Below are 230,686 nucleotides of genomic sequence, written 5' to 3'. Positions count from 1 at the left end.
TGGAGATACTGTAAGAATTAGCGAAACGCGTCCTTTAAGTAAATCAAAATGTTGGAGATTAGTTGAAATCCTAGAAAGAGCTAAATAATTATGGTACAACAAGAATCAAGACTAAAAGTAGCAGATAACACAGGAGCTAAAGAAGTTTTAACTATCCGTGTTTTAGGAGGTACTAAAAGAAGATATGCCTCTGTTGGTGATAAGATTGTAGTATCTATCAAAGATTCAACTCCAAACGGAAACGTGAAAAAAGGAGCTGTATCAACTGCAGTTGTTGTACGTACCAAAAAAGAAGTGAGAAGAGCTGATGGTTCTTACATCCGTTTCGATGACAATGCTTGTGTTTTATTAAACGCAGCAGGAGAAATGAGAGGAACTCGTGTTTTTGGTCCGGTAGCAAGAGAACTTCGTGAAAAACAATTCATGAAAATTGTATCATTAGCACCAGAAGTGCTTTAATTCGTTATAAGATGATAAAGCTAAAAATAAAATCAGGTGACATTGTAAGAGTAATTGCTGGAGATCACAAAGGTGCTGAAGGTAAAGTATTACGTGTTGACCGTGAGAAAAACAAAGCGATTGTTGAAGGTGTAAACTTGGTGTCTAAACACACTAAACCAAGTGCAAAAAATCCTCAAGGAGGAATCGTTAAAAAGGAAGCTCCAATTCAAATTTCTAATATCTCTTTAATTGATCCTAAAACAAAGGAAACAACTAGAGTAGGTATAAGAGTTGAAGGAGATAAGAAAGTAAGATTTTCAAAAAAATCTAATCAAGTACTATAGTAATGGCTTATATACCTAGATTAAAAGAAGAATATAAGAGTAGAGTAATCTCTGCTCTTACTGAAGAATTCGGTTACAAAAACGTAATGCAAGTTCCTAAATTGGAAAAAATCGTTTTGAGCCGTGGAGTTGGTGCAGCTGTATCTGATAAAAAATTAATCGACTATGCTGTTGAGGAATTAACAAAGATCACTGGACAAAAAGCAGTTTCTACAATCTCTAAGAAAGACGTTGCGTCTTTCAAATTGAGAAAAGGAATGCCAATTGGAGCAAAAGTTACTTTGCGTGGAGAAAGAATGTATGAGTTCTTAGATAGATTGATTACTTCAGCTTTACCACGTGTAAGAGATTTTAACGGAATCAAAGCTACAGGTTTTGATGGAAGAGGAAACTACAATCTTGGAGTATTAGAGCAAATTATTTTCCCAGAAATTGATATTGACAAAGTGAACAAGATTTCAGGAATGGATATCACTTTTGTTACTACTGCTCAAACAGACAAAGAAGCAAAGTCATTATTGGCTGAATTAGGTTTACCTTTTAAAAAGAATTAAGACATGGCTAAAGAATCAATGAAAGCCCGCGAGGTTAAGAGACAAAAAACGGTAGAGAAGTATGCTGAAAAAAGAAAAGCTTTGTTAGAAGCTGGAGATTTCGTAGGTTTGCAAAAATTACCAAAAAATGCTTCACCAGTTCGTTTACACAATCGTTGTAAATTAACAGGAAGACCAAGAGGGTACATGCGTCAATTCGGTATTTCACGTGTAACTTTCCGTGAAATGGCTAATAATGGATTGATACCAGGAGTTAAAAAAGCAAGCTGGTAACAAATTGAATTTTAATTGGTTAAAGGTTCGATGAGAGAGACTCGGAGAAAACCATAACCGCAATTTAATAAATATGAATACAGATCCTATTGCAGATTATTTAACGCGAGTTAGAAACGCTGTGGCTGCAAACCACAAAGTTGTTGAAATTCCGGCATCTAATCTAAAAAAAGAGATAACTAAGATTTTATTTGATCAAGGTTATATCTTAAGTTACAAATTTGAGCAGAACACAGTACAAGGTTCTATCAAAATTGCTTTGAAGTACGATAAAGATACTAAAGAGCCAGTTATTAAAGATATCCAAAGAATTAGTAAGCCAGGTTTGCGTAAATATTCAAGTTCTGCAAACATTCCTAGAATCCTTAACGGATTGGGTATTGCTATTGTTTCTACATCAAAAGGTTTGATGACTGGAAAGAAAGCTAAGCAATTAAATGTAGGTGGTGAAGTAATTTGCTACGTATACTAATTTAAAAAGACTTATTAAGATGTCAAGAATAGGAAAAAGCCCAATTGTAATCCCTGCTGGAGTAACTGTAGAAGTTAAAGACGGTATTATTACAGTAAAAGGAAAAAATGGTCAACTAACACAGGAGTTTTCGGATGTAACTGTAAAAGTTGAAGGTGATCAAGTTTTAGTAGAAAGATCATCTGATCACAAAGATCAAAGAGCAAAACATGGTTTGTACAGATCTTTAATCAATAACATGATTGTTGGTGTAACTGATGGATTTACTAAATCTTTAGAATTGGTTGGAGTAGGTTATAGAGCTTCTAACCAAGGACAAAAATTAGATTTAGCTCTTGGATTTTCTCACAATATTGTTTTAGAAGTTGCTCCAGAAGTAATTGTTGAAACTATATCTGAAAAAGGTAAGAACCCAATCGTAAAATTAACATCTTATGATAAACAACTTTTAGGAGCTGTTGCTGCGAAAATCAGAGGTTTCCGTAGACCAGAACCATACAAAGGAAAAGGTGTTAAATTTGTAGGTGAAGTATTAAGAAGAAAAGCAGGTAAATCAGCTTAAAAAATAAGATTATGTCATTAACAAAACCTGAAAGAAGACAGAGAATCAGATTCAGAATCAGAAAAACGGTAAGTGGTACTGCTACTAGCCCAAGATTATCTGTATTTAGAAGTAACAAAGAAATTTATGCTCAATTAATTGATGACGTAAACGGAGTTACATTATTATCTGCTTCTTCAAGAGAGAAAGAAATAGGAAAAGGTACTAACGTTGAAGTTGCAGCTGCAGTTGGAAAATTGGTTGCTGAAAAAGCGTTAAAAGCTGGGGTAGATACAGTAAAATTCGATAGAGGAGGATACTTATACCACGGTCGTATAAAATCATTAGCAGAAGGCGCAAGAGCCGCTGGACTTAAATTCTAATATATTATGTCTAAATACAAAAATGTAGAATTAGTAAAACCAAGTGGTCTTGAACTTAAAGATCGTCTGGTAAGTGTAAATCGTGTTACTAAAGTTACAAAAGGAGGTAGAGCTTTTGGTTTTTCTGCTATTGTAGTTGTAGGTGATGAAAACGGAGTAGTTGGTCACGGATTAGGAAAATCTAAAGACGTTTCTGAAGCAATTGCGAAAGCAGTAGAAGATGCTAAGAAAAACTTAGTTAGAATTCCTTTGAATGGTCAATCAGTTCCTCACGAACAAAAAGGTAAATTTGGTGGTGCACGTGTATTTTTAATTCCTGCTTCTCATGGTACAGGAGTTATTGCTGGTGGAGCTGTTCGTTCAGTTCTTGAATCAGTAGGTATTCACGATGTATTATCTAAATCTCAAGGATCATCAAATCCTCACAACGTAGTGAAAGCAACTTTTGATGCTTTATTACAAATGAGAAGTGCTCACACCGTTGCAAAACAAAGAGGAGTATCTTTAGAAAAAGTTTTTAAAGGTTAATCAAGGAAATTATGGCTAAATTATTAGTAAAACAAGTTAGAAGTAAAATCAACTGTCCACTTGATCAAAAAAGAGGATTAGAGGCTTTAGGTCTACGTAAAATGGGTCAAGTTGTAGAACATGACTCAAACCCTGCAATCCTTGGGATGATAAACAAAGTTAAACACTTAGTTTCTGTAGAAGAAGCTAAATAACAAATAACTGTTATGAATTTAAGTAACTTACAACCAGCTGAAGGGTCAACGCACAATCAAAATAAAAGAGTAGGTAGAGGAGAAGGTTCTGGAAAAGGTGGTACTGCTGCACGTGGACACAAAGGAGCTAAATCTCGTTCTGGATATTCTAAAAAGATTGGTTTTGAAGGAGGTCAAATGCCACTTCAAAGACGTGTGCCTAAGTTTGGTTTTAAAAACATCAATCGTAAAGAATACGAAGGTGTAAATCTTGATACGCTTCAATTATTAGTAGATAATGGAATTGTTACAGATACTGTTGATATGACAGTTTATGTTGAAAACCGTTTGGCTACTAAAAACGAGATTGTAAAGATTTTAGGAAGAGGAGAATTGAAAGCTAAATTAAAAGTATCTGCTCACAAATTTACTGCTACTGCAAAAGCGGCTATCGAAGCTGTTGGTGGAGAAGCTGTAACACTATAATTTTTCAATTAGTATGAAGAAATTTTTTGAATCATTAAGTAATGTTTGGAAAATCGAGGAACTAAAAAATAGAATCCTTATTACATTAGGTCTTTTATTAGTTTATCGTTTTGGAGCACACGTTACTCTTCCAGGAATTGACGCTACACAATTAAACAGTTTAGCTGGCCAAACCGAAAAAGGTATTGGGTCTATTTTAGATATGTTTACTGGAGGAGCTTTTTCTAAAGCGTCAGTTTTTGCTTTAGGAATTATGCCTTATATTTCTGCATCTATCGTTGTACAGCTCATGGGAATTGCTATTCCTTATTTGCAAAAATTACAAAGTGATGGAGAAAGTGGTAGAAAAAAGATTAACCAAATTACACGTTGGTTGACTATTGTAATTACTTTAGTTCAAGGACCTACGTATATTTATAATCTTTACAGAACGCTACCAGGAAGTGCATTTTTATTAGGTTTTAATTCTTTTGAATTCTTATTTTCTTCAGTAATTATCTTAGTTACAGGTACAATTTTTGCCATGTGGTTGGGAGAAAAAATAACTGATAAAGGAATCGGAAATGGTATTTCACTATTAATTATGGTGGGTATCTTAGCAAGATTTCCTCAGGCATTTATTCAAGAATTTACAACTAGAGTTACAAACAACAATGGAGGTCCAATGTTGTTAGTACTTGAAATAATTATTTGGCTTTTAGTTATCATTGCTTGTGTATTGTTAACTATGGCTATTCGAAAAATACCAGTTCAGTATGCTCGTCGTACTGCTTCTGGTGATTTTGAACAAGATATGTTAGGTGGAAATAGACAATGGATACCTTTAAAGCTTAATGCTTCTGGAGTTATGCCAATCATTTTTGCGCAAGCAATTATGTTTATTCCTGCTGCTTTGGCAGGATTGTCAAAATCCGATGCTTCACAATCTATTGTAGGTGCTTTTAGTAATATGTTCGGTTTTTGGTATAATTTTGTATTCGCTTTATTAATTATTGTGTTTACTTACTTTTATACTGCAATTACAGTTCCTACTAATAAAATGTCAGATGATCTTAAAAGAAGTGGTGGTTTTATCCCAGGTGTTAGGCCTGGAGCTGAAACTTCTGATTTTCTTGACAAAGTGATGTCTTTGATAACTTTTCCAGGTTCTTTATTTCTTGCTCTAATAGCTGTGTTCCCAGCCATAGTTGTAAGTCTTATGGATGTTCAACAATCTTGGGCAATGTTTTTTGGAGGTACCTCATTAATTATTATGGTAGGTGTTGCAATTGACACAATTCAACAAATCAATTCATACTTGTTGAATAAACATTATGATGGTTTAATGAAAAGCGGAAAAAATAGAAAAGCAGTAGCTTAATATTATGGCAAAACAATCAGCAATAGAACAAGACGGATCAATCATTGAAGCATTATCTAATGCAATGTTCCGTGTAGAATTAGAGAATGGACACGTTGTAATTGCTCATATTTCTGGAAAAATGCGTATGCATTACATCAAATTATTACCTGGTGATAAAGTGAAATTAGAAATGAGTCCTTACGATTTGTCAAAAGCAAGAATTACTTATAGATATTAAAGATATTCACAATGAAAGTAAGAGCATCAGTAAAAAAGAGAAGTGCCGAGTGCATTATCGTACGTAGAAAAGGAAGATTATACGTAATAAACAAAAAGAATCCTAGATTTAAACAAAGACAAGGATAATTATGGCAAGAATAGCAGGGGTAGATATCCCAAAAAACAAGAGAGGTGTTATTGCACTTACCTACATCTTCGGATTAGGAAAAAGTAGAGCTATAGAGATTTTAGAGAAAGCTCAAGTTAGCCAAGATAAGAAAGTTCAAGATTGGAATGATGACGAGATTGGAGCAATCCGTGAGGCTGTTTCAGCTTTCAAAATTGAAGGTGAATTGCGTTCAGAAATTTCCTTGAACATAAAACGTTTAATGGATATTGGATGTTATAGAGGTATCCGTCATAGATCTGGTCTTCCATTAAGAGGACAAAGAACTAAGAATAACTCTAGAACTAGAAAAGGTAAAAGAAAAACTGTTGCTAACAAGAAAAAGGCAACTAAATAATAAGTAATATGGCTAAAGCAACTACAAAAAAACGTAAAGTTATCGTTGAATCAACGGGAGAAGCTCATATTTCTGCTACCTTCAATAACATCATCATTTCTTTGACTAACAAAAAAGGTGAAGTTATTTCTTGGTCTTCAGCTGGTAAAATGGGTTTTAGAGGTTCTAAAAAGAACACTCCATACGCAGCTCAAATGGCCGCAGAAGATTGTAGTAAAGTAGCTCTTGAAGCTGGATTGAAAAAAGTTAAGGTTTATGTAAAAGGACCAGGTAACGGACGTGAGTCTGCTATCCGTTCTATTCATAACGGTGGAATCGAAGTAACTGAAATTATCGACGTTACTCCAATGCCACACAACGGATGTCGTCCTCCAAAGAGACGTAGAGTTTAATAATTTAATTTAAGTATAACTAGGTAGAAAATAGATTATCGAAGGATTTGACCTGAATTCATAATCTCTACCTTAATTAATTCATTTAGAAATGGCAAGATATACTGGTCCTAAAACTAGAATCGCTCGTAAATTTGGTGAAGCGATTTTCGGAGACGATAGAGCTTTCGAAAAAGAAATTACCCTCCTGGGCAACACGGGATGGCTAAAAAAAGAGGGAAAAAATCTGAGTACGCTATCCAATTAATGGAGAAGCAAAAAGCTAAATATTCTTATGGAATTTTAGAAAAACAATTCAGAGGTTTATTCAAAAAAGCATCAGCTACTAAAGGTGTTACTGGTGAGGTTCTTTTACAATTATGTGAAGCAAGATTAGATAACGTAGTGTTCAGAATGGGAATTGCTCCATCTAGAAGAGGTGCTAGACAATTAGTTTCTCACAGACACATTACTGTTAATGATGAAGTTGTAAATATTCCTTCTTACCACCTAAAGCCTGGTGATAAAGTTGCAGTTCGTGAAAAATCTAAATCATTAGAAGCTATCGAACGTTCTTTATCTAATTCAAGTCAAGTTTATGAATGGATTACATGGAACAATGATACTAAAGAAGGTACTTTCGTAGCTGTACCTGCTAGAATTCAAATTCCAGAAAACATTAAAGAACAATTAATCGTAGAGTTGTACAACAAATAATAATTGACTTAGTCGAAATTTATGGCAATATTTAATTTTCAAAAGCCCGATAAAGTTATCATGATCGATTCAACCGATTTTGAAGGAAAATTCGAATTTAGACCTTTGGAACCTGGTTATGGATTGACTGTTGGTAATGCACTTAGAAGAGTTTTGCTTTCAGCATTGGAAGGTTATGCAATTACATCTGTTCGCATAGAAGGTGTAGATCATGAGTTTTCTACTATTTCAGGAGTTGTTGAGGATGTTACCGAGATTATCCTTAATCTTAAACAAGTACGTTTTAAACGTCAAATTGAAGATATTGACAATGAGTCAGTTTCAATTTCTGTTTCAGGAAAAGATCAATTAACAGCTGGTGACTTCCAAAAATTTATTTCAGGTTTCCAAGTTTTGAATCCAGAATTGGTTATCTGTAATTTAGATTCAAAAATCAAATTAAACTTTGATTTGACAATCGAGAAAGGTAGAGGATATGTTCCTGCTGAAGAGAACAAAAAACAAAATGCTGCAATTGGAACCATTTTTACAGATTCTATCTTTACACCAGTAAAGAATGTAAAATATGCTATTGAAAACTTCCGTGTTGAGCAAAAAACAGATTATGAAAAATTAGTTTTTGAAATTAAAACTGATGGTTCTATTAATCCAAAAGATGCGCTAACTGAAGCTGCTAAGGTTCTAATCCACCATTTCATGTTGTTCTCTGATGAAAGAATTACACTTGAGGCTGATGAAATTGCACAAACAGAGTCATATGATGAAGAATCATTACATATGAGACAATTGCTTAAAACTAAGCTTGTTGATATGGACTTATCTGTAAGAGCCTTAAATTGTTTGAAAGCGGCTGAAGTTGACACACTTGGTGATTTAGTATCATTCAATAAAAATGACTTAATGAAGTTCCGTAACTTCGGTAAAAAATCTTTAACTGAGCTAGATGAACTAGTAGCAGTTAAAAATTTGACTTTCGGGATGGATTTAACGAAATACAAATTAGATAAAGAATAAATTACTTCATAGTTTGCTCTCCAAAGTGGATTGAGCAAGATGAAGATTAAAAAACAACGTCATGAGACACGGAAAGAAAATCAATCACTTAAGCAGACAGACAGCTCATAGAAAAGCTATGTTAGCTAATATGGCTTGTTCTCTAATTGAGCACAAACGTATCAATACAACTGTTGCTAAAGCTAAAGCACTTAAACAATTTGTTGAGCCGCTTATAACAAAATCTAAAAATGATACGACTCACAATCGTCGTATTGTTTTTGCTAACTTAAGAAGCAAGTATGCTGTTACTGATTTATTCAGAGATGTTGCTGCTAAAGTTGGTGACCGTCCAGGAGGATACACTCGTATCATTAAAGTTGGAAATCGTTTAGGAGATAATGCTGATATGGCAATGATCGAATTAGTAGATTTTAACGAACTTTACAACGGAGGAAAAAAAGAAGTTAAAAAAGCAAAAAGCCGTCGTGGTGGTAAAGCTAAGAAAGCTGAAGAAGCACCAGCTACTGAAGCACCAGCTGCTGAAACTGACACTACTGCTGAAGCTACTGAATAATTATGAATATAATCATTCAATAAAATCAAGGATAAACTATTTTTTTAGTTTATCCTTTTTTTTTGTTTTTTTATTACATAAAATGGAGGAGTGAAAGTGTAGTTAGTGCTCTTTAAAATAATTTTTAAAATTGTTGCTTTCACTGCTTTAATGAATTAAATTTGCACCATATTTATCTACAAATGAAATACACAACAAGAAAAAGCGCCATCCTATTATTAAGTGATGGGACTATATTCCACGGAAAATCTATCGGAATCAGCGGAACCACTTTTGGTGAGGTTTGTTTTAATACGGGAATGACCGGTTATCAAGAAATTTTTACTGATCCGTCTTATTATGGACAAATCATGGTGGCTACAAATCCCCATATTGGAAATTATGGTGTTAATGACGAGGAAGTTGAATCAAACGGAATTAAAATTGCTGGTTTGGTTTGTAAAAATTTTAGTTTCAACTATTCTAGAGAAGGAGCTTCAGGAAGTTTAGAAGATTATTTTATTAAGCATAATTTAATTTGTATTTCTGATGTAGATACTCGTGCTTTAGTAAGTTATATTAGAGAAAATGGAGCTATGAATTCTGTTATTTGTACAGATGGGACTCCTGTTGAAGAATTAAAAGCGGCTTTAGCCAAGGTTCCTGATATGAAAGGTTTGGAATTAGCCTCTAAAGTATCTACAAAAGAACCTTATTTCTTTGGAGATGAAAATGCAACTTATAAAATTTCAGCTTTAGATTTAGGAATCAAAACCAATATCCTTCGCAATTTTGCTAAGAGAGATTGTTATATTAAGGTGTTTCCTTATGATTCTACTTATGCAGATTTAGCATCTTTTAATCCAGATGGTTTCTTTTTGTCTAACGGACCTGGAGATCCAGAACCATTAGATGGAGCAATTCAAGTGGCAAAAGAAATTTTAGCAAACGATAAGCCTTTATTTGGAATATGTTTAGGGCACCAAGTGATTGGTTTAGCAAATGGAATATCTACCTATAAAATGTTTAATGGACACCGCGGAATTAACCATCCAGTAAATAATATTATTACTGGTAAAGGGGAGATTACTTCTCAGAATCATGGTTTTGCTGTAAACAGAGAAGAATTAGAAGCTAATCCTGAAATGGAAATTACGCACTTACATCTTAACGATGGAACTGTGGCTGGTATGAGAATGAAAAACAAGAACTGTTTCTCTGTTCAATACCATCCAGAAGCTAGTCCTGGGCCACATGATTCATCTTATTTGTTTGATCAATTTGTAGAAAACTTAAAGAAATAAGATTTCATTATTATCATAATCTTAGGCTAAACATTTTGTGTTTAGCCTTTTTTTTACTCCATTTATATAGCCTTTTTTTATTTTGTAAATTTTGTTTTAAATTATGTTTAAAAAATGTAATTTATAACGTTTTCGTTGATAAGATTGAAAAAAATAGTACGATGTTTAAAAAACTTAGAATATATTTGTAATCTAAAAATTAAAAACTAAAGTAATATGAGTATTATTATCAAAATTCATGCAAGACAAATTCTTGATTCAAGAGGTAATCCTACGGTAGAAGTGGATGTAATTACAGACAATGGTGTTTTAGGTAGAGCAGCAGTTCCATCTGGTGCATCAACTGGAGAACATGAAGCTGTTGAATTACGTGATGGAGGAAAAGCTTTTTTAGGAAAAGGAGTTTTAAACGCAGTGAACAATGTTAATACTGTAATTGCTGAAGCTCTTGTAGGAACTTCTGTTTTTGAGCAAAATCTTATCGATCAAATGATGATAGATTTAGATGGTACTCCTAACAAATCTAAATTAGGAGCTAATGCTATTTTAGGTGTTTCTTTAGCTGTAGCTAAAGCTGCTGCTAATGAGTTAAGTATGCCTTTATACCGATATGTAGGTGGTGTTTCTGCAAATACTCTTCCAGTTCCAATGATGAATATCATCAACGGAGGTTCTCACTCTGATGCACCTATCGCATTCCAAGAGTTTATGATTTTCCCAGTTAAAGCAACTTCTTTTTCTCATTCTATGCAAATGGGAACAGAGATTTTTCATAACTTGAAAAAAGTGTTACATGATAGAGGTCTTTCTACTGCAGTAGGTGATGAAGGAGGTTTTGCTCCTAACTTAGCTGGTGGTACTGAGGATGCATTGGATACTATCAAATTAGCAGTTGAAAAAGCGGGTTATTCTTTCGGTGACGAAATTATGATTGCATTAGATTGTGCTTCTGCAGAATTCTACATTGATGGTAAATATGACTATTCTAAATTTGAAGGTGAAACTGGAAAAGTAAGAACTTCAGCTGAACAAGCAGAATATTTAGCAGAATTAGTTTCTAAATACCCAATTATCTCTATTGAAGACGGTATGGATGAAAACGACTGGGAAGGTTGGAAATTATTAACTGAAAAAATTGGAGATAAAGTTCAATTAGTAGGTGATGATTTATTTGTTACTAATGTTGAGCGTTTATCTACAGGAATTGAAAAAGGTATCGCTAATTCAATCCTTATTAAAGTTAACCAAATTGGAACTTTGACTGAAACTATCGCAGCTGTAAATATGGCTAAGAATGCAGGTTATACTTCTGTAATGTCTCACCGTTCAGGAGAGACTGAAGATAATACTATTGCTGATTTAGCTGTAGCTTTAAACTGCGGTCAAATTAAAACAGGTTCTGCTTCTCGTTCAGATCGTATGGCTAAATACAATCAATTGATTAGAATTGAAGAAGAATTAGGAGCTACTGCTTATTTCCCTGGAAAAAAAGCGTTCAAAGTAAAATAAGTTTTAAACTTAATTATATGCAAAGCCATTCATTTTATGAATGGCTTTTTTTAAATTTAACAATATCCTTAGTTTTTTCTCTTTTTAATTACCGTTATTATCCTTAGATTTGGTAAATTATTAAGTGTAAAGATTTATTTCAAATTATTATGTCAAAAACAGCAATATTAGAAATTGATGGAAAGAAGTATGAGTTTCCTATTTTTGTAGGGAGCGAAAACGAAGAAGCTATCAATATTAACAAATTAAGAGATTTAACAGGGGCAATCACCATTGATCCAGGTTATAAAAATTCAGGTTCTTGCACTAGTGGAATTACATTCTTAGATGGCGAATTAGGAATTTTACGTTACCGAGGATATGCAATTGAAGAGTTAGCTGATAAAGCTAATTTTTTAGAAGTATCTTATCTTTTAATTTTTGGAGAACTACCTACGGCTGCACAATTAGAACAATTTGAAAATGATATCAGAAAACACTCTTTAGTAAACGAAGAGATGAAAGGAATCATTGATGGCTTTCCAAGAACAGCTCATCCAATGGGGGTTTTAGCTGCTTTAACGAGTGCTTTGACAGCTTTCAACCCAAAATCAGTTAATGTTGATAATGAAAAAGATTTATACCAAGCTGTTTGTAAAACAATGGGTAAATTCTTGGTAATTGCAACATGGACTTACAGAAAAAGTATGGGGTATCCATTGAATTATTATGATAATACAAAAGGATATGTGGAGAACTTTATGCGTTTAATGTTTGAGTTGCCTACTGAGCCTTACAAATTAAGCCCAGTTGTTACTGAGGCACTTGATAAATTATTTATTTTACACGCTGATCACGAACAAAACTGTTCTACTTCTACAGTAAGAATGGTTGGTTCATCTCATGCTGGTTTATTCGCTTCTATTTCTGCTGGTGTTTCTGCTTTGTGGGGACCTTTACATGGAGGAGCTAACCAAGCGGTATTAGAAATGTTAGAAGAAATTCATCAAAATGGTGGTGATACAGAGAAGTATTTAGCGAAAGCTAAAGATAAAAACGATCCTTTTAGATTAATGGGATTCGGACATAGAGTTTACAAAAATTTCGATCCACGTGCTAAGATTATCAAAAAAGCAGCTAATGAAGTTTTAGCAACTTTAGGTGTTGATGATCCTATTTTAGATATCGCAAAAAGATTAGAAGCAGCTGCTTTAGAAGATGAGTATTTCAAAGCAAGAAATCTTTATCCTAACGTAGATTTCTATTCTGGAATTATATATAGAGCTTTAGGTATTCCAACTGATATGTTTACAGTAATGTTTGCAATTGGAAGATTGCCTGGTTGGATTGCGCAATGGAAAGAAATGCGTGAAAATAAAGAGCCAATTGGTAGACCAAGACAAATTTACACTGGTTCTCCGTTGAGAGAATTCAAAAGACCTGAATAATAAAGATGATAAATCAGAGAAGCTTCACCTAACCGTGAAGCTTTTTTTATCTTTGTATGTATATAAATGCAGCAAATGATATCTTTAAAAATAAATAATGAAACTTCTAGATTAAGGGCAGTAGTATTAGGGATAGCTAATAGTAATGGTCCAACACCAACGGTTGAAGAAGCCTATGATCCTAAATCTTTAGAACATATTTTAGCAGGAACCTATCCCATTGAAGAAGATATGGTTGCCGAAATGGATGCTTTTGAAAAAGTACTTTTAAAGTACGATGTGAAGGTCTATAGACCGAGATTGATTGAAAATTACAATCAAATTTTCACAAGAGATATTGGTTTTGTAATAAATGATATATTTATAAAATCAAATATTTTACCGGATAGAGAGGGTGAATTGGACGCAATTCAATATATAATTGACGCTATTGATCCAAGTAAAGTGGTTCGTCCTCCAGAAGAAGTACATATTGAAGGGGGAGATGTGATGCTTTGGAATGATCATATTTTTATTGGAACTTATAAAGGGAGTGATTATAAAGATTATATTACTGCCCGAACGAATATGGTAGGGGTACAGTTCATAAAGGATTTGTTTCCAAATAAAATAGTCAAAGAATTTGATTTGATAAAGTCAAAAATGGAGGCTCGTGATAATGCTTTGCATTTGGATTGTTGTTTTCAGTCAGTTGGAAAAGATAAAGGAATAATCTATAAAAGAGGATTTCGCGAAGAAGCGGATTATAGATACCTTGTTGATTTATTTGGTAAAGAAAATTTATTTCATATAAAAAGACAGGAGATGTATAATATGAATTCTAATGTTTTTTCGATTGATACTAATGTTGTTGTTTCGGAAAGAAAGTTTAAAAGATTAAATCAATGGTTGCGATCTCATGGTTTTGTGGTAGAAGAGATTCCGTATTCGGAAATCGCTAAGCAGGAAGGATTGTTGCGTTGCTCCACTTTGCCATTAATTAGAGATTAATTCCTTAAAATAAAAATATAAAATGAAACAAGTTGCCAATTCGATTTTAATGATCCGTCCTGTAGCATTCCGAATGAATGAGCAAACCATAGTGAATAATCATTTTCAAAAGGAGTTAAGAGAAATGCTTCCTTCTGCACTAAATGCTAAAGCCCAACAGGAATTTGATGCATTTGTTGAGAAACTTCGAGCTGTTGGTGTAAATGTTGTGGTTGTTGATGATCTTTTGGAAACGGATACACCGGACAGTATTTTTCCAAATAATTGGGTGTCCTTTCATGAAAACGGTGATGTGGTTTTGTATCCAATGTTTGCAGAAAATCGAAGAGCCGAACGTCGTGAGGATGTTTTAGATATTCTAGAGCAGAAAGGTTTTGTAATCGAAAATATTGTTGATTTTACTTCGGCAGAAGAAGAAAATATGTTTCTGGAAGGAACAGGAAGTATGATTTTGGACAGAGCTAATGCCAAAGCGTATTGTGCATTGTCGCCAAGAGCTAATGAAGAGCTTTTTATAGAATTTTGTGAAGATTTTGATTGTGCTCCGGTAATATTTGAAGCTTATCACACTGTTGATGGTAAGAAGGAATTAGTATATCACACCAATGTGATGATGAGTATTGGTGAACACTTTGCTGTTATTTGTGCAGATATGATTGATGATAAAAAAGAACGTAAAATGGTTTTGGATAATCTTCGTGCAGATGGTAAGGAAATTATTTTAATTAATGAGAAACAAGTGAATGAGTTTGCGGGGAATTTATTAGAAGTTTCAAGTGCCGATGATAAAAGATTTATCGTGATGAGTAATGCGGCTTTAGAGTCTTTAAATGCAAATCAAAAAAAGCAATTAGAGAAATACGGAACAATTTTAAATGCAGATTTACATACTATTGAAACTTGTGGAGGAGGAAGTGCTCGTTGTATGATGGCAGAGATTTTTTTGAATACTAACTTGTAATAGGAACTCGAATTCAAATGGTAATGGTACTATTTGATTATAAATAAAAGATGAAAAATAAAAAAACATTGGTTCTTGGAGCCTCCATAAAACCCCAACGTTATTCAAATATGGCTATAAAGTCATTAGTTCAAAAGGGACATTCGGTAATCGCTATAGGTCATGATGTTGGAGAAGTTGCTGGGGTTAAAATTCATAAAAAAGCAATTCCTTTAAAAAATATCGATACCGTTAGTTTGTATTTAAATCCAATAAATCAGCGAGAATATTACAATTATATTATTGAATCACAACCCAGAAGGGTGGTTTTTAATCCTGGAACTGAGAATCCTGAATTTTATCAATTATTGAAATTAAATGATATACAATTTGAAGTTGCGTGTACTTTAGTTTTATTGTCTACGAATCAGTTTTAGAGATAATTACAAAAGTCATTTTCTGAAGAAATAACTTTTTTAGTTTAATAATTTACAGATCTAGTCGTGTTTTTGGAAATTAATACTAATCCTAGTAGGGTGAGTAAACCGTTTACGATGATGAGTTCGTTGTCGAAAGTATAACCAAATAAATTCGTAGAGTTTTCGCTTATAAAGTAACTCATTACGGGTGAGGTTAGGCATACAAAGGGTACAAACTTATCTTTAACAGTTTTTGATTTCCAAAATAACCCAAAGCAATACAATCCTAAAAGTGGTCCGTAGGTATATGAAGCAACTCTGAAAATCATGCCTACAACTGAGCTATCATTGATAGTGTTAAAAATAAGAATAGTGATAAACATTAAAAACGAAAAGCCTAGATGAATTAAGTGTCGGGTTTTTATAAGCACTTCATTATTTGAACTTTTCTTTTTTTTCATATCTAAAAAATCAACGCAAAACGAAGTGGTTAATGCTGTTAAAGCAGAATCTGTTGTGGCAAAAGTGGCTGCCGTAATACCCAATAAGGACACTAGGGAAGGAATGAAGCTTAGGTGATGAAAGGCAATTTCGGGAAATAATAAATCGGTTCTTGGTTTACCGGTGATTAAATCTTTTGGAATTTCAATGCCATTTTTGTTGGCATAGATATAAAGTAAAGCACCAACACTTAAAAAGAATAGATTGATAATTACGAAAATTCCAGTGAAAGTAAACATGTTTTTTTGGGCTTCACCAATGGTAGCACAACTCAGGTTTTTTTGCATCAAATCTTGGTCAAGTCCTACCATAGCAATGGTTACAAAAATTCCACCGAGAATTTGTTTGATAAAATGAAATCTAGAATTTAGGAAATCATTAAAAAAGAAAATTTGAGAATATTGACTCTTTTTTATCGTTTCGAATGCTTCAATAAAACTTAGATTTAAGCTTTGGCAAATAAAATAAATAGTCAAGACTACTGCGCTTACTAAAAAGAAAGTTTGTAAAGTATCGGTTATGATTATTGTTTTTAGTCCTCCACGATACGTATAAGAGAATATTAAAGCTAAAGTAATAAGTACTGTAACGGTAAAAGGTATTTGATAAAAATCGAATACAAAGCGTTGTAGAACAATAACAACCAAATACAATCTGAACGATGAGCCAATGGTTCTACTAATTAAGAAAATAGTTGCCGCTGTTTTGTAGGAGTAGTAGCCTAATCGATTTTCGATGTAAGTGTAAATTGATGTCAAATTCATCCGATAATACAGTGGAAGTAGAACTTTTGCCACTAAGATAAAGCCTATTGCATTGCCTATGACAAATTGAAAATATTTGAATTGTTCTCCATTAGGTGATCCTACTTCACCTGGAACAGAAATGAAGGTGACTCCAGATAAAGCAGTTCCAATCATTCCAAAAGCAACCAAATACCATTTAGCATTTTTATTAGCCGAAAAGAACGCTTCATTTCCGTTATTGTTTTTACTTGTGAAATAGGCAATTGCAAATAAAATTGCAAAGTAAATAACCATAAGAGAAAGAATTGCAGCCGGAGTCATTTTGATAATTTTAGTATTGCCAAAATACGATTTTTAAGGCAACAATTTATAGGCTAGTCATTTGAATTGAAACAGAATATAATTTTCGAAGGCTGGTTGGATTTATTCATTATTTCAATAAACAAATTGTTACATTTGCAACTATGGAATTTTCTTCAAAATTATTAGAAAAAGCAGTAAATGAGATTTCGCAATTGCCTGGAATTGGTAAGAGAACAGCCTTGCGATTGGTTTTGCATTTGTTAAAACAGCCCAAAGAACAAACTTCATTTTTAACACAAGCGCTAGTGGCTATGCGTGAAGAAATTAAGTTTTGTGAAAGTTGTCATAATATTTCGGATACTGCTATTTGTGAAATTTGTAGCAATCCAAATAGGAACCATCAAATAGTATGTGTGGTTGAAGATATTCGTGATGTGATGGCTATTGAAAATACGGCTCAATTTAAAGGCGTGTATCATGTTCTGGGAGGGAAAATTTCACCTATTGACGGAGTTGGGCCTAGTCAGTTAAAAATTGCAACATTAGTCGAAAAAGTGAAAACTGGAAAATTAACTGAAGTTATATTTGCGTTGAGTTCTACTATGGAAGGCGATACTACTAATTTTTATATTTATAAGCAAATAGCCGATTCTGGTATTTTGATTTCAACAATTGCCAGAGGAATTGCCGTAGGGGACGAATTGGAATATGCAGATGAAGTAACGCTTGGCAGAAGTATTTTGCAACGTTTGCCATTTGAAAAGGCAATTAAAAATAATTAATTGGTTAATGAACAATGCTTTTATTATCAAAATGAAAAGCTATATTTGTTATCTAAAATAGAAAAATGGGTAAATATCTATTGGGTTTATTGCTAAGTTGTAGTGTGTTGTTTACTTCTTGTATTTCAACACGTGACTTGGTTTATTTGCAAAATAAAAATGAAACTGCTACTGAAACTTCTATATCGGCAGTTCAAGCTAAACCTTATCGCTTACAAATCAATGATGTTTTAAGTATCAATATTAAGGCAAATGATGCCAAATTAGTAGAAATGTTTAATACAACTACTGAAGGAGGTGCTGCTAAGTCAGAATCGGCCTTGTATTTTAGTGGTTTTACAGTAGACGATCATGGTAATATCCGAATTCCTGTTTTAGGAGAATTGAATGTTATTGGGTACACCCTTGATGAAGTAAGACAACGTATTGAAAAACAATTATTGGCAGAATATTTTAAAAAAGAGGCCAATATTTTTGTACTCGTTAAATTGGCAGGTTTTCGGTATACTATTCTTGGCGAAGTTGGAAGTTCAGGAACAAAAACTTTGTTTCAAGAGCATGTTAACGTTTTGGAAGCAATTGCTAATTCAGGTGACATTACTCTTTTGGGAAATAGAAAAGCGGTTACTATAATTAGAAAAACACCTACAGGTAATGAAATGCATGATATTGACTTGACAGACAGAAATGTTGTCAATTCACCTTATTATTATTTGCAACCTAACGATTATATTTACGTAAAACCTCTGAAACAAAAAACTTGGGGAACAGGAAAAACGGGTATAGAATCACTAGGAACTATATTTTCATTGTTATCGCTGGGTACAACGGTTTTATTATTATTGAAGCGATAAAAATACATTTCGAAAAATGTTAGATATAAAAGACTTTTCCATATTTGAAAATCATGTAAGTTTTGATTTTAAAGGCTTGTTGTTTAAAATTCTAAGCTATTGGAAATGGTTTTTATTGAGCTTAACCATTGCCTTAACTATTGCCTATCAAGTAAATATTCGTAAGGAAAAAATTTATGAGATGGAGACCCTTATTTCGGTTAAGGAAGAAAGAAATCCATTGTTTACTTCAAATACCAGTTTGACTTTTAATTGGGGTGGCGTATCTGATCAAATGCAAACTATTTCTACCACTTTACAATCGCGTTCGCATAACGAATTAGTGGTTGATAAATTGCAGTTTTACATAGACTATTTGCAACAAGAAAAGTACAATATGGTTGATGCCTATGGAGCTGTGCCTTTTCAAGTAAGTATTGATAAAAATAAAGGACAGTTGGCAGGGAATTTAATCAGTATTACTTTTTTAACAGAAAACGAATATCAAATCAAAATACCCTTTACAACGAATTCCGTTTCATTAATTAAATATGCGGATAATTCCTATGGTTCAACAAATGTTGTAATTGGGGATTTTATTAGGAAATATAAAGTTGGTGAAGAGGTTTCTTTGCCTTTTTTACATTGGAAATTGTACATAAGCGAAAATCCAGGATTTTACAAAGGCAAAGAATATTTTGTTCGTTTTAATGATTTTAATGGAACTGTTTCCCGATACAAAGGAGTTGGAGTACGATTGGATGAAAAAGGAGCTTCACTTCTTACACTACGTTTGCAAGGTACTAATAAAGCAAGGTTAGTTGAGTATCTTAATGCCACAGTAAATATGCTTATCAAAAGGCAGTTAGATAGTAAGAATCAATTTGCTACCAATACGATTAATTTTATTGATAGTACCCTAGTAGCAATGGAATCACAATTGAAAACCGCTGGAGATGAATTAAAGTCTTTTAAAAAAGGAAAAGATGTTGTTAATTTAGAAGACGGAGGTGCTAAATTTTCGGAAAAAATCTCGCAATATGATGTTGAAAAAGATGCCATAGCTAGAAAGATTTCGTATTACAATTCATTAAAAGCCTATTTAAAAAACAGTGTAGATTATTCAAAGTTACCTGCTCCATCGGTGGCCGGAATAGATGATCCTAATGTTGTGGCTAATGTTTCAAAGTTGATAGCACTTTCTACAGAACGTTCTGAAATGGCTTATGCAGTAAAAAGCGATAAAATTTTCAGGGAGTTTGATAGTCAGATGGAAGCTATTAAAAATGTTTTGTTGGAAAATATAGCTTCGGCAAAATCGTCTTTGCAATTTGATTTAGGGTTGGTAAATAGTAAAATTAATCAAGCCGAGGGAAGTATCAGGCAATTGCCTGATGACCAACAAGAGTTGATTAAAATAAAGAGGAAGTATGATTTAAGCGATAATATTTACAGTACATTTCTCCAAAAAAGAAGCGAAGCAGATATTGTTAAAGCCGCTAATTTATCTGATATTCATTTTATTGACCCTGCAAAAGATGTGGGTGGCGGTTTGATTGGGCCTAAGACATCTGTTAATTATGTTTTGGCGGTTTTTGTAGGTATTACAATTCCATTAGTATTTATATTTATTCTCTTTTTGATTAATAATTCTATTCAAAAAGCTGAGGATGTGACGGGGCGAACTAAAATACCTTTGTTAGGTGTAGTAGGTGTTTATAAGGAAAAAGGCGAGTTAGCTGTTTTTGAAAAACCGAAATCAGCGATGTCTGAATCTTTCCGAGCGATACGTTCTTCATTGCAGTTTTTGTACAAAAAACAAAAGGTTGAAGGCGGTAAAACCTTAATGATTACTTCTTCAATAAGTGGAGAGGGCAAAACGTTTTGTTCAATAAATATTGCTACTGTTTTTGCTTTAAGCGAAAAGAAAACAGTAATTGTGGGTCTAGATTTGCGAAAGCCAAAATTATTTGAAGAATTTAATCTTCGTAATGATGTGGGTGTTGTGAATTATTTGATAAAACAAAAAAGTTTGAAAGAAATTGTAAATCATACCCAGATACCTTTCCTTGATGTAATTCTTTCAGGACCAGTTCCGCCCAATCCTTCCGAATTAATTATGGGGGAATCTATGATTGATTTTATAGCCGAATTGAAAAAAGAGTACGATTATATTATTTTGGATACACCACCGGTAGGTTTGGTTTCCGATTCTTTAGAATTAGGTCAATATGCAGATGTAACATTGTACATTATTAGACAAAATATTACCAAAAAAGAAATGATTCCGTTGTTGAATAATAGAGTCAAACGAGGAGAGATGCATAACGTAAGTATTATTTTGAATGGTTTTGAAAATAAAGCTAAATATGGCTCGTCTTATGGATACGGATATGGCTATGGTTATGGAGAATATTCTAATGGATATCATGAAGAGGAGAAGCCAAGAGGGATTTTGGATAAAATAATGAAGAAGATTAGAAAAGCGTAGGGGAATAGAATTTTGTGGAAAGGAATTTTCTTTTTTGCTTGATCAAAAAAGAAACAAAAAAATCAAGTCTTACGCTTCCTCGTCGGTCAAATTAGTTTTCGAATGCTAAAAGAAAAGAACTCGTCCCGAAGTGTCGGGACTCAAACAGCTTTTCTTTTTACGCATTCTTCAAACATTTGACACTCGACTGCGAAAGCTAAGGACAACTAAAAAAACATAATTTGATTGACAAAGTATCAACGTTATTTTATATTAGTTTTTTTTAAAAGAATAAAAATTAGACATCGAACTGACGATTGGAGGCGTTCGTGTAATCGTTGTGTCGTCACTTCGAGTGTTTTGGCTTGAAAGAGTTGGACTAAAAAAGGTTCTTGAATAAGCCAAAATGTATCGAGAAGTTTTGTTGTCAGAATGGTTCTCGACTCGAACGGATGTTTTTGATGCCTTTTAAACAAGGTCTTAGTTGTGAATTTTAAATATAAAGATGAGAGAAATAACAAATTATACCATTTTAATTACGGGAGGAGCAGGTTTCATTGGTTCTAATCTTTGTGAATATTTTTTATCCAGAGGGAATCGAGTAATCTGTTTAGATAATTTTGCTACAGGTCACCGACATAATTTAAAAGATTGTTTCTCTAATTCTAATTTTACTTTGATTGAAGGAGATATTAGAAATTATGAAGATTGTCAAAAAGCTCTTCAAGGAGTTGATTATGTGTTGCATCAAGCAGCCTTAGGTTCAGTGCCTCGTTCGATTAAAGATCCAATTACTACTAATGACGTCAATGTTTCTGGTTTTTTAAATATGCTCCAAGCAGCAACAGAAGCCCAAGTAAAGCGATTTGTATATGCAGCTAGTTCTTCAACTTATGGAGATTCAGTTGGCTTGCCAAAGGTAGAAGAGGTGATAGGAAAACCGCTTTCACCCTATGCAATTACAAAATATGTGAACGAATTGTACGCGGAAATTTTTAGTAAAACCTACGGAATAGAAACCATTGGATTGCGTTATTTTAATGTTTTTGGTCAAAAACAAGATCCAAATGGGGCTTATGCAGCGGTAATTCCAAAATTTGTTATGCAATTAATGAAACATGAAAGCATAACTATAAATGGTGATGGAAATTACTCACGTGATTTTACCTATATTGATAATGTTATTCAAATGAATGAATTAGCAATGGCTACTGATAATATAACTGCTGTGAATACCGTTTACAATACCGCCTTTGGAGATAGAAATACATTAAATGATTTGGTGGCTTATTTAAAATACTATTTAAAGGTTTATGATCCAGCAATTGCTAATGTTACTGTGATACATGGTCCTAATCGATTAGGAGATATTCCACATTCTTTAGCTAGTATTGATAAAGCAAAAGAATTATTAGGTTATAATCCAAAATACTCTTTACAAGAAGGATTAAAAATAGCAGTTGATTGGTACTGGAATAATTTGAAATAAAGAAAGAAGTTAGAAATTAGAAGTTAGAAATTAGAAGTTAGAAGGTAGAAGTTATTTATTTAGATTATAGTTTTACCAATAACCCAAAACACATAACATATTACAAAATAAATGAAAATTACAAAAATTTGTTGCATTGGTGCAGGCTATGTAGGTGGACCTACCATGGCAATTATTGCTCAGAAATGCCCACATATTCAAGTGACTGTAGTGGATTTGAATATCGAAAGAATTGCAGCCTGGAATGATGCGGATGTGAATAATATTCCAATTTACGAACCCGGACTTTCGGAAATTGTAAAAGAGGCCAGAGGTCGTAATTTGTTTTTTTCTACCGAGGTGGATAAAGCTATCGATGAAGCAGAGATGATTTTTATTTCGGTAAATACACCTACCAAAACCTATGGTAAAGGAAAAGGCATGGCGGCCGATTTAAAATACATTGAATTATGTGCCCGACAGATTGCCAAGGTAGCTAAGTCGGATAAAATTGTAGTTGAAAAATCGACTTTGCCGGTGCGAACTGCCGAGGCGATAAAAAGTATTTTAGATAATACTGGAAATGGAGTGAAGTTTCAAATACTTTCTAATCCTGAATTTTTAGCAGAAGGTACAGCTGTTCAGGATTTGTTGTTTCCTGATCGAATATTAATTGGGGGAGATACTAATGAAGAGGGGCAAAAAGCCATTCAGGCCTTGGTAGATGTGTATTCGAATTGGGTGGGCGTAGAGAAGATTTTAACAACCAATGTTTGGTCGTCTGAATTGTCAAAATTGACTGCTAATGCTTTTTTGGCGCAACGAATTTCTTCTATAAATGCCCTATCAGAACTGTGCGAAAAAACAGGTGCCGATGTGAACGAAGTGGCGAGAGCCATAGGAATGGATAGCCGAATTGGGCCTAAATTTTTAAAAGCTTCAGTAGGTTTTGGTGGTTCATGTTTTCAAAAAGATATTTTGAATTTGGTGTATATCGCTAAATCGTATGGTTTAAATGAAGTAGCTGATTATTGGGAACAAGTTATTATAATGAATGACCATCAAAAAAGACGATTTTCTGATAAAATTGTAAAAACACTTTATAATACTGTTTCTGGTAAAAAGATTACTTTTTTAGGCTGGGCTTTCAAAAAAGATACTAATGATACCAGAGAATCGGCAGCGATTTATGTAGCTGATGATTTGATTAGCGAAAATGCAGCAATTGCTGTTTACGACCCTAAGGTTTCAAGAAAAAAAGTCTTGGCTGACTTGGATTATTTACAAACAAGATCTGCTGATGAAAATTCAGAAAGTATTTTGTCTTATGAAAATCCTTATGAAGCCTGTAAAAATGCGCATGCTATTGCAATTCTTACAGAATGGGATGAATTTGTGAACTATGATTGGCAAAAAATTTATGATGACATGCAAAAACCAGCTTTTGTTTTTGATGGCAGAAATATTTTAAATCGAAATGAATTAGAACGTATAGGTTTTGTATATCAGGCGATTGGGTCGTGAATTGGTCTTGATGAATCGGATGTGATTGGTTCTCGATACAAATTTTCAGAAAAAGCTGTTCGCGTTTTCTGAAAATTCACTTGAACTGACGTTGAGTTGTGATGTTATTTTATATTGGATTCGTGTAAAAAAAATGATTCGAATTAACGGTGACTTTTCGTCACTTCGAGTGTTTTGGCTTGATGGATTTGAATTAAGGTAGGGTTGTGATTAAACCAAAATGTATTGAGAAGTCGTTAGTGCTTAAAATGGTTCTCGATACTATTTTTAAAGCGGAGTGTTCTTTAATAAAACATGATTTTTTTGCTTTAAAAATCACTCGAACTGACGGCTGGTGAATTTTCAGTTGTATTTTGGTTTTTAACTCGAACTGACGGGGGAGATAGATGTTGGATTGTTTCGTCACTTCGAGTGTTTTGGCTTGACTTATTTGAATTAAGGTAGGGTTGTGATTAAACCAAAATGTATTGAGAAGTCGTTAGTGCTTAAAATGGTTCTCGATACTATTTTTAAAGCGGAGTGTTCTTTAATAAAACATGATTTTTTTGCTTTAAAAATCACTCGAACTGACGGGGGAGATAGATGTTGGATTGTTTCGTCACTTCGAGTGTTTTGGCTTGACTTATTTGAATTAAGGTAGGGTTGTGATTAAGCCAAAATGTATTGAGAAGTCGTTAGTGCTTAAAATGGTTCTCGATACTATTTTTAAAGCGGAGTGTTCTTTAATAAAACATGATTTTTTTGCTTTAAAAATCACTCGAACTGACGGCTGGTGAATTTTCAGTTGTATTTTGGTTTTTAACTCGAACTGACGGGGGAGATAGATGTTGGATTGTTTCGTCACTTCGAGTGTTTTGGCTTGACTTATTTGAATTAAGGTAGGGTTGTGATTAAGCCAAAATGTATCGAGAAGTCTTTAGTGCTTAAAATGGTTCTCGATACTTCAAATCAATTTTCTGTCGCAAATTGATATTCAACTCGAACTGACGGCGGGAAAACTTTCAGTTGTATGTTGGTTTAAAGCTTGAATAATAGAGTTAGTTCAATTTTAAAAATGGGGTATATGAAATTGTCTTATGTGTATATTTTAAAATGTTCAGATGGGACATATTATACAGGAGTAACGAGTAATTTGTCAGATAGGATTATTAAACATAATTCTGGGTTCTATCCAGAATGTTACACTTTTTCAAGAAGACCTCTTGAATTGGTTTTCTATTGTGAATTTACAAATATTAATTTAGCAATAGAAAAAGAAAAACAGATTAAAAAATGGTCAAAAGCTAAGAAAGAAGCCTTGATTAATGATGACTTTGAATCCCTTGTGAATTTAGCAAAGAAGAAGTTTGATGTTTAAATCGTCACTTCGAGTGTTTTGGCTTGACTTATTTGAATTAAGGTAGGGTTGTGATTAAACCAAAATGTATTGAGAAGTCGTTAGTGCTTAAAATGGTTCTCGATACTATTTTTAAAGCGGAGTGTTCTTTAATAAAACATGATTTTTTTGCTTTAAAAATCACTCGAACTGACGGCTGGTGAATTTTCAGTTGTATTTTGGTTTTTAACTCGAACTGACGGGGGAGATAGATGTTGGATTGTTTCGTCACTTCGAGTGTTTTGGCTTGACTTATTTGAATTAAGGTAGGGTTGTGATTAAACCAAAATGTATCGAGAAGTCTTTAGTGCTTAAAATGGTTCTCGATACTATTTTTAAAGCGGAGTGTTCTTTAATAAAACATGATTTTTTTGCTTTAAAAATCACTCGAACTGACGGCTGGTGAATTTTCAGTTGTATTTTGGTTTTTAACTCGAACTGACGGGGGAGATAGATGTTGGATTGTTTCGTCACTTCGAGTGTTTTGGCTTGACTTATTTGAATTAAGGTAGGGTTGTGATTAAGCCAAAATGTATTGAGAAGTCGTTAGTGCTTAAAATGGTTCTCGATACTATTTTTAAAGCGGAGTGTTCTTTAATAAAACATGATTTTTTTGCTTTAAAAATCACTCGAACTGACGGCTGGTGAATTTTCAGTTGTATTTTGGTTTTTAACTCGAACTGACGGGGGAGATAGATGTTGGATTGTTTCGTCACTTCGAGTGTTTTGGCTTGACTTATTTGAATTAAGGTAGGGTTGTGATTAAACCAAAATGTATTGAGAAGTCGTTAGTGCTTAAAATGGTTCTCGATACTATTTTTAAAGCGGAGTGTTCTTTAATAAAACATGATTTTTTTGCTTTAAAAATCACTCGAACTGACGGCTGGTGAATTTTCAGTTGTATTTTGGTTTTTAACTCGAACTGACGGGGGAGATAGATGTTGGATTGTTTCGTCACTACGAGTGTTTTGGCTTGACTTATTTGAATTAAGGTAGGGTTGTGATTAAACCAAAATATATTGAGAAGTCGTTAGTGCTTAAAATGGTTCTCGATACTATTTTTAAAGCGGAGTGTTCTTTAATAAAACATGATTTTTTTGCTTTAAAAATCACTCGAACTGACGGCTGGTGAATTTTCAGTTGTATTTTGGTTTTTAACTCGAACTGACGGGGGAGATAGATGTTGGATTGTTTCGTCACTTCGAGTGTTTTGGCTTGACTTATTTGAATTAAGGTAGGGTTGTGATTAAGCCAAAATGTATCGAGAAGTCTTTAGTGCTTAAAATGGTTCTCGATACTTCAAATCAATTTTCTGTCGCAAATTGATATTCAACTCGAACTGACGGTGGGAAAACTTTCAGTTGTATGTTGAATTTCAACTAAATTGATGCAGGGAGATTTCAAGGTTTACATAGAGAAATAAAATATAAGCAAGATTCAATTTTGTTTAAAACTGATTAGTTGAAAAAAAAAATTTAATAATAGAACCTCTGTGTTATTTAAAGCCTAATGAAATGAATTGGTATGTAGTGTATACAAAACCGAAGTGGGAAAAGAAAGTAGCTGAGCAATTAACTCAAAGGGGGATAGAATGTTATTGCCCCTTGATGGTTCAGATTCGTCAATGGTCGGATAGGAAGAAAAAAGTAGAAGTTCCCTTGTTTAATTCCTATGTTTTTGTTCGTTTGGAAGAAGAAGATAGAAATCTTGTTTTTCAGTCATCAGGTGTTGTGCGATATCTATTTTGGTTAGGAAAAGCTGCTATTGTGCGTGATCAAGAAATTAATACAATAAAAAAATGGCTTTCGACTCCCAATCAATATGAAATTTCAGTTGCTCCACTTCAGGTAGGAGATAAAATAGTTTTGGAATCAGGTCCTTTTAAGTCTCAGGAAGCCATCGTTCAGGAGGTAAATAAAACTAATTATGTGCTTGTTTTGGAGTCGTTAGGATGTGTTTTAAAGATGAAACTAAAATAAGTGAATATCTAATGCGCTAGTTATCATCTTTAGCGGAATACCAATATTTCTTGAAGATCTACTACAGCGTTCCGTATTATTTATTCCCTTTTTAATAAATAATTCTACTTGACAGTTTTCCTCTTAAGCGGGATTATGGCTGTGTGAGAGTCAATACAAATGTAATACTATTGCTTAATATCTTCAATACAATATAAAATTTAGGTGGGCGTTTATAGTGAAAATGTCCAATATTTTATAATTTTTTTAAAATTCAACTTGATTTTTCAGCTGGAGCTGGTGGAAATTGGTAAACGAGAAAAATAATTATAAACATTATTTTTTGTGATAAAATACTATTTAAAAAAATAAATAACTGTAAATGAATACGTTATACTTGTTTTTAATTTATTTATTGTATATAAAAGTTTTTTTTTTGTCAATAACTTACTTATTTATTATCAGAAGACTTATGTATCTTTGAAAGTGTCAGTTAGGTGCTTTTAATAGGTATACTAAGACAAAATTTTTTTAATTAATTTAATACCATGTTACAATGGCGATTAAGTATCAGGTTCTTCCAAGAAAGAACCCTCAGGACATCAATGCACCTGAAAAATTTTATGCCGCTGCATTAGCAGACGGAACTGTTGATTTTGACAGACTAGCAGAACTGATTTCGTACCAATGTACTGTTACGGCTTCTGATTGTTATGCTGTTCTACTCTCCCTGGAGTACAATATTATTGGCGAATTGTCACAGGGGCGAATTGTTAACTTGGGCCGACTTGGGAACTTTCAGGTAGGAATTAGCTCAGAAGGCAAAGAAACAGAAACGGAAGTTTCTTCTACTGCCATTAAAAAGAGCCGAATTCTTTTCCGTCCTGGGAAAAAACTACGATCAATGTTAAATGATCTGACATTTAGAAAAGCGGGCTAGAACCCTTTAATCAGAGCAGCTGATTATTGTAAGACCTCGAGTATTCCAGTGCTCGGGGTCTTTTTTTTGCCAATTGTATTTTTTGCAATGTTTTTTGTCAGGATAATATAAAAATTTCGTCCTGATGATTTTTTTGCTTCGTCCTGATGGAAGCAATACCTCGTCCGTACCAATTGGAAATAGTATGAATTATATCGATGGATATTTTGTTTTTGTCCTATAAAGAGTCCTACGATCGAACAGGAGGCTCTACGTTTGAACTGAGAAAGCCAAGATGTAAGTGACTAAAATCAGTATCCCATTGTTAGTATTAATAAAGCTTGAGATTGATAGGCTGTTTTGAATTCTTAAAGGATTGGCAATTTTTCCAATAAAAAAAGCCCAAAAAAAGCGGGCTAGAACACCATTTTCTTTGAGCAAAAGAATTATTGTAAGACCTCGAGTACTTCCAGATACTCTCCGAATTATTCTGTAAAGATACACTAGTCAAAGCATGTAGCCAAATTTATTATAAGTACACTCTGAATTATTCTTGGACAGCTAGTTTTTGTTGGTTTTTTTTAAAATATGAAGTGTTTTACTTTAAATTATAAGTATTTTTTTGTCACTAAATTTGGTGATATTTTTGTAATTTTTTAGAAACGCTTAGTGTTTATAGGTTTGGTAATTAGGTTTTTAACTTTCTTGGTGGGTGCTGTCCACTAAATGTGGGAATTAATTGATTAGATATCTGACTTATTGTCGTTATATTTGCTAATATAAAAAATACGGTTTTCAGTCCATTTTATGTGGGTTGGAACCGCGAAGCGTTGGGCTAAACTTAAGTTAGCTGTAGAAATTAATAGTTTAATTCATGAATTTAAATTCAAAAATAGGAGTTATCGGTCTTGGTTATGTGGGTTTGCCATTGGCTCGACTATTCGCTGAAAAATATGCAGTTGTTGGTTTTGATATCAACCAAAATAGAATTGAAGAATTGAGTTCAGGAATAGACAGTACGCTTGAGGTCAGTGCGTCACTATTACAATCGGTTTTAGTTTCTAAAGATGAAATTAAAAATAAAAAGGGATTATACTGCAGCAATCAATTAGAAGACATAGCTGGTTGTAACTACTATATTGTGACTGTTCCTACACCCGTAGATAAGAATAATCGTCCTGATTTAACCCCTTTGTATAAGGCTAGTGAGACTGTTGCAAAGGTTTTGAAAAAAGGAGATATTGTTATTTATGAATCGACCGTTTATCCAGGAGTAACTGAGGAGGAATGTGTGCCAGTTTTAGAACGCATTTCGGGCTTACAATTTAATGTTGACTTTTTTGCGGGTTATTCCCCTGAAAGAATTAATCCTGGAGATAAACTGCATACCGTTGATAAAATTTTAAAAGTAACTTCAGGCTCTACACCAGGAATAGGTCAAAAAGTAGATGATCTTTATCAATCGGTTATTACCGCTGGAACCCATCTGGCACCTTCCATCAAAGTGGCCGAAGCGGCAAAAGTCATTGAAAATTCACAAAGAGATATCAATATTGCTTTCGTAAATGAATTAGCTAAAATTTTTAGTTTAATGAATATTGATACGCAAGCGGTATTAGAAGCAGCCGGAACAAAATGGAATTTTCTTCCTTTTAAACCGGGTTTAGTAGGAGGGCATTGTATAGGGGTTGATCCCTATTATTTGGCACAAAAAGCACAGGAATTAGGATACCATCCAGAAATTATTTTAGCAGGCAGACGATTGAATGACAGTATGGGGGAATATGTCGCTGCTCAAGTGGTCAAATTGATGATTAAAAAAGGAATTTCCGTTAATGGTGCCTCATTGTTAATGTTAGGAATTACGTTTAAAGAGAATTGTCCAGATGTGCGAAATACTAAAATAATTGACGTAATAAAGGCTTTGAAAGAGTATGGCATAAGTGTTACAGTATATGATCCGCTCGCAAATCCTGAAGAAGTGATGAAAGAATATGGATTGATTAGCCAAACACAATTGACTAACGAGATTAAATATGATGCAATAGTTTTAGGAGTAGCACACGCAGAATTTCTAAGAATGAATTTATCAAATCACCAATATGATAATAGTATTATTTATGATGTAAAAGGTGTTTTGGGTACAGCAGTTGACGGTAGACTTTGATTATTGTTAACATTCTAACCCACAACCCACAACCCATAACCCATAACTGAGATGAATAAAAAACAAAACATTATACATGTTATCCTAACTGGAGGTATAGGAAGTCGTTTGTGGCCTTTGTCACGTAAAAGTCGTCCCAAACAATATTTAGAAATTTTTGATGGTAAATCTTTATTTGAGTTAACCGTTGAAAGAAACAGAGAAATTGCAGATAAAGTAATTGTTGTAGGGAATGTCGATAATTGCCAATTAAGTAAGGTCATTTTAGACAAGATGAATATTCCTTATTTGGATATTGTGGAGTCTACACCGCGCAATACGGCTGCTGCGATTGCATTTGCTGCTTTTGCCGCAGACCCAGAAGACATTCTTATCGTAACACCTATGGATCATATCATAGAAAAGAAAGAGCTGTATGATCTGGCCGTTACTGAAGCTATTGAGAAAGCAGCTAACGGCTATATAGTTACTTTTGGAATACATCCTACCAAACCGGAAACCGGTTATGGTTATATTGAATACAAAGGGGAAAATGTGGTTTCTTTTAGAGAAAAACCCAATTTAGAAACGGCAAAGAGTTTTATTGCTAAGAAAAATTTTTTATGGAACAGTGGGATGTTCTGTTTTAAGGCAGGAGTTTTGTTAGAAGAATTGAAGCATTTTAAACCTAAGGTATATAAAAAAGCTAAAATAGCCTGGGAACATAATGATCATGGGAAATTAGACTTAGAGTTGTCATTGGATATTCCTTCGATTAGTGTAGATTATGCGGTAATGGAACGAAGTAAAAAAATAAAGGTGGTGCCTTCCCAATTCTTATGGTCTGATTTAGGTTCTTTTGAATCGGTGTATGATTATTTATTGTCAAAAGGACATCGGGTGGATGAAAATGGCAATATGGTGATAGGGGTGCAAAATTATACGGCATTTATAGGGATGAAAAATACGATTTTGGTAGCTACTGAAAATGCCAATCTGGTACTGCAAAAGGAATACTCGCAGGATGTGAAGGATTTGTATAACGAACTGGAAGAAACTAACCCTGAGTTGTTAGGGTAATGATCAAAAGTACTTTATAGGATGAAGAAAAAGAATTTGATAGTATTTGGAACAAGGCCGGAAGCTATAAAAATGGCTCCACTAGTAAAAGAATTTAAAAAAAGTTCTGAATTTGAAACTAAAGTTTGTGTGACAGCTCAACATAGAGAGATGTTGGATCAGGTATTAGAGTTTTTTGAAATTACACCCGATTATGATTTGGATTTAATGAAGCCTAATCAGAATCTTTATACGCTGACAGCCGATATTATCACTGAAATGAAAACAGTTTTGGATGATTTTCAGCCGGATTATGTCTATGTGCATGGAGATACAACCACTACTATGGCGGCCGGAATTGCTGCATTTTATTCAGGGGCTAAAGTTTGTCATGTGGAAGCAGGTTTGCGTACCCACAACAAACGTTCCCCTTTTCCTGAAGAAATAAACCGACAGGTAACCGGTCGTATAGCTGATTATCATTTTGCTCCAACAGTAACTTCGGAAGACAATCTTATAACTGAGGGTGTGAAAAATGAAAATATACTGATTACAGGGAATACAGTTATTGACGCGCTTTTTGAAAGCTCTGATAAAGTGATGAACATCGATAATGAGGAAATCAATAAACTGAAAACGATAATAGATTCTGGAAAAAAGTTAATCTTGGTTACCGGTCACCGCAGGGAAAATCATGGTCAGGGATTCATCAATATTTGTGAAGCATTGAGGGAGGTAGCAGAGACAAATTCTGATGTGCAGATTATTTATCCTGTGCATTTTAATCCAAATGTTCAGAAGCCTGTTTATGAGATATTATCCGGAATTAATAACATTTGTTTAATAGAGCCTTTGGCTTATCCTGCCTTTGTTTGGTTGATGAATCAGTCCTATCTGATCATAACTGATTCGGGAGGAGTCCAGGAAGAAGCTCCGAGTTTGGGCAAGCCCGTATTGGTGATGCGTGATACAACTGAACGTCCTGAAGCAGTTGAAGCAGGTACTGTTATTTTGGTGGGAACCGATAAAAATAAAATCGTTTCGGAGGCAAATGATTTGTTGTCTAATGAAACGAGATATAAAACGATGAGCGGATTACATAATCCTTATGGGGATGGAAAAGCTTGTAAGAGAATAGTGGAATACATTACAAATTTAGAAGCAATAAATATATAAAGTTATGCAGATAAAAGTAGAAATGATTGGTTTAGAATATCTTGTATTCTTATCTGGAATTAATTGTAAATAATTGAATTGTTAATTTAAGTTTGTATGTCTGCTAATAAAACTATAGCAAAAAATACAGCATTCCTTTATATAAGGATGCTTGTGACTATGGCGGTAACTCTTTATACATCTAGAGTGATTTTAAATACATTAGGGGTTGAAGATTATGGTACCTATAGTATTGTTGGAGGTATAGTTACTATGTTTAGTTTTTTTAACAGTGCTATGACTTCAGCCACAAATCGTTTTTTAGCTTTTGATATAGGGAAGAATGATTTAGTGCAATTGAAAAAGACCTTTAATGCGACATTAAATATTCATATAGTGATTGCTCTGCTAATTTTTTTATTGGCTGAAACTGTAGGGTTGTGGTTTGTTAATTATCGATTGAATTTACCACTTCATAGGATGAATGCAGTCAATTGGGTATATCAATTTTCTGTTTTCACTTTCCTGTTGGGGATAATTCAAGTACCTTATGATGCTTTAATCGTGGCGAGGGAGAAAATGAGCATTTATGCTTATATGAGTATAGCTGAGGTTGTTTTAAAGCTATTAGTAGTTTACCTACTTGTAGTTTTTGATTATGATAAATTAATATTTTATGCAGTATTGTTATTTTTATTATCTTTTATCACAAGGTCAGTTCATAAAATTTATTGCAAAGTAAATTTTGAGGAAAGTAAATATCAATTTTACTATGAAAAAGAATTGTATAAAAAATTATTGTCTTTTTCGGGATGGAGTCTTTTTGGAAATTTAGCTGCAGTTGCCAGAGGACAGGGATCAAATATTTTATTAAATATTTTTTTTGGGACAGTTGTCAATGCTGCATATGGTATAAGTATGCAGGTGCAATCGGCGGTACAGGTTTTTGTGACTAATTTTCAAATGGCAGTTAATCCTCAAATTATAAAACACTATTCTGCAGGTAACAAAGAACAATCATTAAAACTTATTTTTCAAAGTTCAAAATTTTCTTATTTTTTAATGTTTTTAATAGTGTCTCCAATTATTTATAACATTGATTTTGTATTAGGGCTTTGGCTTAAAACACCTCCAAATTACACATCATCTTTTGTTGTTATGTGTTTAGTGGGTGTTTTAATTGATTGTATTTCTGGCCCATTGATGATTGGAGCTCAAGCTACAGGAAATATAAAGTGGTATCAAATGGTTCTAGGTAGTTTTATATTTCTATGTTTACCTATTTCCTATCTTCTCTTAAGAATCTATTATGATCCCAAAATAATTTTTTATGTTATTATAGGTGTAAATGCGATTTCATTGATAGGACGAGTATTGTTTTTGAAGTATTTATTAGATTTAAATATTTACGAATTTATACATAAAGTAATGAAGAAGATTTTTGTGATTACTTTAATAACATTTACGGCAAGTCAATTTATTACTGTTTATACACTAAATCCATATGTCGACTTTTGTTTGAAGTCTTTGGGGTTAACAGTCCTTAATTTGGTCTCAATATTTGCTGTTGGGTTGAGTGATAATGAAAGAAATTTTGTTTTATCATTTGCTAAAGCAAGAGTGAAAAAACTATCGGTTAAAATGTAAATATGAAAACAGTTTTAGTTAAAGCATACACAAATTGTAATTTAGGAGATGATCTTTTTTTAAAAATCATAATAGAACGTTATCCGGAAATAACGTTTAGAATAATTGCTCCTATTGCATATAGGAGTAATTTTAAGAAATATAAAAACGTTGTGATTACTAAAATGCCAAGTTTTAATTTATTGAGCAGAGTTGCTCTAAAGTTAATTGGTTTTTTCTCATTGAAAGCTAAGGGTAACATAATATTAAATGATTTAGAAAAATTTTATCAGAATGAATATGAACTATCAGATGGGTATGTTTATATAGGTGGATCATTGTTTATGCAGTATGATAGTGAAATGGGAGAAACAGATCATGTGAACAAGCTGATAACGAAAGTATTTGATAATAAACCAAAATTTATAATCGGAGCTAATTTTGGACCATATTTAACAGATTCATATAAGGATTACTATATGGAAGTTTTTAAAGGTTATACAGATATTTGCTTTAGGGAACTTTATTCAAAAAATCTTTTTAAAGATTTATCTAATGTTAGGGTTTGTCCAGATGTTGTTTTTCAGTTGGGTTTGCCTAAAGTTGAAAAAACGAAAAAAAGTATTGGGTTTTCTCTAATTGATATTTCAGAAAGAGAAGAATTATCTCAATACGAAATGGATTATTTAAAATTTGTGAGTCAAGTGATAGAAATCGCTTTGCAAAATGGAGAAGATGTTTACTTATTTTCTTTTTGTAAAGCAGAAGGGGATGAAAATGTAATATCGAAAGTTATCTCTTTAGTGTCGCTAAACTTAAGAAATAGGATTAATGTTGTAAATTATGATGGAGATGTTGATAAATTTTTAATTCAATATGCTAAAGTGGAGTCGATGTTTTGTGTTCGTTTTCATTCTATGATCTTAAGTTTGTTATTAGGACAGAACCTTTTTCCAATTACATATAGTAATAAAATGACAAATGTACTTGATGATATAGGTTATCAAGGTGTTTTTTCTGAATTTTCTAATTTAAAGAATATTGATGCTTTGGAATGTTTTAATGATATGAAAAATAGTTCGCATAAAGTAAGTTCTTTAATTATTGAAGAATCAAAAAATAATTTTATTGTTTTTGATGAGTATTTAGTCAATGTATGATTTGTAATTATCCTAAAATATCTATTATAGTACCAGTCTATAAGGTTGAAAAATATCTTATAGAGTGTTTGGAAAGTATATTAATGCAGAGTTATGATAATTTTGAGCTAATTCTTGTAAATGATGGTTCTCCTGATAGATCAGGAGAAATATGCGATGAATATGCGATAAAGGATAGTAGAATAAAAGTTTTTCATAAAGAAAATCGTGGAGTAAGTTCTGCAAGGAATTTAGGAATTAAGGAAGCAAGAGGTGAATGGTTATGTTTTATAGATGCAGATGATTGGTTAGATGTAGATTACCTGCAAAACTTTATTGTTTTATTTTCATGGGAAGAAGATTTTGTTATACAGGGATATGTAAAAAATGCCGATGAACAAATTGTTAGCGGTTCAGGATTTGTTTCAAAATTTGAAAACTTTTTGGAATTTTTTATGTATTCTGAGAAAAATAATTTATTTAATTCACCTTGTTTCAAGTTGTTTAGAAAGGATATTGTTGATGGACATAATGTGAGGTTTGATGAGAATTTTTCGTTGGGCGAAGATCATATTTTTACGCTCGAATATATTCGGTTTGTAAGTAAATTTTCGGTTTCTTTTGAAAGAGGGTATCATTATAGGATATCAAACGAAGGAAATTCCTTAACTCAAAAACTAATAGATATAGAAAAGTTTAAACAATATGTATTGATAAATCACAATCTAAGAGAGGAGGTTTTAAAATTAAATAAAGCTGGTAAGGATTTTTTTATCCGCTCATATCAAGAAATGAATAGATGGGTTATATATACGATACACTCATTATTTGATACTAGAAGGCAATTATCCTTCACAGCGGAAAAGACAGAATTTGAATCTTTATTGCATTTGTTTAAATTTAAATATGGTGTTTCAAGAATTTCATTTAAAGTAGATATTTATAATATGTTGTTTATAATTGTAATGGGGGCAAGTATATTATCGATAAAAATGAAAATAAAGTGTTTAAAATTTTTAATAAGCATAGTTTCTAATTTAAATTAGATACAATACATTTTTTATGTTAACTGAAAAAAAGCAAATAAAATAATACTCTACATAATAATGTTGTGTCCAATGATTGGTATTTATGAATTGATACCAAATGTTGGGGTTGATACTTTCGCATTATTGTTCGGAATGTTGTTGTTAGTTCTAGTTAATAGGAAATTTCAGTTTGATAGAATGCTTTTTTTGTATTTCGCTATACTTGTGGTGTTAAATATTTTATCTTATGGCCTTTCTACGGCTAATAAAAGCAATATATTTATAAATAATTCTATTCAGGTTTTAGTTTTTGCGTTGTTTTTGTCGTTTTATAAAAAAAACTACATATATGATTCTGAAATTGAAAAAATAATAAATTATTTTGGGTTGTTCGCGGTGTTGGGGGTGTTTATTCAATATGTTTCATATTACTTCTTTGACAAGCCTTTGCCATTAAGACTTCCGATAGCTAATTTTGTAAAAGATGGATTTGATATTGAAACATTTGGAGGGTCCATTCTTTATGGAAGACCAACCTCTTTTTTTAAAGAACCTTCCCATTTTGCTATATACATTGTGCCAATTATGTATCGTAATTTGGAGAGAAAAAATTACTGGATGTTCGGATTATTTACTTTGGGGTTAATATTATCTACAAGTACATTAGGTATTGTATTGTTAGGGATAATGCTAATTCGTCATTCTGTTTCTTCTGCTAAGAGTATAGGTTATGTTTTATTGAGCATTATTCCATTGGTACTTTTCATGATGTTGTATTCTGATAAATTTGAAGCTATAAATGAAGATTATTCAAACAAGTTGGATACAAGTTCGTTAAATGATAATATTAGAGTATTTGGTGTCTTAAAGACATTTGATTATTTTGAGTTTAAGGATTTTTTATTTGGAATAGGTCATAATCAATTAGGAGACTTTCAGTTACAGCACAATTTTGCGGAGGCATACAATTATGCTAATTCTTTTTTTATGGCAGTTTTTTCATTTGGGGTAATTGGTTTCTTTGTTTTTTTGTTGATATTAAAAAAAGGATTTAATAATAAGTTTACGACTGGATATTTTTTGATTTTTGTAGCGGTTCTATTTTCAGACCAAATTTTATTTAACCACAATTTCTTTTATCTCTATATGATAAGTTTTGTGTTTTTGAATGTTGAAAGCTCAAAAAATCCAAAACTTTCTCCAGTACAAAAGAAAAAAATGAAAGTTATTTTTTATTATGATGAGCGTTCATTAAATGATGCTACTATCTACTATGTTGGGTTAATTGAAAAAGTATTCTTATCTATGGGAATAGATATGGAGTACCGCACTAAATTAGGCAATGTTGAGGGAAAAGATATTATTTTTACGATAACAGAAAAGTATTTCTGTATGGCAAAGTTTCGTTACCCATTCCTTAAAACAATTTATTGGGCTCAAGGAGTAGCTCCTGAAGAATATTTTTTGAGTGGCAGAAATAACAAGATAGTGTATTTGTTAAAATGTTTAATCGAATTTATCTCAATAAGATATTCAACTTTGTTATTTGTCGTTTCTAATAGGATGTTAAGGCATTATAGGAATAAATATTTTTATAATAAACAGAATTATCTCGTTATGCCTTGTTATAATTTAAAATATTTATCAGGGTTAGCAAGTTCAACAGGAGAGAGATATAAATATCCAAGTTTTGTTTACGCAGGTAGTATGGCAACTTGGCAGTGTGTAGAGGAAACTCTTCAAATTTTTAAAGCTATACAACAAGAAATTCCACTAGCTTCATTGACTCTCCTCGTGAAGGAACAAGATGAAGCTTTTGACATGGTAAGTAAATATGGAATAAATAATGTTGAAATAAAATATGTTAATTTGAGCGATTTACAAAAAGAATTGATGAGATATAAATATGGTTTTATAATTAGGGAGGATATATTAGTAAATAACGTAAGTACTCCAACAAAAATGAATTCATATTTAGCAAGTGCTATTATACCTATTTATACTGATTCAGTACACGCTTTTGTGGAAAACATAGACTTGGGAGAGTATTCTATTTGTTTGAACTCAAAGAGCTCGGTATATAAAAAGGCACAACAGATTATAGATTTTGAAAAAAGAGTCATTAATTCAATTCAACTTGATGAAAAAATCCAATCAGTTTTCAAAACGTATTATAATGATGAGATGTATCTGAAGCAAATAGAACTTAAGTTTGATAACTTAATAAAAGGATTATAATTACAATCACTAAACAGAACAAAGGCTATTTTCAATTGGGATTTGTACTGCGTAGTAGTCAATTTTTATTAGACATTTTACAGGATATGCTTTTCGGTTCATAAGTACTCTGTATATGATAATTCCGGAAATGAGAAATTATAAAACTAAAATCTATTTATTATGAAAATTCTTCTAATAATAAATTCTCTCGGAACTGGCGGCGCAGAAAAATTGTTGTTGGATACCATTCCTTTGTATAGAAAGTCTGGGATAGAAATGGATATATTGGTGCTTTGGAATAATAATCATCAGTTTATCAATGCCTTGAAGTCTCTTGGATGTTGTAAGGTGTTTGTGTTGAAAGAATCAGGAAATTATAAAGATATTTATAATCCGTTGAATATTTTAAAACTAATGCCTTATTTAAGGCGATATGATATTGCTCATGTGCATTTGTTTCCTGCTCAATATTATACCGTTTTTGCAAATTTATTAATTGGAGGAAAGTGTAAATTGATATTTACTGAGCACAACACTACCAACAGAAGGATTCAGAAGAACTATTTCAAGGCTGTGGAAAAAATTGTTTACTCCCACTATAAAAGATTGGTTTTTATTTCTGATGAAATATACGGAATATATAGGAATTATATTCCAAAGTTTGAGAGTAGATTTGTAACTATCAATAACGGAGTGAATTTGGATGCAATTCGATCGGCAATGCCTATTCATAATAAAACAGAAATATATCCAATTATTAAAAAATCGGATTCGTTAATTTTACAGGTGTCAGCTTTTAGACCTCAAAAAGATCAGAAGACTTTGATAAAAGCTATGGCCTTATTGCCTAAAAATGTTGTTTTGCTTTTAGTAGGTGATGGAGAAACCAGAAAAGAATGTGAATTGTTAGTTTCAGAATTATCTCTTACAGATAGAGTTTTTTTCTTGGGACAAAGAATGGATATACCTCAACTTTTAAGGACTGTAGATGTTGTCGTTTTATCTTCTAAATATGAGGGAATGTCTTTGTCCAGTATAGAGGGGATGGCTTCAGGAAAACCATTTATAGCGTCAAATGTACCTGGGTTATCTGATATTGTAGATGGGGCTGGAGTTCTTTTTGAATGTGGTAATTCGGAAGAATTAGCATCTCGAATCCAGGAATTTTTAGGAAATGAGACTCTGTATGAAGATACCGTGAAAAGATGTATGATTAAATCTGAACAATATGATATTAAGAAAATGGTAACTCAACATATAGAATTGTACAAAAGTGTCTACTAAAGTTAAACTAATTCGAACTGCGACAGTATCGATGTCTCTAAATTATCTACTAAGAGGTCAGTTGTCTTTTTTAAAAAATCAGTATGAAGTAATTGCCGTATCTGGGGATGATGATAATTTGAAAGTGGTTTCTGACCGCGAAAAGGTTCGTACAGTAAGTGTAAATATGGAAAGATCAATTTCACCTTTTGTGGATTTAGTTTCTTTATGGAAATTGTATCTTCTATTTTGCAAGGAAAAACCGTCTATAGTGCATTCCATCACCCCAAAAGCTGGTTTGCTGACTATGTTGGCTGGTAAAATGGCAGGGGTTCCGATAAGGATACATACTTTCACGGGTTTAATATTCCCCACCAAGAAGGGCTTGATGCAACAACTCTTGATTAAGATGGATCAGCTCCTGTGCTGGGCTGCCACCAATGTATATCCGGAAGGTCAGGGAGTGAAAAATGATTTGATAACTTACGGTATTACTAAAAAACCATTGAAGGTTTTGGCAAATGGCAATGTTAATGGAATAGACTGCGATTTTTTTTCACCAGAGCAGATAACGGTAATTGAGAAAAAAATCTTAAAGAATCATTGAATATCAACGAAGGGGATTTTGTATTCGTTTTTGTGGGGCGTTTAGTTGGGGATAAAGGGATTAATGAATTAGTAGATACTTTTTCTCAAATTACGACTCACGACTCACGACTCACAACTCATAAACTTTTATTAGTCGGTCCTTTGGAATCTGAGTTGGATCCCTTAAAACCTATAACTTTACAACAAATAGAATCTAATTCCAATATTATTTCAGTAGGTTTCCAAGAAGACGTACGCCCTTATTTTGCAATAAGCAATGCTCTTGTTTTTCCTTCATATCGTGAAGGTTATCCTAATGTGGTGATGCAGGCCGGGGCTATGGAATTACCATCAATTGTAACAGATATAAACGGTTGTAATGAAATTATAAAAGAAGGACTGAATGGGATAATTATTCCGGTAAAAGATGCAAAGGCTATAGAGATTGCAATGAGGCGATTAATCGATGATAATTTATTCTATAAGGAACTACAATCCAATTCAAGAAAAATGATTACTTCACGATACGAACAACAATTAGTTTGGGAAGCATTGCTCGAAGAATATAAATCGCTTGAAAAAAATGTATAAGAGCTATCTAAAACGACCTTTGGATTTTTTAGTTGCATTAATCGGACTGATTGTGTTGTTACCGATATTTTTATTGGTAATTATCGGACTGTTTTTTGCGAATGACGGAAAACCTTTTTTCTTTCAGGCACGTCCGGGGTTGAATGAAAAAATTTTTAAGATCATCAAGTTCAAGACTATGAACGATAAAACAGATTCTCAAGGGAATTTATTGTCAGATTCTGATCGTTTGACACCTATTGGAGCTTTTGTTCGTAAAACCTCTTTGGATGAAATTCCGCAGTTGATTAATGTATTGAAAGGGGATATGAGCCTGATAGGGCCACGACCTCTATTGCCACAATATTTGTCTTTGTATAATGAAACGCAAAAACGACGTCATGATGTCCGTCCTGGAATTACCGGTTGGGCTCAGGTAAATGGTCGAAATGCCATCAGTTGGCAAAAAAAGTTGGAACTGGATGTGTGGTATGTAGATAATCTTTCGTTGTTAGTAGATTTGAAAGTGTTTTTTTTGACTTTTAAGAAGGTATTCAAAAGTGAAGGAATTTCGCAACAGGGACATGTTACTACAGACGCTTTTAACGGACATAATTAAATTTTAAAATTACAGATGTATTTATACGGAGCTAGCGGGCATGGCAAAGTAGTAGCTGAAATCGCTGAAGAAAACAATATAGCCATTAATGCTTTTATTGATGCAGACCAATCTAAGAAGGAATTGTTAGATTATGAAGTAATACATCATGTTCCAGTAGAAGCTGTTAGAGCTATTATATCAATTGGGAATAATGCTGTAAGGAAAAGAGTGGTTCAAGAACATGATTTTGATTACCAAACTCTTTGCCACCTTAAGAGTAAAATATCTAAAAGAGCAACAATAGGAAAAGGAACAGTTATTATGGCTGGTGCAATAATTAATTCAGATACTATAGTTGGGCAGCACTGTATCATTAACACCAATGCAACAGTTGATCATGATTGTGTGTTAGAAGATTATGTACATATTTCGCCTAATGCTGGTTTGGCTGGAGATGTGAAAGTAGGTGAAGGAACTCAGGTTGGTATTGGTGCAGTTGTTATTCAAGGTGTCAAAATTGGTAAATGGTGTATGATAGGTGCCGGTAGTGTTATTACTAAAGATGTACCTGACGGGGCAACTGTTGTAGGAAATCCGGGAAGGGTTATCAAAATAAAGGAAATTAGTAATTTGTAAATACAATTATGAATAATAAAATATGGCTTTCTTCTCCGCATATGGGAGGAACTGAAAAAAACTATGTTGATGAGGCTTTTGAAACGAATTGGGTAGCCCCTTTAGGACCGAATGTAAATGGTTTTGAAGCTGATTTGGAAAACTATTTGAAAGAAAATGTTCATGTGGGAGCTTTAAGTTCCGGAACAGCAGCTTTGCATTTGGCTTTAATTCTGCTGGGGGTTAAGGAAGGTGATGAGGTGATTTGTCAGTCTATGACTTTTGCTGCCTCAGCGAATCCAATTGCTTATATGGGGGCGATTCCGGTTTTTGTGGACAGCGAAATCGATACCTGGAATTTAAATCCTAAGGCTTTGGAAGAAGCTATTGTTGACCGCATAGCAAAAGGAAAGAAACCTAAGGCCGTGATTGGTGTGCATTTGTACGGAATGCCTTTTAAAACGGATGAAATTATTGAAATCTGTAAAAAGTATGATATTCCTTTGGTGGAAGATAGTGCAGAAGCCTTAGGAAGTACTTATAAAGGTCGTAAATGTGGGACTTTGGGAGATATGGCTATTTTGTCTTTCAATGGAAATAAAATCATCACCACTTCAGGTGGAGGAGCTATTGTTTGTAAAAACAAAGAAATCAAAGATAAAGCGGTTTTTTTGTCAACACAAGCCAGAGACAATGCACCGCATTACCAACATTCGGAAATAGGATATAATTACCGTATGAGTAATATTTGTGCGGGTATTGGTCGTGGTCAGATGGAAGTGTTGGACAAGCACGTGAATTTGCGTCGAGATATGAATAAGTGGTACGCGGATTATTTTGCAACAATTAAAGGAGTAAGTGTCTTGAGCGAACCCAATACTGATTATCATTCCAATCATTGGCTTACCGCTATCGTTATGGAACCGGATTTATGTGGTGGAAAAACCAGAGAAGATCTTCGCCTGGCATTGGAAACGGCTAATATCGAAAGCCGGCCATTGTGGAAACCGATGCATTTGCAGCCTGTTTTTAGAGAGGCTCCCTATTATGGAGAAAAAGTAGCAGAAAAGCTGTTTGAAAAAGGACTTTGCCTGCCTTCGGGATCTAATTTGTCAGAAGCAGACCGTACCAGAATTAAAATGGTTTTAGAAGATTTTTTTAAGTACACTGAAAGCTAAAAAAGTTAACTATAATCCGTCAGGCGAATTTGTTTTTGATTATTAAATTTCGTCAGTTCGAGTGATTTTCTCCCGAAGCTTCTGGAAGAAAATAGTATCGAAAACAAGAAAAATTATAATAAAAAACGGTTCTGGTGCCGATAGCTATCGGAACATTTATGGCTTCATTTCATTACGCAAAAAAACACCTGAACTGACGTTTATGATAATTTCACCCAACGGCTTAAATATTAATATCTATTACAGGATTCATTAATCCTCTTTTTATATTAAAAAGAGATAAAAAGAAGAAAACTAATGTTTATCAAGTTTTAAACTTGTTTTTATTTGAAATTTTGATAAATAAATTCTGTCGACTAAAATGTTGTTAATGTGTTTGTTTCTGCCTTTTAGTTTAAAATAAGGGTTCGTTTTTGTTGTAAGATAAACACTCTAATTTTCGATGTTTCTATAAAATGCTTACTTTCGCAAAAAAAATAATTATAATGAAATATTTACTTCCTAAAGCGCTTCTTTTTTTGTAGTCGCTTTGTTTGTTTCCTGTGCCTCCCGAAACTCGGTGGTTTACTATCAGAATATAGATACGACCAATGTGAGTGAGAAAGCGGAGTCTTATGAAATTAAGCTGCAACCGGACGATGTGTTGATGATTATTGTTTCTGCAGAAGATCCAGAAATCGCTGCTCCTTTTAATTTGACTTCTGAGTCAGTGACCACAGCAGCCAACCCCTTGTTATCTACGGGACAAAGAACACTTCAAACCTATTTGGTAGATGCCTATGGTTATATTCAGTTTCCGGTTTTGGGAAAACTGAAAGTGGGGGGATTAAGCCGTACCGAAGTGATCCATTTATTAGAAAATAAAATTGGGACGTATGTCAAAAATCCGATTATTAATCTCCGAATTACCAATTTTAAGGTATCGGTTCAGGGAGAGGTTAATTCACCGGGAACTTATCAGATAGAGTCAGAACGTATTACTTTGATCGAAGCGATAAGTAAAGCAAGAGATTTGACTATTTATGGCAGAAGGGATAATGTTTTGATAATAAGGGAAATTGATGGGGTAAAATCCTATAACCGTGTCGATATTACCAAAGCCGATTTTATTCATTCGCCTTTTTATTATCTGGCTCAAAATGATGTTGTTTATGTTGAACCTAATAAAGTGAAAGTTAATGGCTCAGCGGTGGGGCCTAATACCGGTGTTATAATTTCGATTAGTTCTTTGTTAATGACATTAGCCGCTATTTTACTAAGGACTTTTTAATACAATTTTTAATGGAAAATTATATATCAAAAGAGAGTCAGGAACAGGAATTTCATTTACGGGCAGAATTAGATAAATATTTGGTACACTGGAAATGGTTTGTACTGGTTGTTTTGGTGGCAGTTTTGATTGCTTTTGTATATTTGAGATATGCCGTTCCTCAATACCAGGTAAGTACTACGATACTGGTAAAAGATGAGAAAAAAGGTGGGGGGCTTTCAGAGCTTTCAGCTTTTGCGGATATGGGGATTACCACTGGTCTTAAAAATAATCTGGATAATGAAGTGGAGATTCTCAAGTCACGTACCTTGGTGGAAAGTACTATTCAAAAATTACATTTGAATGTTACTTTAGTATCAGAAGGTAAGATCAAAAGTACAGTTATCTACAAGAAGAGACCAATTGTTGTAACTTTAGGAAGACAAACTCAGGATTTGTTACAAGATACTTTTGTGTTTCAATTTGAGTCGCTATCAACTGATACATTTACCTTAAAAAACCTGGTTGAAGATCAGGAAGATCCTTTGCAGGGGAAAGAGCAGTTTCATTATGGAAGAGCGATAGAAACGCTTTTTGGTGAATTGACGATTAACAAAACAGCCTTTTTATCGAATGCAGAAAAACTGAAACTGAATGTAATAATTGCTCCTTTACAAAGCGCAACGGAAGATTTCAGAGGGAGGCTTAAGGTGACTCCTCTGAGTAAGACCTCCAGTGTGGTAGAATTAGCTATGGTTAGTCCTGTAGTGGAACGAGAGGAAGATTTTTTAAATACTTTGGTTCAAAACTATAATGAAAATGCCGTTCAGGATAAAAACATCATATCGGAGCATACCTCTGAATTTATAGCGGAGCGTCTGAATTTGATTACCAAAGAGTTAGCGGGAGTTGAGCAGGATGTGGAATCGTTTAAGCGATCCAATAAACTGACCGATATTCCATCCGAAGCGGCTCTTTTTATTGAAGGTTCAGATGAATACAATAAAAAAATTGCTGAGGTTGATATTCAATTGCAGGTGGTGGCAAATATGCTGGATTTTATGAAAAAAAGTCGTAATGCTGATTTATTGCCGGTAAATTTAATTTCAGATACCAATGCTTCCGGATTGATAAATTCCTATAATCAATTGGTATTGGAACGAAACAGAATCCTGAAATCGGCCACAGAAAGCAATCCTGCAGTAATAAAACTGGACGAACAAATCAGTGCGTTAAAAGCCAGCGTATCATCCAGTTTGGGGCGTTTGCAATCGAGTCTGAATATCCAAAAAAGAAAGTTAGATGCTCATGAGGGTATGATCGCTTCTAAAATCCAAAAGATCCCTACACAGGAGCGTCAGTTTCGTATTATTGACCGTCAGCAAAAAGTAAAGGAACAATTGTATTTGTATTTATTACAGAAACGCGAAGAGACCGCTATTTCTCTTGCATCCACCGAGGCGAATGCCAGAGTAATTGATGCGGCCATGGGGTCTAAAAAGCCGGTGTCTCCTAAAAAGGCTATTATTTATTTGGCAGCTTTATTATTAGGTCTTTTGATTCCATTTGGAATTATTTATCTGATGGATTTATTTGATACAAAAATTAAAAGTCGTCTGGATTTAGAGGGGAAAACACAAATACCATTTATTGGGGATGTACCTACATCTGAAGATGCTTCCTCCATTATGCAGTCAGAAAGTAGATCGAGTTCGGCTGAAGCTTTGCGTATTATTAGGACTAATCTAGAATTCATGTTGGCTAAAGTGCCAGAAGGCATTGCCAAAACTATTTTCCTGACTTCGACTTTTCCTAAAGAAGGAAAAACTTTTGTCTCTGTGAATTTGGCTGCTACTTTTGCATTGTCGGGCAAGAAAGTATTATTGATAGGGATGGATATTAGAAATCCGAGACTTGATGAGTATTTAACCTTGCCAGATAGAGGGGTGACTAATTATTTGTCTTCAAAAGAATTGAGTTTAGAGGATTTGATTATTCAACAAAAAGGCTATGAGGATTTTCATGTGTTGCCAGCAGGGGTAATTCCACCTAATCCAGCCGAATTATTGATGAGTAAAAAAGTAGATGTTTTATTTGAAACATTAAAAAAGCAGTATGATTATATTATTGTGGATACCGCTCCTGTAAGTTTAGTAACGGATACTCTTTTAATAGCTAAGCATGCTGATACTTTTATTTATGTAGCCCGTGCTAATTTCTTAGAAAAACGCATGTTGGATATACCAAACGGTTTACACAAGGATCAAAAATTACCAAATATGTGTATGTTGTTAAACGATACCGACTCTACGAAAGGTTATGGTTATGGTTATGGTTACGGTGTGAAAGTAGAGAAAACACCTTGGTATAAAAAAATCTTTAAAATATAATTAGAAATTACATTACAAAAACATCAAAAAGTTATAGGATTTGATTTTATAATGTTTTTATGTTTTTTATTTTTAATAGAAATAATGATCATCGAAGAAACAACAATCAAGGATTTATTAGTTATTCAACCTGCTGTCTTTAAAGATGAAAGAGGTTATTTTTTTGAAGCCTATAATCAGGCGAAATTTCAGGAAAATGGAATTCATTACAATTTCATTCAGGACAATCAATCATTTTCCACACGCGGGGTTATTAGAGGGTTACATCTGCAAATCAATCCTTTTGCTCAGGCTAAATTAGTTCGGGTTTTGCAAGGAGAAATTCTGGATGTAGCGGTTGATTTGCGAAAAAATTCACCCACTTACGGTCAACATTTTTCTATTGTTTTAAGCGCCGAGAACAAGAAGCAATTAATGATTCCACATGGTTTTGCACATGGATTTTCGGTATTAAGCGAAACTGCTTCAGTTATGTATAAAGTAGATCAGGTCTATCATAAAGAAAGTGAAAGAGGAATTCGTTTTGATGATCCTACATTAAATATTGACTGGCAAATGGATTCCAATAAAGTAATTGTTTCAGAAAAAGATTTAATACTTCCGGCCTTTAAAGATATTGATTTGGGATTTTAATAATGAATAGTCAGTGATGAGTGATAGGTTGGTGATTAGAATAATTTGTGAAATACGTATTAATTAGGAATATTAGATGAGTAAAATATTAGTTACTGGTGCTAATGGCCAGTTGGGTTCTGAGTTAAGAGTACTTTCAAAAAATACTGATTTTGAATGGTTTTTTACAGATTATCAGGAATTAGACTTATGTGATTTAGAAAATTTAACGCTTGCAATTGCCAAAATTAATCCTCAAATTTTAATTAATTGTGCTGCACACACAGCTGTTGATAAGGCGGAATCTGAATTCGAATTGTCAGATGTTCTAAATCATAAGGCAGTTTCTATTATGGCCCAATGGAGTTATACAAATAGCTGTAAAATTATCCATATTTCTACTGATTATGTTTTTGATGGAAATTCGGCTGTGGCATTGACTGAAGATGAGCCAACTGCTCCTATCAATGTATATGGTCTTACCAAACTAGCTGGAGAAAAAGCTTGTCAAAAACAAAATCCAGATGCAGTCATTATTCGAACTTCATGGGTGTATTCCAGTTTTGGGAATAATTTTGTGAAAACTATGTCTCGTTTAATGCAGGAAAGAGATACTCTAAATGTGGTAAATGACCAAATAGGTAGTCCAACTTACGCCGCCGATTTAGCCCAAGCTATTTTGACTATTATCAATCATTCAAATTGGCAAGCCGGAATTTATAATTTCTCCAATGAAGGTGAAATTAGCTGGTACGAATTTGCTTTAGCGATTCAAGAAATAGGTAATTTTGATTGTGAGGTTAACGGAATACCTTCTTCAGCTTATCCAACACCAGCAAAACGACCTGCTTATTCTTTATTAGATAAAACTAAGATTAAAAATACTTTTGGGGTGGTAGTTCCGGATTATAAAGAAAGTTTGAGGAAGTGTATGGAATTATTGAAAGTTAGAAGTTAGAAGCTGGAAGTTAGGAGTTAGCAAATTTCTTTTTCCACCCTTTAGGGAGGGGAAAGAAAAAGAAATTTTAGTGACTGAGTCTCCGAAAGAAAACATAAATTTTCGCTTTCCCCAGCCCTAAAGGGAGCCGAAAATTTAATAATAATGTACTAAATCTTTGCTCCTTTTAAACGGAGTAAACAAAAAAGAATATTTAATTTCAAAAATTTGGATTAATTCGTATAAAATTCGATTTAATTCGCGAGAAAAAATAGAAATGAAAAAAATACTAATTACCGGTGGGGCTGGATTTATTGGTTCTCATGTTGTAAGACGATTTGTAACGAGGTATCCTGAATACCAAATTTTTAATTTGGATGCTTTAACCTATGCGGGAAATTTAGAGAATATTGCCGATATTGAAAAAGCGCCCAATTATACTTTTATAAAAGGAGATATTGTAGATGAAAATTTCATCAACGCTCTTTTTGATGAACATCAATTTGATGGAGTGTTGCATTTAGCCGCCGAATCGCATGTAGATCGTTCCATAACCGATCCGATGGCATTTGTAAAAACCAATGTAATTGGAACCGTTAATTTATTGAATGCTGCAAAAAATTGTTGGAAAGATAATCAAAAAGGAAAACGCTTTTATCATATCAGTACTGATGAGGTGTATGGAAGTTTAGGAGCAGAAGGCTTATTCACAGAAACCACAGCCTATGATCCTAATTCCCCTTATTCGGCTTCTAAAGCGAGTTCGGACCATTTTGTGCGTGCCTATGGAGAAACCTATGGTTTGCCTTATGTGTTGACTAATTGTTCTAATAATTATGGACCGAATCATTTTCCAGAAAAATTAATTCCATTGTTTATTAATAACATCATTAATAATAAAGCTCTACCAGTTTATGGTGATGGAAAATATACCCGTGACTGGCTTTTTGTAGAAGACCATGCGGTGGCTATTGATTTGGTTTTTCATGAAGGTAAAAATCATGACACCTATAATATTGGTGGTTTTAACGAATGGCAGAATATTGATTTGGTAAAGTTACTTTGCAAAATCATGGACGAAAAATTAGGTAGAGTTGCTGGAACTTCAGAGCGATTAATTACTTATGTAAAAGATCGTCCTGGTCATGACCTTCGTTATGCGATTGATGCCACGAAAATCAATAAAGAATTAGGATGGAAACCCTCAGTAACTTTTGAAGAAGGCTTAGAAAAAACGGTTAACTGGTACATGAACAACCAAGAGTGGTTAGATAATGTGACTTCGGGAGCCTATGCTTCTTATTATCAAAAACAGTATTCTTGATTTTTAATAATCTTATGGGTTATTTGTCTTTGTAGGGTACAAACTTATAACTCATAACCCATATCTCATAACTTTAAGAAATGAAAGGAATTATACTAGCCGGAGGTTCAGGTACACGTTTGCATCCACTTACTTTAGCGGTGAGTAAGCAAATGATGCCTGTGTATGACAAGCCAATGATTTATTATCCATTGTCCACTTTAATGACTGCGGGAATTAATGAGATTTTAATTATTTCAACACCCCACGATTTACCTAATTTTAAAAAGTTGTTAGGGGATGGATCTGCTATTGGCTGTCAATTTAGTTATGCCGAACAAGCAATCCCAAATGGTTTAGCTCAGGCTTTTGTGATTGGAGAAGAATTTATAGGTAAGGATAGTGTTGCTTTGGTTTTGGGTGATAATATTTTCTTTGGCTCCAATATGGATGAATTGTTACAATCCAATACCAATCCAGATGGTGGAGTCGTTTTTGCTTATCATGTTTCGGATCCTGAACGATATGGTGTAGTTGAATTTGACAAAGAACTAAAAGCCATTTCAATCGAAGAAAAACCATTACAGCCTAAATCGAATTATGCCGTACCAGGTTTGTATTTTTATGATAATTCGGTAGTGGAGATTGCCAAAAATATTCAACCTAGTGCCAGAGGCGAGTATGAAATAACCGATGTGAACAAAGCCTATTTAGAACAAGGCAAATTAAAAGTAGGTATCTTGAGTAGAGGAACCGCTTGGCTAGATACAGGAACATTTAATAGTTTGATGCAAGCAGGACAATTTGTACAAGTTATTGAAGAACGACAAGGATTAAAAGTAGGATGTATTGAAGAGATAGCTTGGCGTCAAGGTTTTATATCCGACATTCAATTACAAAGTTTGGCCGAACCTTTAAAAAAATCAGGTTATGGAGAGTATTTGCTAGGATTATTAAAACATAAATTTTGATTAATTACATTTTTTTTGTTTGAAATGAATGTTTGTAGGTTTAGTAAATCTATAATAGGTTGAAATTTATTACTTTAGATGTTTTAATCGTTAATGTTTATATTTGTTATTGTTAATATAATAAAATAGAGTATTCTTGAATAATTATACGAAACAAGATTTTAAAAGGTTAATATTGCCTTTTTCTTCTGGAAATAATTTAATTCTTAATATAAGAAATTTAAGTTATTTGCCCAGATGGATAGTTTTAGCTATCGATTTAGCAGTCTTAATTGCTAGTTTTTTCTTCACAAAGTTAATAATTAATGGTATAGGCTTGCATTTTATTTCTTTTGAGAACAAGCTTAAATTTATTTGTTTATTAGTAGGTGTTAACCTTTACTTTTTTTGGATTTTCAGAACATATGCTGGTATTATTAGGTATTCTTCCTATACCGATGCTATTAAATTATTATTTTCTCAAGTTTCGGTCTTTTTCATTTTTGTTTCAGGAAATGCAGTTTATGAATTTTTTTATGCTACTAAAATATATTTAAACACCGCTTTATTTATATACATGATTCTCTCTTTTTGTGGTTTATTCATGTATCGTGTGGTAGTGAAACAAGTTTTTGAACAAGTTTTTTCAGAAAAAAATCGTATCAATTTACCAAGGACCCTTATTTATGGTACCGATGCTAATGCTCTAGCTGTAGCTAAATCATTAAAACTTGAGATCCCAACCCGTTTTAAAATCGTTGGTTTTGTAGACAGGAACAGTCAAAATTCGTCTAAACGAATGATGGACTTACCTATTTTAATTCAAAAGAAAAAGTTGCCTACTTTAATGCGTTCTGTGGGAGCAGAGGGGGTTATTATTGCGGATAAAAGTTTGTCTAAAGAAGAGCGATTGGTTATCGTAGAACAATGTTTAGAACTCAATTATAAGGTTTATGTTGTACCTGCCATTACAGATTGGGAAAATCAAAAAGAGATTTCTCAAAAAGTAAAAAGTATACAGATTGAAGACTTACTGGATAGAAAACCAATAGTTTTAGATAGTAAATCGATCTCAAAACAAATTAAGGAGTGTACAATATTGATAACTGGTGCAGCTGGTTCTATCGGTAGTGAAATTGTTAGACAGGTATTGTTTTTTAAACCCACAAAGATTATTGCTGTGGATCAGGCCGAAACACCTTTGCATAATCTGTCTTTAGAACTCATGGCTTTAAATACAAATTCAATCATTCAGACAATAGTAGCGGATATTAGAAACAAAGACACTATTGAACGCATTTTTAAAGACTATCGTCCAGAAGTGGTATACCATGCGGCAGCTTATAAACACGTTCCGCTTATGGAAGAAAATCCTTCTCAGGCGATCTTGACTAACGTGGAGGGAACTCTAAATGTAGCCAATTTATCTTGCCAATACAAAGTGAAAAGTTTTGTTATGGTTTCTACAGATAAAGCAGTAAATCCTAGTAATGTCATGGGAGCTAGTAAGCGAATTGCTGAAAAATATGTACAATCCTTACAGTTAAAATCAGTTGCTAATAAAACCGCTATGAGTACCAAATTTATTACTACTCGATTTGGTAATGTCTTGGGTTCTAACGGTTCAGTTGTACCATTGTTTACTAAACAAATTGCCGAAGGAGGACCTATAACCATTACACATCCAGATATTATTCGGTATTTTATGACCATTCCTGAAGCTTGTCAGTTGGTATTAGAAGCAGGAGCAATGGGCAAAGGAGGAGAAATTTATATCTTTGATATGGGCAAACCCGTGAAAATTATTGATTTAGCTCGAAAAATGATCAAATTAGCAGGCTTTGTTCCGGATCAAGACATTAAAATCAAGATAGTTGGTTTGCGTCCAGGTGAAAAGTTGTATGAAGAATTACTCAACGATACTTCTAAAACCATCCCAACTCATCACCAAAAAATTATGATTGCTGAAGAAATTCAGGAAGAATTTGAAATTTTGCATGACGAAATAGAAGAACTAATTACCATCGCAAATTTTCATAATAAGGAAGCCATCGTGGCAAAAATGAAACGAATAGTTCCTGAGTTCAAAAGTATGAACTCTACTTATGAGGTGTTGGATAAATGATGCTAAGTGGGAAGTTAGGAGAGGGAAGTTAGAAGAGGGAAGTTAGGAGTTAGAAGTAGAAAAATTTTCGCTTTTCCCCAGCCCTAAAGGGAGCCGAAAATTATAACGTATAGGATTAGCAATTACATGTAAATTTCTTTTCCCCTTTAGGGGCAGGGGAAAGAAAAGAAATTCATTTGACAACCCACAACCCACAACCCACAACTGATAACCCATAACTTTTTTAAAGGGGCAGGGGGAAGAAAAGAAATTCACTTGAGAACTGTACCGACAACTGATAACCGACAACCCACACCCCACAACTGAAAAACCGACATGATTTCTAGGGTAAAAAATAAAAAATTAAACCTTAAAAAACTGATTGTTTCCTATAACCTCTTTCAGAGGATTCAAGTCTTTTAATTTGACCTTTTGATCAAAAGCAGCAATATGATTGTTGTGATGTACATCGGAACCTACAAAATCATACAGGCCTTTTTGAAGCAAGTTTTCAGCCACTTTGGTGATGTTCTCCCCGTAATAGCCAGTAACAGCTAATAAATTTAATTGAAACAAACAGCCCGCCTTTTTTAATTTCTCGTATTCGTTTATATTTTTATGGTAAAACAAATAGCGTTCTGGATGGGCAAGAACAGGAGTATATCCGGCCACTCTTAAATCAAATAAAATAGAATACAACTGAATAGGTGCATTGATGTATGACATTTCAACCAAAACATAATTATCTTTCAAAGTCAATAATGCTTCCGATTGGAACAAACGAACAAATTGGTCATCCATTAAATATTCGGCAGCTGCTTGAAATGGTACACTAATGTTGTTTTTACGAAGTGCCTCAACAGTACTGTTTTTATTGGCTAGAATCTGTTCATGACTGTTTTCCCAAACATGTTGAATAACGTGAGGTGTGGTAATGAATTGAGAAACGCCAAAACTTTTCAAAGCTTGCGTTAAACGTAAGGAATCTTCAAAATTTTTAGCGCCATCATCAATACCAGGAAGAAGATGGGAATGAATATCAACATGGTTGTCCGGAATTAAATCCTTCAAAACCGGCTTGGATTTAAAAAGTGTAAACATAGTGCAAAGATAAGGAAAAAGTGATGAGATTGAAATGATGAGTTCTGGGTTGTGAGTTATGAGTTAGGTATTGGAATTTTATAAATTTCTTTTCCCCTTTAGGGGCAGAAAAAAAATACCCCACAACCCACAACTCAGAACTCAGAACTCAGAACTCACAACCCACAACTCACAACCCACAACTCACAACTCACAACCCACAACCCCACAACAAACAAGGATTTTCTTTTAAAACGGGTAGTTTTTAGTCTTTTTAGGTTATTAGTCGGTTATTTTTGGTGGGTTTAGAGAATGAGATTTATATTTACAACAAAGAATTATTGAATTAAAAATAATGAAACCAAAAGATACTGTTGATGAAGATTGGCTGTTTGAAATCAAACCCAAAAACAGTTTTTTTCTCTGAATCTAAATGAAGTTTGGCGCTATCGTGATTTATTATTTCTTTTTGTCAAAAGAGATGTAGTAACCGTGTACAAGCAAACCGTTTTAGGGCCACTTTGGTATCTCATTCAACCCTTATTTACATCCATTACCTTTACCATTATTTTTAATACCGTTGCAGGTATCGAAACAGGAGCAGTACCTCCTTTTTTATTTAATATGGCAGGAATTACCGTTTGGAATTATTTTACCACTTGTTTGAATGGAACTTCCAATACCTTTGCGGCCAACGCAGGGATCTTTGGTAAGGTATATTTCCCTAGGATAATAACGCCGCTTTCGGTGGTGATATCTAACTTATTGAAATTTGGTATCCAATTTATAATTTTCATTTGTTTTTATCTTTATTTCTATTGGAATGGAGCAGCAATAGGACTCACCATTTGGGTTTTGTTTTTTCCTTTGTTAATCGTTTTAATGGGGATTTTGGGCTTAGGCTTAGGAATGATTATTTCTTCAATGGTGACTAAATACCGTGATTTAAATTACCTTATTGGTTTTGGAGTACAATTGTTAATGTACCTTTCGGCAGTAGTTTATCCTATGGCACTTATTGAAAAGAAAATGCCACAATACAGCTGGTTAGTACAATACAATCCATTGGCCTATATCATTGAAACATCCCGAGTCATGTTACTGAATGTGGGGGAAATTTCTGTTTATGGCATTATGTATACAGCGTCGATTACGATCATCGTTTTTATTTTAGGTTTATTAGTTTTTAATAAGGTAGAAAAGAGTTTTATTGATACGGTTTAAGCAGTTATGAGTTGTGAGTTGTCAGTTATGAGATAGTCCAACTGATAACCCACAACTGATAACCCACAACTGATAACCCACAACAAAAAAACATGAGCGATTTTAAAAGTTATAAAGATTTAGACATTTACAATATTGGTTTGGATTTGTTTTTAACGGTACATCCTAATAGTCTAAAGTTACCCAAGTACGAATTGTATGAGTTAGGAAGTCAGTTGCGGCGCTCTTCAGATAGTGTAGTGTCTAATATAGTAGAAGGATATGGAAGAAGAAAATATAAAGCTGATTTTATTCGGTTTTTGGTTTTTTCTCATTCTAGTTGTTTAGAGACAATTGGTCATATTTATAAAATAGTAGTACTATATCCTAATTTGAAACCGGATTTTGAATCATTAATACAGCGTTATGAAAATTTAGGTGGAAAAATTTTTAACTTTATAAAGTATGTAGAACAAAATTGGAAATAGCATCAGTTGTGAGTATTGAGTTATGAGTTTTAGAGGTTTTAGAATCCAGAACCCAGAACCCAGAACTCACAACTCACAACCCAGAACCCAGAACTCACAACTCAAACAATGCCCGACAACCCAGAACCCAGAACTCACAACAAGAATATTATTCTAAAAGCCGAAAACATCTCCAAGCAATACCGATTAGGTACGGTAGGAACCGGTACGCTTAGTCATGACATTAATCGTTGGTGGCACCGTATTCGGGGAAAAGAAGATCCGTATTTAAAAATAGGCGATGTGAATGATCGTTCCACAAAGGGAAGTTCCGATTATGTATGGGCGTTACAGGATATCAATTTTGAAGTGGAGCGAGGAGAAGTTTTAGGAATCATTGGTAAAAACGGAGCAGGAAAATCAACGCTCTTAAAAATTCTTTCAAAGGTTACAGCTCCCACAACAGGAACTATTAAATCCCGTGGTCGTATCGCTTCTTTATTAGAAGTAGGTACCGGTTTTAATGGCGAATTAACAGGCAGGGAAAACATCTATCTCAATGGTGCTATTTTAGGAATGACCAAGAGCGAAATCACAACCAAACTCGATGAGATTATCGAATTTTCAGGCTGTGAGCGTTATATTGACACTCCTGTAAAACGCTACAGTAGCGGAATGACCGTTCGTTTGGCTTTTGCTGTAGCTGCCTTTCTCGAACCTGAAATTTTGGTTGTTGATGAGGTGTTAGCCGTAGGCGATGCCGAATTCCAAAAAAAGCCATTGGTAAAATGCAGGATATTTCCAGAGGCGAAGGAAGAACCGTATTGTTTGTGAGTCATAATATGGCGGCAGTGAAGAGTTTGTGTACTAGGGGAATTGTTTTAGAACATGGGAAAGTGGTTTTTGAAGGAGAGATTGATAATTGTATTAATACTTATTTAAAAAAATCAAATTTTCATTCTTATAGGAATTGGGATAATGAGATACCTCCAGGTTCGGATTTTATTAAAATGAAAGAAGTAAAAGTAATTGATGCTTATAATCAACAAGGTTTGAATCATTTAACTACACAGGATATTAAAATTGAATTCACGTATGATATATTAAAAGAAAATCAATTGTTTACACATGGTTTTAATTTATTTAATTCACAAGGAGTACACATATTAAGTTCTCACGATTCTAACTCATTAACTTTAGTTAAGCCTTTTCCAATTAATTCGTATAAAAAAACTATTATTATACCTAAAAATTTGCTAGCTGAGGGGAATTATACTTGTAGTTTTGCAATTTTACGATATAATCCATTTTTTGTTGAGTTTCATGAAATGGATATAGTTGGATTTAATGTCTCTTGAGAATAAAAATGATAAAACAATTAGAGGAGAATATACTCATAATATACCAGGTCTAATTAGACCACTATTAAATTGGGAATAAAAAATGAAAAAAGATTGGACGGGGGAAAGATTAGAAACATTCGTAAATACTAATAATTCAATAGAGCATTTACACAGATATGCTATAGTACTTGATTATCTTACAAATAAGGTTGTTGTAGATATTGCTTGTGGTGAAGGATACGGTAGTTTTTTAATGAGTAAAATAGCTCATTCTGTAATTGGAATAGATATTGATTCCGACACTATTTTTAATGCTAAAGAGAAATATGTTAGTGAGAACTTAAGTTTTAAGATAGGAGCAGCAGATTCAATTCCAATCGAAGATAAATCTATTGATGTAGTAGTGAGCTTTGAAACTATAGAGCATCATGATAAACATGATGAAATGATGATGGAAATTAAACGTATTTTAAAACCAGATGGGCTTTTAATTATTTCAACACCTGATAAATATTATTATACTGACAGAAGGGGTTACAAAAATAAATATCATGTGAAAGAACTTTATAAGGAAGATTTTTTTAACCTAGTTAAAAAATTTTTTTCTAAACAACAGTTTTTAGGTCAATCTTATATAAACGGGAATTCATATATAAATAGTCAATTTAATAAAAATGAAATTTTTACTTATAGTGGAGATTTTTCGATAATAAAGAAAGGAGACCCTATAGAATCAATATATTTAATAGCTATTGCTTCTAATAGGGATTTTAATAGTCAACCTTGTTCTTTTTTTAATGGTTCTCAAATATTGAATTTTCAGCAAGAAGAAAAGTTTATTCAAATATTAAGGAATTGTAATTCTTATAGAGTAGGTAATTTTATTTTATATCCCGTCAAATTATTAAAAAAAATGTTTAAAAATTAATTACTGGTAATTTTTTGAATGATTTTTAAATTTAGGTTTGAATGAGTAAAATATGAATGAATCTCCACCATTAATTTCTATAATAGTTCCCAATTACAATCACGAACGTTTTTTAAAACAGCGTTTAGAGAGTGTTTTTAATCAAAGCTATTCTAATTTTGAGGTAATTTTGTTAGACGATTGTAGTACAGATAATAGCCGAGAAATTCTTTTAGAATATGCAAAGCATCCTAAAGTAAGTTGTTGTGTTTTTAATGAAGTAAATTCAGGTAGTCCATTTAAACAATGGGAAAATGGGATTGCTTTTGCAAAAGGAGAATACATCTGGATTGCAGAGAGTGATGATTATTGCGAGTTGGATTTTATTGACAATATAATAGATGCAATGATTAAAGATTCAACTATTGGTTTGGGCTATTGTCAAACAATTGATGTTGATGTAAATTGTCACCAAATATATCATAGAATCAATTATACTAAATATTTTCAACCGAATATTTGGGTCGATAATTTTGAAATGGATGGAAGGCAATTTATACAGTTATATTTAAGTTTTTTTAATGTGATACCTAATGCAAGTGCGGTAATTTTTAGGAGAAATTTAGTTGATAACTTTTTTTTCTCAGAATCGTTATTACAAATGAAAATGTGTGGGGATTGGTATTTTTGGATTAAAATAGCTTTAAAATCGAAAGTTTTTTTTTGTAAAAAAAAGCTGAATTGTTTTAGAAATCATCATAGTGTTACTAGAAATCATAACAGTATTCACGAGAAAAAAAGAGGTTGCTTGAAGAAAAAGATATACGCTTTTTTATGTTAGAGGCTAAAATAAAAAATGTAAGAGCAGAATTAAATTTGTATAAGAAGTGGTTTCGTTTGCATTCTGTTACAGAAGTTTTATTAAAAACATTTTATAATGTGAAATTAGAGAATAGAACAATTCATTTTTTTATTTGGAATTATTTATGTTTTAGATACGATTGTTTAAAAAGGGATAATAATTGAATTTATGGAACTGCAAAAAAACAGAATAGCGATGGTTTCTCCATCTCAAAATGCTTATTCTGAAACCTTTATTCAGGCTCAAAAAAAGGATTAAGAGATAATATTTATTATTATTATGGAGGACATTTGCCTAGTTATTTAGAGGGTAAAGGAAGTCTAAATAGTGATTTTAATAAAGTAATCATAAAGATTAAAAGAAAATTAAGATTAACCTTACTTACTAGTGCTGAACATGCTTTTATTTCTTCATTAAAGAAGAATAAAATTCAGTTAGTTTTTGCTCAATATGGTACAACAGCTTATCGCATTGTTTCTATTTGTAAGTGTTTAAAGATACCACTAATTACTCATTTTCATGGTTATGATGCCTCAGTAGATTCGGTTATAAAATCATGTAACAATTACAAAGAGGTTTTTGATTACAGTACCTATGTGATTGCGGTTTCTCTTTCAATGAAGGATAAACTTATTGAGTTGGGTTGTCCACAGGAAAAGGTAATCTATAATACGTATGGTCCCAATAATCTTTTTTTAGAAATTGTACCAAAGTTTTTGGAACCAATTTTTATAGGGTTAGGACGATTTGTTAATAAAAAAGCACCCTATTATACTATTTTAGCCTTTAAGCAAGTAGTAGAAAAATTCCCTAAAGCCCAATTAGTTATTGGAGGAAATGGGGAATTGTATGAAGTATGTAAAAATTTGGTTAGCTATTATCAATTAGAAAATAATGTTATACTTCCAGGAGTATTATCGCCTAAAGATTTTGAAGCTTATCTAAGTAAAAGTTTAGCTTTTGTACAACATTCAATTACAGCTATTAATGGAGATCAGGAAGGGACTCCAGTGGCTATTTTAGAAGCTTCGGCAGCAGGTTTACCAGTAATTTCAACTTTTCATGCAGGAATTCCTGATGTAATTATTGATGGAGAAACAGGTTTTTTAGTTCCTGAACATGATGTGGATGCGATGGCTCAAAAAATGATGTTACTTTTGGAGAATACATCTCTTGCACTGCAAATTGGGGCTAAAGGTAAAAATAGGATTAGAGAATGTTTTACATTAGAAAGACATTTGAGAACCATCGATGAATTAATTGAAAAAGCAATTTATAGAAATGAATAATCCCCTAGTTTCCATATTAGTGGCTAATTATAATAATGGTCATTTTTTTAAAGACTGTTATCATAGTATTCTTGAACAAACCTATACGAACTGGGAAGTAATTATTGTAGATGATGGTTCTACGGATGATTCAGTATTTATGATTAAGAAACTTATAGAGGGGGATTCACGTTTTAAATTATTTTTAAACGAAGAGAATGAAGGTTGTGGTTTTACCAAAAATAAATGTGTAAGTCTAGCAGAAGGAATAATTTGTGGGTTTTTAGACCCTGATGATGCTTTATCTCCTGTTGCTATTGAGAAAATGATTCAGCTTCATCAGGAAAATACAAATATTAGTATTGTTACCTCAAAATATAAATTGGTTGATTTCAATTTGAATCAGATTGAAGAGGGAAAACATGGAGCAGCAATTCCTATTGGTAAATCCTATTTGACTTATGGAGCAGGTGCTATGACAGCTTTTGCAACTTTCAAAAAGGAAAAATACAATTTAACTATTGGTATTGATAAAAAGATGAAAAGGGCTGTAGATCAAGATTTGTATTTTAAAATGGAAGAGGTTGGAGTGGTTGTATTTTTGAATGAAGTTTTATATCAATATAGGAAACATAACAATAGCATTTCAGCAAATGAAAATGAATATAAGGCAAAATATTGGCATTTTTATGCTATGTTAAATACTTATAAGAGAAGAAAAAAATCAAATTGACATTGATAATTTTACAAAAACAGAGATGAAAATTTTTCAATCTAATTATTACATGTCTCGTTTTGCAAGGGCTAAAAAAATAAAAAGCATTGTGTAAAGCGTTATTTTTTGTTAAAAGCAATTATTGCATTTCCAAGTTATAATTTGAAGCATAAATTAAAATCACTTTTGTAGCGCGAAACAAAAAATCTAGCGATATAATTAATACTATTTTATTTAAAAATGAGGAATCTTTTATATACGGTTATCAATAAGTTGGGTTATAGAATAATAAATAAGGATAAAGAAAGAGAGCAATTAATGTTTCCTCTAAAAAAATATCATGTGAACGAGAATTTTAATACGCTATTCCAATCCAAATATTATATTCAAAATTTAGAAAATAAGTTTAAAGAACTTTCTATTGTTAATCATAGAGAGGGGTTTTTAGTAGGTTTTTTAGATCTTAGTATTTATATAGAAAGTGAGGAGGAATTTCATATTTTAAATGAAATATTTGTTAGGAATGATTATGATTTTATTTCAAGCTCTCAATCCGTTGTAATAGATATTGGAGCCAATATTGGTATTACATCTCTTTTTTTCACGATTGGATTATGTAGATAAGATTTATGCATTTGAACCCGTAAAAGATACGTTTGAACAGGCACAATATAATTTTAGTTTGAATAATAAAATCCAGAAAATAACAACTATAAAAAATATAGGATTAGGTAACAATAGTCGCAAGGAATTATTTTTATTTGATAAAAATTGCAAAGGAAATACAGGACTTCGAGGTAAATCGAGTCCTAGTTATGAAAATAATACTAATGCAAAAAAAATTGAAGTTCAAATAGAATCAGCAACTTTAGAATTAACTAAAATAGTGTCTGAGAATAGGGATAAAAAACTGATTGTAAAAATGGATTGTGAGGGAGGAGAATATGAAATCTTAGAAGATCTTTGTCAATCTGGGATGATTCATAAAATTGATGTATTACTATTGGAGTGGCATGATAAAGGGGCTGAAGTCATAGAACAAATGTTAATTAAATCTGGTTTTGATTATTTTTCAAGAACTTATGATGAATTAACAGGTATGATTTATGCTTTCAAAAAAACAAATTAGAATAGAGAATTTATTTTAAAATAATAGTATATGCAATATTCTCTATCAATAATAATCCCAACTTACAATGCAGAACGTTTTATTAATAAAGCGATTGAATCCTGCTTAGAACAAATTGAAGTAAGCGAGATTATTGTAGTAGATGATGGAAGTACCGATACTACAATACAAATAGTTAAAGAACTTCAGTCTAAGTATCCTAAAATTAAATTATGTCATCATCCCAATAAGCTTAACAAAGGACGCTCTGCTACTCGAAACATTGGGATTCAAAAAGCTACAGGGGATTATATAGCCTTTCTGGATGCTGATGATTATTTTTTACCCAATCGATTTACCAATGATTTCAAGTTGTTTCAAGAAGTTCCTGATTGTGATGGGGTGTATAATGCTGTAGGCTTTCATTTTTATAGGACTGCAACAGAGCAAGAATTAAAAACGCACCAACTCTATACGGTTAGTCAAAAAATAACACCAGAAAACTTGTTTAAGAATTTGTTGTATGGAAGATGTGGTCATTTTCAAATTGATGGATTAACAGTAAAAAAATCCGTTTTTCAAGCTACAGGATTATTTAATGAAGAATTAGTAGTGGCAGAGGATTCGGAAATGTTTTGGAAAATGGCTATTAAATGCCGTTTAGAAACTGGAATTATTGATAGAGCAGTCGCTATTCGAGGAGTCCATGATAATAATATTTTTGATAAAGAAGACTTGTACAAAATATATAATATTAAAATGCATGAAACGCTTGCTGTCTGGTGTAGCAAAAATCAAGTTAAAGCTGCCACTATCGATGATATTTTAAAATGGATTTGGATGCTAAGATACCAAGAGCATAACAAAATGTATATAAACATTAAAGCTTGGGCACAATTTTTTTTCTCACAGCCCCAATTGCTTTTTACTCTTTTCAGCATTAAATATTTTCCTATTATTAGGTATAGACAAATGCTTTTCCCATTTTTGTACTCAAAGAAAAATATAGAATAATTTATAAATAATGAAAGGCAAGAGTAGTAATGTAACGGCAATTATTCCCTGTTATAATGATGGGCAATACATCATGGAAGCATTACAATCCCTATACAAACAAACACTTTTACCAGAAAAGATTATAGTTGTAGATGACGGTTCTGATGCCAAAACTCAAAAAACATTAAAAAGTATAACACATCCTTTACTGGAAGTTGTTTTTCAGGAAAATAGAGGGGTAAGCGCTGCTAGGAATCATGCTGTAAGTCTAGCTAAAACGGATTATATTGTTAATCTCGATGCCGATGATTACTACGAACCTTCTTTTATAGAAAAAGCGGTTGCAATATTAATTCAAGACAATAACGCTATTGCGGTAAGTAGTTACTGTAGAACATTTAAAGAGCATAAAACTATTGAAATTATAAAACCTTTAGGAGGTAATTTGAAAGATTTCATTGTAATTAATAATGGAAGAGCCAGTACCATGTTTCGTAAACAATCATGGGAAATAGTAGGAGGATTTGATGAAAAAATGCAAGCGGGTTATGAAGATTGGGAATTTTGGATTGCAATTTTAAAACAAGGAGGAAGCATTCATATAATAAAAGAAGTTTTATCACATTATCGTATTAAGAAAGTATCCAGAGACCAAATAGCATTGAAAAATAATGATTTTGAATTAAGGCAGTATATTTACTTGAAACATAAAGAAGTGTATGAAAGGTATATGGATTTTTATGTTTTTCAATTATTACGTCAAAATTCACTTTTAAGAAATAGCATTCACAAAGCTAAAAAATCGAAGGAGTATATCCTTGGGGAGTTTTTTTTGCAACCTTTGCGTATTATTAAAAAGATTTTTACAAATTGATGAGTGCATTAGTATCCATAATTGTTCCCTGTTACAAGCAGGCTCACTTTTAAGTGAAGCTTTGCAATCAGTATTAGAACAGACTTACACCAACTGGGAATGTGTTATTGTCAACGATGGAAGCCCAGATAATACCGATTTAGTAGCGCAGCAATGGCTGGAAAAAGACAATCGTTTTCAATATATATATCAACAAAATGGAGGTTTGTCTGCTGCACGAAATGCCGGTATCAAAGCCGCGAATGGAGAATTTATTTTGCCCTTAGATGCCGATGATATTTTGCACTCGGATTATTTAAATAAAATAGTTCCAGTTTTAGAATCAAATGATAGACTTGCAATAGTTTCTTGTTACCGCTATTTTTTTATAAAAAATAGAACAAACATTATAAAAGAATATAAGGCTTCGGGTAGCAATTATTGTGATTTAATGTTTGAAAATAAATTGATGCCTTCATCATTATTTAGAAAACAATGTTGGGAGCAAGTAGGAGGCTATGATGAAAGCATGGTAAAAGGTTTTGAAGATTGGGAGTTTTGGTTAAATGTGACCAAGAGAGGCTGGGAGTTTCAGTTTGTACCAGCATTTTTGTTCTATTATCGGAAGTCTAAAAAATCGATGCTGGTGGATACTATTACTAATCATGCAGAAGCCAATATGGAATATATTTTTAGAAAACACCAGGATATCTATTGCAGGCATTTTGATAACACAGCTGAGGTACTTTTTTACTATATCAAAACGCATCGTATAGGGAAAATGCAAATTAAGAATTCAATTGAATATAAAATTGGGAAATTGGTGTTGAAACCTTTTAAAATAGTCTCTCAATTGTTTTCCAATAAAAGAAATAGCAAATGATTTCAGTAGTTATCCGAAATAAAAACCAAGTACACGCCTTGTCATTTTTGTTAAAGAATCTGACAGAAAGGTATTCGGAGGATATAGCCGAAATCATTGTTATTGATAATTGTTCTACTGATGAAAGTGCAGCTATAAGCCAACAATTTGGAGCAAGATTCATAACTATTGAGCAATTTTCCTATGGAGGAAGTGCTAATGTTGCGGCTCAGGAAGCAAAAGAGCCTATTGTAGTGATTTTTAGTGCGCATTCTTACCCTGTAAGCCATGATTTTTTTAAATTAATTCGTGAAAAGTTTGAATCCAATCCAAATTTAGCAGGATTACGTTGTTTGCATTCTACCAATGATTACCGTAATTACATAAACAAAGTTAGGGCTACAACAGACCCTAATAAATCGGGTTTGATATTTTCAGGATCTGCTTTTAGAAGAAGTGTTTGGGAAAAGCACTCTTTTAGAAATGATGTAGCTACTTTTGAAGACAAAGAATGGACTGTACGAGTTTTAAAAGCGGGTTACGAAATTGATTTTGTTCCATCTATTTTTCATTATGAAATGTACAGAACACCTAAACAACAGTTTTTCCGTTTTAAAAATGATGTAGTGGGAAATTATCAATTATGGCATCAGGATATTACTTTTATTCAAACTTTGAAAGGTCTTTTAGGGAATATATGGAACGCCTGTAAAAACTTTTTTATTGAAATCAAATACGCTTTTTTACGCTTTTTTTACTTAATTAAGTTTATAAGGAATAAACCGAAACAGTTTTGAAGATGGAGCTAAGATTAACAAATAATAATTTTGATTTCCTACGATTCCTATTTGCTCTTTTGGTGGTTATTTCTCATGCGTATGCTTTATCTGGAAGTACTGAGGATAATGTTGGGATTTATAAGATTTCAAATGGACAATTAACATTTTCCCAAATTGGTTTAAATGGGTTTTTTATTATAAGTGGTTATTTTATTTTTAAAAGTTTACAAAGAAGTAAAAGTCTTTTAGACTATTATAAGAAACGATTTTTAAGACTTTTTCCAGCACTTATAATTGTATTGATACTAACGTTGTTTTTAGCTCCAATTATATATGTAAATAAAACTCCTTTTTTACAAAATATTGAAGCGTTGACTTATTTACCCTACAATTTAAGTTTATATGGATTTCAGTCAGGTATAAAAGGAATTTTTGATACAAATAGCTATCATTCCATTAATGGTTCTTTATGGACTATTAGGTATGAATTTACTTTATATGTTGCCTTATCAATACTTTATTGTATGAAAAATAAAAAGAAAGCTTTAACTTTTTTGTTAAGTTTAGCATTTTTTATTTTTTATATGTTGTATCTTTTTCTTCTACCAAAATTAGCAGGCTTTAGTTTATTTAACTTGTTAGGTATTCATGTACTAAATTTAGGTGCTTTTTTTATTGCCGGAAGCGTTTTGGCTTCATTGGAATTTGAAAAAATTAAGTATAAGAAATGGTTTTTGTTCTTGTCATTAATACTCTTAACTTTCTCGATTTATTTTAATTTTTATGATTTGACAAAACATGTTTTGTTGCCATTTTTTATTCTATTATTAGGTTTTTCTACAATTCCTGGGATTAAAGATTTTGGGAATTTTGGTGATGCTTCTTATGGTATTTACATTTACAGTTTTCCAATTCAACAAAGTTTAATGTGGTTCTTTAAATTGGATTCATATGCCTTAATGATTTCTTCAATACCGCTTTCTGTTATTCTGGGTTATTTTTCATGGCACTTGATTGAGAAAAAAGCGTTGAAATTAAAATTAACAAAACTAGAAATATGATTATTTATCCATTAATTTCAATAATCGTTCCATGTTACAAACAAGCACAATACTTGGGAGAAGCATTACAATCAGTAATAGATCAAAGGTATCAAGACTGGGAATGTATCATTGTTGATGATGGTAGTCCAGATAAGACAGCTCAAATTGCTAAGGAATGGATAGCAAAAGACAGTCGATTTAAATATAGGTATAAAGATAATGGAGGAATAGCTAGTGCAAGAAACTTTGGTATTAATCAAGCAAAAGCTGAATTTATATTAGCCTTAGATGCTGATGATAAAATAGCAAATGATTATTTAGAATTAGCTATTAATGAATTTCAAAAAGATCCAAGTCTTAAAGTAGTTTATGCCAGGGCTGAGAAATTTGGAGAGGAATCAGGTCTATGGTATTTACCTCCATTTGATATTTCAAAATTAGGCTTGTACAATATGATTTTTTGTTCTGCATTATATAGAAAAGCCGACTGGCAAAGAGTGGGAGGCTATGATGTTAATATGGTTTTGGGACTAGAAGATTGGGAGTTTTGGATTGCTTTATTAAAAAATGGAGGTAATGTATGCCAACTAAATAAAATAGGTTTTTATTATAGAATAAAAGAAAAATCTAGACATGTGGACTTGAAAATTTCAGATAAAGAAGAATTATATAACTATTTATCAGTAAAACATGCTGATTTTTATGTAAAGCATCTGGGGTCATTTATTGCTTTAAATTCTGAAATGGAGAAATTAAAAAAAATGAGAATTATTAAAGGAAGGAAAAAGGTGTTGAATTTATTTTGTGAGACTTTTTTCGGCTTTCGTCTTTTTAAATAGAAATACATTAAATGACTAAGATTACTGTCAGTGTCTTTATTTTAACCTATAATCAAGAACAATTTATAACTCAGACTATTGAAAGTGTTTTAATGCAACAAACGGATTTTGCATACCAATTAGTCATAGGAGAAGATTGTAGTACTGATTCTACTAGGCAAATATGTGAAAATTTTGCTTCACAGTATCCTAATAATATAAAATTGCTTCCAGCTTTAGATAAAAATATTGGTTTGATCGCTAATTATATGCGTACCATTAAGGAATGTGATGGTAAATACATTGCTATTTGTGATGGAGATGATTATTGGATTGATAAATACAAACTACAAAAGCAAGTTGATTTTTTAGAATCAAATCCTGATTTTTCAATTGTTTATACTCGTGTTCGAAAACTTTTTCCTAATGGAGAATTTAAAGAATCAGTAGCAAATACAAAAGGGAGAACTACTAATTTTGATGACTTAATTTTTGATAATTATATACCTTCAGTTACTACCCTTTTTAAGAATATTCAAAACAATCAGAACCAGCTTCCTAAATGGATTTTAAAATACCCTTATGGAGATTGGCCAACCTATTTATGGACCATAAAAGAAAGTGGAAAAATTTATTTTTTAGACGAAGTTACGGCTGTTTATAGAGTGGATATTGGGGAGTCTTTTAAAATTAGAAAAAAAGTAAGTGCCATTGTTAAAACGGATTTGCTTATAACAAAAGATATTTTAATAGATTTGAATTTTGCACATAAGCAAAAAATAGTCGAGGAGGCTTTAATCAAAAGAAAAATTAGTTTAATGGTTCGATACAATAGAGAAGGATCATATTGGCGTGCTTTAAAATTATTTTTTTATAATTTACAATACGATTTACAGCAAAATGCTGTTACAAAAATGTATTTTTATTCTTTATATAAAAGTTTTAAATGATAACGCTTGTCCTAACCAATCGTAACCGTGATTTACAAATCGTGAAAAACTGCTTGCAATCTTTAAGTCAACAAAATTGTCAGGATTTTGATTGTGTGGTGGTGGATTATGGTTCAGATTTTGCCTATCAATTAGAATTAGGTAATTTACTGCAACAATATCCAAAGATTAGATTGATTAATTGTCCTACTCAAGGCCAACTTTGGCATAAATGTAGAGCTATTAATATGGCTTTACAACAAACAACCACAGCCTATTTTGTAGTAGGAGATATCGATTTGATTTTTGCTCCTACTTTTATAGAGGTGGCTTTGGGACTAGGGAATAATGATGAAGTACATTATTTTCAATATGGATTTTTATCTCAACAAGAGTCTTTGTTAAGCAAGGATTTTAATGAATATAAAGTCATTTTTAAAGGGAATAAAGAAGTAACAGGAACAACCATGTTTCCTACTTCAGTTTTACAATCTCTCAATGGTTACGACGAGTTTTACCACGGTTGGGGAGCAGAAGATACTGATATTCACATCCGAATGAAAAATGCGGGCTTGAAGTTGTTTTTCTACGATAAAGAAATTTTACTAAAGCATCAGTGGCACCCAAAAGTGTATCGTTCTAAGTCTAGTATACATCCTTTTCATTCGCTCCTTGAACGAATCAATCATTCTTATATGATTCAAACTCAAAAAACCAACCGAATAATAGTGAATCAAAATCTTGAGTGGGGTAAAGTACCGCTTTTGAGCGATTACGAAAAACTAACTAAAGAAGCTTATGTGTTGCAATTGAAAGCAACAATATTAGAAATTAATGCGGTTTTAGCCCAAATGGCTAATTTTACAAATGAAGTAATAGCAATAGAAATAAAAGCCGTGTCAGGAGTGGAAAAAGTAAAAAACCAATTAAAAAGAATAGTAGGAAAGAAATATCAGCCTGTTTATGATATGGATACAGTGAATAATCTGTTATTAGAAACCATTATCAAACAGTACAGAAATAATCCCTATGACTATAGTTTTAATCGTCAAAAAAATATTATTCAATTCAAAATGTATTTTCAATCCTGAAAGGAAGGTACAAAAGTATTATTGTTCAGGCTTTAGTTCCAGTGGGGTTTTAGAAAATTTATTTAGAACTATTTTATCAAAAAACAACAATTAGCAGCTATATATGAAAATACTAATGGTTTCTATGCCATCACTTCATTTCTTTAGATGGACAAGCCAACTTCAGGACTCCGGTCATGAAGTCTACTGGTTTGATATCACAGGAATGAGTCAGCAAGCGGAAAGAATAGCTTGGGTAGAGCAAAAAACGGCATGGAAATTACGATGGAATTATCCGGGTCGTGTTTTTGTAAAATCTAATTTTCCCAAAACTTATGCATGGATTCAAAAAATAAATGAACGGGATACTGCCGCTGTTTTTGAAGCCTATCTCAACGAAATCAAACCGGATGTGGTACATAGTTTTGCTTTGTATGTTTCCTGTACGCCCATTATTACAGTTATGGAAAAATACCCTAACCAAAAGTGGGTCTATTCTTCCTGGGGAAGTGATTTGTTTTATTTTCAAAATGAGTATAAATATTTACAAGACATCAAACGTGTTTTGCCAAGAGTGAATTATTTGTTTACGGATTGCCAACGCGATTATAAAATTGCAAAACAACATGGTTTTGTTGGGGAGTTTCTTGGGGTTTTTCCTGGTGGTGGTGGATTTGATATGGAAAAAATACAGCACTATAAAAGCCCTGTCAAAGAGCGAAAAACGATTCTAATTAAAGGATTTCAAGGGCGTTCAGGGCGGGCAATTCCAGTTTTAAAAGCTATAGAACAGTTGCAAGAGGTACTTGTTGGTTTTGAAGTTGTAGTTTTTGGAGCGGATGCAGCAGTTTTTGATTTTGTAGAAAAATCACCACTACAACATTGGGGAAATTTTGAAATAAAAGGAAAGATATTACATGAAGAAGTTATCAAGCTTATGGGGAAATCGTTGGTTTATATTGGAAATAGCAACTCCGATGGAATTCCCAATACTTTGTTAGAAGCCATTTGTATGGAAGTATTTCCTATTCAATCTAATCAGGGAGGAGCAACAGCCGAAATTATTAAAGATGGAATGAATGGAATGTTGATTGAAAATCCAGAAGATTCTGAGGATATGAAACAACTTTTTTTAAAAGTTATTAGTGATGTATCTTTAATTGAAAATGGAATAAATCATAACAATAAAACGATTAAGTCTAACTTAGAATATCATTATTTGAGGAATCAAGAAGTAAAAAAGTATGATTTAATTGTATTGAGGGTGCTTGGTTGGAGCAGGACAGATTTATCAAATTAACATTTTTTTGAAAAAATGCAATTATAATTATGTGCAAGAACAAAGATTTAAAATAATGAAATTTTCAACCAAAATCCGCCTTTTTTGGTGGAACGAAAAAATAATTCAAGGCAAAGCTAAAGAAAATTATGGCGATGTCTTAGGGGCTTATCTGGTAGCAAAAATATCAGGAAAAACGGTTGCTTTTGCCTGGCCTAAAAAATGGTCTATATTGGATTATTTTTTGCCTATTTACGTAACGGTAGGAAGTATTTTAACCCATGTCAATCATAAATGTATTGTGTGGGGTAGCGGTATTATTAGCAAAGAATATTCAATTAAAAATGCTCGATTTTTAGCCGTACGTGGGCCTCAAACTAGAAATTTTCTTTTGAAACTTGGCTATGAAGTGCCCGAAATTTATGGAGATCCAGCCTTGTTGTTACCTCGTTATTTTAATCCACCAGTTCAAAAAAAATACAAGTATGGAATTGTCCCTCATTACAATGATTATAAATTGGTGTCCAATTGGTTTAGGAATAATTCAGAGGTAATACTTATCGATATGATGACTACAGATATAGAATCTAAAACAATTGAATTTTTGCAATGTGAAAAGATAATATCTTCTTCTTTACATGGAATTATTGTGGCTCATGCTTATGGAATTCCTGCAGTTTGGCAAAAGTTTTCTAACATGGTTTTTGGAGATGATATCAAGTATCAGGATTATTTAGAATCGGTAGCAATAGAATTTTATAAGCCAGAATTGCAAATAGATTGTTATTCTGATTTACAATTGGAGCAACTATTTGTAACTTATCCCAGTTTGCCCAAAGTCGAAATAATAGAATCTCTTAGGAATGGTTTAATTGAAGTTTGTCCATTTAAAAAAGAAACTCAAAAAACATAAAACAGTATATTTGATTTTTAGAATATAGAAAATGAAAAAAACAGCCATTATACCCTTACGTAAAGATTCCAAAGGGATTCCTGGAAAGAACAAAAAGAAAATGCTGGGACGCCCCCTTTTTTCTTGGGTCTTAGGCGAAGCTATTTTTTCTGATTTGGATGAAGTCTTTGTCTTTACCGATGAAGAGGAAATTATCGATTATATCGCAAAAGAATACCATTGGACTCCAAAAGTAAAAGCACTTTTGCGTTCCAAAGAAAATGCAACGGATACCGCTTCTACCGAAAGTGCTATGTTGGAATTTGCGCAACAAATTCAATACGATTTTGATGTACTGTGTTTGTTGCAGGCGACTTCGCCTATGACTACCGCTAGAGATATTAATACCACTTTAGCTAAAATTGAAATAGAGAATTACGATTCAGCTCTCACCGTAGTTAATACGCATCGTTTTACTTGGAATGCCAATGGAACACCTCAAAATTATGATGTGTTCCATCGTCCAAGGCGTCAGGATTTTGAAGGTTTGTTAATAGAAAATGGAGCGGTTTATGCTACTACAAAACAGGCTTTTTTAGAATCTAAAAACAGAGTGAGTGGTAAAATCGGTTTAGTGACAATGCCTGAAAATACGTTGGTTGAAATAGACACTATGACCGATTGGAAAATTGTAGAAGAACTTTTAGCCAGCCGATTGAAAAAAGCAAAACAACAGCAACGGATTGATTATTTAGTGTTAGATGTTGACGGTGTGTTCACTAACGGACAGGTGTTTTATTCGGCAGAAGGAGAATTGACTAAAGCCTTTGATATGCGTGACGGAATGGGATTGGAGATATTACGTCAAAATCAGGTTGAGGTGGTCGTAATAACATCTGAGAATTCAGCCTTAGTGGCGCAACGCATGAAAAAACTCCAAATTGAAAATACATTTTTAGGGGTAAAAGATAAATATGCCTTTTTGCAACAATTTGCTAAAACCAAAAATACTAATTTTAATTCTTTTGCCTACATAGGCGATGATGTAAATGACTTAGCGAATATATGCGCAGCAGGATGGTCATTTTCACCGGCCAATGCCACAACAATAGTAAAACTTAATGCCGATTATTTATTAACGAAAGCTTCTGCTGAGGGTGCAATTCGCGAAGCTTGTGAAAAAATAATTGCTTATAACGAACGGTTTTAGACTAAAAGGGAAAGTAGAAGAATTCAAAATACAAACCCCCAACCTCTATCAAGAGGGGAGTTAGTTTTCGGAAAATAATTCCATTTTGCTTTGAAATATTATAAAAAGCAATTGAAAAATCTATTTTTGGAGCGACTAATTTATAATTAACGTCATCGTATTCCCTTCTTGAGGGAGACAAGGGAGGTGAGAAAGAGAGAAGTTGTAAAGATATAGTAGTAGATGTAATTAGTGTCATCGTATTCCCCTCTTGAAATCGAAGATGTAACGATTCCATAAAAAATTAATAAAGGGAGTTAGAGGGGTTAGGGGTGTGTAAAAAGATAAAATATTTCATCATGTCTAAACGAAAAATCATCCCCTAAAATCCTAAACTAAAAGAATACGCTCGGGAACTTAGAAATAATTCGACACAATCAGAGATATTCCTCTGGATGAAGTTAAAAGGAAAACAAATGTATGGTTATGATTTTCACAGACAAAAACCTATAGATAACTATATTTTAGATTTCTTTTGTCACGAATTAATGCTAGGTATAGAATTAGATGGTTATTCGCATCAATTAATTGAAGTGCATAATAAAGATTTGAAAAAAGAAAAAAGAATGATGGAATTAGGTGTGACCATATTACGATTTACAGATGAGCAAGTCACAAAGGATATCGAAAACGTAATTAGAGCAATAGAATTTTTTATTGAAGAGTTTGAAAAACACACCCCCAACCCCTCTCAAGAGGGGAGTTAGTTTTCGTAAATGAATGACGACTATTAAAAAGATTCAGGGCTGAATCAGGGGATTGTTGTAAGGTGTGGTAAGAGTCAAGTGACTATAGATTTGGAGAATGTAATTAGGATGATTGAATTTTTTATTGAAGAGTTTAAAAAACACACCCCAACCCCTCTCAAGAGGGAAGTTAAGTCCCTAATAATATTTTCGTCTTGTATTTTATTTTAGATAAAGTCCAGATTTGAAATTGTAAAATCAGTTATAATTAGCACTAAGGAGTTCCTCTCTTGAAATCGAAGATGTAACGATTCCATAAAAAATAATAAGGGCATTAGTGTAATAAGGTTGTGAAAGAAAAAAAAATCAAGTAAAAGTATTTGAGGTAGTTAAAATGTAAAATAGAAGTTATCAATTAGCTCTATTATATTCCCCTCTGGAGATGGGTTAGGGGTGTGAGATATGATGTGTGTAAAGATAAAATTTGTTGATTAGCACTATTATATTCCCCTCTTGAGAGGGGTTAGGGGTGTGTGAAAATTATAAAACGAAACGTAAATGAATAACTATAAAAAACCCTATGTAATTGCCGAAATAGGTTGCAATCATAAGGGGGAAATGGAAATTGCTAAGGAGCTCATCAAAATTGCTAAAATATTTTGTAATGCCGATGCAGTCAAATTTCAGAAAAGAAATAATAAAGAATTACTAACGGAAGAGCAATACAATGCTCCACATCCCAATAGTTCCAATGCGTATGGGGATACCTATGGCGCGCATAGAGAGTATTTGGAATTTGGTCTAAACCAACATGCCGAATTGAAAAATTACTGTGAATCGGTTGGTATTACATATTCTACTTCGGTTTGGGATTTGACTTCCGCTAAAGAAATTGCTACATTACATCCTGATTTTATTAAAATTCCTTCTGCTTGTAATAATAATTATGCGATGTTATCTTGGTTATGCGAAAATTACCAAGGTGAGATTCATATTTCGACAGGAATGACAACTAAAAATGAAACTGAAGAACTAGTCAATTTCTTTATTGAAAAAGGGCGTAATCAGGATTTGGTTTTGTACAACTGTACATCTGGATATCCGGTACCATTTGAAGATGTTTGCTTGCTAGATATTAATTTGCTAATAGCTAAATATGGAGAAAAGGTCAAACACATTGGTTTTTCAGGGCATCATTTAGGGATAGCAGTTGATATAGCAGCTTATACTTTAGGAGCCAATATTATCGAAAGACATTATACACTGGATCGTACCTGGAAAGGAACCGATCATGCCGCTTCATTAGAACCTATGGGCTTACGAAAATTAAGTCGTGATTTAAATGCAGTTCATTCGGCGTTGACATTTAAAAGCAGTGATATTTTACCAATTGAAGTTGTGCAACGAGAGAAGTTGAAGAATAAGAAAGGCTGATTTTTTGTTTAAGCAAAAAGAAATAAGCATTAGGTTTGCACTCATAAAAATAATCAATGAACAATAAAAAAATCCTTGTTTTTTTCCCGGATGGTGTAGGGCTTCGCAATTTTGCCTTTACCCAATTTAAAGAAATTGGTGAAGAGCGTGGAAACCAAATAATATATTGGAACAATACCGTTTATCCTTTACAAGAAGAATTAGGGTATGAAGAAGTAAAAATCAAGACACAAAAGATTCATCCTTTAACTTCTTACTATTGTCGTGTTAGAAAACATATTGAACTGAATGTTGCTACCAAAAAGTTCAAAGATCAAGTATATCAAACTTATAAATTTCCCTTTAATTACAATGGATTAAAGAATACTTTGATGACACTTTTTATCAAAGTGCTTATTGGTTTGAATTCTTCTGAAAAAGGGATAGTACGAATTCGAAAAAGAATTAATGCTTTAGAACGTGCTACCGAAAAGTATCAGTATTGCAAAAAACAATTGGAAGAAATAAAACCCGATTTGGTTTTTTGTACTACCCAAAGAGCTACTCAATCTATTGGCGCTTTATTGGCTGCACAGGATTTAGGGATTCCTACTTTAACGTTTGTGTATTCTTGGGATAATGTGCCTAAAGCGATGCAATTGGTAGAAACCGATTATTATTGTGTGTGGAGTGATTTGATGAAAAAGGAAATGCTACAATATTACCCTTTTGTTAAGGAAAACCAATTAATAGTTACGGGAACACCTCAATTTGAACCGCATTACGATACTGCTCTAACGCAAAGTAGAGAAGCTTTTTTTGCCGAATATCAGTTGGATATCCAAAAAAAATACATTTGTTTTTCAGGAGATGATGAAACCACATCACCATTAGATCAGTATTATTTAGAAGATTTAGCTCATGCTGTTCGTACTTTAAACGCTAAAGGATATAATTTGGGGATTATCTATCGTAAATGTCCTGTTGACACTACTTCCCGATACAATGCAGTAATTGAGGCTAATAAAGATATCATCGCAGTAATAGATCCATTATGGAAGGCTTTAGGGAAAAATTGGAACGAAGTATTTCCTACTAAGGCCGATTTAGGATTATTGCATAATGTTTGTGCACATTCTGAATTGGTAACCAATGTGTGTTCTTCCACAGTTTTCGATTTTGTAGCTCATAATAAGCCATGTATTTATTATAATTATGAACAGCCTCAATTGAAAAAAGGAATTCGTGACATTGGGCAAAACTATAAATACGTTCATTTTAGATCAATGCCAAGTCAGCAAGCTGCTGTTTTTTGTACAGATAAAAAGCAATTGGCAGATCAAATCGAAGCGATATTGAAAGGGAATTTATCTAATGTTGCCGAAGGAAAAAAATGGTATGCTATTGTAGCAGGTGAAACGCCAACACAGGCCTCGGAGAAAATTTGGAATGCAATTGATAGTATTGTAAAATGAAATTAGATTTTGAAAATTTTATCCTAGATTTGCTGCTTAATTAGTTAATGAGAATTTGCCCCACTTTGAGATAAGGGAAGAAGAGAACTCATAACTTCTAACTCATAACTTTTAACTCAAAAAATGTTTTTCAACTCTTTCGCTTTTGCGATTTTTTTACCCCTCGTTTTTATTTTGTATTGGTTTGTGTTTAACAAAAACAAAACCACTCAAAATAGTTTATTAATTATTGCCAGTTATTATTTCTATTCCTGTTGGGATTGGCGCTTCCTATTTCTTTTAGTATTTTCGACTTTTTTAGATTATTATACGGGTATTCGAATTGAAAAAAGCCAGAAAGAAAGCAGTCGAAAATTTTGGTTTTGGTTGAGTATCGGAGTCAATTTAGGATTTCTGGGCTTGTTTAAGTATTATAACTTCTTTGCGGCTTCTTTTGCGGAGCTAATGCAAGGATTTGGTTTAAAAACGTCACCTTTTCTTTTAGATGTAGTCTTACCTGTGGGGATTTCTTTTTATACCTTCCACGGCCTATCCTATGTAATTGATATTTATTACAAAAGAATTAAAGCCGAATACAACTTTGTCGATTATTCCCTGTTTGTGAGTTATTTTCCGCTTTTGGTGGCAGGACCTATCGAAAGAGCAACCCATTTATTGCCAGAGATCAAAGAAAAACGAAGTTTTAATTTCGAACAGGCTAAAGCAGGAATCTACCAAATGCTATGGGGATTACTAAAAAAAGTAGTCATTGCCGATACCTGTGCGACTTATGCTAATGCCATCTTTGACCATTATGGCTCAATGAATTCATTCTCGTTAGTATTAGGAGCTGTTTATTTTGCTTTCCAAATCTACGGCGATTTTTCCGGTTATTCCGATATGGCATTGGGGATGTCCAAATTGTTCGGATTAGAGTTATTACGTAACTTTAATTACCCTTATTTTTCAAGAGATATAGCCGAGTTTTGGCGTCGTTGGCATATTTCGCTATCCTCTTGGTTTCGCGACTATTTATACATTCCGTTAGGAGGTAGCAAAGGCGGAATGTGGATGAAAATCCGCAATACCTTTATCATCTTTTTGGTCAGTGGTTTTTGGCATGGTGCCAATTGGACGTATGTAGTTTGGGGGCTGATTAATGCCTTGTACTTTTTACCACTTCTTATACGGAAATCCAATCGAAACAATTTGGATACAGTTGTTTTAGATCGAAGTTGGGAATCGGTAAGAACGGTTGCCAAAATCGTACTCACCTTTGCACTAAGTTGTTTGGCTTGGGTGTTTTTTAGAGCTAAAACAATCACAGATGCCTTTTTGTATTTAAAAAAAATGTTTACCAATGGGCATTTCGAAACCCAATATTTGGCTAACGAAAGATACAACTATGAAATTATCCTCTTGCTGCTGCTGTTTATCACTGTCGAATGGAACAATCGCACCAAAGAAGAACCCATTTCGGGTAAATATCAAACAGTAAAATTAGCTTTATGTTTGGCCGCTATCATGGCTTTAGGAACCTATTCGGATTACAAAGAGTTTATTTATTTTCAGTTTTAGGATTTTGTATAAACTTTTAAGATTGATATATAATTTTAGGATGTGATTCCTCCTTCGTCGGAATGACACACTAGCTGCATTTTGTCATCTCGACGAAGGAGACTCGAGCTATAGTGAACAGGCGAAGCAGATCACATAAAGAAACTCAATAAAGAAAATTAATCGTATTTTGTCATCACCTAAATTAAGTTGAATAAAAAAGTATGTTTGATTATACAGAAGGAAGTCATACTTATTATGTTTATATTATTACCAATAAATATCGGTCAACTTATTGTATTGGTATGACTAATAATTTACAGCTACGATTACAACAACATCATAAAAATATTGAAGAAGCTAATAAAACGTTTGCAGCAAAATATGGAATTGAGTTTTTGGTATATTATGAAAAACACAGTTGGGTACATTTGGCAATCACAAGAGAAAAAGAATTAAAAAGATGGAATAGAACTAAAAAAATAGAATTAATTCGTTCTTTCAATCCGGAATTTGAGTTCTTGAATGAAAGATTTAAAAATGGGGATGTGATTCCTCCTTCGTCGGAATGACACACTTACACAGATTGTTTTGTCATTTCGACCAAAGGGAGAAATCACATAGAGAAAGTCTACAAAGTGAGTAAAGAAAAAGTAATAAACGAGATGAGATTTCTCCTCTGGAGGAATGACACAATCAAACGCACATTTTTTTATCTCGTCGCAACTGCCAAACTCGAGTGATTGCGAAAAGTTGAAAAAAGCGCATAAAGTAGCTATAAAGAAAAGCTTTATTAGTTCTTACAGATACAGTTAAAAAAAATAATGAAACAATTTCTACAATTCACCATAAAAACAATAATCATACTATTGCTAATTGCAGTAGTATTAGACTATAGCTATACCTCAGTTTATTTGCATTCGAATAATCGAAATAAAATAGACTATGTTTACAATTCCAAAGCTACAAATTATGATGTAGTCATTTTAGGGTCTTCCAGAGCCAATAACCATTTTGTGACCGAAATGTTTGAGCAAAAAGGCTTGAAAACCTTCAATTATGGAATCAGTGGAGGGCATTTGTTTGAAGCTTCGTTGATGTTAAAATTAATGATGGAACGAGGCTACAAAATTAAAACACTGATGCTGGAAGCCGATTTGAATTTGTCTAACGAAAAGCGTTCCGAAACAGTTGCAGCCAAATTTTTGCCTTACCTTCACGACTCTGAAACAATCAAAAATCATTTTGCACCTGAGCCTGATTATATGCAAATCTATTTCATTCCCTTTTATCGATATATTAATTTTGATGCTTTAATTGGTTTCAGGGAAATGTATAAGACTTTTAGTAAGCAGCCAACGAATATTTTAGATAAAGGAGGATATCATGCTTTAGGAAATAAAAAAGGCAGGATGAAGAATGATATTAGAACATTAAAGCCATTGAAAAACAAATATTACGAAGAAATAAAGAATATTTGCGCTGCCAATAATATTAAGTTCATTGCTGTAATGACACCCATGTGTGAAAATACAAAAGGGATTGACTATTTTGAAAAAGTAAAAAAAGCTTATCCAGAAATTCATAACTACGAAAAGGTAGTAGAGGAAGACCAATATTTTTCTTCCTGTGGACATATGAATGATGCCGGTGCCAGAATCTTTACAGCCAGAATTATCAATGATTTTTTTAAAATAAAATAGATGCATATTGCCTTCTTGACTCCCGAATATCCTCATACTAAGCTAGCTCATGCAGCTGGGATAGGCACGAGTATTCAAAACTTAGCAAAAGCTTTAGTCCATCAAGGAGTTAAGGTGACAATATTGGTGTATGGTCAAAAAGAACAAAAAGTTTTCACCGATAATGAAATTCAAATTCACAGTATAAAGTATAAAAAGTTCCAATTTTTAACTTGGTTTTTTCATCGAAAATATATTGAGAACTATTGCAATTCGGTTATTAAACAACAAAAGATTGATTTAATTGAAGCAGCCGATTGGACAGGGATTACTGCCTTTATGAAATTCAAAATTCCTTTGCTAATTCGTTTTCATGGAAGTGATACTTATTTTTGTCATTTGGAAAAACGAAAACAAAAGTGGAAGAATTTCTTTTTGAAAAAAATGCTATTTCAAAAGCAGATGCTTTTATAGCCCCAACTTCTTTTGCAGGTGAATTATCGAAACAGCTTTTCAACTTAAAAGACAAAGAAATTCAAATTATTAATTATGGTTTGGATTTGGCTCGATTTGAAAATAAGGCTCCAGCCTTATTTGAAGAAGGTTTAATCTTGTATGTAGGAACGCTAATTAGAAAAAAAGGAGTTTTTGAATTGCCTGCTATTTTTAACAAAGTATGCGAACAATTCCCTGAGGCGAAATTACTTCTGATAGGAGGTGACGCTGCTGATGTATACTCACAATCGCATTCAACTTGGGAATTGCTACGGAAAGAATTTAAGGCTTCGGATATCGAAAAGGTGCATTATTTAGGTAAAATACCTTATGAGGAAGTGCAGCACTACATCAAAAAAGCTAATGTTTGCGTGTTTCCTACTTTTGCAGAAACCTTAGGCATGGTGACTATTGAAGCGATGGCAATGCAGAAAGCAGTGGTGAATTCTAATTTTGGTTGGGCTCAGGAGTTAATAACAGATGGTAAAAGTGGTTATTTGGTTTCACCAAAAGACCCTATTACATTTGCTCATAGAATTGTACAACTATTACAAAATAAAAAGCAGTGTTTAGTAATAGGTGCTAATGCTCGCCAGCGAGTAGAGTTACAATTTGATACGAAGAAAATAGTGCAACAAAATATAAGCTTTTATCAGCAATTGATAGATAAAAAAAATAGCAAGTGATAATCCTTTACCATAACAATAACAAATTAGTTCAGGTAGTAAGAAATGGTGAAAACTTAGATTTTCCTCAGTTTTCTATGGCTACTGCTTTAGTTCGTTTAGCCGAGAATTATCCTCAAGATTGGTTGATTTGGTGCAGTGAAGAAGTTGCTTCATATTTGAATTGTGATAATTTGGAAAAAATTTTCCATCATTATAAAATTATGGCCTCTTATACGATGGCAAAGCAGTTTTATATTCCAGCCGCTATTGGCTATGTGGAAGAGTCCCCCTTTATCAAGGTCAATAAGCAAGTATCATATCCTACCTGGTTAATGAGTGCTGATGCAGGTGGTATACATGCTTCGGTTGTACTTAAAATGGGGAGACTTATACCTAATGGGGCAGATTTTGAATATTTTTTAAATTCAATGGCTAAGTTAGGAATGATAGCAGGCCTTTTTTGTTATTCCGAACCTCGATTGCTAACTACGATTAATCAAGAGCGTAATACGAAAATTACTGCTGGTTTTTTCACTCTTTTCCGTTTCGTAAGACAGCATTATAAAAAAAGGTGGTTGTTGTTATTGTTTTTAAACCTAATGCTTTTTGAGAAACGATTTCCAGTGGCTCCTTTTTGTTATGCTTTATTTTTTAAGAGTAGAAAAAAATCCCATTGAATTTAGATTCTATTCTGGTACAATCAACGAAAGAGTTTGAAAGCGATTTTTCGATAGATGTCATTATTCCAACCATTGGAAGAAAAGAATACCTTTATGATGTCCTGAAGGATTTGGCGGTACAAACCCATTTGCCTAAAAAAGTAATCATTGTGGAACAGAATCCTATTCCAGAAAGCCTGCCAGAATTAGATTATATAAAGAATGGAAATTGGCCGTTTCAAATTCAGCATTTTTTTACACATCAGGCAGGGGCTTGTAATGCTAGAAATATGGCTTTGGCTGAGGTAAGTAGTAAGTGGGTGTTTTTAGCTGATGATGATATTCGATTTGATGCAATATTTTTTGAAAAAACATTTGAAAAGATAGAACAATACAAGGTATTGGCTTTAACTACTTCCTGTTTACAGCAGAACGAAATCCAACACTATAATACTATTCATCAATCGGGGATTTTTGGCTCCGGTAATAGTTTTGTGAAAAATAGCTGTCTTAAAAATGTACGATTTGATAAAGCCTTAGAATTTGGTTATGGTGAAGATACCGATTTTGGAATGCAATTACGCAATCAAGGATTTGATGTTATTTATTTTCCCGATTTGAAAATTACCCATCTAAAAGCACCAATGGGAGGATTTAGGATTCAAACCCAAAAAAAATGGGATGCAGATAAAATTCAGCCCAAACCGTCACCTACCATTTTGTATGTACTCCAAAAGTATTATACAAGAGAACAATTGAAAAGTTATAAATTAGTCCTTTTTTAAAATTACTAAAACACGAATCAGTTCGTAATTATGTTACTTTTTATAAAAACTTCAAACAAAGATGGATAAGAAGTGTTTATTGGGCAAATAATATATAAGGATGGAGGATGTACTAAAAATAAGTTTTTTAATTACACATTATAATAGACCTTATGATTTAGCTCAATGTATTAATGGAATAAGAAAAATTCCACTTACAAACTATGAAATTGTTGTGAGTGATGATGGAAGTTCTCCTCAAAATATTAAAACTATTCAATCATATGAAATAGATCAATTAGTTTTAGCTACAGTTAATCAGGGATTGGCTGCTAATATCAATAAAGGCTTGAAAGTTTGTAAAGGGCAATATATTATTTATTGTCAGGAAGATTTTATGATTAGCCCTGAAATATCAAATGTAATGGAAGAATGTTATGAATTATTAGAAAATAATAGTTTAGATCTAATTCGTTTTACTTCAAATTTTTATTTTAAAGAAACGATACCACTAAGTTCTTCGATAAGTAGAATACCAAAATTTTCTTGGAACAATTTTTTTTATAATTTTTATCAATACAGTGACCATCCCTTTATTATTAAAAGTGGTTTTCATGATCAATATGGTTACTATCAAGAAGAAACTTCTGGAAGATATGGTGAAACAGAATATGCAATTCGAATTTTAAAATCTAATGCAAAAATAGGGATAACTAATAGATTTATGGCTTTTTCAATTGAGGGAAGTAAATCTGTACTGGCTAATGAGTCTGATACAACTAGAAGAAATAACAGTAAACCACTCAATAAATCTTTAATTAAAATGGTCAGAGCTTTGAGGTTGTATATAGAATGCTTGTTGTATCAAAAATCTAACAGAGGATTAAAAACTTATAGAAATTACAGGGAAAAATAAATTTATGCTAAAAGTATACACAGAACAAATTTATTTAACACCGGAAAACAGAAGATTTGTTTTTCCGTTATTGTTTGATTTATGGTATGTGCCAAATACTGAGTTATTAGAAAAATACCAAATAGTTTCTGAAATTGCTGATTGTGATATTGCAGTAGTTCCTATTGATATTGCCCGTTATGATAGTTCTAAAAGGCAGCAAAAATTAAATGATTTTATCAAAAAAGCATCGGATTTAGATAAAAAAGTTTGGCTGTATTCAGGGGGCGATTATGGAAAAAGTGTATCTACAAATGCGTATACTTTTCGCTTAGGTGGTTTTGCTACTCTATTGGATTCGCAAACATTTATTTTACCTTCCTTTATAAATGATCCGTATGTTATTTTAGCAAAAGAATTTAGAACTTTGGATAAATCACCACAGGCTCAAATTGGTTTTGTAGGTCATGCTAATAATTCATTTGTAAAACGAATAAAAGAGTATTTGCTTTTTTTGAACTATAATTTTAAACGTTGGATAGGTAAAATACAAACGGATTTTCAACCCTTTTATTCATCTAGTAGTAAAAGGTACAAGTATTTAAAACAATTAGAGAAAAGTCCAGAAGTTGAAACCCATTTTATATTTAGAGATAAATACAGAGCGGGAGTAAAAACAACTGAAGAAAAGAGAGTAACTAGGCTGGAGTTTTTTGAAAATATGGAATCTCATCCTTATACTTTTTGTATGCGTGGAGTTGGAAATTTTTCGGTTCGTTTTTACGAAGCGCTTGCAATGGGTAGAATTCCATTTGTTGTTGATACCGATTTTAGTTTACCTTTAAACCAAGATATTAACTGGGATAAGCATTGTGTTATTGTAAAAGCAGATAAAATGGTTGCGTCTTTAATTGATTTTCATCAAAGAATAAGTGAAGAAGATTTTGAAATTATGCAGCAGAATAATAGAAAATTATGGCAAAGCCATTTAGAACGTAAAGCCTATTTTTTAAAAGTTTATTCCCTATTTAAGGTAGCTAGAAAATGAAATTTACATTAATCGTATGTACTTATATGCGTCCGGAACCCTTGTTGCGATTATTGCAATCCGTTCAAGAGCAAACCGTTTATCCTGATGAAATTATAATTATTGATGGTTCTTTAAATCGAGATACAGAATTTATTTTAAAAGAAAAGGCAATTCTAAATTTGCAGTATTTTTTGGTCGAAGATGACAATAGAGGATTGACAAGACAACGAAATTTTGGGATTTCAAAAGCTGCTATAGATTCTGAGATAGTGTGTTTTTTAGATGATGATACCGTTTTAGAGAATGATTATTTTGAGCAATTAATAAAAACCTATACTATTTTTCCTGATGCTTTAGGCGTAGGAGGTTATATTGTAAATGAAATTAAGTGGGAAAAAGTAGAAGCTAATTATATTCCAAATAGTAATGAATTCTATTTTGATGGCTGGAAACGTAAAGACGGAAGTCGTTTTGTGTTGCGGAAAAAATTAGCTTTAGATAGTAATTGTCCTCCAGGTTATTCTCCGTTGTATTCTCACGGTAGAAGTGTTGGTTTTCTTCCTCCAAGTCAAAAAATATATGAAGTAGAACAACTTATGGGAGGCGTTTCGTCTTTTAAGAAGTCCGTTTTTGAGACGTTTTCATTTTCAACATATTTTGAAGGATATGGACTATATGAAGATGCCGATTTTAGTTTACGATTGGCAAAAACAGGAAAATTGTATGTAAATACAAGAGCCAAAATAAGTCATTTCCATGAAAGCTCAGGTAGACCTAATCAATATCATTACGGTAAAATGGTGGTGCGGAACGGTTGGTATGTATGGAGAGTAAAAAATCCAGAACCTGTTTTTAGAGATAAATTTAAATGGCATGCAATAACGATACTTTTGATGTCAATTCGTTTTTTAAATACAGTAACAACTGCGAATAAAAAAGAGGCTTTTACAGAAGCCCTTGGGCGTTTTGTGGGTTGGTGCAGTTTATTTTTTAATAAACCAAAATAGATTTTATGAATTTATTTCAATTGATTTATTCAGATTATAAAAAATATAAAAAGTATGGAGGGAATTTTTTTCCATACTTTTTTTTACTCAAGGTTTTTGGGCTGTTTTTCAATATAGAATTGCCCATTTTGTTTATCAATTAAAGATTCCAATTTTAAAACAATTTTGTCAAGTTGTATGTTTACTATGGCAAAAAATGATTGAAATAAGTACAGGTATTTCAATTCCATCTTCTGCGGCAATTGGACATTCTTTTTATGTTGGTCATTTTGGAGGAGTAATCATAAATGCAAAAGCAATTATTGGTAACAATTGCAATATTTCTCAAGGAGTAACTATTGGTGTATCAGGTTTAAATGAAAGTAGAGGCGTTCCAAGAATTGGTAATAATGTGTATTTAGGAGCTAATAGTGTTGTTGTCGGAGCTATTGATATAGGAGATGATGTTTTAGTAAGCGCTTGTTCACTAGTGGTTAAAAATGTTGAATCGCATCATGTAGTATCCGGAGTTCCTGCAGTTATCATTTCATCTAAAGGTTCTAAAGGATATATATAAATTATGAAATTAATAGTGTTTTCATCTGCACCAATTATAAAGCTTGAAGGGAAATTACATATGTATGCTCCTTATGAAAAAGAAATGCAGCTATGGGCTAAATTTGTAGATGAAATTATTTTTTGTTGCCCTGTATGGAATGAAGATAGAGACCTATTGATTTCGGAATTAAATTTTTCAACTTCAAGGCTTATTCCACTCTCTGAATTCAGTATTAAAAGTATCAAGTTGGCATTTCAATCCATAGCTAAAGTATTGAAAAATGTTTTAATTATTTTCAAAGTCATGCAACAAGCCGATCATATTCATTTGCGTTGTCCTGGCAACGTGGGATTGTTAGCTTGCTTTTTACAAATACTTTTTCCATCCAAACCTAAAACGGCTAAATATGCCGGAAATTGGGATCCAAAAGCAAAGCAACCTTGGTCGTATCGTTTACAAAAATGGTTGTTAGCGAATACTTTTTTGACTCGAAACATGAAAGTCTTGGTCTATGGCGAATGGAGTAATCAATCGGTTAACATTACACCTTTTTTTACCGCCAGTTATTCAGAGAAAGAAATAGTAGTCGAGCCAAAGAAAATACAAGCTAATAAAACCATTCGACTGCTATTTGTAGGGAGTTTAGTAGAAGGAAAAAATCCCTTATATACCATACAACTTTTGGAACAATTGAGAGCAAAGCAAATAAATGCAGTGCTGGATATCTATGGTGAGGGGGTTTTGCGTTCGTCTTTAGAACATTACATTGTAGAAAACCAACTTCAAGAATATGTTATTTTACATGGGAATCAAAATCAGGAAGTGCTAAAAAAAGCTTATCAGGAGAGTCATTTTGTGGTATTAGCTTCTAAAAGTGAAGGTTGGCCTAAAGCCATTGCCGAAGCTATGTTTTGGGGTTCTGTTCCTATCGCTACTTCAGTTTCCTGTATTCCTTTTATGTTGGATGATGGGAATCGAGGGATTATATTGCAAAAAAAGCTGGACAAGGATGCTGAGGCTGTGCTGAGGCTAATAAATAATGCTGCAGATTATGAAAATAAAAGTGCGGCAGCGATACATTGGTCAAGAAAGTATACCTTAGAACGTTTTGAATTAGAAATTCAAAAACTAATCAGATGAGAGTAGTGCAACTAATAGATTCCTTGGAGGCAGGCGGAGCCGAACGAATGGCGGTAAATTATGCCAACACTTTGGCGGAAAATTGTGCTTTCTCTGCACTAGTGACTACACGCAAAGAGGGACTGCTCAAAGCGCAATTAAATCGCAATGTCGCCTACTTGTTTTTGAATAAAAAAAGAACCTGGGATGTTAATGCAGTTCTAAAATTACGAAAATTCATTCGTGACAATAAAATGCAAGTGATTCAGGCACACAGCTCGTCTTTCTTTTTAGCAGTATTGGTTAAATTGTGCTACCCGAAAATTAAAATTATTTGGCACGACCATTATGGGAATAGTGATTTTTTGTCCGAACGTCCCAAACGAGCTTTGCAACTGGCAAGTATGTTTTTTAGTGCTGTGATCGTAGTGAATGAAAAGTTACATCTTTGGGTAAAAGAATATTTGAAATGTCAAAATACGATCTATTTGCCCAATTTCGCAGTAGTCAATCAGGCTGTTAGCGAACCAACACAATTGAAAGGTCAAGCGGGGAAACGAATTTTATGTTTGGCCAATTTGCGAGAGCAAAAAAATCATTTAATGTTAGTAAAAGTGGCTGCTAAACTCAAAGAGTCCCATCCTGATTGGAGTTTGCATTTGCTGGGCAAAGATTTACAAGATGACTATTCTAGGATGATAAAGAACAGTATACAAGAACACAATTTGTCCCAACAGCTTTATATGTATGATACATGCTTGGATGTTGAAGCCATTATAGCTCAAGTTGAAATTGGAATTTTAACATCCATTTCAGAAGGACTTCCTGTAGCTGTTTTGGAATATGCTTTGGGTAAAAAAGTGGTTCTAGCCACCAATGTTGGGCAAATAGCGGCTCTTATTGAAGATAATAAAAATGGTTTTTTGGTGCCTTCTAATGATGTTGAAATGTTTTACAATCGATTGGTTCAGTTAATAGAGAATCCATCACTAAGAGATACCTTTTCAGAAAGGCTAAATGATAAAGTAGAGCACTATTTTTCGGCAACATCCACTATAAAGAAATATATTTGTTGGGTACAAAAAACAATTATTAATGAATAAATCGGAAATTAATTATATCCAACTCCTTGCGCTTCATGTAGGTTTAGCGGTAGTCCTGTTTTTTATTCCTTTTTTGTCTAAAATCTATGCCTTACTCATAGCCGTTATTGGGGTGTATTATATCATTAGTAAAAACAACCAAAATAATGAAGTGTTTTATGTTTCGGCCTATTTAGTGGGAGCCGAAGTGTTTTTAAGAATGACAGGAGGGAATTTAAATAATGAATACGTGAAAACAATCGTTTCATTGTTAATGTTGTTGGGTTTTGTATTGAGCGGTTTTTCAAAAAATAGTATCGTTTATTGGTTGTATTTTTTGCTACTAATACCAGGGATTATTGTGACGATGAGTAATCAAAATTTGGATTTAGAAATCCGTAAGGCAATAACCTTTAATATCTCGGGACCAGTTTGTTTGGGTTTGAGCGCTTTGTATTGTTATCAAAGAAAAATAACGTATAATCAATTGCATAATGGCTTGATTTTTTTAGGTTTACCCATAGTAAGTACCCTAACTTATTTATTGTTGTACAATCCTTCGGTAAGGGAGGTGGTTACGGGAACCCAGTCTAACTTTGCTACCTCAGGTGGTTTTGGTCCTAATCAAGTGGCAACCATTTTGGGCATAGGAATGTTTGTGTTTTTTTGCCAATTGGTTTTTTTATCGAAATCAAAAAGGATGATGTTGTTAAACGGGTTTTTGTTAGTAACCTGTAGTTACAGAGCCATTGTTACCTTTTCACGTGGAGGAGTTATTTCAGGAGTAGCAATGATAGTTTGTGTGATTCTGGCGACTTATTTTTTAGCGAATACATCAGGAAAAAGGAAAGTAAGTTGGATTGTTTTTGTGACGGGTATTTTGGCTTTGAGTATTTGGACTTATAGTGTCATTCAAACAAGTGGTTTAATTGCCAAAAGATATGCGAATCAAGATGCCGCAGGTAGGGTAAAAGAGGATCGATTGGGAGGAAGGGAACAAATACTTGGTACCGAACTAGAACTGTTTAAAGAAAATCCAATTATGGGTGTGGGTGTAGGTATGGGAAAGTCTTATCGAGGTGAAATGTTAGGAGAAGAAGTGGCAACTCATAATGAAATGACGAGATTGTTAGCAGAGCATGGCATGTTTGGGGTTCTAATACTTCTAATACTGTTAGTTACCCCGATTATTTTATATGTTCTGAATTATCAAAATATTTACTTTTTTTCGTTTTATTTTTTTTGGTTACTTACAATCAATCATGCCGCAATGCGTATAGCTGCACCAGCATTTGTGTATGCCTTAACCTTATTAAAACTGGTTATAGAACCTGCTCCTAAAGTCCAACAAGAAGAGGTTCAGGAGGGATAGTTTGCATTTAAACAGATAAACGGCAAATTGTAGCGCTTTTTTCAACTTAAATAATATTTTTGTATCGATAAGTGCAACTATCTCAATAGCTGTGCTACGCAATTTAAATTGAAGTGAGATAAAAACGAATGCCAAAAGACAAAATACATTTTGAAATTTCTGAAAGGAAAATGATGCTACATCTTGTAGATGTGCTTTGTATTGTGTTTTCGTTATATGCAGTGGGTTCTTTTTTTGATTTAAGTTATTTAAAAACTACAGTTTCCAATGTAACGCATTTAGTAGTGCTGATTTTCTATTTGAAAGTTATTGGTGCTATTTTTGAACTGTACAATCTTCAGGTTTCGAGTAATGAGTTTTTAATAGGTAGAAGTGCAATACTAACAGTTACAACGACGGTTCTGGCCTATTTTTTAACTCCTTTCTATGCCGCTTCTTTACCTACTAACCGACTACAAATCTTTACTTTTTTAGTCGTTATTTTTCTGTCTTTAGTGCTTTGGCGACTTTTTTATGTTCGTTTTTTAGCCTCCAAACGATTTCATCAAAATGCATTGTTGATATGTGATGAAGAACAGTTAAACGAATTGGTTTCGGGAATCGAGAGTATCGATCCACATTATAAAATTGTGGCCTATTGGAGTGATTCTGAGGAGAATTTTTCGACTCAACAAGCGAGTCTTAAAAAAGTTTCATCCACTGATTTGGTCAATTTTGTTCGAAAAGCAAAAATTAAAGAAATAGTGGTAGCCACTCAAAAAAAAGCAGCTATTACAGCCGATTTATACCAACAGTTATTAAAATTACTAGAATCTGGCAAAGTAATTAGAGAATATTCTCAGCTGTATGAAACAAAAACGCAACGCATACCAGTCAAGCATGTTGAACGTGATTTTTATCTTTTTTTTCCTTTTAGCCGCAGCAATCAAAACAGATTGTATCTGTCTATTGTGAGGTTGTTAGAAATTGTTTTATCGGTAGTTGGAATTGTAATTATGATACTTCTTATTCCATTTATATTTCTAATGAATACCATTGCGAATAGAGGTAGTTTGTTTTATACCCAAGAGCGTGTGGGGAAAGACGGTGTGATATTTAATATTTTAAAATTTCGCACAATGGTAGTAAATGCTGAATCCCAAAATGCTGTTTTTGCAACCAATAACGATAGTAGGATAACTGCTTTTGGGCGATTTATGCGAAAAACCAGAATGGACGAATTTCCACAATTTGTCAATATTTTAAAAGGGGAAATGGCAGTAATTGGTCCACGACCCGAGCGTCCTTTTTTTGTTAAAGAAATTACACAAATAATGCCTTTTTATGAAACCCGTCATATTATAAAACCAGGTCTTACTGGTTGGGCACAAGTAAACTACTCTTATGGAGAAAGTATAGACGATAGTTTAATTAAACTGCAATACGATTTGTATTATATCAAACACAGGAGTTTTTACTTGGATTTCAATATTAGCTTAAAAACAATAACAACGATCCTTTTTTATAGAGGACAGTAACTTCTATATGATGAGTGGAATCGGTTTTTTGTTTTTTAAAGCAATTTGAATTAAAAAATATGCCGAAGTCAATACCATTGGCATTACAATTAATAAATGCGCTTTATTAATCAGTATTCCCAAATAAACAGCCAGAGCAATTAAATTCAATAGCGAAAAGCGATAGCTCCACACGCGGTTTTTTTGGGCATAAAAAACAACTAAAACTAGCAGTAAGGGATTAAATAGAAGGACATTGTAATTGTTTGTTAATTCCAAATGATCAGAATAGAAACCCATAAAAAGGAAAAATAAGCCTACTATTCCCATTAAAGTAAAATAGCCATAATGAATCCCTTTTTTGTTTAAAATTACTAATAAAGCAATTACAAGGATATAAGTATAAATGTTATTCCACCAAGAACTAAGATGTGATTCTTCAAAATGTAACAGGGTTTGGTTTTCAGGTGCTAATGGCTGATTCTTGTACTGAATAAGTTTTAAGCTTTTTTGTAATTCTTGAGGCAAAAATAGTTTGGTTCCCAATTGGTCTACTTTCGAACCAAAAATAATGCTAGTGCCTAATTTCTCGTAAAAATGATAATCAAAATAAGGGAATAAAATACTTCGATAAGTCAAATCAGTATCTACTTTTTTAGTGATTATGTTGCTTCCTAGGGTTTTATTGATAATATCGACAACCATCGAAGTACAGTTTTTGTCAATAAATTTATAGGTGTAATGACTGTCTCCAGAGGCTAGTGAAGTATTGAGGTTCTCGAAAAGTTGTTGTTTTAATTGGAGTGGAATTTGTAATTCTTGTTCATCAACTGAACGATTTTCATAGGTATATTGGTTAATAAAATCAGTATAGCGATGGACCACAGCAAAATATTCTAAGTCCCCTTTGGCAAATTTAGGAACGAAATTAGGAGTGTTAAAATCAAATGCACCATAATTATAAACAGCATCTATAAAATTGGCATCGTCTTTAATTCGGATAGCGGTATGACCAAAGAGTGAATAGGATTCATTTCCTAGGCCACATGTAATCACGCTCACTTTGGCATCTTTTGATAATTGGATGTTTTGAGCCCAAAAGGCATTGAAAAAAAGAAAAAAGAATAAAAGGAATACCGTTTTTTTAGGTGTGAAAATAGCCGCCATAGTATTTGTCTTTGTTATTTTTTTCAAAAGTATCATTTTTTAATGAGCTAATGTATTTATGCATTTAAATATATAATCAATATTTCTTTCTGTTGATAATTGATGTTTAAGATAAGTGCAGGCATTCACTAATTATATTAAATTTGTGGCTATACTCAAAAATGCTAAAGAAATGAATATTAAAAAACACGTCCCGAATACAATTACATTATTAAATCTTTTTTGTGGTTGTATTGCCCTTGTTTTTGTGAGCCAACAGGATTTTCAAATGGCATTTTTCTTTGTTTTTCTGGGAATATTTTTTGATTTCTTTGATGGTTTTTTTGCCCGTTTATTTAAGGTTACAGGCGAATTAGGTTTACAATTGGATTCTCTTGCCGATATGGTTACTAGTGGAGTGGTTCCCGGTTATGTAATGTATTATTTACTATTAAACGGTCAGCATGAAATTACGAGTTGGAATTATTTTCCATTTGTAGGATTTGTAATTACTATGGGGTCATGTTATCGTTTGGCCTTTTTTAATATTGATACCCGTCAGTCGGAATCTTTTATCGGATTACCTACACCAGCTAATTCTTTGTTTATGTTAAGCTTGCCCTTAGTAATTGAAAATTCGGATTCGTTTTTTATTTTTGAATTGCTAACAAATCAATGGGTTTTAGTACTGATTACAGCATTTAGTGCTTATATTCTAAATGCCGAAATACCTTTATTTTCATTAAAAATCAAGAAGTTCACCTTGAAAGATAATCTGTTGCAAGTTAGTTTTATAACCCTAGCACTATTGTTAGTGCTGTTTTTTAAATACGCTGGAGTACCGCTTGTGATTATAAGTTATGTGTTGTTGTCGGTATTGAATAATAAGTTTTCTTTAGATGGCAAAGCAAAATCATAGGCGGCGTGTTATAACTACCCGAAAATCCCCAAAGAAATCGTCTACTAAAACACTGAAGAAGAAGCTTGTTCAGATTGCTATTGTTGTTTTTTCAATACTAATTTTCTTTGGAATTGTCTACCATTACCGCAACGGGCTGGCTTATTATTTTAGTTTTAAAACGGATAAGCTCTTGGATAAAGCGGCTAGAGAGAAGCATATTTCAGATGTTCGTAATTATCAAGTTTTAGAGAAAAAAGGCAACAAGGCTACCGGTTTTGATGTTTCAGAATACCAAGAGGATATTGAGTGGAAAGAGGTTAAGACTTTAGACGATGATTATGAATTGTCTTTTGTTTTTATTCGTGCGACTGTTGGTAAAGATCGATTGGATAAAAAATTCAATGAAAATTGGCGCAAAGCCAAAGAAAATCATTTTATTCGTGGGGCGTATCATTATTACCGTCCTGATGAAAATTCATTGGAACAAGCCGAACTTTTTATTAAAACGGTTCAATTGCAAAAAGGTGATTTACCCCCTGTTTTAGATATTGAACGTCTTTCTGAGAATCAATCTATGGAGCGCTTGAAAATTGGTTTAAAACGATGGTTGACTATGGTGGAAGCGCATTACAAAATGAAACCGATTATTTATACTGGCGAACGCTATTATGATGATTTCTTAAAAAAGGAATTCTCGGATTATCTATTTTGGATTGCTAATTATAATTTCTACAGAGAAAAAATGGATGAAGACTGGCTCTTCTGGCAATTCACCGAAAAAGCTTCCATTTCAGGAATAAAAGGCAATGTTGATGTCAATATCTTTAATGGAGATGTAGAGCAACTACGATTTATTACAAAGGAATAGTTATCGTGTTTTTTGGGTTTCTATGGTCAAGATGACTAAAGCGGCAAATAAAAGTATGCCTATCATTGCTAAAATCGATTTTGTATTGGCGAAATTAGTGGTAAATCCCATCCATTCAATTTTCTTGGGAGGAAAGATGCGTTTGTCTTTTGGATTGTAATAAAACATTCCCCAAATCCAATTGTTCGGGTCTTTAGACCATTTTTCTAATGTTTCTTTACTTGGATTGTTTGGATCTTCCATTTTTTATAGAATTAGTTTTAAAGCTGCTCACTAAAAACTGTACACTGAATACTTTCTTAAAACTCTAATTTCTTCTTTCTTAATTCGAAATTTTGTCCTAGATACACTCTTCGTACCATTTCGTCTTCTACCAATTCTTCTGGTTTTCCAGCTTTAAGAATTCCTCCTTCAAACATCAGGTAGGTTTTATCGGTAATAGCAAGGGTTTCCTGTACGTTGTGGTCTGTAATTAGAATTCCGATGTTTTTGTTTTTTAATTGCGCAACAATTCTTTGGATATCTTCAACTGCAACAGGGTCAACTCCTGCAAATGGTTCGTCTAGCAAAATGAATTTTGGATCCGTAGCAAGGCAACGTGCAATTTCAGTTCTACGGCGCTCTCCTCCTGATAATAAATCACCACGATTTGTACGAATGTGTTCTAAGCTAAATTCGGCAATTAAACTTTCCATTTTGGCGATTTGAGCTTCTTTGGAAAGCTTAGTTAGTTGCAAAACACTCAGGATGTTATCCTCAATACTTAATTTTCTAAATACAGAAGCTTCTTGTGCCAAATATCCAATTCCTTGCTGTGCTCTTCGGTACATTGGGAAATTTGTAATATCAGTATCGTCAAGGTGAATGCTTCCAGCATTTGGTTTTACTAAGCCAACAATCATGTAAAATGAAGTGGTTTTTCCAGCACCATTAGGGCCTAATAAACCAACAATTTCCCCTTGATTTACTTCAACCGAAATGCCTTTTACAACACTTCTTCCTTTGTATGTTTTTACTAAATTATCGGCTCTTAAAATCATTTGTATTCAATTATTTGAATTTTTGCTTGTTAGATTATTAGACAAATTAACGAATAACCCAATAAACAAATAGTGAAATTAACAATTAATTATTCTTTTCTTTTTTGGCAACAAAAACAGAAATAAAAATACTTGCTTCGTAAATTAATAGCATCGGGATGGCAACTATAGTTTGGCTCACTACATCAGGAGGTGTTACAATTGCGGCAATGATTAATACAAGCACTATGGAATATTTTCTATAGGTTCTTAAGAAATTAGGCGTTACTAGTCCTAGTTTAGTTAAGAAATAGATAATTATGGGTAATTCAAAAAACAATCCGCTAGCAAGTAGGGAGGTTTTTACCATCCCAATGTAAGAATCCAGTGTGAATTGGTTTAAAACTGTTGGGCTAATGGTGAAAGTCGCCACAAAATTCACAGACATGGGTATCACCACATAATAACCAAATACAACACCTAAAAAGAATAATAACGAGGAGAAAAAGATGAATATTTTAGCATGCTTTTTTTCATTTTGGTATAATGCAGGACTGATAAATTTCCAAACTTCCCATAATATATAAGGAAAACTAAGGATGAAACCGAAAAGAATACACATCCATATGAATACATTTACCTGTCCTTCCATTGTTGTATTTTGGATAATAAAAGGCATTTCGGTAATGCAAATGCTTTCGGCAAAACCGAGAGAGTGCGATAATTCACAAAAGTAAACATAGGTGAAAAAGTTTGCTCTTGTAGGACCAAATATAACCGAGTCGAATAAAAAATCACTAAAGCAATAAGCAACAAATGCCATGATAATGATAGCAATTGTACTTCGAACTAATAACCATCTTAAGTCTTCAAGATGATCTAAAAAAGACATCTCATTTACGTTTTTATTTGCCATTATAGGATTCCTTCTTTTAAAATATCATGTAAATGTAAAACTCCTTTGTATTCTTCATTGTCTATAACAATAAGTTGGGTTATGGAGTGGTTTTCCAATATTTGCAAAGCATCAATTGCCATCGTATTAGATGAAGTCCATTTTGGATTTTTGGTCATGATGTCTTTAGCTGTCAAGTCGGTAAAACTATCTATATCGTTTAGCATTCTTCGAATATCACCATCGGTTACAATACCTACAACTTTGTTGTTTTCTATAACGGCAGTTACTCCCAATCTTTTTTCAGAAATTTCAAAAATTACTTTTTTTACTGGAGTCTCAGGACCTACTATTGGTTTTTGATTGTGCTCAATCAAGTCTTTCACTTTGAGTAAAAGTTTTTTCCCTAAAGCGCCACCTGGATGGTATTTAGCAAAATCTTCTGCTTTAAAATCGCGCATTTCCATTAAGCAGATGGCTAAAGCGTCTCCCATTACTAATTGAGCAGTGGTACTATTCGTAGGGGCGAGGTTAATTGGGCAAGCTTCTGCATCTACAGTAGTGTTTAAAACATAATCAGAACCTTTAGCTAATGCCGAACTGGTGTTTCCACAAATTCCAATTAGTGGATTCCCATCTCTTTTTAATAAAGGAATAAGCGCTTTGATTTCGGGGCTGTTTCCACTCTTAGAAATACAAATGATAACATCGTCTTTTTGAATCATACCTAAATCACCGTGGATAGCTTCGGCTGCGTGTAGGAACATAGATGGGGTTCCAGTTGAGTTAAAAGAGGCAACCATTTTTTGACCAATAATGGCGCTTTTTCCGATCCCGGTAACTACTAAACGACCTTTAGATTGAAAGATTAGTTCTACAGCTTTTGAAAAATTATCATCTAAATAATCAATTAATTTTACAATTGCTTCACTTTCAGATAAAATGGTTTTTTTGGCAACAGCCAATATATTTTCTTTGGATATCAAAACAGAATGTTTAAAATTTGTGTGTGTAAAAGAAATTTGTATCTTTATGTGATGCAAATTTATACAAAATACCAGATAATAAAGAATGAATTCAAACGAAATTGATATCCATAAAGAATTAAAGAAATATTTTGGCTTTAGTCAATTTAAGGGATTACAAGAGCAAGTGATAACAAGCTTAATGAAGAAGCAAAATACATTTGTGATAATGCCTACAGGTGGGGGAAAATCTTTGTGTTATCAACTACCAGCTTTAATTCAAGAAGGGACTGCAGTAGTAGTTTCTCCATTAATTGCTTTAATGAAAAATCAGGTAGATGCTATACGGAGTTTGTCTTCTGAAAATGGCATCGCTCATGTGTTAAATTCTTCACTTACTAAAACCGAAATAGCTCAGGTTAAAAAGGATATTACTTCTGGTTTAACTAAATTATTATATGTTGCTCCAGAGTCTTTAACCAAAGAAGAGAATGTTAGTTTTTTAAGAAGTGTGCCTATTTCCTTTGTTGCTATTGATGAGGCGCATTGTATATCGGAATGGGGACATGATTTTAGACCTGAATATCGAAATCTAAAAAATATTATTAAGCAAATAGGTGATGTTCCTGTGATTGGACTTACCGCAACTGCTACTCCAAAAGTACAGGAAGATATCCTTAAGAACTTGGATATGTCTAATGCAGTTACTTTTAAGGCATCGTTTAATAGACCTAATTTATTTTATGAAGTACGCACGAAAACCAAGAATGTCGAATCAGATATTATTCGTTTTATTCGTCAGCATAAAGGGAAGTCGGGAGTAATCTATTGTTTGAGTCGTAAAAAAGTAGAGGCTATTGCCGAGGTATTGAAAGTAAACGGTATTAGTGCAGTTCCGTATCATGCAGGATTGGATGCGAAGACCAGAGCCAAGCACCAAGATATGTTTTTGATGGAAGATGTAGAGGTGGTAGTGGCAACAATTGCATTTGGTATGGGAATTGACAAACCAGATGTACGTTTTGTAATACACCACGATATTCCAAAATCATTAGAAAGTTATTACCAAGAAACGGGTCGTGCTGGTCGTGATGGAGGAGAAGGACATTGTTTAGCCTATTACTCCTATAAAGACGTTGAAAAGTTAGAGAAATTCATGTCAGGTAAGCCTGTAGCAGAGCAGGAAATTGGATTTGCTTTGTTACAAGAAGTGGTGGCTTATGCCGAAACTTCGATGTCAAGAAGAAAATTCTTGCTACACTATTTTGGTGAAGAATTTGATAGCGAAACAGGCGAGGGAGCTGATATGGATGACAATGTAAGGAATCCAAAAACCAAAGTGGAAGCTAAAAACGAAGTGGTTAAGCTTCTGGAAGTGGTTCGCGATACCAAACATTTGTATAAGTCGAAAGAAATTGTCTTCACCTTGATAGGTCGTGTGAATGCTGTCATCAAGGCGCATCGTACTGATTCGCAGTCTTTCTTTGGTTGTGGTGCCGATCACGACGAAAAATACTGGATGGCTTTGTTACGACAGATTTTAGTTGAAGGTTATTTGTCTAAAGATATTGAAACATACGGAATTGTGAAAATCACTCAAAAGGGATTGGATTTTATTGCTAATCCAACTTCTTTCATGATGTCTGAGGATCATGAATACAGTGAGGCTGATGATGAGGCAGTAGTTACGGCTTCTAAATCGGCAGGTACTGCTGATGAAGCATTAATGGAAATGTTGCGTGACTTGCGTAAAAAAGTAGCTAAGAAATTAGGAGTGCCTCCTTTTGTTGTTTTCCAAGAACCTTCTTTAGAAGATATGGCTTTGAAATATCCAGTAACTTTAGCAGAATTAACTAATATTCACGGTGTAGGTGAAGGTAAGGCTAAAAAATACGGAGCAGATTTTGTGGCTTTAATTAATCGATATGTAGAGGATAATGATATTATCAGACCAGATGATTTGGTAGTGAAATCTACGGGAACTAATTCGGCGAACAAATTATATATCATTCAAAATATTGATAGAAAATTGCCATTAGATGATATCGCTAAAGCAAAAGGATTAACGATGGATGCATTGATTAAAGAAATGGAGCAAATTGTTTATTCTGGAACCAAGCTAAATATTAAATATTGGATTGATGATATGCTTGATGAAGATCAGCAGGAAGAAATTCATGATTATTTCATGGAATCAGCAACCGATAAAATTGAAGAAGCATTAAAGGAATTTGATGGCGATTACGATATCGACGAATTGCGTTTGATGCGCATTAAATTTATAAGCGAGGTAGCAAATTAGAGAATAAATTCCAATATTTTAAATTCCAAATTCCAAGTGCTATAATATTGGGATTTGGAATTTTTTTATTGGATTTTTTTAAGTTATTTGTAATTTACTCTATGTAAAGTTCCCCTCGATGCGGTTTCAAAGCATCTCTGACCTGAATCATATTTTCGTCAGTTACCACCATAAATGCGATAGCGTGCATTTCGTCATAAACTTTAAAACCAGTAATATTTATAGGTAATTTTTCAATAGTGATGTATTCTTTTAAGTGGATTTCGTGATGTTCGGCAGTTTTTGCAGAAGCAGGGCCGCGAAAATCCCAAATCAATTTTATTTTTCTAGACATTGATAATAGTTTCAAAGATTTTAAGTGACAAAGGTACAAAGTCTTTCTTAAAAGGGCTAAGTTTGTAAGAGGTTAAGGTGCTGGTTTTTTTTCGATAGAGCCTCACTACGATGCGTTTTTACTATTATGTAAATCTGCTTCAATCTGTGTAAATCTGCGTGCAAATTTTGGAGTAAAGATAAAATCTCATTTCAAAATTGTATTTTTGCAACTTCTTTTCATAGAAAGAAAAGCCAATAAAATAAATACATCATCATGCCCAAAGAACTTTTACTTCAGGTAACTCCGGAAATTGCTGCCAACGAATCTTTGCTTAAAGATCATTTGTCCAAACAAATAAAAGTAGCTGTTTCTGAAATTCAGCATGTTGTGATTCTAAAGCGTTCAATTGATGCCCGCCAAAAAGTAGTTAAAATCAATTTGAAAGTGCTTATTTATTTAAAAGGGGAAGCTTTTCAGGAAAAACCATTACAACTACCGGATTATCCAAATGTAGCTAATGCACAGGAAGTAATTGTGGTAGGGGCTGGTCCTGCGGGACTTTTTGCAGCATTACAGTTGATTGAATTGGGTTTAAAACCAATTTTGATTGAGCGCGGAAAAGATGTTCGTGGTCGTCGTCGAGATTTGAAAGCTATCAATCGCGATCATATTGTAAATGAGGATTCTAATTATTGTTTTGGCGAAGGTGGAGCAGGAACTTATTCGGATGGGAAATTGTATACGCGTTCTAAAAAGCGTGGCGATGTGAATCGGATTTTAGAATTATTAGTGGCTTTTGGTGCTACACCTGATATTTTAGTGGATGCACATCCGCATATTGGAACGAATAAATTGCCAAAAATTATTGAAGATATCCGTGAGAAAATCAAGGAATGTGGCGGTCAGGTTTTGTTTGAAACACGAGTTACGGATATTTTGGTTAAAAATAATGAGGTAGAAGGAGTGGTGATACAAAACGGAGACAAAATTTTGGCGAATAAGTTGATTTTAGCTACCGGACATTCGGCTCGAGATATTTTTGAATTATTAGACAGAAAAAAAATATTGATTGAAGCTAAACCTTTTGCTCTAGGCGTTCGCGCTGAGCATCCGCAATCTTTGATAGATAGTATTCAGTATAGCTGTGATTATCGTGGTGAGTTGTTGCCACCAGCGCCATATAGTATTGTGAAGCAAGTAGGAGGGCGAGGGATGTATTCTTTTTGTATGTGTCCCGGAGGTGTCATTGCGCCTTGTGCTACCAGTCCTGGTGAAGTCGTGACAAATGGCTGGTCGCCTTCTAAAAGGGATCAAGCTACTGCTAATTCGGGTATTGTTATCGAATTGAAATTGGAAGATTTTAAGCCTTTTGCCAAATTTGGTGCCTTGGCAGGAATGGAATTCCAAAAAAGCATCGAACAAAAAGCATGGCATTTGGCAGGTGAAACTCAAAAAGTTCCTGCACAAAAAATGATTGATTTTACCCAATCCAAAGTTTCAAAAGATATTCCGAAAACTTCTTATGTACCGGGAACTACTCCGGTTGAATTAGGGCAAGTTTTTCCTGGGTTTTTAACACAAATATTACGCGAAGGATTTACTGCTTTCGGGAAGTCTATGAAAGGTTATTTAACTAACGAAGCGGTATTGCATGCGCCGGAATCCCGAACCTCTTCACCTGTTCGTATTCCTAGAGATACAATGACTTTAGAGCATTTGCAAATAAAAGGTTTGTATCCTTGCGGTGAAGGAGCGGGTTATGCAGGTGGAATTATCTCAGCTGCCATTGATGGCGAAAAATGTGCTTTGATGATTGGTGAAGCATTAGGTAAAAAAGCCCGAATTATTACTTAGTTTCGAAGTTGCCACGAATTACACCAATACACAAATTCGAAACCGAAAAACATATTTCACTGATTTTTACTTTGTGTATTGGTTTATGAAATTAAGGGAAATTTGTTTTTGTGCTAATTTGTGCAATTTGTGCAATTTGTGTTCGTATTATTTTTTCAATCTGTTTTTAAAGACCTTTTCAAACTTTTCTAATTTAGGTTGGATGACCAAACGACAATAGGGTTTATTTGCATTGTTGATAAAATAGTCTTGATGATAGTCTTCTGCTTCATAGAAATTTTTGAAAGGTTCAACTTTTGTAACAATGGGATTGTTGTAAACTTTGTTTTTGTTTAATTGATTGATGATTTCTAGAGCTGTTTTTCTTTGTAATTCATTATGGTAAAAAATAGCCGAACGGTATTGTGTTCCCACATCGGCTCCTTGACGATTCAGGGTGGTAGGATCGTGTACCGTGAAAAAAACTTTTAGGATTTCATCCAGATTGGTTTTGGTTTTATCAAATGTAATTTGAACAACTTCGGCATGTCCTGTTTTTCCTGTACAAACGTCTTCGTAACTAGGATTGGCTAATTTTCCTCCTGAAAATCCAGAAACTACTGTTTTTACACCTTCTAAATTTTCAAAAATGGCTTCAATACACCAATAGCAGCCACCGCCTAGAGTGATTGTTTCTAGATGAGTGTTGTTTTTATTTGGCTTAGTTTGAGCATCTATATTTAAAGCAAATAACAGAATTAATAATAAAAACTTTTTCATAGTTTAATTTTGAGTGTTTTCGATAAGTAAATTGTTGTCTGGAATGAAGTCTAGTGCAATTGAATTCATACAATATCTTTTTCCAGTGGGTGCAGGACCATCATCAAATAGATGCCCTAAATGACCATCACATCTTCCACAAAGAGCTTCAATTCGTTCCATATTGTAGGAGTAGTCGTTTTTGAATACGATACTTTTTTTATTTTCTTGTTCAAAAAAACTGGGCCATCCACAACTGCTGGAAAATTTGGATGTAGAGCGAAAAAGCATATTTCCACAAGATGCGCAATAGTATGTTCCTTTTTCGTCAGTGTTCCAATATTTGCCTGTAAATGCTCTTTCGGTTTCGGCTTTTCGCATCACTAAATACACATCTTCGGGTAAAACTTTTTTCCATTGTGCATCGCTCAATTTAAGTTTTGTGGTGTCTGAATTGGAATAATAAGGATTAGATGGTTTAGTGATTTTATTTTCTTTTATTGCCGTTTCTGCAACTGTATTTTTTTTGTTTTGTCCACAGGCTGAAAGAACAAATAAAGGAATAATGAATATCAGATTTATTAAAGAATTTGTTTTCATAAATGGATTGCTTATTCGTTTTTAAAGTTTAGGGCTGTTAATGAGTCTTTTGTATAGACAAAGATAGCTGTCAATTGGTTTTGTTTACTACAACGAAGGCTATTTTTAACAGCTATTTGGGGCTTGTTTAACAATTGTATTTACGTAATCGCACTTTCTTTGGTTTTTTAATCGGATAAGGATGTAAGCAAGTGTTTCTTTTCTAAGAATTTTTTGTAATATAATTCAAAGAGAACGTTAAAGACGGCTTGTTTCCTTATCTTTTTTGTATTTTTGTTTACCTATAAAAATATATGTTAGAAGAAAACGTAATACTGGTTAACGAAAATGATGAGCCTATTGGCTTGATGCCTAAATTAGAAGCTCATGAAAAAGCGGTATTACACCGTGCTTTTTCGGTTTTTGTTTTAAATGATAAAAACCAATTGATGTTGCAGCAACGTGCGCATCATAAATACCATTCTCCATTGTTGTGGACTAATACTTGTTGTAGTCATCAGCGCGAAGGCGAAACAAATCTTCAGGCTGGAAACAGAAGATTGATGGAAGAAATGGGTTTTAAAACCGATTTAAAAGAATTGTTTCATTTTATTTATAAAGCCCCTTTTGATAATGGCTTGACAGAGCATGAATTGGATCATGTGATGATTGGCTATTATAATGAGGAGCCTATAATTAATTTGGACGAGGTTGAAGCGTGGAAATGGATGGATATTGAAGCTGTGAAACAGGATATTACTTTAAATCCAGAGATTTATACCATTTGGTTTAAGATTATTTTTGATGAATTCTATCATTATTTAGATGAACATAAAGTTTAAACACTTTTGATTTATATAGGATTATGAAAGTAACAATAAGTAGAAAAGCACATTTTAATGCTGCTCATCGTTTGTATCGCAAAGACTGGAGTTTCGAACAGAATGATGCTGTTTTTGGGAAATGTAATAATCCAAATTTTCATGGGCATAACTATGAACTGATTGTGAGTGTTACGGGTCCAATTAATCCCGAAACAGGTTACGTAATGGATGCTAAGATTTTAGCTGATATTATTAAGGCTGAGGTTGAAGATGCATTTGATCATAAAAATCTCAATTTAGATGTATCTGAGTTTGAAAATCTAAATCCAACAGCTGAAAACATTGTGGTGGTAATTTGGAATAAGATAAGAAAGCAAGTAGAAAGTCAATTTGAACTAGAGGTAGTGTTATACGAAACACCTCGAAATTTTGTAAGCTATAAAGGATTATGATGCCATTGAAGGAAGGGGATAAGATACCTCATTTTACCGCTAAAGATGCCAGTGGTCAGTTGTTTGAAAGCCACACTGTGTTTGGAAAAAAAGCAGTTATTATTTATTTTTATCCAAAGGATAATACACCTCAATGTACTGTTCAGGCTTGTGGTTTTCGGGATAATTATTCGGGATTTTTAAATTTAGGTGTTGATGTCATCGGAATTAGTGTTGATGATGTGGCTTCTCACCAAAAGTTTATCCAAAAATTTAATTTGCCTTTCACACTTTTAGCTGATACCGATAATTCAATTCGTAAGCTTTTTGGTGTTCCATCTAAAATATTTGGTTTGCTTCCGGGTAGAGTGACCTATTTAGTAGATAGTGACGGAATCATTCAAAAGGTTTTTGATAGTGTTTTAGGGATGAAGCATGTCACTAAAATGTTGGAAACAATAAAAAAATAAATCGAATATTAAGTACAAAGTAGCTTTTCAAAGTAAATGTTAGGCTACTTTTTTATTATAAACAATTACAATCTTTAAAAATAACAATTACTAATGAAGAGTATCTATCCATTACAGTTTGAACCTATTTTAAAAGAAAGAATTTGGGGTGGTGAAAAATTAAAAACAGTTTTAGGTAAACCAATTCAGTCTTCAACAGTTGGGGAAAGTTGGGAACTTTCTACCGTTGAAGGTGACGTTAGTGTTGTGGCTAATGGCGAATTGAAAGGAACCTCTTTAATGATACTTATTGATGAGAGTCCAAATGAGATTTTAGGTACTGCTGTTTATGCACGATTTGGAAAACAATTTCCATTATTATTTAAATATTTAGATGCTCGCGAAGATTTGTCAATACAAGTTCATCCAAATGATGCTTTAGCTAAAGAGCGTCACAATTCGTTTGGTAAAACGGAAATGTGGTATATCATGCAAGCCGATGAAGATGCACGTATAATAGTTGGTTTCAAAGAAAAATCAAATGCAGAGGAATATGTGGCAAATCTTAAAAATAAAACCTTACTATCTATTTTGGATGATGTGAAAGTAAAATCCGGAGATGTGTTTTTTCTTGAAACAGGAACGGTTCATGCAATTGGAGCGGGCTTAGTAGTTGCCGAAATTCAGCAAACCTCTGATATTACCTATCGTATTTATGATTTTGATAGAGTTGATGCTCAGGGTAATGGAAGGGAATTGCATATAGATTTAGCATTGGATGCAATTAATTATGATAAAGTAGATACGTATAAAAACTATAGTAAAGAACCTAATAAATCAAATACAGTAGTAGATTGTCCTTATTTTACCACTAATTTAATTCCATTAGATGGCGAAGTAAAAGTGAATAAAAATGGAGAAACTTTTACAGTGTATATGTGTGTAGAAGGAAGTTTCGAATTAGATTATAATGGTATGAAATACAGCTATAAAAAAGGAGATACTGTGTTGATTCCGGCAGAAATTAAAGCATTTGTTTTAAGTGGAAAAGCTTCTGTTTTAGAAATATACATTTCATAGTGACTAATAGAAAGTTTATGTGTACTTTTGCAAGCGCAAATTAAAATTTAAAAAAATGGCAAACGTTAAGAATTTAAAGAAAGACATCAACTACGTTTTAGGAGATATTATTGAAGCAGTTTACTTATTTGAACTTTCAACTTCAGGAAAACCTACAGAAGCGACTAACAATATTATTGATGAAGCCATTGTTGCTTTTGATAATTTGATAACAAAAGTAAATGCTAAGAATGTTGAAAATAAAAAAGCACACTTCAAACAAATCAATGTAGAATTGGAACAAGTTGCTAATCAATTGATTGCTAAAATCAACGAATTGTAGTCAGTAAAAAGCGAAAAAAAGTGCAAATTTAGTTTGGAAAATTAAATTACAGATGTATCTTTGCACCCGTAATAATGACGCCGATGTAGCTCAGCTGGCTAGAGCAGCTGATTTGTAATCAGCAGGTCGTGGGTTCGAGTCCCTCTATCGGCTCAAAACTTCTAAATTGTAGAAGTTTGTTATTGAAATTCGATAATCATTATTACACAATTGCCGATGTAGCTCAGCTGGCTAGAGCAGCTGATTTGTAATCAGCAGGTCGTGGGTTCGAGTCCCTCTATCGGCTCTTAAGTAAAACCATCTAACGTTTGTTAGGTGGTTTTTTTGTTTTTAAAAGGTCCCAATATATATCAAAAAAAAATACCGTCTATTTTGTAGACGGCATTTTGGATTTTGATCTTGGGGAAGAATTTATATTTTGATTGGTTTTTCGGCTGTAAAAACGAAGTAAAAGCCTATTAGGATAAATGGAATACTTAACCATTGTCCTGTTGAAAGTAAGCCTAATGCGCTTTCAAATCCACCCTGGCTTTCTTTTACTGATTCTACAACCATTCGTACAGAAAATAGTAAAACTAGGAAAAGTCCAAATAGGTAACCTGATTTTTTTCTAGCTTCCGTTTTCCAGTACAAGAAAAATAATATTGCAAAAACAAAGATATAGCAAAATGCTTCGTACAACTGTGTTGGGTGTTTTGCTGGAACTTGTGCCAGTAAGTCGGCATATTTTGGATTTGTAGCAATTGCTGAATATGCTTCTTTTGGTTTTGCAATTTGTGTGGCATTTACAGCGTCAGCTTTGCTGTAATAATCTTGAATAAAACGTATTCCAAAAGTTGAATTGGTTACTTTACCTACGATTTCTGAATTGAAGAAATTACCCAAACGCACAAATATTGCGCCACTAGCTACAGGAATAACAATACGGTCTAAAATCCATAATAATGGTCTTTTAAGGATGTTTTTACTGTAGAAATACATTGCTACAATAATGGATATGGCAGCTCCGTGACTTGCTAATCCCTGGAAGCCTGTAAATTCAAATTTTGGTGTAAATCTAAATGGTAAGATAATTTCAGATAAATGGTTTCTGAAATATTCCCAATCGTAAAAGAAAACATGTCCTAAACGCGCTCCAATTAAGGTGGCGAGTACACTCCATACGAATAAAGAGTCTAATTTTTCTAAAGATTCATTTTCGCGTTCGAAAATGTTTTTCATGAGATACCAACCTAATCCAAATGCAATCACAAACATTAAGCTGTAATATCTAATTACAAAAAAACCTAAATCTATACCTTCGGATGGATTCCATACGATGTTTAAAGCTTGTGTCATGTAATATCCTTTTTTATATATAGTTGTAAAATTAAATATTTAAAGTAAAACGAGTACTAATTAAAGGTTAATGTTTGTAGCACTCTTTTTTTTGAGGTACTGGATCGTAGCCGCTTTTTCCCCAAGGATGGCAACGCAATATTCGTTTAATTCCTAAAAAGCCACCATAAAATAATCCATGTGTTTTTAAGGCTTCAATCATATAAGCCGAACAACTAGGTGTAAATCGACAAGTTGCAGGAGTTAGTGGTGAGATTACCAATTGGTAAAATCGAACCAAAGCTATAAAGGGAAATAGGATGATTTTTGAAAACATTTTTTTATTTTTTGCAATAATTTTAGAATGCTTAAAAGAAAATATTTTCAATATTCCTGATTAACTAAATACTGAAAGTGGTTCCTTCTTTACTGTCTTTCAACTGGATTCCTAGCGCTAGTAACTGATCTCTAATATGGTCAGACATAGCAAAATCTTTATCCGCACGAGCTTTGTTTCTCATGTTGATTAGCATGTTGATGGTTCCTTCTAATTTAGCATTACTGCTATCGGCTGCTTTTTGATTTTCAAGACCTAACACATTAAATACAAAAGCGTTGATGGTGTTTGTAAGGATTTCTAAATCGGCAACGCTGATAGTCTCTTTGTTGTCCTTTAATAAATTGATATATCGTACACCTTCAAATAAATGTGCAATCAAAATAGGAGTGTTGAAATCATCATTCATGGCGTCATAGCATAGTTGTTTCCAGCTAGCAATATCTAAGGAGCTACTTGAGCTCGTTTTGATTTGAGGTAATGAATCGACGGCTTCCATTAATCTTTTGTATCCTTTTTCGGCAGCTACAATGGCTTCGTCAGAGAAATCAAGAATGCTTCTGTAGTGAGCTTGTAGCATAAAAAAACGAGCAACAGAAGCGGGGAAAGCTTTGCTTAAAATGCTGTTTTCGCCAGTTAATATTTCTCTAGGTAAGATGTTGTTACCGGTAGATTTTGCCATTTTTTTACCGTTTAAGGTAAGCATATTGGCATGCATCCAATAATTAACAGGAGTGTGTCCAGTGCAAGCTTCATTTTGAGCAATTTCACATTCATGGTGCGGGAATTTTAAATCCATTCCACCACCATGAATATCAAAATGATTGCCAAGGTATTTGGTGCTCATGGCAGTACATTCCAAATGCCATCCTGGGAAACCATCGCTCCAAGGTGAAGGCCATCGCATGATATGTTCTGGTTCGGCTTTTTTCCAAAGTGCAAAATCCTGAGGGTTTCTTTTATCAGATTGTCCGTCAAGATCTCTGGTGTTTGCAAGCATGTCTTCGATGTTGCGACCGCTTAATTTTCCGTAATTATTGGTTTCATTAAATTTTACAACGTCAAAATAAACGGAGCCATTTGCTTCATAGCCTATTCCAGCATCAATTATTTTTTTGATAATTTCAATTTGCTCGATAATATGACCGGTAGCTGTTGGTTCTATACTTGGCGGTAAAAAGTTAAATGCTTTAAGAATGTCATGGAAGTCAACAGTATAGCGCTGTACTACTTCCATTGGTTCTAGTTGTTCTAGACGTGCTTTTTTAGCGATTTTGTCTTCACCTTCATCTACATCATCAACAATATGACCCACATCGGTGATGTTTCTAACATACCTAACTTTATAACCTAAATGAATGAAATATCTAAAAATCACATCAAAAGACATAAATGTTCTTAGATTACCAAGGTGTACATTGCTGTAAACTGTTGGTCCGCAAACATACATCCCAATAGAACCATCATTAATAGGTACAAATGTTTCTTTTTCTCCTGAAAGTGAATTGTATATTTTTAGTGTTTGAGTGTTATAAATTGACATGTTTTTAGTTTTTGGATGCTATTTGTTTGTTTTGCTTCGTTTGATAGAGCTTGACTACAAAGAGCTGGCTGTTAGAATTTTGTGTCTAGTTTGATATAGTCTAAAAATTCTCTTCTGCATTTTTCTTCTTTGAACTTTCCTCCAAATTCTGAAGTTACTGTGCTACTTTCGATATCACTAACTCCTCTTGAGTTGACACAAAGGTGTTTCAGCGTCGATCACGCAGGCAACATCTTCTGTTCCTAAAGCTTGTTGCAATTCTTGTACAATTTGCATTGTAAGACGCTCTTGAACTTGAGGTCTTTTAGCATAATATTCAACAATTCGGTTCATTTTTGATAAACCAATTACGGTACCATTCGAGATATAAGCTACGTGAGCTCTACCAATGATCGGTAGTAAATGATGTTCGCAAGTAGAGTAAACGATAATGTTTTTTTCTACTAGCATTTCACCGTATTTGTAGTTGTTGTCAAAAGTGGATGCTTTTGGTTTCTTGTTAGGATTTAATCCTCCAAAAATCTCTTTAACAAACATTTTAGCGACACGATTAGGTGTGCCTTTCAAACTGTCGTCTGTCAAATCCATTCCTAAAGTAATCAAAATGTTTTCGACATCTTTTTTTATTCTTGTAATTTTTTCATCATCCGAAATAGCGAAAGCATCGTCTCGCATAGGATTTTTTGCACTCGAACCAATGTGATTGTCTCCGATTTCGTCGTGCATTTCTTCGTTTTGTATCATTAAATACGACTATTAATAGTGTGTGTTAATTTTAAGGCTGTAAAGATAATTAATAAAAACTAAAGAATTTCTATAGCTTTTGATAAAAAATAGCCTGTTTTAAAGGGTAAATAAGATTTAGTCTTCTAAAAAGAAAGGCAATAACTTAAAAAATGTTATTGCCTTTGTTGGTGTTTTTAAAAACGAAGTATTTTTTTAAAGCGCATTATAGGTGTTAATTGCCTCTTTAAGTATGTGGACTGCTTTTGTTAAGTCTTCTTTGTTAAGTACATAAGCAATACGTACTTGTTTTAAACCCATGCCTGGAGTTGAATAAAATCCAGCTGCTGGAGCTACCATTACGGTTTCGCCGTTTAAATTGTAGCTTTCTAAAAGCCATTGAGCAAAATCTTCTGTATTGTCTACAGGAAGTTCCGCAATACAATAAAAAGCTGCTTTAGGTGGGGTTACTTTTACTCCTTCAATTTTTAATAATTCAGCTATTAAGGTATCTCTTCGGTCTTTGTATTCTTTGATTACTTCATCAAAATAACTTTGAGGAGTGTCAATTGCAGCCTCACAAGCAATTTGTTCAATTGTTGGAGGGCACAAACGCGCTTGTGCAAATTTCATTGCGGTAGCAAATACCTCTTTGTTTTTAGTGACCATGCAGCCAATTCTAGCGCCGCACATACTATAACGTTTAGAAACCGAATCAATCATGATCACATTTTGTTCTAAGCCAATAAGATTCATTACAGAGTAATGACGGTCTTTTTCGTCATAAATAAATTCGCGATACACTTCATCAGCAATTAAAAACAAATCGTGTTTTTTTACTAATTCGCCCAATTGTTGAATTTCAGTTTCGGTATATAGATTACCTGTTGGATTGCTAGGATTGCAAATGATAATTGCTTTCGTTTTTGGAGTAATCAATTTTTCAAAAGCTTCGATTGAAGGCAGGGTAAAACCTCCTTCGAAATCTGAATTTACGGGAACTACTCTAGCACTCGATTCTTCCGAAAAAGCATGGTAGTTAGCATAAAAAGGTTCTGGAATAATAACTTCATCTTCAGGATCCATGATACTTCCTAAGGCAAATAGTAAAGCTTCTGAACCACCTGTTGTGATCATAATATCGGCAAAGTCAACTCTTACATTTTGATTGGTGTAAAAATCGGCTAATTTTCTTCTATAACTTTCGTATCCAGCTGAAGGGCCGTACTCAATAATATCTTTGTCGATATTCTTGATGGCTTGAATGGCTATTTCTGGGCTTTTTATGTCGGGTTGTCCTATGTTTAGGTGATAAACTTTAAGGCCTTTTTTATTTGCGATATCAGCAAATGGCGCCAATTTTCGTATTGGCGATTCAGGCATTCTTCTTCCTCTTATTGAAATCTCAGGCATCTTGATAAAAATTTGATGCAAATTTGCAATTTTTTTTAGAACTAAGCTATGGATAGTTTTACAAATTGGAGTTAAAACGTTTTAAAAATAAGGATTTTTGTTAACTTTATGAAAATTGTGAATCATGAAAAAAATAATTTTATTTTTTTTCTAGTCTTTTTTGCAATTCCTGTATTTTCTCAACAGGGGTTTGAATTTCATAATGACAAAAGTGAAAAAGTCAAAGTCCCAATTCGGTTAATTAATAATCTCGTTTTTATTCCAGTTAAAGTTAATGGGGTTGAATTACTTTTTTTACTTGATTCTGGAGTGGAGGAAACTATTCTCTTTGGTTTTGAAGATCCACAAAAACTAAATCTTAATAATGTACTTAAAATTAATATCCAAGGTCTAGGTGATAATCAGGCTGTTGAAGGACTTAAATCCTCGGGTAATTTATTGACCATAGGGACTTTGCAATCCCGTAATCATTTGTTGTATTTAATTTTAGATCCTTCCTTTAATTTATCAAATTATGTTGGGGTAACTGTCAATGGTATAATTGGATCAGCAGCTTTTAAAAATCAGTTGGTAGCGGTGGATTATACAAAAAAAATAGTCACTTTCCATAAAGAAGAGGCTAATTTTCAAAACAAGATTCAAAAAACGTATGAACGAATACCGCTTGTGCTCGAAAAAAACAAACCATATTTACAAGCAAAAGTAAAAATGAATGAAGAAGATGTTGTGGTTAAGCTTCTTGTAGATAGTGGGAACAGTGATGCGGTTTGGCTTTTTGAACGATTTTCAGATAAAATTACAGTACCAGAAAAACATTACCAAGATTACTTAGGGCAAGGATTAAGTGGTTCTGTAGAGGGTAAAAGAGCAAAGATTCCACAATTTTCGTTAGGAAGTTTTCAATTTAATGAAACGATTGTGGCTTTTCCTGATTCGGTTTCTTTAAAAAATATCAATATACAGTCAAATCGCTTGGGATCCTTAGGAGGCGAGATTTTGAGGCGATTTACAACGGTTTTTGATTATAAAAACGGATGGTTGTATTTAAAAAAGAATAAATATTTTAAAAGCACTTTTTTTATAATAAAAGTGGTATTGAGGTTTGGCATACTGGGGTTCAGTTAATCAAACAATTAGTTGTTATTCCCGATAATTCTATGGTTTTACGTTCAGAAGATGTGAAATTAGATAATGTTAATCCGAGAGTAAAGTATAAATTAGCATTAAAGCCAGTCTATGAGATTGGGTATCTAAGAAAAAATTCTAACGCTGAACAATGCGGGTTACGAGTAGGTGATGAGATTGTTTCAGTTAATGACAAACAAGCTTTTACATTATCACTTCAGGAACTAAATGCACTTTTATGGTCAGAAAATGAAATTTGGATAGAGGTAGTTGTAAAACGAGAGGGAAAATTATTACGGTTTAAATTTAAACTTATTGATGTTTTGTAGAATATTTTTTTGTTATCTCGATTTGAAACTATAAAGCAATTACCTCACCTCTTATTTTTAAAGGAATTCTACCTTCAGTATAATTGATAGCATTAGATTCAACTGTAATTGTTTTTCTAATAGGTCCGGGAGTCATGTCATATTTGATGTCAATTTTACTCGATTTGCCAGGCAGTATGGTTTCGTTTTGTTTGGATAAGATAGTACAATTTGATGTTGATTGAATTGAATAAATAATCAAGGGCGCATCGCCTGTATTTGTGTATTCGAATGAGCGTATGCCATTGTCATTTTTCTTATTGATCGTTCCAAAATCGATCGTGTTATTTTTGGCTTTGAATTCAATTTTAGCCCCTTTTTGTGCATATCCTACGAAACAAAAAAACAGGCAAATTATTATAGGAGTAAAGTTTTTCATCATTGTGGCTTTATATAAAGTAAATATACTTTGTTTTAATTAGTCCACAAATTATTATTTCCCTTTTTATAGTGTACTTTATTATTTACTTTTGTTCCCGATATAATTTACAAAAATTAAAACCAAGATTAGTTATTGGTTGTTAACGATTATTTTTATGGCAATTCCCGCACAATTTGACGCTAAAACGATAGAACAAAAATGGTATGACTTCTGGATGAAAAACAATTATTTTCACTCAGTGCCAGACCATAGAACACCTTACACCATCGTAATTCCTCCACCTAACGTAACTGGAGTTTTGCATATGGGGCATATGTTAAATAATACTATTCAGGATGTTTTAATAAGAAGAGCTCGTTTGAAAGGATTCAACGCATGTTGGGTTCCTGGTACAGATCATGCTTCTATCGCCACTGAAGCAAAGGTTGTGGCTAAATTAAAAGAAGAGGGAATCAATAAAAATGATTTAACCCGTGAAGAGTTTTTGAAACATGCTTGGGAATGGACGGATAAATATGGCGGAACCATTTTAGAGCAACTTAAAAAATTAGGTGCTTCTTGTGATTGGGAAAGAACCAAATTTACAATGGATCCTGATATGTCAGCATCTGTAATTCGTTCTTTTGTTGATTTGTATAACAAAGGAATGATTTACCGTGGGTACCGTATGGTAAACTGGGATCCAGAGGCTAAAACAACTTTGTCTGACGAAGAAGTTATTTATGAAGAACAACAAGGAAAATTATTTTTCTTAAAATATAAAATTGAAGGTTCAGAAGACTTTTTAACGGTAGCAACGACTCGTCCGGAAACTATTTTTGGAGATACGGCTATTTGTATCAATCCAAATGATGAGCGTTTTACACATTTAAAAGGTAAAAAAGCGATTGTTCCTATTTGTGGAAGAGTAATTCCAATTATCGAAGATGAATATGTAGATGTAGAATTTGGTACAGGATGTTTGAAAGTAACACCTGCACACGATATGAACGATAAAACCTTAGGTGAAAAACATAATCTTGAAATTATTGATATTTTCAATGAAGATGCTACTTTGAATAGTTTTGGTTTGCACTACCAAGGAAATGACCGTTTTGTAGTTCGAAAAGAAATTGAAAAAGAATTAGAAACCATCGGAGCTTTAGCAAAAACAGAAATTCACCTGAACAAAGTAGGGACTTCTGAAAGAACCAAAGCTGTAATTGAGCCAAGATTATCTGATCAGTGGTTTTTGAAAATGGACGAATTGGTAAAACCGGCAATCAAAGCGGTTTTAGAAGAAGGAACTATTAAATTACATCCATCTCGTTTTAATAATACTTACGCCCATTGGTTGAATAATATTCGTGATTGGAATATTTCTCGTCAATTGTGGTGGGGCCAACAAATTCCGGCATATTATTATGGAGATGGAAAAGAAGATTTTGTAGTTGCTGAAACTATTGAAGAGGCTTTAGTGTTGGCTCAACAGAAAACTAAGAACTTAGGACTAACAACTAAGGACTTAGTACAAGATGCTGATGCATTAGATACTTGGTTTTCTTCTTGGCTGTGGCCAATGTCTGTTTTTGGGGGGATTATGAATCCGGAAAGTGAAGATTTTAAATATTATTATCCAACTAATGACTTGGTGACAGGTCCGGATATTTTGTTTTTCTGGGTAGCGAGAATGATTATTGCAGGTTATGAATATGCTGGTGATAAGCCCTTTACAAATGTTTATTTAACAGGATTGGTTCGTGACAAACAACGTCGTAAGATGTCAAAATCGTTAGGTAATTCACCAGAGCCATTGGAATTAATTGAAAAATTTGGTGCTGATGGGGTGCGTGTTGGATTGTTGTTGAGTGCTTCGGCAGGAAATGATATCATGTTTGATGAAGAATTATGTAATCAAGGAAAAGGATTCTCGAACAAAATTTGGAATGCTTTCAAATTAATCAAAGGTTGGGAAGTTTCAGAAACCATTACTCAGCCAGAATCTTCAAAAGTGGCAATTGAATGGTACGAAGCGAAGTTGCAGCAAACCTTAGTTGAAATTGAAGATAATTTTGAAAAATACAGAATTTCAGATGCTTTGATGGCTATTTATAAATTGGTTTGGGATGATTTCTGTTCTTGGTTCTTAGAAATGATTAAGCCAGCTTACCAACAGCCAATCGATAAATTAACTTTTGACAAGGCTATCGAAATGTTGGAAAATAATTTGAAATTATTGCACCCATTTATGCCATTCTTGACAGAGGAAATTTGGCAACATATTGCTGAACGAACTATTGATGAAGCTTTGATAGTTTCAACATGGCCGGAAATGAAACCATTCAATGCAAGTTTAATTTCTGATTTTGAAAATACTATTGAAGTGATTTCGGGAATCAGAACCATTCGTAAGGATAAGAACATTCCATTTAAAGTTGCTATTGATTTGAAAGCGATCAATAACGAAAATGTTTCTAATTATTTTGATTCGATTGTATCTAAATTAGGAAATGTTTCCTCTTTTGAATATGTTGAAGAAAAAGTAGATGGTGCTTTGTCTTTCCGTGTGAAATCGAATGAGTATTTTATTCCTATTACCGGAAATATTGATATTGAAGCTGAGATAAGTAAACTGGAAGAAGAATTAAAATATACGCAAGGATTTTTAAAATCAGTTCAGGCAAAATTATCTAATGAAAAGTTTGTGGCCGGAGCTCCTGAAAAAGTAATCAATATGGAGCGTAAAAAAGAAGCTGATGCTTTGGCTAAAATTGCGACAATTGAGCAAAGTTTGGCAGGATTGAAATAAGTGCTGTCTTTTGAATAAAAAAAATCCCGTTCTAAACTTAGAACGGGATTTTTTGTTTAAAACCTCTGTTTATAAAAATGGATACTATTTTAATTAATGTTTTTATAATAGTTAATAAAATACACCAACAATAATTGCAATTAAAGTTTATCTATAGTAAATTTTTTAGCCCACATTTTATGTGACTCTTGGGCGATACCTCTTGTTGATTTTGAATAAATCAAATATCCTTCAGTTTGATCATTTTTTGTATAAATCAAAGTTGGATGCCAAGTAAAACTTAAAGTAGTATTAAATGGTATTCCAAAATCTGTAATAAGTTTTTGAGGTTCATTAGTCCAATTGATTCCATCTGTTGATGTCCGTAAATAAATCCCAGATTGTACTGGAGTTCCTGAGGTAAAGAAATCAGTATATGCATTTAAAGTATATACCATATAGTATTTTTTTGTGGTTTTGTTATAGGTAACATGAGGAAATATTGCGTCAGAACTTCCCATTGAACCACTTACTACTTGTTTAGGGCGAATAATGTTTGTGTGAAATTATTTGATTCATCTAAGAAAAAACAATTTCCAAAGTCAGGGGTTCCTGTACTTGAAACATTAAATTTAGCCATACAAATATTAACTCCTTTCCCAGTTCTATTATGATCTACAAAATAGGAATAAACGGCAGTTGAGTCGGAGTTAAACGTTAATGAAGGTTCTCCGTATCCTCCATCAGCATAACCATTATTGTAATTTTTATCATATATATTTGGAATCACTGCAGTACTACTTTTTGAAAATGTTTTTCCACCATCGTTTGAAATACTTAATCCGATTGAAGCGAAAAAACCAGGTACATTTCCAGGTAAAATAGTGCCATCATGCCATTCACCATGATATAGACCGTATATTTTATTGTCTTTTGCTTTAATTATTTGACCTAATCCTATATAGTTATAGTCTATTGCATTTTTGTTAGTATTATTATCAACCACAGAAGGTTTTAACAAAGAACTAGTTGAGGTCATGTTTTTTAAATCAGAACCTTCAATTGTTATCGTTTCAACCCCTGCAGATGTGATTAATTTAATATTTGAGGAGTTGTAATTTAGTACGCCAACAGTTATATCATTGAAATAATTAATTCCTAAGTTAGCTCCAACTTGAAATTCAGGTTCTGAAGCTAAGTTAAAAGCATAGTTTGCCGTATTTTTTACTTGCTCTGAATTTTTTGGAGTGTCAGGAATTTCATTTTCTTTTGAAGTACAATTGATAAATAGACATGAAGAGAGTATTATGTATAAGGTTTTTTTCATAATTTATTTAATTAATATTATTTTTTAATAAATATCTCACAAAGATATTATTTTTAGTAAAATCTTTTTTTTTAATTATTAATTAATTGACTAGTACTAATAAATATGTATCGGTTTTTTAGGACTAGACATTATATTCATTAAAAAACCTGTTCTAAATTAATTTAGAACAGGTTTTTTAATGAATTCTAGTTAACACTACCTCAATAAAAACAAGAATAGCAATGGAAAAATAATTCCTGCAACGGCTAGTTTCCAACCGCGCTGTTTCCAGCTGAATTTACCTGCTTTGATCATAATAGTTCCAGTTAAGGCAATAATGATTAGGCTTATTGCAAATATATCTGAATAGTAAATCCAAAAATTTGAGGTGTTCTTATGCAATTGTATGGTTTGACTGATAAGTGGTGTTTTTAAGAATGAGATAATTTCACCCTTACCTGTTTTGAGGTCAATTTCTACATCTTGGTTTTCGAAAGACATTCTAAATTCTCCTTTTTTAACCATATGACGTCTCATTTTACCCTCTATACCTAGTTGTTTGCCTAAATCTTCGGCATATTTTTCGTTGATGTCACTTTCTGCGGGTAATTTAACTTCAATGGCTTTAGTTTCAATAGTATATTTTTCAGGGTGCCACATTTCACGGTGATTCATTAGAAGTCCAGAAAAGGCAAAGCAAACAATTAGTCAGATATAAAAATAACCTAAGTCACGGTGTAAGTTTCTCCAATTGATTTTTTTCATGTTGTTTAGTTTTTTGGTTTATATATAGACTAAGCGAATATAAAAAGGTTTAAACAGAATTTGTATTTAATGCTAGTCATAATTTGGCGAGGAGCAATTGGATTAACGCTATAATTTTCGTGAACAGTATAGTTTAGTTCGTTTGTGATATTAGAAAGTTTACATAAAATACTCCATTTTTCCCAAGTATAACCTGTAGATATATCGATAGTGGTATATCCTTGCAACGGAATATCTCTGTCATTGATGGTTACTGCACCCGTTGTAGCATTAACCACATATTGATCGTTCCAACCACCAAAACGATCTCCAATATAGTTTCCAATAGCTCCAATAGAAAGTCCTTTTAGTTTTCCTGTAGGAATGTTATAAAAGAAACTCAAATTGGCTGTGTTGGCTGGAGTTCTTACCAATCTGTCGCCTTCTATAAAACCACCATTTACCTTGTCAGTCTTGCTGTAACGGCTATCATTATAACTGTAACCTGCAGTGATGTTCAATCCTTCAATAGGTTTTGCGGCAATGTCAATTTCGATTCCTTTACTCTTGGTTTCACCGTTTAAAACTTTTATAGTAGTGTCGGTATTTGGTGTAATTCCAACGGCTTTGAATTCGGCGGTTTGTGCTAAATTACTATTGGTTATTTGATACACCGTAACATTGGTACTCAATATTCCGTTCCAAAAATCTTTTTTAACACCTATTTCATATTGATCAATAATGGATGCGGCGATTGGTCTTAAATCTACTGTAGTTCCTGTATTTGGAGTAAACGAATAACAGAAGCTAGCTACACCCAAAACCTATCACATTACCAAGCTCAAAATTGCGAAGGTTGTCCATTACGAGGGCAATGTTTTAAAGGAAAAGGCAATCGAAGTATTGAAAGAAACCATAACCTAGAAAGACATAAAGAAAAAATTAGAGAACTACTGCTTAGTGCAAAAGGAATCCAAAAACGAAAACAACGCACTGCCGATGTGGAGCCTGTATTTGCACAACTCAAGCATAATCATGGATTTAGACGATTTTCATTAAAAGGTCTTGAAAAAGTAGAATTAGAGTTCGGATTAATGGCTTTAGCACACAATCTTAGAAAGAAATTAGTAGCATAATCAAAAATCAAACTTCCCTCATTATAATATTTAGTTATTCCTTAAAAAGAAGGGACAAATAAAAAACCGCCTCAAATTTAGTATTGAGACGGCTTCTTTTTTTGTTTTTATTAATACATTGAAATTGTTTTTTTGGAAAAAATTGTGATGAAATTAAATTTTGGCACAATTCATGAATTATAGTTTTTAACCTTAACATTTAAAAAATTGAGTCATGAAAAAAATAGTTACACTTTTTGCCTTTGTAAGCTTAGTTGCTTTCTCAAGTTGTACTACAACAGAAGAATATAATGTAGAAGACAATGATACTTATCCAGAAGCTTTTGAAATTAAAAATGTTAATCTTTCAAAGGTTGCTGATAACGAGTACAATCTAAAAAGTACCTTTCAATATGAAATAGGAGGAAATTTATATGATGATGAAACGGTTTTAATTTATCGATTAACATCAACGATTAATTCTACTACGCCTGTTTGGCAATTAATTCCAAGAACAATCTATTTTACGAATGGTGATGAATTGGATTATGATTATGATTTTAGTAAAGTTGATTTTATAATTACAGCTAGAGGTAATTATGTTTTACAAAATACGCCTGCATATATCAGAGATCAAACGTTTAGAGTTGTCATAATTCCATCTGATTTAGCAGCTTCAATGGACACAACTAACTATATAGAAGTGATGAAAACATTAAAAATTTCTGAAAGTCAGGTGCAAAAAGTGAAATTGTAATTTTTAAGATTAATAATATAAAAAAGGAAATCGTGAGATTTCCTTTTTTTGTTTTATGCTTTTTTACTTTGTTTGTCTTTTTGTATTGAGGCTATGATTCCTGATAATAGCGCAACTGCTATGAATGCTAATGAAGCCCATTCGGGTAAATGAATAAATTTATGGAATATCATTTTAAATCCTACGAAGCATAAAATAGCAATTAAGCTATATTCAAGATAGCTGAATTTTTCGAGCATATTGGCTAAGAAAAAATACATAGAACGCAGTCCCAGGATAGCAAATATATTGGAGCTAAAAACTAAAAATGGATCGGATGTAATGGCAAGAATAGCGGGAACACTATCCAGTGCAAATACAATATCCATTACTTCAATCAAAATTAAAGCTACAAATAAAGGAGTAGCGGTGTTAGTATTGTTGATTTTTACAAAAAAATGTTCACTTTCAATTTTTGTTGTGATTGGGGTGAGTTTTCGTAAATACTTATAGATAACCGAATTGTGAGGATCATATTCGTGGTCTTCTTTGGTCAAGAACATTTTAACAGCGGTATAAATTAAAAAAGCGCCAAAAACATAAGTTGTCCAAGCAAATTTATTAATAATCATTACCCCAAAGTAAATCATAATACCTCTGAAAGTTATGGCTCCAAGTATTCCCCAGAACAAAATTCTATGTTGGTATTTTTTTGGTATTTTAAATGAAGAAAAGATGATTGCGATGATGAAAATATTATCAATGCTAAGCGAAAGTTCAATGAGATAACCTGTAATGTATTTCATTGAAGCAGCTATTGGTTTTAATTGGTCGGGGTTTTGAACATAGTTGTTTTGGTACAACCAATATACGACTGCTGAAAAAAGGAAAGATAATGAAACCCAAATTCCAGTCCATTTTCCAGCTTCCTTAGAACTGATTTCGTGAGGTGTTTTGTTGAATATTCCTAAGTCCAGTGCAAGGAATATAAAAATGGCAGTAATAAAACTAATCCAAACTATCATGACTATTGATTTTATGTTTTAACAAAGATAGTTCTTTGTTGGTTGTTTTTGAATTACTCATCGGAATTTGATCAATAAAAAAATGCCCCCATTTCTGGAGGCATTTTTAGTGTTATAAATCGAGAATTATTACAAAGCAGATTTAACAGTTTTGATAATTCTAGCAGCAATTTTGTATGGGTCACCGTTTGAAGCAGGTCTTCTGTCTTCTAACCATCCTTTCCATCCTTTTTGAACAGTAATTAATGGAATACGGATAGAACATCCTCTGTCAGAGATTCCATAAGAGAAATCATTGATAGAAGCAGTTTCGTGCTTACCAGTTAAACGTTGGTCATTGTAAGCTCCGTAAACAGCGATGTGTTCTTCAACAACTGGACGGAAAGCCTCACAGATTTTTTCATAAGTAGCTTTGTCTCCACATGTTCTCAATACAGAGTTAGAGAAGTTAGCGTGCATACCTGAACCATTCCAGTCCATGTCTTTTCCTAGAGGTTTTGGGTGGTACTCAATATAGTAACCATATTTCTCAGTCAAACGGTCTAATAAATATCTAGCAACCCAGATTTCATCTCCTGCTTTTTTAGCTCCTTTAGCAAATAATTGGAATTCCCATTGTCCGCAAGCAACCTCTTGGTTGATTCCTTCAAAGTTGATTCCAGCAGCGATACATAAGTCAGCGTGCTCTTCAACTAATTTTCTTCCGTGAGTATTTTTTCCACCAACTGAACAGTAGTACATACCTTGTGGAGCTGGGTAACCTCCTACAGGGAATCCTAATGGCAATTGTGTTTTAGTATCCATGATGAAATATTCTTGTTCGAAACCAAACCAGAAATCGTCATCCTCATCATCAATAGTAGCTCTACCGTTAGAAGGGTGTGGTGTTCCATCAGCATTCATAACTTCACACATTACTAAATATCCATTTAAACGGTCTGGATCTGGATAAATAGCTACAGGTACTAATGAACAGTCAGAAGATCCTCCTTCAGCTTGTCTTGTAGATGAACCATCAAATGACCATTTTCCTAATTCTTCTAAAGTCCCTTGGAAATTTTCGTGCTCTTCAACTTTAGTTTTACTTCTAAGATTTTGAGTTGGCTCATATCCGTCTAGCCAAATGTACTCTAACTTTATTTTTGCCATAGTAATATAAATTAATTTTCTTGTTTTATTTTGAAGTGCAAATATAGAATATTTTTTTTAGTGCTATAAACTTCGGGGGGCTTTTGTTTAGAATGCTTTGTATTTTTCACATTACCGTATTTTGGCAGGGGGTATATTTAAAAAAAAGCAATTTTAATACCCAATTAAAAACAATTTAGCAATGTGTGTCTTTGTGTTTTTATTTCGGGATTAGTTACCTTTGTGATTTAATTTACAAATTTTTATTAATCAACTAAATAACAGCTTATAATGTCAACAATACGTTTTCAAGCATTAAGGGAAGCCTCAAATAGAAAAGTAATTCATTTTGATGAAACGAATAAAAAATCAAATATTTTTGGTTCAAATGTTTTTAATGAGAAAGCGATGAAGCAATATTTGACTTCGGATGCTTTTAAAGCGGTTCAAGGAGCAATAGAAAGTGGAACTAAAATTGATCGAAAATTAGCCGATTATATTGCCATGGGCATGAAAGAATGGGCTTTGTCTAAAGGAGTTACACATTACACACACTGGTTTCAACCTTTGACAGGAACAACGGCCGAAAAACACGATGCATTTTTTGAAACGTCCTTTGATGGAAGTGATCCTGTAGAAAAATTTGGTGGAGCACAATTAGTGCAACAAGAACCGGATGCTTCTAGTTTTCCAAATGGTGGTATTAGAAATACTTTTGAAGCAAGAGGTTATACTGCTTGGGATCCTACTTCGCCTGCTTTTATATATGGTACAACTTTATGTATTCCTACTGTTTTTATTTCGTATACAGGTGAAGCTTTAGATAATAAAATTCCATTGCTAAGAGCATTAGCAGCTATGGATGAGGCGGCTACAGAGGTTTGTCGTTATTTTGATAAAAATGTAAAAAAAGTAACAGCAACCTTAGGATGGGAACAGGAGTACTTTTTAGTAGATAAAGCTTTAGCACATTCTCGTCCTGATTTGATGATGACAGGAAGAACCTTGTTAGGGCATACTTCGGCTAAAGGACAACAATTAGACGACCACTATTTTGGTTCTATTCCTACTCGCGCTTTGACATATATGCGTGATTTGGAACAGGAATGTATGCTACTTGGGATTCCGGTTAAAACCCGTCATAATGAAGTGGCTCCTAATCAATTTGAGTTAGCGCCTATTTTTGAAGAGACCAATTTGGCGGTAGATCATAACTGTCTGTTGATGGATATTATGCAAAAAGTAGCAGAGCGTCATGATTTCAAAGTCTTATTGCATGAAAAGCCTTTTCAAGGGGTAAATGGTTCCGGAAAGCATAATAACTGGTCATTAGCAACAGATACTGGAGTGAATCTTTTAAGTCCGAGTAAAACGCCAATGAGTAATTTGCAATTCCTTACTTTCTTTATTAATACGATTAAGGCGGTAAATGATTACGAAGAGTTATTGCGCGCATCGATTGCAACAGCAAGTAATGATCATCGTTTAGGAGCTAATGAAGCGCCACCGGCGATTATTTCAGTGTTTATTGGAGAACAATTGACTAAGGTTTTGGCTGAATTAGAAAGTGTAACAACAGGAAAATTATCTCCAGAAGAAAAAACGGATTTGAAACTAAATGTAGTAGGTAAAATTCCAGAGGTAATTTTGGATAATACCGATAGAAACAGAACTTCTCCATTTGCTTTTACAGGAAATAAATTTGAGTTTAGAGCAGTGGGTTCTTCGGCTAACTGTTCGAATGCGATGACTACTTTAAATACGATTGTGGCAAAACAATTAAGGGATTTTAAAGTAGAAGTTGACTCTTTGATTGAATCTAAAGCAATGAAAAAAGACGATGCTATCTTTAATGTTTTAAGAGAATATATCAAGGTTTCTAAAGATATTCTTTTTGAAGGAGATGGTTATAGTGAGGCTTGGGAAAAAGAAGCTAAAAAGAGAGGGTTAAGTAATTTTAAAACTACTCCGGAAGCTTTGAAAGCTAAAGTTTCTAAGCGTGCATTGGAATTATTTGCCGAATTAGGAATTATGAATCATATTGAGGTAGAAGCGCGTTACGAAATTGAATTGGAAGAGTATACGAAGAAAATTCAAATCGAAAGTCGTGTGTTAGGAGATATTTCTAAGAATCATGTGATCCCAACAGCGATTCGTTACCAAAATACTTTGATTGAAAATGTAAAAGGATTGAAAGATATTTTTGGAAAAGAATTTGAATCCATCGCCAAAGAACAAATTGGATTGATTAAAGAAATTTCGCTTCATATCGAAGGTATTAATGCCAAAGAGGAAGAGATGCGAAACGAAAGAAAGAAAGCTAATTTGTTGAATGACGCTCAAAAAACAGCCGAAGCTTATTGTAATAAAGTGAAGCCATATTTTGAAATTATCCGAAATCATTGTGATAAACTGGAGTTGTTAGTAGATAATGAATTGTGGACATTAACTAAGTACAGAGAGTTGTTGTTTACTAAGTAATTATAAGTTAATAGTTAGGAGTTATGGGTTAAGCGGTATGGTCTTTTAACTCCTAACTTTTAATCTCTAACTTCTAAAAAATAATTATCTTTGTCGCAAAATCAAGTTGCTTTTGCAATTACACAAATAGAATATGAGTTCAGATACTTCAAAAAGATACGCACAACGTGGTGTTTCGGCATCCAAAGAAGATGTTCACAATGCAATAAAAAATATTGACAAAGGATTGTTTCCACAGGCATTTTGTAAAATTGTTCCTGATTATCTAACACAAGACGATGAATATTGTCTTATTATGCATGCTGATGGTGCAGGTACAAAATCCTCATTGGCATATATGTACTGGAAAGAAACTGGAGATCTTTCGGTTTGGAAAGGAATAGCACAGGATGCTTTAATCATGAATATTGATGATTTATTATGTGTAGGAGCAACGGATAATATTTTACTTTCTTCAACTATTGGAAGAAACAAAAATTTAATTCCTGCCGAAGTAATTTCAGCAATAATCAATGGAACAGAAGAATTAATCCAAGAGTTGGCTTCTTTTGGAGTGAGTATTCATTCAACAGGAGGAGAAACTGCCGATGTGGGTGATATTGTTCGTACCATAATTGTTGACTCGACAGTTACAGCGAGAATGAAACGTTCTAAAGTAATTGATAATGCAAATATCAAGGCGGGAGATGTAATCGTTGGATTAGAGTCTTTCGGTCAGGCTACTTATGAAAAAAGCTATAACGGAGGAATGGGAAGTAACGGATTGACTTCGGCTCGTCATGATGTTTTTGCTAAATATTTGGCAACAAAATACCCTGAAAGTTACGATGCTGCCGTTCCAGAGGAATTAATTTATTCAGGTCAGGTAAAATTGACAGATGCTGTAGCAAATTCTCCAATCGATGCCGGAAAATTAGTGCTTTCGCCAACACGTACCTATGCACCAATTATCAAGCAAATTTTAGATAAATATTCTTCGAATGAAATTCACGGTATGGTTCACTGTAGTGGTGGAGCACAAACTAAGATTTTACATTTTGTAGATAATTTACATATTATAAAAGACAATTTATTCCCAGTTCCACCATTGTTCCAATTAATTCAGGAGCAATCAAAAACAGATTGGAAAGAAATGTATCAGGTATTCAACTGCGGTCACCGTATGGAGCTTTATGTTCCAGCTGAAGTTGCTGAAGATATCATCGCTATTTCAAAATCATTCAATGTTAATGCTCAAATTGTAGGTCGTGTAGAAGCTTCCGACGCTAAAAAACTGACTATTACAAGTGAATACGGAACTTTTGAATATTAATTGAATTTGAAGCTAATCCCGCTATCCGCTATATCTTTATCTTTTTAAAGAAAAAAGATAAAGGATGTCGCTGCTATCGGGGCTAAAAAATAAAAAGATGTACGAACTACTTTTCTGGAAATATTTAGAAGACGTTTATTTGAACCACCAGGAGGTTTATGAAGCCATGGACGAACTGGAAACCATCGAAGGTTTAGAGGAACTTCCGGTTACAGTAATTTTAAATAGAATCGCATCGGTTTTTTCTAAATGGGAAAGAGTAGATGAGAACAGCTGGAAAAACAAAGAGGGAGTTGGAGCTTTTCAGGTGAAAACAACTTCTCAAATTGTTCAAATAGATTGTTACGGTACAGAGGGTAAAACCATGGACAAGTTGGTGGATATTATGGAAGAATTCAAATGTCCGTTGTTTGATCCGCAAATTCCTGCCCGTTACGACGAAATGTATGAAGAAGAAGAGTAACTAAAATATTAAAGCGTTAAGAATTTATCTTAACGCTTTTTTTTATGGGTTTTTCTTGTCTTTTTTATCTTCGTTTTTGAAACCAATGAGTTTTCGGTATTTGTTTTCGGTTTCTTCTAATTCTTCTTCCATTTTTTTATATTGGCTAATATCTTTGATAGTGATTACAGCCGCAACGATTTTGTTATCCTGATCTACTAAAGGACGGCCGCTAATTAAAACCCTTCTTTTTCGCGAGACATGGGATTGTATAGGACCAAATCGATATCATCAGTAACTTCACCATTAAAGGCGCGTTCCATGGGTAAATTTTGAGCAGGGAAAACCGTTTTTTCGTCAGGAAAATACAATTCGAAATGCGCCGTCAAATCTGTTGAAATTTTATCATCTTCTTCAATACCAAAAATATCATTCGCCATATCGTTGGCTAGAATCACTTTTTTATCGGCATTGGCAACAATAACTCCTTCGCCAATATTTTCAACAATTACTCTAAGTTTTTCTTCGTTTTCATAGAGTTCGTCAACAGCTTTTTGTTGTTCTAATTCCAATTCAATGGTTTCAGTGATATCACGTGCCGCCGAATAAATGATGCCTTCTTTTAAGTCAATATTACTGTTCCAGTCTAACCAACGATAAGTGCCATTTTTATGACGCACTCGGTTTTTAAAACTAATCACCGTTTTCCCTTTGAGAATTTCGCTTAAAACCTTATCAGAAGTAGAGCGGTCTTCAGGATGAGTCAAGTCCATAAATTTTATTTTATCCATATCTTCTTGAGTATAGCCTAAAGTATTAGTAAAAGCAGCATTTATTTTGATAAAATGATCATTTTTAGCCACAGTAAAAATATCAAAAGACATATTGAAAAAAGCGTCGGTGGCTTTGAGTGATTCTTCTAATTTTTTTCTTTCAGTTATATCTGTCGAAATACCACCAATGGCATAAATTCGGCCAGAAGCATCATACAATGGGTATTTAACCGCGATGTAGGTATGTACACCGTCTTTTTGAGTAATGGTTTCCTCTGATTTAATTTCGATTAGTTTTTTAGCCACTTCTAAATCCGAATTTCTATAGGCTTCCGCAATTTCTTTGGGTAAAAAGTCATAATCCGTTTTACCAATAATTTGCTCATTAGTAGTTCCGAATAATTCTCCGAAATTCTTATTAATTAAAAGATATTCGCCATTTAGTTTTTTTATAGAAATTGGACTTGACGTATTGTCAATAATGGATTGGAGTAATTGTTTGTTTTCCTCTAATAGTTTTTGCGCTTTTTCCTTTGCTTTAAATTGGGTTCGGATAATAAAATAGACAACAATAAGCAGAAGTATCGAAAGCATAAATAAAAATAGTTCTAATGTGTATAGATTCGAGTCTAACTGATTTGTGGGGTTTTGATTTGACTGTATCAAAAAAATCCATGTAGCTGCAATTATTACAGCAATATTAATAATGAATCCTAGTAATATTTTTTTTCAAAGGAGAGGTTCATGGTTTTCTGTTTTAGTTCAAGAGAATGGCGTTTTTAATGCTTCCTACTATTAAAGTTAGTGAATACGGATTTGAAATTAGCTGCTATTGATCTTTATTTTTCAAAACGCATTAGATTCAAACTAAATAAAATCACAATAAGAGTTACACCCACATCGGCGGCAATCGCTAGCGCTAAGTTGCTGAAACCAAAAATGGCTAGTAGAATGAAAATGAATTTTGTGATAATGGCACCATAAGTATTGATTTTTATTTGTTTCATAGTCTTTTTACTCAAACGAATCAAAAACGGAATTAATGATAATTTGTCATTCATCAAAGCGATGTTAGCTGTTTCTATTGCCGTATCACTACCAGCAGCTCCCATAGCAATCCCCACAGTACTTAGGGCTAATGCAGGAGCATCATTGATGCCATCACCTACCATGGCTACTTTATCGTATTGTTGTAACAACGCTTTCATTTCTGCTGCTTTTTGTTCTGGGAGTAAACCACCAAAAACTTTTGTGATTCCTACTTGTCGAGCAACATAATGAGCGGTTTTTTCAGTATCACCTGTTAGCATTATTACATCAATATTTTGTTCTTGAAGCTCTGCAATAGCTTTACTACTGTCAGGCTTGATTTTATCGGTTAAACCAATAATCCCGACAACACCTTTTCCAAAACTGACTACCACACTTGTTTTTCCTTCGCTGGCTAGTTGCGCCACAATTTTTTCCACTTCTTCGGAAATTTCATGGTATTCTCGAATGAATTCTAATTTTCCTACCAGAACCGTATCAATTTGGCAAACAATACAATTGGCGGTAGCTCCTTTACCTAAAATGCTTTTAAAATTTTTAGCTTTATGAGGTTCGTAACCTTCTGCTTTACTCGCAGCAATGATTGCTTGAGCTAAAGGATGTTCTGAAAACATCTCGGCACCTGCTGTACAGGAAAGTAATTCTTCTCGGCTGGTGCCAATTAAGGGGAAAACATCAGATACTACAGGCGTTCCGTAAGTAATGGTTCGGGTTTTATCAACGGCTACTGCCTGAATTTCGGCTAAAATTTCAATGTATTTCCCTCCTTTTACCAGAGCCCCTTTTGCGGAAGCATTACCAATTGCCGCATATATGGCTACAGGTGTCGAAATGACTAATGCACATGGGCAAGCAATTACAAGGAGCGTAATCGCTTGTTTGAGCCAATGATTAAAATCTTGATGAAGTATAAAAACAGGAACAACAAAAATGATTATCGCGAGCCCAATAATTGTGGGAGTGTACAATTTTGAAAAACGTTGAATAAATTTTTGTGTTTTGCTTTTTGCAGCATTCGCTTCAAAAGTGAGTTGGATGATTTTAGCAAATGTGGTGTCGGTTGATAGTTTACTAGTTTTTATTTCTATAAAACCATTTCCGTTCAAGGTTCCTGCGAAAACTGAATCACCTATTTGTTTTTCTTTAGCGATAGGTTCCCCAGTTATGGCCGATTCGTCAATCAAAGTTTCCCCAAAAATGATTTTTCCATCCAAAGGAATTACTTCTCCGGGTTTAATTTGAATAATTGTTCCAACTTCTATTTGCTCAATAGGTATTTCCTGATTTGTTTTTTTTACAAATGCCGTTTTTGGCGTACTTTTAATCAATTGATCCAAAGCTGATTTTGAATTTTCAATTCCTATATCTTCTAATCTTTCGCCTAAAACATATAAAACAATAACCACAGCAGCTTCGGGATATTCGCCTAAATATAAGGCGGCAATAACCGCAATTGTCATTAATAGATTAATACTACTGAAGTTTAATTTTAAAAGCGCTTTAATTCCTTTTAAGATCACATCGTGTCCAATAATCACGATAAAGGATACAAAAATAAAAGGAGCATAAGGCATTGGTAAATGAATACCTATAAGGGAAAGTATTTCTAAAATAACTACAATACTGACTGAAAGGAGTAAAAAAACAAATTTTCTATCTTTAAATGGTAGGTTCATAAGAATGGGATTTTGTTTGTACTATATATAGTAAAATGTTTCTGCTTTTTGTGAGCTAGTATTAGCATTGCATCTTAAATTTACTCAAAATTTATTGTAACTACTTTTGCTTTAATAAAATCTTAAGATTATAAATGCTTAAAATGTTCGAGATGTGAAAAAGTTTTCGAACTTTGTACCAAAATATTTTACATATGAAAATAAACCTTAAGAACGGAATTGATAAGCTTATTTTTGGGATGAAACAAAAAGATGTTTCAGCTGTTTACGGTGCGCCTGATAGAAATTACAAAGACGAAGATGATAATGTGATTTTTACCTACAATAAGTTTAAAATGCGTTTGACTTTTTATAAAGACGAAGATTTTAAAATGGGTTATATTGTAGCTTCTAGTCCAGATTTAGAGTTATTTGGCAATACGTTAATTGGAAAGAATATCAAGGATGTTAAGAATGAATTAGCTAAAAAGAATATTACTAAATTCACTCAGGAAGAATTTGATACTTTTGAAAATTATTTCAATGAAGATAATTGGTTGTTGTTTCAAACCGAATTTGACGAAGTAGTGAAATTAGAAGTTGGCGCCATCATTAATGATAAAGACGAGTTTGAGTGGAAATTTGGTAAGAAATAAAACTTGTTTCAATATTAAAAAGAATGCCCTTTCATTATCGATGAAAGGGCATTCTTTTTTATAATATTGTATTTTATTTCTGCTTTTCAAAAATTTCTATTTCGAAAATTAAAGTAGCATTGGGTGGTATAACGCCCCCAGCACCAGCTTCTCCATAAGCTAGTTTAGATGGGATATAAGCAATTATTTTGTCGCCAAAAGAAAGCATGTTGATTGCTTCAATAAACCCTGGAATCATTCCGTCTTTTTTTCCAATTTCAAAAGGGAAAGGATTGTATCCTCCTTGAGTAGCTCTCATTTCGTTGAATTGGTTGTATGTTTTAGCTACTTCTTCACGACTACTATCAAATAATTTTCCGTCTTCAAAAAAGCCTGAATAATGGAAGTAAACTGTTGTTCCAGTAGCTGGTTTAGCACCTGTTCCTTTTTGAACTATTTTATAAACTAATCCAGAAGCTGTAGTTGTAGCGCTTGTTTTTTGGGTGTTTAAATAGGCTAGTTTTTCAGCGTTTAAAGCAGCCATTTTTTCTTGCTGAATTTTTTCAGCAGCTGCTTTGGCTTCTGCTTCTTTTTTTCTTCAACAGCTTTGTTGTTGTAATAGTTTGCAAAAACTTTAGTAGCATTGAATTTTTTTGCTAACGAACCTTTTTGCGTAATAATTATGTTTTTGATTATATCATCTTTTGCGATATTGTTCACTACATCCATTCCTTTAACTACATGACCAAAGATGGTGTGCTTATTGTTTAACCATGGTGTTTCTTTATGGGTAATGAAAAATTGACTTCCATTTGTTTTTGGACCAGCATTGGCCATTGCCAAAATACCTCCTTTGTCAAATTTTAAATCTGAAACGAATTCGTCTTTAAAAGCATAACCAGGACCACCATTTCCTGTTCCTTGTGGATCTCCACCTTGAATCATAAAATCACTAATTACACGGTGGAATTTTAAACCATCAAAAAACGGTTTGTTTTTTAGTTTTGCGTCGCTTACAAATTCATTTTTTCCTTGAGCTAGACTAATAAAATTGGCAACTGTAATTGGTGCCTTTTGATATTCTAGGTCTAAAATAATTGTTCCTTTGTTTGTATTGATAGTGGCAAAAATACCTTCTTCCAACTTTTTTGTAGGAGCGGGTTTTTTTACAATTTTTTTAGATGTTTCCTGTGCTTGAAAAGTAGTAAGCGTAAAGAAAGTTAATAAGGCTAATAATTTCGTTTTCATCTGGTTTTGTTTTTTATCTAAGGTTGTATTTCTGTACTGTTATCAATTAATTCAATTTCAAAAATAAGATTGGTATGGGGAGGAATGATGTCTCCGGCTCCTCCAGAGGCATAGCCAAGATGAGAAGGAATAAATAGCACCGCCTTGTCTCCATAAGACATCTTATCAAGTCCTTCTATTACTCCAGGGATAATACCGTCTCTTTTTCCCACTTCAAAAGTAATAGGTTGGTAACCATTTTGAGAAGCGCGGAGCGAATTGTATTTTCCAAAAGAGATTGCTACAGTTCCTAGTGAAGTATCGTACAGATAACCACTCTCAGAAAAAACCGTGTAATTGACATTTACTTTGGTTCCTACAGCGGGTTTTCTACCACTTCCTTTTTGAGTAATTACGTATTTTAATCCTGACACAGTTTTTCTTGCTTTTCTTTTTAAAGTGTCAAAATAGTTGATTTTAGTAACAATAATTTTGCCGTATTTTTCAAAATACTTTTGCTCGTTGAGTAATTCAATCTTCTCTTGTTTTTTTTGATTTTTAGATTCGATAACAAAATAATCATCGAATGTTTTTATGGCATTGAATTTTTTTGCCGCTTCTCCTTTGCGCAAAATAGTAACGGAATTCAAAACATCGCCCTGTTCAATCATATTGACAACTTTCATGCCTTCATTAATCACATGTCCAAAAACAGTGTGTTTTCCATTGAGCCATGGTGTAGGGTTTCGAGTTATGAAAAACTGACTGCTATTGGTTCCAGGACCATTATTAGCCATAGCCAAAACGCCTTCTTTGTCAAAAATTTGATCGTTAATTTCGTCTTTAAACAGATAACCTGCATTTCCAAATCCAGTACCTTCGGGATCTCCAGTTTGAATAACAAAGCCTTTAATCACACGATAGAATTTTGCGCCATCATAAAAAGGACGTTTTTTTTTGTATTCTGTAGAAATAAAGCTGTTATTGCCTTCGGCCAGCGTAATAAAATTAGCAACTGTTATAGGTGCTCTTTTATAATCTAATTCAAGTAAAATATTTCCTTTGTTAGTTTCAATTTTGGCATACAAACCATCTGGAAGGTAATCTTCTTCGTTTTTACAAGAATAAAATAAGCTAACAAAAAGTACTATAAATAGAATGTTTCTTTTCATAGGTTGTATTTTATTGTTCTAAGGTGTCCTGAGTCCTAGGTTTAGCTTTTACAGTCGCTTTTTTTGGTTTTTTTATACTGTCTTGCGACGAAGATAAACTCATAGTGATACCTTGTTCCAATTCTTTTTTGTAAACCGCTTCAGGCTTAAAATCATGTAAGGTAACCGTACAAATTAGAGGAGTGTTAGGTCCAATTTTTTTATTGTCACCATGATAGCCATAAGCAATATGAGAAGGGAAGAAGAAATTTACTTTTTCATTTTTGCGCATCAATTTAATTCCTTCTCTAATTCCGGTCATAATTTCTTGCTTATCTATTCGATAAACCTGTGGTCTTAATTCTACTTCCGAATAAATAATTTTTCCTTTTAAATCTTTTAGTTCATAATTAAAGAAGGCAACGTCTCCTTTTTTAGGCGTTAAACTATCGGTTTCATTTCGAGTTATGTAATAATACCAATAGCCTTTAGGTGATGAAAAATAGCTAAGCTTTGGATTTTTTTCATCAAAGCTTTTATTAAATCTTCTTCGGATGCATTTAATTTTTTGTTTCTTTCGACTGATCTTTTCATAAAAACTCCAGAGGCTCTAGAAATAGGGCGTCTAGCATCTTGATGTTGTTTGCAGTCTGCGAAAGCAAGACATAAGATAAAACTTAAGGCAATGAATGGATTTGCTTTCATAGGGTTATAGATTTAGATTTTCCACAAGACTTATAAATTTGGCTACAGTTTGCTCCATCGATACCGTTGATTTTCCTCCTGCAGCATTGCGGTGACCACCACCATTAAAATGAGCTCTTGCAAATTCATTTACATCAAAATCACCTTGAGAACGGAAAGAAATCTTGATGATATTCTCGTCTCTATTTTCAATAAAGATGGCTGTAAACAGAATCCCTTTAATGCTTAAACCATAATTTACAATTCCTTCTGTATCGCCTTTTGTATGGTTGAAATTGTCTAATTCTTCTTGTGTTAGGGTTATGTACGAAGTTTTATGATCTGGAATTACTTTTAGGTTTTGTAATGCCTGACCTAATAATTGTAAACGATTGTAGGAGCTATTGTCAAAAAGTAAATTAGGGATTATGGTGTTTTCGACACCTAAATCAATTAGTTCGGCTACAATTCGATGCGTGTTTCCAGTTGTATTTGGGAATCGAAATGAGCCAGAATCGGTTAGGATTCCGGTATAAATACAGGTTCCTATAGTTTTATCAATTTGGTCTTTTTGTTCTAAATAATTAATAAAATGATAAATCATCTCGCAAGTGGAACCAAATGATGTATTTGAGAACATATACTTGGCGTAGTCATCTGGTTTTTGATGGTGATCAATCATGATGTAAGTGGTGTCCAGTACCTCAAGTACTTTTTCCATCTCACCTGTACGATGAAAAGCATTAAAATCGAGAGTGAAAATAATTTCGGCTTCTTGTAAAAGAGTAGTACAATTTTCTTTGTCTTTTTCAAAGACTTTAACTGTTTCTGAGCCAGGGAGCCATGCTAAAAAATCAGGAAATTCATTAGGTGAAATTACGATGGCTTCGTGGTTGTTTTTTCTTAAAAAATGGTAAAGTCCTAGAGTTGAACCCATAGCGTCTCCGTCAGGATTGCGATGGGGAATTATTGCTATTTTTTTGGCGTAGCCAATAAAGTCTGGATTGCTTGTATATCTTGTATTTTCATAGTTTGCGAATTTACATTTTTTAATGTAAACTATGAATTCGTTAACAGGATTTTATTCTTTTTTGTCTTTGTCGATATTGTTCAATATTTCGATGATTTGATTATTCAAATTAGCTAGTTCTTCATAATAAGCATTTGAATTGTATTTTATTTTAAGATAGGCTGTTCGGTATAGTTTAATCCTTAATTGGCAGTACTTAATAAGTAATTTAATTTGTTGGTGGGTTTCTTGTGGTAAATACAATAAATCGGCTTTTTTCATCAGTTTGATGTTTTCTTCCCAATAATAGATACCTCTCGACTCAATCATGTAGAGAAGTTCTTTTTTAGATTCTTCATCCGTGACATATACATTATAGGCCTCAAGAGCCATTTTTTCCATATCTATGAATTCTCTCATTTTTTCTTCGAATTCGAAATGCTGATAAACAGAGATTTTTTGTGAAATGACGTTGTAAGAAAGTAATGGGATAATAAGTATTGACAAACCACTAATTGTAATTAGGGCCACATTTCTTTTTGAATTCAATATGGCTAAGATTATTCCAAGGCAAATTCCAGAAAGTAATCCGCCAATGTGCGCCGCGCCATCTACACCTTCTTTGAAACTCTCCATGATGTTGAGTAAAATAAATACAATTATAAAACCAACTGTTTTTGATGTTAGTTTGCGATTTATGGCTTTGGTTAAAGTGATGATAAGCAAAATGCCATACATCCCAAAAATCGCTCCTGAAGCACCTGCACTTATGATTTTGTCATACCAATAAATAGTTGATAAACTGGCTAGTAAACCACTTGATAGATAGCAAACAAGAAATCCTATCCGTGTTAGATACGATTCAATTAAAAGCCCTACATAGCCAAGCGCAATACAATTTAGCAATAGATGCATAATGCCATAATGGATAAAAAGACAAGTAAATAGTCGCCACCATTGATTCTCTACAGTTAGTAAATTATAATTGGCTCCCCAATTGATAACATCTGAAATTTGAGGTTTAAAAAAGTTAACTCCAGAAAATACCATTAATAAGAAGATAAAGAAATTCAAATAAATTAATATTGGTGTTATCATGTATCCTTTGGCGGGTACAAAAAAGGATAAAAAGGAGTAAAAACTGTTTATCGAAAGTTCTTTTTCGGTTGAATTTAGTGCTGATTCTTTGGCAGAACTAATTTCTTCGATTAGCTTTTCTGCTTCAAGAGAGGAACTTGGCTGTTTTTTTTTATGTTATTAAAGACTTCAAAAAAGAGGTCGGTGTTTTTAAAATTTCTGCCTCGGTCATATATTTGATAGCCCTTACTAGCGCTATAGATGTAACCATCTTCATTTTCAAAGTTGATTACTATTTTTTCGTTCCAAGTTTCTTGTTCAGGGATTGTTTCTGCAATTATTTCCGAATCATTTATTTCTGTGACATTCCAATTTAATTCTTGACATGCCTTGATGGAATAATAAAGAAATTCTTGTCTTGTAAGATGATTGAAGGGGATATACTGAATGTGGGAAGCAGGAAAACCAAAAGCTATCGGAATAAATTTTACATACGATTAGTATTACAATGATATAAAATTTATTTCAGAATTTATTTAAAAATCGTCCAGTTTGTTGATTTTAAATTTTTCGTACAATTGATGTTTTATTCCTCTAACGGTTTGAGAATGATAGATTCCGATAGAACCTGATGAAATATAGGCAATGAAACAAGAAAGGCCAATGAATAATGTACTTTCAATTCCAAAAAGTTCTATGCCCATAATTGTACAAGCAATAGGTGTATGTGTTGCTCCCGAAAAAACGGCAACAAATCCCATGCCTGCTAAAAGTGAAATAGGAAGCGGAACATAGAGGGATAGGGCACTTCCTAATGTTGCGCCTACGAAAAATAAGGGTGTAACCTCGCCTCCTTTGAATCCTGCCCCTAAGGTGAATCCTGTAAAAAGGATTTTGAGTAAAAAGTCGAAATTTTCACTTGGTTTTGTAAATGCATCTACAATACTAGGAATGCCTAATCCTATAAATTTTGTTGCACCAAAATAATAGATTACCACTGAGAATAGTATTCCGCCTACGTAAGGACGTAACGGAGGGTATGAGATGGTTTTTGAAAATATAGATCCCCAAAAATGAGTGCTTCTTGAAAATAGCATGGCCGCTAGTCCAAATAACACACTGACAGGAATGATCCAAAGTAGATTTTCAAGATTGTAATCGGGGATTGTATTGATGCTGTAATGCGTATGGTGAACAGGCCAAAGTTCAACGGTGTAATAAGAAAAATAAGCAACTACGAATGAAAGAATACAGCTTTTTAAATTTATTTTGCAAAAATAGACAACTTCAAGGGCAAAAACAGCACCCGCTAAAGGTGTACCGAAAACAGAGGCAAATCCTGAGCTAATTCCTAGAATGATTAGTGTTTTTCGTTCGTTTGCGTCAAGGTTGAAAATACGGCTGAATTGGTCAGCAATCGCTCCGCCCATTTGTACCGCAGTACCTTCTCGACCTGCCGAACCTCCAAAAAGATGAGTAATCAGGGTTCCTAAAAGTACAAAAGGAGCCATTTTAAGTGGAATTACTTTTTGAGGAGTTTTGTATTCTTCTAACAAAAGATTATTGCCTTTAACTACCTCTTTTCCGTAATAATGATACAATAAACCAATGATCAATCCGCCTACGGGTAAGAACCAAAGTAACCAAAGGTTGTGGTCTCTAAGCTTTCCTACCCATTCTAATGAAATTAAAAAAAATGCCGAGGCTGAACCTGATAAGAAACCAATCAAGGCACAGATCACTATCCATTTTACTGCATTTGGCAAATTCTTTACTATATTCATTTGAATCTTTAGACTTGTTTTTTTAAAATTTTTCGAGCGCAGCAAAAGCATATTGGTTTAGCCTTTGTGCGCTCGAAGAATATAATTTTGAAGAAGAATTACTCAGGCAAAACAGCTGTAAGTTCGATTTCAACTAAGTATTCAGGAGCTACTAATTGGTTGATTCCATAAAAACCAGTTGTAGGCTTGATATCTTTGAAAAAAGTAGCATGAGCAGTAGCAACGGCTTCAAAAGTACTAACATCTGTTGTGAAAATACGAGTACGAATAACATCTTTCATGCTAGCATTTAGATCTTCAAGAACTTTTTCAACGCGTTCTAAAATGTTTAAAGTTTGCGCATGTGCGTCATCAGCTTTTACTTTATCGCCGTCAACAATTGCTACTGTTCCTGAAACTTCAATAATGTTTCCAATACGTACTGCACGACAATATCCCATTTTGTCTTCCCATGGAGATCCTGTTAAGATGTTTTCTCTTTTCATTTTGATGTATTTGTTTGATTTTTAGAGGGATGTTCCTCGATTTGAAAATTTAAATTTTTGTGCAATTTATAAAAAATACCATAATAAAAAACAGTCATTTTGTGAAACTAATAAAGAAGTTCAAGTTTGGAATTTTGTATATTTATATAATAAAATCAAAAGTTTAGTGTTAAGTATTTGGAATAACTTTATAAAAGTCGTTTTTTTGAATAGATTTTTAATTAAATAGATAAATGATGAATCAATATTTAAATTTCAAAGGTTTGTTTTTGGTTGTCGCTCTTGTTTTGGGTGGTTTTACGACTGCGTTTTCTCAAGAGGGAATTGGAACTGAGTTTAAAATTAAGCCCGCCCCAAAACCAAAGAAAGAGAAAAAGGAAACTGCTGTAAAAGATGTTAAGTTTAATACTGCTGATTATGAGAAAATCAAAGCTTATGAAGTAGGTGGTTTGAATAATAATACTTATAAAGTACCTCAAGGGGAGGAAAAAGATCCTGAAAAATTAGCCAAAAGAAATCAGGATTTAGGTGTGGTTAAAACAACTTCGGGTGTTGCAAAAGTAAGATATCGTGATGCCGCTTATGTTGATGGAGATAAAGTACGTGTGTATTTGAATTATGAAATAGTAGAGCAAGAAGTTTTGCTAAATGGAGAGGCACAGGGTTTTGATATCACCTTAAAAAAAGGGGTAAATCGTATTGATATCGAGGCGTTAAACGATGGATATGCCGCGCCAAATACAGCCGAATTTAAAATTTATGATGATAAAGGTGCGGTGATTTCTTCAAACCAATGGAATATAGCCCAAGGTTATAAAGCTACAATTATCATTGAAAAGGAATAAGTTTAATAACTAATAGGTTAAATTTTTTTTAATGTTCTAGGGTTGTTTTGTTTTATAAAATTAAAGCTTGGTATATTTGTTGCTATCCTTATGATAATTAATTAAAACAAAATTTACATTATATGAAGCAGTTTTTATTAGTTGTAATGCTTTGTTTTGGAATAAACGTTTTTGCTCAAGCAGAGTTTGGCAAGAAGTTTAAGCCAATTGCTCCGATGAACAAACCTGCTACTCCTAAGAAAGTAACTCCAAAAGCTACAACAGATGCTCCAGTAATTAAAGCTCCGGATATTTTAAAAAAACCAGAAACTACTTTGCCTTCATTTTCAAAATACCAAATTGGTCAGCCTAAATCTTTTTCGATGATACAAACCAATGATTTTGCGAATCCGGGAGATAGAATTAAGGATAAGATGACTAAGGATTTAGATAAAACTTTGGTTAGGGAAGGTTTAAAAGAAGACGACCGAATGTTGGTTAAAATCGATAAAAATTTCGGGGAGATTCGTACAAAGTCAAAATATTTTGTTGTTCAATATCGTGATTACATTTATATAGACGGTGATTTAATTAAAGCAACTCTTAATAATCAGATGGTTGGAGGAATAATGGAGTTGTTTTCAAATTACGGACAGTTTGTTTTTGATTTGAGTGACGGTATTAATACTTTCGAAATGGAAGCTTTTAGCAAAGGAAGTTCTGGAGGAAATACCTGCGAATTTAAAATCTATGATGATAAAGGTGCTTTAGTACGCTCGGAGTTTTGGGATAACTGGGATAAGGGTGTGAAAGGTAAATTTGTTATTATTAAAGAATAGTAAATTGCCGAGTTGGTGGAGTGTAATAGGACAAAATTCTCGTTGTAAATTATGGATGTAAAAAAAATAAAAAATTTCAAAATTCCACTTTTGCAATCCAAATTTAAAAAGTAATTTTGCGCCCATGCAACACAACGTACTTATTTTAGATTTCGGTTCGCAATACACTCAGTTGATTGCGCGTAGAGTTCGCGAATTAAATATATTCTGCGAAATTTTTCCATATAATAATATTCCATCGGATTTATCAAGCTACAAGGCTGTAATTTTAGGAGGTAGTCCTTTTTCTGTTCGTGCAGAAGATGCTCCACATCCTGATTTGTCTCAAATTAGAGGAAAATTGCCAATGCTTGCTGTGTGTTATGGAGCGCAATATTTATCTCACTTTAGTGGAGGTAAAGTTGCAGCATCTAACACAAGAGAATATGGTAGAGCTAATTTATCTTATATCAAAGAAGATGAAATTTTCTTTGAAGGAGTTTCTCCAAATAGTCAAGTTTGGATGAGTCATAGTGATAGTATAAAAGCATTGCCTACAAATGGAGTGAAGCTTGCAAGTACACATGATGTAGAATTTGCAGCTTACAAAATTGAAGGAGAAACTACTTATGCAATTCAATACCACCCAGAAGTATATCATTCAACAGATGGGAAACAAATGTTGGAAAACTTCTTAGTGAAGATTGCTCATGTTCCTCAAAACTTTACGCCTAATGCTTTTGTGGAAGAAATTGTAGCAGAAATGAAAGAGAAAATTCAAGATGATAAAGTTGTTCTTGGACTTTCAGGAGGTGTAGATTCTACTGTAGCGGCAGTTTTATTGAATAAAGCTATTGGTAAAAACTTATATTGTATTTTTGTTAATAACGGTTTACTTCGTAAAAATGAGTTCGAAAATGTATTGAATCAATACAAAGGAATGGGACTCAATGTAAAAGGAGTAGATGCTGGTGAGCGTTTCTTGTCGGAATTAGCAGGAGTGAGTGATCCAGAAACAAAACGTAAAATTATTGGTAGAGTATTTATCGAAGTTTTTGACGATGAATCTCATTTGTTAGACGATGTAAAATGGTTGGCTCAGGGAACTATTTATCCTGATGTAATTGAGTCGGTTTCTGTAAAAGGACCTTCTGCAACAATCAAATCTCATCACAATGTGGGTGGATTACCTGATTTTATGAAATTGAAAGTAGTAGAGCCTTTGCGTATGCTTTTCAAGGATGAGGTGCGTAGAGTAGGTGCTAGTTTAGGTATTGATCCGGAATTATTAGGAAGACATCCTTTCCCGGGACCAGGATTGTCAATTCGTATTTTAGGAGATATTACACCTGAGAAAGTTAGAATCTTACAAGAAGTTGATTCGGTATTTATCGAAGGATTAAAATCTTGGGGATTATATGATAAAGTTTGGCAGGCTGGAGCTATTTTGCTTCCAGTAAATAGTGTTGGGGTTATGGGAGACGAGCGTACTTATGAAAAAGTAGTTGCGCTACGTGCTGTAGAATCTACCGATGGTATGACTGCTGACTGGGTTCACTTGCCGTATGATTTCTTGATGAAAGTATCTAATGATATTATCAACAAGGTAAGAGGGGTGAACAGAGTTGTGTATGATATTAGTTCAAAACCACCAGCAACAATTGAGTGGGAATAATAGAAACAACTTAATCGTAGTTTCTTATATTATAAAAACGGTATCAGATTTTGGAATAAAATTTGGTACCGTTTTTCATTAGGAGTATTAATTTTTTAATTAAATAATAGAATGAAATATTTTTTTGCGATTTGGATACCGGTTTTGCTTTTTGTTCAAACTCTTTTTGCTCAAGAAACAATTGCACATAAGGTAGAAAAGGGTGAGACGATTACTGATATTGCTCAAAAGTACCAAGTGACACCATATGATATCTATAAGCTTAATCCTGATGCTCAATCAAAATTAAAACCTAGAATGGTTCTTTTGATACCTTCTAAAAAAGGGATTTCTGCAAAAGTAGCTACCAATAATTCAGATGAAGTTGCCCATAAAGTAATTTCAAAGGAGACTTTGTTTGGTATTCAAAAAAAATACAATGTTTCGGAAGCAGATTTAAAAAAAGCAAATCCATTTTTAGAAACAGATGGACTGCAAATAGGTCAGCTCTTAGTAATTCCGTCTAAAAATGCCTTGAAAACTCCAGAGAAAGTCGTTTATCATGATGTGTTACCAAAGGAAACGAAGTATTCTATTGCTAAATTGTATGGTATTACTGTTGAGGAATTAGAAAAGAAGAATCCGGCAATTGTTTCAAATTTGCCAGAGGGATATCGTTTATTAATTAAAGGGAATCCAGAACAGCAAGCAGGTGTTGTTTCATCTAAAACGACTGTTGCTACAAAATATATTACGTATGAGGTGAAGCCAAAAGAAACGCTTTACAGTTTGTCTAAAATGGCTGGAATGTCTCAAGAAGAATTTTTAGTGTTGAATCCTGAACTTAAAGAAGGTGTTGAAATTGGGATGTTAGTAAAATTGCCAGCTAATGTGACTTTAACAGCTGTTTTAGAAAATAAGGTTACCACCGTTTTAGCCCCAAAAAACACTTCTGAAAGAAAAAAAATCGCCTTGTTGTTGCCTTTTAATGTAGATAAAATGCTAGGAGAACAAATGGGAAATAGTACAGAACGCTTAAAAAAAGACAAGTTTTTAAATATGACTTTGGATTTTTATGCGGGTGTCTTAATGGCAATCGATTCGGCTAAGACATTGAGTTTGCCAATTGATGTTAGTATTTTTGATTCGGAAGAAACGAAAAGTAGTTCGAATGTAGCGGCTTTAATAACTGCCAATAATTTGCAAAATATGGACGCAGTTATTGGTCCATTTTATCAAAGTAATGCAGAAGAAACTGCGCGTTTATTGAGTGCTAATCATGTGCCTGTAATTTCGCCATTGTCAAAAGACGAGGGCGGAGCTATTGCTAATTTGTATCAAACGGTTCCAAGTAATGATTTGTTAAGAACGAAAATGTTTGATTTTATGAGGGCTAAAAATGGAAATATAATTGCGGTAGTTGATAAAAAAGAAATTGTCAGTAATCCAATATTTGCAGCAAAATCAAAAAGACGTTCGTTTGGTTCCTTTAAATCCTAACGGCACTGTTTCTGCGGAAGGTTTAAAGGGGATGTTGGTTCCTAATAAAATCAATTATGTGGTGATAGAATCGGCTAATACCTGGATGGTAAAAACAACAATTACGGCTTTGGTAGCTTCTTTGTCAAGTTTTCAAATTCAATTAGTTGTATTAGAACCAAATGAAACTTTGGATTCGGATGAGATAAATTTTTCAAATTTAGTTAAGCTAAAATTGATGTTTCCTTCGGTTACAAGAAGTAATTTAACTCCAGAAGGAGTTGCTTTTGAAAATAAATTCAAAAAAATGAATTCAATCTTACCAAGTGATTATGCCTCAAGAGGTTTTGATGTGACTTTTGATACGATGATGCGTTTGATGCAAAATAAATCATTTGAAGAAACGGTTAATACAATAGGCACTCAGCAGTATGCAAATAAATTTGAATATGCTAAAAAAGAGGGTGATGGCTATTTAAATAAAGGAGTTTATATTTTGTATTACGATAGTGATTTAACACTAAAAGTAGCGAATTGATTTAGTTAGATTGTTAATGGATATTTATCAAAAAAAATTAGTCAAATTAGCGTATACTCAAATGCCTTTTGGGAAATATGAAGGTCGTTTTTTGATCGATTTACCGGAACATTATGTGGTTTGGTATCATAATAAAGGCTTTCCAAAAGGCGAATTAGGGGAGCAATTACAATTGGTTTACGAACTAAAATTAAATGGTTTAGAAGAATTGATACGAAATATTAAAAAAAGATACCCAAAACCTCATTGATTTCTCAAATTAATGGTGTTTTTATTTTTGCATTAACAAATGTTGATTTTAGAAATTATCTCATTTCCAAATTAGCATAATCTAAATTTATAATCGTATTTTTGCCACGTTTTTTATACAACTACAATACAAACTAGAACAGCATGAATCAAACAAAATATATTTTTGTTACTGGAGGGGTTACTTCTTCTTTGGGAAAGGGAATTATAGCAGCATCTTTAGCAAAATTATTACAGGCAAGAGGGTATAGAACAACTATTCAAAAATTTGATCCGTACATTAATGTTGATCCAGGAACATTAAATCCTTATGAGCACGGTGAATGTTACGTGACAGATGATGGAGCAGAAACAGACTTGGATTTAGGTCACTATGAGCGTTTTTTAAATGTTCCAACTTCTCAGGCTAATAACGTTACTACAGGTAGAATTTATCTTTCGGTTATTGAAAAAGAAAGAAGAGGGGAGTTTCTAGGGAAAACAGTTCAAGTTGTACCTCATATTACAAATGAAATTAAAGATAGAATCCAAATTTTAGGAGAATCAGGTGATTATGATATCGTAATTACTGAGATTGGAGGAACTGTGGGGGATATCGAATCGTTACCTTATATCGAATCTGTTCGTCAATTAGTTTGGGAATTAGGAGAAAATAACGGAATTGTGATTCACTTAACTTTGGTGCCTTATTTGGCTGCTGCGGGAGAGTTGAAAACAAAACCTACACAACACTCTGTAAAAACATTGATGGAAAGCGGAATCAAAGCGGATATCTTAGTTTGTAGAACAGAGCACGAACTTTCAAATGACTTAAGAGGTAAATTAGCATTATTCTGTAATGTTAAGAGAGAAGCCGTTATTCAATCTATCGATGCGTCTACGATTTATGAAGTACCTAATTTAATGCTGGAAGAAGGTCTTGATGTGGTTGCTTTGAAAAAATTAGATTTACCAAAGAAAGCCGCTCCAGATTTGAAAAACTGGAATACTTTCTTGAAAAGATTAAAAAGCCCAAAACATACTGTAAACATTGGTTTGATTGGTAAATATGTTGAAATGCAAGATTGTTATAAGTCTATTTTAGAGGCTTTTATTCATGCAGGAGCGGCCAATGAAACTAAAGTAAATGTGGTTTCTATTCACTCTGAATACATCGATAGTGAAAATATTGAAGAAAAATTCAAAGATATTGATGCGATCTTAGTAGCGCCAGGTTTTGGTGAAAGAGGTATCGAAGGAAAAATTACAGCTGTTCGTTATGCTCGTGAAAATAAAATGCCATTCTTCGGTATTTGTTTGGGTATGCAAATGTCGGTTATTGAATATTCTAGAAATGTTTTAGGATATGCTGAGGCAAATTCAACAGAAATGAACGATAAAACGCCTCATCCTGTTGTGAACTTAATGGAAGAACAAAAGAATGTTACCGACAAAGGAGGAACAATGCGTCTTGGTGCTTGGAAATGCGAAATTAAACCTGACACATTAGCGCACCAAATTTATGGCGAAACTACAATTTTTGAGCGTCACCGTCACCGTTATGAGTTTAATAGTGCTTATGCTGATGAATTAGACAAAGCCGGTTTAAAAGCCTCTGGTGTTAACCCTGATACAGGATTAGTAGAAATTGTGGAAATCGAAGATCATCCATTCTTTATTGGAGTTCAATACCATCCAGAATATAAGAGTACAGTAGCTAATCCACATCCTATTTTTGTGAAATTTGTAGCTGCTGCTGTAAAGGCAAGAAAGAAATAATTAATTTCTAGAAATAGAATCAACTCATTTGACAAAAAAAGTCGAGATAAATAATTTGTATTAAAAATGGAAGAAAAAAAGTTTGACCCCAATTCGCTGATTGGTTTTGTATTGATTTTCGGTATATTACTTTGGATAATGTATCAAAACAAACCTTCTGAGGCAGAAATTGCAGCAGGAAAAGCCAAAAAAGAATTGGTTGTTAAAGGCTCAAAAGCACAAGAAAATGTTGCTAAATTAAGTACATCAGCAAATGATACTTTGCAATTAGCACAATTACAAAAAACTTTAGGAAGCTTTGCTTATTCAGCTACTTTACCTTCTGCAAAAGAGGAATTTACTACAATTGAAAACAAATTAGTAAAACTTACTATTGCTAATAAAGGAGGATATGTGGTAGATGTTACATTAAAGAATTTTGAACGCACAAAAAAAGGTTCTGGCCAGTTAGTACAATTGGTTAAGGATAACAATGCGCAGTTTAATTTACAATTACCTACTGTTGATAATCATACTTTAAATACAAAAGATCTTTATTTTGAACCTACTTTGACAAAAAATGGGGAAGACCAAATTTTGACAATGAAATTAAAAGCTTCTGAAAATGCCTATTTAGCCTATAAATACGTATTGAAAGCTGATGATTACATGTTGGATTTTGATATTCAGTCGCAAGGATTGAATACTATTTTGAAAACCAATAAACCTTTACAATTAGAGTGGGATTTCAAAACTTTTGCAAATGAAAAAAGTATATCATATGAAAATCGTTATACAGAATTGTATTTTGAATATGAAGATGGAAAAAAAGATTATTTAGGTCAGGGTGAAGATAAATCAGAAACGGCTGAGGATGTTTCTTATGTTGCTTTCAAACAACATTTTTTCTCTTCTATTTTATTAACATCAACACCGTTCAAGACAACAGAATTGCATTCTAATAATTTAGTTAAAGATGATAATGTTGATACTACTTTTACGAAACAGTTCAAAGCGATAATGCCAATTGCTTTCAGCAATGGGGAGATTGATCAAAAAATGAATTGGTTCTATGGACCTACAGATTATAAACTTTTAAAGTCCTATGATAGAGATTTAGAAGATATTGTAGCTTTAGGATGGGGTATTTTTGGATGGATTAATAAATATCTTTTCATTCCAGCTTATGGATTCTTAAGTATGTTTATATCTCAAGGATGGGCTATTGTTTTGTTTACTATTTTAGTAAAATTAGTAATGTCGCCTGTTACCTATAAATCGTTCTTATCGCAGGCAAAGATGAAAGTTTTACGTCCTGAAATCACAGAAATTAGTGAGAAGTATAAGGATGAACCAATGAAAAAGCAACAAGAAACGATGAAGCTTTATAGTAAAGCTGGAGTAAATCCTATGGCGGGTTGTGTTCCTGGGTTATTGCAAATGCCAGTTTTCTATGCTTTATTTCAATTATTTCCAGCTTTAATCCAATTGAGGCATGAAGGATTCTTATGGGCAGATGATTTATCATCATTTGACTCCGTTTACAAATTGCCATTCCATATTCCAGCTTATGGTGACCACGTGAGTTTGTTCCCAATTTTAGCTTCTATTGCAATTTTCTTCTATATGAAAATGACAACTGGTGACCAGCAAATGGCGACGCCACAGCAAGAAGGAATGCCTGATATGGCTAAAATGATGAAAGCGATGGTGTATATTTCTCCATTAATGATGTTGTTTTTCTTTAATAGTTATGCTTCTGGATTGAGTTTGTATTATTTTATTTCTAACACCATTACTATTGGAATCATGTTAGTGATTAAAAATTACATCATCGATAGTGATAAAATTCACGCCGAAATTCAAGAAAATAAAAAGAAAGAACCTAAGAAACAAAGTAAGTTTCAACAAAAGCTTCAAGAAGCGATGGCGCAACAAGAAGCAATGAAAGCACAACAAAACAAAAAGAAATAATTCAGTATCAAAAAATCTCGTTTAGCGAGATTTTTTGGTTTTAGAGATAATTTAGTGTTTCATATTTTCGTTTTAAAAGAAAAAAACAGTTCAATGAAAGTAATATATAAAATAAGTTTAGTTCTTTTTTTAGTTGTAATTTTTGTGTCCTTCAGGCGCAAACAGATTTCAATAAACTAGATTCCAACGGAAAAAAAGATGGACTTTGGAAAGGTTACTATCCTGAATCCAAAAGACTTCGTTATGAAGGAACTTTTTCTCACGGTAAAGAAGTGGGAGAGTTTAAGTTTTTTGATGATACTAAGGCTGGAGCGGTTATTGCCACTCGAACGTTTAATCCAAATGATAATGTAGCTTACACTGTTTTTTATGATCAAAATAAAAATAAAGTAAGCGAAGGTAAGGTTGTCAATAAAATGTTTGAAGGAGAATGGAAGTATTATCACCATGCATCGACTACGATAATGACAATCGAAAATTATAAAAATGGAAAATTAGAAGGTTTGCGTTCTGTTTTCTTTCCAAGTGGAAAAATTGCCGAAGAGACCTTTTATAAAAATAATTTAAAGAATGGTCTTTCTAAAAAATATTCCGAAAAAGGATATGTTTTAGAAGAAGCTACTTTTAAAAACAATCAATACGATGGAGAGGCAATTTTTAGAGATGTAGATAATAATATTGTTTCTAAGGGGAAATTTCTAAACGGAAAGAAAGTGGGTGTTTGGCAATTTTATGAAAATGGAAAAATAAAGGATGAAATAAATCAGAATAATCCAAAACCTAAAACAGCAGTTAAAACGAAGTGATAATTTGTAGGGTCAACTTGTGAACGAAATGTTATAATAAACAGAATCGGTTCAAAACTTTGTACCTTTGCACTCATAAAAAATAAATTTTTAGAATGAAACGTGTTGTAGTTGGGCTTTCTGGTGGAGTTGATTCAAGTGTTGCAGCTTATTTGTTGCAGCAACAAGGCTATGAAGTGATAGGTCTTTTTATGAAAAACTGGCATGATGATTCGGTAACGATATCTAATGAATGTCCTTGGTTAGAAGACAGTAATGATGCTTTGTTAGTTGCTGAAAAGTTAGGGATTCCTTTTCAAACGGTTGATTTGAGTGAACAATATAAAGAGAAAATCGTTGATTATATGTTCAACGAATACGAAAAAGGAAGAACTCCTAATCCAGATGTATTGTGTAATCGCGAAATAAAATTTGACGTTTTCATGAAAATCGCCTTAAGTCTGGGAGCCGATTATGTGGCTACAGGACATTATTGTCGTAAAAGTGAAACGGAGGTTAATGGTAAAACCGTTTATCGATTATTGGCTGGGGTAGATAACAATAAAGACCAGTCTTATTTTCTTTGTCAATTATCACAAGAACAATTGGCTAAAGCTCTTTTTCCTATAGGTGAATTAACCAAACCTCAGGTTCGTGAAATTGCTGCCGAAATGGAATTGGTAACTGCTGAAAAGAAAGATTCTCAGGGCTTGTGTTTCATCGGGAAAGTTCGTCTTCCTGAATTTTTGCAACAAAAATTACAACCAAAAGCGGGTGTAATAGTTCAAATTGACAAAGACAACTCCATCTATTCTGTTGAAACACCACAAGGATTAACGCAAGAAGAAATTCTGACAAGGCAAGCAAGTCCTATTAAATATACTCCAGAAATGGGAAAACAAGTGGGTACACATCAAGGAGCTCATTATTTTACTGTTGGACAGCGAAAAGGACTAAATGTAGGCGGAACTCCTGAAGCTTTATTTGTTATTGCAACTGATGTCGTTTCTAATGTTATTTATACAGGCATGGGGAATCATCATCCAGGTTTGTTTCGAAAAGCTTTGTTTGTAGACCAATCCGAAGTACATTGGATTCGAACTGATATGGCTTTATCCAATGGGGAAACGATGAAAGTAAAGGCCAGAATTCGATACCGACAAGAATTGCAAGAGGCTACGTTGCATCAATATGAAAAAGGACTTTTTGTTTCATTTGAAGCGCCACAATCTGCCATTACTGAAGGACAATTTGTGGCTTGGTACAATGATGAAGAATTGATAGGCTCTGGAGTTATTTCCTAGAAGTTGTACTTTTAAAAAATAAGCAATATATTTAAGTGATTAATTTCTGATGGAGTTAATCACTTTTTTTATAAAATAGATTTAAAAAGGCAATTGATATGAATAAAGTAACAGCACTTTTCAATATTAAATACCCCATAATTCAGGCAGGAATGGTTTGGGTAAGTGGTTATAAATTAGCCAGTGCTGTTAGTAATGCTGGTGGTTTGGGGGTAATCGGTGCGGGTTCAATGTACCCGGAAGTTTTAAGAGCACATATCCAAAAATGTAAAAAAGCTACTTCAAAACCTTTTGGAGTAAATATTCCGATGTTGTATCCCAATATCGAGGAAATAATGAAAATCATTATTGAAGAAGAAGTGAAAATTGTTTTCACTTCGGCAGGAAATCCTTTGACTTGGACTTCCTATTTAAAGGAAAAAGGAATAACAGTAGTACATGTGGTGAGTAGTAGCAAATTTGCACTGAAAGCTCAGGAGGCAGGTGTAGATGCAATAGTTGCTGAAGGCTTTGAAGCGGGTGGTCATAACGGTCGGGAGGAAACTACTACTTTTACTTTAATTCCAATGATGAAAGAACAAATAAAAATTCCTATTATTGCAGCCGGTGGTATAGCCAATGGAAACGGAATGCTGGCATCGATGGTTTTAGGAGCTGATGGAGTTCAGCTAGGTAGCAGATTTGCTGCTTCTATCGAATCGTCGGCACATGAAAATTTTAAACAAGCAATTTTAAATACCAAGGAAGGCGAAACCCAATTAACATTAAAAGAACTCACTCCGGTGCGCTTGATCAAGAATAAATTTTTTGAAGACATTCAGGAATTGTATAACCAATGTGCGACCAAAGAGGATTTGGCAAAATTGTTAGGGAAAGCTCGTGCTAAAAAAGGTATTTTTGAAGGTGATTTGGAAGAAGGAGAGTTAGAAATAGGTCAGATTGCAGGCTTAATTCACGAAATAAAATCAGCTGAATCAATTGTAAAAGATATGATGGAGGAATATCAATTAGCCAAAGCTAGGATTGCCCATTTTTTATGAAAAATAGATTTCAAATGACAAAATTAAAGTTTTTATATATAGTCCTGCTTTTTTTAGGAATTGGTATTCAACAATCGTACAGTCAAACCTATAGATTTCGTACTTCTGGATATAGTGTGTTGGAAAAAAATGAAAGAGGAAAATGGGGAAAATGGTCGGATCTGAGTTTGGTAAATATTACCGTTACTCTGGATACTAATAAAAACAGAATCTTAATCTATTCCAGAAATATTCAGTTGTATGATATTCAAACCTATCAGCCCGAATCAGAGTCGGAAAGTGATTTGGTTTATTCTTTCCTTTGTAAGGATAATGATGGAGTAGACTGTACGCTATCTATCATAACGAGAAAAAAACAGGACAATCGTAAGCAACTTTACATTACCTATCCAGATCATGTGATTGTGTATAATATTTTTTCGATGTAAAAGAAGGCTTTATTCAATTTCAATATCCTTTATAAATTCGTCATACTCCAAATAAAAGCGCTCCAGAGCATCCATTTTTTCGTTGTAAAAATCAAAAATAGCATCCCAATTGTTTCGATTACTGAAACCTACTCCTTGTTTTTCTACCCAAATTCGGCTGATGGTTTTTCCGTTTTCTAAGACATAGTCTTTTTCAAAAACCAAATCAGTGATAAATTCTTCTTCTAAAATACTTTTTAAGGCCTCTAGTTTTTCAAAGTAAGCGATTCGTTTTTCATTGCTGCGATGTTCAATATCAATTAGAACCTGCGCTTTTTTGTTATCCACAAAAAATTTAAAAGAGAAATCTTTGATTTTTGTATCATACAGTATCCATTTTCTTGGGTATTTCTCCGCAAATGTTACCCAAAATTCTCTTTTTAATCGCTGTGTTTCTTCTTTACTATACATTTTATAGGCTTTGGCTTTAGAAAACTTGTGCAAACCTCTTTTCTAAAGTATATTTATATAATTATTTGCAAAAATAGCTTTTGAATATGGATTTTCAATATTTTTTACAATTTATACCTGCTTTAGTTCAAACGCAACTTTCAGCCTCTTTTTCACATGAAAAGATGATGCCACTTGAGCGTAAAGCTCTTTTGGCTAAAATGGATGTAAAAGATATAAAACCTAAAGAAGCTGCGGTAACGATGTTGTTTTATCCTAAAAATAAGGAAACACACTTGGTTTTAATTGTACGCAATTCTTACAAGGGGGTACATTCGGCCCAAATTGCTTTTCCAGGAGGAAAATTTGAGTCAGCTGATGTTGATTTTAAAACAACTGCATTACGAGAAACAGAAGAGGAAATAGGAGTAGATCGAAGTAAAATAGAAATTATAAAAGCGTTTACATCCTTGTATATTCCACCAAGTAATTTTATGGTGCATCCTTTTTTAGGAATTTGTAAAGAAGAAATACATTTTAAACCGGATCCAGTTGAAGTAGCTGCTGTAATCGAATTACCGTTGGCTGTTTTCAGAGATGATACAATCATTGTGACCGAGACATTAACCACCTCTTACGCAACAAGTATTGAAGTACCTGCTTTTAAAATTGAAGGGCATATTGTTTGGGGAGCCACTGCAATGTTGTTGAGTGAATTAAGAGATGTTTTAGATGGTATTTTTATTGAAAAAAATATATAATTGATTGCTATTCTGTTTGAAAGCTCAGTTATAATTTTTGTAGTTTTGCAAACCAATTTCAAAAAATAAGAAAACAATTTATGAGACTCTTTCAAAGAAATCCTTTTGGACATATTTTATTTCTAAAAAAATGGTTGATCCGTATTTTTGGAAGTTGTACTCATAGACGTTATCGAGGCTTTAATGAGTTACAAATTGAAGGTTCAGAAATTATTAGAAATTTACCCGATACGAACGTGCTTTTTATTTCTAATCATCAAACGTATTTTGCGGATGTAGTAGCTATGTTTCATGTATTTAATGCTAGTTTAAGTGGTAGAATAGATTCTATAAAAAATATTGGTTATTTATGGCATCCCAAATTAAATATTTATTATGTGGCGGCTAAGGAAACTATGCGTTCTGGATTATTACCAAAGATATTGTCCTATGCTGGTGCTATTCCAGTAGAGCGTACTTGGCGCTCTGAAGGAGTAGATGTTGCAGAGAAAAGACCTGTGAATCCTAATGACACTGAGAATATTAAAAAAGCACTCGATGATGGCTGGGTTATTACTTTTCCACAAGGAACCACACGTTCTTTTAAACCTGTTAGAAAAGGGACGGCACATATTATTAAACAGCATCGTCCTATTGTGGTTCCAATAGTGATTGATGGATTTAGACGTTCCTTTGATAGAAAAGGTATCCGAATGAAGAAAAAAGGAATTCTGCAATCGTTTATTATCAAAGAGCCTTTAGATGTGGATTATGATAATGATACCATCGATGAAATTGTAGAGAAAATTGAATATGCCATTGAGCAACATCCTTCTTTTTTGAAGGTAATTCCTGCCGAAGAATTAGAAGAACAAGAAGAATTGAATAAATTGCGTCAATGGGAAGTTGACTAGTTTACAAATTTTTATTTTTATAAAAATTGACTAATAAATCTACAAATTTGCTATAGCTATCCATTCCTTCTTTTTGTTGGTTAATTTTTAAATAGCGGTCATAAAAAGCATGAAATCCTTTTTCGATAGGGGTTTCATATTTCCTCCAGAAAATTTCACTCTCTTTATAATTTGCTATAATACCATGATGTACAGTTTGTAATAGTCGTTGGTATATTTTTTCATTCTTCAAATACCAATTGTTTAAACAATAACGAAGCGCAAAACTGTAACCCGAGTATTGAAAATACAAATCCTCGTTATTGACCGAAGCCAAAAAACCGATGAAATTACATTCGCTCTCGCTGGCATAGCCCATTTGATGCGCCATTTCGTGACAACTTGTAGTAGGTAAATTGTATTTGGGCATTAAATCATTTACCTGAGCTTCATTGGTAAAAGGATTTAAATAACCGCCAAACCCCATATAGGTTAATGGTAAACTGATAAGAGACTTTTTGATGCTGCTATTTTGGTAACCAAAGTAAGCGTAGCTTTTCGATAGGTTTTGATAACCATTCAAGTCTTTCTGGAACGTTTCTTCATGACTGTATGGATAAACTACTTTTAGATTTTTGTTTTTTGTAATTTGTATCTGAATTGCATTTGCCTTAGCGATGATTTTTTTGGTGAAGTCATACAAATCAGCATCCGAATATTCGCGTTTAATATTCATTTTTTCAAATAGAGGCATACGGTAATAATTCAGTCCCCAAAGTAGATGAAAACTAAAATAAAAGACGGATAGAAAACTAAAAATATGGAGTACGTTGGTTTTCCAATGAAGTTTCCAAGATTTTCTTTTGTTCCAAAACCATTTTGCGATAAGCAGAATTAAAAGAATGTAAAGACAGTCACCTATTGAAAAAGAGATTTTTCCAAAAATAATTCTTGAAAATGCAGCAATTTGGGAGTAAACTAAATTACTGTAATAGCGTTCTATCCATTCCGGATAAAAAGCTATTATTTTAAGAATGATAATCTGAATAATTAGTAAAAAAGGCAGCAGGTATTTTCTTTTCAAAACAGCATTTTTTATTGTGATGTAAATATATCATAATATTTGGTTCAATAACAGCAAAAAGATTTTAAACTTTGTAACTTTGAGACCTAAAAATTGCAAATAATAGATATGAGTCAAGAGATACGAAATATAGAGCCAAAGGCATTATGGAATAAGTTTGCCAATTTGAATGCGGTTCCGCGTCCCTCTAAAAAAGAAGAACGTGTTGTAGCCTTTATAAAGGATTTTGGTAATAATTTAGGTTTAGAAGTTATTGAGGACGAAGTTCAAAACGTAATCATCCGTAAACCGGCTACTGCAGGGATGGAAAATCGTAAACCAATTGTTTTGCAAGGGCATTTGGATATGGTTCATCAAAAAAATGCCGATACTGTGTTTGATTTTGATACTCAGGGAATCGAAATGTATGTAGATGGTGACTGGGTACGTGCAAAAGGAACCACTCTTGGTGCTGACAATGGTTTAGGAGTAGCAGCTATTATGGCAGTACTAGAAAGCACGGATATAGCACATCCAGCTATCGAGGCTCTGTTTACCATTGATGAGGAAACAGGTATGACAGGGGCAATGAATTTGCAAGGAGGTGTATTGAAAGGTGAAATTTTATTGAATTTAGATACCGAAGAAGACGATGAAATCGATATTGGTTGTGCGGGTGGAATTGATGTTACTGCCGAAGCAGAATATGATGAAGAGGAAACACCTGAACATTCAGTAGGTTATTCCATTACGGTTAAAGGACTAAAAGGAGGTCATTCCGGAATGGATATCCACAAAGGATTAGGAAATGCCAATAAAATCATGAACCGTTTGCTGTTTGATGGTTTTGATAATTTTGGTTTACAAATTTCGGAAATTCAAGGTGGAAGTTTGCGTAATGCAATCCCACGAGAAAGTGTAGCTAAGGTAATTATCGCTTCGGTATATGATGAGGCTTTTGTTTTTGATATGCAGCAAATTGTAAACGAAATCAAAGCTGAGTTGAAAACTACAGAACCCAATTTAGAGATTGTTTTTGAAAAATTAGAAAAACTACCAGCTAAAGTAATGCCTCCAATGGCGCAATACTATTTTGTACGTTCCATGGCAACTGCAACTAATGGAGTGCATAGAATGAGTGCCGATTTTGATAATTTGGTTGAAACATCAAATAATATTGCCAAAGTAATGGTTGGGAATGGAAAGTTGGTAGTGCAGTGTTTAACGCGTTCTTCAGTTGAATCAGCTAAGTTTGATTTGGCTAATGATTTACGATCGGCTTTCGAATTAATGGGTTGCGAAGTGGAATTGTCAGGTTCTTATCCAGGTTGGGCTCCTAATCCAGATTCGGCTATTTTGAAGGTTTTAGTACCTGTTTATGAAAATTTATTCTCGGAAAAGCCAAAAGTAGTTGCTTGTCACGCTGGTTTAGAATGTGGTATTTTAGGTGCTAATTATCCTGATATGGATATGATTTCTTTTGGACCAACCATTCAGGGAGCGCATTCTCCGGATGAAAGAGCTAGTATTGTTTCTTCTCAAAAATTCTGGAAATTTTTAGTCGAAATTTTAGCAAATATTCCAGTTAAGTAATTTTGTTGAGATCAATTAACAAAACAAAACCGCCTCATCTAAGTTTTAGTTGAGGCGGTTTTGTTTTTGGGTAGCTAACGTTTAGTCTTTTAGACTGTAAATTATTTTTTGAAAATCGGCTTTGTATTTGTCTTTGTTTTCAAGCGTGGTCCAAGAAAGTACTTTGTAAAAATGGGTTTTAGTCTCTACGATTCCTATTAGGTAATAGATTTCAAGTTGGGAATCTTTGTCAAAGTAGCTCGCTTCAAATTCGGCAAAATTAATATTGTCTTTGGTTTTAAAGAGAGCTTTGGAGATAGTTCTCTTATCTTCGTCTTTTAAAAAATCTTTGGCAAATTCTTCTTGAAAATCTTTTATGGTTGAATAATGTATTTCTAAAATAGCAAGATCTTCTTTGCTGTCTTCTATGGCTATAGTATAAACGTCCTTTACGGTGCTTTTGTATTGGATAGAAGCTACATCATTAAGGCCCACTGTTTTTGTCATGTAATCGGGTATGTCTAGGTAAAAAACATGCCCAGCTATTTGTTTGTTGAATTTAGTTTGTCCAAAACTAATAGAAGTTAATAATAAGAATAAAGGAAGAAAAATGTTGCCTGCTTTCATTTTGTAGTTTTTAATTGAATTTTTTCAAATATAAGAAATTATTGAAATTTCAGTTGTGCTGTATAAAAAAATCCTCAATGAGATTGAGGATTTGGTTTCGAATATATCTTATTTCTTTTTAAGGACTTTATATTGTTCGTAACAGCTACTTATTGCATCCATAACTTGGAGGTCGTTTGCGGTTTGTATGAAAGATTCCGAATAATTACATCTTTGTAGGATTTCTGGAATTTCTTTTTTGTCAATCCCAAGTAAAACAGCTAAAGTTTCACGGTCAAATTTAGATTCTAATAATGTTCTAACTGTATCGTCCTTTTTCATTTCTCGGAGTTTTTTGAGTTCTCCGGATTTTTTTCCAAAGAAATTATACAGCATATCGGCAGGATTAAAAATGGATCCTAATACTTTGCCAAAAGCGCCTGAGGAATATTCTCCTGCTTCATAGCCTAAATTAAGTCCTTTAATATTGTAACGATGGTTTTGATTAATCGGAATTGTTTTGGAATCAACCTCTAAATAGCCTGTAAGATTAAAAGGTCTAATGACAACTTCTTCTAGGGCTATTGCTTTTTCGGTCAGGAAAATTTTGGCTACTTTATTTTTGATCCAGTCATTGGTTACTTTTACTCGTAAGGATTGAAAGCCTAAAAGCGTAAAGTGTAGGGTGTCGGTAGGTTGAACATCGATTTCAAAATAGCCATTGGAATCTGTAACGGCTCCTCTTACTTTGTTGATATTGATAATGTTGGCTCCCATCAAAGGGCTTTTGGTATTGTCGTTGTATACGTAACCCGTTACTTTTTGAGAAATAGTTCCTGTTTGTGCAAAAGTATTTGCGGTTAGGAATAGAAAAAAGAAAACTACAAAATATTTCATAGACTGAATTAAAACTCTAAAAGTACTAAAACAGCTTTGAATATTTTGTAGTTTTTATTTATTATTATAAGAAAATTAACAGTAGGCTGTTAGTCTCTTCTTGGTCTTCTTGGTCTAGACGAGTCACCAAAGCTCTCAGAACGTCTTGGTGCTCTTTCAGGAGAACCTTCTCTTCTTAAAGAACTGCTTCTTTCGCTACGGAAACCACCTTCTCTTGGCGCTCTTTCGCTTCTAAAACCACCTTCTCTTCTTGGAGTAAAACTTCCTTCGCGTCTTCCACCTTCACGTCTTCCACCAGAATTTCTTCCGTTGTGGTCACGTCTTCCACCACCGTCATTTTTAGAAATTTCCACATTAATACGACGTCCTTCTAATTGAACGTTGTTTAATACTTCCATTACTCTTTCAGTGTGTTCAGCATCAGTATTAAAGAAAGAGAATCCTTCTTTTACATCAACTTTGAAAACATCATCACGACCTAATTCTAAGGTTTCTTTTAGATAGTCTTTCAATGTCATCCAATCAAAGTTGTCTCTAGATCCAATATTTACAAAATATCTAGTAGCGCCACCGTTGTTGTTTTCTCTTGGTGCACGATCATCTCCACGTTCAGCGTCTTTCTGAACCTGAAGCTGAAATATCTCTTGTTTTCTTGTAATAATTGATAAAACGGTTAAATTCTACCGAAACCATTTTCTTAATCAATTCTTCTTTCGATAAACCTTCAAGAACATCATTGATAGCTGGTAAGTAGTTGTCAATTTCGTGATCAACTTCAGTATCTTTGATTTTGTTAGCTAGGTGTAATAATTGAATTTCGCAAATTTCGATTCCAGAAGGAATTGTTTTTTCTTCAAATTTTTGTTTGATGATTCTTTCGATAGAAGAAATTTTACGCAATTCACTTTTAGTAACAATTACAATCGAAGTTCCTAATTTACCTGCACGTCCTGTACGACCTGAACGGTGGTTGTAAGTTTCGATTTCGTCAGGTAATTGATAGTTTACTACGTGAGTTACGTTGTCTACGTCAATACCACGAGCTGCAACATCAGTTGCTACCAACATTTGGATTTGTCTTCCTCTAAAAGATTTCATTACCCCATCACGTTGTGCTTGAGATAAATCACCGTGTAAAGCAGCAGCGCTGTATCCGTCTTCGATTAATTTTTCGGCAATAGCTTGTGTATCACGTTTTGTTCTACAAAAAACTACCGAGAAAATGTCTGGATTAGCATCCGCTAAACGTTTTAAAGCTTCGTAACGGTCACGAGCATTTACTAAGTAAAATTCGTGAGAAACCGTTGCTGAACCTGAGTTTTTAGTACCAACTGTAATTTCTTCAGGATTACTCATGAATTGTTTTCCAATTCTAGCAACCTCTGCTGGCATAGTAGCAGAAAACAACCATGTGCTTTTTTCGTCTGGGGTAGTTGAAAGGATGTTTACGATATCATCATAAAATCCCATGTTCAACATTTCGTCTGCCTCGTCAAGAATACAATAGTTAATTTGAGTAATGTTTACCAATCCTCGGTTAATCATGTCTTGCATTCTACCTGGAGTAGCCACAATAATTTGTGCTCCTCTTTTAATTTCTCTAGCTTGTTCTGTAATACTAGCCCCTCCGTAAACTGCTACCACATTAATACCTTTTTCGTATTTTGAGTAGTTTTTAAGTTCGTTGGCAATCTGTAAGCAAAGCTCGCGCGTTGGAGATAAAATTAACGCCTGTGTATTTCTGTTGTCAGCATCAATTTTTTGGATAACTGGAAAACCAAAAGCTGCCGTTTTCCCTGTCCCAGTCTGAGCCAACGCAACTAAATCTGTATCTTTTTCCAATAATAGGGGAATCGCTTTCTCCTGTACTTCCGACGGATTCTCAAATCCTAGATCTTTGATCGCCTTCAGTAACGATTCACTCAATCCTAATTGTTCAAATTTATTCATATGTATTTTTAAAATAGGGTGCAAAATTACTGCTAATAATCGATATAAACTAATGCATTACTAAGATTTAATGAATTTAATTTATTTGATTATCAGAAAGTTATGGTTTTCTAACAAAATTACACTTAGGTTTTTTTGATTTTCAAGCCATTTTGCTGAGGAATTTTATAAAAAAAACAAATAAAAAAGTTAGATTTAAAACATTATTTCATTTGATTTAAATAGTTTAGAAGCAATTGGGTTGCTTTTCCGCGATGACTAATTTGGTTTTTAATTTCTAAAGGTAAATCAGCAAATGTTTCTTGATATCCTTCAGGTTGAAAAATAGGGTCGTAGCCAAATCCTTGATTTCCTGATTTTTCGGTGGTGATTTCGCCTTTGGCAATTCCAGTAAACAAAAGTTGTTCACCATTCATATTAAGGGCAATTACCGTTTTGAATTGTCCTTTTCTATTTGTTGAATTGGCTAAGGCGTTCAGTACTTTGTTCATGTTATCTTCGGCATTTTTTTGTTCGCCAGCGTATCTTGCTGAGTACACTCCAGGTTCGCCGTTGAGAGCCTCAATTTCTAAACCTGTGTCATCGGCAAAACAATTATAACCATATTTTTCTGTTACATAATTTGCTTTAAGAATAGCATTTCCTTCAATAGTGGCTGCTGTTTCAGGAATTTCTTCTAGACATCCAATGGATTCCAAACTTAAAATTTCAATAGTATTAGGTAGTAACTGTTGGATTTCTTTGATTTTGTTTTTGTTATTAGAGGCAAATACAAGTTGCATAGTAATGGTTTTAACGATTGCTGCAAATGTACAATTTTTATGCTCTTTCTTTGATGTATACTGTTTGTGGTTTCTTGCAGTATATACCATAAAATTCGATTAGGATAGCGTAATTTGATATTAATAATATTTTTGTAATATGTTAAAAATCAGTTTTTTGAAATAAATTTAGAATTATTTTGTACCTTTAATATGTGGTTTTGATTCATTACTTGTGTATGTTAATTTGGGTAGAAAAAGAAAACACAACAATCATCAGCAGCATTTAGTTAATTATAAGTTGAGATAGAAAATCAAAACCAAGTAGAGGAGGGCTTTATTGCCCTCCTTGTTTTTTTAATGCTTGATAACATTCGATAAGTTATCTGGAAAATACAAATCTGAAAGATGGGTAAATTCATCTCCTCTCATAAAAATGGAAACATCAACCTCTTTATAAGATGTTTTTCCTGCCGCAGCCAATAATTCATTTGCAGCATATAAGGTATTTTTGTGAAAATGATATACACGTTTAAATTTATCGGTAACGGATAATCCTTTCATTAGCATTTTGTCTTGAGTGGCAACACCTACAGGGCAGTTATTTGTATTGCAACGCAAGGCTTGGATACAACCGAGCGAAAACATAAAACCACGAGCGCTGTTGCACAAGTCGGCACCCAGGGCAATCGCTTTTAGAATTGCATGACCAGAAATAATTTTTCCACTGCAAATGATGCGAATTTTATCTCGGATATTTAAACGAATTAAAGTTTTGTTTACAAAAATCAATGAAGGTTCCAATGGCATTCCTACACCGTCAGCAAATTCTAATGGAGCGGCTCCTGTTCCGCCTTCGGCGCCATCAACAGTAATGAAATCAGGGTAGCAATTTTGTTGGATCATTTCGTGGCAAATGGCTTCAAATTCTTCGGTTTTCCCAATACATAATTTAAATCCTATTGGTTTTCCGTTGGCTAATTCTCTCAGATGTGCTACAAACTTTACGAGGCCTTTGGGATCGTTAAAAGCAGTATGGCAAGGTGGAGAAAGAATAGTAGTGTGCGGTTTTACACCACGAATTTTGGCAATTTCTTCGGTGTTTTTTGCTGCCGGCAAAACCCCTCCATGTCCTGGTTTGGCACCCTGAGATAGTTTGATTTCAATCATTTTTACAGATGGAAGATTGGCTTTTTCTTTGAATTTTTCGGCATCAAAATTACCTTCCTCGTTGCGACATCCAAAATATCCTGTTCCAATTTGCCAAGTGATATCACCACCTTGCAAATGGTATTCTGTTAAACCTCCTTCGCCCGTATTGTGGTAGAAGTTGCCTTTTTGTGCGCCTTTGTTGAGTGCTATAATTGCATTTTCGCTTAGCGACCCAAAACTCATGGCAGAGATATTCAATAAGGACGCGGAATAGGGTTGGGTACAATCGGGACCACCTATTGTAACTCTCGGTAATTCGTCGTTAACGTGTGCCGGAAAAATGGAGTGTTTTACGCCTTCGTATGAAGAAGTGTTAATATCTAATTGTGTTCCAAATGGTGTGTTGGCACTAATATTTTTAGCACGTTGATAGGCTAGTGCTCTTTCGTTTCTGGAAAATGGTTTACCATCTGTAGTTCTTTCAATAAAGTATTGTTGAATTTCAGGGGCAATTTCTTCAAAAGCATACCTGAAATATCCCAAAACTGGAAAATTTCTAAGAATAGCATGTTTGTGTTGTAAACTGTTAAAAATCCCGATAATCAATAGAATCAAAATGGTGAGGGCTATTAAAAGGCTTGTTTTAAATAAAAAATGAGCGGCAAGACTTAATAACAAAAGTCCAAATCCAATAATATAAAATTCTTTTCTCATAGTTTTTAAGATAGTTTTGTTTAAATGTAAAAAGAATCTGTAATCTTTTAAAATAATTTAGAAAACATTAATAAATCATTGGTTTTTTTGTCAAAACGGTAAAAGAAACACAATATTAATCAGTAACTATCAATATGTTTTTTATTTTTACGCAGTCTTAAATTTTAGAACATGAAGATAGCGAGAATTTTAAATGTAAAACAAATTGTAGTAAGCCTTTTTTTCCTATTTTTTTCTATAATTGGTTACTCACAATATTTTTTAAAAAAGATCAATTACCTTATAAAGTCTCTCTTGAAAATTATACTTCCATTGCTGATGTAGGTCACAAAAAACTAGATATTCAGTTTGTATTAAAAAATTTCGATTCATTAAAACCGGTTTCATTAAAAACCAAAGGAGATTATTTAGGATTTACTGAAAATAATTTTTGGTCTTCTACAACCATTGTTAACACTACAAATGGAGAGTTAAAATATTATTTTGAAACAGCACGTCCTATTACCAATATTGTTGAATTGTATGTTGTAAATCAGCAAACAGGAAAAATTATTAAACATATTAGTGGAGATGAAAAGAAGTTTTCACAACGAAGTTATCCACATCGAAAATGTTTATTTTATTTAGTTATTCCTCCAAATTCCCAATTAAAGTTAGTCCTGCATGTAAAAAGCGATGGAGACGTTTTAAAATTACCATTAATTTTATATTCAACGGAGGCTTTTGTTAATGTTAACTCAACTGAACAATTTGTATTTGGGTTTTTTTATGGATTATTGTTTTTTGTAGCAATCGTTTGTTTTTTCTTGTTTATTAGCTTGAAGGAATTAACGTTTTTGTATTACAGCTTGTATGTTGTGTCTGTAGGGCTGTTGCAATTTGCTCTAGATGGTTATTTTTATCAATATATAACGCCAAGCGGAGGTTGGTTTTCAAAACATGCTGTCTTGCTGCTAGCAATTGTAGGAGCTTTTATTTTAGGACGTTATAGTGAATTGTTTTTGCAAATAAAAAAGAACAGTGAGCGCTTGTATTTGGTTTATAAAATAAGTTATATTTCCTTTGTTGCTCTTTTTTTGGTAACTGTATTTGTGCCTGCGGCATTGTTTTATTCGTATCAAATTGTCAATTTTCTTGCCCTAATCTTTTTTATAATAGTGTTGTATTCCATTAGTTATTTATTGTATTCAAAAAAAGAAGTAGATATCCTGTATGTGTTGGGGATTTTCTTTTTAATCATCGGTTTTGGAGTATTCATTCTTAATAATGTGGGAGTAATTCCTAATACATTTGTAACACAAAATAGTTCCAAAATAGGTACTGGTTTAGAAGTTATTTTCTTATCACTTTCAATGGCAAATTTGATTAGGAAATTAAAAAATGAAAAAGAAGAATTCAACCGAATAGCCTTAGTGAAATCGGAAGAAATGAACGAGTTGAAATCGTATTTTTTGTCTAATATTAGTCATGAGTTACGTACACCATTAAATGTTATTACCAATTTAGTTGAAAGTGCTTCAGCTGAGGTGAAGGACAAAAAGACAAAGAAAAATTGCGAAGTAATTACCTATTCGGCACAGAGTTTATTGGGATCCGTAAATGATATTTTGGATTTTTCTAAGATTGAAAAAAATGAATTAAGACTAGAGAAAAAGGAGTTCGATGTACTGAATATTTTTAGAAATGTACGCTACAATGCCAAACTTAAATCGAAAGATAAGGGTTTGAAATTCAAATTTAAAAAGCCTGAATTGCAAAGCCTTGTGATTATTGGTGATGAGAATAGGTTGTTTCAGATTTTGAATAATGTGTTAAATAATGCCATCAAATTTACTACAGAAGGATCGGTAGAATTCAAAGTAGAAATCGAAATGAAATCGGATAATTTGGCCAGTATTAAAATGATTGTTTCCGATACAGGTGTGGGGATTGCTAAGGAAAAGAAAGACAGTTTGTTTGATTCTTTTTCACAACATAGCATTGATAACAAACGAAAGTTTGGCGGACTTGGGTTAGGATTGTACATTGTAAAAACACTGGTTGATATGCAAGGTGGACATATCGCTATTGATAGTGAATTAGGAAAAGGAACAGTGTGTACTATAATATTGGATTATGAAATTCCTGAGAAAAAAACAGTAGTAGCCCCAGTGGTTACCGAAGCAGCAGTATGTGATTTAGGTGGAAAAACCATTTTAGTTGTAGAAGATAACGCAATGAACCAAATGGTCATTAAAATGATTACTAAAAAATGGTTGAATACGGTTGTTATATTTGCTAATAATGGTCAAGAAGGCTTGGACGCATTTGCTGCGAATAGAATAGATTTAGTTTTGATGGATTTGCAAATGCCAGTGATGGACGGTTATGAAGCCACTATTGCCATTCGAAACGGACAAGTAGGAGAACAAAATGCTAGGATTCCTATTATAGCCGTTACTGCGGATGTAATGGAAAGTACAAAACAGCGTGTTGCCGAAATAGGAATGAATCATTATTTAACCAAACCAATCAATAAAGAGGTTTTATATCAAACGATTAAGCAGTATGTTTAACTAAAAAGTAAACGCACATATACGTGTTTAATTCCTTTTTTATCCGAATCTCTTTCGTCTATTTCTAAAATGTCGGTAAGTGATTTGAGCATAGGCGTGAGTTTAGAAAAACCATAGTTTCTCGGGTCAAATTCGGGTTTTTTCTTTACTACTAGGTTTCCTACATCACCTAGGAATGCCCAACCTGCATCATCGGCTAAGTCTTCAATGGTCGATTCAATCAGTTCAATTGTTGGTTCGTCGATTTTATTCAGCGGTTTTTGAGTTGCTTTTTCAGTAGTTTTAGTTGTAGTGGTTTTTTCAACTGGTTTTTTGGTTTCAATTACAGTTTTGACCGCTTTTTTCTTAATAGCACCATCTAGGACTTCGAGGAAAATAAATCTGTCGCAGGCACTAATAAAGGGTTTTGGTGTTTTTTGTTCGCCAATTCCAATGACTTTCATTCCTGATTCTCTCAAACGAATAGCTAAACGGGTGAAATCACTGTCACTGGAAACAATACAAAAACCGTCTAGTTTTCCAGAATACAACAAATCCATCGCATCAATAATCAATGCCGAATCTGAAGAATTTTTTCCAGTGGTATAACCGTATTGCTGAATAGGAGTAATGGCGTGTTCCAGTAAAACACCTTTCCATCCGTTAGCGTTTGGTTTGGTCCAATCGGCATAAATACGTTTGGTGGTAGGAGTGCCGTATTTGGCAATTTCTTCCATCATTCCTTTTACATTGCTGTACGGAACATTATCGGCATCTATAAGAACCGCTAATTTGAGTTCTTTATTGTTTTGTGACATAGCATTTTCATTTGAAAGCTAAAGGTAGTAATTCTTTGGCGTGAAATGCTTTTAAAATGGCTTTAATGTTTTGTTAATAGTGAGAATATTAGAATCACGATTATTAATTTTTGAGCGAGTTGGAATAGTGGCGTAGCCGTTATTATTGATTTCATGACAAGCTAGAGTCTCGCTTGTAACTATTTAAGAGTTGGCTACAAGCGAGACATACAAGTTGTATATAATCAATTATGCTTTTTTTCTTCGAGCCATATTCTGAGCAATGATACTGGCGGCAATCAATTGCAAAGCATGATAAAGCATGAGTGGCAACAACACGATACCAGTGATAGTACTTTGTTGAAACAGTACTTTAGACATGACAGTTCCGTGAACCAATGACTTTTTAGAACCACAAAACAAGACTGTAATTCGGTCTTCGTCTGAAAAGCCAAATAGACGGCTGAGAAGTCCCACACAAAGGAATACGGCAAAAAATAAAACTATCATTCCTGTAGTGAGTCCGGCAAGTTCAAGGGCGGAGAAGCCTTCAAAAAGATGTTCGGAGAATGACTTACAAAACGAGGTATAAATGATCGTAAGGATGATTGCCTGATCGAAATATTTGAGCTGCTTCTTATATTTTTCAGCGATAGCACCAAAACGAGAATTGAGGCTTATACCAATAATAACAGGTAACAGGACTTGAACAATCAACTTTATAACAATGGTGCTGATATCAAAATTGCCAGTCGCAGAGGCGATAAACAGCCCCACCCAAAGTGGCGTGACCACTACTCCGATTAAACTGGAAATGCTCGCATTAAAAATCGCGGCTGGAATGTTGCCTTTGGCAATGGAAACCATAACCACAGAAGAAGATACCGTAGACGGTAAGGCTGCTAGAAAAAAATTCCTAGCCAAAGCAATTCAAAGCCGGCGTTGATAAACAAGGGGCGAAATGCCAAAACAAGCAACGGAAAAAACAAAAAGGTTGTTAACTGGACGATAATGTGCATTTTCCAATTGGCAAGCCCGGCTTTTAGTTTTTCAACACTTAGGCGTAAGCCATAAAACAAAAAAATAAATGAAACACCTACATTGGCAATTTCTTCTAATGAAACAGGTTCTTTAATCATTCCTGGCTGCGGCAAAAAATAAGCCAGTAGTATCATGCTGGCGATCATTAATAGGAAACCGTCTAAACCTACTTTACTTAATGTTTCTAATAATTTTTTCAATGTGTTTTGCTATTATTCCTCCGATGAGGCAAGATTACAAAAAAAATAACGAGCAGATAAATTTGCTATTATAAAATATCCTTAAATGGGATAGCTGTGTTATTAACGGAAATTTCAACGCTATCCGATTTTTAAATTAGTTTTAAATTCCAAGTTCTTTGCGAATAATTTCAGCTCCTGCACTTAAAGCGTTTAACTTGCCTCTGGCTACGTTTCGAGACAATGGCGCCATTCCGCAATTGGTAGAAGGATAAAGATTTTCAATGTTTACAAACTCCAAAGCTTTACGTAAAGTATCAGCGACTTCTTCGGGTGTCTCGATAGTGTTAGTTGCAACATCAATAGCACCCACCATTACTTTTTTGCCACTAACCAATTCCATTAAATGCAAAGGAACATTGGAGTTGTGACATTCTAATGAGACCACATCAATTTTAGATTTTTGAATTTTTGGGAAAATTTCTTCGTATTGACGCCACTCTGAACCCAATGTTTTTTTCCAATCATTATTCGCTTGAATACCATAACCGTAGCAAATATGTACAGCTGTTTCGCAATGCAAACCTTCTATCGCTCGCTCTAATGCTGCCATTCCCCAATCGTTTACCTCATCAAAAAATACATTGAAAGCAGGTTCGTCAAACTGGATAATATCAACCCCAGCATCTTGCAGTTCTCTAGCTTCTTCATTGAGTGCTTTTGCAAATTCCCAAGCCAATTTTTCCCTACTTTTATAATGGTCATCGTACAAGGTATCTACCATTGTTAGTGGGCCTGGTAATGCCCATTTAATGGGTTTATTAGTTTGTTTGCGTAAAAATTTAGCATCTTCAACAAAAACGGATTTTTGGCGCGTAATCTCGTCCACTACAATAGGAACACTCGCATCATAACGGTTGCGAATTTTTACGGTTTTACGATTTTCAAAATCGACACCGCCTAAATGTTCGATAAAAGTGGTTACAAAATGTTGGCGTGTTTGTTCGCCATCACTAATGATATCAACTCCAGCCAAAAGTTGTTCTTGCAAAGAAATACGCAAAGCATCTTGTTTTCCTTCCAGTAACTGATCGCCTTCTAATTTCCAAGGCGACCAAAGTTTTTCGGGTGGTGCCAACCAAGCAGGTTTTGGTAAACTTCCAACAATTGAGGTGGGTAATACTATTTTTTTCATGTTCGAATAATTTTAGTGTATAAGGTTAATTAAAGATTGAAATTTGCAGACCAGTTTTCCAGGATGTTTTTGTAGGGCTTAATGAAATGTTCTTCAGCATATTTACCCTGTTCAACAGCTAGTCGACTGCGCTCTTCACGGTCATACTCCACGCGAGTAAGTGAATAATCTTCGTGTTTAAGACTAGGTTGATAGATTTTTCCAGCCACTGAATTGGCATTGTAAATTTCAGGACGATAAATCTTCTGAAAAGTCTCCATCGTACTGATGGAACTGATTAGTCCAAGATCAGTATAATCATTAAGTAGGTCTCCAGAATGGTAAAAAGCCATCGGTGCTACACTGTTCGGAGGCATGAAAAAACGAACTTTTAAGCCCATTTTAAAGAAATATTCATCAGTGAGCGAATAATGATCCTGCTGATATTCATAACCCAGAACAGGGTGTTGATATTCCGTGCGAGTATAGGTTTTGTTACTCGATACACTTAAACAAATGATTGGAGATTTCTTAAAGTGCTCTTTATAAGTGGTTGAATTCACAAAGCATTTGTATAATTTTCCGTGCAAATCACCATAATTTTCAGGAACACTAATACTAGATTTATCCTTATTGTAATCGGTTAATAAAATACTGAAATCATAATCACGAACATAAGAGGAATAATTATTTCCGGCAACACCTTCAATTTGCTGACCCGTCTTACGGTCAAAAATATTCGTTTTTAAAACCTCAATCATCGGCAGGTCATTAGTGCCGCCTTTATCATCGATACTCATCGTGACAGTGAGAATTTCAAGTGTTACATGGTAACGATCCCCTTTTGGGTTATCCAAATGGGCTAATGAATTGAATCGATTGTTAATCATATTCAATGCATTACGTAAGTTTTGCTGGCGATTGGCTCCTCTAGCCAGGTTTGCAAAATTGGTTGTTAAACGCGTTTTACTTGAGGGATGGTAGTTTTCATCTAAACAAGTGCTCTTTAGGGTAAATGCAAAATCATTCTTGATAGCATGCTGTGTGTTTTTATTTTTTATTCCGGAATCTTCTTGTACGACTGTTTTCATTATGGTAGTAGGATTTAGATTTTTTGTCTTGCAAAGTTTGATATAAAAGATGTATTTTTTTAATTACTGTTTAAAATTAGATAATATATCTATTTTTATTATTTTTGTAGATAATTAATCTTTTAGTGCTTGTAATAATGAAAAAAACAGATAATTTCTCTTTAGAAAACATAGATATGATCGACCTGGAGTTGTTAAAAGTGCTTCAAAAAGATGCAAAATTGACGACCAAAGAAATCGCTACACGAGTAAATTTATCTCCTATCACCCGTTTATGAAAGAATTAAACGATTGGAAAAAGAGGGTTTTATAGAAAAGTACGCTGCTATTGTAAATGCTGAAAAATTGGGCTTACAATTAACCGTATTTTGTAATATCACTTTAAAGGAACATACCAAAGAGATAGGAAATAAGTTTGTAAAGGATATCGTTTCGATTAAAGAAGTGGTGGAATGTTACAATATTTCGGGCGATTATGATTTTTTACTGAAGATTATGGTTAAAGACATGAAGCATTATCAGTCTTTTGTGATTAACGATTTAGGCTCGGTAAAAAATATTGGAAGTGCGCACAGTACTTTTGTTATTGGGGTTATCAAGCAAAACCATGCGGTGCCGATATAAAGTATAAGCCGTTGAAAGAAACTATCTTTGATTTTTGAAGAAGGGAACCCTATTATTTCCTCAAAATTTTCTCCATTGTTTTTCCTTTGGCTAATTCGTCAATGAGTTTGTCTAGATAGCGAATTTGCTGCATCAGTGGGTTTTCGATTTCTTCTACACGATAACCGCAAATAACGCCTGTAATTTTAGTAACATTCGGGTTGAGTTGTGGTGCTTCCGCAAAAAAGCTTTCGAAGTCGGTTTTGTTTTCCAGTATTTGGGCTAGGCTTGTTTCGTTGTAGCCTGTTAACCAAAAAATGATAGTGTGGACTTCTTCTTTGGTTCTGCTTTTTTCTCCGCCTTGGCAATATAATGTGGATAGACCGAAGCAAAAGCCATTTTAAAAACTTTGTGGTTGTTCATTTTCTTTCTTTAAAGCTAAATTTTCTTTTTCTAATGCCGATTGTAATTTAGGAATGGAGCTTTTGCCCAAACCATGAAGCGCTAAAAGTTCTTTTTCGCTATACGCTGCTAATTTTTCTATAGTGGTAATTTCTTTGTTTTCTAAAGCCCTTCTGGCAGGAGCCGATAACAAAGATAAAAAGCCTTGTTGAGGTTTACTATCTGTTTCACAAACAGGGCACACCGGACAGTCGCTACTCTTGTAGTATTGATGACCTTTTTTACAAGTTCGTAAAGTATGTTTTGTTGTTGGATTCATTGTTGTGTTTTTTGCGAGTGCGTGACGCTTGCGCAAGCCTGATGTTTTTATTTTTTTATAAATCCCATGATAAAATTATACTGTTCCTCAATTGGGATTTCTTTTTTGAATTTTTTTCGATGTTCTTGCCTTCTTTAGTCCATAAATAGGGAAAAAATTAAAAACAGTATCTCCGTTTAATTTTGAAACTTCGCTTTTCCAGTTCTTCCATCTAAGGCCTTTGTAAAAATCATCCAAATCATTATTGAAGCAGAAGAGTAAGAATTCGGAGTAACTCAAATCAAGTGGTTCAAATTCTAAACTATCTGGTGCTAAATAATATATTTTTCCTAAATCGTTTCCAAGTCCGCCACCGTTTAAGAGGAAAAAACCACTGTTTACTAATGCGTAAACAAATCTTGTTCTAATGTATTCTTCGCTGAAATTTCAGTTTGTGTCTTTGCAATTTGCTTTAGAAGCAAAAGAAACTACTCCAAGTTCTTTTTCGTGAAAGGATTTATCAATAAAATCTAAGTCTTTAAATTTTACATCAAAGTCAGTTAGGTAGTCTTTAAATATTTTGATCATTATTGTTTTTATAAATTTTCAGCTAAGTTAATTTATTCCGTTCGTTTTTATACAGAAGCTTTAGAAAAAACAAATCTTTTGCTTTTTCTAGCGTTTGTGTGGGTAAAAAACCAGATGTGTTGTTTGCGAGTTGATTTTTTTACATTGACGCACAACGTCCCGCTACTACAGCGGGTTTGGGACTAAATTAAACCCATTCTTCGGATTTGCCAAATCATCCCAGATACAAAACCATTTTTCCATTAAGCCTATTGCCCAAATCCGTTGTAGTAGCTGTTATAGGCTGTACTTTTTTAGGTCATCCAAATTTCATATACAGCGATTACTGTCCAACTTCCGTAAACTTTTTTAAGAAAATAACTATATCCACTAGCGCTGTGTGTAAATGTCGAGTAAATAACAGAAACAATGCAATTTTCGTAATTATTGTCAAAAATAGGTTCACTTATAGAAATTACTTTTTGTCTTTTCTTTGTTTTTATAAATATTTCTTCAGCTTCTTTTTTAGTCAAACATTTTTCGCTTTTTATTGTACTAGAGCCGTAATTCAATTCTTTTATTAATTCTGAATTCCAAATTCCATTACTACTTTTTACAACGTTTGTTTCAATTTCTTTTAGTATATTTTCAGGGACTTCAAGTCCGGTTTCTTCTTTAAATCTTGCTGGGTCAAAATAAGTTTTATATTTTTCACATTGAACATACATTCCTAATGTACCCTTTCCAATTTGCTCATCAATGATTTTTTTAAAAACGTCAGATTCTGAATTGTTTTGTGAAAAACTCAAAGTTGAAATAGTTAAGAAAAGCAAACAGTAAATTTTCATATTTTTCTTTTTACGATTTTTGGTAGTATAGCCTATAACTTGTTTACATACGAAACAAACTTTCGCCAATCTACCCGAATCAGGATGTATATGCGAAGTTTTGTTTCTTTTTCAAATATACTTATTTTTCTTATAAATAATTTATGGTACTTAAAAATGACTATTCTTTAGAGCAGGAATTTTTTAACCCTGAGTTGTCTGCTGATAGACAGTGGGTAAGAGAGGCATCCTTGTGGTTTTTCTTAGAATTTGAAATTTTTTCAGATTAAAACCCTAAGATAGGGCTAACAGCTAGCTTGACCTCTGAAAATAATTGTGCTTTCCAGCCCTTTATAAAATTTAAATAATTATTTTTGCAACCTCTTAAAATTAAAATTATTACTGGATATATTATGGTAAAAGATTTATTCGAAAGGATTCAAAGCAATAAAGGACCTTTAGGAAAATGGGCTTCACAAGCAGAAGGATATTATGTGTTTCCTAAGTTAGAAGGTGAACTAGGACCTAGAATGAAGTTTGGTGGAAAAGATATTTTGAACTGGAGTTTGAATGACTATTTAGGTTTAGCGAATCACCCTGAGGTGCGTAAAGCCGATACGGATGCAGCAATTCAATTTGGTGCAGCTTACCCAATGGGTGCTCGTATGATGAGTGGACACACTACTTACCACGAGCAATTAGAGAATGAATTGGCTGCTTTTGTAATGAAAGAATCAGCTTATTTATTGAATTTTGGATACCAAGGAATGGTGTCTATCATTGATGCTTTGGTGACTAAGAATGATATTATTGTGTATGATGTGGATTCGCATGCTTGTATTATTGACGGTGTTCGTTTGCACATGGGTAAGCGTTTTACATACAAGCACAATGATTTAGAAAGCATGGAGAAAAACTTGCAACGTGCTACAAAAATGGCTACTGAAACAGGTGGTGGAATTTTATTCATCACTGAAGGTGTTTTTGGAATGCGTGGGCAACAAGGTAAATTGAAAGAAATTGTAGCCTTGAAAGAGAAATACAATTTCCGTCTTTTGGTTGATGATGCTCACGGTTTTGGTACTCTTGGAAAAACAGGAGCTGGAGCAGGTGAGGAGCAAGGTTGTCAGGACGGAATTGATGTTTATTTCTCGACTTTTGCAAAATCGATGGCTAACATTGGAGCTTTTGTAGCTGCTGATAAAGATGTTATTGATTATTTAAAATACAACTTACGTTCACAAATGTTTGCTAAGGCGTTGCCAATGATCCAAACTATTGGTTCTTTGAAACGTTTAGAGTTATTGCGTCAATCATCGGCAATAAAAGATAAATTGTGGGAAAACGTAAATGCATTACAAAACGGATTGAAAGAGAAAGGTTTTGATATTGGAGATACGAATACTTGTATTACTCCGGTATATCTTCAAGGAAGTATTCCAGAAGCAATGGTGATGGTAAACGACTTGAGAGAGAACTATGGTATTTTCTTGTCAATCGTAGTTTATCCTGTAATTCCTAAAGGGATTATCTTGCTAAGGATGATTCCTACGGCTTCTCATACCTTAGCTGATATCGAGGAAACATTAACTGCTTTTGAAGCAATCCGTGAGAAATTAGTAAATGGAACTTACAAAGCTATCGCTGAAAAAACTACTGTAGATATGGAAGCGCAAGCGTAATTGTTTACAGTTACTTATAAAAACAAAAATAGGCTATCTTTTTACGGATAGCCTATTTTTTTTGTTTACAATAAAAGGGAGGCGAAATTTTAAAAAGGATTGATTTTTAGAATTTCCCTGTTATATATAGATAGTTAGATATGGGTTTATTGTTTCGCTTCTGCATTTTCTCGGTATTTTGCAGTCGCTCTATTGATTTGGTATATTGTGGTGAATTTAATTTTTAAACCTGCAATTTTAATATTGTCTTTAGTAGTTATGCCTTCTTTTTCAACTGCATTTTTTCGGCTATCTAAGGCTTCGTAGATGAGTTTGATTTCATCCCAATCTTCTCTACTGTATACGGATTTATTTTGGTCAACAGTAGCTACAAAATGTTCGTAAACTGCGGCAATATTGCTTTTGTTAACCCATTCAAATTTCATGTCTTCGCCTACTTTTTCGGTAAAAAGACTATTTCTGAAATTTTCACGCAACATGATATCTCTTTTCGCAATTACTTTGGCTTTGAATATTTCGTATTTGCTATCTGCTTTTTTAAGTATGGAATCTAGGTTTACTTTGTTGTCTAGTTTTGCTAGGGTTTGTTTCGCTTCGTTTTTACTATGTTCGTATTCGTTTTGAATATTTACCCAATTTACGGTTGCATTGTCCATTGCGATATCACTAATGGAGTCTACAAACACTTTGAATTGTTCCACTTTTTCATCGGCCATTTTTTGTTCTTCATTTTTGCAAGAGGCGAGTGTTACCGCTATAGCGCCTAAAACAAGAGGTAAGTTCCAGTTTTTCATACGTAATTGATTTTAAATTGATGGAGTTTAATTTGGAGGCTGTCTTTTGTAAGAAACAGCCTCCTTTTTAATCTAAAGGTCGAAACCATATGCTAAACGCAATGAAACTTGTCCTAGCCCTTTATCTGCTGCATTGTTTCGTATGGAAGGGAAATCGGGTAAGTATTCGTATCGTAAGCTTAGATCAATATATTTAGTGGCATAACCTATACTTGGACTTAACAAAAGTGATTTGTCATTGTAATTGTTCGTTACCGCAAACGCTGCTCCTGCTTCCCCCATAAGGTAAAATTTGTCTTTTAAAACAAAGGCTTTGAAACCTAATTTAGCAGGAATATATCCTAGGTCATTATTGTCTCCGCTAACAAATAAATTGTTGAATCCAGTAGTTGCTGTAAGAGAGTATTTTTTTGATAAGTCGTATTGTAAACGAACATCTCCACCTACATTTAGATTGTAGGGATCTTCAAAAGGGTAACCTACATTGGCACCTATTCCCATTTTGAATTTTTGTTCGTAATCATCGCCTTTAATATCTTGAGCCATTGCTGAGGTAGCACCTAGGGTTAAAAAAGCTAGGATAGCTCCCGTTAGAATTGTTTTTTTCATGATTTCTTTTTTGAGTTTTACGTTAACCAATAGTGGTTTTTCGAATTAGCCTTAGTTTTTCTTTGCTACTTCGTTTTCTAATTTTGTTTTTCCATCTTGAAGAAATTTGTGCGTATCATCAGAAATCGATTTGTATTTGCTATCGATTTTTTGAATCAAGTTGTCAAAGTCTTCTTTTGCGCTTTCTTTCAAAGCTTTTGATTTTTCGGCAATTCTTCTTCTTGTTTTCTTTCCGCTACTTGGAGCAAATAAAATTCCTAAAATGGCTCCTGCGGCTAAACCTCCAATTGTTCCTAATATTACTTTGTTCGGTTTCATAATTTTATAGATTTAAGGGTTATTATTATTTTAAAGTTCTTTTCCTTTTATAATGCACATCAGGACTGCGATTGCAGCAATTAATAATAAGATGTGTATTAAACTTCCGATGCTGTATATAAAAAATCCTAGTGCCCAAAATATTACTAATAATACTGCGGCGAGATAGAGTATGTTTCCCATGATTGTCGTTTTTTAAATTGTTATTTAGAGTCTGAAACCTACATACAAACTCAATGCGCTATTTTTGGAGTCAGGGAAAGTATAGGTGCTTCCTCCAAAATTTCGTTCTTTACCAATGGTTTGTAAACCATAATTATATCGAATTCCTAAAGTAGTTGAGTCAAAGTCAAATCCAATCCCTCCAGAAAGTCCATAATCCCATTTGTTTAAGTCATCATTGTTGATGTTTTCTTCAAAATTGAAGGAACCATCAGAGCTTTCGTTTGTAGCTTGTCCGTCAATTAAATAAGCAGCGTAAGGACCAAAATGAATGTTGAAATTAGGGGTGACATTTAGTTTTAACAAAACGGGCATTTCCAGGTAATTCAGTTTTAATTTTGTTGTTCCTGTTGCAAATGCATTGTCATACACTAATTCAGAACCTTTTCGGGAGAAATTAATTTCAGGTTGAATTGAAACGGAGGATGAAACGGGAAGATTAGCATAAAGACCGGCATTAAAACTGCTTAATACATTGTTGTCGTTTACATCTTCAGTGTATAGATTCGTAAAATTGAGTCCTCCTTTAATACCTGCTGAAGGAGTTAGGGTTTGCGCTTTTGCAAAATGTATCAAAGATAGGCTTAGTATTCCTGCAAATAATAATCTTTTCATGGCTGTCTATTTTAAGTTATTTAATGTGCTTTATTAGTAGTTCTAATTCTACATTACAAAGATGCAACTGCTTTATATTAAAAATGTTACAGGATATTTTGAGACTTTTATAGAATTGCCATTTCGTTTTTTTGAGCAAAAAAAACACCCATTACGGGTGTTTTAAGTGGATATATATGTAGGGTTTATTGGGGCCTATTTTTGTTCTTTTTGAATAGTATCAATATTTTTTTCGATGCTAATAATGCCTTTATTGGTTAAATCTAGTAAGTCTTTATTATAGGTTGAAGAGGCAATTTTTTTAAAAAGTTCTAATTCGGCAGTTAGGGAATTGTTTATTTTTTGTAAGTACTTATCGATGCTACTTTCGCTAATGAAATCCTTCAATGTATTTGTGTCATATAAGATGTTAGGAATGATGATGAAGTTTTCTTTTGCTATTTTTCTAATTTGATTTTTAAGTTGATTATGTTCTTTTTCAATCTCTTGAAGAATCATTCTTGTATTTTTAGGTACTTTTAATTCCAGTGCTTTTTGTGTTATTGCTACCACTTTCAAATTAGATTCAGCCATTTGTGTGAGTACCAGTTCGCTTACTTGAGTATACTCTTTGGTTTTTGGTTCGCTTCTTAATTCTTCGGTTGTATCAGTTGCTGGGGCTTCTTTTGCTTTTTGTTCGCAAGAGACTATTAAAAGGCAACAAGTGTAAAACAGCAGTAAAAAAAGAAGTTGTTTTATGTTGTGTAATGCGCTCATTTCTTGAGTTTTGTGTAAAAGTAAAAATTAGTATGCTATTTATTTTATATCATTATTTGAGATTGTTATATAATTTCATTTAAGCAGGCAAATAGACTTCAAAAACTGCTCCTTCGTTTGGCTTTCCTTTCGCGAAAATTTGTCCTTTATGATTCTCTACAATTTTTTTACATATTGCAAGTCCTACACCAGTACCTGGATAGTCTTTTTTGCCATGTAGTCTATTGAAAAGTAAAAATATTTTATCGGCATATATTTGTTCAAAGCCCAAACCATTGTCTTTAAAAACAATTTTGATGTATTCTTTTTTAGAGCTATCATTTAGTTTAGGTGTTTTAGAAGCTTTAACTTTTTTGGTAGTAATTGTAATTATTGGGGCTACTTCCTCTTTAGCATATTTTAAGGAATTCCCAATGAGGTTGATAAACAATTGTTCCAACTGAAATGGAATCCCTTGAACTTTATGTAATTTTTCAAAGTTTATTTGTGCCTTTTTCTCCATGATGTTTTCCGATAGTTCACTTGTTGCATTTGAGGCAATAGTGTTCAAATCAGTGTTTTCAAATATTTTTTCGGAACGACTCGTTCTAGAGTATTGCAATAAATCGTCAATTAGAATACGCATTCTGTTAGATGCTTCTTGTATTCTTTCAAAGTAATTTTGGGCACTGGTAGAAAGTGACGCTTTTTCTTTGTCTTCAATTCTAGAAATGAAAGTTTGAATTTTTCTAAGTGGTTCCTGCAAGTCATGACTAGCCACATGGTTAAACTCCATTAGCTCTTTGTTGTTTTGCTCTAATTCTTTATTTCTAAGTTCGATTAATTCTGTTTTGTGGTAATCATCGGTAATGTCTTGTGTGGTTCCAATCATTTTTTTATTGCCTAAATGATCGGTAAAAATTTTTGCAGTCGTTCTAAAATGACGTATTTCTTGTGTGTCTTTTTTGATGATACGATAATGAATTAAAGGTAGTAACTCCGTTTTTTCTACTTGGTTAAAAGCCTGATTAAGTAATTCTTTATCTTCCGGGTGAATGTACTCTAACAGGTTTTCAAAAGTAGGATTGTAAGACGTAGGTAAACAGCCTAATAATCGAAATTGATTATCCGAATAATTAAAGGTTTTGTCTTCAATATTTAGTAGCCAACTGCCGTATTTACCAAGGATTTCGGCTTGTTTACTAGATTCATCAAATATCTTTAGTTGGATATTTTGGTTAATTAAGTCTTTGTAGTTTTTTATAATTCGTAAATAACCTAAACCTAAAATTAGAATCGAAATCAAGAAGGTCGAAAACACAATCAAAGGCGTATTGGAGTTATTGTATTTATAAAGTTTGCCTTTAGAATCAAGTAATTTGTTTTCTTCGCTGAGCATGTTATTGAGTTCAATTCTCAACGAATCCATTACTAACTTGCCTTCTCTAAAATCGTTATTGAATTCGGTTTTATCAATAAAACGATTTTTAAAATACGAAAAACGTTTGTCTACTAAATCGTAAATTCGATTGAGTTCTTCCTGCTTTTTAGGATTTTTTTCTATTATGATGTTTAGGTTTTGGAAGGACTGATTTACGTTTTTTCTGGCATTGATAAACGGTTCTAAGTAAAGCGAATCTTTAGTGATGATATAACCACGATGGCCTGTTTCGGCATCTTTAATATAAGAGATAAGATTGCCTAATTCTAAAGAAATTTCATAAGTATTAGAGATGGAGTCACTTATTTTATCTAATTCTTTAATGTGTCTATAAGTGACAGATGCTAAAAAAATTAAAATAAAAAAGGCGACTAAAAATAATGCTCTAATAAAGCTTATCGAATCTAAAAACTTAGGTTTGAACATAGTTTACATGCGTAATAAAAAATTGTCTTTATCTAATCCCGAAGTAATATATTGCCAGTTTATGGTAACTACTTCGGATAAAACTTCTTTTAGTTTGCCAAAATTATTGGGTTTCTTAATGTAAATATTGGCTCCCAAAACAAAAGTGTTTTCGATGTCCTCTTCGGAAGATGATGTCGAATAGATGGCAATAACAATATCTTTAAATTTGGGATTGGCTTTGATTTCTTTTAAACATTCGATACCTGATTTTAAAGGCATATTTAAGTCTAAGAAAATAATGTTAGGTAAAACCGTCTCAGGATGGTTTAGAAAGTCCATTAGTGCAACTCCGTCATTTACTGTATTAACAACCGTGTTGATTTTTAATTCTTCGAAGGCGTCTGTAAAGAACATTCTGTCGTCTTCGTCGTCATCAGCAAGTGTAATTATGATGAAATCTTTTTGCATATCCTTATGAGGTTTAGTTTATGTTTTGAGTGCTTATTTCGCTTCTTTTTTTGATAATGCGTTGGAATGCCGATGGCGTAATTCCTGTGGTGTTTTTAAATTGCGAACTCAAATGAGCTACACTTGAGTAATTGAGTTTAAAAGCTATTTCAGTGAGTGTCAAATCTTGTTGTGTGATGAGTTTTTTGACATATTCAATTTTTTGAATAATGATAAAATTCTCAATTGATGTATAGGTAACCTCCGAGAAAAGATTGGAAAGATAGCCGTAACTATGGTCTAGTTTTTCGGCTAAGTACACAGAACTTTTAACAGCAGGAGCATTTTCGTTAAAAATCATTTCAATAATCGTTTCTTTGATTTTTTGAACGATAATGTTTTTTTGATTTTCTATGATTTCAAATCCATAGTCGTTAAGCACCGCAGTTATTTTTTCATAGGTGGCTGTTTCTATGTTTTCTAAAAATAAAATTTCATTACTGTTTACAATAGAATATTTGATGTTAAATACATCTAATTTCTCTTCTAAAATCTTCTTAATTAGAAAATTGGTGTCTGTTTTTAAAAATAGTTTCAAGTCTATTGATTTAGGTTTTTAGTAAAAGTAATGAAACAGTTGCTAAAATTAGATGTTTTTTCAAATTTACAGGAGTCTTTTTCTGGAGCTGTTATAGAATTTTTTGAGAAACTTATATAATTCTTCTATAATTTAGCTTTGGCTTTGTAACTTTGCAAACTGTAAAACAAAATGCATGACTACAAAGGAATTAATTGAGCAAATTAACTTGAAAAAATCGTTTCTATGCGTAGGTTTAGATGTCGATTTAAATAAAATCCCTGAAAGTTTTTTAGAATTAGAAGATCCTATTTTTGAATTTAATAAAGCAATTATTGATGCGACTCATGATGTAGCAGTTGCTTACAAACCTAATATTGCTTTTTTTGAGGCTTATGGTTTAAAAGGATGGATGTCTTTACAAAAAACAATTGATTATATTAATTCAAACTATCCTGAAATTTTTACCATTGCCGATGCCAAACGCGGTGATATAGGTAATACTTCTTCAATGTATGCCAAAGCTTTTTTTGAGGATTTGAATTTTGATAGTATTACAGTAGCTCCTTATATGGGGAAGGATTCAGTAGAGCCATTTCTAGCTTTTGAAGATAAACATACCATCATGTTAGCATTAACCTCTAATGAGGGAGCCTTTGATTTTCAAACATTAGAAGTAGAGGGAAAAGAATTATACAAAAAGGTTTTAGAAACATCTAAGACTTGGAAAAATTCAGAGAATTTGATGTATGTGGTTGGTGCTACAAAGGCAGAATATTTTACTGAAATTAGAAAAATTGTTCCAGATAGCTTTTTGCTTGTTCCAGGAGTAGGAGCGCAAGGAGGTAGTTTGTCTGAAGTTTGTAAATACGGAATGAATACGAATGTTGGACTATTAGTGAATTCGTCAAGAGCTATTATTTATGCATCAAAAGGAGCTGATTTTGCCGAAAAGGCAAGACAGGAAGCTGTAAAAATGCAACAAGAAATGCAAAATATTATGGCAGCTATTAATTAAATTAGTTGAGTACGATAGGAAAGAAACCATTAAAAACGCTGTTTTTAGTGGTTTTTTTATGGTTATTTATTTTTGTTTAAAGATTTAATTTGGAAAAATATACATTAATTGACGATTTAGGAACGGAGCATGTTTTTGATAAAGTGCCTCAAAGAATTGTTTCTTTAGTTCCTTCTCAAACAGAGTTGTTAGTCGATTTAGGTTTGGAGTCTAAGCTGCTAGGAATTACTAAGTTTTGTATCCATCCTACGCATTTACGTAAAGAGAAAGTTGTGGTAGGAGGAACTAAACAAGTTGATTTTGAAAAAATAAAAAGTTTGGCGCCTGATATTGTTATAGCAAACAAAGAAGAGAACACTCGGGAAATTGTCGAAACGCTTAGAACCTTATGTCCTGTTTGGGTTACTGATATTAAGTGTGTTGAAGATAATTTTAAGATGATAAGTGATTTTGGGCAATTGTTTCATTGTATTCCAGAGGCTGAAACATTGAATGCTAAAATTCGGTTTTCTTTAAATACATTTACGTCGTTTATCGCAGAAAAGCCTTTTAGAAAAGTTGCTTATTTTATCTGGAAAAATCCCTATATGGTTGCTGGTTCGGCTAATTATATTAATGCTTTATTGCAATTGAACCGTTTTGAAAATGTTTTTGACAATCAATCCAGATATCCTGTAGTGACTCCTGAGGAAATAAGAGCTGTAAAAAAAATAGATTATCTATTGTTGTCCTCCGAGCCTTATCCTTTCAAAGAAAAAGATGCCGTAGAAATGGCGGCTATAAGCCCATCGGCAAAAGTAATATTGGTTGATGGTGAAATGTTTTCATGGCACGGTAGCCGATTATTGAAAGCATTTGAATATTTTATGAGTTTGCACTAAATTAGATTTCGCAATCTTCAAGTATCATTTCTTCTTCGTTATTTGAAGATGAATTAGTGTCTTTTTGTATTTGTCCTGTTAGAATTTTGAACTCTTGTTGTAATTTTTCTATTTCACTTTTCTCTTTTAGTAGACCATTCATAGCAGAAAATTTTCGCCGAATTTACACAAACTTAATATTAAAAACCTACTTTACAATGTTAAGTCTTACTTTTTAAAGTGTTTTATCGGTGTTTTTTAAGAATAATACTAAAATTAAAGTTGGTGTTTTGAGTGTCTGTTTTAATCTAAAAAGGTCTTTTGGAATTTAATTTGCAGGATATAAAATGTGGAAAACAAAAAAGTGCTAGTATTTTTTTAATACTAGCACTTGTTTTAACTAACCAAAACCAAATATAATAAATAACCAGTTCATTACATTGCAAAGATGCTACTTTATGAACGAAAAGGCTGTTAAGGTTTTGTTATTACTTTGTTGGTTATAAGTTAAGTTTTAAACACTTGTTTAACTAATTTTAACGCTTAAGAGAAAATAACCGTTTTGTTATTGTAGACCATTGTTTTGCGTTCGGCGTGTAATTTTATGGCTCTTGCTAAGACACTTCTTTCTAAATCACGACCTTTAACAATGAAATCTTCTATAGAATGGCTGTGAGTCACTCTAGTAATATCTTGTTCAATAATTGGTCCTTCATCTAATTCTTCTGTTACATAATGGCTTGTCGCACCAATAATTTTAACTCCTCTTGCAAATGCGGAATGGTAAGGTTTTGCTCCTGGGAAAGCAGGTAAAAATGAATGATGGATATTAATGATTTTGTTTTTGTATAATTCAATCAATTTAGGTGTAATGATTTGCATGTAACGCGCTAATACAATAAAGTTAATATCGTATTGTTTTAGTAAAGCAATTTGTTGTTTCTCACCTTCTTCTTTAATGGTTTTAGTAAAAGGTACATGGTGGAAAGGAATTTCAAAACGTTCAGCGACACCTCTTAAATCTTCATGGTTGCTGATAATAAGTGGTATTTCTAATGGTAATTCACCAGCGCTGTAACGTCCTAGGATATCATATAAACAGTGATCGTATTTAGATATAAAAAGCGCCATTCTTGGTTTGTATTCTTGGGTATAAATTTCCCAAGACATATTGAATTTATCGGCTAAATTTGTTTGAAAATCTTTTTTTATAGCTTCTAAATCCCAATTAGGAGTATTGAACTCGCATTCTAAACGCATGAAGAAAACATTTTCGTGCGCATCTACATGTTGGTCAAGATAAATAATATTTCCTTCAATTCCTGCGATATAATTGGTTACAGAGGAAATAATTGCTTTTTGGTCTTCGCAGTGGATTAGTATCGTTATTTTGTGCATTATTGTTTAGTTCAGATTTTCAATATTTTTTGAGAATTACCAGAGTATAATTCAAAAAAGAATATTGAAATAGTTTTTAGATAATGGTGTACTTTTAATCAAAACTAGTTTTATTTTTTTGATTCAGCAAATACTATTATTGGTTGTCTTGCATCGCAAAAACTTTAAGTAGCAGTGGTGAAGTTCGGGCGCTGATGTTAGTACGAATGTTTTTTTCTTCAACAGCAATCATTTTAAAAACGCCACTCATGGCTTGTTTTGTTACATAATCGGTTAAGTCGGGGTTTACTTTTGTAACCAATGGAAGGCTATTGTATTTTGTGATGATGTTTGACCAAACTTTATCGGCACCTACTTTGGTAAAAGAGTTTTTTATTACCGGATTGAATTTTCCATACAAGGCTATTGAAGTTGAATTTTCCAAGTAAGTTGTTGCTGAAGTGTCATTTCCTAATAAAATGCCTTTAGCATCGGTAAAGCTCATGTTTTTTACTGCGCTAACGAATATAGGAGTAGCTTCTCTTACGGCATCTTCTGCTGCTCGATTCATTACTTTTAGCCCCTCATCGGCAAGAGAACTCAGTCCAGCTCGTCTTAATCCAGCATCTACTTTTCGTAATTCTTCAGGTAAAAGTATTTTGACAGCTTCATTTCTGAAAAATCCATCAGTAGCCGTTAGTTTACTAACTTGTTTGCTTATTCCATTGTTTAAGGCTTCTTTCAATCCTCCTGCAATATCGATAGTTCCTATTGGTCCCGATGTTTGTGGGAGTTGATTGAGTACTTGCTGCATTTCGGCGCAACCCCATAGGCTACAAACGAATAATAAAGCGATTGCTTTTTTCATGATGATTCTATTTTCATTGTATTTTTTTCAAGTCAGGTCAAAAATACTATTTAATTCAATTAAATGAATTTGTTTTTTTTATTTAAAGCTGCTAGCTGCTATTACTACTTTTTTATCAATACTTTAATTACTTTTACTTTCAAAACAATACAATGTACTTCGATGTCCTTTTTAGATAAGATAAATTTGAAAGCGGTTTTAGACCGTAATACAGGTTTTGGAACCAATGCTAACAGTTATGGTGGGCGTTTTATTAATAAAAACGGGGTGGCCAATGTAGAAAAAAGAGGTATGCATTTTTTGCATCGTATTAGTTGGTACCACACTATGATTGATATGCCATCATGGAAGTTTTTTGGAATTATTTTCTCTTTTTATTTACTGATAAATTTTGTCTTTGCTTCTATTTATTTTGTTATAGGAATGGAACATTTGGATGGTATTCCTTTGACTTATAGTCAATTAGTGCAATTTGGGCAGGCTTATTTTTTTAGTGCGCAGACCTTTACTACTGTTGGTTATGGGCATATTAGTCCGCAAGGCTTTGTAACTAGTTTTATAGCAGCAACGGAGGCTTTGATAGGTTTGTTGACATTTGCAATCGCAACAGGATTGTTTTTTGGAAGATTTAGCAAGCCCACTGCATTTTTAAAATTTTCGCACAATGCTCTTATTGCTCCGTATAAAGAAGGGCGTGCTTTAATGGTAAGGATGACTCCTTTTAAGAATACAAATTTTACTGATGCGGAGGCAAAAATAACGTTAGGGATGAGCGTTGAAGAAAATGGAGTAAAGGTTAATAAATTTTATTCATTAGACTTAGAACTTTCTAAGATTAATTTGTTGACTTTGAGTTGGACTTTAGTGCATCCTATTGATGATCAGAGTCCTTTGTATGACTTTACTAAAGAAGATTTTGAGAATACTGTTGGTGAGATTTTAGTATTTGTAAAAACTTTTGATGAGCTATTTTCGAATACAGTAGCTGCACGAACTTCTTATACTTTTGATGAAATTGTTTATGGAGCAAAGTTTGTTTCGATGTATGAAAGGAGTGGAGATAAAACCAAAACAATTTTAGATTTGGATAAATTAAATCATTATGAAATAGTTGAGGTTTAAAAACTATCAAAAATATTCTTTTAATCTTAAAATAATAACGTATATTTGTTTAACGTTATTTAGAATAAGATGAACAATGTTAAGACTGTTTTTAGTATAAAAGATTTAGAAAATCTATCTGGGGTTAAGGCGCATACTATACGTATTTGGGAAAAAAGATATCAAATTCTTGAACCTATGCGAACGGATACTAACATTCGCTTGTATGACTTGCACAGTTTGCAAAAATTACTAAATATTTGTTTTTTAAATGATTATGGTTATAAAATTTCCAAGATAGCCAAATATTCTGAAGAAGAAGTACCTACTTTAGTTAGGCAAATTATATCCACAAAAAATGCTAAAAATCATGCTATTAATGCTATGAAAATGGCGATGATGCATTTTGATCAGCAATTGTTTTTCAATACCTACGATTGGTTAGCTGAGGAGAAATCGTTTAGGGAAATTTTTCAAGAAGTCTTTATTCCTTTGTTTGAAGAAATTGGTTTGTTGTGGCAAACAGATACGATATCCCCTGCTCATGAGCATTTTATGAGCTATTTGATTCGTCAGAAAATAATTTTAAATTCAGAAAAACTTCAAGTTTTAAGTCCTACCAAAACGGATAAAGTGTTTGTTTTGTCATTGCCTGTTGATGAAATTCACGAACTAGGATTGATGTATTTGCATTATGAAATTTTGTTAGCTGGCTATAAAAGTATTTATCTAGGCGAAAGTATGCCGGTTAATTTTTTGAGCGAAATGAAAAAACATTTTAATTCTATAGTTTTTGTAAGCTGTTTAACAGTAATGCCTGATAGGGATCATGTAAATCAATATGTGAAGGAGATGGTGGCGGAGTTATCAGGTGTTTCTAATGAGTTGTGGTTTACTGGAAGATTAGTTTCGCTAATAGATCAATCTTTTTTTGCAGATCAAATACTGGTTTTTAATACACCGCAAGAATTAATTGAAAAGTTATAGTTATTTGTTTAATGTTTTTATATATTTGTTGAACAAATGAAAAAGAAAATTACAATAATAGGATCTGGTTTTTCGGCATTGTCAGCGGCTTGTTATTTAGCAAAAAGCGGGCATGAGGTTTCGGTATATGAAAAAAATGCCTCAATAGGAGGTAGAGCTAGGCAATTAAAAAAAGAAGGTTTTACCTTTGATATGGGTCCTAGTTGGTATTGGATGCCGGATGTTTTTGAACGTTTTTTTGCCGACTTTGATAAAAAACCTAGCGATTATTATGAGTTAATCAAATTAAGTCCGGCTTATCAAGTTTATTTTGGAGTGAACGATTTTATTGCCATTGCAGATAATTTAGATGAAATCGTTGCTACTTTTGAGTCTGTAGAAAAAGGAAGTGGGACAGCACTTCGCCAATTTATGGCAAAAGCCAAGAGTAATTATGATATTGCTATAAAAGATTTGGTTTACCGTCCTGGAGTATCACCTTTGGAATTAATTACTGTGGAAACGGCAAAGAAAATCGGTCAGTTTTTTAGTAATATAAGCCGTGATGTTAGGAAGCAATTCAAAAATGAAAAGTTGATTCAGATTTTAGAATTTCCTGTTTTGTTTTTGGGTGCTAAACCTTCTGATACACCTTCATTTTACAGTTTTATGAATTTTGCCGATTTTGGTTTGGGAACGTGGCATCCTAAAACAGGGATGTTTGATGTGGTGCAAGCTATGGAAGATTTGGCCAAAGAATTAGGTATTCAGTTTTATTTCAACTCGAATGTTGAAAAAATAATCGTAGAAAATAAAATTGCTAAAGCCATCGTTGTAAATGGTAACCGAATCGATTCGGATATAGTATTGAGTGGTGCCGATTATCATCACACTGAAACGCTGTTGCAAGCAGAACACCGAATGTATTCTGAAAAATATTGGGAATCAAGAGTTTTTGCTCCTTCTTCCTTGTTGTTTTATATTGGTTTTAATAAAAAACTAGAAAACATTTCGCATCACATGTTGTTCTTTGATACCGATTTTAACGCTCACGCAAAAGCAATCTATGATGAACCGCATTGGCCTGCAGCACCTTTGTTTTATGCTAATTTTCCATCAATAACTGACCCAACGGCAGCACCAGAAGGCATGGAATCGGCTTTTTTCTTGGTTCCTTTAGCACCTGGAATCGAAGATACGCCTGAATTAAGAGAAACATATTTTGAAAAAATCATGCTTCGTTTTGAGCAACTTACAGGACAAAGTATCAAGAAAAATATTATATTTAAGGAGTCTTTTTGTAAGAATGATTTTGTGGAGCAATACAACTCCTACAAAGGCAATGCTTATGGGATGGCAAATACTTTATTACAGACGGCTTTTTTAAGACCAAAACTGAAAAGTCAAAAAGTTCGTAATTTATATTTTACGGGACAACTAACAGTTCCTGGTCCAGGAGTTCCTCCTGCTTTGATTTCAGGGAAGTTAGTATCTAATTTGATTGACAAACAATTTCTAAATGAATAGTTATGAAGCAGTTATTTGATGAAGTTTCTTTTAAATGCAGTAAGTTAGTTACTAAAGATTACAGTACTTCATTTTCTTTGGCGGTTTATATGCTTTCGCCAAGTATTAGAGATGCTATTTATAGTATTTATGGTTTTGTACGTTTTGCAGACGAAATTGTCGATTCTTTTCATGGTTTTGATAAAGAAAGTCTCATCAATGAATTTGAAAAAGAATATTACAAAGCCTGTCAATATGGAATTAGTTTGAATCCTATTTTAAATTCTTTTCAGCATACCGTTAAGCAATTCAATATCTCGGATGATTTAATTCAAGCTTTCTTAAAAAGTATGAAAATGGATTTAATCAAGCAAGACTATCATTCTAAGGCAGAATATGACGAATACATTTATGGTTCGGCAGATGTAGTAGGTTTGATGTGTTTGAAAGTTTTTGTAAAAGGAAACGATCAAAAATACGAGCAGTTAAAGGATGAAGCGATGCGATTGGGTTCGGCATTTCAAAAAGTAAATTTTCTTAGAGATTTAAGAGATGATAATTTAATTCTGAATCGAAATTATTTTCCAGGTGTTGATTTGAAATCATTTGATGAAGAGTCAAAAAAAGCCATTATTGAAGAGATAAATGAAGATTTTAGAGTGGCTTATCAAGGAATTGTAAAGTTGCCTATAGAAGCTAAATTTGGAGTATATACAGCCTATGTTTATTACAAAAAATTATTGCGTAAACTAGAAAATACTCCTTGTAAAGAAATTGGCAATACCCGAATCAGAGTGTCTAATTACACTAAAGCAACGTTGTTAGCGCAATCTTTTGTTACCTATAAATTGCGCTTAGTCGAATAATAAAAACGCATAAATCTTTTAAAATGATTTCATTTTTAATTACAATAGTTGTTTTTCTTTTAATGGAATGTGTCACTTGGCTCACCCATAAATACGTAATGCATGGTTTTATGTGGTATTTTCATGCCGACCATCATCAGCCTAAATACAACCATGTATTTGAACGAAACGATATTTTCTTTGTCATTTTTGCTCTTCCTAGTATCGTTCTGTTTTACTTAGGAGCAAAGGCCGATTTTAATTATTTGTTTTTCATCGGTCTGGGTATTACACTGTATGGTTTTTGTTACTTTATGATTCATGATGTTTTAATTCATCAGCGTTTTAAATGGTTCAAGCATACTAAAAATAAATACTTAATTGGTTTACGAAAAGCACACAAAGTCCATCATAAACATTTAGGAAAGGAAGAAGGAGAATGTTTCGGAATGTTATTCGTGCCTTTCAAATACTATAAAATGTAACATCATTTAGTGCGTACCCTTTTTGAAAAAACAAGAAAAATGTTTTTCAAAAAGGTCGGGCTATTCGTTACAATCTTTATGTTTTTAAAGAAAAAACATAAAGGATTTTCACTTCTATCCCTTACGCAACATATCAAAATCTTAATTATCATGAAAGTCTATTCAAAAAAGAGCGAACAAAAAGTAAATGCATCTCTGGAAGAATGTTGGGCATTTTTTTCAAGTCCACGTAATTTGCAAAAAATTACGCCTCCATCTATGGGTTTTACTATTACCGATTTTGATGAAAAAAACATGTACGCGGGGCAAATTATTCAATACAAAGTTTCGCCTCTTTTAGGAATAAAACTTACTTGGGTTACTGAAATTACGATGGTGAAAGAGCAACGCTATTTTATAGACGAACAACGATTTGGTCCTTATACTTTGTGGCATCACAAACATTTTTTTGAGCCTTCTGAAAATGGGGTTCTAATGACAGACTTAGTGCATTATGCGCTACCATTGGGTTTTATAGGTCGTATTATGAATGCTTTAGTTGTTAAAAATAAACTCAATGAAATCTTTGAATTCAGAGCTAAAAGAGTAAACGAAATTTTTAATGCTAAATAATGGTTAAAACGGCTGTTTCTTTTTTTGGTTTCGACGCGATTTAAGACTTGAAGATAATATAGGTTTATTCTATGCTTTACAATCTGAATATCCTGTAATTCCCTTGTTTATATTTGATGAAGCTATATTGAATTCCTTGCCTAAAGATGATGCAAGAGTTGCTTTTATTTATGACTCTCTCTCTGAAATCAATAAGGAATTAAATACATTTCAAAGTTCCCTTTTAATTAAAAAAGGCAACACTCAGGAAGTTTGGCAAACTCTTATTAAAGAATTTGAAGTTAAAAAAGTCTTTTTTAATAAGGATTATGAGCCGTATGCTATTCAGCGTGACGAGACCATTTGTGAATTATTAGAACAAAATAATTCTTTAACTTATTCTTTTAAAGACCAAGTCATTTTTGAAGAAAAAGAAATCACAAAAGCCGATGGATTGCCTTATACGGTTTATACACCTTATAAAAATAAATGGTTAGAACATTTCAATCAATTGAAGCCACTTCTCGAGTACGATACCACGGAATTTTATACTAATTTTTACCAGTCTAATTTTGATTTTCCATCATTGGAACAAATAGGTTTTGTGCGAAGTGCTATCAAAGTAAAACCATATACTTTAAACACATTAGCCAATTATCAGGATACCAGAGATTTTCCTGCTGTCGATGCTACTTCTTATTTGTCACCTCATTTGCGTTTTGGAACGGTGAGTATTCGTAAAATGGTCAATTTTGCAGTGAAAACGAATGCAGCTTTTTTGAGCGAATTGATTTGGAGGGAGTTTTTTATGCAAATTTTGTATCATTTCCCTAAAGTAGTTACCCATAATTTCAAATCGGCTTATGATGGAATTCAATGGCGCAATAACGAAGAAGATTTTAAGCGTTGGTGCGAAGGCCGAACAGGTTATCCTATGGTCGATGCCGGCATGCGACAACTCAATGAAACGGGCTATATGCACAACCGTGTTCGTATGGTTGTTGCTAGTTTTTTATGTAAGCATTTATTAATTCAATGGCAATGGGGCGAAGCTTATTTTGCGCAGAAATTATTGGATTATGATTTGTCAGCCAATGTTGGTAACTGGCAATGGGCAGCTGGTACAGGATGTGATGCAGCACCTTATTTTCGAGTTTTTAATCCCGATATCCAATTAAAAAAGTTTGATGAAAAAGGGATTTACATTCGTAAATGGATTCCTGAATTTGATTTAGGTTATGGCAAACCAATGGTCGATCATGCTATGGCTAGAGACAGAGCCATTGCTACTTATAAAGCGGGGATTCTTAACTAATTTTATTAAAAACATATAAGTCATATAAGCTACTGAAGAAATGGAAAGCTTTTTGAAATTAAGCTCAATTAAGTTAGTATCTCAACTGAACTTAATTTCTTAAGGTAAAAAACATATGCCTAATTTGTTTATAAATAATTATCTAATCAATCGATTCAACATCCCTTCAAAAATAAACCCGTGAAAAGGGAAAACCGAATACCAATACAATTTTCCCCAAATGCCTCTAGGTTTAAAAGTCGCCGATTGATAAAGAGTGTTTCCAATGATTTTGAATTCAAGCCAGGCTTCTCCTGGAAGTTTCATTTCGGCAAAAAGAATCAATTTTCCTTTCTCTTTGTCGGCATATAAAACACGCCAAAAGTCTAAAACATCTCCAGCATGGATAGAATGTTTGTTTGTGCGACCTCTTCTTAAACCCACACCGCCCACTAATTTATCGATAAAACCTCTAATATTCCATAGCCAATTACCATAATACCAACCTGTTTCGCCGCCAATGGACCAAATGCGTTCAATGGTTAATTCTCGGTTGATGATTTCTTTTTTTCGGCGGTCAATGAAACAACCTTTTTTAGGAACTTTTAGAAATTCGGATATGTTATTTTTAAAACGTCCACTAACAAGAGAGTCTTTCCAGCTTGAAGCAACCTGATCTTCTTCTACTTTGAGCAAAGCTTTAGATAAAGCCATTTCATAGGACATTGGTGTAACAGCTAATAATTGATTGATATGAGTGTCTTTGCATACTACTTCTACTTTCATACTACTTACAAGAGCAGTCGCTAGTTTGTAAGAGGTAGCAGTTACAAAATACAACCAGTACGAAGATAATTTGGGTGTCATGACCGGAACTGTAAAAATCCAGCGTTTTAGTTTTTTAGCTTTAGCAAAACCCAAAAGCATTTCTTTATAAGTAAGAATATCGGGTCCGCCAATATCAAAACTCTGATTGTACGTTACTGGATTTAATAATGATTTTGATAAAAATTCTAAAACATCATTAATAGCAATGGGTTGGCATTTAGTATTAAGCCATTTTGGCGTTACCATCACGGGTAGTCTGTTAACTAAGTCTCGAATGATTTCAAACGAGGCACTTCCTGAACCTACAATAATTCCTGCTCTTAAAGTCGTAGCGGCAAAATTTCCAGTACTAAGAATTGTTTCTACCCTTTTTCTAGAGGATAAATGTTTGGATAATGATTGGTCATTAACAATTCCGCTTAGATAAATTACTTGTTTTACTTGGGTTTGGTTTGCTCTCTCTACGAAATTTTCGGCCGAAATACGTTCTAGTTCATCATAATTAGCAATTGAACTAGACATGGAGTGTATTAAATAATAAGCCGCATCAATGGATTCGGGGATTTTTAATAGGCTTTCTTTTTTTAAAAAATCAATTTCGACGACTTCCACTTGGTTTCGGTATTCAGTGGGTACAAAAAAACGATTTTTGTCCCTTACACAGCATACTACATGGTGACCCTTGGCAACTAAAATAGGCAAAAGTCGTTTTCCAATGTAACCTGTAGCACCTGTTAAGAGAATAGTCATCGTATTGTTTTTTTTAACTTAATTTATTTGAAATTAGGCTAATAAATTCTTTTCTGGTTTTGTTTTTTTCAAATGCTCCAGTAAAAGAGGAGGTAGTGGTAAAGGAATTTTGTTTTTCAATACCACGCATTTGCATGCACATATGCTGTGCTTCAATTACTACTGCAACACCCAAAGGTTGTAGTGCTTCTTGCAAACAATTTTTTATTTGATCCGTTAAGCGTTCTTGTACTTGCATTCTTCGGGCATAGGCATCTACAATTCTTGGAATTTTACTCAATCCTACAATTTTTCCGTTAGGAATATAGGCAACATGTGCTCTACCAAAAAAGGAAGCATGTGGTGTTCGCACATCGAATATATTTCGATATTTTTTACCACAATCATTTGGTTGTGATCTTCCGTAAACAAAGCTGATTTCAATATTTCTAAAGGGTCTATAGCATAGCCGTGAGTCAAAAACTGCATCGCTTTGGCCGCGCGTTCCGGTGTTTTTTCTAGTCCCTCTCTTGTAACATCTTCACCTAAACTATCGATGATTACTTTGTAGTTTTGAGCGATTGATGCTGTAAGTTCAGTATCGTATTCTTCTTTTTTCTGGTAACTTTTTATTTCTTCAATCATGTTTTTGATTATTGATAGGTGAATTTATAGTTTCATTGATACAATTCCATAATCCATTTCAAAGACTTGTCCAGAGATGGATTTTGCTTTATCTGATAGTAAAAAATCAGCCATTTCGGCAACTTCCTGAGCTTGCAAGTAGCCTTTCATTGGGTGACGTTCAATCATATTTTCTCTCATTCGATCATTTCTAAGAATGGATGCTGCAAGGGTAGTTTCAGTAATGGTAGGAGCAATGGCGTTGATGCGTATAGAGGAAGCAAATTCAGCTCCAAGACTTTTTACTAATCCTTCTACCGCTGATTTTGCAGTAGCAATACTGGCATGAAAAGGCATTCCTAATTTTGCAGCTACGGTACTAAATAATACAATAGAAGGCTTGTTCCCTTTTTTAAGAGTTGGTAAATAGTGTTGAATGCATTTTACGGCTCCAATTACATTGATTTCAAAATCTTTTCTAAAATCATCTAGACTTATGCTGCTAATGGGTTTTAGATTAATTGAACCAGGACAATAGATAAGCGAATCAATATTTTCTATTTCAGGTAGTGTATCTTGCAATACATCTACCGAAAAATGTTTTAAATGAGGATGCGTGATTTCAGGCGCATTTCTGCTAATATTGTAAATGTAATTATGCTCTAATTGTTGTTTTAAAATCGCATTTCCAATTCCTTTACTTCCACCAATAATAACAATGTTTTTCATGTTGTAAGCGCTTTAGTTTGAATTATCGTTTTGAAATTTTATTGTTGTTTATTTGTCTTTGTCGGCTACATTTGAAACGCCCTTCACTAAAATTTCTTAGCTTTTCATGTTTTGTTTTGCGACCTTGCACTCGTTCGCGCCACATTTTAAAGCTTGAAGGTTTCATTTCAGTTCGCATCAAATCAATCACTTCTTGTTCTTTTAACCCAAACTGGAACTGTATGGCTTCAAAAGTAGTTCGGTCTTCCCATGCCATTTCGATGATTCGGTCTTTGTCTAAATTGCTAAGTGCTGTTTTCAAGATTAATATTTTTGATATTGGTTTACAATAATATTGGCTTTCAAATCAAATAGGAGTTGGTACAACCCAAAAAAGGTTCTATTCATATAAATAAAATGTTTGGAACCTCGATTCCCATTCATTTTTTTCAGATTGGTGTCTTTCGCAAAACGCTCTCCTAATTGAGCAATATTTTGAAAAAATGCTTCATCTGAAAAATCGAATGATTCTGATTGAAAAGGTTTAGTGAATAAGGATAATAAGTCGTAAAACATTTGCGTGAAATAGTTTATTTCAGCTTTAGTGTCATCGTTTCTTAGAATTTCTAATTCAAATAATTTTTTTCTAAATAGTTCCTTGTTTTCTATTACTTCTGGGTTAACCAATTCGAAATAAGGAATGTAGAAATCATTTGGTATGCTTTTCATACAGCCAAAATCAAGTGCTACCAATTGGTTTTGAACATTTATCAAAAAATTGCCTGGATGCGGATCCGCGTGTACTTTTCGTAAAATATGAATTTGGTACATATAAAAATCCCATAAGGCTTGACCAATTTGGTTCGCAATTTTTGGGTCTGAATTTTTAAATTCTGATAAATGTACGCCCGTCATCCAATCCATAGTGATGATTTTTTCGGATGAAAATTCGGGGTAGTATGCTGGGAAAACCAAGTTCTTGATTTTTTTGCAGGCTTCGGCAACTTCTTGACTTTGTTGGAGTTCTAATAAATAATTGGTTTCTTCAATTAATTTATCTTCAACTTCTTTAAAATATTTATCAGAATCCTTTCCTTGTAAATTAAACATTCGGATGGCTATGGGTTTTACTAAAGCCAAATCAGATGAAATACTATTAGCAACTCCTGGATATTGAATTTTGACAGCTAGTTTTTTCTTGTTTTTTACAGCCAAATGAACCTGACCAATACTTGCCGCATTTACCGAATTAGGATTGAATTCGTCAAAGATTTCGTAGGGTGTTTTACCAAAATTAGATTTGAAAGTTTTAAGTACCAATGGTGCCGATAGTGGTGGAACAGAAAATTGCGACAAAGAAAACTTTTCGACATAAGCCTGAGGCAGGAAATTTTTATCCATACTCAGCATTTGAGCCACTTTTAGAGCGCTTCCTTTTAAGCTTTTTAGTCCGTCATAAATATCTTCGGCGTTACTTTCGTTAAGTTTATCCCGACTTAAGTCAGAATTTACTATTTTTTCACCGTAGTATTTCAGGTAATTCACCCCTACTTTTGCTCCCGTTTGAACGAGTTTTGTGGCGCGTTCAATTTTCGAAGTTGGAATATAATCAATTGTCTTCATTAGTTTTTTTGTATTTTTTCTTTAAAAATAAATTTCCCAAAGTCAATCAAACTATTGATAGGACCTGTATTCATTAATTCAAAACTAAGGCTGACTGATTTTTCAATATAAATATCGGTTTTCTCAAAATTTGGAGAGCCGTCTTCTAACCAAAATTTTAAAGTAAATAAAAATTGTACCCAAGCCGTTTCTTGAATCGCTTTATCCTGAATATCTTGGATTTTTTCTTGTTTAATTCTAACATCATCCGTTGTGATTTCAGCAATGAATTGCTTGAAATGGGTTCTAAAACTGGATAATTGTACAAGGTTTTTTAACTGGTTTTTGTTTTCTTTTAAACTAATGTTTACATAACTGCGGTTTGCTGCTAATAATTCAAAAAATGTAAAATAAAAACTCAACAATTTGCTTTTCATATCATACGATTCATAATTAGCATCCTTATTCAATAATTCTATGGTTTTTTCAAAAAAAGAGTGTAAATGTCTTTCTCGATACTTTCTAGTGTGCCAAAGAAATTGTAAAATTCAGTTTCCGAGAAACCATTCAGCTTTGTAAAATGATAAACCGATTTTGGTTTTTCATTGTGATCTAAGGTGTAATTCATATACATTGAAACAATACTGTCCCTTGTAATTTTTGTTTTCTTAGTTGCCATGTCATGCTGTTTATAAATTCGATTATAAAGATAGTAAATTGTTTAACTATTTTGTGTTAATGTTAAACAAAATATTTTGTATATTTGATATATAGCAAACTTTAGCATGAAAAAAAATGTTTTAATAACCGGAGGAACCGGTTTTGTAGGTAAACAATTGACCCAATTATTAATTGCTAATGGGTATTCTGTTTCTGTTTTGAGTAGGAATAAAAAGCAATCATCAACAGATATTACTTATTATACTTGGGATGTTGAAAAACAAATAATTGAAAAAGAGGCTGTCTTAAAAGCGGATTATATTATTCATCTAGCTGGTGAGAATATTGCTGGAAAACGTTGGACGAATAAAAGGAAAGAAGCTATTTTGTCTAGTAGAGAGCTTTCTGCCCGATTGATTTTTGATATTTTGCAGCAAAGTAATACAAAAATTGAAGCTTTTATTACTGCTTCGGCAGTGGGAATTTATGGAGCTATTAATGGTCGAGCTATTTGTAATGAGGAGATGCAAGCGGCCTATGACTTTTTAGGTTTAACTTGTCAGAAATGGGAAGCCGCAGCTGAGCCTTTCGAAAAAAATGGCATCAGAACAGTGATGTTACGAACTGGTTTAGTTTTAGGAGCTAACGAAGGTTTATTGGCTAAATTAACACCTGTTTTCAAATTGAAATTAGGTGCTCCATTAGGTTCAGGTAAGCAATATATGCCGTGGATACACATAGATGATTTGTGTAAAATGTATTTAGAAGCGATTAAAAATCCAAATATGTCTGGACCTTACAATGCAGCTATTACTGATGATACCACGAATGAAGTTTTTTCCAAAACATTGGCAAAAGTTTTGGGGTATTCGATTTGGTTGCCTAATGTACCTGCTTTCTTAATTCAATTAGGATTAGGTGAAATGTCTAAATTGCTATTAACAGGCCGAAGAGTTTTAAATGCTAAAATTCGTGCCTTAGGTTTTGAGTTTACTCATACGAATCTTGAGGAAGCACTAAAGGATTGTCTCTCAAAATGATTTAGTGAAAATTTGTATATAAGGTAACATTTACCGTTTTAGAAATTTTGTTACTCACTAATGACGGAATTTCAATTTTGAAATCGTCTGTGTTCAAAGCAAATTTGGATTGAATTACAATTGCGTTTTGAACAGTTTTGAATACACTAGCAGTTACTCGGATATTTTTGGATACACCATGTATTGAAATCCGTCCTTTAATGTAATATTGGTTTGGTGAAGTACTTAAGTCATTAATTGAAAAGTTTTCTATGACACCTTTAAAATAGGCTTTAGGAAATTTATGACTTTCCATATAATTAGTATTGAAATGATCCTGCATTAAGCTTCTTTCAAATTGAAAAAGACTGATGTAGACTTCAAAATAAATGCTTCCATTTTTGGTGTTAATTGCGCTGTAGACTTTATTGTTTTTGGCTTCTACGGCTTCAAAAAAAGGTACGGATGCCTCAAAAAAGATAGTGCCATTAGTTGCTACTTTTTTATTTTGAGCTACTATTGAAATACTGAAAAAAAGCAAAAAAAGGAGTAGATTTTTTTTCATGATTAGTCTATCTTTTCTACTTAAAGTTAGAAAAAAAAGTCAAAAAATCCTAATAAAACCTAGCTTAATTTGAAGTTAGATGTCGGGTTTTAGTGTTTTTTATCTATGAATGAAAAGTTAATATTACTATCCGTTATTCAGACTAATAAAAAATACAGTACAGACGACACTGATTGAACAGATAAACACGGTTTTTATAACTCTTTGCGAATTACAATCTGCGATAATCTGTTCAATCCGTTTCATCTGTGTGCCATTCTGAATGATTGGTATGAAACGGATAGTCATAAAAGTTAATACAAGTAAACACCTATAATTAAAAAGTAGAACCAATTAAAGTCTGATCCATTAATAAAAAGTCTTTCTTTTATTCGATGAAATTATCGTCTTTTTTGGCTCTAGCGATGATACTTTCAGGAAGTGCTTTTTTTGCTTTGGCACCCATTTTTTTTAGTTTTTCAACACGGATAATTAGATTTCCACTTCCATCAACTAGTTTGTTCATAGCGCCTGTATATTCGACTTTAGTTTCGTCTATTTTTTTGCCTATCTTGATTAAATCGGCAACAAATCCTTCAAATTTATCATATAAAGCACCTGCTTGACGGGCAATTTCTAAGGCATTTTCCTGTTGTTTTTGATTGGTCCACATGCTATCAATTGTACGTAAAGTAGCTAAGAGGGTAGCAGGCGTTACAATAACAATGTTTTTTTCAAAAGCTTTATTGTACAATGAAGTATCTTCGTTCAAAGCAATGGCAAATGCAGGTTCAATTGGAATAAAAAGCAATACAAAATCTGGACTTTCAATTTGGTACAAATCCTGATAATTCTTGTTGCCTAATTGCTCCACATGGCGTTTGATGGAATTAACGTGTTCTTTTAGGTACGAATTTTTAATTTCGTCTTCCTCTTCATTGATGTATTTTTCATAAGCTGTTAACGAAACCTTAGAATCGACTATCATTTTTTTGCCGTCGGGTAAATTGATAACTACATCGGGCATAACACGGTTTCCTTCTTCAGTCATAAAACTTTGTTGTACCTCGTATTCACGTCCTTTTTCCAGACCTGATTTTTCTAATACACGTTCTAAGACTAATTCGCCCCAATTTCCCTGCATTTTACTATCGCCTTTTAACGCTTTTGTCAAATTCAGGGTTTCTTTACTCATTTGAATATTCATTTCGCGTAAGCCTAAAATTTGTTGGCGTAAAGCCGCATGATAATCAATACTTTCTTTGTGGGTGTCTTCGACTTTCTTTTCAAATAATTGAATTTTATCCTGAAGCGGAGTCAGGATGTTTTTCAGGTTTTCTTTATTCTGCTCGGTAAATTTATTTGACTTTTCGTCTAGAATCTTGTTGGCTAAATTTTCAAATTCTTTGGTGAATTTTTCTTGAAGTTTTTCTACTTCTTCTTTTTGCTCTTTGTTTCGTTCCCAAAGATTATCAAAATCAACTTCTTTTTTAGAAAGTTGGATTGCCAGACTGTCTTTTTCAGTTCGGATTGCTTCTTTTTCTTGATTGCTTGCTGCTAATTGTTTTTCGAAATTGATTTTTTCATTCGAGAATTGCTCTTTTAGTTGTTCAATTTGCGAATGGAGTGCAATTAATTTTTCTTCTAAACTTGTTTTTTCGGATTGAAAACGAGCAGAAAAAAGTAATTTTCCAATGTAAATTCCTATTGCAAGTGCAATTACAAAAGATACTAAAAGGGGGAGCATATTGAACATAAGTAAGTTTTATAGGTAAAGTAAGCAAAAATAAAGAATACTACTGATTTATAGTCTTTTTTTATGGTGGCTATGCATGAATTTTTTTCACAATTTGCTGCGCAACCTTTTTCATATTTGTTACTCTTAATGATGTCAAGTCTGTAGTTGTATGAGAGGAGTTAGTCTGTTTTTAGGTTTCTTTTTTTTCTTTTTATTTTCTTATTGTACGATAAGAAATGAGGAAGGTGCTTTAAACCAGCAGTCTATTGTGGGTACTTGGCATTGGAAGGAATCAAGAGGAGGTATTACGGGTAATGAAATTATTAACCCGGAAAATACTGGAGTCACAATCAAATTGGTCTTTGGGACGAATAAAAAGGTAACAGTTTTTACCGATAATATTGAAACAGGAACTTATGATTATACCATCCAACTAGGAAAAAGTATATTTGATAGTGAGCCCCAACCTATATTAAGTTTTAATGCTATGAATTATGTTATTGAAAAAATAAATGATACAGAAATGAGGATTCATGACAATTTTGTAGACGGTTATGTTTTGAACTATACTAAATGATTAAATAGGTAGGAATGCTTAATTTTGTTTACGTTAAATTATTTTAATTCGTTTTCTTTGAAAGAATCTATAGACCATTATATTCAGAAATGTATCGAAAATGATAGAGGAGGACAACAGAAAATTTATCAGTTGTTTGCTCCTGTATTGTATGGTCTATGCTTAAAATACATGAAAAATGAAGATGATGCAAAGGATGTTTTTCAGGAAGCTTTTGTGGTCGTTTTTCAAAAAATGGGGCAGTACCGATTTGAAGGGAGTTTTGAAGGTTGGTTAAAACGTATTTTTATCAATAAATTAATAGAAACGCTTAACAAAAGAAAAAGAGACGTGCTTTTTGCAGAGGAAATGTATCAAGAAGATGTTATAGAGGAAGAAGATGATTTTGACAGTAATGCGATTCCTCAAGAACAATTATTAGAATGTATTCAGCAATTGCCAGATCAATACCGATTGGTTTTCAATCTGTATTATTTTGAAAAAATGAAGCATAAAGAAATTGCAGTTACTTTAAATATTTCAGAAGGGACTTCAAATCGATTTACGGGAAGCAATTGAGGAAAAATTAGAGGAACCAAAGAAGAAAAGGGCTTTTGCTTATTGGTGGTCAGTGGCAGCAAGTTTGATCGTTGGTCTTGGTTTGTTGGGTGCTTTTTATTTTCAATCTTCTAATGAAAAGCATACTAATGGCATGCCTTTACCAGTTACTCCTCAAAGTGGGATAGTTAATCAATCCAGATCTTTGGAAGAAAATAGCCCAAAACAAGAAATCCAAGCTGAAGATAAGAATCAAAATAATCAAATAGTTTATCCAAAATCGAACAAAGAAAATAATAATCAAGCTGAAGAAGGCCTAACGCATTCATCAACCCCAAAAGGGTCTAGAAGTATAACTTCGCCTAATTCACATCATCAATTAGTGGCAGCAACAACAAGTTCTAAAGTTTTGAATGCTGAAAAAGAACAGCAAAATCATTCGGAGATAAATACGAATACTAATCCAGTTTTAGTGCAAGAAAATCCAAATTCAGTCGTTGAAAAATCAGCAACTGAAAATCCGAATAACGCCATTAACCCTAAAGAGGATTTGAAACAAAATGCTTTGGCTGCTTTAGCCAATGAAAACCAAAAGAAAGAGAAAAAATCCACTGTTGAGGATAGATGGTCGCTCCAGTTATTTGCAGGAATTAATAATTCGCAGAATTTAAAAAATCAAAAGAGCTTAGGGAATTCGATTGAGTCTCAAAAAGGTTATAATTATGGTGTGAAAACCAATTATAAACTGAATAAAAGATGGGCGGTAAGTACGGGATTAAAAGTAAGTGAATTAGGGCAGCAAGTCGCTAACGTATCCTATCTGAACGCTTCTCAAAGTCTAGTAAATGTCAATCAGTTATCGTATGCTGCTGCTTCGCATGATAACCAAGGAATCACTACCAACTCTAATTATATATTTGTATCAGCTAATACTAATTATGAGAAATCGAATGTTAGTCCTACATTTTATGAAAGCGGTAATTTATCTCAAAGAGTTCAATACATTGAAATGCCAATGGAGATTTCGTATTCAATTTTAAACAAAGGGAAAGCTCGTTTGAATCTAAACACGGGTGGATTTGTAGGTAGAGTAATTTCGAATAAAGTGGCATTGGATAATACTACGATTGGTAAAAATTCGGATGTAAATGAAACGGTTTTTGGAACGGTATTAAGCAGTACATTACAATATGAATTATACAAGAAGACCAGAGTTTTTGTAGAGCCTGGAATGAATTTTTATACTCAGCCAGTTCAAAATCAAAATTTTAACCAGTTTCAAATGCTTTTAAATTTTGGTTTTAATATTTCTTTTTAATTCTTTCAATAGCGCTTAAGACTGTTTTGATTTGTGTATTTTTGCGCAAATTTTTCTTCAAAACATGTTGCATCAACATTTTATACTTCATAAACCCTACGGTTATTTAAGTCAATTTATTTACGAGTTGAAACGTAAAAAGCGACTTTTGGGTGAATTGTATGATTTTCCAGAAGGAACAATGGCAATTGGTCGGCTTGATGAAGATTCGGAAGGCTTATTATTACTCACTACAGATGGAATGATGAGCGAATTAGTTCGTTCTAAAAAAGTAGATAAGGAATATTATGTTCAGGTTGATGGCATAATAACTCAGGAAGCACTAGACGAACTAAAAAAAGGAGTAATGATAGGTGTTAAGGGCGGAAAATACAAAACCAAACCTTGTGAAGCTAGATTGATTTCTGAAATTCCTGATTTTGGTCTCCGAGGAAGAAAAATACGAGACGAACGTCATGGTCCAACTTCTTGGGCTTCCATTACAGTGAATGAAGGTAAATTTCGTCAGGTGCGAAAAATGACCGCAGCCGTTGGATTTCCTACTTTGCGATTAGTACGCGTTAGGGTAGGAAATGTGCTATTAGGAAATTTACAAGCAGGAGAAGTACGAGAAGTAGATCACTTTGGTCTTAATAATGCTGAAAATTACAAAGGCAATTTGAAAAACAAATAATAGTAATCAGATATAATACCCATAAAGAGATGTTAAACATTGTATTAGTAGAACCCGAAATACCAAATAATACAGGTAATATTGGACGATTGTGTGTAGGGACCGAAAGTAGGTTACACTTAATTCATCCTTTTGGTTTTGTGATTAATGATAAAAATTTAAAGCGTTCAGGCTTGGATTATTGGGTGCATCTCGACGTAACTGAATATCAAAATGTCGCCGAATGGATGCAGCAAATTCCAGATAAATCCAGAGTTTTCCTAATGAGTTCCCATGCTGAGAATTCGTATTTGGATATTGAATTTCAAGATGAAGATTGGTTAGTTTTTGGAAAAGAAAGTGTGGGTTTGAGCAAAGAATTTTTGAGTTTATTTGCAAAAGAAAATCAATTGAAGATTCCAATGTCTACTAAAATCAGAAGTTTTAATATCGCAAATTCAGTCGCCTTTGTTGTAGGGGAAGCGAAAAGACAATTAGGATTGAACAATACAATTTAATAAACGAGGAAGTGTTTTTGCTTCCTCGTTTATTTTCTACTATTCACGGGAAACAAACTCACTCAGTGTGATATAAGTGTTGCCGTTGTTAGGATTATGATAGATGTTATATTTTGTTGGGTAATTTCCAGGTTTTTGGAAATGTTCAGGTTGAGAATAGCTTGTGCTGCTATCTACATTAGAAAGTAAATAGTCTAAAGTAAGCATCACTTTGTAAATCATCATTTGTTGTATTGTCTGAACTACAGGCAAAAACAAAGAAAAGAGCTCCTAAGATAATCATTTTTTTGGGCAGAGTAAACAATTTTTCCATGATTAAAAGTTTTAAATTATTTAATGATGTAGATAAGTTTAGCTTTGGAGCGGTAAAAAAAGAGTATTAAAAGTACGATTTATTTTTTGTAAATCGTTGAAAAACAGTATTTTTTAATTTTTTGTTTTAGGAAAATATAAAGCGCCCTTTTTCCGCATCAAATAAAATATGTTCATCTTTGAAAAGCGTAGCAAAAACACCTTTAGAGATTAAATTACAAGGTTGATCCTGAACGATGGTTTCGGGAGTCATAATGATCATTTCGTCACTCAATTGAATAGCCAAATCAATATCGTGAGTAGAAAAAAGAATGCACTTTTGGGTTTCATTGCTAAGTTTTTTTAGCAGTTTGAACAGCGCTACCTTATGGAGTAAATCCAAATGGGTTGTTGGTTCGTCAAGGATAATTAGTGGCGTATCCTGAGCCAATGCTCTCGCTACCAAAACCTTTTGCAATTGACCATCGCTAATTTCAAAATGTCTTTTAGTTGCTAAGTGTTCAATTTGCGTAAGCGTTAATGCGTCATTTACTTTTTTTATGTCTTCCTCTGATAAAGTCCCAATCCAGTTTGTATAGGGTTGTCTACCCAGTGCTACCAGCTCGAATACGCTAAGATTGCTGGGCGGTAATTTTTCGGTTAAAACCACACTTAGATTTTGGGCTAAAGTCAAAGCATTCATATGATGGATGTCTTTTCCGTTTAATGAGACAGTTCCAGAAATTGGTTTTTGAATAGCTGTTAATGTTCGTAATAAAGTTGATTTTCCAATCCCATTTGCACCAATTAAAGACACGAGTTTCCCTTTTTCTAAAGTTAAGTTTATATCAGCAGCGATAAGGTTTGTCCCTTTTTTATGGGTATAACCTATGCTAATTTGCTTTGCTTGTAATAAGGGATTAGAATTACTCATTTTGAATTATTCGGCTAATGAAAATTGAGAGTCGTAAAGGTTTTTATAATAACCAGATTCTTTATTAATTAGTTCTTGATGTGTTCCTTCTTCAACAATTAAACCTTTGTCCATTACTACAATTTTATCGGCATTTACAATAGTAGCCAGTCTATGCGCAATAACAATAGAAGTTCTTCCTTTGGTAATGGTTTCGGTAGCGCGTTGAATTAATTCTTCTGAGTAAGTATCAATCGAAGAAGTCGCTTCGTCCAAAATTAAGATGCTTGGATTGCTTACGTAGGCTCTCAAAAACGCGATCAATTGGCGTTGACCAGAAGAAAGCATCACACCGCGTTCTTTTACATCAAAATCATAATTGTCAGGTAAGCTCATAATAAAATCATGAACGCCTATTTCTTTTGCGGCAGCATAAACATCTTCTCTACTAATGTCGGGATTGTTTAATGTGATATTGTTGTAAATGGTATCGGCAAAAAGAAATACATCTTGCAGTACAATAGCAATTTGTTTTCTGAGTGAACTCAACGTATAATCTTCGATGTTGACATTATCAATACAAATGGTACCACTTTTTATTTCGTAAAAACGATTCAATAAATTGATAATGGTCGATTTTCCGGCACCGGTAGACCCTACAATGGCAATTGTTTCGCCCGAATTGACTTTTAAATCTATGCCTTTAATGACTTCTTCGTTGTCAATATAACTAAAGCGAACATCTTTGAAAGTAATATTTCCATCAAATACAGGTGCTTCAATTGTTCCATTATCCTGAATTTGGTCCTGGGTATCGATGATTTCAAAAACACGATTTGCCGATATCATTCCGAGTTGCATCTCATTGAATTTATCTGCAATTTGGCGTAAAGGATTGAAAAGTAAACTGATAAACATAGTGTATGAAAACAAATCCCCAAAGGTGGTAAAATGATCGCCATTTATGATTTTGATACCACCATACAAAACCACACATCCTAAGGTTAACGACGAAATAATATCGGCAATAGGGAAGAAGATGGAGTTGTAAAGAATGGTTTTAATCCAAGCGTTTTGATGCTTTTCGTTGATAATTTTAAATTTTTCCGATTCAATTTCTTCTCGATTAAATAATTGAACGATTTTCATTCCTGTAACACGTTCTTGTACGAAGGTATTCATATTGGCAATTTGTGCGCGTACTTCCTCAAAAGCAACTTGCATTTTGCGTTGGAAAATACGGGTAACATATACAAGAATAGGCATAGCAACAATAACAATCCAAGTGAGTTTCCAGTTCATGTAGAACATAAAAATAAGTACAACTACCATTTTCATTAGGTCACTTATAATCATGAATAAACCTTGACTGAAAATTCGAGCAATTGATTCGATGTCTGATACCGAACGGGTTACCAATTGTCCCACTGGAACCAAGTCAAAATATTTCATTCTAAAACTCAGGATGTGTTTGAACAATTTGACACGAATATCTTTTACAATGTCTTGTCCTAACCAGTTAGCCCAATACACAAAATAAAATTGAGAGAAAACCTCCAATAGCAATACAATTCCCATCAATGTGATGTAAAGTAAAAGTCCAGAAGCATCTTCTTTTTGGATATAACTATCCACTGTTTGCTTTAATAAATAAGGTCTTAAAGCGGAAAAAAGAGATAACGAAATGGCAAATACCACCACGCCATTAAAACGCCATTGATAAGGTTTTGTATAGTGTAATATTCTTTTGAATAATCGTGTATCGAATGCTTTTGCTTTCATTTTTTTATTTTAGTGCTTAGTCCATCGTTTTTAGTTCATAGTCCTTGTTTTCTATTTTGCTAATGAAAGCTAAGGACTATGAACTAAGAACTAATCCTCTATGTAAGGATATACTATTTTTGTTAAATACAATCCGTGTGCAGGGACCGAAAATCCTGCTTTTTCTCTGTTTTTACTTTCAATAATACGAATAAAATCGGCTATATTAATTTTGTGTAAACCTATATTTACGAGAGTGCCTACGATGGCACGAACCATGTTTCTTAAAAATCGATTGGCCGAAATGGTGAAAATTAATTTGTTGTCCTCTTTTTTCCAATAGGCTTCATAAATACTGCAATCAAATGTGTTTACATCGGTATTTACTTTGGAAAAACATTGAAAATCGGTATAATTCAAAAGGAGTTGTGCTGCTTCGTTCATCAAATCTATATCGAGAGATTGATTGACATACCAACTTTGTTCATGTAAAAAAGCATCTTTAAAAAGATGGATGTGATATTCATAAGTTCTTTTAGTTGCATCAAAACGGCAGTGTGCTCCTTCATTTACCTGGAAAATAGTATATATTACAATGTCTTTAGGAAGATAAGAATTGAGTTTGTGAATTAATTTTGGGATGTCAAAAACGGTCTCAAAATCAAAATGGGCATACATTTCTCGAGCATGAACACCCGTGTCCGTTCGTCCGGCTCCCATCAAACTTATATCCGAATGCAATAATACAGATAACGCTTTGTTCAAGGTTTCTTGAACTGATGCGGCATTTGGCTGTATTTGCCAGCCATGATAAAGACTTCCTTTGTAGGCTAATTTTATAAAATATCTCAAGTTTTTTATCTCAAAGTTTCAGAATTTCAAAGGTACAAAGTTTTTATGTTGTAAAAAGCTTAAAAGTTTTATACTGTCCTGTATCTTTGTTTTTTTTCGGGACCTTTTATTTATTTTTTAATGAAAAAAATTCTTTTACTTTCGGATACTCACAGCCATATAGATGATGCAATTTTAAAATATGTAGCACAAGCAGATGAAGTTTGGCATGCAGGCGATATAGGTGATTTGAATGTTACAGATACTCTTAAAAAACTCAAACCACTGCGAGCTGTTTATGGAAACATTGATAATGCTCAGGCACGATTAGAATTTCCATTACATAATCGTTTTATGTGCGAAGGGGTTTCTGTTTGGATAACCCATATTGGTGGTTATCCAGGTAAATATAATCCCGCCATAAAAATGGAAATTGCCAGTAATCCTCCACAATTGTTTATATGCGGGCATTCGCATATTTTAAAAGTAATGTTTGATAAAAAACACAATTTATTGCACATGAATCCCGGTGCCTGTGGTAAAAGTGGTTTTCATCAAGTTCGAACTATGTTGCGATTTACTATTGATACTGATAAAATCAAGGATTTAGAAATTGTTGAACTAGGCAAAAGAGTTTGATTACAAATTATATTCGATAGGAACTATAATTTTTATGGTAGTTTCCTTAGTCGGTTCAGAAATGATTCTAAATTTTCCTCCCATTGTATTGATTCTTGCTCTAATTTGATTTAATCCAAAGCCTTCGATGGTTCTGAAATTTTTGATTTCAAATCCAATTCCGTTGTCTTTTACTAAAATATGCAGATTTGAATCGATTTCTTTTAGATCAATTTTGGCTCGTGATGCTTGGCTATGTTTAATGATGTTGTTTATTAATTCACTAACAATGAAATACATTTTCATTTCAAATTCATCATTATATCGTGTTTCGTCAGGAATATTATTGCTGAAATTAAATTGTAAAGAAGAGTTTGAGTTGGTTTCGCACAAATCATTCAACGCATGAAATAGACCAAAACGCGCTAAGAGAGATGGTAAAAGTTGGTGAGATAAATCACGAATTTTATAATGCGTTTGAATTAGTATTGATTTTGTTTTAGTTATCTCTTCACTATTAGTGTTGTTTTTTGTTGAAAAGATCTTAAGATGTAAGGAAGCAGAAGAGAGTAATGCGCTGATGTTGTCATGTAGGAAAGAAGCAATTTTTTTTCTTTCCATTTCTTGTCCGTTTATAGTGGCAGTAATAATGTTTTCTTGAATTTTATTTTCTATATCTCGAATTTTATTTTTTTGTTTGAGTTGAACGTTTTGAAAATACAAATAAGAAAGAATAATTATGGTAAGTAAAATGGATATAATTACGATACTTATGATTTTGTTTTTGGATTGTTTTTCTATTAGGAGTTCGTGATTGGTTTTGTATTCGATTTTAATGTTGTCAATTTCTCTTTTGTACTCGTCAATTTCTAAATTAACACCTATAATATTCAATTTTTTTAATCGCTCTTCGTTTTTAAGTTGAGTTGTGATGCTATTATAGGTATCTAAATTTTCATAGGCTTGTTTGAATTTTTTTGTTTTAAGTAAAAAAGTAGCATATTCTTGATGCGCATAAGATAGATCTGATTTGTCTTTGTCTTTTAGGCCAAGTTCAATTGCTTTTTTAAAATAGGATTCAGCAGCTTCGATATTGTTAAGATGTGATTGATACATACCATTAAGCATGTTGATTATAACTAGTGTCGATGAATCACTATCTTTTTTATGGTGTTTATTGATATAATTTAAATAGGGTTGTCCAAGCTCGAATTTGCGTATGTCAAAATAAGCCCAAGTGATGTTGAATTTAGTTAGGAAAATTTCCGAGGAATCACCAAGTCTAGTGCTGTATAGTAATGATTTTTTGTAGTAATAGATTCCTTTACCAAATTCTTTCTTGTCAAAACAATGAATGTTTCCTAAGTTGTTATAAAGCCAGCTCTTAAGTTCTGAGTTGTTGGTTTTATTGGCAAAAATTAGTGATTTTCTGTAATAAAATAATGCTTTTTCATATTCACCTAATTGGTCAAAATTGGCTGCAATAGTGTTATAATTCAGAGCAATTAGATTATTATCTTTTTTTGCGATTGCATCACTCAGTATTTTACGACTTAACAATAATGATTCTTCATATTTTTCATTCCTCATTAAGTCGGTTGCTTTTTTTATTAAGTTCTTAATGTCATTTTTAGCTTCTATTTCTGTATTTGAATACAGTAAATTAGTACTGCAGCAAATGAGTACTAATAGAAAGCTATAAAAACATTTTTTAAACGTCATAAACGATAAGGAGGCTAGAAGTTAAGGTTTGATTAGGTTGTTTTTCAGCGCAAATTTGACCAAACTAATTGTGTTTTTAGCGTTAAGTTTTTTGAGTATGTTTTTACGATGTGTTTCAACTGTATTGGAGCTAATAAAAAGTTTTTCTGAAATTTCTTTTCCACTATATTCCAATGCAATTAACGTTATGATTTCTATTTCACGTCCCGTTAATTGGTATTCTGGGCTTATTGTTGTTGAATTTAATTTTGGGTTTTTTTGGTTGCCGAATTGAATATGATTTCACGAACTTGATTAGAGAAGTATTCTTCACCAGTATTGACAACTTGTATGGCTTCAACAATATTTTCACCAGCGCATTGTTTTGTCAAATAACCGCTAGCTCCTAATTTCATGACTTCTTGGATTATTTTGACGTCCTCATAGGAAGAAAGAACAATTACTTTGCAAGGATAGCCTTTTTTAGAAAATTCTTTGAGTACTTCAATACCATCTTTTTCAGGCATATTAATGTCTAATACTAATATATCAGTAGCGTTATTGGTTACCTCTTCATAAAGGGTAGTGCCTTTCAATGAAAAACCAACAACATTGAAATTAGGAGTCGAATTCAATAAAGTTCGCATACCATCAATTAGTACTTTGTGGTCGTCGGCAAGATGAATTCGTATTGTTTTTTTCATAATAAGTTTCTTATAGTCAAATGTAAAAAAAATAAAACAAAAAAACCCGAATATAAATTCGGGTTTCCTTCGCACTAATAAATTAAAATTTATAGGTTTACCTCAATCGATCCACAGATTTTACAAGATCTTCATCCTTTTTGATTGCTTTATTAGCTAAAACTAATGCAACAATTGCAAAAATAGGTAGAAACATCCCAATACCTTTCTCAGAAACTTTTGGCGTTTCTCCAGATAAATTTAGTGAATGATATAAAAACAATCCTAATAAAATCAAATTTAATATCATATTCAATCTGCCAAGAACAAATTGATTCTGTCTTTTTTTATAGGATAAAATGCTTAATAGTGACAAAGTGGTACTTAACCCAAACAAAATTGTGTAAAGAGTATTATTTCTTGCAAAGAAATCGATATTGTTTTCTAAAGTCCATAATGGAAAAACAATACTAAGTACTCCTGTGATAACAAAAGCTAAAAGTAAATATACGGTTTGGATTCTCTGTAACATAGTATCAATATTGCTCTACAAAAATATATTTTCTTTTTTTAAAATACTATTGTATGCTAAATTTTTATTCGTATTATTGCAATACAATACCGTAAGCACTTCATACTGCGGTCAATTCAAAGAAAAAAATACACCTATTAATTTTTCAAGGTTCCCCATTTTAAATTAAATTCATAAAACATTCATGTTTGATATTTCGGCATTAAAAGAAATGAAGCTTTCTGAGCTTCAACAAATAGCTAAAGCTGCTAAAACAATAAAATACAACGGTGTTAAAAAAGAAGCCTTAATTACAAGTATTTTGGATTTTCAAAAATCGTTAGAAGCTACTACTGTTGCTGATGAAAAACCAATAGCTGCTGAAACAGAAGATAAGCCTAAACGTACTCGTATTGCTCCTGTAAAAAAACAAACAGTTGCTAAAGATAAGACCTTAGCTGCTGTAGCGCCAGAAGCAGCGGCAGTGGAAATAAATGAGGGAAAAATTGATTTTCCTTCAGAAACAACCGAAAACGAAATTGTACAAGAACCAAAAGCAGAAGAAAAAAATAATGGAGGTGAAAGTACTGGCAAAACCAAGGTTGTAAAGTTTAATAAAGCCAACTATGAAAAGAAAATTGCTTTAAAAAAGAATAAAGAACACAAAGAAGTTTCAACCGAAACGCCTGTTGCTGCAGAATCAACTTCAACAGATGATGCTGTTCAGGTAGTTACAAATGCAGAGGTTTCTGCTCCAACACCACAAAAGAAAATTAATCCTAACCAGAATAAACAGAATCAGAATTCTAACCAAAACCCAAATCAAAACCAGAATTCTAATCCAAATCAAAATCAGAATTTTAAAAATAAAAAGAACAATAATTTTAGAGACGCCGACTTTGAATTTGATGGAATCATTGAAAGTGAAGGTGTACTGGAAATGATGCCTGACGGTTACGGATTTTTACGTTCTTCCGATTATAATTATTTAGCTTCTCCCGATGATATTTATTTGTCTACTTCACAAATTAGATTATTTGGATTAAAAACAGGTGACACCGTAAAAGGAGTGGTAAGACCTCCAAAAGAAGGTGAGAAGTTTTTCCCGTTAGTTCGTGTATTAAAAATCAACGGACATGATCCACAAGTGGTTAGAGACAGAATTTCATTCGAGCATTTAACTCCAATTTTCCCTTCTGAAAAATTCAAATTAGCCGAAAGACAAAGTACCATTTCAACCCGTATTATTGATTTGTTTTCTCCAATAGGGAAAGGACAACGTGGTATGATTGTGGCGCAACCTAAAACTGGTAAAACCATGTTGTTGAAAGAGATAGCAAATGCTATTGCGGCTAATCATCCTGAAGTATATCTAATTGTTTTATTGATTGACGAGCGTCCTGAGGAGGTTACAGATATGCAACGTTCGGTACGTGGAGAAGTAATTGCTTCCACTTTTGACAGAGAACCACAAGAACACGTAAAAATTGCGAATATTGTACTTGAAAAATCTAAACGATTGGTAGAATGTGGTCATGATGTAGTAATCTTATTGGACTCGATTACGCGTTTAGCAAGAGCTTATAATACAGTACAGCCAGCTTCTGGTAAAGTATTAAGTGGTGGGGTAGATGCTAATGCATTGCAAAAACCAAAACGTTTCTTTGGAGCGGCTCGTAATGTTGAAAAAGGAGGTTCGTTAAGTATTATTGCTACTGCGTTGACAGAAACAGGTTCGAAAATGGATGAGGTTATTTTCGAAGAGTTCAAAGGAACTGGTAATATGGAATTGCAATTGGATAGAAAAATTGCTAATAAACGTATTTTTCCAGCTATCGATTTGACTTCATCAAGTACTCGTAGAGATGATTTATTATTGGATAAAGATACACTACAAAGAATGTGGATTATGAGAAAATACCTTTCTGATATGAATCCAGTTGAAGCAATGGAATTTATCAATGATAGATTCAAGAAAACAAGAAACAACGAGGAGTTTTTAATTTCTATGAACGACTAATTTTTAGAATTCAGATTTTAGAATTTAGATTTCGGAATTTTAATAAGGTTTAATAGTCAAAAATGGTTGGTAAAAACGCTGCAAAGCATTGTGAAATATGATGTTTCCGAAAGTTTATTGAAATTCGTTTCAATAAACTTTTTTTATTTATGAATAACTCAAAAAAAAGCGCTGTCCCACATGTAAAAGTCTTCAAACTATTAAATGGGGAAAAAGAGAAAATAAACAACGATTTAAGTGCAAAGATTGCGGACAATTATTTACATCAAATAATAAATCAGTTTCGGATTCTAATAAAGAAATTTGGTTTAGAAACTGGGTAATAGGGAAAGATACATTTGATAAAATATCGGTCGAATCAGGGTATAGCAAAAGTACATTACAACGTTATTTTTCTAAAATGCTATCCAAAGCTCCAATTTTAGAATTTAGTTCAACAGATGAAATTTACCTGGTAATTGATGGAACTTATTTTCCTAACGATATTTGTCTGGTGGTTTATAGAAACTTTCATTTAAAGTCGACACAGCTTTATAGAATGACTAATGGAGAGCATTTTGAAGAAATAGCAGAAGACTTGCAAAATTTATTAAGTCTAGGAATCAAAATAAAAAGCATTACATCTGATGGAGATAAATCATCTATAAAGGCCATTAAAAAAGTTTGTCCAAGAGTACCTTTTCAACGATGTTTAGTCCATATTTCAAGAATGTGTAGAATATGGCTTACACAGAACCCTAAACATAAATCAGGTTTTGAACTCAAACAAATAGCAATAAAAATCCATCATATTGATTCTGAATACAAACGACAATTATGGCTAATAGAACTCATTCAATGGGAAGAACGATATAGAGATTTTATTAACCAAAAATCATATAATATTGAAACAGGAAGATATTGGTATACTCATAAAATGGTTAGAAGATCATTTAATGTAATCAAAAAAGCTATACCTAATATGTTCCTGTACTTGAAGGATGATAAAATACCCAACTCAACAAACTCTCTAGAATCCTTTTTTGGACACTTAAAAGGCAACTTGAATATCCATAGAGGATTAAGTTTAGCCAATAGGAAGAACTTCTTGAAATGGTATTTATATTATAAAAACCAAATCTGAAATAGGTTTTTCTAAGCCATATCAGATTGCCGATAATTAAACAAAAAAAGGATAGCTAAAAACTATCCTTTTAATTATCGTATAATCATCAAATTTATTGCTGGTTGGTTGCTCCTCAGCAGAGCCAACTTCCTCTTCAATTTGACAGCCTAATTTAACTAATCCAAAATGAAAAATCACCAACCATTTTTGACCACATTACCTAAAATAAAGATAAAAAAAGGGATTTTCAAACTGAAAATCCCTTTTTTATTGCCTTCTGTCTTCTGCGACTGAAAACTATATCTTTCTCTCCAACAAAGCCATATAGAATCCATCAAAACCAGATTCCGAAGTTAATATTTTGTGATCTTTGATAAAAGTAAATTGTTTTCCAATATCCGTTTTTAAGAAACGTTCTACTTGTTCTTGATTTTCTGATGGAAGTACTGAACAGGTAGCGTAAACTAATTTTCCTCCTGGTTTTACAATTTTAGAATAGTTTTCCAAAACTTCTGCCTGAACTTTACGGATGTTGTCAATAAACTCAGGTTGCAATTTCCATTTGGCATCTGGATTTCTTTTCAAAACACCTAAACCACTACAAGGAGCATCAATCAATACACGGTCTGCTTTTTCGTGTAATTTTTTAATTACTTTGGTGGTATCAATGATTCGGTACTCAACATTGAAAACGCCGTTTCTTTTAGCTCTTAGTTTTAATTGTTTTAATTTACTTTCATATAAATCCATTGCAATCAATTGGCCTTTATTTTCCATTAATGAAGCAATGTGCAAGGTTTTTCCACCAGCACCAGCACAAGTATCAACAACGCGCATTCCAGGTTTTACATCTAGGAAAGGAGCAACTAATTGTGAACTGGCATCCTGAACTTCAAACAAACCTTCTTTGAAAGCATCTGTTAAAAAAACATTCGCACGTTCTTTTAAGACCAAAGCATCTGCTTGTTCTTCCAGATATTCGGTTTCAATGTCTAAGTCCATTAGAATGGCTCTTAGTTTTTCTTTAGTAGTTTTTAGAGTATTGGTTCTAAGAATTACTTTGGCGGGTTGATTTTGAGCTGCAATTTCTTTTGCCCACACTTTTTCGCCTAATTCTTTCACTCCTATCTCATCCATCCAGTCTGGAATAGATTCTTTGAAAACTCGGTTTCTTGATAATTCGTCAAAACGGCCTTTAATTTTTCTTTCAGGTGTGCCTTCTAGTTGACGCCAATCAGGAATTGGGTAACCTCTTAAAACAGCCCAAACAGCAAACATTCTCCAAAGATTGTCTCTGTCAAATGGTTCTTTAACTTCGGCAATCTCGGCATATAGTCTTTTCCAACGAACTATTTCGTAGATGGTTTCTGCGACAAATTTTCTATCGGAACTTCCCCAACGTTTGTCTTTTTTTAGTGCTCTTGCTACTACTTTATCGGCATATTCTCCTTCGTTAAATATCGCATTTAGAGAATCAATGGTAGTATATACTAAGTTTCTGTGTAATCTCATTTTAATAATTTGAGCTGCAAAGGTACTACTAAATGATTTGAAAGTAAATTTATTTTTTAAATCTGCGAAAATGATTTATTTTACGAGAAAAATTGAGTTTCCTATTGGATTGAATTTTTAAAAAAATACCGCAAATTTGAATTACTTATTTTCAAATTTGCGGTAAAAAAAATAAAATTTGCCTATTCTTTTTATTTTAATTTCTCTATAAAAAAATCAATAGTTCTAGTCCAGGCTAATGTGGCTGCTTTTTCATCATAACGAGGAGTGGTGTTATTGTGAAAACCATGATTTACATTTGGATAAATGTGAGCGGTGTTTGGAACATTGTTTTTCTTTAAAACAGCTTCAAATGCTGGCCATCCTTCATTTACTCGAGTATCTAATCCTGCATATTGTAATAATAAAGGCGTTTTGATTTGTTCGGCTTCTTCGGCGGTAGGTTGTCCGCCATAAAAAGGGACAGCAGCTCCTAAAGTTGGTATTTTTACAGCCATTAGATTAGCTATCCATCCTCCAAAACAAAATCCAACAACACCTATATGTCCATTACAATCTGGATTATTTTTTAAGGAATAGTAGGCAGCAATAAAATCTTCTAGCATTTCATAACGGTCTCTTTTTTTCTGAAGTTCTCGTCCTGCATCGTCGTTGCCTGGGTAACCTCCAAGTGGAGTTAAAGCGTCTGGAGCTAAACTGATAAATCCATCCACAGCTAATCGACGACCTACATCCTCAATATACGGATTTAGACCACGGTTTTCATGCACTACAATAACAGCTGGGATTTTTTTACGGATTTTGCTCGGTTTGGAAAGTAAACCTTTGATTTTTCCACCTCCTTTGGGAGAATCATAAGTCAAATATTCCGAAATAATTCTTGGATCATCTTTTTTAATGGTGATTGAATTTACATAATCGGGAGTAATAAAACTTAATAGCGAAGGTAGCGTAAGTGTGCCAACTGCAAAAACAGAAAGTTTTTCGATAAATTGTCGACGTTCAATTTTATTATGGGCGTAGTCGTCGTATAAGTCAAATATTTCCTGACTGATATCTTCCTTTGCGATTTTTTTCATGATAAAAAGGATTGGTTTTCAATGGTTTTTAAAGATAATTAATTTTGTTCAAATGATTTAAAATAAAAAAAGCTCCTTAGAGGAGCTTTTGAAAAAAATATATCAAATATTGTTTTTAGAATTTGTACTTAAGGCTTGTCATAATTTGACGAGGAGCAATTGGATTTGTACTATAGTTTTCGTGTACAGTGTAATTCAATTCGTTTGTAATGTTTGATAGTTTACATAAGATAGAGAATTTTTTCCACTCATAACCTACAGAAGCATCAACTGTAGCATAACCTTCTATTGGAAAATCACGATTTCTTATTGTTACTTTATAGTCATTTGGTTCCGGTGTATCTGTATTAAGAGCCCATTGGTAGTCATTGTTCCAACCTCCTGTGCGATCCCCCATATAGTTTGCAATAGCTCCAAAACTTAATCCTTTTAATTTACCACTAGGTAATTTATAAAAGAAACTCAAGTTTGCCGTATGTCTTGGAGTTCTGGTAAGAATATCACCTACAATAAGACTTCCATGTGTTCCTGAAGATTTAGAGATTTTTGTCTCATTAAAACTATAACCAGCCATGATGTTTAAACCCTCAGCAGGTTTAGCTGTAATATCAATTTCTATACCTTTTCCTTTAGTAGCACCTACTAATTCTTTTAAATTAGCATTAACGTTTTGTGTCACTCCATCAGCTAGGAATTGTGCTGTTTGAGCTAAATTGTTATTGTTTATTTGGTATAAAGTAACATTCGTACTTAAAATCCCTCTCCAGAAATCTTTTTTGATACCTACTTCATATTGATCAATGATTGAAGGTGCTAATGTTTTTAAATCAACTGTAGTTCCAGTATTTGGAGTAAATGAATTTGAATAACTCGCAAAAATAGACATGTCTCTGTTTGGTTGGATTACGATACCTCCTTTTGGAGAATAGGCTCTGTTTAATGTTTTAGCCGAAGTGGTTGTAATTCCTGTAGATAACACTTTTGTATCAACTTCTGCTTCTTGCCATGACCAACGGATTCCTCCTAATACTTTAATGTATTCATTAATAGAAATTAAATCTTGAGCATAAGCTCCAAAACGTTGCGTATTTGTAGTTCCTAATTGAGTTGCTTTCGAAAATGGTGCTACGGTACTTTGAGTACCGTAATCGTAGTTAAATAGATTAATTGCTGTACTTTCAGTAGTAATAACCGTTGAAGAAGTTGGACTTGCATAGAAAGCAAAAGTATAACTTGGTGCTAATGAATATTCGTAATCTACACCTGTAAAAATTTGATGTTTAATTTTTCCGGTGTTAAAAGTTCCTTGTAAACTCAATTGGTCACCAAAGATGTTTTCAGCAGCATCTGCCTGAGTTAAACCACGTTTCCAGTCACCATTAGTGGCAACAGTGTTTAATTGAGCAGTAGATTTTTGAGTTCTTCTGTACGATTGGTATGAAGAATTAAATGCTAATTTCCAATTTTTATTAAAATCATGATTGAATAAAATAGAAGCACTAGACGATTTTGTGTTACCTGTTGACCAAAGTGCACCAAAGTAAATATTTCTAGGCATATCTAAGATAGTTTCTCCAATAATTCCTGTTCCAAAATCTGGTGTCCAATCAGCATTTAAGTAATCTCCCTGAACCGTAATATTTGTTTTTTCACTAATATTAAATAAAAACGAAGGGTTAAAGTATATACGCTCGTTTTTTACATAATCTCTAAAGCTTTTTGCATTTTCATACGAACCATTAAAACGATAGGCAATATATTTATTTAGAGGGCCGTAAAAATCTACTGAAGGTTTGTAGTAATCATAACTTCCTATTTGCATATTGATTTCTCCACCTCTAGTAAATTTCGGAGTTTTAGTAACTAAATTCATTATTCCTCCGGGGGCAACATTTCCGAATAATAAGGCAGAACCTCCTTTTAAGAATTCTACTCTTTCTAAACCAGAAACCTCAGGGATGGAACCGGCATTATATCTGAATCCGTTTTTAAACATATTGTTGGCAGACATATCATAACCTCTGGACCAGAATGATTCCTGAGCACCACCACGAGCAGAACCTACATAAACACCGTTTGCATTTTTGATTACTTCACTTAAACGAATAGCTTGTTGTTGCGTGATAATTTCATTATCGATAACCTGAACACTTTGTGGTAAATCCATTGGTTTTATTCCTGCTCTAGAAACAGAAACCGGTTTTTGAGGTTTGTTTCCGGTTACGGTAACTTCTCTAAGGATTTGTCCTTTTTTGTTCTTGATGGTGTCAAGAGGATCTGCAGTAACTTCAGATGTATTATAATTTAAAGCGGAAGCAATCTCTTGAGCTTGATTAGATATTGAAAATAATAATGCTATTGTAGGCAGTAAAATTCTTTTCATTTTGTTCTTTATTTGGATTTATTTAAAATAACAGTGCAAATGTAAAATCAAAAAATGGTTTACGCAAGAATTATTTAGAATAAATAAAAATAAAAATCAACAAAAGTTTTATAAGTTGTTGGTATTTTTTTTAAGCAAGTTTATAAATACATTTTGGTGTTCAGTCAGTCAACTGTGTTTTGTTTTTAAAGTATTGTTTTTTAGTTTTTTAGAGGGTTTTAGGAACCGAAAAAGACAAGATGAGTAATGAAACTAAATTTTCTTACTAGATATCACATTTGATTTTTGTCAATTCAAATCTTGATTGTTGTGATTCTATTTATTCAATTTTGGAGGATTAAGGTGGTTTTTAAGAAGCTATAAAGCGTATTTAGACTTGTCTCTGTTTGCGGAATAGCATGTCCTTTGCCATAATTGATAAGTGTGGCTGTTGTAACTCCTAATTTGTCTAATTTGTTTTTAAAATGGTTGATTTGATCTTCATAATAGCGATCATCATCCGTATTATAGAAGAATAGCGTAGGAGCAGCAGTTTTTTCCACCAAAAAAGAAGCCCCCATGGTTTCCCAAAGTTTTCGATTTTGTTCTAAAGGTCCCCAAACCAAAGGGCATCTTTGTTCTAAATTTTTATCTCCATCATCGAGGGTGTTGTAAATTAGGGTGTAATCAAATACGCCTGGACCTAAAGCAGCTGCTTGTATGTCATCAGAAATAGTATGATTAAAACCTGCGTTCTCTATTTCTTTAATTTTTTTATCGCCAATAGCTAACGAACCAGCTGTTGAACCTCTGGAAAATCCAAAAAGACCTATTTTATCTGAAAGCCCAATATTTGCTCCAAAAGCACGTAAGGTTCTAATCGCTGATTTTACTTTTTGGGCAGCATCAGGATTGGTTAGAAACGATTTGTAGGCGTCATTTGGACCATTTTCTGGTTTTCCTTTTCCCCATTGGCAATATTTTGGATGATCGGCGATTGCCCATGCCATGCCATTTGCAGGAGCACCTTCTAAAAAGGAATCGTTAAAACCTGCAAGAGTATAGAAAAGTTTGAGTCTTTGATCTTTGTAGGTATCTGTAAGTTTCCCTTTTTTATTATCATAAAATGCATAACTATTGCTATACGAGAAAGAGAGAAGGGTAGGAATTTTGATTTTAGGCTTAACAGGATATATGATGTCCATATGCAATGAATCGCCTACAATGTATTCCTCTGGGGTGTTGTATATTTTTGGCTTATCAACAAAATAACTTAGATTTCTAGCAATGCGGTAACCTTCAAACAAAATATAAGATTTGTATAAGGAGCAGTTTTTTAAACCACAAAATCTGCCTGAAGCAATCGAATCATTGATAGCTATGATGTCTTCATTTATTTTTAATGCTTTGGCATTTTTGTTTTTTTTATAATCCAATTCAATAACTCTGTACCCTTGGGAGAGTAACCAATTTACATTTTTCTTATTACTATAACGACCAATTTTTTTAAAAGACAAATTTTCTAGATAAACAACCGTTAGATAATTACCTGCATAATCTTTGATGGGTTGGTTCGATTTAAAAGTTTTGTATTCAATACTGGTTCCCGTAGTTTTACTAGTCCATTTTCCTTTTGTTGCGTATGAATTAACAATGAATAAAATAAAAAGGATTACCGAAATGCTATATTTTTTAGTAATGCTTTGTAAAAAACAATAGGATTTAATTTCATTGTTTTTTTAATTGGAAGGATTAAATGGTATAGTACAAAAATAGGATATTATGGTTTATAAAATAGTGTAGATTCATATTTCTGGATAGTTTGAGTCAAGTATATTTAACTTTTTGATAATCTTAAGCTCGCTATTTAATTTGTATTTTTGTCCGAAAACATAATTTAAGCATGAAAAAAATAACCTTACTTTTTGCTTCTATAGCAATTTTTAATTCTTACGCCCAACAAAGACCAAAGTTAGTTGTGGGAGTTGTGGTCGATCAAATGAAAATGGAATATTTATATCGTTACGCTGATGACTTTTCAGCAAATGGATTCCGAAAGCTAATGGGTGAAGGTTATGTTTTTCATAACACACAATACAATTATATGCCTACTTATACTGGTCCTGGACATGCTTCTATTTATACAGGGACTATACCAGCAGTACATGGAATTGTAGGTAATACTTGGTTTGATAAGTCGATAGCAAAAGATAAATATTGCACTGATGATGCATCGGTTAGTATATTGGGTAAGGGGAAGGTAGAAGAGGGAAAAATGTCTCCTGTTAATTTAGAAACTTCAACTGTAACAGATGAGTTACGTTTAGCAACTAATTTTAAAGGAAAAGTAATAGGTGTAAGCGTAAAAGATCGTGGTTCGATACTTCCAGCAGGACATTTTGCTAATTGGGCTTTTTGGTTGAGTGATTCGGGAAATTTTATTTCAAGTACTTTTTATGGGAAAGAATTACCAAAATGGGTGGACGATTTTAATGCAAAGAAAAATTATGAAACCTATTTAAGTAAAGATTGGACTTTGTTGAAATCAGAATCTGTTTATAATGAAAGTTTAGCGGATGATAATGATTATGAGGGTTTGTTGTTTGGTAGTAAAAAGCCTGTTTTTCCCTATGATTTAAAATCTATGTATGCAAAATATGGAGCTAAAGTCATAAAGAGAACACCGTATGGGAATGATTTCATAGCTGATTTTGCGAAAGAAACTATCATTAATGAAGGTTTAGGGGCTGATGAAGTGACCGATTTTTTAACGCTTAGTTTTTCATCAACAGATTATATAGGACATTTGACAGGGCCACGTTCTAGAGAGGTTCAGGATACTTATTTGCGATTAGACGAGACCATCGCTCATTTTTTAGAGTTCTTGGATAAAAAAGTAGGTAAGGGTAATTATTTGTTGTTTTTAACTTCAGATCATGCCGCTGCTGAGAATCAACAATTTTTAAAGGATAGTAAGTATCCTATAGAACCTGTTGATTATTCATTGTTTGTAAATAAGTTGCGTGATTTTTCGAAAGCTAATTTTGGGGCGGATTTTGTGTTAGACTATTCCAACTATAATTTGTTTTTTGATAAAAAGAAAATTAAGGAAAGCAACTTGGATTTAGACATTTTAAAAAATAAGTTTAAAGAGTATGTAATGAGTTTTTCTCATATAAAACGTGTCTATTCAGAGGAAGAAATTTTGTCAGCAAATAGTACTGATTTTTATTTGAACGCTGTTTTTAGAGGTTATGATCCTAAACAAAACGGAGATTTAGTTCTTTTAGAAAAAGCAGGGTATAGTGCACATGAAGGAAAAGGAACTTCTCACGGAACACCATTCAATTATGATACACATGTGCCTTTATTATTTTACGGATGGAATATCAAAAAAGGGGAGTCTTTTGATCGAAAAGTTATTACACAGATTGCTCCTACGATCGCTCAGAAAATAAGAATTGATTTTCCTAACGGAACAGAAGCTGAGGTTTTGACAGAGGTTTTGGAAACTAAATAATACTAAAAAAGGGACTGTTTAAAGTCCCTTTTTTTATCATTGTATTCTACTATAGTGTTACTGTAGCAGGTAATGGAATTTGATTTTTTAATAAATCTTCGAAAGTTTCGTGAGCTCTAATTAAATGCCCTTCTCCGTTAATCCATAATACTTCTGCTGGTTTGTATCTTGAATTATAGTTCGAAGACATAGAATAGCAGTAAGCACCAGCATTTCTAAAGCATAGAATATCTCCTTCTGCAATTTCTTGAATTCTACGGTTGCTTGCAAACGTATCTGTTTCACAGATGTACCCAACGATAGAGTAAAAACGCTCTTTCCCTTTCGGATTTGAAATGTTTTCGATATGGTGTTGTGAACCATAAAACATAGGACGAATTAAATGATTGAATCCAGAATCGATTCCTGCAAAAACAGTCGAAGTGGTTTGTTTTACCACATTAACTTTTGCTAAGAAGAAACCGGCTTCACTCACCAAGAATTTACCTGGTTCAAAAATTAATGTCAATTCTTTACCATATTCGTCGCAAAAAGCATTGAATCTTTTTGATAACTTTTTACCTAATTCTTCAATGTCAGTTTCAATATCATCTTTTTTGTAAGGTACTTTAAATCCACTTCCAAAGTCTAAGAATTCCAGATTTTTGAAGTTTCTAGCAGCGTCAAATAAGATTTCAGCAGCATACAAGAATACTTCGATGTCTAAAATATCAGAACCTGTGTGCATGTGGATACCTACAATGTTCATTTTAGTGTTTTCAACAATACGAACTAAGTGAGGCAATTGGTGTACGGAAATACCAAATTTACTATCGATATGACCTACTGAAATGTTTTCGTTTCCTCCAGCCATAACGTGTGGATTGATACGAATACAAACTGGAACCGTTGGATGTTTTGCACCAAATTGTTCCAAAATGGATAGGTTGTCAATATTGATTTGAACTCCTAAAGCGTGTACCTCTTCAATTTCTTCTAAGGAAACTCCATTTGGTGTATAGAAAATTCTATCTGGTGCATATCCTGCATGAAGTCCTAATTGTACTTCTTGAATTGATACCGTGTCTAGTCCAGATCCCATATCTTTTAATAGTTGTAGGATAGATATATTAGACAGGGCTTTCATTGCATAGTTAATGCGTAGTTTTTCTACTTTAGAAAAAGCTTTAGTTAGTCTGTTATATTGTGATTTTATTTTTTCGGCATCGTATACATATAGTGGTGTGCCAAATTGTTCTGCTAATTGAAGTAAGTCTTTAGATTGCATTGGTGTGAATTTTGTACAAATTTATTATTCTTTATTGATACTACAATAGATATAGTTATTTCTAACAAATTCTAACAATAAGTTACATAAATAACCTTAAGTGATTTTTTTATGTATTTTTATCACATAATATATTTTCAAGAAACTATAAAAGCAAAAAGGCTATCTGAAATTGCTCTCAGATAGCCTTTTATATACTTTATAGATATACTACAATGGAGGTAAATCTCCACCTTCTTTAGTAGGAAGGTTTGTAGTTCCCATTAAAAACAAATCAACTTCTCTTGCTGCCTCACGACCTTCAGAGATTGCCCAAACGATTAATGATTGTCCTCTTCTCATATCTCCTGCAGTAAATATATTTGGAACATTAGTTTGGTAATTGTTTGCTTTATAGTTACTTCTAAAATCAGTTTCAAGACCTAATTGTTCTGCTAAATTTTTCTCGGGTCCTGTAAATCCTAAAGCTAATAAAGCTAAGTCACATGGCCAGATTTGTTCAGAACCTTCAATCTCGATTAATTCTGGACGTTGTCCTGGAACCATTTTCCATTCAACATTTACAGTTTTAAGAGCAGTTAATTTACCATTAGCATCTTTGATGAATTCTTTAGTATTAATTAACCAGTTTCTATTACATCCTTCTTTGTGAGAAGTTGATGTTTTTAACTGTAAAGGCCAGAATGGCCATGGTGTAGACTCACTTCTTCCAACAGGTGGTTTTGGCATAATCTCAAAGTTTGTAACTGATTTTGCACCTTGACGGTTTGATGTTCCCACACAGTCAGAACCTGTATCTCCACCACCGATTACGATAACATCTTTACCAGTTGCTAAAACTTGGTTTTCGATTTTTTCACCCCAAACCACTTTTGTTTGTTGTGTTAAGAAATCCATTGCCTGAACTACACCATCAGCATCAGCACCAGGAGTAGGTAAACCTCTTCTTTCAGTTGCTCCACCACAAAGTACGATAGAATCAAATGCTTTTAAGTCTTCAATAGAGTAGTTAACACCTACATTAGTGTTTACTTTGAAAGTGATACCTTCTGCTTCAAGAATAGCTATACGTCTGTCGATAATTTCTTTTTCTAATTTGAAATTAGGAATTCCATAACGTAATAATCCTCCAATAGCATTGTCTCTTTCAAAAACAGTTACAGTATGACCTGCTCTGTTTAATTGTTGTGCAGCTGCTAAACCTGCAGGTCCCGAACCAACAACAGCAACTGTTTTACCAGTTCTTGTTTTTGGTGGTTGTGGTTTAATCCAACCTTCTTGGAATGCACGCTCCACAATATTTTTTTCTATGTTTTCAATAGAAATAGGATCATTGATAATTCCTAGTACACATGCTTTTTCACATGGAGCTGGACATAAACGCCCTGTAAATTCAGGGAAGTTATTTGTTGAATGTAATATCCAAGAAGCTTTTTGCCATTCACCTTGGTGAACCATGTGGTTGAAATCAGGGATTAAATTCCCTAAAGGACATCCACTGTGACAAAATGGAATACCACAATCCATACAACGAGATCCTTGTTTTGTAATTTCAGCTTCACTCAAAGGAACTGTAAATTCTTTATAATGTCCAACACGCTCTTCTACTGCTGTGTATGATTCATCTTGTCTTTCGAATTCTTTAAAACCTGTTACTTTTCCCATTGTATTATGCTGTTAATTCTTCTACCATTTGTTCCTCAGTTTCTAAGCGTTTTAACGCTTTTTTGTATTCTGTAGGCATTACTTTTACAAAATTCTCTAAGCTAGTGTTCCAGTCACTTAACAATTCAGCTCCTTTAGTACTGTTAGTGTACTGAACGTGTCTTTCAATTAAGTGTTTTAATTCATCAGCTTCTTTTCCTTCAACTGTTTCAAACTCGATTGTTTCAGTGTTACACAATCCGTTTTTGAATTTGTTTTGAGGATCATAGATATAAGCGATACCACCACTCATACCTGCAGCAAAGTTTCTTCCAGTTTTACCCAGAACAACTACTTTTCCTCCAGTCATGTACTCACAACCGTGGTCACCCACACCCTCAACAACTGCTACAGCTCCTGAGTTACGTACTGCAAAACGCTCTCCTGCAATACCGTTGATGAATGCTTCTCCTTCAATAGCTCCAAATAAACAAACGTTACCTACGATAATGTTTTCTGAAGCAACAAAAGTAGCTTTTGCTGGTTTCTTGATGATTAATTTAGCTCCAGATAAACCTTTACCTAAATAGTCATTGGTGTTTCCTTCTACAGTAAAAGTTAATCCGTGTGCACTAAATGCTCCTAAACTTTGTCCTGCTGAACCAGTGAAATTAATGTTTAAAGTGTCTTCTGGCAGACCTAAGTGTCCGTAGATTTTAGAAATTTCGTTACTAACAATAGCACCTACAGAACGATCTGTGTTCTTGATAGGATAATCTAGAGTCATTTTTTCTTTTCTGTATAAAGCACGGTGAGAATCTCTTAATATTTGGAAATCCAATACGTTGTCTAGACCATGATCTTGTTTTTCAGTATTACGAACTACCATATTTTTATACGCAGCTGGACGATGTAAGATTGATGATAAATCTAAACCTCTGGCTTTGTAGTGTGTGATAGCTTTGTTAGAATTGATTTTGTGTGTTTGCCCAATCATTTCTTCCATTGTTCTGAAACCTAATGAAGCCATGATACCTCTTAATTCTTCTGCTACATAGTAGAAGAAGTTAATTACGTGTTCAGGAGTTCCTTTAAAGTTTTTACGTAATTCTTTATCTTGAGTAGCAATACCTACAGGGCAAGTATTCAAGTGACATTTACGCATCATAATACATCCAGAAGCAACTAGTGGAGCAGTAGCGAAACCAAATTCTTCAGCACCTAATAAAGCGGCGATAGCTACGTCACGTCCCGTTTTTAACTGACCATCACATTCTACAACAATACGACTTCTTAAGTTATTTAGTACTAAAGTTTGTTGTGCTTCCGCTAATCCAAGTTCCCAAGGAAGACCTGCGTGTTTTAATGATGTTAATGGAGAAGCTCCAGTTCCACCGTCATAACCAGCGATCAATACAACATCCGCTTTTGCTTTTGCAACACCCGCTGCAATTGTTCCAACACCAACTTCAGAAACTAATTTTACGTTGATGCGTGCTTCTCTATTTGCATTTTTCAAGTCGAAAATTAATTGTGCTAAATCTTCAATTGAATAAATATCGTGGTGTGGTGGAGGTGAAATCAATCCTACGAAAGGAGTTGAGTTACGAGCCGATGCAATCCAAGGTAATACTTTTTCACCAGGTAATTGACCACCTTCTCCAGGTTTAGCACCTTGAGCCATTTTAATTTGAATCTCTTTTGCACTTGATAAGTAGTGAGAAGTTACTCCAAAACGTCCAGAAGCTACTTGTTTGATAGCCGAGTTACGACTGTCACCATTAATATCTGGTTGGAAACGAGTTCTGTCCTCACCACCTTCACCTGAATTGGATTTTCCTCCAATACGGTTCATTGCGATTGCTAAGTTCTCGTGTGCTTCTCTAGAGATAGATCCGTAAGACATCGCACCCGTTTTGAAACGTTTTACGATAGCTGTCCATGGTTCTACTTCGTCTAATGGAATTGGGTCTAAGTTGTCAAATTCAAAAAGACCACGAATTGTCATTAAATTTTTAGCCTGATCGTTTACTGTTTTAGCATACACATCATAACTAGCTTGATCACTTAAACGTACTGCTTGCTGTAATTTAGCGATAGTAGTTGGGTTGAATAAGTGTCTTTCTCCGTTTCTTCTCCATCTGTATTCTCCACCAATGTTTAATCCTAAACGGTTAGGGATTAATACATCTGGATAAGCGTATAAATATCTTTCGTTGATTTCTTTTTCAATTTCATACAGTCCGATACCTTCAATTCTTGAAGCAGTGTATGGGAAGTATTTTTCAACAAATTTAGAGTTGAAACCAACAATTTCGAAAATTTGAGAACCTCTGTATGAGTGTAATGTAGAGATTCCAATTTTGTTCATGATTTTTAATAAACCAGAACCGATTGCTTTGTTGAAGTTGTCAACTGCTTTCTGCTCGCTGATTCCAGTGATAAATCCTTCTTGTACTTGAACACGAATGATTTCGTTCACCATATATGGGTTAATTGCACTTGCTCCGTAACCGAATAAAGTAGCGAAGTGGTGCGGTTCACGTGGTTCTGCAGATTCGATAATGATATCAAAATAAGAACGCTTACGTAAACGGTTCATTTGGTGGTGAACATAAGAACAAGCTAATAATGCAGGAATTGGAGCGAAATCTTTATTAACCCCTCTGTCTGATAAGATAATAATATTAGTTCCTCTATCTACTGCTTTAGTAATTTGAATGATGATATCTTCTAAAGCATTTTCTAAACCATTTAAACCTTTATCTTTTTTGTATAAGATTTCAATAGTTTCTGCTTTGAAATGATCGATATCAATATTTCTGATTTTTTCTAAATCATCGTTAGAAATAACCGGGTTTTGAATTCTTAATTTTCTACATTGTTTACTAGAAATATCAAAAATATTTCTGTCCTGACCCAATGCTAAGCTGATATCAGTTACAATTTCCTCACGGATACCATCTAATGGAGGGTTAGTAACCTGTGCGAATAATTGTTTGAAATAGTTGGGAATTAATTGTGGTCTATCTGATAATACAGCAAGAGGAGTATCAGTACCCATGGAGCCTAATGCTTCTTTTCCAGATTGAGCCATTGGAGTGATAACATCTTGAATGTCCTCTAATGTATAATTAAATAAACGCTCTCTAGTTTTTAAATCGATAGTTTCGATTGGGCAAGCCTTAGTTGTAGTAGGTACGTCTCTTAGGTGTAAACGGTATTGTTTTAACCATTCTTGGTATGGTCTTTCAGAAACGATTTTGTTTTTGATTTCTTCATCATTTACGATGCGTCCTTCGTTCATGTCTACTAAGAACATTTTTCCTGGCTCTAATCTTCCATGGCTTTCTACGTCTTCTGGATCAACGTTTACTACACCAATTTCAGATGCCATGATTAATTTTCCGCTCTTTGTAACTGTATAACGAGAAGGTCTTAAACCATTACGGTCTAATAAAGCTCCTACATAATCACCGTCAGAGAATGGTACAGATGCAGGTCCATCCCATGGTTCCATGATGCAAGCATTGTATTCGTAGAAAGCTTTTCTTTCCTCAGACATGGTTTTGTGTTTCTCCCATGCTTCAGGAATCATCATCATCATAACTTCAGGCAATGAACGTCCCGTATGTGTAAGTAATTCAACAACCATATCCATAGAAGCTGAATCCGATTTTCCAGGTAAGATAATAGGGAATAATTTCTCTATTTGTGGACCAAAGACATCACTTTTCATGATTTCTTCGCGAACACGCATTCTACTTACGTTTCCTCTCAAAGTGTTGATCTCACCGTTTTGACACATGTATCTAAATGGCTGAGCTAACTCCCATGTAGGCATTGTATTTGTTGAGAAACGTTGGTGAACTAAAGCCAAACGAGTTACTAAATCCGTTTGTTGTAAGTCCGTATAATATGGCCCGATATCTTCAGGCATAATGATACCTTTATATATTAAGGTAGTAGTTGATAAACTAGGAACATAAAAATAAGAACTTTGCGATATTTTAGAATTGGCAATAGTGTGTTCTGTAATCTTACGAGCGGCGTACAATTTAGCTTTGAAGGTTGCTTCATCAATGGCTTCATTTTTACCTACGAACAATTGTTCAATTGTAGGTTCAGAAGCTAAAGCAATTTCTCCTAATTGACTAGAATCAACAGGAACTTCTCTCCATCCTAAAACAGAAAGTCCTTGTGCTTTGATTTCTTTTTCAAATATGTCTTTACAAAAAACGTATTGATTTTTGATTTTTGGTAAAAATACCATCCCGACAGCATACTCTCTAGGGGCAGGTAATTTGAAATCACAAACTCTATTGAAATATTCATGAGGAATGTCAATTAAAAGTCCAGCTCCATCTCCCGTTTTCCCGTCAGCACTTACACCTCCACGGTGTTCTAGCTTTACTAGAATCTCTAATGCGTCGTGAATAATTTGATTTGTTTTCTCACCTTTAAGGTTGCAGATAAAACCAGCTCCACAGTTTTCATGCTCGAATTCTGGCAAATAAAGGCCTTGTTCTTTAACTTTCATGCTTGATAATTTTTTTTACAAAAATAGATATTTCATTAAATATAATCCATTGATTTGGACTATTCGAGCTTACTTTTACAGGAATAATAGAAAAATGTATTAATTATAATAATAATTGCATTATTTAGGCTAAGTATTAACAAATTATTAATATTCACTGTATTTTGACCTTATATATTGACAATTATTTCTGGTTTTTTTAAAAACAAAATTGAGAAATTTTGTGTAAAAATGCTTGTTTGTTCTCTTTATTTGCTATGAAATCATTTTTTTGGTAGAAATATAGAAGCAAAAGACGTTTTTTTTTAACTTTCTCAATAAGATATTTTAAATCGATAAAAAGATTTCTCATTTAAGTTCGTTTTTTCTACTTTTGTCGGACTTATTTTCTGAAATAAAATCAGATTCAGACAAATTCTATATTATGAACATACACGAATATCAAGGAAAAGAGATTTTAGCTAGCTATGGCGTTCGCGTTCAACGCGGAATCGTTGCAAATAGTCCAGTAGAAGCAGTTGCTGCTGCAAAACAATTAACTAACGAAACAGGAACGAGCTGGTACGTAGTTAAAGCACAAATTCACGCAGGTGGTCGTGGTAAAGGTGGAGGTGTTAAACTGGCTAAAGGTATTGACAAAGTAGAAGGAATTGCAGAAGAAATCATCGGAATGCAATTAGTTACTCCTCAAACATCTGCAGAAGGTAAAACAGTTCACAAAGTTTTAATTGCAGAGGATGTTTACTATCCAGGAGAATCTGAAACTTCAGAATTTTATGTGTCTGTATTGTTAAACAGAGCTACAGGACGTAATATGATTATGTATTCTACAGAAGGTGGAATGGATATTGAGGAAGTTGCTGAGCATACTCCGCACTTAATCTTTACTGAAGAAATTGACCCAGCTGTTGGTTTACAAGGTTTTCAAGCTAGAAGAATTGCATTTAACTTAGGTGTTACAGGTAATGCATTCAAAGAAATGGTGAAATTTATCGATGCTTTATATAAAGCTTATATTGGTTCAGATGCTTCTATGTTTGAAATCAATCCAGTTTTAAAAACATCTGATAATAAAATTTTAGCTGTTGATGCTAAAGTAAATATTGACGATAACGCATTGTTCAGACAAAAAGTGTATGCAGACATGCGTGATGTACGTGAAGAAAATCCAATTGAAGTAGAAGCTAAAGAAGTAGGATTGAACTATGTGGACCTTGATGGTACTGTAGGGTGTATGGTAAACGGTGCAGGTCTTGCTATGGCAACTATGGATTTGATTAAATATGCAGGTTTTGAGCCAGCTAACTTCCTTGATGTAGGAGGAACTGCTGATGCTAAACGTGTTGAAACAGCTTTCCGTATCATTTTGAAAGATCCAAACGTAAAAGCAATCTTAATCAATATCTTTGGTGGAATCGTTCGTTGTGACCGTGTTGCTCAAGGAGTTGTTGATGCATACAAAAACATGGGTGATGCTATTAATGTGCCAATCATTGTTCGTTTGCAAGGAACTAACGCTGAAATTGCAAAAGAATTAATTGATAATTCAGGTATGCCAATTTTATCGGCTGTTCAGTTCCAAGAAGCTGCTGATCAAGTACAAGCTGCACTTTCTTAGTTAAAAAGCTTAGTTATATACAATGGCCCGTCTTTATTTGAGACGGGCTTTTTTTATTTTCACAAATCAATTTAGGATTATCTATACTTATGTTAATCTATTATTAATGAGTAAATTATTGAGTTTTTTTTATAGTTTTTAAGTTTATTGTGTGTTTATTTAATTTTTGGTTTCCTTTTATTGTAAGCTGTGAAATTTTTGAAAAGAATATTTTTATTACTTATAATAGGTAATTGATTATGTTTTTTATCATTGGGTTAAGTAATTGTTTTTGTGTTTTTTGATTAAAAATCAGTACTAATTTTGAACTGTAATTAAAAACAAAAAGATTATGAAAAAATTATTTTTATCTATTGTAGTAGCGTTATTTATGACTTCAGCATTTGCTGCTACTGATACTCCAAATACAAAAAGTAATTACGCAGAGACGTATAAGGAATTGTCAAAACTGTTAAATGCATATACTCAGCTGGATGGTATAGGTGAGGATACAGTTGTTAAAGTTAGAATTGTTATTAATGAAAATCATGAAATTGTAGTAATGAGTACAAGTACAGATGATGATTTTTTGAATAATTATATTAAAACTACTTTAAATTATCAAAAATTAGAGGCTAATGAGTTGGCTTCTGGAAACGGACTGGTGTTTTTAGTCAAATTTATGAAGTAGTTTTTAATAGCATTACAATCGTAAAAAAGTCTCATTTCGATGAAATTGTCGATTTGAGACTTTATTTTGTTGCTTTTTTTGTTGAATATAATGCAAAATAAGCTTCGTTTTGATGTGTTTTGGTGTTTTTTATCGAGGTTATTTCTATTATTTATGTGAATAATGAAAATTAAAGTATTTTTTTTTATTATAGTTTCATTTTTTAATTGGTAATTTTTTACAACTCTCAAAACTTGTAGTATTGATAATAATTTAAGTTTTTGATTGAGATTTTTTAATAATTTAGTAATGAAATCTAAAAACACTTAAGTTTAATTTAAAATTTAGAAATCATGAAAAAATTATTATTATCAGTTGTTGCTACTTTATTTTTAACAACAGCATTTGCAAAAGAGAATCCTACTAAAGGAACAAATGATTATGATGACACTTACAAAGAGATCAGTAAGATGTTAAATAGTTATCCAAGTTTTGACGGTTTAGGAGAAGAAGTTTTGGTTAAAGTGAGAATTGCACTTAATGAAAATCGTGAAATTGTAGTTATGAGTACAAACACTACAAATAGTGATTTAAACTATTTTATCAAGAATACCTTGAACTACAAAAAGATTTCAGCAGATGATTTAGAAACAGGAAAAGGACTTGTTTTCCTAGTAAAATTTACAAAATAAGATGAATGAATTAAACAAATAAATCCCGAGTATGTACTCGGGATTTATATTTTAATAGAAATCTTAATTAGCTATCTAGTTTAGGATTTTTTGTTTTTTCCGTTATTGAATTTTACTTTTTCTACCACTTGAATTTTTGGAGTTGGTTTTTTAAAGTTGGTTTTTTTCTTAAAATTTGTTTTAGCTTGATTA

General features: G+C 33.2%; 220 protein-coding genes, 2 tRNA genes and 14 pseudogenes (2 of these 236 running past the window's edge). 150 read left to right on the top strand and 86 right to left on the bottom strand.

What is annotated here, in order from left to right:
* From rpsQ to P5P90_RS06475, 25 genes and pseudogenes are all read left to right on the top strand, one after another.
* On the top strand, positions 1–88 hold the 3' portion of the coding sequence (gene rpsQ / locus P5P90_RS06595) for a 30S ribosomal protein S17 (RefSeq protein WP_024981515.1). 170 nt of this gene lie to the left of the window's left edge; the window shows 88 of its 258 coding nt (coding positions 171–258); its start codon lies beyond the left edge, outside the window; the stop codon is at positions 86–88.
* Between the two features lie 2 nt (positions 89–90).
* Positions 91–459, top strand: a complete 369-nt coding sequence (gene rplN, locus P5P90_RS06590; protein WP_026714640.1) for a 50S ribosomal protein L14 — start codon at positions 91–93, stop codon at positions 457–459.
* Positions 460–470: 11 nt separating this feature from the next.
* Positions 471–785, top strand: coding sequence for a 50S ribosomal protein L24 (rplX, locus tag P5P90_RS06585; protein WP_278036364.1), 315 nt, complete (start codon positions 471–473; stop codon positions 783–785).
* A gap of 2 nt (positions 786–787) precedes the next feature.
* Complete coding sequence (rplE, locus tag P5P90_RS06580; protein WP_066329356.1) at positions 788–1,339, top strand: 50S ribosomal protein L5; 552 nt, start codon at positions 788–790, stop codon at positions 1,337–1,339.
* A gap of 3 nt (positions 1,340–1,342) precedes the next feature.
* Positions 1,343–1,612: a 30S ribosomal protein S14 gene (rpsN, locus tag P5P90_RS06575; RefSeq protein WP_278036363.1), complete on the top strand. Its 270-nt coding sequence runs from the start codon at positions 1,343–1,345 to the stop codon at positions 1,610–1,612.
* Between the two features lie 73 nt (positions 1,613–1,685).
* The gene (rpsH, locus tag P5P90_RS06570) at positions 1,686–2,084 is read left to right on the top strand and encodes a 30S ribosomal protein S8 (protein WP_278036362.1); all 399 of its coding nucleotides are present in this window, start codon (positions 1,686–1,688) and stop codon (positions 2,082–2,084) included.
* 19 nt (positions 2,085–2,103) lie between these two features.
* A complete protein-coding gene (gene rplF / locus P5P90_RS06565) occupies positions 2,104–2,646 on the top strand; it encodes a 50S ribosomal protein L6 (protein ID WP_278036361.1) in 543 nt (180 codons plus the stop codon).
* Between the two features lie 11 nt (positions 2,647–2,657).
* The gene (gene rplR, locus P5P90_RS06560) at positions 2,658–3,008 is read left to right on the top strand and encodes a 50S ribosomal protein L18 (RefSeq protein WP_278036360.1); all 351 of its coding nucleotides are present in this window, start codon (positions 2,658–2,660) and stop codon (positions 3,006–3,008) included.
* Between the two features lie 3 nt (positions 3,009–3,011).
* The gene (rpsE, locus tag P5P90_RS06555; RefSeq protein ID WP_085949269.1) at positions 3,012–3,536 is read left to right on the top strand and encodes a 30S ribosomal protein S5; all 525 of its coding nucleotides are present in this window, start codon (positions 3,012–3,014) and stop codon (positions 3,534–3,536) included.
* A gap of 11 nt (positions 3,537–3,547) precedes the next feature.
* Positions 3,548–3,730 carry a 50S ribosomal protein L30 gene (gene rpmD, locus P5P90_RS06550; RefSeq protein ID WP_026707002.1) on the top strand — a complete coding sequence of 61 codons (183 nt, stop codon included), beginning with the start codon at positions 3,548–3,550 and terminating at the stop codon, positions 3,728–3,730.
* Positions 3,731–3,742: 12 nt separating this feature from the next.
* Positions 3,743–4,195, top strand: a complete 453-nt coding sequence (gene rplO / locus P5P90_RS06545; protein ID WP_278036359.1) for a 50S ribosomal protein L15 — start codon at positions 3,743–3,745, stop codon at positions 4,193–4,195.
* A gap of 13 nt (positions 4,196–4,208) precedes the next feature.
* A complete protein-coding gene (gene secY / locus P5P90_RS06540; RefSeq protein WP_278036358.1) occupies positions 4,209–5,555 on the top strand; it encodes a preprotein translocase subunit SecY in 1,347 nt (448 codons plus the stop codon).
* A gap of 4 nt (positions 5,556–5,559) precedes the next feature.
* Complete coding sequence (gene infA, locus P5P90_RS06535) at positions 5,560–5,775, top strand: translation initiation factor IF-1 (protein WP_026714631.1); 216 nt, start codon at positions 5,560–5,562, stop codon at positions 5,773–5,775.
* Positions 5,776–5,786: 11 nt separating this feature from the next.
* On the top strand, positions 5,787–5,903 hold the full coding sequence (gene ykgO, locus P5P90_RS06530; RefSeq protein ID WP_002987490.1) for a type B 50S ribosomal protein L36: 117 nt from the start codon (positions 5,787–5,789) through the stop codon (positions 5,901–5,903).
* A 2-nt stretch (positions 5,904–5,905) separates the two neighbouring features.
* Positions 5,906–6,280 (top strand): 30S ribosomal protein S13, encoded by a 375-nt coding sequence (gene rpsM / locus P5P90_RS06525; protein ID WP_278036357.1) that lies wholly within the window; start codon positions 5,906–5,908, stop codon positions 6,278–6,280.
* 8 nt (positions 6,281–6,288) lie between these two features.
* Positions 6,289–6,672, top strand: a complete 384-nt coding sequence (rpsK, locus tag P5P90_RS06520; protein ID WP_026714629.1) for a 30S ribosomal protein S11 — start codon at positions 6,289–6,291, stop codon at positions 6,670–6,672.
* A 91-nt stretch (positions 6,673–6,763) separates the two neighbouring features.
* Positions 6,764–7,368: pseudogene (gene rpsD, locus P5P90_RS06515) on the top strand (30S ribosomal protein S4).
* Positions 7,369–7,389: 21 nt separating this feature from the next.
* Positions 7,390–8,382, top strand: coding sequence for a DNA-directed RNA polymerase subunit alpha (locus P5P90_RS06510; RefSeq protein ID WP_278036356.1), 993 nt, complete (start codon positions 7,390–7,392; stop codon positions 8,380–8,382).
* 61 nt (positions 8,383–8,443) lie between these two features.
* A complete protein-coding gene (gene rplQ / locus P5P90_RS06505) occupies positions 8,444–8,938 on the top strand; it encodes a 50S ribosomal protein L17 (protein ID WP_278036355.1) in 495 nt (164 codons plus the stop codon).
* A gap of 182 nt (positions 8,939–9,120) precedes the next feature.
* On the top strand, positions 9,121–10,221 hold the full coding sequence (gene carA / locus P5P90_RS06500) for a glutamine-hydrolyzing carbamoyl-phosphate synthase small subunit (protein WP_278036354.1): 1,101 nt from the start codon (positions 9,121–9,123) through the stop codon (positions 10,219–10,221).
* A gap of 216 nt (positions 10,222–10,437) precedes the next feature.
* Positions 10,438–11,730 (top strand): phosphopyruvate hydratase, encoded by a 1,293-nt coding sequence (eno, locus tag P5P90_RS06495; protein WP_278036353.1) that lies wholly within the window; start codon positions 10,438–10,440, stop codon positions 11,728–11,730.
* Between the two features lie 149 nt (positions 11,731–11,879).
* The gene (locus tag P5P90_RS06490) at positions 11,880–13,157 is read left to right on the top strand and encodes a citrate synthase (protein WP_278036352.1); all 1,278 of its coding nucleotides are present in this window, start codon (positions 11,880–11,882) and stop codon (positions 13,155–13,157) included.
* Between the two features lie 75 nt (positions 13,158–13,232).
* On the top strand, positions 13,233–14,147 hold the full coding sequence (locus tag P5P90_RS06485) for a dimethylarginine dimethylaminohydrolase family protein (RefSeq protein WP_278036351.1): 915 nt from the start codon (positions 13,233–13,235) through the stop codon (positions 14,145–14,147).
* A gap of 22 nt (positions 14,148–14,169) precedes the next feature.
* On the top strand, positions 14,170–15,108 hold the full coding sequence (ctlX, locus tag P5P90_RS06480) for a citrulline utilization hydrolase CtlX (protein ID WP_278036350.1): 939 nt from the start codon (positions 14,170–14,172) through the stop codon (positions 15,106–15,108).
* A gap of 50 nt (positions 15,109–15,158) precedes the next feature.
* The gene (locus tag P5P90_RS06475; RefSeq protein WP_278036349.1) at positions 15,159–15,524 is read left to right on the top strand and encodes a CoA-binding protein; all 366 of its coding nucleotides are present in this window, start codon (positions 15,159–15,161) and stop codon (positions 15,522–15,524) included.
* A gap of 44 nt (positions 15,525–15,568) precedes the next feature.
* Here P5P90_RS06475 and P5P90_RS06470 read toward each other — a convergent pair whose 3' ends face one another.
* Positions 15,569–17,074 carry a sodium:solute symporter gene (locus P5P90_RS06470; RefSeq protein ID WP_278036348.1) on the bottom strand — a complete coding sequence of 502 codons (1,506 nt, stop codon included), beginning with the start codon at positions 17,072–17,074 and terminating at the stop codon, positions 15,569–15,571.
* A gap of 143 nt (positions 17,075–17,217) precedes the next feature.
* Here P5P90_RS06470 and recR point away from each other — a divergent pair, with 143 nt between their 5' ends.
* From recR to P5P90_RS06335, 27 genes and pseudogenes are all read left to right on the top strand, one after another.
* Positions 17,218–17,838, top strand: coding sequence for a recombination mediator RecR (recR, locus tag P5P90_RS06465; RefSeq protein WP_278036347.1), 621 nt, complete (start codon positions 17,218–17,220; stop codon positions 17,836–17,838).
* 65 nt (positions 17,839–17,903) lie between these two features.
* Positions 17,904–18,692 carry a polysaccharide biosynthesis/export family protein gene (locus P5P90_RS06460; RefSeq protein WP_278036346.1) on the top strand — a complete coding sequence of 263 codons (789 nt, stop codon included), beginning with the start codon at positions 17,904–17,906 and terminating at the stop codon, positions 18,690–18,692.
* Positions 18,693–18,708: 16 nt separating this feature from the next.
* The gene (locus P5P90_RS06455; RefSeq protein ID WP_278036345.1) at positions 18,709–21,162 is read left to right on the top strand and encodes a polysaccharide biosynthesis tyrosine autokinase; all 2,454 of its coding nucleotides are present in this window, start codon (positions 18,709–18,711) and stop codon (positions 21,160–21,162) included.
* Between the two features lie 484 nt (positions 21,163–21,646).
* A complete protein-coding gene (locus P5P90_RS06450; RefSeq protein ID WP_278036344.1) occupies positions 21,647–22,630 on the top strand; it encodes an SDR family oxidoreductase in 984 nt (327 codons plus the stop codon).
* 111 nt (positions 22,631–22,741) lie between these two features.
* On the top strand, positions 22,742–24,133 hold the full coding sequence (locus tag P5P90_RS06445) for a UDP-glucose 6-dehydrogenase (RefSeq protein WP_278036343.1): 1,392 nt from the start codon (positions 22,742–22,744) through the stop codon (positions 24,131–24,133).
* Positions 24,134–25,196: 1,063 nt separating this feature from the next.
* On the top strand, positions 25,197–25,490 hold the full coding sequence (locus P5P90_RS06440; protein ID WP_278036487.1) for a GIY-YIG nuclease family protein: 294 nt from the start codon (positions 25,197–25,199) through the stop codon (positions 25,488–25,490).
* Positions 25,491–27,022: 1,532 nt separating this feature from the next.
* Positions 27,023–27,487 (top strand): UpxY family transcription antiterminator, encoded by a 465-nt coding sequence (locus P5P90_RS06435; RefSeq protein WP_278036342.1) that lies wholly within the window; start codon positions 27,023–27,025, stop codon positions 27,485–27,487.
* A 535-nt stretch (positions 27,488–28,022) separates the two neighbouring features.
* Entirely contained in the window at positions 28,023–28,406 is a 384-nt protein-coding gene (locus P5P90_RS06430) for an HU family DNA-binding protein (RefSeq protein ID WP_278036341.1), read from the top strand.
* Positions 28,407–29,259: 853 nt separating this feature from the next.
* Positions 29,260–30,552 carry a nucleotide sugar dehydrogenase gene (locus P5P90_RS06425; protein WP_278036340.1) on the top strand — a complete coding sequence of 431 codons (1,293 nt, stop codon included), beginning with the start codon at positions 29,260–29,262 and terminating at the stop codon, positions 30,550–30,552.
* A 51-nt stretch (positions 30,553–30,603) separates the two neighbouring features.
* Entirely contained in the window at positions 30,604–31,611 is a 1,008-nt protein-coding gene (locus tag P5P90_RS06420; RefSeq protein WP_278036339.1) for a mannose-1-phosphate guanylyltransferase, read from the top strand.
* A gap of 21 nt (positions 31,612–31,632) precedes the next feature.
* Positions 31,633–32,766 carry a non-hydrolyzing UDP-N-acetylglucosamine 2-epimerase gene (gene wecB / locus P5P90_RS06415; protein WP_278036338.1) on the top strand — a complete coding sequence of 378 codons (1,134 nt, stop codon included), beginning with the start codon at positions 31,633–31,635 and terminating at the stop codon, positions 32,764–32,766.
* 96 nt (positions 32,767–32,862) lie between these two features.
* Positions 32,863–34,392 (top strand): lipopolysaccharide biosynthesis protein, encoded by a 1,530-nt coding sequence (locus P5P90_RS06410; protein WP_278036337.1) that lies wholly within the window; start codon positions 32,863–32,865, stop codon positions 34,390–34,392.
* A 2-nt stretch (positions 34,393–34,394) separates the two neighbouring features.
* Positions 34,395–35,531 (top strand): polysaccharide pyruvyl transferase family protein, encoded by a 1,137-nt coding sequence (locus P5P90_RS06405; protein ID WP_278036336.1) that lies wholly within the window; start codon positions 34,395–34,397, stop codon positions 35,529–35,531.
* Positions 35,528–36,556, top strand: coding sequence for a glycosyltransferase family 2 protein (locus P5P90_RS06400; RefSeq protein WP_278036335.1), 1,029 nt, complete (start codon positions 35,528–35,530; stop codon positions 36,554–36,556). Before P5P90_RS06405 ends, P5P90_RS06400 begins: the two co-directional genes overlap by 4 nt.
* Before the next feature lie 72 nt (positions 36,557–36,628).
* Complete coding sequence (locus P5P90_RS06395) at positions 36,629–38,776, top strand: hypothetical protein (protein ID WP_278036334.1); 2,148 nt, start codon at positions 36,629–36,631, stop codon at positions 38,774–38,776.
* A 162-nt stretch (positions 38,777–38,938) separates the two neighbouring features.
* The gene (locus tag P5P90_RS06390) at positions 38,939–40,042 is read left to right on the top strand and encodes a glycosyltransferase (protein WP_278036333.1); all 1,104 of its coding nucleotides are present in this window, start codon (positions 38,939–38,941) and stop codon (positions 40,040–40,042) included.
* Positions 40,043–40,073: 31 nt separating this feature from the next.
* Positions 40,074–41,200: pseudogene (locus P5P90_RS06385) on the top strand (glycosyltransferase family 4 protein).
* Positions 41,193–41,798 (top strand): sugar transferase, encoded by a 606-nt coding sequence (locus tag P5P90_RS06380; RefSeq protein WP_278036332.1) that lies wholly within the window; start codon positions 41,193–41,195, stop codon positions 41,796–41,798. The pseudogene P5P90_RS06385 and the gene P5P90_RS06380 overlap by 8 nt, the downstream one beginning before the upstream one ends.
* A 15-nt stretch (positions 41,799–41,813) precedes the next feature.
* Positions 41,814–42,416, top strand: coding sequence for an acetyltransferase (locus tag P5P90_RS06375; protein WP_278036331.1), 603 nt, complete (start codon positions 41,814–41,816; stop codon positions 42,414–42,416).
* A gap of 8 nt (positions 42,417–42,424) precedes the next feature.
* Positions 42,425–43,573 (top strand): DegT/DnrJ/EryC1/StrS family aminotransferase, encoded by a 1,149-nt coding sequence (locus P5P90_RS06370; RefSeq protein WP_278036330.1) that lies wholly within the window; start codon positions 42,425–42,427, stop codon positions 43,571–43,573.
* Positions 43,574–44,132: 559 nt separating this feature from the next.
* Positions 44,133–44,843, top strand: coding sequence for a polysaccharide biosynthesis/export family protein (locus tag P5P90_RS06365; protein ID WP_278036329.1), 711 nt, complete (start codon positions 44,133–44,135; stop codon positions 44,841–44,843).
* An 11-nt stretch (positions 44,844–44,854) separates the two neighbouring features.
* On the top strand, positions 44,855–47,212 hold the full coding sequence (locus P5P90_RS06360) for a GumC family protein (RefSeq protein WP_278036328.1): 2,358 nt from the start codon (positions 44,855–44,857) through the stop codon (positions 47,210–47,212).
* Positions 47,213–47,296: 84 nt separating this feature from the next.
* Positions 47,297–47,845 carry a dTDP-4-dehydrorhamnose 3,5-epimerase gene (gene rfbC, locus P5P90_RS06355; RefSeq protein ID WP_278036327.1) on the top strand — a complete coding sequence of 183 codons (549 nt, stop codon included), beginning with the start codon at positions 47,297–47,299 and terminating at the stop codon, positions 47,843–47,845.
* Positions 47,846–47,921: 76 nt separating this feature from the next.
* Positions 47,922–48,782, top strand: coding sequence for a dTDP-4-dehydrorhamnose reductase (gene rfbD / locus P5P90_RS06350; protein ID WP_278036326.1), 861 nt, complete (start codon positions 47,922–47,924; stop codon positions 48,780–48,782).
* A gap of 256 nt (positions 48,783–49,038) precedes the next feature.
* The gene (gene rfbB, locus P5P90_RS06345) at positions 49,039–50,085 is read left to right on the top strand and encodes a dTDP-glucose 4,6-dehydratase (RefSeq protein WP_278036325.1); all 1,047 of its coding nucleotides are present in this window, start codon (positions 49,039–49,041) and stop codon (positions 50,083–50,085) included.
* An 80-nt stretch (positions 50,086–50,165) separates the two neighbouring features.
* The gene (rfbA, locus tag P5P90_RS06340; protein WP_278036324.1) at positions 50,166–51,035 is read left to right on the top strand and encodes a glucose-1-phosphate thymidylyltransferase RfbA; all 870 of its coding nucleotides are present in this window, start codon (positions 50,166–50,168) and stop codon (positions 51,033–51,035) included.
* A 136-nt stretch (positions 51,036–51,171) separates the two neighbouring features.
* Positions 51,172–53,139, top strand: coding sequence for a polysaccharide biosynthesis protein (locus P5P90_RS06335; protein ID WP_422851724.1), 1,968 nt, complete (start codon positions 51,172–51,174; stop codon positions 53,137–53,139).
* Between the two features lie 342 nt (positions 53,140–53,481).
* Here the strand turns inward: P5P90_RS06335 and P5P90_RS06330 are convergent, their stop codons facing one another.
* Positions 53,482–54,219, bottom strand: a complete 738-nt coding sequence (locus P5P90_RS06330; protein ID WP_278036322.1) for a tyrosine-protein phosphatase — start codon at positions 54,217–54,219, stop codon at positions 53,482–53,484.
* Positions 54,220–54,553: 334 nt separating this feature from the next.
* On the opposite strand from P5P90_RS06330, the pseudogene P5P90_RS06325 reads away from it, so the two are divergent.
* The 38 genes and pseudogenes from P5P90_RS06325 to P5P90_RS06145 all read left to right on the top strand — a co-directional run bounded on the left by P5P90_RS06325 (position 54,554) and on the right by P5P90_RS06145 (position 90,779).
* A pseudogene (locus P5P90_RS06325) lies at positions 54,554–55,422 on the top strand (ABC transporter permease).
* A gap of 92 nt (positions 55,423–55,514) precedes the next feature.
* Complete coding sequence (locus P5P90_RS06320) at positions 55,515–55,889, top strand: four helix bundle protein (RefSeq protein ID WP_278036321.1); 375 nt, start codon at positions 55,515–55,517, stop codon at positions 55,887–55,889.
* Between the two features lie 108 nt (positions 55,890–55,997).
* A pseudogene (locus P5P90_RS06315) lies at positions 55,998–56,806 on the top strand (ABC transporter ATP-binding protein); the annotation flags it as partial.
* A gap of 505 nt (positions 56,807–57,311) precedes the next feature.
* Positions 57,312–58,139, top strand: a complete 828-nt coding sequence (locus P5P90_RS06310; RefSeq protein ID WP_278036320.1) for a class I SAM-dependent methyltransferase — start codon at positions 57,312–57,314, stop codon at positions 58,137–58,139.
* A 52-nt stretch (positions 58,140–58,191) separates the two neighbouring features.
* Positions 58,192–58,959, top strand: a complete 768-nt coding sequence (locus P5P90_RS06305) for a glycosyltransferase family 2 protein (protein ID WP_278036319.1) — start codon at positions 58,192–58,194, stop codon at positions 58,957–58,959.
* A 311-nt stretch (positions 58,960–59,270) separates the two neighbouring features.
* On the top strand, positions 59,271–60,269 hold the full coding sequence (locus P5P90_RS06300; protein ID WP_278036318.1) for a glycosyltransferase: 999 nt from the start codon (positions 59,271–59,273) through the stop codon (positions 60,267–60,269).
* A complete protein-coding gene (locus P5P90_RS06295; RefSeq protein WP_278036317.1) occupies positions 60,262–60,981 on the top strand; it encodes a glycosyltransferase family 2 protein in 720 nt (239 codons plus the stop codon). Before P5P90_RS06300 ends, P5P90_RS06295 begins: the two co-directional genes overlap by 8 nt.
* Before the next feature lie 222 nt (positions 60,982–61,203).
* The gene (locus P5P90_RS06290) at positions 61,204–61,587 is read left to right on the top strand and encodes a hypothetical protein (RefSeq protein ID WP_278036316.1); all 384 of its coding nucleotides are present in this window, start codon (positions 61,204–61,206) and stop codon (positions 61,585–61,587) included.
* Positions 61,544–62,092, top strand: a complete 549-nt coding sequence (locus P5P90_RS06285; protein ID WP_278036315.1) for an FkbM family methyltransferase — start codon at positions 61,544–61,546, stop codon at positions 62,090–62,092. The genes P5P90_RS06290 and P5P90_RS06285 overlap by 44 nt, the downstream gene beginning before the upstream one ends.
* Positions 62,093–62,122: 30 nt before the next feature.
* Positions 62,123–63,085: a glycosyltransferase family 2 protein gene (locus tag P5P90_RS06280; protein WP_278036314.1), complete on the top strand. Its 963-nt coding sequence runs from the start codon at positions 62,123–62,125 to the stop codon at positions 63,083–63,085.
* A 10-nt stretch (positions 63,086–63,095) separates the two neighbouring features.
* Positions 63,096–63,941: a glycosyltransferase family 2 protein gene (locus P5P90_RS06275; protein ID WP_278036313.1), complete on the top strand. Its 846-nt coding sequence runs from the start codon at positions 63,096–63,098 to the stop codon at positions 63,939–63,941.
* Between the two features lie 61 nt (positions 63,942–64,002).
* The gene (locus P5P90_RS06270; protein WP_278036312.1) at positions 64,003–64,803 is read left to right on the top strand and encodes a glycosyltransferase family 2 protein; all 801 of its coding nucleotides are present in this window, start codon (positions 64,003–64,005) and stop codon (positions 64,801–64,803) included.
* Positions 64,800–65,579: a glycosyltransferase family 2 protein gene (locus P5P90_RS06265; RefSeq protein WP_278036311.1), complete on the top strand. Its 780-nt coding sequence runs from the start codon at positions 64,800–64,802 to the stop codon at positions 65,577–65,579. Before P5P90_RS06270 ends, P5P90_RS06265 begins: the two co-directional genes overlap by 4 nt.
* Before the next feature lie 2 nt (positions 65,580–65,581).
* Positions 65,582–66,622, top strand: coding sequence for an acyltransferase family protein (locus P5P90_RS06260; protein WP_278036310.1), 1,041 nt, complete (start codon positions 65,582–65,584; stop codon positions 66,620–66,622).
* A complete protein-coding gene (locus P5P90_RS06255; RefSeq protein ID WP_278036309.1) occupies positions 66,619–67,443 on the top strand; it encodes a glycosyltransferase family 2 protein in 825 nt (274 codons plus the stop codon). Before P5P90_RS06260 ends, P5P90_RS06255 begins: the two co-directional genes overlap by 4 nt.
* 11 nt (positions 67,444–67,454) lie before the next feature.
* Positions 67,455–68,372 (top strand): glycosyltransferase, encoded by a 918-nt coding sequence (locus tag P5P90_RS06250; RefSeq protein WP_278036308.1) that lies wholly within the window; start codon positions 67,455–67,457, stop codon positions 68,370–68,372.
* Positions 68,369–69,442, top strand: coding sequence for a glycosyltransferase family 2 protein (locus P5P90_RS06245; protein ID WP_278036307.1), 1,074 nt, complete (start codon positions 68,369–68,371; stop codon positions 69,440–69,442). The genes P5P90_RS06250 and P5P90_RS06245 overlap by 4 nt, the downstream gene beginning before the upstream one ends.
* 103 nt (positions 69,443–69,545) lie before the next feature.
* A complete protein-coding gene (locus P5P90_RS06240) occupies positions 69,546–70,721 on the top strand; it encodes a glycosyltransferase (protein ID WP_278036306.1) in 1,176 nt (391 codons plus the stop codon).
* Between the two features lie 55 nt (positions 70,722–70,776).
* On the top strand, positions 70,777–71,613 hold the full coding sequence (locus tag P5P90_RS06235; RefSeq protein ID WP_278036305.1) for a polysaccharide pyruvyl transferase family protein: 837 nt from the start codon (positions 70,777–70,779) through the stop codon (positions 71,611–71,613).
* Between the two features lie 31 nt (positions 71,614–71,644).
* Entirely contained in the window at positions 71,645–72,802 is a 1,158-nt protein-coding gene (locus P5P90_RS06230) for an acylneuraminate cytidylyltransferase (RefSeq protein ID WP_278036304.1), read from the top strand.
* A 383-nt stretch (positions 72,803–73,185) separates the two neighbouring features.
* Positions 73,186–73,548: pseudogene (locus tag P5P90_RS06225) on the top strand (endonuclease domain-containing protein); the annotation flags it as partial.
* Between the two features lie 537 nt (positions 73,549–74,085).
* The gene (locus P5P90_RS06220) at positions 74,086–74,961 is read left to right on the top strand and encodes an N-acetylneuraminate synthase family protein (protein WP_278036303.1); all 876 of its coding nucleotides are present in this window, start codon (positions 74,086–74,088) and stop codon (positions 74,959–74,961) included.
* A gap of 56 nt (positions 74,962–75,017) precedes the next feature.
* Entirely contained in the window at positions 75,018–76,415 is a 1,398-nt protein-coding gene (locus tag P5P90_RS06215) for a glycosyltransferase family protein (RefSeq protein ID WP_278036302.1), read from the top strand.
* Positions 76,416–76,538: 123 nt separating this feature from the next.
* On the top strand, positions 76,539–77,972 hold the full coding sequence (locus P5P90_RS06210) for an MBOAT family O-acyltransferase (RefSeq protein WP_278036301.1): 1,434 nt from the start codon (positions 76,539–76,541) through the stop codon (positions 77,970–77,972).
* Between the two features lie 203 nt (positions 77,973–78,175).
* Positions 78,176–78,523 carry a GIY-YIG nuclease family protein gene (locus P5P90_RS06205; RefSeq protein WP_278036300.1) on the top strand — a complete coding sequence of 116 codons (348 nt, stop codon included), beginning with the start codon at positions 78,176–78,178 and terminating at the stop codon, positions 78,521–78,523.
* 252 nt (positions 78,524–78,775) lie between these two features.
* Complete coding sequence (locus P5P90_RS06200) at positions 78,776–79,654, top strand: hypothetical protein (protein WP_278036299.1); 879 nt, start codon at positions 78,776–78,778, stop codon at positions 79,652–79,654.
* Complete coding sequence (locus P5P90_RS14160) at positions 79,655–80,107, top strand: glycosyltransferase (RefSeq protein WP_340696456.1); 453 nt, start codon at positions 79,655–79,657, stop codon at positions 80,105–80,107.
* Positions 80,053–80,814 carry a glycosyltransferase family 4 protein gene (locus tag P5P90_RS06195; protein WP_340696455.1) on the top strand — a complete coding sequence of 254 codons (762 nt, stop codon included), beginning with the start codon at positions 80,053–80,055 and terminating at the stop codon, positions 80,812–80,814. The genes P5P90_RS14160 and P5P90_RS06195 overlap by 55 nt, the downstream gene beginning before the upstream one ends.
* A complete protein-coding gene (locus P5P90_RS06190; protein WP_278036298.1) occupies positions 80,811–81,473 on the top strand; it encodes a hypothetical protein in 663 nt (220 codons plus the stop codon). The genes P5P90_RS06195 and P5P90_RS06190 overlap by 4 nt, the downstream gene beginning before the upstream one ends.
* Positions 81,470–82,240: a glycosyltransferase family 2 protein gene (locus P5P90_RS06185; protein ID WP_278036297.1), complete on the top strand. Its 771-nt coding sequence runs from the start codon at positions 81,470–81,472 to the stop codon at positions 82,238–82,240. The genes P5P90_RS06190 and P5P90_RS06185 overlap by 4 nt, the downstream gene beginning before the upstream one ends.
* A 100-nt stretch (positions 82,241–82,340) precedes the next feature.
* Positions 82,341–83,135 (top strand): glycosyltransferase family 2 protein, encoded by a 795-nt coding sequence (locus tag P5P90_RS06180; protein ID WP_278036296.1) that lies wholly within the window; start codon positions 82,341–82,343, stop codon positions 83,133–83,135.
* Positions 83,136–83,139: 4 nt separating this feature from the next.
* A complete protein-coding gene (locus P5P90_RS06175) occupies positions 83,140–84,162 on the top strand; it encodes a hypothetical protein (protein WP_278036295.1) in 1,023 nt (340 codons plus the stop codon).
* On the top strand, positions 84,159–85,151 hold the full coding sequence (locus P5P90_RS06170; RefSeq protein ID WP_278036294.1) for a glycosyltransferase family 2 protein: 993 nt from the start codon (positions 84,159–84,161) through the stop codon (positions 85,149–85,151). The genes P5P90_RS06175 and P5P90_RS06170 overlap by 4 nt, the downstream gene beginning before the upstream one ends.
* A 196-nt stretch (positions 85,152–85,347) precedes the next feature.
* Positions 85,348–85,707, top strand: a complete 360-nt coding sequence (locus P5P90_RS06165) for a serine O-acetyltransferase (protein ID WP_278036293.1) — start codon at positions 85,348–85,350, stop codon at positions 85,705–85,707.
* A 3-nt stretch (positions 85,708–85,710) separates the two neighbouring features.
* Positions 85,711–86,829, top strand: a complete 1,119-nt coding sequence (locus P5P90_RS06160) for a glycosyltransferase family 4 protein (RefSeq protein WP_278036292.1) — start codon at positions 85,711–85,713, stop codon at positions 86,827–86,829.
* The gene (locus P5P90_RS06155; protein ID WP_278036291.1) at positions 86,826–87,911 is read left to right on the top strand and encodes a glycosyltransferase family 4 protein; all 1,086 of its coding nucleotides are present in this window, start codon (positions 86,826–86,828) and stop codon (positions 87,909–87,911) included. The genes P5P90_RS06160 and P5P90_RS06155 overlap by 4 nt, the downstream gene beginning before the upstream one ends.
* Positions 87,904–89,262 carry an O-antigen ligase family protein gene (locus tag P5P90_RS06150; protein WP_278036290.1) on the top strand — a complete coding sequence of 453 codons (1,359 nt, stop codon included), beginning with the start codon at positions 87,904–87,906 and terminating at the stop codon, positions 89,260–89,262. The genes P5P90_RS06155 and P5P90_RS06150 overlap by 8 nt, the downstream gene beginning before the upstream one ends.
* Positions 89,263–89,390: 128 nt before the next feature.
* Positions 89,391–90,779 (top strand): exopolysaccharide biosynthesis polyprenyl glycosylphosphotransferase, encoded by a 1,389-nt coding sequence (locus P5P90_RS06145; protein WP_278036289.1) that lies wholly within the window; start codon positions 89,391–89,393, stop codon positions 90,777–90,779.
* A 3-nt stretch (positions 90,780–90,782) separates the two neighbouring features.
* Here P5P90_RS06145 and P5P90_RS06140 read toward each other — a convergent pair whose 3' ends face one another.
* Positions 90,783–91,952 (bottom strand): lipoprotein N-acyltransferase Lnb domain-containing protein, encoded by a 1,170-nt coding sequence (locus tag P5P90_RS06140; RefSeq protein ID WP_278036288.1) that lies wholly within the window; start codon positions 91,950–91,952, stop codon positions 90,783–90,785.
* Between the two features lie 145 nt (positions 91,953–92,097).
* Between P5P90_RS06140 and P5P90_RS06135 the strand changes: the two genes are divergently transcribed.
* Positions 92,098–92,823 (top strand): CDP-alcohol phosphatidyltransferase family protein, encoded by a 726-nt coding sequence (locus tag P5P90_RS06135; RefSeq protein WP_278036287.1) that lies wholly within the window; start codon positions 92,098–92,100, stop codon positions 92,821–92,823.
* Positions 92,804–93,673: a glycoside hydrolase family 25 protein gene (locus P5P90_RS06130; RefSeq protein ID WP_278036286.1), complete on the top strand. Its 870-nt coding sequence runs from the start codon at positions 92,804–92,806 to the stop codon at positions 93,671–93,673. The genes P5P90_RS06135 and P5P90_RS06130 overlap by 20 nt, the downstream gene beginning before the upstream one ends.
* Here the strand turns inward: P5P90_RS06130 and P5P90_RS06125 are convergent, their stop codons facing one another.
* The 4 genes from P5P90_RS06125 to P5P90_RS06110 all read right to left on the bottom strand — a co-directional run bounded on the left by P5P90_RS06125 (position 93,674) and on the right by P5P90_RS06110 (position 96,573).
* Entirely contained in the window at positions 93,674–93,916 is a 243-nt protein-coding gene (locus tag P5P90_RS06125; RefSeq protein WP_278036285.1) for a DUF5808 domain-containing protein, read from the bottom strand.
* A 56-nt stretch (positions 93,917–93,972) separates the two neighbouring features.
* On the bottom strand, positions 93,973–94,713 hold the full coding sequence (lptB, locus tag P5P90_RS06120; protein ID WP_278036284.1) for an LPS export ABC transporter ATP-binding protein: 741 nt from the start codon (positions 94,711–94,713) through the stop codon (positions 93,973–93,975).
* 85 nt (positions 94,714–94,798) lie between these two features.
* Positions 94,799–95,608 (bottom strand): twin-arginine translocase subunit TatC, encoded by an 810-nt coding sequence (tatC, locus tag P5P90_RS06115; protein ID WP_278036283.1) that lies wholly within the window; start codon positions 95,606–95,608, stop codon positions 94,799–94,801.
* The gene (locus tag P5P90_RS06110; protein WP_278036282.1) at positions 95,608–96,573 is read right to left on the bottom strand and encodes a KpsF/GutQ family sugar-phosphate isomerase; all 966 of its coding nucleotides are present in this window, start codon (positions 96,571–96,573) and stop codon (positions 95,608–95,610) included. Before P5P90_RS06110 ends, tatC begins: the two co-directional genes overlap by 1 nt.
* Positions 96,574–96,658: 85 nt before the next feature.
* Here P5P90_RS06110 and P5P90_RS06105 point away from each other — a divergent pair, with 85 nt between their 5' ends.
* Positions 96,659–98,854 carry an ATP-dependent DNA helicase RecQ gene (locus tag P5P90_RS06105; protein WP_278036281.1) on the top strand — a complete coding sequence of 732 codons (2,196 nt, stop codon included), beginning with the start codon at positions 96,659–96,661 and terminating at the stop codon, positions 98,852–98,854.
* 94 nt (positions 98,855–98,948) lie between these two features.
* On the opposite strand, the gene P5P90_RS06100 is transcribed toward P5P90_RS06105, so the two are convergent.
* Positions 98,949–99,188, bottom strand: coding sequence for a hypothetical protein (locus tag P5P90_RS06100; RefSeq protein WP_278036280.1), 240 nt, complete (start codon positions 99,186–99,188; stop codon positions 98,949–98,951).
* A gap of 255 nt (positions 99,189–99,443) precedes the next feature.
* On the opposite strand from P5P90_RS06100, the gene P5P90_RS06095 reads away from it, so the two are divergent.
* Positions 99,444–101,024: an NAD(P)/FAD-dependent oxidoreductase gene (locus P5P90_RS06095; protein WP_278036279.1), complete on the top strand. Its 1,581-nt coding sequence runs from the start codon at positions 99,444–99,446 to the stop codon at positions 101,022–101,024.
* A gap of 147 nt (positions 101,025–101,171) precedes the next feature.
* Here the strand turns inward: P5P90_RS06095 and msrA are convergent, their stop codons facing one another.
* Together msrA and msrB are read right to left on the bottom strand one after the other, a co-directional pair.
* On the bottom strand, positions 101,172–101,783 hold the full coding sequence (msrA, locus tag P5P90_RS06090; protein WP_278036278.1) for a peptide-methionine (S)-S-oxide reductase MsrA: 612 nt from the start codon (positions 101,781–101,783) through the stop codon (positions 101,172–101,174).
* A 3-nt stretch (positions 101,784–101,786) separates the two neighbouring features.
* Entirely contained in the window at positions 101,787–102,362 is a 576-nt protein-coding gene (gene msrB, locus P5P90_RS06085; RefSeq protein ID WP_278036277.1) for a peptide-methionine (R)-S-oxide reductase MsrB, read from the bottom strand.
* Between the two features lie 293 nt (positions 102,363–102,655).
* Between msrB and idi the strand changes: the two genes are divergently transcribed.
* The 7 genes from idi (at position 102,656) to P5P90_RS06050 (ending at position 105,733) form a co-directional block, all read left to right on the top strand.
* Complete coding sequence (idi, locus tag P5P90_RS06080; RefSeq protein WP_278036276.1) at positions 102,656–103,183, top strand: isopentenyl-diphosphate Delta-isomerase; 528 nt, start codon at positions 102,656–102,658, stop codon at positions 103,181–103,183.
* Between the two features lie 23 nt (positions 103,184–103,206).
* Positions 103,207–103,617, top strand: a complete 411-nt coding sequence (locus P5P90_RS06075; protein ID WP_278036275.1) for a 6-pyruvoyl trahydropterin synthase family protein — start codon at positions 103,207–103,209, stop codon at positions 103,615–103,617.
* Positions 103,614–104,066, top strand: a complete 453-nt coding sequence (locus tag P5P90_RS06070; protein ID WP_340696453.1) for a peroxiredoxin — start codon at positions 103,614–103,616, stop codon at positions 104,064–104,066. The genes P5P90_RS06075 and P5P90_RS06070 overlap by 4 nt, the downstream gene beginning before the upstream one ends.
* A gap of 93 nt (positions 104,067–104,159) precedes the next feature.
* Positions 104,160–105,125 carry a type I phosphomannose isomerase catalytic subunit gene (locus tag P5P90_RS06065; RefSeq protein WP_278036274.1) on the top strand — a complete coding sequence of 322 codons (966 nt, stop codon included), beginning with the start codon at positions 104,160–104,162 and terminating at the stop codon, positions 105,123–105,125.
* Positions 105,126–105,180: 55 nt separating this feature from the next.
* Positions 105,181–105,447, top strand: coding sequence for a hypothetical protein (locus P5P90_RS06060; protein WP_066329212.1), 267 nt, complete (start codon positions 105,181–105,183; stop codon positions 105,445–105,447).
* A gap of 79 nt (positions 105,448–105,526) precedes the next feature.
* Positions 105,527–105,600: transfer RNA gene (locus P5P90_RS06055), tRNA-Thr, on the top strand.
* Positions 105,601–105,659: 59 nt separating this feature from the next.
* A tRNA-Thr gene (locus tag P5P90_RS06050) sits at positions 105,660–105,733 on the top strand.
* A gap of 125 nt (positions 105,734–105,858) precedes the next feature.
* Here P5P90_RS06050 and lgt read toward each other — a convergent pair.
* The 5 genes and pseudogenes from lgt to P5P90_RS06025 form a co-directional block, all read right to left on the bottom strand.
* Positions 105,859–106,785: a prolipoprotein diacylglyceryl transferase gene (gene lgt, locus P5P90_RS06045; RefSeq protein ID WP_278036273.1), complete on the bottom strand. Its 927-nt coding sequence runs from the start codon at positions 106,783–106,785 to the stop codon at positions 105,859–105,861.
* A 67-nt stretch (positions 106,786–106,852) separates the two neighbouring features.
* On the bottom strand, positions 106,853–107,101 hold the full coding sequence (yidD, locus tag P5P90_RS06040; RefSeq protein WP_278036272.1) for a membrane protein insertion efficiency factor YidD: 249 nt from the start codon (positions 107,099–107,101) through the stop codon (positions 106,853–106,855).
* A gap of 64 nt (positions 107,102–107,165) precedes the next feature.
* A complete protein-coding gene (cysS, locus tag P5P90_RS06035) occupies positions 107,166–108,644 on the bottom strand; it encodes a cysteine--tRNA ligase (protein ID WP_278036271.1) in 1,479 nt (492 codons plus the stop codon).
* A gap of 71 nt (positions 108,645–108,715) precedes the next feature.
* A pseudogene (folE, locus tag P5P90_RS06030) lies at positions 108,716–109,388 on the bottom strand (GTP cyclohydrolase I FolE).
* A gap of 195 nt (positions 109,389–109,583) precedes the next feature.
* On the bottom strand, positions 109,584–110,780 hold the full coding sequence (locus P5P90_RS06025) for a pyridoxal phosphate-dependent aminotransferase (RefSeq protein WP_278036270.1): 1,197 nt from the start codon (positions 110,778–110,780) through the stop codon (positions 109,584–109,586).
* Positions 110,781–110,888: 108 nt separating this feature from the next.
* Between P5P90_RS06025 and P5P90_RS06020 the strand changes: the two genes are divergently transcribed.
* Together P5P90_RS06020 and P5P90_RS06015 are read left to right on the top strand one after the other, a co-directional pair.
* A complete protein-coding gene (locus P5P90_RS06020; RefSeq protein WP_278036269.1) occupies positions 110,889–111,905 on the top strand; it encodes a retropepsin-like aspartic protease in 1,017 nt (338 codons plus the stop codon).
* Between the two features lie 32 nt (positions 111,906–111,937).
* Positions 111,938–112,234, top strand: coding sequence for a PDZ domain-containing protein (locus tag P5P90_RS06015; protein WP_278036268.1), 297 nt, complete (start codon positions 111,938–111,940; stop codon positions 112,232–112,234).
* A gap of 28 nt (positions 112,235–112,262) precedes the next feature.
* Here the strand turns inward: P5P90_RS06015 and P5P90_RS06010 are convergent, their stop codons facing one another.
* Positions 112,263–112,652, bottom strand: coding sequence for a DUF1573 domain-containing protein (locus P5P90_RS06010; protein WP_278036267.1), 390 nt, complete (start codon positions 112,650–112,652; stop codon positions 112,263–112,265).
* A 157-nt stretch (positions 112,653–112,809) separates the two neighbouring features.
* On the opposite strand from P5P90_RS06010, the gene P5P90_RS06005 reads away from it, so the two are divergent.
* Positions 112,810–115,443, top strand: a complete 2,634-nt coding sequence (locus P5P90_RS06005) for a valine--tRNA ligase (RefSeq protein ID WP_278036266.1) — start codon at positions 112,810–112,812, stop codon at positions 115,441–115,443.
* 140 nt (positions 115,444–115,583) lie between these two features.
* Here the strand turns inward: P5P90_RS06005 and P5P90_RS06000 are convergent, their stop codons facing one another.
* The 4 genes from P5P90_RS06000 to P5P90_RS05985 form a co-directional block, all read right to left on the bottom strand.
* On the bottom strand, positions 115,584–115,880 hold the full coding sequence (locus P5P90_RS06000; protein ID WP_278036265.1) for a glycoside hydrolase family protein: 297 nt from the start codon (positions 115,878–115,880) through the stop codon (positions 115,584–115,586).
* A gap of 74 nt (positions 115,881–115,954) precedes the next feature.
* Entirely contained in the window at positions 115,955–116,749 is a 795-nt protein-coding gene (locus P5P90_RS05995) for a hypothetical protein (RefSeq protein ID WP_278036264.1), read from the bottom strand.
* Positions 116,750–116,947: 198 nt separating this feature from the next.
* Complete coding sequence (locus P5P90_RS05990) at positions 116,948–117,436, bottom strand: PepSY-associated TM helix domain-containing protein (RefSeq protein ID WP_278036485.1); 489 nt, start codon at positions 117,434–117,436, stop codon at positions 116,948–116,950.
* Positions 117,437–117,525: 89 nt separating this feature from the next.
* Complete coding sequence (locus P5P90_RS05985) at positions 117,526–118,296, bottom strand: TonB-dependent siderophore receptor (protein WP_278036263.1); 771 nt, start codon at positions 118,294–118,296, stop codon at positions 117,526–117,528.
* A 3-nt stretch (positions 118,297–118,299) separates the two neighbouring features.
* Between P5P90_RS05985 and P5P90_RS05980 the strand changes: the two are divergent.
* Together P5P90_RS05980 and P5P90_RS05975 are read left to right on the top strand one after the other, a co-directional pair.
* Positions 118,300–118,611, top strand: a pseudogene (locus P5P90_RS05980) (transposase); the annotation flags it as partial.
* A gap of 214 nt (positions 118,612–118,825) precedes the next feature.
* Positions 118,826–119,347, top strand: coding sequence for a hypothetical protein (locus tag P5P90_RS05975; protein WP_278036262.1), 522 nt, complete (start codon positions 118,826–118,828; stop codon positions 119,345–119,347).
* Between the two features lie 53 nt (positions 119,348–119,400).
* Here the strand turns inward: P5P90_RS05975 and P5P90_RS05970 are convergent, their stop codons facing one another.
* Together P5P90_RS05970 and P5P90_RS05965 are read right to left on the bottom strand one after the other, a co-directional pair.
* A complete protein-coding gene (locus tag P5P90_RS05970; RefSeq protein WP_278036261.1) occupies positions 119,401–120,351 on the bottom strand; it encodes a TerC/Alx family metal homeostasis membrane protein in 951 nt (316 codons plus the stop codon).
* Positions 120,352–120,480: 129 nt separating this feature from the next.
* Positions 120,481–121,500, bottom strand: coding sequence for a glutamine synthetase beta-grasp domain-containing protein (locus tag P5P90_RS05965; RefSeq protein ID WP_278036260.1), 1,020 nt, complete (start codon positions 121,498–121,500; stop codon positions 120,481–120,483).
* A gap of 270 nt (positions 121,501–121,770) precedes the next feature.
* On the opposite strand from P5P90_RS05965, the gene P5P90_RS05960 reads away from it, so the two are divergent.
* The 3 genes from P5P90_RS05960 (at position 121,771) to P5P90_RS05950 (ending at position 125,735) form a co-directional block, all read left to right on the top strand.
* Positions 121,771–123,960 (top strand): glutamine synthetase III family protein, encoded by a 2,190-nt coding sequence (locus P5P90_RS05960; RefSeq protein WP_278036259.1) that lies wholly within the window; start codon positions 121,771–121,773, stop codon positions 123,958–123,960.
* Between the two features lie 133 nt (positions 123,961–124,093).
* Positions 124,094–125,272 carry an AIR synthase related protein gene (locus P5P90_RS05955; RefSeq protein ID WP_278036258.1) on the top strand — a complete coding sequence of 393 codons (1,179 nt, stop codon included), beginning with the start codon at positions 124,094–124,096 and terminating at the stop codon, positions 125,270–125,272.
* Between the two features lie 97 nt (positions 125,273–125,369).
* Positions 125,370–125,735 carry a hypothetical protein gene (locus P5P90_RS05950; protein WP_278036257.1) on the top strand — a complete coding sequence of 122 codons (366 nt, stop codon included), beginning with the start codon at positions 125,370–125,372 and terminating at the stop codon, positions 125,733–125,735.
* Positions 125,736–125,950: 215 nt separating this feature from the next.
* Here the strand turns inward: P5P90_RS05950 and P5P90_RS05945 are convergent, their stop codons facing one another.
* On the bottom strand, positions 125,951–127,081 hold the full coding sequence (locus P5P90_RS05945) for a PAS domain S-box protein (protein ID WP_278036256.1): 1,131 nt from the start codon (positions 127,079–127,081) through the stop codon (positions 125,951–125,953).
* Between the two features lie 245 nt (positions 127,082–127,326).
* Positions 127,327–129,213 carry a heavy metal translocating P-type ATPase gene (locus tag P5P90_RS05940; RefSeq protein ID WP_278036255.1) on the bottom strand — a complete coding sequence of 629 codons (1,887 nt, stop codon included), beginning with the start codon at positions 129,211–129,213 and terminating at the stop codon, positions 127,327–127,329.
* Positions 129,214–129,407: 194 nt separating this feature from the next.
* Here P5P90_RS05940 and P5P90_RS05935 point away from each other — a divergent pair, with 194 nt between their 5' ends.
* Positions 129,408–129,848, top strand: a complete 441-nt coding sequence (locus P5P90_RS05935; RefSeq protein WP_278036254.1) for a hypothetical protein — start codon at positions 129,408–129,410, stop codon at positions 129,846–129,848.
* 73 nt (positions 129,849–129,921) lie between these two features.
* Here P5P90_RS05935 and P5P90_RS14155 read toward each other — a convergent pair whose 3' ends face one another.
* The 9 genes and pseudogenes from P5P90_RS14155 to P5P90_RS05900 form a co-directional block, all read right to left on the bottom strand.
* Positions 129,922–130,371, bottom strand: a complete 450-nt coding sequence (locus P5P90_RS14155; protein ID WP_340696452.1) for an FKBP-type peptidyl-prolyl cis-trans isomerase — start codon at positions 130,369–130,371, stop codon at positions 129,922–129,924.
* Positions 130,359–131,075, bottom strand: coding sequence for a peptidylprolyl isomerase (locus tag P5P90_RS14150; RefSeq protein WP_340696451.1), 717 nt, complete (start codon positions 131,073–131,075; stop codon positions 130,359–130,361). The genes P5P90_RS14155 and P5P90_RS14150 overlap by 13 nt, the downstream gene beginning before the upstream one ends.
* A 17-nt stretch (positions 131,076–131,092) precedes the next feature.
* Positions 131,093–132,226 carry a peptidylprolyl isomerase gene (locus P5P90_RS05925; RefSeq protein WP_278036253.1) on the bottom strand — a complete coding sequence of 378 codons (1,134 nt, stop codon included), beginning with the start codon at positions 132,224–132,226 and terminating at the stop codon, positions 131,093–131,095.
* Positions 132,227–132,236: 10 nt separating this feature from the next.
* Entirely contained in the window at positions 132,237–132,761 is a 525-nt protein-coding gene (gldI, locus tag P5P90_RS05920; RefSeq protein ID WP_340696464.1) for a gliding motility-associated peptidyl-prolyl isomerase GldI, read from the bottom strand.
* A complete protein-coding gene (locus P5P90_RS14145; RefSeq protein WP_340696450.1) occupies positions 132,671–132,910 on the bottom strand; it encodes an FKBP-type peptidyl-prolyl cis-trans isomerase in 240 nt (79 codons plus the stop codon). Before P5P90_RS14145 ends, gldI begins: the two co-directional genes overlap by 91 nt.
* 4 nt (positions 132,911–132,914) lie before the next feature.
* Positions 132,915–133,918 (bottom strand): annotated as a pseudogene (locus tag P5P90_RS05915) (DHH family phosphoesterase).
* Positions 133,919–133,970: 52 nt separating this feature from the next.
* Positions 133,971–134,972 (bottom strand): rhomboid family intramembrane serine protease, encoded by a 1,002-nt coding sequence (locus tag P5P90_RS05910; protein ID WP_278036252.1) that lies wholly within the window; start codon positions 134,970–134,972, stop codon positions 133,971–133,973.
* A gap of 539 nt (positions 134,973–135,511) precedes the next feature.
* Positions 135,512–136,759, bottom strand: a complete 1,248-nt coding sequence (locus tag P5P90_RS05905; protein ID WP_278036251.1) for a voltage-gated chloride channel family protein — start codon at positions 136,757–136,759, stop codon at positions 135,512–135,514.
* 98 nt (positions 136,760–136,857) lie between these two features.
* Positions 136,858–137,244: a RidA family protein gene (locus P5P90_RS05900; RefSeq protein WP_278036250.1), complete on the bottom strand. Its 387-nt coding sequence runs from the start codon at positions 137,242–137,244 to the stop codon at positions 136,858–136,860.
* Positions 137,245–137,480: 236 nt separating this feature from the next.
* Here P5P90_RS05900 and P5P90_RS05895 point away from each other — a divergent pair, with 236 nt between their 5' ends.
* From P5P90_RS05895 to P5P90_RS05845, 12 genes are all read left to right on the top strand, one after another.
* Complete coding sequence (locus P5P90_RS05895; RefSeq protein ID WP_278036249.1) at positions 137,481–138,089, top strand: hypothetical protein; 609 nt, start codon at positions 137,481–137,483, stop codon at positions 138,087–138,089.
* 122 nt (positions 138,090–138,211) lie between these two features.
* Entirely contained in the window at positions 138,212–138,907 is a 696-nt protein-coding gene (locus P5P90_RS05890) for a hypothetical protein (protein ID WP_278036248.1), read from the top strand.
* A gap of 124 nt (positions 138,908–139,031) precedes the next feature.
* Positions 139,032–140,561, top strand: coding sequence for a glutamine-hydrolyzing GMP synthase (gene guaA, locus P5P90_RS05885; protein WP_278036247.1), 1,530 nt, complete (start codon positions 139,032–139,034; stop codon positions 140,559–140,561).
* Between the two features lie 111 nt (positions 140,562–140,672).
* Positions 140,673–142,040: a LysM peptidoglycan-binding domain-containing protein gene (locus P5P90_RS05880; RefSeq protein WP_340696449.1), complete on the top strand. Its 1,368-nt coding sequence runs from the start codon at positions 140,673–140,675 to the stop codon at positions 142,038–142,040.
* Positions 141,976–142,557, top strand: a complete 582-nt coding sequence (locus tag P5P90_RS14140; RefSeq protein WP_340696448.1) for a hypothetical protein — start codon at positions 141,976–141,978, stop codon at positions 142,555–142,557. The genes P5P90_RS05880 and P5P90_RS14140 overlap by 65 nt, the downstream gene beginning before the upstream one ends.
* A gap of 16 nt (positions 142,558–142,573) precedes the next feature.
* Positions 142,574–142,807: a DUF3820 family protein gene (locus P5P90_RS05875; RefSeq protein WP_278036246.1), complete on the top strand. Its 234-nt coding sequence runs from the start codon at positions 142,574–142,576 to the stop codon at positions 142,805–142,807.
* Between the two features lie 143 nt (positions 142,808–142,950).
* On the top strand, positions 142,951–144,564 hold the full coding sequence (locus P5P90_RS05870) for a CTP synthase (protein ID WP_278036245.1): 1,614 nt from the start codon (positions 142,951–142,953) through the stop codon (positions 144,562–144,564).
* 66 nt (positions 144,565–144,630) lie between these two features.
* A complete protein-coding gene (gene yidC / locus P5P90_RS05865) occupies positions 144,631–146,517 on the top strand; it encodes a membrane protein insertase YidC (protein ID WP_278036244.1) in 1,887 nt (628 codons plus the stop codon).
* Positions 146,518–146,789: 272 nt separating this feature from the next.
* Positions 146,790–147,323, top strand: coding sequence for a toxin-antitoxin system YwqK family antitoxin (locus P5P90_RS05860; RefSeq protein WP_340696447.1), 534 nt, complete (start codon positions 146,790–146,792; stop codon positions 147,321–147,323).
* Positions 147,324–147,418: 95 nt separating this feature from the next.
* Positions 147,419–148,606 (top strand): tRNA 2-thiouridine(34) synthase MnmA, encoded by a 1,188-nt coding sequence (gene mnmA / locus P5P90_RS05855; protein ID WP_278036243.1) that lies wholly within the window; start codon positions 147,419–147,421, stop codon positions 148,604–148,606.
* A 98-nt stretch (positions 148,607–148,704) separates the two neighbouring features.
* A complete protein-coding gene (locus P5P90_RS05850) occupies positions 148,705–149,646 on the top strand; it encodes an NAD(P)H-dependent flavin oxidoreductase (RefSeq protein ID WP_278036242.1) in 942 nt (313 codons plus the stop codon).
* Between the two features lie 14 nt (positions 149,647–149,660).
* Positions 149,661–150,074: a hypothetical protein gene (locus tag P5P90_RS05845; protein WP_278036241.1), complete on the top strand. Its 414-nt coding sequence runs from the start codon at positions 149,661–149,663 to the stop codon at positions 150,072–150,074.
* A gap of 9 nt (positions 150,075–150,083) precedes the next feature.
* Here the strand turns inward: P5P90_RS05845 and P5P90_RS05840 are convergent, their stop codons facing one another.
* Positions 150,084–150,524, bottom strand: coding sequence for a DUF4268 domain-containing protein (locus tag P5P90_RS05840; RefSeq protein ID WP_278036240.1), 441 nt, complete (start codon positions 150,522–150,524; stop codon positions 150,084–150,086).
* Between the two features lie 86 nt (positions 150,525–150,610).
* On the opposite strand from P5P90_RS05840, the gene P5P90_RS05835 reads away from it, so the two are divergent.
* Together P5P90_RS05835 and P5P90_RS05830 are read left to right on the top strand one after the other, a co-directional pair.
* Entirely contained in the window at positions 150,611–151,264 is a 654-nt protein-coding gene (locus P5P90_RS05835; RefSeq protein ID WP_278036239.1) for an NUDIX hydrolase, read from the top strand.
* 80 nt (positions 151,265–151,344) lie between these two features.
* Entirely contained in the window at positions 151,345–152,157 is an 813-nt protein-coding gene (locus P5P90_RS05830; RefSeq protein WP_278036238.1) for a lysophospholipid acyltransferase family protein, read from the top strand.
* Between the two features lies 1 nt (position 152,158).
* Here the strand turns inward: P5P90_RS05830 and P5P90_RS05825 are convergent, their stop codons facing one another.
* Positions 152,159–153,220: a DUF3810 domain-containing protein gene (locus P5P90_RS05825; protein ID WP_278036237.1), complete on the bottom strand. Its 1,062-nt coding sequence runs from the start codon at positions 153,218–153,220 to the stop codon at positions 152,159–152,161.
* 108 nt (positions 153,221–153,328) lie between these two features.
* Here P5P90_RS05825 and P5P90_RS05820 point away from each other — a divergent pair, with 108 nt between their 5' ends.
* Complete coding sequence (locus tag P5P90_RS05820; protein WP_278036236.1) at positions 153,329–154,792, top strand: aminoacyl-histidine dipeptidase; 1,464 nt, start codon at positions 153,329–153,331, stop codon at positions 154,790–154,792.
* A gap of 81 nt (positions 154,793–154,873) precedes the next feature.
* Here P5P90_RS05820 and P5P90_RS05815 read toward each other — a convergent pair whose 3' ends face one another.
* From P5P90_RS05815 to P5P90_RS05795, 5 genes and pseudogenes are all read right to left on the bottom strand, one after another.
* On the bottom strand, positions 154,874–155,398 hold the full coding sequence (locus P5P90_RS05815; protein WP_278036235.1) for a hypothetical protein: 525 nt from the start codon (positions 155,396–155,398) through the stop codon (positions 154,874–154,876).
* A gap of 108 nt (positions 155,399–155,506) precedes the next feature.
* Entirely contained in the window at positions 155,507–156,274 is a 768-nt protein-coding gene (locus tag P5P90_RS05810; RefSeq protein WP_278036234.1) for a carboxypeptidase-like regulatory domain-containing protein, read from the bottom strand.
* Positions 156,275–156,363: 89 nt separating this feature from the next.
* Positions 156,364–158,224: pseudogene (locus tag P5P90_RS05805) on the bottom strand (DEAD/DEAH box helicase).
* A gap of 203 nt (positions 158,225–158,427) precedes the next feature.
* Positions 158,428–159,006 carry a non-canonical purine NTP diphosphatase gene (locus P5P90_RS05800; protein WP_278036484.1) on the bottom strand — a complete coding sequence of 193 codons (579 nt, stop codon included), beginning with the start codon at positions 159,004–159,006 and terminating at the stop codon, positions 158,428–158,430.
* 336 nt (positions 159,007–159,342) lie between these two features.
* Positions 159,343–160,851 (bottom strand): FMN-binding glutamate synthase family protein, encoded by a 1,509-nt coding sequence (locus tag P5P90_RS05795; RefSeq protein ID WP_278036233.1) that lies wholly within the window; start codon positions 160,849–160,851, stop codon positions 159,343–159,345.
* A 161-nt stretch (positions 160,852–161,012) separates the two neighbouring features.
* Between P5P90_RS05795 and P5P90_RS05790 the strand changes: the two genes are divergently transcribed.
* Positions 161,013–163,406 (top strand): hybrid sensor histidine kinase/response regulator, encoded by a 2,394-nt coding sequence (locus tag P5P90_RS05790; RefSeq protein WP_278036483.1) that lies wholly within the window; start codon positions 161,013–161,015, stop codon positions 163,404–163,406.
* On the opposite strand, the gene P5P90_RS05785 is transcribed toward P5P90_RS05790, so the two are convergent.
* The 4 genes and pseudogenes from P5P90_RS05785 to P5P90_RS05770 all read right to left on the bottom strand — a co-directional run bounded on the left by P5P90_RS05785 (position 163,403) and on the right by P5P90_RS05770 (position 167,667).
* Complete coding sequence (locus P5P90_RS05785; RefSeq protein ID WP_278036232.1) at positions 163,403–164,203, bottom strand: NYN domain-containing protein; 801 nt, start codon at positions 164,201–164,203, stop codon at positions 163,403–163,405. The genes P5P90_RS05790 and P5P90_RS05785 overlap by 4 nt on opposite strands.
* A gap of 228 nt (positions 164,204–164,431) precedes the next feature.
* Positions 164,432–165,369, bottom strand: a pseudogene (locus P5P90_RS05780) (bile acid:sodium symporter family protein).
* Positions 165,370–165,565: 196 nt separating this feature from the next.
* Complete coding sequence (locus P5P90_RS05775; protein ID WP_278036231.1) at positions 165,566–166,597, bottom strand: methionine synthase; 1,032 nt, start codon at positions 166,595–166,597, stop codon at positions 165,566–165,568.
* Between the two features lie 29 nt (positions 166,598–166,626).
* On the bottom strand, positions 166,627–167,667 hold the full coding sequence (locus P5P90_RS05770) for a DUF1852 domain-containing protein (RefSeq protein WP_278036230.1): 1,041 nt from the start codon (positions 167,665–167,667) through the stop codon (positions 166,627–166,629).
* 137 nt (positions 167,668–167,804) lie between these two features.
* Here P5P90_RS05770 and P5P90_RS05765 point away from each other — a divergent pair.
* Positions 167,805–168,291: pseudogene (locus tag P5P90_RS05765) on the top strand (Lrp/AsnC family transcriptional regulator).
* Between the two features lie 52 nt (positions 168,292–168,343).
* On the opposite strand, the pseudogene P5P90_RS05760 reads toward P5P90_RS05765, so the two are convergent.
* From P5P90_RS05760 to P5P90_RS05740, 5 genes and pseudogenes are all read right to left on the bottom strand, one after another.
* Positions 168,344–168,621, bottom strand: a pseudogene (locus P5P90_RS05760) (DUF2200 domain-containing protein); the annotation flags it as partial.
* A gap of 49 nt (positions 168,622–168,670) precedes the next feature.
* Positions 168,671–168,991, bottom strand: coding sequence for an RNA polymerase alpha subunit C-terminal domain-containing protein (locus P5P90_RS05755; RefSeq protein WP_278036229.1), 321 nt, complete (start codon positions 168,989–168,991; stop codon positions 168,671–168,673).
* Positions 168,992–169,078: 87 nt separating this feature from the next.
* A complete protein-coding gene (locus tag P5P90_RS05750) occupies positions 169,079–169,315 on the bottom strand; it encodes a DUF2625 family protein (RefSeq protein WP_278036482.1) in 237 nt (78 codons plus the stop codon).
* A 102-nt stretch (positions 169,316–169,417) separates the two neighbouring features.
* A complete protein-coding gene (locus P5P90_RS05745) occupies positions 169,418–169,558 on the bottom strand; it encodes a hypothetical protein (protein WP_278036228.1) in 141 nt (46 codons plus the stop codon).
* Positions 169,559–169,851: 293 nt separating this feature from the next.
* Entirely contained in the window at positions 169,852–170,385 is a 534-nt protein-coding gene (locus P5P90_RS05740) for a hypothetical protein (protein ID WP_278036227.1), read from the bottom strand.
* A 392-nt stretch (positions 170,386–170,777) separates the two neighbouring features.
* Here P5P90_RS05740 and capB point away from each other — a divergent pair, with 392 nt between their 5' ends.
* The gene (gene capB / locus P5P90_RS05735; protein WP_278036481.1) at positions 170,778–172,046 is read left to right on the top strand and encodes a cysteate-C-fatty acyltransferase; all 1,269 of its coding nucleotides are present in this window, start codon (positions 170,778–170,780) and stop codon (positions 172,044–172,046) included.
* 146 nt (positions 172,047–172,192) lie between these two features.
* Here the strand turns inward: capB and P5P90_RS05730 are convergent, their stop codons facing one another.
* The 9 genes from P5P90_RS05730 to P5P90_RS05690 form a co-directional block, all read right to left on the bottom strand.
* Positions 172,193–172,840, bottom strand: a complete 648-nt coding sequence (locus tag P5P90_RS05730) for a hypothetical protein (RefSeq protein WP_278036226.1) — start codon at positions 172,838–172,840, stop codon at positions 172,193–172,195.
* A 72-nt stretch (positions 172,841–172,912) separates the two neighbouring features.
* Positions 172,913–173,449, bottom strand: coding sequence for a hypothetical protein (locus P5P90_RS05725; protein ID WP_278036225.1), 537 nt, complete (start codon positions 173,447–173,449; stop codon positions 172,913–172,915).
* 51 nt (positions 173,450–173,500) lie between these two features.
* Positions 173,501–173,767, bottom strand: a complete 267-nt coding sequence (locus P5P90_RS05720) for a YtxH domain-containing protein (RefSeq protein ID WP_278036224.1) — start codon at positions 173,765–173,767, stop codon at positions 173,501–173,503.
* 30 nt (positions 173,768–173,797) lie between these two features.
* Positions 173,798–173,950: a lmo0937 family membrane protein gene (locus tag P5P90_RS05715; RefSeq protein ID WP_278036223.1), complete on the bottom strand. Its 153-nt coding sequence runs from the start codon at positions 173,948–173,950 to the stop codon at positions 173,798–173,800.
* A gap of 24 nt (positions 173,951–173,974) precedes the next feature.
* Positions 173,975–174,604, bottom strand: a complete 630-nt coding sequence (locus tag P5P90_RS05710; protein ID WP_278036222.1) for a porin family protein — start codon at positions 174,602–174,604, stop codon at positions 173,975–173,977.
* A gap of 195 nt (positions 174,605–174,799) precedes the next feature.
* Positions 174,800–175,360, bottom strand: coding sequence for a hypothetical protein (locus tag P5P90_RS05705; RefSeq protein ID WP_278036221.1), 561 nt, complete (start codon positions 175,358–175,360; stop codon positions 174,800–174,802).
* 79 nt (positions 175,361–175,439) lie between these two features.
* Positions 175,440–177,206, bottom strand: a complete 1,767-nt coding sequence (locus tag P5P90_RS05700) for a sensor histidine kinase (RefSeq protein ID WP_278036220.1) — start codon at positions 177,204–177,206, stop codon at positions 175,440–175,442.
* 3 nt (positions 177,207–177,209) lie between these two features.
* Positions 177,210–177,656, bottom strand: coding sequence for a response regulator (locus P5P90_RS05695; RefSeq protein ID WP_278036219.1), 447 nt, complete (start codon positions 177,654–177,656; stop codon positions 177,210–177,212).
* 13 nt (positions 177,657–177,669) lie between these two features.
* On the bottom strand, positions 177,670–178,233 hold the full coding sequence (locus P5P90_RS05690; RefSeq protein WP_278036218.1) for a helix-turn-helix domain-containing protein: 564 nt from the start codon (positions 178,231–178,233) through the stop codon (positions 177,670–177,672).
* A gap of 175 nt (positions 178,234–178,408) precedes the next feature.
* Between P5P90_RS05690 and pyrF the strand changes: the two genes are divergently transcribed.
* Together pyrF and P5P90_RS05680 are read left to right on the top strand one after the other, a co-directional pair.
* Positions 178,409–179,230, top strand: a complete 822-nt coding sequence (gene pyrF / locus P5P90_RS05685) for an orotidine-5'-phosphate decarboxylase (protein ID WP_278036217.1) — start codon at positions 178,409–178,411, stop codon at positions 179,228–179,230.
* Between the two features lie 89 nt (positions 179,231–179,319).
* A complete protein-coding gene (locus P5P90_RS05680) occupies positions 179,320–180,111 on the top strand; it encodes an ABC transporter substrate-binding protein (protein ID WP_278036216.1) in 792 nt (263 codons plus the stop codon).
* 1 nt (position 180,112) lies between these two features.
* Here P5P90_RS05680 and P5P90_RS05675 read toward each other — a convergent pair whose 3' ends face one another.
* The 3 genes from P5P90_RS05675 to P5P90_RS05665 all read right to left on the bottom strand — a co-directional run bounded on the left by P5P90_RS05675 (position 180,113) and on the right by P5P90_RS05665 (position 182,335).
* Entirely contained in the window at positions 180,113–180,253 is a 141-nt protein-coding gene (locus P5P90_RS05675; RefSeq protein ID WP_278036215.1) for a hypothetical protein, read from the bottom strand.
* A gap of 380 nt (positions 180,254–180,633) precedes the next feature.
* A complete protein-coding gene (gene purU / locus P5P90_RS05670; RefSeq protein WP_278036214.1) occupies positions 180,634–181,488 on the bottom strand; it encodes a formyltetrahydrofolate deformylase in 855 nt (284 codons plus the stop codon).
* Between the two features lie 136 nt (positions 181,489–181,624).
* Positions 181,625–182,335 carry a DUF4197 domain-containing protein gene (locus P5P90_RS05665; RefSeq protein WP_278036213.1) on the bottom strand — a complete coding sequence of 237 codons (711 nt, stop codon included), beginning with the start codon at positions 182,333–182,335 and terminating at the stop codon, positions 181,625–181,627.
* Positions 182,336–182,497: 162 nt separating this feature from the next.
* Between P5P90_RS05665 and P5P90_RS05660 the strand changes: the two genes are divergently transcribed.
* The 7 genes from P5P90_RS05660 to P5P90_RS05630 all read left to right on the top strand — a co-directional run bounded on the left by P5P90_RS05660 (position 182,498) and on the right by P5P90_RS05630 (position 189,144).
* The gene (locus P5P90_RS05660) at positions 182,498–183,457 is read left to right on the top strand and encodes an ion channel (RefSeq protein WP_278036212.1); all 960 of its coding nucleotides are present in this window, start codon (positions 182,498–182,500) and stop codon (positions 183,455–183,457) included.
* Between the two features lie 69 nt (positions 183,458–183,526).
* Complete coding sequence (locus P5P90_RS05655; protein ID WP_278036211.1) at positions 183,527–184,423, top strand: MerR family transcriptional regulator; 897 nt, start codon at positions 183,527–183,529, stop codon at positions 184,421–184,423.
* Positions 184,424–184,459: 36 nt separating this feature from the next.
* A complete protein-coding gene (locus P5P90_RS05650) occupies positions 184,460–185,929 on the top strand; it encodes a phytoene desaturase family protein (RefSeq protein ID WP_278036210.1) in 1,470 nt (489 codons plus the stop codon).
* A gap of 2 nt (positions 185,930–185,931) precedes the next feature.
* The gene (locus tag P5P90_RS05645) at positions 185,932–186,774 is read left to right on the top strand and encodes a phytoene/squalene synthase family protein (protein ID WP_278036209.1); all 843 of its coding nucleotides are present in this window, start codon (positions 185,932–185,934) and stop codon (positions 186,772–186,774) included.
* Between the two features lie 23 nt (positions 186,775–186,797).
* Positions 186,798–187,238, top strand: coding sequence for a sterol desaturase family protein (locus P5P90_RS05640; protein WP_278036208.1), 441 nt, complete (start codon positions 186,798–186,800; stop codon positions 187,236–187,238).
* Between the two features lie 150 nt (positions 187,239–187,388).
* Positions 187,389–187,850 carry an SRPBCC family protein gene (locus P5P90_RS05635; RefSeq protein WP_278036207.1) on the top strand — a complete coding sequence of 154 codons (462 nt, stop codon included), beginning with the start codon at positions 187,389–187,391 and terminating at the stop codon, positions 187,848–187,850.
* Between the two features lie 58 nt (positions 187,851–187,908).
* The gene (locus P5P90_RS05630) at positions 187,909–189,144 is read left to right on the top strand and encodes a cryptochrome/photolyase family protein (protein ID WP_422851734.1); all 1,236 of its coding nucleotides are present in this window, start codon (positions 187,909–187,911) and stop codon (positions 189,142–189,144) included.
* A 138-nt stretch (positions 189,145–189,282) separates the two neighbouring features.
* On the opposite strand, the gene P5P90_RS05625 is transcribed toward P5P90_RS05630, so the two are convergent.
* From P5P90_RS05625 to P5P90_RS14135, 7 genes and pseudogenes are all read right to left on the bottom strand, one after another.
* Positions 189,283–190,701, bottom strand: a complete 1,419-nt coding sequence (locus P5P90_RS05625; RefSeq protein ID WP_278036206.1) for an SDR family oxidoreductase — start codon at positions 190,699–190,701, stop codon at positions 189,283–189,285.
* A 13-nt stretch (positions 190,702–190,714) separates the two neighbouring features.
* Positions 190,715–191,325 (bottom strand): annotated as a pseudogene (gene folE, locus P5P90_RS05620) (GTP cyclohydrolase I FolE).
* A gap of 24 nt (positions 191,326–191,349) precedes the next feature.
* A complete protein-coding gene (locus P5P90_RS05615) occupies positions 191,350–192,033 on the bottom strand; it encodes an SDR family NAD(P)-dependent oxidoreductase (RefSeq protein ID WP_278036205.1) in 684 nt (227 codons plus the stop codon).
* A gap of 22 nt (positions 192,034–192,055) precedes the next feature.
* A complete protein-coding gene (locus P5P90_RS05610) occupies positions 192,056–192,334 on the bottom strand; it encodes a TIGR03643 family protein (protein ID WP_422851722.1) in 279 nt (92 codons plus the stop codon).
* Between the two features lie 2 nt (positions 192,335–192,336).
* Positions 192,337–193,635, bottom strand: a complete 1,299-nt coding sequence (locus tag P5P90_RS05605; protein ID WP_278036204.1) for an ABC1 kinase family protein — start codon at positions 193,633–193,635, stop codon at positions 192,337–192,339.
* Positions 193,635–194,084, bottom strand: a complete 450-nt coding sequence (locus P5P90_RS05600; protein ID WP_340696446.1) for a TetR family transcriptional regulator C-terminal domain-containing protein — start codon at positions 194,082–194,084, stop codon at positions 193,635–193,637. The genes P5P90_RS05605 and P5P90_RS05600 overlap by 1 nt, the downstream gene beginning before the upstream one ends.
* 5 nt (positions 194,085–194,089) lie before the next feature.
* Positions 194,090–194,293, bottom strand: a complete 204-nt coding sequence (locus tag P5P90_RS14135; protein WP_340696445.1) for a hypothetical protein — start codon at positions 194,291–194,293, stop codon at positions 194,090–194,092.
* Between the two features lie 106 nt (positions 194,294–194,399).
* On the opposite strand from P5P90_RS14135, the gene P5P90_RS05595 reads away from it, so the two are divergent.
* On the top strand, positions 194,400–195,314 hold the full coding sequence (locus P5P90_RS05595) for a TIGR01777 family oxidoreductase (RefSeq protein WP_278036203.1): 915 nt from the start codon (positions 194,400–194,402) through the stop codon (positions 195,312–195,314).
* A 1-nt stretch (position 195,315) separates the two neighbouring features.
* Here P5P90_RS05595 and P5P90_RS05590 read toward each other — a convergent pair whose 3' ends face one another.
* Complete coding sequence (locus P5P90_RS05590; protein ID WP_278036202.1) at positions 195,316–195,858, bottom strand: YceI family protein; 543 nt, start codon at positions 195,856–195,858, stop codon at positions 195,316–195,318.
* Between the two features lie 367 nt (positions 195,859–196,225).
* The gene (locus P5P90_RS05585) at positions 196,226–197,593 is read right to left on the bottom strand and encodes a DNA recombination protein RmuC (RefSeq protein ID WP_278036201.1); all 1,368 of its coding nucleotides are present in this window, start codon (positions 197,591–197,593) and stop codon (positions 196,226–196,228) included.
* A 151-nt stretch (positions 197,594–197,744) separates the two neighbouring features.
* Between P5P90_RS05585 and P5P90_RS05580 the strand changes: the two genes are divergently transcribed.
* The 5 genes from P5P90_RS05580 (at position 197,745) to P5P90_RS05560 (ending at position 201,177) form a co-directional block, all read left to right on the top strand.
* Entirely contained in the window at positions 197,745–198,152 is a 408-nt protein-coding gene (locus P5P90_RS05580; protein ID WP_278036200.1) for a hypothetical protein, read from the top strand.
* Between the two features lie 57 nt (positions 198,153–198,209).
* Positions 198,210–198,710 (top strand): RNA polymerase sigma factor, encoded by a 501-nt coding sequence (locus P5P90_RS05575; RefSeq protein WP_278036199.1) that lies wholly within the window; start codon positions 198,210–198,212, stop codon positions 198,708–198,710.
* A 52-nt stretch (positions 198,711–198,762) separates the two neighbouring features.
* Positions 198,763–200,007: an outer membrane beta-barrel protein gene (locus P5P90_RS05570; RefSeq protein ID WP_278036198.1), complete on the top strand. Its 1,245-nt coding sequence runs from the start codon at positions 198,763–198,765 to the stop codon at positions 200,005–200,007.
* Positions 200,008–200,074: 67 nt separating this feature from the next.
* Complete coding sequence (locus P5P90_RS05565; RefSeq protein WP_278036479.1) at positions 200,075–200,680, top strand: pseudouridine synthase; 606 nt, start codon at positions 200,075–200,077, stop codon at positions 200,678–200,680.
* Between the two features lie 29 nt (positions 200,681–200,709).
* Positions 200,710–201,177, top strand: coding sequence for a tRNA (cytidine(34)-2'-O)-methyltransferase (locus P5P90_RS05560; protein WP_278036197.1), 468 nt, complete (start codon positions 200,710–200,712; stop codon positions 201,175–201,177).
* Positions 201,178–201,216: 39 nt separating this feature from the next.
* On the opposite strand, the gene P5P90_RS05555 is transcribed toward P5P90_RS05560, so the two are convergent.
* The 4 genes from P5P90_RS05555 to truA all read right to left on the bottom strand — a co-directional run bounded on the left by P5P90_RS05555 (position 201,217) and on the right by truA (position 204,994).
* The gene (locus P5P90_RS05555; protein ID WP_278036196.1) at positions 201,217–201,402 is read right to left on the bottom strand and encodes a hypothetical protein; all 186 of its coding nucleotides are present in this window, start codon (positions 201,400–201,402) and stop codon (positions 201,217–201,219) included.
* A 214-nt stretch (positions 201,403–201,616) separates the two neighbouring features.
* Positions 201,617–202,402 carry an ABC transporter ATP-binding protein gene (locus P5P90_RS05550; RefSeq protein ID WP_278036195.1) on the bottom strand — a complete coding sequence of 262 codons (786 nt, stop codon included), beginning with the start codon at positions 202,400–202,402 and terminating at the stop codon, positions 201,617–201,619.
* 6 nt (positions 202,403–202,408) lie between these two features.
* Entirely contained in the window at positions 202,409–204,163 is a 1,755-nt protein-coding gene (locus P5P90_RS05545) for an ABC transporter ATP-binding protein (protein ID WP_278036194.1), read from the bottom strand.
* Between the two features lie 90 nt (positions 204,164–204,253).
* Positions 204,254–204,994: a tRNA pseudouridine(38-40) synthase TruA gene (gene truA, locus P5P90_RS05540; protein ID WP_278036193.1), complete on the bottom strand. Its 741-nt coding sequence runs from the start codon at positions 204,992–204,994 to the stop codon at positions 204,254–204,256.
* A gap of 120 nt (positions 204,995–205,114) precedes the next feature.
* Between truA and P5P90_RS05535 the strand changes: the two genes are divergently transcribed.
* Positions 205,115–205,612: a metallophosphoesterase family protein gene (locus P5P90_RS05535; protein ID WP_278036192.1), complete on the top strand. Its 498-nt coding sequence runs from the start codon at positions 205,115–205,117 to the stop codon at positions 205,610–205,612.
* Here the strand turns inward: P5P90_RS05535 and P5P90_RS05530 are convergent, their stop codons facing one another.
* From P5P90_RS05530 to P5P90_RS05520, 4 genes are all read right to left on the bottom strand, one after another.
* Positions 205,613–207,181: a tetratricopeptide repeat-containing sensor histidine kinase gene (locus P5P90_RS05530; protein WP_278036191.1), complete on the bottom strand. Its 1,569-nt coding sequence runs from the start codon at positions 207,179–207,181 to the stop codon at positions 205,613–205,615.
* A 153-nt stretch (positions 207,182–207,334) separates the two neighbouring features.
* Complete coding sequence (locus P5P90_RS14130) at positions 207,335–207,487, bottom strand: response regulator transcription factor (protein WP_340696444.1); 153 nt, start codon at positions 207,485–207,487, stop codon at positions 207,335–207,337.
* Between the two features lie 68 nt (positions 207,488–207,555).
* On the bottom strand, positions 207,556–207,996 hold the full coding sequence (locus tag P5P90_RS05525) for a response regulator (RefSeq protein WP_340696443.1): 441 nt from the start codon (positions 207,994–207,996) through the stop codon (positions 207,556–207,558).
* Positions 207,997–208,093: 97 nt separating this feature from the next.
* Positions 208,094–208,507: a DUF4293 domain-containing protein gene (locus tag P5P90_RS05520; RefSeq protein ID WP_278036190.1), complete on the bottom strand. Its 414-nt coding sequence runs from the start codon at positions 208,505–208,507 to the stop codon at positions 208,094–208,096.
* Between the two features lie 184 nt (positions 208,508–208,691).
* Between P5P90_RS05520 and rho the strand changes: the two genes are divergently transcribed.
* Together rho and P5P90_RS05510 are read left to right on the top strand one after the other, a co-directional pair.
* Positions 208,692–210,506: a transcription termination factor Rho gene (gene rho, locus P5P90_RS05515; RefSeq protein WP_278036189.1), complete on the top strand. Its 1,815-nt coding sequence runs from the start codon at positions 208,692–208,694 to the stop codon at positions 210,504–210,506.
* A 181-nt stretch (positions 210,507–210,687) separates the two neighbouring features.
* A pseudogene (locus P5P90_RS05510) lies at positions 210,688–211,629 on the top strand (IS256 family transposase, variant Zn-binding type); the annotation flags it as partial.
* Positions 211,630–211,908: 279 nt separating this feature from the next.
* On the opposite strand, the gene P5P90_RS05505 reads toward P5P90_RS05510, so the two are convergent.
* From P5P90_RS05505 to P5P90_RS05490, 4 genes are all read right to left on the bottom strand, one after another.
* The gene (locus tag P5P90_RS05505) at positions 211,909–213,123 is read right to left on the bottom strand and encodes an RsmB/NOP family class I SAM-dependent RNA methyltransferase (protein WP_278036187.1); all 1,215 of its coding nucleotides are present in this window, start codon (positions 213,121–213,123) and stop codon (positions 211,909–211,911) included.
* A 191-nt stretch (positions 213,124–213,314) separates the two neighbouring features.
* The gene (locus P5P90_RS05500; RefSeq protein ID WP_278036186.1) at positions 213,315–214,202 is read right to left on the bottom strand and encodes a dienelactone hydrolase family protein; all 888 of its coding nucleotides are present in this window, start codon (positions 214,200–214,202) and stop codon (positions 213,315–213,317) included.
* A gap of 115 nt (positions 214,203–214,317) precedes the next feature.
* Positions 214,318–216,585 carry a TonB-dependent siderophore receptor gene (locus P5P90_RS05495; protein WP_278036185.1) on the bottom strand — a complete coding sequence of 756 codons (2,268 nt, stop codon included), beginning with the start codon at positions 216,583–216,585 and terminating at the stop codon, positions 214,318–214,320.
* 323 nt (positions 216,586–216,908) lie between these two features.
* The gene (locus P5P90_RS05490) at positions 216,909–218,081 is read right to left on the bottom strand and encodes an alpha/beta hydrolase family protein (protein ID WP_278036184.1); all 1,173 of its coding nucleotides are present in this window, start codon (positions 218,079–218,081) and stop codon (positions 216,909–216,911) included.
* Positions 218,082–218,467: 386 nt separating this feature from the next.
* Between P5P90_RS05490 and pafA the strand changes: the two genes are divergently transcribed.
* Positions 218,468–220,084, top strand: a complete 1,617-nt coding sequence (gene pafA / locus P5P90_RS05485; RefSeq protein ID WP_278036183.1) for an alkaline phosphatase PafA — start codon at positions 218,468–218,470, stop codon at positions 220,082–220,084.
* A gap of 49 nt (positions 220,085–220,133) precedes the next feature.
* On the opposite strand, the gene lysA is transcribed toward pafA, so the two are convergent.
* The 3 genes from lysA to gltB form a co-directional block, all read right to left on the bottom strand.
* Entirely contained in the window at positions 220,134–221,351 is a 1,218-nt protein-coding gene (lysA, locus tag P5P90_RS05480; RefSeq protein WP_278036182.1) for a diaminopimelate decarboxylase, read from the bottom strand.
* Positions 221,352–221,561: 210 nt separating this feature from the next.
* Entirely contained in the window at positions 221,562–223,016 is a 1,455-nt protein-coding gene (locus tag P5P90_RS05475) for a glutamate synthase subunit beta (RefSeq protein ID WP_278036181.1), read from the bottom strand.
* Positions 223,017–223,020: 4 nt separating this feature from the next.
* Positions 223,021–227,535: a glutamate synthase large subunit gene (gltB, locus tag P5P90_RS05470; protein WP_278036180.1), complete on the bottom strand. Its 4,515-nt coding sequence runs from the start codon at positions 227,533–227,535 to the stop codon at positions 223,021–223,023.
* 424 nt (positions 227,536–227,959) lie between these two features.
* On the opposite strand from gltB, the gene sucC reads away from it, so the two are divergent.
* The 3 genes from sucC to P5P90_RS05455 all read left to right on the top strand — a co-directional run bounded on the left by sucC (position 227,960) and on the right by P5P90_RS05455 (position 230,494).
* The gene (gene sucC / locus P5P90_RS05465; RefSeq protein WP_278036179.1) at positions 227,960–229,153 is read left to right on the top strand and encodes an ADP-forming succinate--CoA ligase subunit beta; all 1,194 of its coding nucleotides are present in this window, start codon (positions 227,960–227,962) and stop codon (positions 229,151–229,153) included.
* A 370-nt stretch (positions 229,154–229,523) separates the two neighbouring features.
* Positions 229,524–229,823: a hypothetical protein gene (locus P5P90_RS05460; RefSeq protein WP_278036178.1), complete on the top strand. Its 300-nt coding sequence runs from the start codon at positions 229,524–229,526 to the stop codon at positions 229,821–229,823.
* A gap of 332 nt (positions 229,824–230,155) precedes the next feature.
* Entirely contained in the window at positions 230,156–230,494 is a 339-nt protein-coding gene (locus P5P90_RS05455) for a hypothetical protein (protein WP_278036177.1), read from the top strand.
* A gap of 80 nt (positions 230,495–230,574) precedes the next feature.
* On the opposite strand, the gene P5P90_RS05450 is transcribed toward P5P90_RS05455, so the two are convergent.
* Positions 230,575–230,686, bottom strand: the end of a protein-coding gene (locus P5P90_RS05450; protein ID WP_278036176.1) for a DUF1456 family protein. 302 nt of this gene lie beyond the right edge of the window; only the last 112 of its 414 coding nucleotides appear in the window; its start codon lies beyond the right edge, outside the window — the gene reads right to left on this strand; its stop codon occupies positions 230,575–230,577.

Origin of the sequence: Flavobacterium nitratireducens, assembly GCF_029625335.1 — a bacterium.
Lineage (GTDB): Bacteria > Bacteroidota > Bacteroidia > Flavobacteriales > Flavobacteriaceae > Flavobacterium > Flavobacterium nitratireducens.
This window is presented reverse-complemented; position numbering and strand designations above follow the sequence as displayed.

What these genes read in the sequence shown, in the direction of transcription:
- rplN (WP_026714640.1), top strand. Translation starts at nt 91, where the DNA reads ATGGTACAACAAGAATCAAGACTAAAAGTAGCAGATAACACAGGAGCT.
- rplX (WP_278036364.1), top strand. Translation starts at nt 471, where the DNA reads ATGATAAAGCTAAAAATAAAATCAGGTGACATTGTAAGAGTAATTGCT.
- rplE (WP_066329356.1), top strand. Translation starts at nt 788, where the DNA reads ATGGCTTATATACCTAGATTAAAAGAAGAATATAAGAGTAGAGTAATC.
- rpsN (WP_278036363.1), top strand. Translation starts at nt 1,343, where the DNA reads ATGGCTAAAGAATCAATGAAAGCCCGCGAGGTTAAGAGACAAAAAACG.
- rpsH (WP_278036362.1), top strand. Translation starts at nt 1,686, where the DNA reads ATGAATACAGATCCTATTGCAGATTATTTAACGCGAGTTAGAAACGCT.
- rplF (WP_278036361.1), top strand. Translation starts at nt 2,104, where the DNA reads ATGTCAAGAATAGGAAAAAGCCCAATTGTAATCCCTGCTGGAGTAACT.
- rplR (WP_278036360.1), top strand. Translation starts at nt 2,658, where the DNA reads ATGTCATTAACAAAACCTGAAAGAAGACAGAGAATCAGATTCAGAATC.
- rpmD (WP_026707002.1), top strand. Translation starts at nt 3,548, where the DNA reads ATGGCTAAATTATTAGTAAAACAAGTTAGAAGTAAAATCAACTGTCCA.
- rplO (WP_278036359.1), top strand. Translation starts at nt 3,743, where the DNA reads ATGAATTTAAGTAACTTACAACCAGCTGAAGGGTCAACGCACAATCAA.
- secY (WP_278036358.1), top strand. Translation starts at nt 4,209, where the DNA reads ATGAAGAAATTTTTTGAATCATTAAGTAATGTTTGGAAAATCGAGGAA.
- infA (WP_026714631.1), top strand. Translation starts at nt 5,560, where the DNA reads ATGGCAAAACAATCAGCAATAGAACAAGACGGATCAATCATTGAAGCA.
- ykgO (WP_002987490.1), top strand. Translation starts at nt 5,787, where the DNA reads ATGAAAGTAAGAGCATCAGTAAAAAAGAGAAGTGCCGAGTGCATTATC.
- rpsM (WP_278036357.1), top strand. Translation starts at nt 5,906, where the DNA reads ATGGCAAGAATAGCAGGGGTAGATATCCCAAAAAACAAGAGAGGTGTT.
- rpsK (WP_026714629.1), top strand. Translation starts at nt 6,289, where the DNA reads ATGGCTAAAGCAACTACAAAAAAACGTAAAGTTATCGTTGAATCAACG.
- P5P90_RS06510 (WP_278036356.1), top strand. Translation starts at nt 7,390, where the DNA reads ATGGCAATATTTAATTTTCAAAAGCCCGATAAAGTTATCATGATCGAT.
- rplQ (WP_278036355.1), top strand. Translation starts at nt 8,444, where the DNA reads ATGAGACACGGAAAGAAAATCAATCACTTAAGCAGACAGACAGCTCAT.
- carA (WP_278036354.1), top strand. Translation starts at nt 9,121, where the DNA reads ATGAAATACACAACAAGAAAAAGCGCCATCCTATTATTAAGTGATGGG.
- eno (WP_278036353.1), top strand. Translation starts at nt 10,438, where the DNA reads ATGAGTATTATTATCAAAATTCATGCAAGACAAATTCTTGATTCAAGA.
- P5P90_RS06490 (WP_278036352.1), top strand. Translation starts at nt 11,880, where the DNA reads ATGTCAAAAACAGCAATATTAGAAATTGATGGAAAGAAGTATGAGTTT.
- P5P90_RS06485 (WP_278036351.1), top strand. Translation starts at nt 13,233, where the DNA reads ATGATATCTTTAAAAATAAATAATGAAACTTCTAGATTAAGGGCAGTA.
- ctlX (WP_278036350.1), top strand. Translation starts at nt 14,170, where the DNA reads ATGAAACAAGTTGCCAATTCGATTTTAATGATCCGTCCTGTAGCATTC.
- P5P90_RS06475 (WP_278036349.1), top strand. Translation starts at nt 15,159, where the DNA reads ATGAAAAATAAAAAAACATTGGTTCTTGGAGCCTCCATAAAACCCCAA.
- P5P90_RS06470 (WP_278036348.1), bottom strand. Translation starts at nt 17,074, where the DNA reads ATGACTCCGGCTGCAATTCTTTCTCTTATGGTTATTTACTTTGCAATT.
- recR (WP_278036347.1), top strand. Translation starts at nt 17,218, where the DNA reads ATGGAATTTTCTTCAAAATTATTAGAAAAAGCAGTAAATGAGATTTCG.
- P5P90_RS06460 (WP_278036346.1), top strand. Translation starts at nt 17,904, where the DNA reads ATGGGTAAATATCTATTGGGTTTATTGCTAAGTTGTAGTGTGTTGTTT.
- P5P90_RS06455 (WP_278036345.1), top strand. Translation starts at nt 18,709, where the DNA reads ATGTTAGATATAAAAGACTTTTCCATATTTGAAAATCATGTAAGTTTT.
- P5P90_RS06450 (WP_278036344.1), top strand. Translation starts at nt 21,647, where the DNA reads ATGAGAGAAATAACAAATTATACCATTTTAATTACGGGAGGAGCAGGT.
- P5P90_RS06445 (WP_278036343.1), top strand. Translation starts at nt 22,742, where the DNA reads ATGAAAATTACAAAAATTTGTTGCATTGGTGCAGGCTATGTAGGTGGA.
- P5P90_RS06440 (WP_278036487.1), top strand. Translation starts at nt 25,197, where the DNA reads ATGAAATTGTCTTATGTGTATATTTTAAAATGTTCAGATGGGACATAT.
- P5P90_RS06435 (WP_278036342.1), top strand. Translation starts at nt 27,023, where the DNA reads ATGAATTGGTATGTAGTGTATACAAAACCGAAGTGGGAAAAGAAAGTA.
- P5P90_RS06430 (WP_278036341.1), top strand. Translation starts at nt 28,023, where the DNA reads ATGGCGATTAAGTATCAGGTTCTTCCAAGAAAGAACCCTCAGGACATC.
- P5P90_RS06425 (WP_278036340.1), top strand. Translation starts at nt 29,260, where the DNA reads ATGAATTTAAATTCAAAAATAGGAGTTATCGGTCTTGGTTATGTGGGT.
- P5P90_RS06420 (WP_278036339.1), top strand. Translation starts at nt 30,604, where the DNA reads ATGAATAAAAAACAAAACATTATACATGTTATCCTAACTGGAGGTATA.
- wecB (WP_278036338.1), top strand. Translation starts at nt 31,633, where the DNA reads ATGAAGAAAAAGAATTTGATAGTATTTGGAACAAGGCCGGAAGCTATA.
- P5P90_RS06410 (WP_278036337.1), top strand. Translation starts at nt 32,863, where the DNA reads ATGTCTGCTAATAAAACTATAGCAAAAAATACAGCATTCCTTTATATA.
- P5P90_RS06405 (WP_278036336.1), top strand. Translation starts at nt 34,395, where the DNA reads ATGAAAACAGTTTTAGTTAAAGCATACACAAATTGTAATTTAGGAGAT.
- P5P90_RS06400 (WP_278036335.1), top strand. Translation starts at nt 35,528, where the DNA reads ATGATTTGTAATTATCCTAAAATATCTATTATAGTACCAGTCTATAAG.
- P5P90_RS06395 (WP_278036334.1), top strand. Translation starts at nt 36,629, where the DNA reads ATGATTGGTATTTATGAATTGATACCAAATGTTGGGGTTGATACTTTC.
- P5P90_RS06390 (WP_278036333.1), top strand. Translation starts at nt 38,939, where the DNA reads ATGAAAATTCTTCTAATAATAAATTCTCTCGGAACTGGCGGCGCAGAA.
- P5P90_RS06380 (WP_278036332.1), top strand. Translation starts at nt 41,193, where the DNA reads ATGTATAAGAGCTATCTAAAACGACCTTTGGATTTTTTAGTTGCATTA.
- P5P90_RS06375 (WP_278036331.1), top strand. Translation starts at nt 41,814, where the DNA reads ATGTATTTATACGGAGCTAGCGGGCATGGCAAAGTAGTAGCTGAAATC.
- P5P90_RS06370 (WP_278036330.1), top strand. Translation starts at nt 42,425, where the DNA reads ATGAATAATAAAATATGGCTTTCTTCTCCGCATATGGGAGGAACTGAA.
- P5P90_RS06360 (WP_278036328.1), top strand. Translation starts at nt 44,855, where the DNA reads ATGGAAAATTATATATCAAAAGAGAGTCAGGAACAGGAATTTCATTTA.
- rfbC (WP_278036327.1), top strand. Translation starts at nt 47,297, where the DNA reads ATGATCATCGAAGAAACAACAATCAAGGATTTATTAGTTATTCAACCT.
- rfbD (WP_278036326.1), top strand. Translation starts at nt 47,922, where the DNA reads ATGAGTAAAATATTAGTTACTGGTGCTAATGGCCAGTTGGGTTCTGAG.
- rfbB (WP_278036325.1), top strand. Translation starts at nt 49,039, where the DNA reads ATGAAAAAAATACTAATTACCGGTGGGGCTGGATTTATTGGTTCTCAT.
- rfbA (WP_278036324.1), top strand. Translation starts at nt 50,166, where the DNA reads ATGAAAGGAATTATACTAGCCGGAGGTTCAGGTACACGTTTGCATCCA.
- P5P90_RS06330 (WP_278036322.1), bottom strand. Translation starts at nt 54,219, where the DNA reads ATGTTTACACTTTTTAAATCCAAGCCGGTTTTGAAGGATTTAATTCCG.
- P5P90_RS06320 (WP_278036321.1), top strand. Translation starts at nt 55,515, where the DNA reads ATGAGCGATTTTAAAAGTTATAAAGATTTAGACATTTACAATATTGGT.
- P5P90_RS06310 (WP_278036320.1), top strand. Translation starts at nt 57,312, where the DNA reads ATGAAAAAAGATTGGACGGGGGAAAGATTAGAAACATTCGTAAATACT.
- P5P90_RS06305 (WP_278036319.1), top strand. Translation starts at nt 58,192, where the DNA reads ATGAATGAATCTCCACCATTAATTTCTATAATAGTTCCCAATTACAAT.
- P5P90_RS06295 (WP_278036317.1), top strand. Translation starts at nt 60,262, where the DNA reads ATGAATAATCCCCTAGTTTCCATATTAGTGGCTAATTATAATAATGGT.
- P5P90_RS06290 (WP_278036316.1), top strand. Translation starts at nt 61,204, where the DNA reads ATGAGGAATCTTTTATATACGGTTATCAATAAGTTGGGTTATAGAATA.
- P5P90_RS06280 (WP_278036314.1), top strand. Translation starts at nt 62,123, where the DNA reads ATGCAATATTCTCTATCAATAATAATCCCAACTTACAATGCAGAACGT.
- P5P90_RS06275 (WP_278036313.1), top strand. Translation starts at nt 63,096, where the DNA reads ATGAAAGGCAAGAGTAGTAATGTAACGGCAATTATTCCCTGTTATAAT.
- P5P90_RS06265 (WP_278036311.1), top strand. Translation starts at nt 64,800, where the DNA reads ATGATTTCAGTAGTTATCCGAAATAAAAACCAAGTACACGCCTTGTCA.
- P5P90_RS06260 (WP_278036310.1), top strand. Translation starts at nt 65,582, where the DNA reads ATGGAGCTAAGATTAACAAATAATAATTTTGATTTCCTACGATTCCTA.
- P5P90_RS06255 (WP_278036309.1), top strand. Translation starts at nt 66,619, where the DNA reads ATGATTATTTATCCATTAATTTCAATAATCGTTCCATGTTACAAACAA.
- P5P90_RS06250 (WP_278036308.1), top strand. Translation starts at nt 67,455, where the DNA reads ATGACTAAGATTACTGTCAGTGTCTTTATTTTAACCTATAATCAAGAA.
- P5P90_RS06245 (WP_278036307.1), top strand. Translation starts at nt 68,369, where the DNA reads ATGATAACGCTTGTCCTAACCAATCGTAACCGTGATTTACAAATCGTG.
- P5P90_RS06240 (WP_278036306.1), top strand. Translation starts at nt 69,546, where the DNA reads ATGAAAATACTAATGGTTTCTATGCCATCACTTCATTTCTTTAGATGG.
- P5P90_RS06235 (WP_278036305.1), top strand. Translation starts at nt 70,777, where the DNA reads ATGAAATTTTCAACCAAAATCCGCCTTTTTTGGTGGAACGAAAAAATA.
- P5P90_RS06230 (WP_278036304.1), top strand. Translation starts at nt 71,645, where the DNA reads ATGAAAAAAACAGCCATTATACCCTTACGTAAAGATTCCAAAGGGATT.
- P5P90_RS06220 (WP_278036303.1), top strand. Translation starts at nt 74,086, where the DNA reads ATGAATAACTATAAAAAACCCTATGTAATTGCCGAAATAGGTTGCAAT.
- P5P90_RS06215 (WP_278036302.1), top strand. Translation starts at nt 75,018, where the DNA reads ATGAACAATAAAAAAATCCTTGTTTTTTTCCCGGATGGTGTAGGGCTT.
- P5P90_RS06210 (WP_278036301.1), top strand. Translation starts at nt 76,539, where the DNA reads ATGTTTTTCAACTCTTTCGCTTTTGCGATTTTTTTACCCCTCGTTTTT.
- P5P90_RS06205 (WP_278036300.1), top strand. Translation starts at nt 78,176, where the DNA reads ATGTTTGATTATACAGAAGGAAGTCATACTTATTATGTTTATATTATT.
- P5P90_RS06200 (WP_278036299.1), top strand. Translation starts at nt 78,776, where the DNA reads ATGAAACAATTTCTACAATTCACCATAAAAACAATAATCATACTATTG.
- P5P90_RS14160 (WP_340696456.1), top strand. Translation starts at nt 79,655, where the DNA reads ATGCATATTGCCTTCTTGACTCCCGAATATCCTCATACTAAGCTAGCT.
- P5P90_RS06180 (WP_278036296.1), top strand. Translation starts at nt 82,341, where the DNA reads ATGGAGGATGTACTAAAAATAAGTTTTTTAATTACACATTATAATAGA.
- P5P90_RS06175 (WP_278036295.1), top strand. Translation starts at nt 83,140, where the DNA reads ATGCTAAAAGTATACACAGAACAAATTTATTTAACACCGGAAAACAGA.
- P5P90_RS06170 (WP_278036294.1), top strand. Translation starts at nt 84,159, where the DNA reads ATGAAATTTACATTAATCGTATGTACTTATATGCGTCCGGAACCCTTG.
- P5P90_RS06165 (WP_278036293.1), top strand. Translation starts at nt 85,348, where the DNA reads ATGATTGAAATAAGTACAGGTATTTCAATTCCATCTTCTGCGGCAATT.
- P5P90_RS06160 (WP_278036292.1), top strand. Translation starts at nt 85,711, where the DNA reads ATGAAATTAATAGTGTTTTCATCTGCACCAATTATAAAGCTTGAAGGG.
- P5P90_RS06155 (WP_278036291.1), top strand. Translation starts at nt 86,826, where the DNA reads ATGAGAGTAGTGCAACTAATAGATTCCTTGGAGGCAGGCGGAGCCGAA.
- P5P90_RS06150 (WP_278036290.1), top strand. Translation starts at nt 87,904, where the DNA reads ATGAATAAATCGGAAATTAATTATATCCAACTCCTTGCGCTTCATGTA.
- P5P90_RS06145 (WP_278036289.1), top strand. Translation starts at nt 89,391, where the DNA reads ATGCCAAAAGACAAAATACATTTTGAAATTTCTGAAAGGAAAATGATG.
- P5P90_RS06135 (WP_278036287.1), top strand. Translation starts at nt 92,098, where the DNA reads ATGAATATTAAAAAACACGTCCCGAATACAATTACATTATTAAATCTT.
- P5P90_RS06130 (WP_278036286.1), top strand. Translation starts at nt 92,804, where the DNA reads ATGGCAAAGCAAAATCATAGGCGGCGTGTTATAACTACCCGAAAATCC.
- P5P90_RS06125 (WP_278036285.1), bottom strand. Translation starts at nt 93,916, where the DNA reads ATGGAAGATCCAAACAATCCAAGTAAAGAAACATTAGAAAAATGGTCT.
- lptB (WP_278036284.1), bottom strand. Translation starts at nt 94,713, where the DNA reads ATGATTTTAAGAGCCGATAATTTAGTAAAAACATACAAAGGAAGAAGT.
- tatC (WP_278036283.1), bottom strand. Translation starts at nt 95,608, where the DNA reads ATGGCAAATAAAAACGTAAATGAGATGTCTTTTTTAGATCATCTTGAA.
- P5P90_RS06105 (WP_278036281.1), top strand. Translation starts at nt 96,659, where the DNA reads ATGAATTCAAACGAAATTGATATCCATAAAGAATTAAAGAAATATTTT.
- P5P90_RS06100 (WP_278036280.1), bottom strand. Translation starts at nt 99,188, where the DNA reads ATGTCTAGAAAAATAAAATTGATTTGGGATTTTCGCGGCCCTGCTTCT.
- P5P90_RS06095 (WP_278036279.1), top strand. Translation starts at nt 99,444, where the DNA reads ATGCCCAAAGAACTTTTACTTCAGGTAACTCCGGAAATTGCTGCCAAC.
- msrA (WP_278036278.1), bottom strand. Translation starts at nt 101,783, where the DNA reads ATGAAAAAGTTTTTATTATTAATTCTGTTATTTGCTTTAAATATAGAT.
- msrB (WP_278036277.1), bottom strand. Translation starts at nt 102,362, where the DNA reads ATGAAAACAAATTCTTTAATAAATCTGATATTCATTATTCCTTTATTT.
- idi (WP_278036276.1), top strand. Translation starts at nt 102,656, where the DNA reads ATGTTAGAAGAAAACGTAATACTGGTTAACGAAAATGATGAGCCTATT.
- P5P90_RS06075 (WP_278036275.1), top strand. Translation starts at nt 103,207, where the DNA reads ATGAAAGTAACAATAAGTAGAAAAGCACATTTTAATGCTGCTCATCGT.
- P5P90_RS06070 (WP_340696453.1), top strand. Translation starts at nt 103,614, where the DNA reads ATGATGCCATTGAAGGAAGGGGATAAGATACCTCATTTTACCGCTAAA.
- P5P90_RS06065 (WP_278036274.1), top strand. Translation starts at nt 104,160, where the DNA reads ATGAAGAGTATCTATCCATTACAGTTTGAACCTATTTTAAAAGAAAGA.
- P5P90_RS06060 (WP_066329212.1), top strand. Translation starts at nt 105,181, where the DNA reads ATGGCAAACGTTAAGAATTTAAAGAAAGACATCAACTACGTTTTAGGA.
- lgt (WP_278036273.1), bottom strand. Translation starts at nt 106,785, where the DNA reads ATGACACAAGCTTTAAACATCGTATGGAATCCATCCGAAGGTATAGAT.
- yidD (WP_278036272.1), bottom strand. Translation starts at nt 107,101, where the DNA reads ATGTTTTCAAAAATCATCCTATTTCCCTTTATAGCTTTGGTTCGATTT.
- cysS (WP_278036271.1), bottom strand. Translation starts at nt 108,644, where the DNA reads ATGTCAATTTATAACACTCAAACACTAAAAATATACAATTCACTTTCA.
- P5P90_RS06025 (WP_278036270.1), bottom strand. Translation starts at nt 110,780, where the DNA reads ATGCCTGAGATTTCAATAAGAGGAAGAAGAATGCCTGAATCGCCAATA.
- P5P90_RS06020 (WP_278036269.1), top strand. Translation starts at nt 110,889, where the DNA reads ATGAAAATTGTGAATCATGAAAAAAATAATTTTATTTTTTTTCTAGTC.
- P5P90_RS06015 (WP_278036268.1), top strand. Translation starts at nt 111,938, where the DNA reads ATGGTTTTACGTTCAGAAGATGTGAAATTAGATAATGTTAATCCGAGA.
- P5P90_RS06010 (WP_278036267.1), bottom strand. Translation starts at nt 112,652, where the DNA reads ATGAAAAACTTTACTCCTATAATAATTTGCCTGTTTTTTTGTTTCGTA.
- P5P90_RS06005 (WP_278036266.1), top strand. Translation starts at nt 112,810, where the DNA reads ATGGCAATTCCCGCACAATTTGACGCTAAAACGATAGAACAAAAATGG.
- P5P90_RS06000 (WP_278036265.1), bottom strand. Translation starts at nt 115,880, where the DNA reads ATGGTATATACTTTAAATGCATATACTGATTTCTTTACCTCAGGAACT.
- P5P90_RS05995 (WP_278036264.1), bottom strand. Translation starts at nt 116,749, where the DNA reads ATGAAAAAAACCTTATACATAATACTCTCTTCATGTCTATTTATCAAT.
- P5P90_RS05975 (WP_278036262.1), top strand. Translation starts at nt 118,826, where the DNA reads ATGAAAAAAATAGTTACACTTTTTGCCTTTGTAAGCTTAGTTGCTTTC.
- P5P90_RS05970 (WP_278036261.1), bottom strand. Translation starts at nt 120,351, where the DNA reads ATGATAGTTTGGATTAGTTTTATTACTGCCATTTTTATATTCCTTGCA.
- P5P90_RS05965 (WP_278036260.1), bottom strand. Translation starts at nt 121,500, where the DNA reads ATGGCAAAAATAAAGTTAGAGTACATTTGGCTAGACGGATATGAGCCA.
- P5P90_RS05960 (WP_278036259.1), top strand. Translation starts at nt 121,771, where the DNA reads ATGTCAACAATACGTTTTCAAGCATTAAGGGAAGCCTCAAATAGAAAA.
- P5P90_RS05955 (WP_278036258.1), top strand. Translation starts at nt 124,094, where the DNA reads ATGAGTTCAGATACTTCAAAAAGATACGCACAACGTGGTGTTTCGGCA.
- P5P90_RS05950 (WP_278036257.1), top strand. Translation starts at nt 125,370, where the DNA reads ATGTACGAACTACTTTTCTGGAAATATTTAGAAGACGTTTATTTGAAC.
- P5P90_RS05945 (WP_278036256.1), bottom strand. Translation starts at nt 127,081, where the DNA reads ATGCTTTCGATACTTCTGCTTATTGTTGTCTATTTTATTATCCGAACC.
- P5P90_RS05940 (WP_278036255.1), bottom strand. Translation starts at nt 129,213, where the DNA reads ATGAACCTACCATTTAAAGATAGAAAATTTGTTTTTTTACTCCTTTCA.
- P5P90_RS05935 (WP_278036254.1), top strand. Translation starts at nt 129,408, where the DNA reads ATGAAAATAAACCTTAAGAACGGAATTGATAAGCTTATTTTTGGGATG.
- P5P90_RS14155 (WP_340696452.1), bottom strand. Translation starts at nt 130,371, where the DNA reads ATGGCTGCTTTAAACGCTGAAAAACTAGCCTATTTAAACACCCAAAAA.
- P5P90_RS14150 (WP_340696451.1), bottom strand. Translation starts at nt 131,075, where the DNA reads ATGAAAACGAAATTATTAGCCTTATTAACTTTCTTTACGCTTACTACT.
- P5P90_RS05925 (WP_278036253.1), bottom strand. Translation starts at nt 132,226, where the DNA reads ATGAAAAGAAACATTCTATTTATAGTACTTTTTGTTAGCTTATTTTAT.
- P5P90_RS14145 (WP_340696450.1), bottom strand. Translation starts at nt 132,910, where the DNA reads ATGAAAGCAAATCCATTCATTGCCTTAAGTTTTATCTTATGTCTTGCT.
- P5P90_RS05905 (WP_278036251.1), bottom strand. Translation starts at nt 136,759, where the DNA reads ATGAATATAGTAAAGAATTTGCCAAATGCAGTAAAATGGATAGTGATC.
- P5P90_RS05900 (WP_278036250.1), bottom strand. Translation starts at nt 137,244, where the DNA reads ATGAAAAGAGAAAACATCTTAACAGGATCTCCATGGGAAGACAAAATG.
- P5P90_RS05895 (WP_278036249.1), top strand. Translation starts at nt 137,481, where the DNA reads ATGAATCAATATTTAAATTTCAAAGGTTTGTTTTTGGTTGTCGCTCTT.
- P5P90_RS05890 (WP_278036248.1), top strand. Translation starts at nt 138,212, where the DNA reads ATGAAGCAGTTTTTATTAGTTGTAATGCTTTGTTTTGGAATAAACGTT.
- guaA (WP_278036247.1), top strand. Translation starts at nt 139,032, where the DNA reads ATGCAACACAACGTACTTATTTTAGATTTCGGTTCGCAATACACTCAG.
- P5P90_RS05880 (WP_340696449.1), top strand. Translation starts at nt 140,673, where the DNA reads ATGAAATATTTTTTTGCGATTTGGATACCGGTTTTGCTTTTTGTTCAA.
- P5P90_RS05875 (WP_278036246.1), top strand. Translation starts at nt 142,574, where the DNA reads ATGGATATTTATCAAAAAAAATTAGTCAAATTAGCGTATACTCAAATG.
- P5P90_RS05870 (WP_278036245.1), top strand. Translation starts at nt 142,951, where the DNA reads ATGAATCAAACAAAATATATTTTTGTTACTGGAGGGGTTACTTCTTCT.
- yidC (WP_278036244.1), top strand. Translation starts at nt 144,631, where the DNA reads ATGGAAGAAAAAAAGTTTGACCCCAATTCGCTGATTGGTTTTGTATTG.
- mnmA (WP_278036243.1), top strand. Translation starts at nt 147,419, where the DNA reads ATGAAACGTGTTGTAGTTGGGCTTTCTGGTGGAGTTGATTCAAGTGTT.
- P5P90_RS05850 (WP_278036242.1), top strand. Translation starts at nt 148,705, where the DNA reads ATGAATAAAGTAACAGCACTTTTCAATATTAAATACCCCATAATTCAG.
- P5P90_RS05845 (WP_278036241.1), top strand. Translation starts at nt 149,661, where the DNA reads ATGACAAAATTAAAGTTTTTATATATAGTCCTGCTTTTTTTAGGAATT.
- P5P90_RS05840 (WP_278036240.1), bottom strand. Translation starts at nt 150,524, where the DNA reads ATGTATAGTAAAGAAGAAACACAGCGATTAAAAAGAGAATTTTGGGTA.
- P5P90_RS05835 (WP_278036239.1), top strand. Translation starts at nt 150,611, where the DNA reads ATGGATTTTCAATATTTTTTACAATTTATACCTGCTTTAGTTCAAACG.
- P5P90_RS05830 (WP_278036238.1), top strand. Translation starts at nt 151,345, where the DNA reads ATGAGACTCTTTCAAAGAAATCCTTTTGGACATATTTTATTTCTAAAA.
- P5P90_RS05820 (WP_278036236.1), top strand. Translation starts at nt 153,329, where the DNA reads ATGAGTCAAGAGATACGAAATATAGAGCCAAAGGCATTATGGAATAAG.
- P5P90_RS05815 (WP_278036235.1), bottom strand. Translation starts at nt 155,398, where the DNA reads ATGAAAGCAGGCAACATTTTTCTTCCTTTATTCTTATTATTAACTTCT.
- P5P90_RS05810 (WP_278036234.1), bottom strand. Translation starts at nt 156,274, where the DNA reads ATGAAATATTTTGTAGTTTTCTTTTTTCTATTCCTAACCGCAAATACT.
- P5P90_RS05800 (WP_278036484.1), bottom strand. Translation starts at nt 159,006, where the DNA reads ATGCAACTTGTATTTGCCTCTAATAACAAAAACAAAATCAAAGAAATC.
- P5P90_RS05795 (WP_278036233.1), bottom strand. Translation starts at nt 160,851, where the DNA reads ATGAGAAAAGAATTTTATATTATTGGATTTGGACTTTTGTTATTAAGT.
- P5P90_RS05785 (WP_278036232.1), bottom strand. Translation starts at nt 164,203, where the DNA reads ATGTCACAAAACAATAAAGAACTCAAATTAGCGGTTCTTATAGATGCC.
- P5P90_RS05775 (WP_278036231.1), bottom strand. Translation starts at nt 166,597, where the DNA reads ATGAAAAAAATAGTATTACCCACCTCAATTGTTGGAAGTTTACCAAAA.
- P5P90_RS05770 (WP_278036230.1), bottom strand. Translation starts at nt 167,667, where the DNA reads ATGAAAACAGTCGTACAAGAAGATTCCGGAATAAAAAATAAAAACACA.
- P5P90_RS05755 (WP_278036229.1), bottom strand. Translation starts at nt 168,991, where the DNA reads ATGAATCCAACAACAAAACATACTTTACGAACTTGTAAAAAAGGTCAT.
- P5P90_RS05745 (WP_278036228.1), bottom strand. Translation starts at nt 169,558, where the DNA reads ATGATCAAAATATTTAAAGACTACCTAACTGACTTTGATGTAAAATTT.
- P5P90_RS05740 (WP_278036227.1), bottom strand. Translation starts at nt 170,385, where the DNA reads ATGAAAATTTACTGTTTGCTTTTCTTAACTATTTCAACTTTGAGTTTT.
- capB (WP_278036481.1), top strand. Translation starts at nt 170,778, where the DNA reads ATGGTAAAAGATTTATTCGAAAGGATTCAAAGCAATAAAGGACCTTTA.
- P5P90_RS05730 (WP_278036226.1), bottom strand. Translation starts at nt 172,840, where the DNA reads ATGAAAAACTGGAACTTACCTCTTGTTTTAGGCGCTATAGCGGTAACA.
- P5P90_RS05725 (WP_278036225.1), bottom strand. Translation starts at nt 173,449, where the DNA reads ATGAAAAAAACAATTCTAACGGGAGCTATCCTAGCTTTTTTAACCCTA.
- P5P90_RS05720 (WP_278036224.1), bottom strand. Translation starts at nt 173,767, where the DNA reads ATGAAACCGAACAAAGTAATATTAGGAACAATTGGAGGTTTAGCCGCA.
- P5P90_RS05715 (WP_278036223.1), bottom strand. Translation starts at nt 173,950, where the DNA reads ATGGGAAACATACTCTATCTCGCCGCAGTATTATTAGTAATATTTTGG.
- P5P90_RS05710 (WP_278036222.1), bottom strand. Translation starts at nt 174,604, where the DNA reads ATGAAAAGATTATTATTTGCAGGAATACTAAGCCTATCTTTGATACAT.
- P5P90_RS05705 (WP_278036221.1), bottom strand. Translation starts at nt 175,360, where the DNA reads ATGAGCGCATTACACAACATAAAACAACTTCTTTTTTTACTGCTGTTT.
- P5P90_RS05700 (WP_278036220.1), bottom strand. Translation starts at nt 177,206, where the DNA reads ATGTTCAAACCTAAGTTTTTAGATTCGATAAGCTTTATTAGAGCATTA.
- P5P90_RS05695 (WP_278036219.1), bottom strand. Translation starts at nt 177,656, where the DNA reads ATGCAAAAAGATTTCATCATAATTACACTTGCTGATGACGACGAAGAC.
- pyrF (WP_278036217.1), top strand. Translation starts at nt 178,409, where the DNA reads ATGACTACAAAGGAATTAATTGAGCAAATTAACTTGAAAAAATCGTTT.
- P5P90_RS05675 (WP_278036215.1), bottom strand. Translation starts at nt 180,253, where the DNA reads ATGAATGGTCTACTAAAAGAGAAAAGTGAAATAGAAAAATTACAACAA.
- purU (WP_278036214.1), bottom strand. Translation starts at nt 181,488, where the DNA reads ATGCACAAAATAACGATACTAATCCACTGCGAAGACCAAAAAGCAATT.
- P5P90_RS05665 (WP_278036213.1), bottom strand. Translation starts at nt 182,335, where the DNA reads ATGAAAAAAGCAATCGCTTTATTATTCGTTTGTAGCCTATGGGGTTGC.
- P5P90_RS05660 (WP_278036212.1), top strand. Translation starts at nt 182,498, where the DNA reads ATGTCCTTTTTAGATAAGATAAATTTGAAAGCGGTTTTAGACCGTAAT.
- P5P90_RS05655 (WP_278036211.1), top strand. Translation starts at nt 183,527, where the DNA reads ATGAACAATGTTAAGACTGTTTTTAGTATAAAAGATTTAGAAAATCTA.
- P5P90_RS05650 (WP_278036210.1), top strand. Translation starts at nt 184,460, where the DNA reads ATGAAAAAGAAAATTACAATAATAGGATCTGGTTTTTCGGCATTGTCA.
- P5P90_RS05645 (WP_278036209.1), top strand. Translation starts at nt 185,932, where the DNA reads ATGAAGCAGTTATTTGATGAAGTTTCTTTTAAATGCAGTAAGTTAGTT.
- P5P90_RS05640 (WP_278036208.1), top strand. Translation starts at nt 186,798, where the DNA reads ATGATTTCATTTTTAATTACAATAGTTGTTTTTCTTTTAATGGAATGT.
- P5P90_RS05635 (WP_278036207.1), top strand. Translation starts at nt 187,389, where the DNA reads ATGAAAGTCTATTCAAAAAAGAGCGAACAAAAAGTAAATGCATCTCTG.
- P5P90_RS05625 (WP_278036206.1), bottom strand. Translation starts at nt 190,701, where the DNA reads ATGACTATTCTCTTAACAGGTGCTACAGGTTACATTGGAAAACGACTT.
- P5P90_RS05615 (WP_278036205.1), bottom strand. Translation starts at nt 192,033, where the DNA reads ATGAAAAACATTGTTATTATTGGTGGAAGTAAAGGAATTGGAAATGCG.
- P5P90_RS05605 (WP_278036204.1), bottom strand. Translation starts at nt 193,635, where the DNA reads ATGAAGACAATTGATTATATTCCAACTTCGAAAATTGAACGCGCCACA.
- P5P90_RS14135 (WP_340696445.1), bottom strand. Translation starts at nt 194,293, where the DNA reads ATGGCAACTAAGAAAACAAAAATTACAAGGGACAGTATTGTTTCAATG.
- P5P90_RS05595 (WP_278036203.1), top strand. Translation starts at nt 194,400, where the DNA reads ATGAAAAAAAATGTTTTAATAACCGGAGGAACCGGTTTTGTAGGTAAA.
- P5P90_RS05590 (WP_278036202.1), bottom strand. Translation starts at nt 195,858, where the DNA reads ATGAAAAAAAATCTACTCCTTTTTTTGCTTTTTTTCAGTATTTCAATA.
- P5P90_RS05585 (WP_278036201.1), bottom strand. Translation starts at nt 197,593, where the DNA reads ATGTTCAATATGCTCCCCCTTTTAGTATCTTTTGTAATTGCACTTGCA.
- P5P90_RS05580 (WP_278036200.1), top strand. Translation starts at nt 197,745, where the DNA reads ATGAGAGGAGTTAGTCTGTTTTTAGGTTTCTTTTTTTTCTTTTTATTT.
- P5P90_RS05560 (WP_278036197.1), top strand. Translation starts at nt 200,710, where the DNA reads ATGTTAAACATTGTATTAGTAGAACCCGAAATACCAAATAATACAGGT.
- P5P90_RS05555 (WP_278036196.1), bottom strand. Translation starts at nt 201,402, where the DNA reads ATGATGATTTACAAAGTGATGCTTACTTTAGACTATTTACTTTCTAAT.
- P5P90_RS05550 (WP_278036195.1), bottom strand. Translation starts at nt 202,402, where the DNA reads ATGAGTAATTCTAATCCCTTATTACAAGCAAAGCAAATTAGCATAGGT.
- P5P90_RS05545 (WP_278036194.1), bottom strand. Translation starts at nt 204,163, where the DNA reads ATGAAAGCAAAAGCATTCGATACACGATTATTCAAAAGAATATTACAC.
- P5P90_RS05535 (WP_278036192.1), top strand. Translation starts at nt 205,115, where the DNA reads ATGAAAAAAATTCTTTTACTTTCGGATACTCACAGCCATATAGATGAT.
- P5P90_RS05530 (WP_278036191.1), bottom strand. Translation starts at nt 207,181, where the DNA reads ATGAGGAATGAAAAATATGAAGAATCATTATTGTTAAGTCGTAAAATA.
- P5P90_RS05525 (WP_340696443.1), bottom strand. Translation starts at nt 207,996, where the DNA reads ATGAAAAAAACAATACGAATTCATCTTGCCGACGACCACAAAGTACTA.
- P5P90_RS05520 (WP_278036190.1), bottom strand. Translation starts at nt 208,507, where the DNA reads ATGTTACAGAGAATCCAAACCGTATATTTACTTTTAGCTTTTGTTATC.
- rho (WP_278036189.1), top strand. Translation starts at nt 208,692, where the DNA reads ATGTTTGATATTTCGGCATTAAAAGAAATGAAGCTTTCTGAGCTTCAA.
- P5P90_RS05505 (WP_278036187.1), bottom strand. Translation starts at nt 213,123, where the DNA reads ATGAGATTACACAGAAACTTAGTATATACTACCATTGATTCTCTAAAT.
- P5P90_RS05500 (WP_278036186.1), bottom strand. Translation starts at nt 214,202, where the DNA reads ATGAAAAAAATCGCAAAGGAAGATATCAGTCAGGAAATATTTGACTTA.
- P5P90_RS05495 (WP_278036185.1), bottom strand. Translation starts at nt 216,585, where the DNA reads ATGAAAAGAATTTTACTGCCTACAATAGCATTATTATTTTCAATATCT.
- pafA (WP_278036183.1), top strand. Translation starts at nt 218,468, where the DNA reads ATGAAAAAAATAACCTTACTTTTTGCTTCTATAGCAATTTTTAATTCT.
- lysA (WP_278036182.1), bottom strand. Translation starts at nt 221,351, where the DNA reads ATGCAATCTAAAGACTTACTTCAATTAGCAGAACAATTTGGCACACCA.
- P5P90_RS05475 (WP_278036181.1), bottom strand. Translation starts at nt 223,016, where the DNA reads ATGGGAAAAGTAACAGGTTTTAAAGAATTCGAAAGACAAGATGAATCA.
- gltB (WP_278036180.1), bottom strand. Translation starts at nt 227,535, where the DNA reads ATGAAAGTTAAAGAACAAGGCCTTTATTTGCCAGAATTCGAGCATGAA.
- sucC (WP_278036179.1), top strand. Translation starts at nt 227,960, where the DNA reads ATGAACATACACGAATATCAAGGAAAAGAGATTTTAGCTAGCTATGGC.
- P5P90_RS05460 (WP_278036178.1), top strand. Translation starts at nt 229,524, where the DNA reads ATGACTTCAGCATTTGCTGCTACTGATACTCCAAATACAAAAAGTAAT.
- P5P90_RS05455 (WP_278036177.1), top strand. Translation starts at nt 230,156, where the DNA reads ATGAAAAAATTATTATTATCAGTTGTTGCTACTTTATTTTTAACAACA.